Origin of the sequence: Streptomyces violens, from assembly GCF_000717745.1 — a bacterium.
Classification (GTDB): Bacteria; Actinomycetota; Actinomycetes; order Streptomycetales; family Streptomycetaceae; genus Streptomyces; species Streptomyces violens.
Genome location: NZ_JOBH01000014.1, coordinates 1 through 223,249, shown reverse-complemented (window position 1 = coordinate 223,249; position 223,249 = coordinate 1). Strand labels below are relative to the sequence as shown.

At 70.4% G+C, this 223,249-nt stretch carries 221 protein-coding genes, 4 tRNA genes and 3 pseudogenes (1 of these 228 cut by a window edge); 64 read left to right on the top strand and 164 right to left on the bottom strand.

Annotation, left to right across the window (positions count from 1 at the left end; all coding sequences use genetic code 11):
• On the top strand, nucleotides 1-1,338 hold the 3' portion of the coding sequence (locus IF04_RS0126460; protein WP_051831579.1) for a class I adenylate-forming enzyme family protein. It extends 234 nt beyond the left edge of the window; only the last 1,338 of its 1,572 coding nucleotides appear in the window; the start codon falls outside the window, past its left edge; the stop codon is at nucleotides 1,336-1,338.
• Here the strand turns inward: IF04_RS0126460 and IF04_RS0126455 are convergent.
• Together IF04_RS0126455 and IF04_RS0126450 are read right to left on the bottom strand one after the other, a co-directional pair.
• Entirely contained in the window at nucleotides 1,305-4,154 is a 2,850-nt protein-coding gene (locus tag IF04_RS0126455; RefSeq protein ID WP_030262984.1) for a protein kinase, read from the bottom strand. The genes IF04_RS0126460 and IF04_RS0126455 overlap by 34 nt on opposite strands.
• 311 nt (nucleotides 4,155-4,465) lie before the next feature.
• Nucleotides 4,466-6,346 (bottom strand): serine/threonine-protein kinase, encoded by a 1,881-nt coding sequence (locus IF04_RS0126450; protein ID WP_030262981.1) that lies wholly within the window; start codon nucleotides 6,344-6,346, stop codon nucleotides 4,466-4,468.
• Nucleotides 6,347-6,540: 194 nt separating this feature from the next.
• Between IF04_RS0126450 and IF04_RS0126445 the strand changes: the two genes are divergently transcribed.
• Complete coding sequence (locus IF04_RS0126445; RefSeq protein ID WP_245654513.1) at nucleotides 6,541-7,887, top strand: serine hydrolase domain-containing protein; 1,347 nt, start codon at nucleotides 6,541-6,543, stop codon at nucleotides 7,885-7,887.
• Between the two features lie 36 nt (nucleotides 7,888-7,923).
• Here IF04_RS0126445 and IF04_RS0126440 read toward each other — a convergent pair whose 3' ends face one another.
• Nucleotides 7,924-9,630, bottom strand: coding sequence for a glycerol-3-phosphate dehydrogenase/oxidase (locus tag IF04_RS0126440; RefSeq protein WP_030262976.1), 1,707 nt, complete (start codon nucleotides 9,628-9,630; stop codon nucleotides 7,924-7,926).
• A gap of 209 nt (nucleotides 9,631-9,839) precedes the next feature.
• On the opposite strand from IF04_RS0126440, the gene IF04_RS0126435 reads away from it, so the two are divergent.
• Nucleotides 9,840-11,087, top strand: a complete 1,248-nt coding sequence (locus IF04_RS0126435; protein WP_030262973.1) for a nucleotide sugar dehydrogenase — start codon at nucleotides 9,840-9,842, stop codon at nucleotides 11,085-11,087.
• Between the two features lie 54 nt (nucleotides 11,088-11,141).
• Here the strand turns inward: IF04_RS0126435 and IF04_RS0126430 are convergent, their stop codons facing one another.
• The 4 genes from IF04_RS0126430 to IF04_RS0126415 form a co-directional block, all read right to left on the bottom strand.
• On the bottom strand, nucleotides 11,142-12,251 hold the full coding sequence (locus IF04_RS0126430; RefSeq protein WP_030262970.1) for a GuaB3 family IMP dehydrogenase-related protein: 1,110 nt from the start codon (nucleotides 12,249-12,251) through the stop codon (nucleotides 11,142-11,144).
• Between the two features lie 112 nt (nucleotides 12,252-12,363).
• A complete protein-coding gene (guaB, locus tag IF04_RS0126425; protein WP_030262966.1) occupies nucleotides 12,364-13,863 on the bottom strand; it encodes an IMP dehydrogenase in 1,500 nt (499 codons plus the stop codon).
• Between the two features lie 175 nt (nucleotides 13,864-14,038).
• Nucleotides 14,039-14,614, bottom strand: coding sequence for a sigma-70 family RNA polymerase sigma factor (locus tag IF04_RS0126420; protein ID WP_030262963.1), 576 nt, complete (start codon nucleotides 14,612-14,614; stop codon nucleotides 14,039-14,041).
• A 372-nt stretch (nucleotides 14,615-14,986) separates the two neighbouring features.
• On the bottom strand, nucleotides 14,987-15,598 hold the full coding sequence (locus IF04_RS0126415; protein ID WP_003948568.1) for a response regulator transcription factor: 612 nt from the start codon (nucleotides 15,596-15,598) through the stop codon (nucleotides 14,987-14,989).
• Between the two features lie 388 nt (nucleotides 15,599-15,986).
• Here IF04_RS0126415 and IF04_RS0126410 point away from each other — a divergent pair, with 388 nt between their 5' ends.
• The gene (locus tag IF04_RS0126410; RefSeq protein ID WP_078600805.1) at nucleotides 15,987-16,364 is read left to right on the top strand and encodes a WhiB family transcriptional regulator; all 378 of its coding nucleotides are present in this window, start codon (nucleotides 15,987-15,989) and stop codon (nucleotides 16,362-16,364) included.
• A 3-nt stretch (nucleotides 16,365-16,367) separates the two neighbouring features.
• Here the strand turns inward: IF04_RS0126410 and IF04_RS0126405 are convergent, their stop codons facing one another.
• Nucleotides 16,368-17,279 carry a LysR family transcriptional regulator gene (locus IF04_RS0126405; RefSeq protein WP_030262958.1) on the bottom strand — a complete coding sequence of 304 codons (912 nt, stop codon included), beginning with the start codon at nucleotides 17,277-17,279 and terminating at the stop codon, nucleotides 16,368-16,370.
• Nucleotides 17,280-17,451: 172 nt separating this feature from the next.
• On the opposite strand from IF04_RS0126405, the gene IF04_RS0126400 reads away from it, so the two are divergent.
• Nucleotides 17,452-18,225 carry an SDR family NAD(P)-dependent oxidoreductase gene (locus tag IF04_RS0126400; RefSeq protein WP_030262955.1) on the top strand — a complete coding sequence of 258 codons (774 nt, stop codon included), beginning with the start codon at nucleotides 17,452-17,454 and terminating at the stop codon, nucleotides 18,223-18,225.
• Nucleotides 18,226-18,358: 133 nt separating this feature from the next.
• On the opposite strand, the gene groL is transcribed toward IF04_RS0126400, so the two are convergent.
• Nucleotides 18,359-19,981: a chaperonin GroEL gene (gene groL, locus IF04_RS0126395; RefSeq protein ID WP_030262952.1), complete on the bottom strand. Its 1,623-nt coding sequence runs from the start codon at nucleotides 19,979-19,981 to the stop codon at nucleotides 18,359-18,361.
• Nucleotides 19,982-20,107: 126 nt separating this feature from the next.
• Entirely contained in the window at nucleotides 20,108-20,416 is a 309-nt protein-coding gene (gene groES / locus IF04_RS0126390) for a co-chaperone GroES (protein ID WP_019329594.1), read from the bottom strand.
• A gap of 232 nt (nucleotides 20,417-20,648) precedes the next feature.
• Between groES and IF04_RS0126385 the strand changes: the two genes are divergently transcribed.
• Complete coding sequence (locus tag IF04_RS0126385; RefSeq protein WP_030262946.1) at nucleotides 20,649-21,845, top strand: THUMP-like domain-containing protein; 1,197 nt, start codon at nucleotides 20,649-20,651, stop codon at nucleotides 21,843-21,845.
• Between the two features lie 17 nt (nucleotides 21,846-21,862).
• Here the strand turns inward: IF04_RS0126385 and tsaD are convergent, their stop codons facing one another.
• From tsaD to tsaB, 3 genes are all read right to left on the bottom strand, one after another.
• Nucleotides 21,863-23,005 carry a tRNA (adenosine(37)-N6)-threonylcarbamoyltransferase complex transferase subunit TsaD gene (gene tsaD / locus IF04_RS0126380; RefSeq protein ID WP_030262943.1) on the bottom strand — a complete coding sequence of 381 codons (1,143 nt, stop codon included), beginning with the start codon at nucleotides 23,003-23,005 and terminating at the stop codon, nucleotides 21,863-21,865.
• Nucleotides 22,998-23,468, bottom strand: a complete 471-nt coding sequence (gene rimI / locus IF04_RS0126375) for a ribosomal protein S18-alanine N-acetyltransferase (RefSeq protein ID WP_037960759.1) — start codon at nucleotides 23,466-23,468, stop codon at nucleotides 22,998-23,000. Before rimI ends, tsaD begins: the two co-directional genes overlap by 8 nt.
• Nucleotides 23,469-23,542: 74 nt before the next feature.
• Nucleotides 23,543-24,232 (bottom strand): tRNA (adenosine(37)-N6)-threonylcarbamoyltransferase complex dimerization subunit type 1 TsaB, encoded by a 690-nt coding sequence (gene tsaB, locus IF04_RS0126370; protein ID WP_030262935.1) that lies wholly within the window; start codon nucleotides 24,230-24,232, stop codon nucleotides 23,543-23,545.
• Nucleotides 24,233-24,351: 119 nt separating this feature from the next.
• Between tsaB and IF04_RS0126365 the strand changes: the two genes are divergently transcribed.
• Nucleotides 24,352-24,942: a hypothetical protein gene (locus tag IF04_RS0126365; RefSeq protein WP_030262930.1), complete on the top strand. Its 591-nt coding sequence runs from the start codon at nucleotides 24,352-24,354 to the stop codon at nucleotides 24,940-24,942.
• A 139-nt stretch (nucleotides 24,943-25,081) separates the two neighbouring features.
• On the opposite strand, the gene IF04_RS36055 is transcribed toward IF04_RS0126365, so the two are convergent.
• From IF04_RS36055 to IF04_RS0126340, 5 genes are all read right to left on the bottom strand, one after another.
• Nucleotides 25,082-25,336 (bottom strand): hypothetical protein, encoded by a 255-nt coding sequence (locus IF04_RS36055; protein WP_037960729.1) that lies wholly within the window; start codon nucleotides 25,334-25,336, stop codon nucleotides 25,082-25,084.
• A 178-nt stretch (nucleotides 25,337-25,514) separates the two neighbouring features.
• Complete coding sequence (gene tsaE / locus IF04_RS0126355) at nucleotides 25,515-26,033, bottom strand: tRNA (adenosine(37)-N6)-threonylcarbamoyltransferase complex ATPase subunit type 1 TsaE (protein WP_030262925.1); 519 nt, start codon at nucleotides 26,031-26,033, stop codon at nucleotides 25,515-25,517.
• Nucleotides 26,034-26,206: 173 nt separating this feature from the next.
• Nucleotides 26,207-27,448, bottom strand: coding sequence for an alpha/beta fold hydrolase (locus IF04_RS0126350; RefSeq protein ID WP_030262920.1), 1,242 nt, complete (start codon nucleotides 27,446-27,448; stop codon nucleotides 26,207-26,209).
• The gene (gene alr, locus IF04_RS0126345) at nucleotides 27,445-28,623 is read right to left on the bottom strand and encodes an alanine racemase (protein WP_030262917.1); all 1,179 of its coding nucleotides are present in this window, start codon (nucleotides 28,621-28,623) and stop codon (nucleotides 27,445-27,447) included. Before alr ends, IF04_RS0126350 begins: the two co-directional genes overlap by 4 nt.
• 57 nt (nucleotides 28,624-28,680) lie before the next feature.
• The gene (locus IF04_RS0126340) at nucleotides 28,681-29,658 is read right to left on the bottom strand and encodes a L,D-transpeptidase family protein (RefSeq protein WP_030262914.1); all 978 of its coding nucleotides are present in this window, start codon (nucleotides 29,656-29,658) and stop codon (nucleotides 28,681-28,683) included.
• Nucleotides 29,659-29,820: 162 nt separating this feature from the next.
• Here IF04_RS0126340 and IF04_RS0126335 point away from each other — a divergent pair, with 162 nt between their 5' ends.
• Nucleotides 29,821-31,239: a bifunctional ADP-dependent NAD(P)H-hydrate dehydratase/NAD(P)H-hydrate epimerase gene (locus tag IF04_RS0126335; RefSeq protein ID WP_030262912.1), complete on the top strand. Its 1,419-nt coding sequence runs from the start codon at nucleotides 29,821-29,823 to the stop codon at nucleotides 31,237-31,239.
• Nucleotides 31,240-31,288: 49 nt separating this feature from the next.
• On the opposite strand, the gene IF04_RS0126330 is transcribed toward IF04_RS0126335, so the two are convergent.
• From IF04_RS0126330 to IF04_RS0126320, 3 genes are read right to left on the bottom strand one after another with little or no spacing between them, the layout of a single operon-like run.
• Complete coding sequence (locus IF04_RS0126330) at nucleotides 31,289-31,657, bottom strand: holo-ACP synthase (protein WP_030262910.1); 369 nt, start codon at nucleotides 31,655-31,657, stop codon at nucleotides 31,289-31,291.
• Nucleotides 31,654-33,501, bottom strand: a complete 1,848-nt coding sequence (gene glmS, locus IF04_RS0126325) for a glutamine--fructose-6-phosphate transaminase (isomerizing) (RefSeq protein ID WP_030262906.1) — start codon at nucleotides 33,499-33,501, stop codon at nucleotides 31,654-31,656. Before glmS ends, IF04_RS0126330 begins: the two co-directional genes overlap by 4 nt.
• 48 nt (nucleotides 33,502-33,549) lie before the next feature.
• The gene (locus IF04_RS0126320; protein WP_051831586.1) at nucleotides 33,550-33,804 is read right to left on the bottom strand and encodes a hypothetical protein; all 255 of its coding nucleotides are present in this window, start codon (nucleotides 33,802-33,804) and stop codon (nucleotides 33,550-33,552) included.
• Nucleotides 33,805-33,996: 192 nt separating this feature from the next.
• Here IF04_RS0126320 and coaA point away from each other — a divergent pair, with 192 nt between their 5' ends.
• Nucleotides 33,997-34,986, top strand: a complete 990-nt coding sequence (gene coaA, locus IF04_RS0126315) for a type I pantothenate kinase (protein WP_030262900.1) — start codon at nucleotides 33,997-33,999, stop codon at nucleotides 34,984-34,986.
• 23 nt (nucleotides 34,987-35,009) lie between these two features.
• Nucleotides 35,010-35,957 (top strand): DUF389 domain-containing protein, encoded by a 948-nt coding sequence (locus tag IF04_RS0126310; RefSeq protein WP_030262896.1) that lies wholly within the window; start codon nucleotides 35,010-35,012, stop codon nucleotides 35,955-35,957.
• Nucleotides 35,958-36,044: 87 nt separating this feature from the next.
• On the opposite strand, the gene glmM is transcribed toward IF04_RS0126310, so the two are convergent.
• The 5 genes and pseudogenes from glmM to IF04_RS0126285 form a co-directional block, all read right to left on the bottom strand.
• On the bottom strand, nucleotides 36,045-37,403 hold the full coding sequence (glmM, locus tag IF04_RS0126305; RefSeq protein WP_030262893.1) for a phosphoglucosamine mutase: 1,359 nt from the start codon (nucleotides 37,401-37,403) through the stop codon (nucleotides 36,045-36,047).
• 172 nt (nucleotides 37,404-37,575) lie between these two features.
• Entirely contained in the window at nucleotides 37,576-38,079 is a 504-nt protein-coding gene (rpsI, locus tag IF04_RS0126300) for a 30S ribosomal protein S9 (RefSeq protein ID WP_030262889.1), read from the bottom strand.
• 43 nt (nucleotides 38,080-38,122) lie between these two features.
• Nucleotides 38,123-38,566, bottom strand: coding sequence for a 50S ribosomal protein L13 (rplM, locus tag IF04_RS0126295; RefSeq protein WP_030262884.1), 444 nt, complete (start codon nucleotides 38,564-38,566; stop codon nucleotides 38,123-38,125).
• 202 nt (nucleotides 38,567-38,768) lie between these two features.
• Nucleotides 38,769-39,953, bottom strand: coding sequence for a glycosyltransferase family 87 protein (locus IF04_RS0126290; protein ID WP_051831578.1), 1,185 nt, complete (start codon nucleotides 39,951-39,953; stop codon nucleotides 38,769-38,771).
• Between the two features lie 227 nt (nucleotides 39,954-40,180).
• Nucleotides 40,181-41,653 (bottom strand): annotated as a pseudogene (locus IF04_RS0126285) (ATP-binding cassette domain-containing protein); the annotation flags it as partial.
• A gap of 102 nt (nucleotides 41,654-41,755) precedes the next feature.
• Between IF04_RS0126285 and IF04_RS0126280 the strand changes: the two are divergent.
• Nucleotides 41,756-42,601, top strand: coding sequence for a hypothetical protein (locus IF04_RS0126280; protein ID WP_030262871.1), 846 nt, complete (start codon nucleotides 41,756-41,758; stop codon nucleotides 42,599-42,601).
• Nucleotides 42,602-42,660: 59 nt separating this feature from the next.
• Here IF04_RS0126280 and truA read toward each other — a convergent pair whose 3' ends face one another.
• The 33 genes from truA to panD all read right to left on the bottom strand — a co-directional run bounded on the left by truA (nucleotide 42,661) and on the right by panD (nucleotide 61,496).
• The gene (gene truA / locus IF04_RS0126275; RefSeq protein ID WP_030262866.1) at nucleotides 42,661-43,521 is read right to left on the bottom strand and encodes a tRNA pseudouridine(38-40) synthase TruA; all 861 of its coding nucleotides are present in this window, start codon (nucleotides 43,519-43,521) and stop codon (nucleotides 42,661-42,663) included.
• Nucleotides 43,522-43,596: 75 nt separating this feature from the next.
• Nucleotides 43,597-44,064, bottom strand: a complete 468-nt coding sequence (gene rplQ / locus IF04_RS0126270) for a 50S ribosomal protein L17 (RefSeq protein ID WP_030262863.1) — start codon at nucleotides 44,062-44,064, stop codon at nucleotides 43,597-43,599.
• 187 nt (nucleotides 44,065-44,251) lie between these two features.
• Nucleotides 44,252-45,274: a DNA-directed RNA polymerase subunit alpha gene (locus IF04_RS0126265; protein WP_003956430.1), complete on the bottom strand. Its 1,023-nt coding sequence runs from the start codon at nucleotides 45,272-45,274 to the stop codon at nucleotides 44,252-44,254.
• A 106-nt stretch (nucleotides 45,275-45,380) separates the two neighbouring features.
• Nucleotides 45,381-46,007, bottom strand: a complete 627-nt coding sequence (gene rpsD, locus IF04_RS0126260; protein WP_030262860.1) for a 30S ribosomal protein S4 — start codon at nucleotides 46,005-46,007, stop codon at nucleotides 45,381-45,383.
• Between the two features lie 26 nt (nucleotides 46,008-46,033).
• Nucleotides 46,034-46,438, bottom strand: coding sequence for a 30S ribosomal protein S11 (rpsK, locus tag IF04_RS0126255; protein ID WP_004571845.1), 405 nt, complete (start codon nucleotides 46,436-46,438; stop codon nucleotides 46,034-46,036).
• Nucleotides 46,439-46,501: 63 nt separating this feature from the next.
• Complete coding sequence (rpsM, locus tag IF04_RS0126250; RefSeq protein WP_030262856.1) at nucleotides 46,502-46,882, bottom strand: 30S ribosomal protein S13; 381 nt, start codon at nucleotides 46,880-46,882, stop codon at nucleotides 46,502-46,504.
• A gap of 199 nt (nucleotides 46,883-47,081) precedes the next feature.
• On the bottom strand, nucleotides 47,082-47,195 hold the full coding sequence (gene rpmJ / locus IF04_RS0126245; RefSeq protein WP_003956441.1) for a 50S ribosomal protein L36: 114 nt from the start codon (nucleotides 47,193-47,195) through the stop codon (nucleotides 47,082-47,084).
• 57 nt (nucleotides 47,196-47,252) lie between these two features.
• Complete coding sequence (gene infA, locus IF04_RS0126240) at nucleotides 47,253-47,474, bottom strand: translation initiation factor IF-1 (protein ID WP_030262853.1); 222 nt, start codon at nucleotides 47,472-47,474, stop codon at nucleotides 47,253-47,255.
• A 162-nt stretch (nucleotides 47,475-47,636) separates the two neighbouring features.
• A complete protein-coding gene (map, locus tag IF04_RS0126235) occupies nucleotides 47,637-48,473 on the bottom strand; it encodes a type I methionyl aminopeptidase (RefSeq protein ID WP_030262850.1) in 837 nt (278 codons plus the stop codon).
• A 161-nt stretch (nucleotides 48,474-48,634) separates the two neighbouring features.
• Nucleotides 48,635-49,291, bottom strand: a complete 657-nt coding sequence (locus IF04_RS0126230) for an adenylate kinase (RefSeq protein WP_030262847.1) — start codon at nucleotides 49,289-49,291, stop codon at nucleotides 48,635-48,637.
• Nucleotides 49,291-50,604, bottom strand: coding sequence for a preprotein translocase subunit SecY (gene secY, locus IF04_RS0126225; RefSeq protein ID WP_030262844.1), 1,314 nt, complete (start codon nucleotides 50,602-50,604; stop codon nucleotides 49,291-49,293). The genes IF04_RS0126230 and secY overlap by 1 nt, the downstream gene beginning before the upstream one ends.
• Nucleotides 50,605-50,887: 283 nt before the next feature.
• Nucleotides 50,888-51,343, bottom strand: a complete 456-nt coding sequence (gene rplO, locus IF04_RS0126220; protein ID WP_030262840.1) for a 50S ribosomal protein L15 — start codon at nucleotides 51,341-51,343, stop codon at nucleotides 50,888-50,890.
• Between the two features lies 1 nt (nucleotide 51,344).
• Nucleotides 51,345-51,524 carry a 50S ribosomal protein L30 gene (gene rpmD, locus IF04_RS0126215; RefSeq protein ID WP_030262838.1) on the bottom strand — a complete coding sequence of 60 codons (180 nt, stop codon included), beginning with the start codon at nucleotides 51,522-51,524 and terminating at the stop codon, nucleotides 51,345-51,347.
• Nucleotides 51,521-52,126 carry a 30S ribosomal protein S5 gene (gene rpsE, locus IF04_RS0126210; protein ID WP_030262835.1) on the bottom strand — a complete coding sequence of 202 codons (606 nt, stop codon included), beginning with the start codon at nucleotides 52,124-52,126 and terminating at the stop codon, nucleotides 51,521-51,523. The genes rpmD and rpsE overlap by 4 nt, the downstream gene beginning before the upstream one ends.
• A gap of 46 nt (nucleotides 52,127-52,172) precedes the next feature.
• Nucleotides 52,173-52,556: a 50S ribosomal protein L18 gene (gene rplR, locus IF04_RS0126205; protein WP_030262832.1), complete on the bottom strand. Its 384-nt coding sequence runs from the start codon at nucleotides 52,554-52,556 to the stop codon at nucleotides 52,173-52,175.
• 3 nt (nucleotides 52,557-52,559) lie between these two features.
• Nucleotides 52,560-53,099: a 50S ribosomal protein L6 gene (gene rplF, locus IF04_RS0126200; protein ID WP_030262829.1), complete on the bottom strand. Its 540-nt coding sequence runs from the start codon at nucleotides 53,097-53,099 to the stop codon at nucleotides 52,560-52,562.
• A 22-nt stretch (nucleotides 53,100-53,121) separates the two neighbouring features.
• Nucleotides 53,122-53,520, bottom strand: a complete 399-nt coding sequence (rpsH, locus tag IF04_RS0126195; protein ID WP_030262826.1) for a 30S ribosomal protein S8 — start codon at nucleotides 53,518-53,520, stop codon at nucleotides 53,122-53,124.
• A gap of 242 nt (nucleotides 53,521-53,762) precedes the next feature.
• Nucleotides 53,763-53,948: a type Z 30S ribosomal protein S14 gene (locus IF04_RS0126190; protein WP_003956452.1), complete on the bottom strand. Its 186-nt coding sequence runs from the start codon at nucleotides 53,946-53,948 to the stop codon at nucleotides 53,763-53,765.
• A 5-nt stretch (nucleotides 53,949-53,953) separates the two neighbouring features.
• On the bottom strand, nucleotides 53,954-54,514 hold the full coding sequence (gene rplE / locus IF04_RS0126185; protein ID WP_030262823.1) for a 50S ribosomal protein L5: 561 nt from the start codon (nucleotides 54,512-54,514) through the stop codon (nucleotides 53,954-53,956).
• Nucleotides 54,514-54,837: a 50S ribosomal protein L24 gene (gene rplX / locus IF04_RS0126180; RefSeq protein ID WP_019888758.1), complete on the bottom strand. Its 324-nt coding sequence runs from the start codon at nucleotides 54,835-54,837 to the stop codon at nucleotides 54,514-54,516. The genes rplE and rplX overlap by 1 nt, the downstream gene beginning before the upstream one ends.
• Before the next feature lie 3 nt (nucleotides 54,838-54,840).
• Nucleotides 54,841-55,209, bottom strand: a complete 369-nt coding sequence (rplN, locus tag IF04_RS0126175; RefSeq protein WP_003974257.1) for a 50S ribosomal protein L14 — start codon at nucleotides 55,207-55,209, stop codon at nucleotides 54,841-54,843.
• A 127-nt stretch (nucleotides 55,210-55,336) separates the two neighbouring features.
• Nucleotides 55,337-55,618, bottom strand: coding sequence for a 30S ribosomal protein S17 (rpsQ, locus tag IF04_RS0126170; protein WP_030262818.1), 282 nt, complete (start codon nucleotides 55,616-55,618; stop codon nucleotides 55,337-55,339).
• Entirely contained in the window at nucleotides 55,618-55,842 is a 225-nt protein-coding gene (gene rpmC / locus IF04_RS0126165; protein WP_004950453.1) for a 50S ribosomal protein L29, read from the bottom strand. Before rpmC ends, rpsQ begins: the two co-directional genes overlap by 1 nt.
• Nucleotides 55,842-56,261, bottom strand: coding sequence for a 50S ribosomal protein L16 (gene rplP, locus IF04_RS0126160; protein WP_004571829.1), 420 nt, complete (start codon nucleotides 56,259-56,261; stop codon nucleotides 55,842-55,844). The genes rpmC and rplP overlap by 1 nt, the downstream gene beginning before the upstream one ends.
• A gap of 5 nt (nucleotides 56,262-56,266) precedes the next feature.
• On the bottom strand, nucleotides 56,267-57,088 hold the full coding sequence (gene rpsC / locus IF04_RS0126155) for a 30S ribosomal protein S3 (protein ID WP_030262814.1): 822 nt from the start codon (nucleotides 57,086-57,088) through the stop codon (nucleotides 56,267-56,269).
• Complete coding sequence (rplV, locus tag IF04_RS0126150) at nucleotides 57,088-57,435, bottom strand: 50S ribosomal protein L22 (protein WP_037772835.1); 348 nt, start codon at nucleotides 57,433-57,435, stop codon at nucleotides 57,088-57,090. Before rplV ends, rpsC begins: the two co-directional genes overlap by 1 nt.
• 44 nt (nucleotides 57,436-57,479) lie before the next feature.
• Nucleotides 57,480-57,761, bottom strand: a complete 282-nt coding sequence (gene rpsS / locus IF04_RS0126145) for a 30S ribosomal protein S19 (protein WP_030262810.1) — start codon at nucleotides 57,759-57,761, stop codon at nucleotides 57,480-57,482.
• Between the two features lie 12 nt (nucleotides 57,762-57,773).
• Complete coding sequence (rplB, locus tag IF04_RS0126140) at nucleotides 57,774-58,610, bottom strand: 50S ribosomal protein L2 (protein WP_030262808.1); 837 nt, start codon at nucleotides 58,608-58,610, stop codon at nucleotides 57,774-57,776.
• A gap of 40 nt (nucleotides 58,611-58,650) precedes the next feature.
• On the bottom strand, nucleotides 58,651-58,974 hold the full coding sequence (gene rplW / locus IF04_RS0126135; RefSeq protein ID WP_030262807.1) for a 50S ribosomal protein L23: 324 nt from the start codon (nucleotides 58,972-58,974) through the stop codon (nucleotides 58,651-58,653).
• Nucleotides 58,974-59,624 (bottom strand): 50S ribosomal protein L4, encoded by a 651-nt coding sequence (gene rplD / locus IF04_RS0126130; protein ID WP_030262805.1) that lies wholly within the window; start codon nucleotides 59,622-59,624, stop codon nucleotides 58,974-58,976. Before rplD ends, rplW begins: the two co-directional genes overlap by 1 nt.
• Before the next feature lie 8 nt (nucleotides 59,625-59,632).
• Nucleotides 59,633-60,277, bottom strand: coding sequence for a 50S ribosomal protein L3 (gene rplC / locus IF04_RS0126125; protein WP_030262803.1), 645 nt, complete (start codon nucleotides 60,275-60,277; stop codon nucleotides 59,633-59,635).
• 17 nt (nucleotides 60,278-60,294) lie between these two features.
• The gene (gene rpsJ / locus IF04_RS0126120) at nucleotides 60,295-60,603 is read right to left on the bottom strand and encodes a 30S ribosomal protein S10 (protein ID WP_014054162.1); all 309 of its coding nucleotides are present in this window, start codon (nucleotides 60,601-60,603) and stop codon (nucleotides 60,295-60,297) included.
• A 467-nt stretch (nucleotides 60,604-61,070) separates the two neighbouring features.
• The gene (panD, locus tag IF04_RS0126115) at nucleotides 61,071-61,496 is read right to left on the bottom strand and encodes an aspartate 1-decarboxylase (protein WP_030262800.1); all 426 of its coding nucleotides are present in this window, start codon (nucleotides 61,494-61,496) and stop codon (nucleotides 61,071-61,073) included.
• Nucleotides 61,497-61,801: 305 nt separating this feature from the next.
• On the opposite strand from panD, the gene IF04_RS0126110 reads away from it, so the two are divergent.
• Nucleotides 61,802-62,722 carry an RpnC/YadD family protein gene (locus tag IF04_RS0126110; RefSeq protein ID WP_030262798.1) on the top strand — a complete coding sequence of 307 codons (921 nt, stop codon included), beginning with the start codon at nucleotides 61,802-61,804 and terminating at the stop codon, nucleotides 62,720-62,722.
• A 139-nt stretch (nucleotides 62,723-62,861) separates the two neighbouring features.
• Here the strand turns inward: IF04_RS0126110 and tuf are convergent, their stop codons facing one another.
• The 14 genes from tuf to IF04_RS0126040 form a co-directional block, all read right to left on the bottom strand.
• On the bottom strand, nucleotides 62,862-64,055 hold the full coding sequence (gene tuf / locus IF04_RS0126105) for an elongation factor Tu (protein ID WP_030262794.1): 1,194 nt from the start codon (nucleotides 64,053-64,055) through the stop codon (nucleotides 62,862-62,864).
• A 164-nt stretch (nucleotides 64,056-64,219) separates the two neighbouring features.
• On the bottom strand, nucleotides 64,220-66,340 hold the full coding sequence (gene fusA / locus IF04_RS0126100) for an elongation factor G (protein WP_030262791.1): 2,121 nt from the start codon (nucleotides 66,338-66,340) through the stop codon (nucleotides 64,220-64,222).
• 39 nt (nucleotides 66,341-66,379) lie between these two features.
• Nucleotides 66,380-66,850: a 30S ribosomal protein S7 gene (rpsG, locus tag IF04_RS0126095; protein ID WP_030262788.1), complete on the bottom strand. Its 471-nt coding sequence runs from the start codon at nucleotides 66,848-66,850 to the stop codon at nucleotides 66,380-66,382.
• A gap of 2 nt (nucleotides 66,851-66,852) precedes the next feature.
• The gene (gene rpsL, locus IF04_RS0126090; protein WP_003948652.1) at nucleotides 66,853-67,224 is read right to left on the bottom strand and encodes a 30S ribosomal protein S12; all 372 of its coding nucleotides are present in this window, start codon (nucleotides 67,222-67,224) and stop codon (nucleotides 66,853-66,855) included.
• A gap of 387 nt (nucleotides 67,225-67,611) precedes the next feature.
• Complete coding sequence (locus tag IF04_RS0126085; RefSeq protein WP_245654511.1) at nucleotides 67,612-68,103, bottom strand: DUF1707 and DUF4190 domain-containing protein; 492 nt, start codon at nucleotides 68,101-68,103, stop codon at nucleotides 67,612-67,614.
• Nucleotides 68,104-68,290: 187 nt separating this feature from the next.
• Nucleotides 68,291-72,190 (bottom strand): DNA-directed RNA polymerase subunit beta', encoded by a 3,900-nt coding sequence (locus IF04_RS0126080; RefSeq protein ID WP_030262782.1) that lies wholly within the window; start codon nucleotides 72,188-72,190, stop codon nucleotides 68,291-68,293.
• A gap of 96 nt (nucleotides 72,191-72,286) precedes the next feature.
• A complete protein-coding gene (gene rpoB, locus IF04_RS0126075) occupies nucleotides 72,287-75,769 on the bottom strand; it encodes a DNA-directed RNA polymerase subunit beta (RefSeq protein WP_030262779.1) in 3,483 nt (1,160 codons plus the stop codon).
• 612 nt (nucleotides 75,770-76,381) lie between these two features.
• On the bottom strand, nucleotides 76,382-76,768 hold the full coding sequence (gene rplL / locus IF04_RS0126070) for a 50S ribosomal protein L7/L12 (RefSeq protein WP_030262775.1): 387 nt from the start codon (nucleotides 76,766-76,768) through the stop codon (nucleotides 76,382-76,384).
• 123 nt (nucleotides 76,769-76,891) lie between these two features.
• Nucleotides 76,892-77,419 carry a 50S ribosomal protein L10 gene (gene rplJ / locus IF04_RS0126065; protein WP_030262771.1) on the bottom strand — a complete coding sequence of 176 codons (528 nt, stop codon included), beginning with the start codon at nucleotides 77,417-77,419 and terminating at the stop codon, nucleotides 76,892-76,894.
• A gap of 421 nt (nucleotides 77,420-77,840) precedes the next feature.
• A complete protein-coding gene (gene rplA, locus IF04_RS0126060) occupies nucleotides 77,841-78,563 on the bottom strand; it encodes a 50S ribosomal protein L1 (protein ID WP_030262768.1) in 723 nt (240 codons plus the stop codon).
• A gap of 106 nt (nucleotides 78,564-78,669) precedes the next feature.
• A complete protein-coding gene (gene rplK / locus IF04_RS0126055) occupies nucleotides 78,670-79,104 on the bottom strand; it encodes a 50S ribosomal protein L11 (protein ID WP_030262765.1) in 435 nt (144 codons plus the stop codon).
• 168 nt (nucleotides 79,105-79,272) lie between these two features.
• The gene (nusG, locus tag IF04_RS0126050) at nucleotides 79,273-80,133 is read right to left on the bottom strand and encodes a transcription termination/antitermination protein NusG (RefSeq protein WP_030262761.1); all 861 of its coding nucleotides are present in this window, start codon (nucleotides 80,131-80,133) and stop codon (nucleotides 79,273-79,275) included.
• A gap of 73 nt (nucleotides 80,134-80,206) precedes the next feature.
• On the bottom strand, nucleotides 80,207-80,500 hold the full coding sequence (secE, locus tag IF04_RS0126045) for a preprotein translocase subunit SecE (protein WP_030262752.1): 294 nt from the start codon (nucleotides 80,498-80,500) through the stop codon (nucleotides 80,207-80,209).
• Nucleotides 80,501-80,611: 111 nt separating this feature from the next.
• Nucleotides 80,612-80,684, bottom strand: a tRNA-Trp gene (locus tag IF04_RS0126040).
• A gap of 183 nt (nucleotides 80,685-80,867) precedes the next feature.
• On the opposite strand from IF04_RS0126040, the gene IF04_RS0126035 reads away from it, so the two are divergent.
• On the top strand, nucleotides 80,868-82,103 hold the full coding sequence (locus tag IF04_RS0126035; protein ID WP_030262748.1) for a pyridoxal phosphate-dependent aminotransferase: 1,236 nt from the start codon (nucleotides 80,868-80,870) through the stop codon (nucleotides 82,101-82,103).
• 155 nt (nucleotides 82,104-82,258) lie between these two features.
• A complete protein-coding gene (locus IF04_RS0126030) occupies nucleotides 82,259-83,278 on the top strand; it encodes an adenosine deaminase (protein ID WP_030262745.1) in 1,020 nt (339 codons plus the stop codon).
• Nucleotides 83,279-83,313: 35 nt separating this feature from the next.
• On the opposite strand, the gene IF04_RS0126025 is transcribed toward IF04_RS0126030, so the two are convergent.
• Nucleotides 83,314-83,922 carry a TetR/AcrR family transcriptional regulator gene (locus IF04_RS0126025; RefSeq protein WP_030262743.1) on the bottom strand — a complete coding sequence of 203 codons (609 nt, stop codon included), beginning with the start codon at nucleotides 83,920-83,922 and terminating at the stop codon, nucleotides 83,314-83,316.
• A gap of 62 nt (nucleotides 83,923-83,984) precedes the next feature.
• Between IF04_RS0126025 and IF04_RS0126020 the strand changes: the two genes are divergently transcribed.
• Nucleotides 83,985-84,617: an NAD(P)-dependent oxidoreductase gene (locus IF04_RS0126020; protein WP_030262739.1), complete on the top strand. Its 633-nt coding sequence runs from the start codon at nucleotides 83,985-83,987 to the stop codon at nucleotides 84,615-84,617.
• Between the two features lie 59 nt (nucleotides 84,618-84,676).
• Here the strand turns inward: IF04_RS0126020 and IF04_RS0126015 are convergent, their stop codons facing one another.
• From IF04_RS0126015 to IF04_RS0125990, 6 genes are all read right to left on the bottom strand, one after another.
• Nucleotides 84,677-85,732 carry a UDP-N-acetylmuramate dehydrogenase gene (locus IF04_RS0126015; RefSeq protein ID WP_030262735.1) on the bottom strand — a complete coding sequence of 352 codons (1,056 nt, stop codon included), beginning with the start codon at nucleotides 85,730-85,732 and terminating at the stop codon, nucleotides 84,677-84,679.
• Nucleotides 85,733-85,796: 64 nt separating this feature from the next.
• Nucleotides 85,797-86,231 carry a MaoC family dehydratase gene (locus IF04_RS0126010; RefSeq protein WP_030262731.1) on the bottom strand — a complete coding sequence of 145 codons (435 nt, stop codon included), beginning with the start codon at nucleotides 86,229-86,231 and terminating at the stop codon, nucleotides 85,797-85,799.
• Nucleotides 86,232-86,236: 5 nt separating this feature from the next.
• Nucleotides 86,237-86,692: a MaoC family dehydratase N-terminal domain-containing protein gene (locus IF04_RS0126005; protein WP_030262728.1), complete on the bottom strand. Its 456-nt coding sequence runs from the start codon at nucleotides 86,690-86,692 to the stop codon at nucleotides 86,237-86,239.
• Between the two features lie 106 nt (nucleotides 86,693-86,798).
• The gene (gene rpmG, locus IF04_RS0126000) at nucleotides 86,799-86,963 is read right to left on the bottom strand and encodes a 50S ribosomal protein L33 (protein ID WP_006604855.1); all 165 of its coding nucleotides are present in this window, start codon (nucleotides 86,961-86,963) and stop codon (nucleotides 86,799-86,801) included.
• An 88-nt stretch (nucleotides 86,964-87,051) separates the two neighbouring features.
• A tRNA-Met gene (locus IF04_RS0125995) sits at nucleotides 87,052-87,124 on the bottom strand.
• Nucleotides 87,125-87,170: 46 nt separating this feature from the next.
• Nucleotides 87,171-87,243: transfer RNA gene (locus tag IF04_RS0125990), tRNA-Thr, on the bottom strand.
• Between the two features lie 173 nt (nucleotides 87,244-87,416).
• Between IF04_RS0125990 and IF04_RS0125985 the strand changes: the two genes are divergently transcribed.
• Together IF04_RS0125985 and IF04_RS0125980 are read left to right on the top strand one after the other, a co-directional pair.
• The gene (locus tag IF04_RS0125985) at nucleotides 87,417-88,676 is read left to right on the top strand and encodes an amidohydrolase family protein (RefSeq protein WP_030262726.1); all 1,260 of its coding nucleotides are present in this window, start codon (nucleotides 87,417-87,419) and stop codon (nucleotides 88,674-88,676) included.
• 166 nt (nucleotides 88,677-88,842) lie between these two features.
• Entirely contained in the window at nucleotides 88,843-89,505 is a 663-nt protein-coding gene (locus IF04_RS0125980; RefSeq protein ID WP_030262724.1) for an NAD(P)H-binding protein, read from the top strand.
• Nucleotides 89,506-89,572: 67 nt separating this feature from the next.
• On the opposite strand, the gene IF04_RS0125975 is transcribed toward IF04_RS0125980, so the two are convergent.
• Nucleotides 89,573-89,654, bottom strand: a tRNA-Tyr gene (locus IF04_RS0125975).
• A gap of 203 nt (nucleotides 89,655-89,857) precedes the next feature.
• Here IF04_RS0125975 and IF04_RS0125970 point away from each other — a divergent pair.
• A complete protein-coding gene (locus IF04_RS0125970) occupies nucleotides 89,858-90,346 on the top strand; it encodes a YajQ family cyclic di-GMP-binding protein (protein WP_030262720.1) in 489 nt (162 codons plus the stop codon).
• 110 nt (nucleotides 90,347-90,456) lie between these two features.
• On the opposite strand, the gene IF04_RS0125965 is transcribed toward IF04_RS0125970, so the two are convergent.
• From IF04_RS0125965 to IF04_RS0125910, 12 genes are all read right to left on the bottom strand, one after another.
• Nucleotides 90,457-90,849 (bottom strand): YccF domain-containing protein, encoded by a 393-nt coding sequence (locus tag IF04_RS0125965; RefSeq protein ID WP_030262717.1) that lies wholly within the window; start codon nucleotides 90,847-90,849, stop codon nucleotides 90,457-90,459.
• Entirely contained in the window at nucleotides 90,846-91,709 is an 864-nt protein-coding gene (gene htpX, locus IF04_RS0125960) for a zinc metalloprotease HtpX (RefSeq protein ID WP_030262713.1), read from the bottom strand. Before htpX ends, IF04_RS0125965 begins: the two co-directional genes overlap by 4 nt.
• A gap of 160 nt (nucleotides 91,710-91,869) precedes the next feature.
• The gene (locus IF04_RS0125955; RefSeq protein WP_078600819.1) at nucleotides 91,870-93,462 is read right to left on the bottom strand and encodes an NADH-quinone oxidoreductase subunit N; all 1,593 of its coding nucleotides are present in this window, start codon (nucleotides 93,460-93,462) and stop codon (nucleotides 91,870-91,872) included.
• Between the two features lie 2 nt (nucleotides 93,463-93,464).
• Nucleotides 93,465-95,129: a complex I subunit 4 family protein gene (locus IF04_RS0125950; protein WP_030262706.1), complete on the bottom strand. Its 1,665-nt coding sequence runs from the start codon at nucleotides 95,127-95,129 to the stop codon at nucleotides 93,465-93,467.
• Between the two features lie 17 nt (nucleotides 95,130-95,146).
• Nucleotides 95,147-97,180, bottom strand: a complete 2,034-nt coding sequence (locus IF04_RS0125945; protein ID WP_030262703.1) for an NADH-quinone oxidoreductase subunit 5 family protein — start codon at nucleotides 97,178-97,180, stop codon at nucleotides 95,147-95,149.
• Nucleotides 97,177-97,542, bottom strand: coding sequence for an NADH-quinone oxidoreductase subunit NuoK (gene nuoK, locus IF04_RS0125940; RefSeq protein ID WP_030262700.1), 366 nt, complete (start codon nucleotides 97,540-97,542; stop codon nucleotides 97,177-97,179). Before nuoK (IF04_RS0125940) ends, IF04_RS0125945 begins: the two co-directional genes overlap by 4 nt.
• Complete coding sequence (locus IF04_RS0125935; protein ID WP_030262696.1) at nucleotides 97,542-98,135, bottom strand: NADH-quinone oxidoreductase subunit J family protein; 594 nt, start codon at nucleotides 98,133-98,135, stop codon at nucleotides 97,542-97,544. Before IF04_RS0125935 ends, nuoK (IF04_RS0125940) begins: the two co-directional genes overlap by 1 nt.
• Nucleotides 98,132-98,749: a NuoI/complex I 23 kDa subunit family protein gene (locus tag IF04_RS0125930; protein WP_030262693.1), complete on the bottom strand. Its 618-nt coding sequence runs from the start codon at nucleotides 98,747-98,749 to the stop codon at nucleotides 98,132-98,134. Before IF04_RS0125930 ends, IF04_RS0125935 begins: the two co-directional genes overlap by 4 nt.
• Entirely contained in the window at nucleotides 98,749-99,714 is a 966-nt protein-coding gene (locus tag IF04_RS0125925; protein ID WP_030262690.1) for a complex I subunit 1/NuoH family protein, read from the bottom strand. Before IF04_RS0125925 ends, IF04_RS0125930 begins: the two co-directional genes overlap by 1 nt.
• On the bottom strand, nucleotides 99,711-100,985 hold the full coding sequence (locus IF04_RS36050) for an NADH-quinone oxidoreductase subunit C (protein ID WP_078600801.1): 1,275 nt from the start codon (nucleotides 100,983-100,985) through the stop codon (nucleotides 99,711-99,713). Before IF04_RS36050 ends, IF04_RS0125925 begins: the two co-directional genes overlap by 4 nt.
• Nucleotides 100,982-101,707: an NADH-quinone oxidoreductase subunit B gene (locus IF04_RS0125915; protein ID WP_051831577.1), complete on the bottom strand. Its 726-nt coding sequence runs from the start codon at nucleotides 101,705-101,707 to the stop codon at nucleotides 100,982-100,984. Before IF04_RS0125915 ends, IF04_RS36050 begins: the two co-directional genes overlap by 4 nt.
• Nucleotides 101,698-102,099: an NADH-quinone oxidoreductase subunit A gene (locus tag IF04_RS0125910; protein WP_030262680.1), complete on the bottom strand. Its 402-nt coding sequence runs from the start codon at nucleotides 102,097-102,099 to the stop codon at nucleotides 101,698-101,700. The genes IF04_RS0125915 and IF04_RS0125910 overlap by 10 nt, the downstream gene beginning before the upstream one ends.
• 242 nt (nucleotides 102,100-102,341) lie before the next feature.
• Between IF04_RS0125910 and IF04_RS0125905 the strand changes: the two genes are divergently transcribed.
• From IF04_RS0125905 to rarD, 6 genes are all read left to right on the top strand, one after another.
• On the top strand, nucleotides 102,342-103,535 hold the full coding sequence (locus tag IF04_RS0125905; protein WP_030262677.1) for a sensor histidine kinase: 1,194 nt from the start codon (nucleotides 102,342-102,344) through the stop codon (nucleotides 103,533-103,535).
• A 95-nt stretch (nucleotides 103,536-103,630) separates the two neighbouring features.
• Nucleotides 103,631-104,977: a sensor histidine kinase gene (locus tag IF04_RS0125900; RefSeq protein WP_030262673.1), complete on the top strand. Its 1,347-nt coding sequence runs from the start codon at nucleotides 103,631-103,633 to the stop codon at nucleotides 104,975-104,977.
• 276 nt (nucleotides 104,978-105,253) lie between these two features.
• Nucleotides 105,254-105,913, top strand: a complete 660-nt coding sequence (locus tag IF04_RS0125895) for a response regulator transcription factor (protein WP_030262670.1) — start codon at nucleotides 105,254-105,256, stop codon at nucleotides 105,911-105,913.
• Nucleotides 105,914-106,244: 331 nt separating this feature from the next.
• Entirely contained in the window at nucleotides 106,245-108,215 is a 1,971-nt protein-coding gene (locus tag IF04_RS0125890) for a 2-oxoacid:acceptor oxidoreductase subunit alpha (protein ID WP_030262667.1), read from the top strand.
• A complete protein-coding gene (locus IF04_RS0125885; protein ID WP_030262664.1) occupies nucleotides 108,208-109,302 on the top strand; it encodes a 2-oxoacid:ferredoxin oxidoreductase subunit beta in 1,095 nt (364 codons plus the stop codon). The genes IF04_RS0125890 and IF04_RS0125885 overlap by 8 nt, the downstream gene beginning before the upstream one ends.
• A gap of 280 nt (nucleotides 109,303-109,582) precedes the next feature.
• The gene (gene rarD, locus IF04_RS0125880) at nucleotides 109,583-110,593 is read left to right on the top strand and encodes an EamA family transporter RarD (protein WP_030262662.1); all 1,011 of its coding nucleotides are present in this window, start codon (nucleotides 109,583-109,585) and stop codon (nucleotides 110,591-110,593) included.
• Between the two features lie 61 nt (nucleotides 110,594-110,654).
• Here the strand turns inward: rarD and IF04_RS0125875 are convergent, their stop codons facing one another.
• The 4 genes from IF04_RS0125875 to IF04_RS0125860 form a co-directional block, all read right to left on the bottom strand.
• Complete coding sequence (locus IF04_RS0125875; protein WP_030262660.1) at nucleotides 110,655-111,527, bottom strand: ABC transporter permease; 873 nt, start codon at nucleotides 111,525-111,527, stop codon at nucleotides 110,655-110,657.
• A complete protein-coding gene (locus tag IF04_RS0125870) occupies nucleotides 111,514-112,524 on the bottom strand; it encodes an ABC transporter ATP-binding protein (RefSeq protein WP_030262657.1) in 1,011 nt (336 codons plus the stop codon). The genes IF04_RS0125875 and IF04_RS0125870 overlap by 14 nt, the downstream gene beginning before the upstream one ends.
• A gap of 83 nt (nucleotides 112,525-112,607) precedes the next feature.
• On the bottom strand, nucleotides 112,608-113,912 hold the full coding sequence (locus tag IF04_RS0125865) for a LolA family protein (RefSeq protein WP_030262655.1): 1,305 nt from the start codon (nucleotides 113,910-113,912) through the stop codon (nucleotides 112,608-112,610).
• A gap of 198 nt (nucleotides 113,913-114,110) precedes the next feature.
• Entirely contained in the window at nucleotides 114,111-115,124 is a 1,014-nt protein-coding gene (locus tag IF04_RS0125860) for a polyprenyl synthetase family protein (RefSeq protein ID WP_030262652.1), read from the bottom strand.
• Between the two features lie 247 nt (nucleotides 115,125-115,371).
• On the opposite strand from IF04_RS0125860, the gene IF04_RS0125855 reads away from it, so the two are divergent.
• Nucleotides 115,372-116,844 carry a peptide MFS transporter gene (locus IF04_RS0125855; protein WP_245654510.1) on the top strand — a complete coding sequence of 491 codons (1,473 nt, stop codon included), beginning with the start codon at nucleotides 115,372-115,374 and terminating at the stop codon, nucleotides 116,842-116,844.
• Nucleotides 116,845-116,863: 19 nt separating this feature from the next.
• Nucleotides 116,864-118,861: a CocE/NonD family hydrolase gene (locus IF04_RS0125850; protein ID WP_030262646.1), complete on the top strand. Its 1,998-nt coding sequence runs from the start codon at nucleotides 116,864-116,866 to the stop codon at nucleotides 118,859-118,861.
• A 144-nt stretch (nucleotides 118,862-119,005) separates the two neighbouring features.
• Here IF04_RS0125850 and IF04_RS0125845 read toward each other — a convergent pair whose 3' ends face one another.
• Nucleotides 119,006-120,202, bottom strand: coding sequence for an NAD(P)-binding domain-containing protein (locus IF04_RS0125845; protein WP_037960722.1), 1,197 nt, complete (start codon nucleotides 120,200-120,202; stop codon nucleotides 119,006-119,008).
• Between the two features lie 119 nt (nucleotides 120,203-120,321).
• Complete coding sequence (locus IF04_RS0125840; RefSeq protein WP_245654509.1) at nucleotides 120,322-121,536, bottom strand: carboxylate--amine ligase; 1,215 nt, start codon at nucleotides 121,534-121,536, stop codon at nucleotides 120,322-120,324.
• 282 nt (nucleotides 121,537-121,818) lie between these two features.
• On the opposite strand from IF04_RS0125840, the gene IF04_RS0125835 reads away from it, so the two are divergent.
• Nucleotides 121,819-122,253: a hypothetical protein gene (locus tag IF04_RS0125835; protein ID WP_030262634.1), complete on the top strand. Its 435-nt coding sequence runs from the start codon at nucleotides 121,819-121,821 to the stop codon at nucleotides 122,251-122,253.
• A 23-nt stretch (nucleotides 122,254-122,276) separates the two neighbouring features.
• Entirely contained in the window at nucleotides 122,277-122,777 is a 501-nt protein-coding gene (locus IF04_RS0125830; protein ID WP_051831576.1) for a hypothetical protein, read from the top strand.
• 90 nt (nucleotides 122,778-122,867) lie between these two features.
• Here IF04_RS0125830 and nuoN read toward each other — a convergent pair whose 3' ends face one another.
• Genes nuoN through IF04_RS0125760 form a run of 14 tightly spaced genes read right to left on the bottom strand, consistent with a single transcriptional unit; the run spans nucleotide 122,868 to nucleotide 139,129 of the window.
• A complete protein-coding gene (gene nuoN, locus IF04_RS0125825; protein ID WP_030262628.1) occupies nucleotides 122,868-124,547 on the bottom strand; it encodes an NADH-quinone oxidoreductase subunit NuoN in 1,680 nt (559 codons plus the stop codon).
• Nucleotides 124,544-126,187 carry an NADH-quinone oxidoreductase subunit M gene (locus tag IF04_RS0125820; protein WP_030262624.1) on the bottom strand — a complete coding sequence of 548 codons (1,644 nt, stop codon included), beginning with the start codon at nucleotides 126,185-126,187 and terminating at the stop codon, nucleotides 124,544-124,546. Before IF04_RS0125820 ends, nuoN begins: the two co-directional genes overlap by 4 nt.
• 3 nt (nucleotides 126,188-126,190) lie before the next feature.
• Complete coding sequence (nuoL, locus tag IF04_RS0125815; protein ID WP_030262621.1) at nucleotides 126,191-128,137, bottom strand: NADH-quinone oxidoreductase subunit L; 1,947 nt, start codon at nucleotides 128,135-128,137, stop codon at nucleotides 126,191-126,193.
• A gap of 12 nt (nucleotides 128,138-128,149) precedes the next feature.
• Nucleotides 128,150-128,449: an NADH-quinone oxidoreductase subunit NuoK gene (gene nuoK / locus IF04_RS0125810; RefSeq protein ID WP_030262617.1), complete on the bottom strand. Its 300-nt coding sequence runs from the start codon at nucleotides 128,447-128,449 to the stop codon at nucleotides 128,150-128,152.
• On the bottom strand, nucleotides 128,446-129,303 hold the full coding sequence (locus IF04_RS0125805; RefSeq protein WP_030262614.1) for an NADH-quinone oxidoreductase subunit J: 858 nt from the start codon (nucleotides 129,301-129,303) through the stop codon (nucleotides 128,446-128,448). The genes nuoK (IF04_RS0125810) and IF04_RS0125805 overlap by 4 nt, the downstream gene beginning before the upstream one ends.
• Nucleotides 129,300-129,932: an NADH-quinone oxidoreductase subunit NuoI gene (gene nuoI / locus IF04_RS0125800; RefSeq protein ID WP_030262610.1), complete on the bottom strand. Its 633-nt coding sequence runs from the start codon at nucleotides 129,930-129,932 to the stop codon at nucleotides 129,300-129,302. The genes IF04_RS0125805 and nuoI overlap by 4 nt, the downstream gene beginning before the upstream one ends.
• Nucleotides 129,925-131,316, bottom strand: coding sequence for an NADH-quinone oxidoreductase subunit NuoH (nuoH, locus tag IF04_RS0125795; RefSeq protein WP_051831585.1), 1,392 nt, complete (start codon nucleotides 131,314-131,316; stop codon nucleotides 129,925-129,927). Before nuoH ends, nuoI begins: the two co-directional genes overlap by 8 nt.
• Complete coding sequence (locus IF04_RS0125790) at nucleotides 131,316-133,862, bottom strand: NADH-quinone oxidoreductase subunit G (RefSeq protein WP_030262603.1); 2,547 nt, start codon at nucleotides 133,860-133,862, stop codon at nucleotides 131,316-131,318. The genes nuoH and IF04_RS0125790 overlap by 1 nt, the downstream gene beginning before the upstream one ends.
• Nucleotides 133,859-135,235 (bottom strand): NADH-quinone oxidoreductase subunit NuoF, encoded by a 1,377-nt coding sequence (gene nuoF, locus IF04_RS0125785; protein WP_030262600.1) that lies wholly within the window; start codon nucleotides 135,233-135,235, stop codon nucleotides 133,859-133,861. The genes IF04_RS0125790 and nuoF overlap by 4 nt, the downstream gene beginning before the upstream one ends.
• Nucleotides 135,235-136,080, bottom strand: coding sequence for an NADH-quinone oxidoreductase subunit NuoE (nuoE, locus tag IF04_RS0125780; RefSeq protein ID WP_030262597.1), 846 nt, complete (start codon nucleotides 136,078-136,080; stop codon nucleotides 135,235-135,237). The genes nuoF and nuoE overlap by 1 nt, the downstream gene beginning before the upstream one ends.
• Nucleotides 136,081-136,115: 35 nt before the next feature.
• Nucleotides 136,116-137,447, bottom strand: a complete 1,332-nt coding sequence (locus tag IF04_RS0125775) for an NADH-quinone oxidoreductase subunit D (RefSeq protein WP_030262593.1) — start codon at nucleotides 137,445-137,447, stop codon at nucleotides 136,116-136,118.
• Nucleotides 137,447-138,208, bottom strand: a complete 762-nt coding sequence (locus IF04_RS0125770) for an NADH-quinone oxidoreductase subunit C (RefSeq protein ID WP_030262588.1) — start codon at nucleotides 138,206-138,208, stop codon at nucleotides 137,447-137,449. The genes IF04_RS0125775 and IF04_RS0125770 overlap by 1 nt, the downstream gene beginning before the upstream one ends.
• Entirely contained in the window at nucleotides 138,205-138,759 is a 555-nt protein-coding gene (locus IF04_RS0125765) for a NuoB/complex I 20 kDa subunit family protein (protein WP_030262584.1), read from the bottom strand. The genes IF04_RS0125770 and IF04_RS0125765 overlap by 4 nt, the downstream gene beginning before the upstream one ends.
• A 10-nt stretch (nucleotides 138,760-138,769) precedes the next feature.
• The gene (locus tag IF04_RS0125760; protein ID WP_030262580.1) at nucleotides 138,770-139,129 is read right to left on the bottom strand and encodes an NADH-quinone oxidoreductase subunit A; all 360 of its coding nucleotides are present in this window, start codon (nucleotides 139,127-139,129) and stop codon (nucleotides 138,770-138,772) included.
• A gap of 725 nt (nucleotides 139,130-139,854) precedes the next feature.
• On the opposite strand from IF04_RS0125760, the gene IF04_RS0125755 reads away from it, so the two are divergent.
• Nucleotides 139,855-140,670 (top strand): C40 family peptidase, encoded by an 816-nt coding sequence (locus IF04_RS0125755; protein WP_030262576.1) that lies wholly within the window; start codon nucleotides 139,855-139,857, stop codon nucleotides 140,668-140,670.
• Between the two features lie 105 nt (nucleotides 140,671-140,775).
• On the opposite strand, the gene IF04_RS0125750 is transcribed toward IF04_RS0125755, so the two are convergent.
• The 4 genes and pseudogenes from IF04_RS0125750 to IF04_RS0125735 all read right to left on the bottom strand — a co-directional run.
• The gene (locus IF04_RS0125750; RefSeq protein WP_030262574.1) at nucleotides 140,776-141,102 is read right to left on the bottom strand and encodes a putative quinol monooxygenase; all 327 of its coding nucleotides are present in this window, start codon (nucleotides 141,100-141,102) and stop codon (nucleotides 140,776-140,778) included.
• 102 nt (nucleotides 141,103-141,204) lie between these two features.
• Complete coding sequence (locus IF04_RS0125745) at nucleotides 141,205-141,984, bottom strand: IclR family transcriptional regulator (RefSeq protein ID WP_030262571.1); 780 nt, start codon at nucleotides 141,982-141,984, stop codon at nucleotides 141,205-141,207.
• 48 nt (nucleotides 141,985-142,032) lie between these two features.
• Nucleotides 142,033-142,200 (bottom strand): hypothetical protein, encoded by a 168-nt coding sequence (locus IF04_RS0125740; RefSeq protein ID WP_157847705.1) that lies wholly within the window; start codon nucleotides 142,198-142,200, stop codon nucleotides 142,033-142,035.
• 252 nt (nucleotides 142,201-142,452) lie between these two features.
• Nucleotides 142,453-143,805: pseudogene (locus tag IF04_RS0125735) on the bottom strand (geranylgeranyl reductase family protein); the annotation flags it as partial.
• A 55-nt stretch (nucleotides 143,806-143,860) separates the two neighbouring features.
• Between IF04_RS0125735 and IF04_RS0125730 the strand changes: the two are divergent.
• Nucleotides 143,861-144,373, top strand: a complete 513-nt coding sequence (locus IF04_RS0125730) for a GNAT family N-acetyltransferase (protein ID WP_030262562.1) — start codon at nucleotides 143,861-143,863, stop codon at nucleotides 144,371-144,373.
• On the opposite strand, the gene IF04_RS0125725 is transcribed toward IF04_RS0125730, so the two are convergent.
• The 4 genes from IF04_RS0125725 to IF04_RS0125710 form a co-directional block, all read right to left on the bottom strand.
• A complete protein-coding gene (locus IF04_RS0125725; RefSeq protein WP_030262560.1) occupies nucleotides 144,374-145,072 on the bottom strand; it encodes a demethylmenaquinone methyltransferase in 699 nt (232 codons plus the stop codon).
• Between the two features lie 36 nt (nucleotides 145,073-145,108).
• Nucleotides 145,109-145,651, bottom strand: a complete 543-nt coding sequence (locus tag IF04_RS0125720; RefSeq protein ID WP_030262558.1) for an imidazolonepropionase-like domain-containing protein — start codon at nucleotides 145,649-145,651, stop codon at nucleotides 145,109-145,111.
• A gap of 10 nt (nucleotides 145,652-145,661) precedes the next feature.
• Nucleotides 145,662-146,861, bottom strand: a complete 1,200-nt coding sequence (gene mqnC, locus IF04_RS0125715) for a cyclic dehypoxanthinyl futalosine synthase (RefSeq protein ID WP_030262555.1) — start codon at nucleotides 146,859-146,861, stop codon at nucleotides 145,662-145,664.
• Between the two features lie 341 nt (nucleotides 146,862-147,202).
• Complete coding sequence (locus IF04_RS0125710; RefSeq protein ID WP_051831575.1) at nucleotides 147,203-148,090, bottom strand: menaquinone biosynthetic enzyme MqnA/MqnD family protein; 888 nt, start codon at nucleotides 148,088-148,090, stop codon at nucleotides 147,203-147,205.
• A gap of 325 nt (nucleotides 148,091-148,415) precedes the next feature.
• Between IF04_RS0125710 and IF04_RS0125705 the strand changes: the two genes are divergently transcribed.
• Entirely contained in the window at nucleotides 148,416-148,619 is a 204-nt protein-coding gene (locus IF04_RS0125705; protein WP_003984261.1) for a cold-shock protein, read from the top strand.
• Nucleotides 148,620-148,862: 243 nt separating this feature from the next.
• On the opposite strand, the gene IF04_RS0125700 is transcribed toward IF04_RS0125705, so the two are convergent.
• Both IF04_RS0125700 and IF04_RS0125695 read right to left on the bottom strand, forming a co-directional pair.
• Nucleotides 148,863-150,773 (bottom strand): AMP-dependent synthetase/ligase, encoded by a 1,911-nt coding sequence (locus IF04_RS0125700; RefSeq protein WP_030262547.1) that lies wholly within the window; start codon nucleotides 150,771-150,773, stop codon nucleotides 148,863-148,865.
• Nucleotides 150,774-150,904: 131 nt separating this feature from the next.
• Complete coding sequence (locus IF04_RS0125695; protein WP_030262543.1) at nucleotides 150,905-152,191, bottom strand: acetyl-CoA C-acetyltransferase; 1,287 nt, start codon at nucleotides 152,189-152,191, stop codon at nucleotides 150,905-150,907.
• Nucleotides 152,192-152,262: 71 nt separating this feature from the next.
• Between IF04_RS0125695 and IF04_RS0125690 the strand changes: the two genes are divergently transcribed.
• Together IF04_RS0125690 and IF04_RS0125685 are read left to right on the top strand one after the other, a co-directional pair.
• A complete protein-coding gene (locus IF04_RS0125690) occupies nucleotides 152,263-153,591 on the top strand; it encodes a 3-oxoacyl-ACP reductase (protein WP_030262540.1) in 1,329 nt (442 codons plus the stop codon).
• Nucleotides 153,591-154,460, top strand: coding sequence for a MaoC family dehydratase (locus IF04_RS0125685; protein ID WP_030262537.1), 870 nt, complete (start codon nucleotides 153,591-153,593; stop codon nucleotides 154,458-154,460). Before IF04_RS0125690 ends, IF04_RS0125685 begins: the two co-directional genes overlap by 1 nt.
• A 69-nt stretch (nucleotides 154,461-154,529) precedes the next feature.
• Here IF04_RS0125685 and IF04_RS0125680 read toward each other — a convergent pair whose 3' ends face one another.
• From IF04_RS0125680 to IF04_RS0125650, 7 genes are all read right to left on the bottom strand, one after another.
• A complete protein-coding gene (locus IF04_RS0125680; RefSeq protein ID WP_030262535.1) occupies nucleotides 154,530-155,180 on the bottom strand; it encodes a TetR/AcrR family transcriptional regulator in 651 nt (216 codons plus the stop codon).
• Between the two features lie 148 nt (nucleotides 155,181-155,328).
• Complete coding sequence (locus IF04_RS0125675) at nucleotides 155,329-156,681, bottom strand: dicarboxylate/amino acid:cation symporter (protein WP_030262533.1); 1,353 nt, start codon at nucleotides 156,679-156,681, stop codon at nucleotides 155,329-155,331.
• Between the two features lie 380 nt (nucleotides 156,682-157,061).
• Nucleotides 157,062-157,349: a DUF4229 domain-containing protein gene (locus tag IF04_RS0125670; RefSeq protein WP_030262530.1), complete on the bottom strand. Its 288-nt coding sequence runs from the start codon at nucleotides 157,347-157,349 to the stop codon at nucleotides 157,062-157,064.
• A 94-nt stretch (nucleotides 157,350-157,443) separates the two neighbouring features.
• Complete coding sequence (locus tag IF04_RS0125665) at nucleotides 157,444-157,968, bottom strand: GNAT family N-acetyltransferase (protein ID WP_030262526.1); 525 nt, start codon at nucleotides 157,966-157,968, stop codon at nucleotides 157,444-157,446.
• A gap of 47 nt (nucleotides 157,969-158,015) precedes the next feature.
• Nucleotides 158,016-159,179, bottom strand: a complete 1,164-nt coding sequence (gene mqnE / locus IF04_RS0125660) for an aminofutalosine synthase MqnE (protein ID WP_030262522.1) — start codon at nucleotides 159,177-159,179, stop codon at nucleotides 158,016-158,018.
• Between the two features lie 102 nt (nucleotides 159,180-159,281).
• Complete coding sequence (locus tag IF04_RS0125655) at nucleotides 159,282-159,737, bottom strand: Lrp/AsnC family transcriptional regulator (RefSeq protein ID WP_030262519.1); 456 nt, start codon at nucleotides 159,735-159,737, stop codon at nucleotides 159,282-159,284.
• Nucleotides 159,738-159,843: 106 nt separating this feature from the next.
• Nucleotides 159,844-160,569, bottom strand: a complete 726-nt coding sequence (locus IF04_RS0125650; protein ID WP_030262516.1) for a UbiX family flavin prenyltransferase — start codon at nucleotides 160,567-160,569, stop codon at nucleotides 159,844-159,846.
• A 134-nt stretch (nucleotides 160,570-160,703) separates the two neighbouring features.
• Between IF04_RS0125650 and IF04_RS0125645 the strand changes: the two genes are divergently transcribed.
• Together IF04_RS0125645 and IF04_RS0125640 are read left to right on the top strand one after the other, a co-directional pair.
• Complete coding sequence (locus IF04_RS0125645; protein WP_030262512.1) at nucleotides 160,704-161,288, top strand: rhomboid family intramembrane serine protease; 585 nt, start codon at nucleotides 160,704-160,706, stop codon at nucleotides 161,286-161,288.
• A gap of 76 nt (nucleotides 161,289-161,364) precedes the next feature.
• On the top strand, nucleotides 161,365-162,099 hold the full coding sequence (locus IF04_RS0125640; protein ID WP_051831573.1) for a DUF4870 domain-containing protein: 735 nt from the start codon (nucleotides 161,365-161,367) through the stop codon (nucleotides 162,097-162,099).
• 65 nt (nucleotides 162,100-162,164) lie between these two features.
• Here IF04_RS0125640 and mqnP read toward each other — a convergent pair whose 3' ends face one another.
• Both mqnP and IF04_RS0125630 read right to left on the bottom strand, forming a co-directional pair.
• Nucleotides 162,165-163,067 (bottom strand): menaquinone biosynthesis prenyltransferase MqnP, encoded by a 903-nt coding sequence (mqnP, locus tag IF04_RS0125635; protein ID WP_030262507.1) that lies wholly within the window; start codon nucleotides 163,065-163,067, stop codon nucleotides 162,165-162,167.
• Nucleotides 163,064-164,521, bottom strand: a complete 1,458-nt coding sequence (locus IF04_RS0125630; RefSeq protein ID WP_030262505.1) for a menaquinone biosynthesis decarboxylase — start codon at nucleotides 164,519-164,521, stop codon at nucleotides 163,064-163,066. Before IF04_RS0125630 ends, mqnP begins: the two co-directional genes overlap by 4 nt.
• Before the next feature lie 89 nt (nucleotides 164,522-164,610).
• Between IF04_RS0125630 and IF04_RS0125625 the strand changes: the two genes are divergently transcribed.
• The 5 genes from IF04_RS0125625 (at nucleotide 164,611) to IF04_RS0125605 (ending at nucleotide 169,564) form a co-directional block, all read left to right on the top strand.
• On the top strand, nucleotides 164,611-165,027 hold the full coding sequence (locus tag IF04_RS0125625) for a PLD nuclease N-terminal domain-containing protein (RefSeq protein ID WP_030262502.1): 417 nt from the start codon (nucleotides 164,611-164,613) through the stop codon (nucleotides 165,025-165,027).
• Nucleotides 165,024-165,476, top strand: a complete 453-nt coding sequence (locus tag IF04_RS0125620; protein WP_030262499.1) for a nucleoside deaminase — start codon at nucleotides 165,024-165,026, stop codon at nucleotides 165,474-165,476. The genes IF04_RS0125625 and IF04_RS0125620 overlap by 4 nt, the downstream gene beginning before the upstream one ends.
• Nucleotides 165,477-165,524: 48 nt before the next feature.
• On the top strand, nucleotides 165,525-166,454 hold the full coding sequence (locus IF04_RS0125615; protein WP_030262496.1) for an isopenicillin N synthase family dioxygenase: 930 nt from the start codon (nucleotides 165,525-165,527) through the stop codon (nucleotides 166,452-166,454).
• Between the two features lie 144 nt (nucleotides 166,455-166,598).
• On the top strand, nucleotides 166,599-168,023 hold the full coding sequence (locus IF04_RS0125610; RefSeq protein WP_030262494.1) for an alkaline phosphatase family protein: 1,425 nt from the start codon (nucleotides 166,599-166,601) through the stop codon (nucleotides 168,021-168,023).
• Between the two features lie 188 nt (nucleotides 168,024-168,211).
• Nucleotides 168,212-169,564 carry a hypothetical protein gene (locus IF04_RS0125605; protein ID WP_030262491.1) on the top strand — a complete coding sequence of 451 codons (1,353 nt, stop codon included), beginning with the start codon at nucleotides 168,212-168,214 and terminating at the stop codon, nucleotides 169,562-169,564.
• A gap of 97 nt (nucleotides 169,565-169,661) precedes the next feature.
• Here the strand turns inward: IF04_RS0125605 and ccsB are convergent, their stop codons facing one another.
• From ccsB to hemL, 7 genes are all read right to left on the bottom strand, one after another.
• Entirely contained in the window at nucleotides 169,662-170,750 is a 1,089-nt protein-coding gene (gene ccsB, locus IF04_RS0125600; protein WP_030262488.1) for a c-type cytochrome biogenesis protein CcsB, read from the bottom strand.
• A complete protein-coding gene (gene resB, locus IF04_RS0125595) occupies nucleotides 170,747-172,498 on the bottom strand; it encodes a cytochrome c biogenesis protein ResB (RefSeq protein ID WP_030262485.1) in 1,752 nt (583 codons plus the stop codon). Before resB ends, ccsB begins: the two co-directional genes overlap by 4 nt.
• A 4-nt stretch (nucleotides 172,499-172,502) precedes the next feature.
• Nucleotides 172,503-173,273, bottom strand: a complete 771-nt coding sequence (locus IF04_RS0125590) for a cytochrome c biogenesis CcdA family protein (protein ID WP_030262482.1) — start codon at nucleotides 173,271-173,273, stop codon at nucleotides 172,503-172,505.
• 4 nt (nucleotides 173,274-173,277) lie between these two features.
• Nucleotides 173,278-173,895, bottom strand: a complete 618-nt coding sequence (locus IF04_RS0125585; RefSeq protein ID WP_030262480.1) for a TlpA family protein disulfide reductase — start codon at nucleotides 173,893-173,895, stop codon at nucleotides 173,278-173,280.
• A 57-nt stretch (nucleotides 173,896-173,952) separates the two neighbouring features.
• Nucleotides 173,953-175,164, bottom strand: a complete 1,212-nt coding sequence (locus IF04_RS0125580; protein WP_030262478.1) for a polysaccharide deacetylase family protein — start codon at nucleotides 175,162-175,164, stop codon at nucleotides 173,953-173,955.
• A gap of 151 nt (nucleotides 175,165-175,315) precedes the next feature.
• Nucleotides 175,316-176,041 carry a histidine phosphatase family protein gene (locus tag IF04_RS0125575; RefSeq protein ID WP_030262475.1) on the bottom strand — a complete coding sequence of 242 codons (726 nt, stop codon included), beginning with the start codon at nucleotides 176,039-176,041 and terminating at the stop codon, nucleotides 175,316-175,318.
• Nucleotides 176,038-177,345 carry a glutamate-1-semialdehyde 2,1-aminomutase gene (gene hemL / locus IF04_RS0125570; protein WP_078600797.1) on the bottom strand — a complete coding sequence of 436 codons (1,308 nt, stop codon included), beginning with the start codon at nucleotides 177,343-177,345 and terminating at the stop codon, nucleotides 176,038-176,040. The genes IF04_RS0125575 and hemL overlap by 4 nt, the downstream gene beginning before the upstream one ends.
• Before the next feature lie 125 nt (nucleotides 177,346-177,470).
• Here hemL and IF04_RS0125565 point away from each other — a divergent pair, with 125 nt between their 5' ends.
• From IF04_RS0125565 to IF04_RS0125540, 6 genes are all read left to right on the top strand, one after another.
• A complete protein-coding gene (locus IF04_RS0125565) occupies nucleotides 177,471-178,082 on the top strand; it encodes a hypothetical protein (RefSeq protein ID WP_078600795.1) in 612 nt (203 codons plus the stop codon).
• A 119-nt stretch (nucleotides 178,083-178,201) separates the two neighbouring features.
• The gene (locus IF04_RS0125560; protein ID WP_030262463.1) at nucleotides 178,202-178,822 is read left to right on the top strand and encodes a chemotaxis protein CheB; all 621 of its coding nucleotides are present in this window, start codon (nucleotides 178,202-178,204) and stop codon (nucleotides 178,820-178,822) included.
• Nucleotides 178,822-180,702 carry a CheR family methyltransferase gene (locus tag IF04_RS0125555; RefSeq protein WP_078600791.1) on the top strand — a complete coding sequence of 627 codons (1,881 nt, stop codon included), beginning with the start codon at nucleotides 178,822-178,824 and terminating at the stop codon, nucleotides 180,700-180,702. Before IF04_RS0125560 ends, IF04_RS0125555 begins: the two co-directional genes overlap by 1 nt.
• Before the next feature lie 9 nt (nucleotides 180,703-180,711).
• Complete coding sequence (locus IF04_RS0125550) at nucleotides 180,712-181,557, top strand: ANTAR domain-containing protein (RefSeq protein ID WP_030262456.1); 846 nt, start codon at nucleotides 180,712-180,714, stop codon at nucleotides 181,555-181,557.
• A gap of 56 nt (nucleotides 181,558-181,613) precedes the next feature.
• Complete coding sequence (locus tag IF04_RS0125545; protein ID WP_030262454.1) at nucleotides 181,614-182,336, top strand: GAF and ANTAR domain-containing protein; 723 nt, start codon at nucleotides 181,614-181,616, stop codon at nucleotides 182,334-182,336.
• 127 nt (nucleotides 182,337-182,463) lie between these two features.
• Complete coding sequence (locus IF04_RS0125540) at nucleotides 182,464-182,919, top strand: tellurite resistance TerB family protein (protein ID WP_030262450.1); 456 nt, start codon at nucleotides 182,464-182,466, stop codon at nucleotides 182,917-182,919.
• Between the two features lie 27 nt (nucleotides 182,920-182,946).
• Here the strand turns inward: IF04_RS0125540 and IF04_RS0125535 are convergent, their stop codons facing one another.
• Complete coding sequence (locus IF04_RS0125535; protein ID WP_030262447.1) at nucleotides 182,947-183,189, bottom strand: twin-arginine translocase TatA/TatE family subunit; 243 nt, start codon at nucleotides 183,187-183,189, stop codon at nucleotides 182,947-182,949.
• 200 nt (nucleotides 183,190-183,389) lie between these two features.
• Between IF04_RS0125535 and IF04_RS0125530 the strand changes: the two genes are divergently transcribed.
• Together IF04_RS0125530 and IF04_RS0125525 are read left to right on the top strand one after the other, a co-directional pair.
• Nucleotides 183,390-183,770, top strand: coding sequence for a BlaI/MecI/CopY family transcriptional regulator (locus IF04_RS0125530; protein WP_030262444.1), 381 nt, complete (start codon nucleotides 183,390-183,392; stop codon nucleotides 183,768-183,770).
• A gap of 3 nt (nucleotides 183,771-183,773) precedes the next feature.
• On the top strand, nucleotides 183,774-184,730 hold the full coding sequence (locus IF04_RS0125525; RefSeq protein WP_030262440.1) for a M56 family metallopeptidase: 957 nt from the start codon (nucleotides 183,774-183,776) through the stop codon (nucleotides 184,728-184,730).
• Nucleotides 184,731-184,740: 10 nt separating this feature from the next.
• Here the strand turns inward: IF04_RS0125525 and IF04_RS0125520 are convergent, their stop codons facing one another.
• A complete protein-coding gene (locus IF04_RS0125520) occupies nucleotides 184,741-185,334 on the bottom strand; it encodes a TetR/AcrR family transcriptional regulator (protein ID WP_030262436.1) in 594 nt (197 codons plus the stop codon).
• A 97-nt stretch (nucleotides 185,335-185,431) separates the two neighbouring features.
• Here IF04_RS0125520 and IF04_RS0125515 point away from each other — a divergent pair, with 97 nt between their 5' ends.
• From IF04_RS0125515 to IF04_RS0125495, 5 genes are all read left to right on the top strand, one after another.
• Nucleotides 185,432-186,967 carry an FAD-dependent oxidoreductase gene (locus IF04_RS0125515; RefSeq protein ID WP_030262433.1) on the top strand — a complete coding sequence of 512 codons (1,536 nt, stop codon included), beginning with the start codon at nucleotides 185,432-185,434 and terminating at the stop codon, nucleotides 186,965-186,967.
• A 46-nt stretch (nucleotides 186,968-187,013) separates the two neighbouring features.
• Nucleotides 187,014-187,349, top strand: a complete 336-nt coding sequence (locus IF04_RS0125510; RefSeq protein ID WP_030262430.1) for a YnfA family protein — start codon at nucleotides 187,014-187,016, stop codon at nucleotides 187,347-187,349.
• Between the two features lie 97 nt (nucleotides 187,350-187,446).
• Nucleotides 187,447-188,196 (top strand): SDR family NAD(P)-dependent oxidoreductase, encoded by a 750-nt coding sequence (locus IF04_RS0125505; RefSeq protein WP_030262427.1) that lies wholly within the window; start codon nucleotides 187,447-187,449, stop codon nucleotides 188,194-188,196.
• A 30-nt stretch (nucleotides 188,197-188,226) separates the two neighbouring features.
• Complete coding sequence (locus IF04_RS0125500) at nucleotides 188,227-188,655, top strand: VOC family protein (RefSeq protein ID WP_078600789.1); 429 nt, start codon at nucleotides 188,227-188,229, stop codon at nucleotides 188,653-188,655.
• Nucleotides 188,656-188,770: 115 nt separating this feature from the next.
• On the top strand, nucleotides 188,771-189,202 hold the full coding sequence (locus IF04_RS0125495; RefSeq protein WP_245654508.1) for a peptidoglycan-binding domain-containing protein: 432 nt from the start codon (nucleotides 188,771-188,773) through the stop codon (nucleotides 189,200-189,202).
• Nucleotides 189,203-189,291: 89 nt separating this feature from the next.
• Here the strand turns inward: IF04_RS0125495 and IF04_RS0125490 are convergent, their stop codons facing one another.
• The 6 genes from IF04_RS0125490 to IF04_RS0125465 all read right to left on the bottom strand — a co-directional run bounded on the left by IF04_RS0125490 (nucleotide 189,292) and on the right by IF04_RS0125465 (nucleotide 195,457).
• Nucleotides 189,292-189,783, bottom strand: coding sequence for a hypothetical protein (locus IF04_RS0125490; RefSeq protein ID WP_030262418.1), 492 nt, complete (start codon nucleotides 189,781-189,783; stop codon nucleotides 189,292-189,294).
• 129 nt (nucleotides 189,784-189,912) lie between these two features.
• Entirely contained in the window at nucleotides 189,913-191,058 is a 1,146-nt protein-coding gene (locus IF04_RS0125485; RefSeq protein WP_030262415.1) for a catalase family protein, read from the bottom strand.
• 56 nt (nucleotides 191,059-191,114) lie between these two features.
• Nucleotides 191,115-192,470: a Dyp-type peroxidase gene (locus IF04_RS0125480; protein WP_051831570.1), complete on the bottom strand. Its 1,356-nt coding sequence runs from the start codon at nucleotides 192,468-192,470 to the stop codon at nucleotides 191,115-191,117.
• A gap of 93 nt (nucleotides 192,471-192,563) precedes the next feature.
• The gene (locus IF04_RS0125475) at nucleotides 192,564-193,154 is read right to left on the bottom strand and encodes a hypothetical protein (RefSeq protein WP_030262410.1); all 591 of its coding nucleotides are present in this window, start codon (nucleotides 193,152-193,154) and stop codon (nucleotides 192,564-192,566) included.
• A 319-nt stretch (nucleotides 193,155-193,473) separates the two neighbouring features.
• Nucleotides 193,474-194,151, bottom strand: a complete 678-nt coding sequence (locus tag IF04_RS0125470; protein ID WP_030262406.1) for a GAP family protein — start codon at nucleotides 194,149-194,151, stop codon at nucleotides 193,474-193,476.
• Between the two features lie 112 nt (nucleotides 194,152-194,263).
• The gene (locus IF04_RS0125465; protein ID WP_030262402.1) at nucleotides 194,264-195,457 is read right to left on the bottom strand and encodes an RtcB family protein; all 1,194 of its coding nucleotides are present in this window, start codon (nucleotides 195,455-195,457) and stop codon (nucleotides 194,264-194,266) included.
• Between the two features lie 259 nt (nucleotides 195,458-195,716).
• On the opposite strand from IF04_RS0125465, the gene IF04_RS0125460 reads away from it, so the two are divergent.
• The 3 genes from IF04_RS0125460 (at nucleotide 195,717) to IF04_RS0125450 (ending at nucleotide 199,067) form a co-directional block, all read left to right on the top strand.
• Complete coding sequence (locus tag IF04_RS0125460) at nucleotides 195,717-196,814, top strand: hypothetical protein (RefSeq protein WP_051831569.1); 1,098 nt, start codon at nucleotides 195,717-195,719, stop codon at nucleotides 196,812-196,814.
• 151 nt (nucleotides 196,815-196,965) lie between these two features.
• On the top strand, nucleotides 196,966-197,676 hold the full coding sequence (locus tag IF04_RS0125455) for a DUF3558 family protein (protein ID WP_030262395.1): 711 nt from the start codon (nucleotides 196,966-196,968) through the stop codon (nucleotides 197,674-197,676).
• 152 nt (nucleotides 197,677-197,828) lie between these two features.
• The gene (locus tag IF04_RS0125450) at nucleotides 197,829-199,067 is read left to right on the top strand and encodes a DUF2637 domain-containing protein (protein WP_030262390.1); all 1,239 of its coding nucleotides are present in this window, start codon (nucleotides 197,829-197,831) and stop codon (nucleotides 199,065-199,067) included.
• Nucleotides 199,068-199,142: 75 nt separating this feature from the next.
• On the opposite strand, the gene lysS is transcribed toward IF04_RS0125450, so the two are convergent.
• Nucleotides 199,143-200,927, bottom strand: a complete 1,785-nt coding sequence (gene lysS / locus IF04_RS0125445) for a lysine--tRNA ligase (protein WP_051831568.1) — start codon at nucleotides 200,925-200,927, stop codon at nucleotides 199,143-199,145.
• Nucleotides 200,928-201,026: 99 nt separating this feature from the next.
• Here lysS and argS point away from each other — a divergent pair, with 99 nt between their 5' ends.
• Nucleotides 201,027-202,781, top strand: coding sequence for an arginine--tRNA ligase (gene argS / locus IF04_RS0125440; protein ID WP_030262383.1), 1,755 nt, complete (start codon nucleotides 201,027-201,029; stop codon nucleotides 202,779-202,781).
• 57 nt (nucleotides 202,782-202,838) lie between these two features.
• On the opposite strand, the pseudogene IF04_RS39920 reads toward argS, so the two are convergent.
• The 3 genes and pseudogenes from IF04_RS39920 to IF04_RS0125425 all read right to left on the bottom strand — a co-directional run bounded on the left by IF04_RS39920 (nucleotide 202,839) and on the right by IF04_RS0125425 (nucleotide 203,747).
• A pseudogene (locus IF04_RS39920) lies at nucleotides 202,839-203,200 on the bottom strand (DNA-binding protein).
• Nucleotides 203,197-203,400, bottom strand: a complete 204-nt coding sequence (locus tag IF04_RS0125430; protein WP_051831567.1) for a hypothetical protein — start codon at nucleotides 203,398-203,400, stop codon at nucleotides 203,197-203,199. Before IF04_RS0125430 ends, IF04_RS39920 begins: the two are co-directional and overlap by 4 nt.
• A complete protein-coding gene (locus tag IF04_RS0125425; protein WP_037960704.1) occupies nucleotides 203,388-203,747 on the bottom strand; it encodes an ATP-binding protein in 360 nt (119 codons plus the stop codon). The genes IF04_RS0125430 and IF04_RS0125425 overlap by 13 nt, the downstream gene beginning before the upstream one ends.
• Before the next feature lie 270 nt (nucleotides 203,748-204,017).
• On the opposite strand from IF04_RS0125425, the gene IF04_RS0125420 reads away from it, so the two are divergent.
• The 3 genes from IF04_RS0125420 to IF04_RS0125410 all read left to right on the top strand — a co-directional run bounded on the left by IF04_RS0125420 (nucleotide 204,018) and on the right by IF04_RS0125410 (nucleotide 205,297).
• The gene (locus tag IF04_RS0125420; RefSeq protein ID WP_425428450.1) at nucleotides 204,018-204,740 is read left to right on the top strand and encodes a DUF5753 domain-containing protein; all 723 of its coding nucleotides are present in this window, start codon (nucleotides 204,018-204,020) and stop codon (nucleotides 204,738-204,740) included.
• On the top strand, nucleotides 204,737-205,042 hold the full coding sequence (locus IF04_RS0125415) for a DUF397 domain-containing protein (RefSeq protein WP_030262368.1): 306 nt from the start codon (nucleotides 204,737-204,739) through the stop codon (nucleotides 205,040-205,042). The genes IF04_RS0125420 and IF04_RS0125415 overlap by 4 nt, the downstream gene beginning before the upstream one ends.
• Before the next feature lie 63 nt (nucleotides 205,043-205,105).
• Nucleotides 205,106-205,297 carry a DUF1059 domain-containing protein gene (locus IF04_RS0125410; protein ID WP_030262365.1) on the top strand — a complete coding sequence of 64 codons (192 nt, stop codon included), beginning with the start codon at nucleotides 205,106-205,108 and terminating at the stop codon, nucleotides 205,295-205,297.
• Between the two features lie 95 nt (nucleotides 205,298-205,392).
• On the opposite strand, the gene hemB is transcribed toward IF04_RS0125410, so the two are convergent.
• The 5 genes from hemB to IF04_RS0125385 are packed head-to-tail and all read right to left on the bottom strand — an operon-like array spanning nucleotide 205,393 to nucleotide 211,217.
• Entirely contained in the window at nucleotides 205,393-206,385 is a 993-nt protein-coding gene (hemB, locus tag IF04_RS0125405) for a porphobilinogen synthase (RefSeq protein WP_030262362.1), read from the bottom strand.
• Nucleotides 206,382-208,031, bottom strand: coding sequence for a bifunctional uroporphyrinogen-III C-methyltransferase/uroporphyrinogen-III synthase (locus IF04_RS0125400; protein ID WP_030262358.1), 1,650 nt, complete (start codon nucleotides 208,029-208,031; stop codon nucleotides 206,382-206,384). Before IF04_RS0125400 ends, hemB begins: the two co-directional genes overlap by 4 nt.
• Entirely contained in the window at nucleotides 208,028-208,996 is a 969-nt protein-coding gene (hemC, locus tag IF04_RS0125395; protein ID WP_030262355.1) for a hydroxymethylbilane synthase, read from the bottom strand. The genes IF04_RS0125400 and hemC overlap by 4 nt, the downstream gene beginning before the upstream one ends.
• On the bottom strand, nucleotides 208,993-210,441 hold the full coding sequence (locus IF04_RS0125390) for a glutamyl-tRNA reductase (RefSeq protein WP_030262352.1): 1,449 nt from the start codon (nucleotides 210,439-210,441) through the stop codon (nucleotides 208,993-208,995). The genes hemC and IF04_RS0125390 overlap by 4 nt, the downstream gene beginning before the upstream one ends.
• Complete coding sequence (locus IF04_RS0125385) at nucleotides 210,438-211,217, bottom strand: redox-sensing transcriptional repressor Rex (protein ID WP_030262349.1); 780 nt, start codon at nucleotides 211,215-211,217, stop codon at nucleotides 210,438-210,440. Before IF04_RS0125385 ends, IF04_RS0125390 begins: the two co-directional genes overlap by 4 nt.
• A gap of 385 nt (nucleotides 211,218-211,602) precedes the next feature.
• Here IF04_RS0125385 and IF04_RS0125380 point away from each other — a divergent pair, with 385 nt between their 5' ends.
• From IF04_RS0125380 to IF04_RS0125365, 4 genes are all read left to right on the top strand, one after another.
• Complete coding sequence (locus tag IF04_RS0125380; protein WP_030262346.1) at nucleotides 211,603-211,881, top strand: glutaredoxin family protein; 279 nt, start codon at nucleotides 211,603-211,605, stop codon at nucleotides 211,879-211,881.
• 261 nt (nucleotides 211,882-212,142) lie between these two features.
• Nucleotides 212,143-213,051 (top strand): HAD family hydrolase, encoded by a 909-nt coding sequence (locus IF04_RS0125375; RefSeq protein WP_425428454.1) that lies wholly within the window; start codon nucleotides 212,143-212,145, stop codon nucleotides 213,049-213,051.
• 516 nt (nucleotides 213,052-213,567) lie between these two features.
• Nucleotides 213,568-214,362, top strand: a complete 795-nt coding sequence (locus IF04_RS0125370; protein WP_030262341.1) for an ECF subfamily RNA polymerase sigma factor, BldN family — start codon at nucleotides 213,568-213,570, stop codon at nucleotides 214,360-214,362.
• Nucleotides 214,363-214,677: 315 nt separating this feature from the next.
• The gene (locus IF04_RS0125365) at nucleotides 214,678-215,883 is read left to right on the top strand and encodes a DUF5667 domain-containing protein (RefSeq protein ID WP_030262337.1); all 1,206 of its coding nucleotides are present in this window, start codon (nucleotides 214,678-214,680) and stop codon (nucleotides 215,881-215,883) included.
• 111 nt (nucleotides 215,884-215,994) lie between these two features.
• Here IF04_RS0125365 and IF04_RS0125360 read toward each other — a convergent pair whose 3' ends face one another.
• The 8 genes from IF04_RS0125360 to IF04_RS0125330 all read right to left on the bottom strand — a co-directional run bounded on the left by IF04_RS0125360 (nucleotide 215,995) and on the right by IF04_RS0125330 (nucleotide 223,124).
• The gene (locus IF04_RS0125360; RefSeq protein ID WP_030262335.1) at nucleotides 215,995-216,999 is read right to left on the bottom strand and encodes a lysophospholipid acyltransferase family protein; all 1,005 of its coding nucleotides are present in this window, start codon (nucleotides 216,997-216,999) and stop codon (nucleotides 215,995-215,997) included.
• Nucleotides 217,000-217,013: 14 nt separating this feature from the next.
• Nucleotides 217,014-218,063, bottom strand: coding sequence for an NAD-dependent epimerase/dehydratase family protein (locus IF04_RS0125355; protein ID WP_030262332.1), 1,050 nt, complete (start codon nucleotides 218,061-218,063; stop codon nucleotides 217,014-217,016).
• Between the two features lie 304 nt (nucleotides 218,064-218,367).
• On the bottom strand, nucleotides 218,368-218,466 hold the full coding sequence (locus IF04_RS37755) for a 30S ribosomal protein bS22 (RefSeq protein ID WP_003948845.1): 99 nt from the start codon (nucleotides 218,464-218,466) through the stop codon (nucleotides 218,368-218,370).
• 163 nt (nucleotides 218,467-218,629) lie between these two features.
• Nucleotides 218,630-218,839 (bottom strand): helix-turn-helix domain-containing protein, encoded by a 210-nt coding sequence (locus tag IF04_RS0125350; RefSeq protein WP_051831566.1) that lies wholly within the window; start codon nucleotides 218,837-218,839, stop codon nucleotides 218,630-218,632.
• 128 nt (nucleotides 218,840-218,967) lie between these two features.
• Entirely contained in the window at nucleotides 218,968-219,783 is an 816-nt protein-coding gene (locus IF04_RS0125345; RefSeq protein WP_030262324.1) for a phosphatase, read from the bottom strand.
• Nucleotides 219,784-220,024: 241 nt separating this feature from the next.
• Nucleotides 220,025-221,200 carry an acetoin utilization protein AcuC gene (locus tag IF04_RS0125340; RefSeq protein WP_030262321.1) on the bottom strand — a complete coding sequence of 392 codons (1,176 nt, stop codon included), beginning with the start codon at nucleotides 221,198-221,200 and terminating at the stop codon, nucleotides 220,025-220,027.
• Entirely contained in the window at nucleotides 221,151-222,413 is a 1,263-nt protein-coding gene (locus tag IF04_RS0125335; protein ID WP_051831565.1) for an MFS transporter, read from the bottom strand. Before IF04_RS0125335 ends, IF04_RS0125340 begins: the two co-directional genes overlap by 50 nt.
• 66 nt (nucleotides 222,414-222,479) lie before the next feature.
• A complete protein-coding gene (locus tag IF04_RS0125330; protein ID WP_030262316.1) occupies nucleotides 222,480-223,124 on the bottom strand; it encodes an HAD family hydrolase in 645 nt (214 codons plus the stop codon).
• Between the last annotated feature and the right edge of the window lie 125 nt (nucleotides 223,125-223,249).

Here is a 223,249-nt window from a genome sequence, read left to right as displayed (position 1 = left end):
GCCCTGGGCAGGCTCGGCGCGGTACAGAGCCCGGTCGTCCCGCTCTACCGCGACCACGAGGTGGCACACGTACTGCGCCGCACCGAAGCGGAGTTCTTCCTCACGCCCGGTACCTGGCGCGGCTTCGACCACACCGCCATGGGCCATCGGATCGCCGCCCGGCTCCCCGGCCCGCTCACGGTCCTCGACGCGTACGCCACGCTGCCCGACGGCGGCCCCGGCAGCCTGCCGCCGCCGCCCGCCGACCCCGGGGAGACCCGCTGGATCTACTGGACCTCGGGCACCACCGCGGGCCCCAAGGGCGTCCTGCACTGCGACCGGGCGCTGCTCACCGCGGGCACCGACCTCGGGCGCGCGCTGCGCGTGGACGCGCGCGACGTGGGCTCGATGGCGTTCCCGTACGCGCATGTCGCGGGCCCCGATTACACCGTCATGCTGCTGCGGCACGGCATCCCGGCCGTCCTCTTCGAACACTTCGCGCTGCCCGAAGCGCTGAGCGCGTACCGCCGGCACGGCGTCACCATCGCGGGCGGCTCCACCGCCTTCTACCAGCTCTTCCTCGCCGAACAGCGGCGGCAGGCCGGCTCCGGGCCGCTCCTGCCCGACCTGCGTCTGTTGGCGGGCGGCGGCGCGCCCAAACCTCCCGGGCTGTACTACGAGGTGGTCCGCGAGCTGGGCTGCGCCCTCACCCACGGGTACGCGCTGACCGAGGCCCCGATGGTGACCATGGGCGATCCGCTGGACAGCGACGCGGACCTGGCCACGGCCGACGGCCGCCCGCCGGCCGGCATGGAGATCCGCATCGGCGCGGACGGCGAGATACGGCTGCGCGGCCCCGCCGTGTGCCAGGGGTACCTCGGCGAGCCGGACCCGTTCGACGCCGACGGGTTCCTGCCCACCGGGGACCTCGGGCGCCTCACCCCCGAGGGGCGGCTCGTCGTCACCGGGCGGCTGAAGGACATCATCATCCGTAAGGGCGAGAACGTCTCGGCCAAAGAGATCGAGGACCTGCTCTCTCTGCATCCGGACGTCCGGGACGCCGCTGTCATCGGGCTTCCGGACGCCGCGCGCGGGGAACTGGTGTGCGCGGTGGTGGAACAGCGGGACGGCGCGCCCCCGGTAACGGCGGAGGCGCTGGGCGCGTGGCTACGAGAGCGCGGGCTGGCGCCGCACAAGGTGCCCGAACGGGTGGAGGTGGTGGACGCGCTCCCCCGGGGCGCGACGCTGCGCAAGGTGCTCAAGGGTGAGCTGCGCGCCCGGTTCGCGCCGGGCGCGCGCGGCGTCGCCTGCACCGGTCCCGGCGCTCAGGGGCGGAAGGACGCCGACGCCTGTTCGTAGAGGCGGTCCACCTCGGCCCGGTCGCGGTCCGGGCCGATGACCAGGACGAGGTGGTAGCGGCCGCCCTTCAGGAGCGCCATGTTGCGCGCGTACGTCGCGGAGCCGCTGTCCTCGCCCCAGGTGAAGGTGCCCTCCGCCATGGCCGTCCGGCCGACGTCCGTGCGCCGCAGCCCCGAGGTCGAGGTCCAGTTCGCGTCGCGGAACGGCGCCAGCTCGGCCTCCTTGTCCCGCTGGTACGCCATCGGGTCGGAGCCGAACCGCTTCGCGCTGTCCCGGCCCGGCACCACCAGCAGCGTGAAGGCGCCCTTGGTGTAGCGCACCTGGCCCTCGGCGTTCTTGGCGTGCCGCTGCCAGCCCTCGTGCACGGCGATCCGGAAGCCCTCGGGGTCGTCGCGCATCTCGAAGCCGTCGGCCAGGCCGTCCGGTGCGGTGGTCCGGGGGTGCGTGCCGGTCGGGTCCGCGCCGTCCGGCTGCGACTGCGCCGGGTCGGGCGCGGGCGGGCCGGTCTCGCTACCGCTGGGCACGCTGCTCCGCGCGTTCCCCGAGCCGTCCGGGTCCGTGCCGTTCTCGGGCAGGAACACCGCGGCGACCACCACCGCGCCGACGACCAGCAGCAGCACGAGGCCGAGCAGCAGCATGCCGAGCCGGCGGGGGCCGCCGCGGGGCGTCCGGTCGCGGGGCGTCCGGACGCGGCTCGGCCGCGGCTGGCGCTGCCGCGGGCGGTCGTGGTCGTGGGCGCGTGCGCCGTCGTGGGCGCGCGGTGGTGCTGTGGGGCGCGCCGGGGGCGGCGGGGCGGCGTGTGCTGTGGGTGCCGCGGTCCCGTGCGGGCGCTCCCGGCGCGGGCGTGGCTTCTTGTGCCGGCCGCGCCGTACGAGCTCGCCGCGGCGGCGCACGATCGGCAGCCGGCGCGGGTCGGTGCCCCGCTCCAGGGCCGGTACGGTCACGACCGCGCGGCCGGCCTCCGGCTCCGGTGCCGCGCGTACGAGGGAGCGCAGCCAGCCGCGCAGCTCCTCGAAGTCGGGGCGTTCGGTGGGGTCCTGGCGCAGCAGCGACTCCACCACCGGGCGCAGCGCGCCGCACTCCTCCGCGTGCGCGGGCGGGCGGGCGCACACCAGTTGGACCAGTTCGGCGGCGCTCTCCTCCGGGTACGGGGCGTGGCCCTGCACGCTGCGGAAGAGCAGGGCGCCGAGCGCCCAGAGGTCGGCGGCCGGGCCGACGGGCGGCGCGAGCTGCCAGTTCGCGTGGACGGGGCCGGCCTGTTCGGGCGCCCAGCGCTCGGTGACCGCGCCGACCATGGTGATCCGCGCCTGGCGCGCGCGCTCGGCGGCCAGCGCGTTGCCCGGCGCCACGCCGGGGTCCACGCCGGTGCCCGGCACTCCCTGCACGCCGGCCGCCGCACCGGCGGGCCGGTCACCCGGCCCGGGCGGGACGGCCGCGCCCGTGGGACGGTTCTGCGGGCCGGTCGGCAGCGCGTACGTGCCGCCCTGCGGCCTGCGCACCGGGCCCGGCAGCCCGCCTCCGTACGCGGCACTGCCCGGCGCGGCCGGCTGCCGGGGAGCGGGCGGGGCGGCGGGCCCTTGCTGCGGCGCGGCACCGGGCTGCCCCTGGTGCGGCGCGCCCGAAGAGCCCTGGTGCGCTGCACCCGAAGGCCCCGGCGGTACGCCCGGAGGGCCCGGCGGTACGGCGGGGCGGTCCTGCGTTGCGGCGGGCTGCCCCTGAGGCGAGCCGGGGCGACCCGGTACACCAGGAGGTCCCGGAGGCAAGGCGGAACGGTTCCCCGGACCGGCCGTGCGCGCCGCCGCGGCCCGGGCGCCCGCCCGGTACGCGGCGATTGCCCCGGCACGCGCCCGCCGCGGATCGTCCTCGGCCGCACCGGCGCTCAGGCCGCCGCGCCCCGAGTCACCGCGCTCCGGCCCCCCAGAAGGCCCCGGCACCGCCTGCGTCACGCCCCCGCGTCCCCCGCCGGACGCAGCAGACACTCGCGGCCCCACCTCCGAAGGCCTACGCGCCCCGGGCACCCCAGAAGAACCACCACGCGCAGCCCCACCAGAAACAGTCCCACCGGGAACAGCCCCACCAGGCGCAGCCGTACCGCCCACAGCTCCACCCGGCGCGCCCCCTCCCCCCGCACGCCACTCCCGTACAACTCCCGGGCGTACCGCCCCCGGGGGCGGCTCCGCCTCTCGGGGGACCGGGTCGTAGCCGCACAGGGCCTCCTCCGCGGCGCCGGCGGCCAGGCCGGTGAGGACTACGCGGCCGTCGTCGCAGACCAGGACCGTGCGCGGGGTGATGTTGCGGTGCGTCCAGCCGTGCGCGTGCAGCGTGCGCAGTGCGGTGAGGATGTCGGCGGCGATCTCCGCCGCGCGGTGCGGGGACAGCGTGCGGTCGGCGAGCAGCGCCGACAGCGGCCGGGCCGGGACCCGTTCGCTGACGATCCACAGGCTGCCGTCCTGCGCGAAGACGTCGAAAACCTGGTCGAGCCGGGGATGGTCAGGGACGCGCGCGGCGGCCGTCGCGGCCTCCAGGGCGCGCCGCACCACGGGATCGGACGGATCGCGGTCGGCCCGCGAGCCCCCACCGGAGCCGGGGCCGGACCCGGAACCGGCCCCCGTACGGCGCCCACGGCGACCGGCGCCCATGTCGTACTCGTCGACCAGCTCCGCGTCCACGACCTCCGGGAGCGGCACCTGACGGACCAGCACCTCCTGCCCGCTGCGCGTGTCCAGCGCGCGGGTCAGGACCGGCTCGGGAGCGTCCGGCGGCGGCACAGGAAGGCGGTAGCGCTCGGCGAGCACTCGCCCCGCGTACTCGTCCACGACGCCTCCCCAGTGCGCGCGATACCCGCGGCCAACCGCTGGACCGTTCTTATCCCCCGGCACAGCGGTCCGTGGTCGGTTCCAGTCGCAATACTGCCGAAATGCGGCCGCGTACGGTCTATGTGGGGCCACGATACGTGTCCCGGGTCCGCCTGGGGACCGCTCGGCGCAACAGCAACCGCCCGCCCCGGCGGCTTTCTGCCACCGGGGCGGGCGGAATGATCAGTCCCTCATACGGACGCGGGGGACAGCAGTTACTCGGGTGCCGGAATCAGCCCACTGCTCCGTAGGCCGACGCTCCCCAAAGACCGTCAGTCCTTCACCGCAAACGTGCGGAACGCCGTCTCCCGGAGCTGTCGGCACTCCTTGTCCGACCAGGTCCCCGCCTTGCAGGTGATCATTATCGCGTAACCGTGGTCACCGTCGACCTTGAAGCCGCGGTTCAGTACGCGCACCTTCTGGCCGCGCTGCTCACGGGTGAACGACCAGTCGGCGACGGTCGGGTAGTCCCGCCAGTCGGCCTTCTTGATGCCGAGGAGGTGGTAGCCGGAGCTGCTGCCGCGCACCGCGGGCTCCAGGCCGCGCCAGGCCGCGGCGGCGTCGTCGGACGGCTTGGCATTGAAGTCGACCTGAATGCGCGGGAAGCCCCCGGAGGCGCTGTAGATGCCGCCCGAGTTCTGGCCCGCCGTGCCGGTCTGCTTCCAGCCCTCCGGCATCGCCATTGTGAAGTGGAACCGGCCGTTGGAGATCTTCTTGAAGCCGTCCGGGAGAGCGTCGCCGCCCTTGTCGTCGCTCTTCTTCTCGTCGCCCTCGTCGTTCTTGTCGTCGCTCGCGTCGTCCTCGGACGGCGCGCTCGACTGCTCGGCCTGCGTCCCCTCGCCGGGCTGCGGGCTCGCGTTGCGCTCGCCCTGCGGTTCGTCGGACGCGGGGGCCGCGTCGGCGCTCGGCTTGGCCTGCTGGGCCGTGCCCTTGCCCGGGGTGTCGTCCCCGGTGGTCAGCGCGAAGGCCAGCACCGTACCGAGGACCGCGAGGACGGCGACCACCGCGACGATGATGAGCGTGCGCTTCGGCACGACGTCCGTCAGCGAGGCCCGCGTCGTGCCCGACACCGCCTGGCCGGACGCGGGCGTGCCGCCCGGCTTCGGCGCGGAGCGGGCGGCCGAGGCGGCCGCCGCGGCGTTGCGTACGGACTTCAGGGCGCCGCGCATCCGCTCCCTGGCCGGCTCGGCGGCCGCCCCGGCGGTGGCGGCGGAGGGTCTTGGCGGCGGCGCGGGCTTCGGCGGCAGCGCAGGCAGCGCCATCATGCGGGTGGCCTCGGCGGGCTTCTCGGCCGGCTCGGCGCCGGTGTCCTCGGGCGCGTTGACCGCGGCCGTCAGCAGCGCGCGGGCGGCCTCGTCGCTCAGCCGCCCCGCCGGGTCCTTCACCAGCAGCCCGTAGATGACCTCTTCGAGGCCGCCGGCGCTCTTGGGCGGGTCCACGGGCTCGGTCATCACCGCGGTCAGGGTGGCGATCGCGGAGCCCTTGTCGTACGGGGGCACGCCCTCGACACAGGCGTACAGCAGGCCGCCCAGCGACCACAGGTCGGACGGCGGGCCCGGCTTCTGGCCCCGGGCGCGCTCGGGCGAGATGTACGAGGGCGCGCCGACGAGCATGCCGGTGGAGGTGACCGAGGGGTCGCCCTCGACCTGGGCGATGCCGAAGTCCGTGAGCACCACCCGGCCGTCGTCGGCGATCAGGACGTTGGACGGCTTCACGTCGCGGTGCAGGATGCCCTCACGGTGCGCGGCGCACAGCACGTCCAGGACGGCGAGACCGACCTCGGCGGCGCGGCGCGGGGTGAGCGCGCCGTCGTCGCGGATGACCTCGGCGAGCGAGCGGCCCTCGACCAGCTCCATGACGATCCACGGGCGGTCGTCCTCGTCGACCACGTCGTAGACCGTGACCGCGCCGTGGTTGCGGATCCTGGCGATCGCCTTCGCCTCGCGCAGCGTACGGGTGATCAGGCGGCGCTTCTCGTCCTCCTCGACCCCGCCCGGGAAGCGCAGTTCCTTGACCGCGACCGTGCGGCCCAGGACCTCGTCCCGTGCCCGCCAGACCGTGCCCATCCCGCCCCGGCCGAGGACATCGCCCAGCCGGTAACGGCCGGCGAGCAGCCTGCCCGTCTCGCCGTCCTTGGCGTCCTCGTCGCCCACTGAATCCCCTCTGCAATCCAGCCGAGTTGGCAACCACAACACCAAACTGCCCCAACTCGGACAACCCACCCTGGCAGAGCCTTCATTCTCCCTCATCCGTGGCGGCGGGGAAGGCCCGGGGCCAGGAGGAGTACGCGCTGGGCACCCGTCATGATGGGCCCGACGACCGGGAGTCCCGATTGACCTTGCGATCCGTGAATTTTAGCCGTGCGGCGGCGCTGGCGGCTGCCTTCTGCGTGCTGCTCACGGCCGGATGCGCCGCCCATGACCGCGCTCCGGCGCACTCCGCGGCGGCGGATGCGCCCGGCGCGCGCCGCTCCGCCACAGGTGCGCCGGACTCCAGTACGGGCACGCCGCCGCCCAGGGCCCGTACGCCGCGCCCCGATGCGCGACCCTCGCCGTCCGACCGGCACACGCCGCCCCGCACCCCGAGTACGCCGCGCAATCCCGGCGCCCCGAAGGGCACGGCGCACGCACCGAAGCCCGCGACCGCTCGGGCGGTGCGCGCGCTGGCCGACGGGGACGCGCCGGGGGCCGCGGCACTGACGACCCGTGACGGCCGGGCGTACGCCTCGCGGTTCACCGCGGCGGGCGTGGCCGACCTGCGGACCGACCGGCCCATCACGCCCGCCGACCACTTCCGCGCCGGCAGCCTCACCAAGACCTTCATCGCCACGGTCGTGCTGCAGCTGACCGCCGAGCACCGGCTCTCCCTGGACGACACCGTCGGCGGACTGCTGCCGGACCTCGCCCCCGGCCGCACGGATCCGCGCGCGGTCACCGTCCGCGAACTGCTGGACCACACCAGCGGCCTGTACAACTACACCGCCGATCCGGAGCTGTCGCGGGAGCTGCACGGCGCCGGCTTCACCGCCCATCGGTACGACACCTACACCTCCGAAGAGCTGCTGCTGACGGCGCTGGCCCATCCGGCCGAGAACGCGCCCGGCACCCGGTACGCGTACTCCAACACCAACTACCTCGTACTGGGGCAGATCATCGAGGCGGTGACCGGGCACTCGTACGCCGAGGAGGCCGGGCGCCGGATCATCGCGCCGCTGGGGCTGTCGGGGACGTCCTTCCCGGGGACCGACCCGCGGCTGCCGCGGCCGTACGGGCGCGGATACTCGCAGGTGGGCGAGGAGCGCGTGGACAGTACGACGCTCGACCCCAGCCGGGCGGGCGCGGCGGGCGAGCTGGTCACGACGCTCGGCGACCTGAACCGTTTCTTCGCGGCGCTGCTCGGCGGCCGGCTGCTGCCGCCCCGTCAGCTCGCCCAAATGCAGGACGAAAAGGACACGAACGGGGTGTACGGGCTGGGTCTCTACGGGACGCGGCTGTCGTGCGGCGTGACGGTATGGGGGCACGACGGCGACATCAACGGCTCGTACGCGCAGACCGCGGCCACGGAGGACGGCCGGCACGTGCTGACGCTGCGGCTGAACACGGACCAGCCGGACGCGCACCGGCGGATACACGCCCTGCTGACGGCGGAGTTCTGCCCGGGAGCCCCGGAGGCTCCGGAGTCTCCGGGGGCGTAACGCCGCGCGTACCGGCGTACGCCCCCACCGCTACCGCTACCGCGACACGATGTCCGGCGCCCCCAGCCGCGCCGCGTCCGCCGTCAGGTCGTCCGGCTGCCGCTGGGACTCCCGTTCGGCCTCGACCCGCTTCTCGTAGTGCTCGATCTCCCGGTCGACCTGGTCCTGGTCCCAGCCCAGCGCGGGCGCCATCAGCTCGGCGACCTCACGGGCGCTGCGGGTGCCCCGGTCGAAGGTCTCGATGGAGATCCGGGTGCGCCGGGTCAGCACGTCGTCCAGATGGCGGGCGCCCTCGTGGGTGCAGGCGTAGACGACCTCGGCGCGCAGATAGTCGTCGGCGGCCGCCAGCGGGGCGCCGAGTGACGGGTCGTCGGTGATCAGCTCCAGTACTTCCTCCGCCAGCGCGCCGTAGCGGTTCAGCAGATGCTCTATCCGGGCGACGTGCAGGCCGGTGCGCGCCGCGATGTGCGCCCGCGCGTTCCACAGCGCTTTGTAGCCCTCCGCGCCCACCAGCGGCACGTCCTCGGTCACACAGTCCGCGACCCGCTGGTCCAGCCCGTGCACCGCCTCGTCCACCGCGTCCTTGGCCATGACCCGGTACGTCGTGTACTTGCCGCCCGCGACCACGACCAGGCCCGGCACCGGGTGCGCGACGGTGTGCTCGCGCGACAGCTTGCTCGTCGCGTCCGACTCCCCCGCCAGCAGCGGCCGCAGACCCGCGTACACACCTTCCACGTCGTCCCTGGTCAGCGGGGTGGAGAGCACGGAGTTGACGTGTTCGAGGAGGTAGTCGATGTCGGCGCTGGAGGCGGCGGGGTGCGCCTTGTCCAGGTCCCAGTCGGTGTCGGTGGTGCCGATGATCCAGTGCCGTCCCCAGGGGATGACGAACAGCACGCTCTTCTCCGTGCGCAGGATCAGCCCGGTGGAGGAGTGGATGCGGTCCTTCGGTACGACCAGATGGATGCCCTTGGAGGCGCGGACGTGGAACTGGCCGCGCTCGTTGATCAGCCCCTGAGTGTCGTCGGTCCACACGCCCGTGGCGTTGACGATCTGCCGGGCGCGCACCTCGTACTCGCCACCGGCCTCCACGTCCTGCACGCGGGCGCCGACCACTCGCTCGCCCTCGCGCAGAAAGCCGATCACGCGGGCACGGTTGGCGACGGACGCGCCGTAGGCGGCGGCGGTGCGCACGATGGTGGCGACGTACCGCGCGTCGTCCATCTGGGCGTCGTAGTACTGCAACGCGCCGACCAGTGCGTCCTTCTTCAGGCACGGCGCGACACGCAGCGCGCGCGAACGGGTGAGATGCCGGTGGGCCGGCAGCCCGCGGCCGTGCCCCGAGGAGAGCGACATCGCGTCGTACATCGCCACGCCCGTGCCTGCGTACCAGCGCTCCCAGCCCTTGTGCTGGAGCGGATAGAGGAAGGGCACCGGCTTCACCAGATGCGGCGCGATCCGCTCCAGCAGCAGCCCGCGTTCCTTCAGCGCTTCCCGTACGAGCGCGAAGTCCAGCATCTCCAGATAGCGCAGCCCTCCGTGGATCAGCTTGCTGGAGCGCGATGACGTGCCCGAGGCCCAGTCCCGCGCCTCGACCAGGCCCGTGGACAGTCCGCGCGTCACCGCGTCCAGTGCAGTGCCGGCGCCGACGACGCCGCCGCCGATGACCAGCACGTCCAGCTCGCGTTCCGCCATCCGTGCCAGTGCTCCGGCGCGCTCGGCCGGTCCCAGTGTCGCTGTCCTCACCACTGCCTCCCGCTTCGGTCGGTGCTGTGATCGGTGCCACACCCCGTTGTTGATTCTGTCCGCAGGCGGCCGGGCCAGCCACCCTCCGCACGCTTACCGGTCGGGAAGACGCCACTCCACACCCTTGATCCGCCAATCCCCATTCTGGGTCAAATGTCGGCTTAGTCTACTTATGCGCTACCTGGAATCGCTCGGGAAGGACGGCCAGAATGCCCGCAGACCTCGCCGTCATCGGACTCGGCCACATCGGCCTCCCCCTCGCCCAGGCCGCCGTCGCCGCCGGCCTCGGCACCCTCGGCTACACCCCCGGACCGCACACCGCCGCCGGCCTCGGCGCCGACGGCCCGCTCTCCCCCACCGAAGTGCGCCGGCTGCTCACCGCCGGCTTCCGCACCACCACCGACCCGGCAGTGCTCGGCCGGGTCCGTACGGCCGTCATCTGCGCCCCCACCCCGCTCGGCGAGGACCGCGCCCTGGACCTGCGCGCGGTGGCCGAGGCCGCCCGCACCCTCGCCGCACATCTGCGCCCCCACACCACGGTGATCCTGGAGTCCACGGGGTACCCCGGGACCACCGAGGAATTCCTCCGGCCGCTCCTGGAAGCGGGCTCCGGTCTCACCGCGGGACGCGACTTCCACCTCGCCTGTTCCCCCGCCCGGTACGATCCCGGCAACCGCCGCTACGGCCACGCCAACACCCCGAAGGTCATCGGCGGCCTCACCCCCGCCTGCACCGAAGCGGCCGCCGCCTTCTACGGCCGGCTCACCGACAAGGTCGTCCGCGCCCGCGGCCCCAAAGAAGCGGAGACCGCCGGGCTCCTGGAGACCAACTACCGGCACGTCAACATCGCCCTGATGAACGAGATGGCCGTCCTCTGCCACGACATCGGCGTGGACCTCTGGGACGTCATCCGCTGCGCCGAGACCAAGCCCTTCGGCTTCCAGGCGTTCCGCCCCGGCCCCGGCGTCGGCGGCCACGCCGCCCCCATCGACCCCAACTGCCTCGCGCACAAGGGCCGCACCCCCGGCTACCCGCTCCGCATGGTCGAGCTCGCCCAGGAGGTCAACGGCCGGATGCCCCGGTACGTCATCCAGCGCTGCGCCACCCTCCTGAACGAGCACGGCAAATCGGCGCGCGGCGCACGCGTGCTGCTGCTGGGCGTGACGTACAAGCCGGACATCGGCGACGAGGAGGGCTCACCGGCCCGCGAGATCGCCTCCCGCCTCCTGGAGCTGGGCGCCCATCTGACGTACCACGATCCGTACGTCCCCCAGTGGCAGGTCCTGGGCCGCCCGGTCCCGCGCGCGGACTCCCTGTACGAGGCCGCCTCCGCCGCCGACCTCACGCTGCTCCTCCAGCACCACCGCACGTACGACCTCCAGGGCCTGGCGGTGAAGGCCCAGCTGCTGCTGGACACCCGCGGCGCGACCCCGACGGGCGCGGCCCACCGCCTGTAACGCGAAGGGGCCCCGCCGCGCCGGCAGGGCCCCTTGCACACCAAAAACCGGTGATCAGGCGCGAACGGTCACCTCGACCCGCTGGAACTCCTTCAGGTCGGAGTAGCCGGTCGTGGCCATCGCGCGGCGCAGCGCGCCGAAGAAGTTCATCGAACCGTCCGTGGTGTGCGACGGGCCGTGCAGGACCTCCTCGGTCGTGCCGACCGTGCCGAGGTCCATGCGCTTGCCGCGCGGCACGTCCTCGTGGACGGCCTCCATGCCCCAGTGGTGGCCGCGGCCGGGCGCGTCGGTGGCGCGGGCCAGCGGGGAGCCCATCATCACGGCGTCCGCGCCGCAGGCGATGGCCTTGGGCAGGTCGCCGGACCAGCCCACGCCGCCGTCGGCGATGACGTGGACGTACCGGCCGCCGGACTCGTCCATGTAGTCACGGCGCGCGGCCGCGACGTCCGCGACGGCGGTGGCCATCGGGACCTGGATGCCCAGGACGTTACGGGTGGTGTGCGCGGCGCCGCCGCCGAAGCCCACCAGCACGCCGGCCGCGCCGGTACGCATCAGGTGCAGGGCCGCGGTGTAGGTCGCGCAGCCGCCGACGATGACCGGGACGTCGAGCTCGTAGATGAACTGCTTGAGGTTCAGCGGCTCGGCGGCGGAGGAGACGTGCTCGGCGGAGACGGTGGTGCCGCGGATCACGAAGATGTCCACGCCCGCGTCCACGACGGCCTTGGAGAACTGGGCGGTGCGCTGCGGGGAGAGCGCGGCGGCGGTGACCACGCCGGAGTCGCGCACCTCCTTGATGCGCTGGCCGATCAGCTCTTCCTTGATCGGGGCCGCGTAGATCTCCTGCAGGCGGCGGGTCGCGGTGGCCTCGTCCAGCTCGGCGATCTCCGCGAGCAGCGGCTCCGGGTCCTCGTACCGGGTCCACAGGCCCTCGAGGTTGAGCACGCCCAGGCCGCCCAGCTCACCGATGCGGATGGCGGTCTGCGGCGAGACGACGGAGTCCATCGGGGCGGCCAGGAACGGCAGCTCGAAACGGTAGGCGTCGATCTGCCAGGCGATCGAGACCTCCTTCGGGTCGCGGGTCCGCCGACTCGGTACGACGGCGATGTCGTCGAAGGCGTACGCCCGGCGGCCGCGCTTGCCGCGCCCGATCTCGATCTCAGTCACTGTGTGGCCTTTCCTCTTTGTCTGCCGTTCCAGTATCCCCGACATGCGGGTGCCCGCGGACGGACGTCCGCGGGCACCCCCGAACCGTGGTCCTGGAGCCGTGGCTACCCGCTCAGCGGGCGTTGTAGTTCGGCGCCTCGACCGTCATCTGAATGTCGTGCGGGTGGCTCTCCTTCAGGCCCGCCGAGGTGATCCGGACGAACCGGCCCCTCTCCTGCAGCTCCGGGACCGTCCGGCCGCCGACGTAGAACATCGACTGGCGCAGTCCGCCGGCGAGCTGGTGGACGACCGAGGAGAGCGGGCCGCGGTAGGGCACCTGGCCCTCGATGCCCTCGGGCACCAGCTTCTCGTCGGAGGCGACGCCCTCCTGGAAGTACCGGTCCTTGGAGAAGGACTTGCGGTCGCCGCGGGTCTGCATCGCGCCGAGCGAACCCATGCCGCGGTACGACTTGAACTGCTTGCCGTTGATGAACATCAGCTCGCCCGGGGACTCCTCGCAGCCGGCGAGGAGGGAGCCGAGCATGACCGTGTCGGCGCCCGCGACCAGGGCCTTCGCGATGTCACCGGAGTACTGGAGGCCACCGTCGCCGATGACCGGGACGCCCGCCGCCTTGGCCGCGAGCGACGCCTCGTAGATCGCGGTGACCTGCGGGACGCCGATGCCGGCGACGACGCGGGTGGTGCAGATGGAGCCGGGGCCGACACCGACCTTGATGCCGTCCACGCCGGCGTCGATCAGCGCCTGCGCGCCGTCGCGGGTGGCGATGTTGCCGCCGACGACGTCGACGGAGGAGTTCGACTTGATCTTGGCGACCATCTCGCCGACCAGCCGGGAGTGGCCGTGCGCGGTGTCCACGACGATGAAGTCCACGCCGGACTCGATCAGCGCCTGGGCCCGCTCGTACGCGTCGCCCGCGACGCCCACGGCCGCGCCGACCAGCAGCCGGCCCTCGGAGTCCTTGGCGGCGTTCGGGTACTGCTCGGCCTTGACGAAGTCCTTGACCGTGATGAGGCCCTTGAGGACGCCCGAGTCGTCGACCAGCGGCAGCTTCTCGATCTTGTGGCGGCGGAGCAGCTCCATGGCGTCCACGCCGGAGATCCCGACCTTGCCCGTGACCAGCGGCATCGGGGTCATGACGTCACGGACCTGACGGCCGCGGTCGGTCTCGAAGGCCATGTCGCGGTTGGTGACGATGCCGAGCAGCTTGCCCGCCGCGTCGGTCACCGGGACACCGCTGATACGGAAGCGCGCGCACAGCTCGTCGGCCTCGGCCAGGGTCGCGTCCGGGTGCACCGTGATCGGGTCCGTGACCATGCCGGACTCGGAGCGCTTGACGAGGTCGACCTGGTTGGCCTGGTCCTCGATGGAGAGGTTGCGGTGCAGAACGCCGACGCCGCCCTGGCGGGCCATGGCGATGGCCATCCGGGCCTCGGTGACCTTGTCCATCGCCGCGGACAGCAGCGGAACGTTCACCCGGACGTTCTTCGAGATGTACGAGGAGGTGTCGATCTGGTCGGGCGCCATGTCCGAGGCGCCCGGCAGGAGGAGCACATCGTCGTAGGTCAGCCCGAGTGTCGCGAATTTTCCGGGGACTCCGTCGACGTTGGTCATGACACCTTCCCAATGGCCTTGATCAGTGCGGATGTCCATGCTAACGGGAATGGCCGGTGTCCCATTCCACGAGCAAGATCACCCGCATTCTTTGTGCGTTCACACGGACGGCGCCGCCCCGTACTGATACAGGGCGCGGCAGCCCGCCCCCTTCCGCTGCGGGAGGGGGCGACGGCTACTGCTCGGCGAGCGCCCGCAGCCGGCTCAGCGCCCGATGCTGCGCAACGCGCACCGCCCCCGGCGACATCCCCAGCATCTGCCCGGTCTCCTCCGCCGTCAGCCCGACCGCGACCCGCAGCAGCACCAGCTCCCGTTGGTTCTCCGGCAGGCTGGCCAGCAGCTTCTTGGCCCACTCGGCGTCACTGCTGAGCAGCGCCCGCTCCTCGGGTCCGAGCGAGTCGTCCGGCTGCTCCGGCATCTCGTCCGAGGGCACGGCCGTACTGCCGGGACCGCGCATGGCGGCCCGCTGCAGGTCGGCGACCTTGTGCCCGGCGATGGCGAAGACGAACGCCTCGAACGGCTTGCCGGTGTCCCGGTACCGCGGCAGCGCGCAGAGCACCGCCACGCAGACCTCCTGCGCGAGGTCCTCGACGAAGTGGCGAGCGTCACCCGGCAGCCGCGACAGCCGCGTACGGCAGTAGCGCAGTGCGAGCGGGTGCACATGCGCGAGGAGGTCGTGCGTGGCCTGCCGGTCCCCCTCGACGGCACGTGCGACGAGCCCGCCGATCTCCTGGGTCCCGTCCTCGCGCATCGGTCCATGGTGCCTTGGTGCCGCGCGGTTCGCGGCATCGCCCCCGTAGTTGTGCACCGAAGTGTTATGCGTCGGTGTGCCAGCACTCACGTCCCACGCCTCCCCCTTTCGGGTGTTGCCCATGCCGGACCCGAGACGTCGCCCATGGCGTTCTTCGGCGCCGTGGGGCACCGGGCAGGGCATGTCCGTCATGAGGTCTCTTCTGGCCGAGTGAGAAGCCCCGGCCCTTGGAGCCGGGGAGGAGTCACACCTCAAGCATGCGGCATAGCGTGAGGTTTCGGCGCCGGACGTCGGCACAACGGGGCCGTGGCACGCGCCACCCCAAGGGGAGGGCGCGCATCGCGGCCCCGCTGCGCTCTCGCGACCAACTGCTCAGCGGACCAAGCCCCAGCGGAAGCCGAGTGCCACCGCGTGTGCGCGGTCGGAGGCGCCGAGCTTCTTGAAGAGACGCCGGGCGTGCGTCTTGACCGTGTCCTCGGAGAGGAAGAGCTCGCGCCCGATCTCGGCGTTCGAGCGGCCGTGGCTCATGCCTTCCAGCACCTGGATCTCACGCGCGGTGAGCGTCGGCGCGGCGCCCATCTCGGCGGACCGCAGCCGGCGCGGGGCGAGGCGCCAGGTCGGGTCGGCGAGCGCCTGGGTGACCGTCGCGCGCAGCTCGGCGCGCGAGGCGTCCTTGTGCAGATAGCCGCGGGCGCCGGCGGCGACGGCGAGCGCCACCCCGTCGAGGTCCTCGGCGACGGTGAGCATGATGATCCGGGCGCCCGGGTCGGCGGACAGCAGCCGGCGCACGGTCTCGACGCCGCCGAGGCCGGGCATCCGTACGTCCATCAGAATCAGGTCCGAGCGATCGGCACCCCAGCGGCGGAGGACTTCCTCGCCGTTGGCCGCGGTCGTCACGCGCTCGACACCGGGGACGGTCGCAACCGCCCGACGGAGCGCCTCTCGGGCAAGCGGGGAGTCGTCGCAGACGAGGACGGAAGTCATGGCCGTCCTCCGCAGCTGATGCGCGTCACGTTGTGCCTCCAGGCTGGTACGTATCGTCACCTGTGCGATTGACGGCCTCGGACACCTGCCCGGGGAGTCCCTCTGTCAACCGCTTCCGCACTCTCAACGACGGTCACCCGAAAGAGTTACGGGCTGAGGAGCCGTTTTCGACACTCTATGTGAGGGGCCGGACACGCAGCAGCAAGACCCGCGCCCCCTGCCGCTCCACTTCTTTTCGCGGGGGCTCTATGCCCTGTTTGGTGGCTTTTCTTCCGTTTGCTAGTTATCTGGGGCAAGATTCGAGATGAGTCATATTTACATCTGCTTAGACGGTAGATGTACGGTCTTGAACAGGAGCCCGTACCGCCACGCTTCGAGGGGACTAGCAATGGCAGATTTCTCCCGCCTTCCGGGCCCGAACGCGGACCTCTGGGACTGGCAGCTGCTCGCCGCCTGCCGCGGCGTGGACAGTTCGCTCTTCTTCCACCCCGAGGGCGAACGCGGCGCGGCCCGCAGCGCGCGTGAGACGTCCGCAAAAGAGGTCTGCATGCGCTGCCCTGTACGCGCCGAATGCGCCGCCCACGCCCTTGCCGTCCGCGAACCGTACGGCGTCTGGGGAGGACTGACCGAGGACGAGCGGGAAGAGCTGATGGGCCGGGCCCGGCACCGCCTGGTAAGAGATGTGTTTTTTCCCCGCCGCTGCTCCCCCGCCCCCCCCCCCGCCAGTACGGCGGCCGGTACCGCCCCGGGAGAGCGGTACCGGTGAAGTTCAGCGGCGGCCCGCGGCCGCCAGCTGGTCGAGCATGGCCGCCACCGCCGGGACCTGTGCCAGGTCCGGCAGCGTGAGCGCCACGATCTCGCGCTGCACGACCGGCTCCAGCCGGATCGTGCGCGCCCCCTTGGGCCGTACCGAGGCGAGCGCCAGCTCCGGGAGCGCGGCGACGCCCAGCCCCGCGCCCACCAGCCCGATCACCGCCGGGTAGTCGTCGGTGGCGAAGTCGATGCGCGGCGTGAAACCGGCGCGCTCGCACACCGTGACCAGGTGGCGGCGGCAGCGCGGGCAGCCCGCGATCCACGGCTCCTTCGCCAGCTCGGCGAAGCCCGCACTCGCTTCGTCGGCGAGCCGGTGCTCCTCGGGCACCAGCCCCACCAGCCGGTCGCTCAGCACCGGGCGTACGACGAGGTCGTCCCACTCGGACTCGGCTGCCGGGTCGGCGCCCGGCACCTCCGGGTACCGGAAGGCCAGCGCGATCTCGCAGTCGCCGCCGCGCAGCATCTCGATGGAGCGCGGCGGCTCCGCCTCGTCCAGCGAGACCTCCGTACCGGGGTACGCGGCCCGCATCGCGGCCAGCGCGGTCGGCACCAGCGTGGAGCTGCCCGAGGGGAAGGACACCAGCCGGACCCGCCCGGCGCGCAGCCCGGCGATCGCCGCGACCTCCTCCTCGGCGGCGGTGAGTCCGGCGAGGATTCCTGCGGCGTGCCGTACGAGGGCCTGACCGGCCTGGGTGAGCCGCATCTCGCGGCCGGCCCGGATGATCAGCGGCGTGCCCGCCGACTGTTCGAGCGCCTTCATCTGCTGGGAGACGGCGGGCTGGGTACAACCGAGCTCACGGGCGGCGGCGGAGAAGGAACCGGTCCGCGCGACGGCGCGCAGCACGCGGAGATGACGGGCCTCGATCATGTCTTAAGCATAAGCACCACTTGGGGCGAGCTCGGATAATTCACTCGCCGCTTTGCCGCGCCGTCCCGCCATAACGACGGCTGTGACGGCGAAAACCGCCGGAACATTCGGCGCGAATCCCACCATCAGTGGGCCGGATGTGAGCAGTTCGCCATGCCGATAGCGTTCTCTTATGACGACTGCATTGGTCACGGGAGCGACGGCAGGGATCGGGGCGGCGTTCGCGCGCCGGCTGGCGGCCGACGGACACAACCTGGTGCTGGTGGCCCGTAACGAGGAGAAGCTGCGCGAGCACGCGGCCGAGCTGCACGACCGGCACGGCATCGAGGCCGGTGTACTGGTCGCCGATCTGGCGACGGAGGAGGGCATCGCGGCCGTCGAGGAACGGCTCTCGGACGCCAGGAACCCGGTGGACCTGCTGGTCAACAACGCGGGCTTCGGCAACAAGGGCGAGTTCCTCGAAGTACCCATGGCCGACGAGCTGACCATGCTGAAGGTGCACTGCGAGGCGGTACTGCGGCTGACCTCGGCGGCGGTGAAGGGGATGCGCGAGCGGCGGCGCGGCGGCGTGGTCAATGTCGCCTCGGTCGCGGCCTTCGTGCCGCGCGGTACGTACGGCGCGAGCAAGGCGTGGGTCGTGCAGTTCACCCAGGGCGCGGCGCGTGACCTGGCGGGGAGCGGGGTGCGGCTGATGGCCCTGTGCCCGGGCTTCGTCCGTACCGAGTTCCACGAACGGGCCGGGATGGGTACGGACAACATCCCCGGCTGGATGTGGCTGGACGCGGACAATCTGGTGGACGCCGCGATGAAGGACCTGGCCCGCGGCCGTTCCCTGTCCATCCCCGACCCGCGCTACAAGGCCCTGATGGGCGTCGTGAAGCTCGCCCCGCGCAACCTCCTGGGCGGCGTCACGTCCCGGACGGGGCGCAAGTACGGGCCGCAGTAGCCCGCGCGCAATCGAAAAACGACGGGCCCGGCATCTCCTGAGAGACACCGGGCCCATTCGTACCGCAACCACCGCTTGAGTTACCCCCGCGGCGCGCAACCAGGTCCGCGAGAGCGGCGGCGGTTTAGCCGCACTAGTGGCTGTGGCCGTGGCCGTGACCGGCCTCGGCCTCTTCCTCCGCCGGCTTCTCGACGACCAGGGTCTCGGTCGTGAGGAGCAGGGAGGCGATGGAGGCGGCGTTCTCCAGGGCGGAGCGGGTGACCTTGACCGGGTCGATGACGCCGGCCTTCACCAGGTCGCCGTACTCGCCGGTCGCGGCGTTGAAGCCCTGGCCCTTGTCGAGCTCGGCGACCTTGGAGGTGATGACGTAGCCCTCGAGACCGGCGTTCTCGGCGATCCAGCGCAGCGGCTCGACGGCGGCGCGGCGGACGACGGCGACACCGGTGGCCTCGTCGCCCTCCTTGCCGAGGTTGCCCTCGAGCACCTTGACGGCGTGGACCAGAGCGGAGCCACCACCGGAGACGATGCCCTCCTCGACCGCGGCGCGGGTCGCGGAGATGGCGTCCTCCAGACGGTGCTTCTTCTCCTTGAGCTCGACCTCGGTGGCCGCACCCACGCGGATGACGCAGACGCCACCGGCGAGCTTGGCGAGGCGCTCCTGGAGCTTCTCGCGGTCCCAGTCCGAGTCGGTGGACTCGATCTCGGCCTTGATCTGGTTGACGCGGCCCTGCACGTCCTCGGAGTTGCCGCCACCGTCGACGATGGTGGTGTCGTCCTTGGTGACGGTCACGCGGCGGGCGGTGCCCAGCACGTCCAGACCGGCCTGGTCGAGCTTGAGGCCGACCTCCTCGGCGATGACGGTCGCACCGGTGAGGGTGGCCATGTCGCCGAGCATCGCCTTGCGGCGGTCACCGAAGCCGGGGGCCTTCACGGCGACGGCGTTGAAGGTGCCGCGGATCTTGTTCACGACCAGGGTCGACAGGGCCTCGCCCTCGACGTCCTCGGCGATGATCAGCAGCGGCTTGGAGCCACCGGCCTGGATGACCTTCTCCAGCAGCGGGAGCAGGTCCTGGATCGAGCCGATCTTGCCCTGGTGGATCAGGATGTACGGGTCCTCGAGGACGGCCTCCATCCGCTCCTGGTCGGTGACCATGTACGGGGAGAGGTAGCCCTTGTCGAAGGCCATGCCCTCGGTGAAGTCGAGCTCCAGGCCGAAGGTGTTGGACTCCTCGACGGTGATGACACCGTCCTTGCCGACCTTGTCCATCGCCTCGGCGATGAGCTCGCCGACCTGCTTGTCCTGGGCGGACAGGCCGGCCACGGCGGCGATGTCCTCCTTGGAGTCGATCGGGCTGGCGATCGCGAGGAGGTCGTCGGACACGGCCTTGACGGCGGCGTCGATGCCCTTCTTCAGGGCGGCCGGGGAGGCACCGGCGGCGACGTTGCGCAGGCCCTCGCGGACCAGCGCCTGGGCCAGGACGGTGGCGGTGGTGGTGCCGTCACCAGCGATGTCGTTGGTCTTGGTCGCCACCTCCTTCACCAGCTGGGCGCCGAGGTTCTCGTACGGGTCGTCGACCTCGACCTCGCGGGCGATGGTGACACCGTCGTTGGTGATGGTCGGGGCGCCGAACTTCTTGTCGATGACGACGTTGCGGCCCTTGGGGCCGATCGTCACCTTGACCGTGTCGGCAAGCTTGTTGACGCCGCGCTCGAGGGCGCGACGGGCGTCCTCGTCGAACTTCAGAATCTTCGCCATGAGTTACGTGTCCTTAGTCGTACTCTCAACGAAATGCGCCCCTGCCCCGGGTGGTGAGACGCGGGAACCAGGGGCGCAGATCAGAACAGCTGGGGTGAAGCGGCCTGGGAAAACCCAGGTCCCGGCTTACTTCTCGACGATCGCGAGAACGTCGCGGGCCGAGAGGACGAGGTACTCCTCGCCGTTGTACTTCACCTCGGTGCCGCCGTACTTGCTGTAGAGCACGACGTCGCCGACGGAAACGTCGAGCGGAAGACGGTTACCGTCCTCGAAGCGGCCCGGGCCCACGGCCAGGACGACGCCCTCCTGGGGCTTCTCCTTGGCGGTGTCCGGAATGACCAGGCCCGAAGCCGTGGTCTGCTCGGCGTCGAGCGGCTGGACCACAATGCGGTCCTCGAGCGGCTTGATGGCAACCTTGGAGCTGGCGGTCGTCACGATCCGACCTCCCCCTTCGGAGATCTCACGGGGTTAACTGTCTGAGGTGGCGACCAGGTGGATCCGTCGTCGCGGGTGCCGGACCTGCCCGTCGCTGTGTTTGGCACTCTCCAGTGGTGAGTGCCAGCGCCGAGACTATGACGCGGTTAGCACTCGGTCAAGCGGAGTGCCAACGTGGCTTCGAAAGAGATCCGCGACCTGTCCGGTCGGCAGTTCCGTGACCTGCCCCAGAATGGGCCGGGTGAACCCTCTCGACTCCTTCTCCGCGCTGCTCACCGCCGAGGGCCGGGCGCTGCTGGCCGGCCTCCGCGACCACGACCCCGCCCAGGAACTCGCCACCGCCACCCGGCTGCGCCGCGAGCACCCGGCCGAGCTGGTCTCCGCGGCCCTCGGGCAGGCCCGGCTGCGGCAGCGGGCGGTCGCGAAGTTCGGTGCCGAGGACGCGTACCGGATGTTCTTCACCCCGAACGGCGTCGAGCAGTCCACCCGCCGCTCCGTCGCCGTCCACCGCGCCGCGCGGCTGGCCGCGCTCGGCGTACGGTCCGTCGCCGACCTGTGCTGCGGCATCGGCGGCGACGCGATCGCGTACGCCCGGGCGGGCATCCGCGTCCTGGCGGTGGACCGCGACCCGCTGACGGCGGAGGTGGCCCGCGCGAATGCCGAGGCGCTGGGGCTCGCGGACCTCATCGAGGTGCGCTGCGAGGACGTCACGGAGACCGACACGACCTCGTACGACGCGGTCTTCGTGGATCCGGCGCGCAGAGGGGGCCGCGGCAGGATCTTCGACCCCGAGGCGTACTCCCCGCCCCTCTCCTGGGCGGTCGAGGCGGCCCGCAAGGCCCCGCACGCCGCGCTGAAGATCGCCCCCGGCATCCCGCACGAGGCGATCCCCGAGGACACCGCCGCGGAGTGGATCTCGGACGGCGGCGACGTGAAGGAGGCCGTGCTCTGGTTCGGCACGGAGCCCGGCGCGATGCGGGCGACCCTGCTGCCTTCGGGTGCCGCGCTCAGCACCACGGAACCGCTCCCCGACCCGCCCGTGCGCCCGGTGGGCCGCTACCTCTACGAGCCGGACGGCGCCGTCATCCGCGCGCACCTGGTCGCGGAGGTCGCGGCCGAGCTGGCCGGCGGACTGATCGACGAGACCATCGCGTACATCACCGCCGACGAGCTGCGCCCCACCCCGTACGCCGCCGCCTACGAGATCACCGACGAGCTGCCCTTCAACCTGAAGAAGCTCAAGGCACTCCTTCGTGAACGCGAGATCGGCGTGTTGACGGTCAAGAAGCGCGGCTCCGCCGTCGAACCGGAGGAGATCCGCCGCAAGGTGAAACTCCGCGGCCCGAACTCCGCCACGGTCCTCCTCACCCGCGTCGCGGGCGCCCCGACGATGCTCGTCGGGCGGCCCGCGAAGCCCGTCGACGGCTGATCACGAGTACAGGCTGGTCACGAGTACAGGTTGTCCTTGCTGACCTCGTGCACGTGATCGTGGCCGTGACCGTGGCGGGCGTGGCTGTGCGGTACGCCGTGCCGGTGCTCGTGGCCCGGGGCCGGGACGTGCGGCTCGGTGACCGGGAGGGAGGAGTCGGCGGACAGCTCCCAGGCGGAGTGCGGGCGGTTCCGGGCGACCATCTCGGCGCCGAGGGCCGCGACCATCGCGCCGTTGTCCGTGCACAGCTTCGGGCGCGGCACGCGGAGCGTGATGCCCGCGTCCTCGCACCGCCGCTCGGCCATCGCGCGCAGCCGGGAGTTGGCCGCGACGCCGCCGCCGATCATCAGGTGGTCCACGCCGTGGTCCTTGCAGGCCCGCACGGCCTTCCGGGTGAGGACGTCCACGACGGCCTCCTGGAAGGACGCGGAGACGTCCGCCACCGGCACCTCCTCGCCCGCTGCCCGCTTGGCCTCGATCCAGCGGGCCACGGCGGTCTTCAGACCGGAGAAGGAGAAGTCGTACTTCGGGTCACGGGAGCCGGTCAGGCCGCGCGGGAACGCGATCGCCTCCGGGTCGCCCTCGCGGGCCATCCGGTCGATGACCGGGCCGCCGGGGAAGCCGAGGTTCAGCACCCGGGCGACCTTGTCGAACGCCTCGCCCGCCGCGTCGTCGATCGTCGAGCCCAGCGGCCGCACGTCGGAGGTGATGTCCGGCGCGAGCAGCAGCGAGGAGTGGCCGCCGGAGACCAGCAGGGCCATCGTCGGCTCGGGCAGCGCGCCGTGTTCGAGCTGGTCGACGCAGATGTGCGAGGCGAGGTGGTTGACGCCGTACAGCGGCTTGCCGAGGGCGTACGCGTACGCCTTGGCCGCCGAGGTACCGACGAGGAGGGCGCCGGCGAGGCCGGGACCGGCCGTGACCGCGATGCCGTCCAGGTCGGAGGCGGCGACGCCGGCCTCCTTCAGGGCGCGCTGGATCGTGGGGACCATGGCCTCCAAGTGCGCGCGGGAGGCGACCTCGGGGACGACGCCGCCGAAGCGGGCGTGTTCGTCGACGCTGGAGGCGATGGCGTCGGCCAGGAGGGTGTGGCCGCGGACGATGCCGACACCGGTTTCGTCGCAGGAGGTCTCGATGCCGAGGACGAGCGGTTCGTCAGCCATTGATCGGTGTTCCTTGTACGAGGGATTCGGTGGTGTAGCGCATGACCAGGGCGTCGACGTTGCCCGGCTGGTAGTAGCCGCGGCGGAAGCCGATGGGCTCGAAGCCGAAGCGTTCGTACAGCCGCTGGGCCCGGTGGTTGTCGACGCGTACTTCGAGGAGCACTTCGTGGCACTCGAAGGTGTGGGCGGCGGTGAGCAGGTCGGTCAGCAGCCGGCCGCCGAGCCCGGAGCCCCACTGGTCGCGCGCGGTGGCGATGGTCTGGACGTCGCCGGTGCCGTCCACGGCGGCGAGGCCGCCGTAGCCGACGAGCCGGCCGTCCTGCTCGGCGACGGTGTAGTGCCGGTTGGCGCCGGGCCCGCGCGCGTGTGCCAGCTCGGACCAGAACATGCCCCGGGACCAGGCGTCCTCGGGGAACAGTTCCTCTTCCAGCGCCAGCACCGGCTCGATGTCCCACCAGCGCATCTCGCGCAGCGTGGCGGCCGGCGCGCCCGGGGGCGTGGTCCCGGGCCGGCCGGCGGGCTGGTCGGCGTGGGCGGTCACTTGGGGGTGACCACCTTGTAGTTGGCGGGCACCTGGGCGTCGGGGCGGCGCAGGTACAGCGGCCGCGGCGGCAGCAGCGTCTCGCCGCGGGCCAGCTTCTCGGCGGCGAGCGTGCCGAGGGCGGCCGCCGACTGGTACTCGGGCCCGTCCGTCCGTACGCCGTCGAACGTGTCGGCGTACAGGATCGCGCCCGCGCCCACGGCCGGTACCCCGGCGACCTGCTCGGCGATGTCGGCCGGGCGGTCGACGGCGGGCTCGGTCTCCCGCGTACGGAAGTCCCCGTACCGGGCCCAGTAGACCTCCTTGCGGCGCGCGTCCGTGGCGACCACGAACGGCTCCTCGATCCCGGAGGCGTACGCGAGGCCGTCCAGCGTGCACAGGCCGTGCACCGGCACGTCCAGGGCGGCGCCGAAGGTGGCGGCGGTGACCAGGCCGACGCGCAGGCCCGTGTACGGGCCGGGGCCGACGCCGACGACGATGTCCGTGACCGCGTCGAGCTTCACGCCGGCCTCGCCGAGCACGCGGTCGACGGCGGGCAGCAGCAGTTCGCCGTGGCGGCGCGCGTCCACCTCGCGCGCTTCGGCGAGCACACGGGGAGCGGCCGGGCCGCCCTCCGGGGCGGGGTCGCAACTGAGCAGGGCGGCGGAAACGGCGGGGGTCGCGGTGTCAAGGGCAAGCAGCAGCACGCCCTCAAGACTACGGCGCGGCGGACACCGCCCTGCCGGGTACCGCGCTCGCCGGTACGCTGCGTGCGGGGACTTCGGACTTCTGACGCGTACGGACCGTACGGAAAGGTGGCACGGCGGTGGCCGCTAGGAGCAGCTCGATCGTGACGGCTCTCACTGTGGCCGCGCTGGCCGGGGTCGGCTTCCTGGCCTTCCAGGCGTCGGCGGACGCCACCGGCACGCTGGAGCCGGTCCGCTCGGCCAAGGGCGGCGCGGTGGCCTCGCCCGCGCCGTCGGGGCACCCGGCGCCCAAGGACTCGGCGAAGGACAAGCAGCGGCGGGAGACCGCGGTACCGGCGCACTCCGGCACGGGCCAGCGGGTGGTGTACGCGCTGGACGCCCGGCGGGTGTGGCTGGTCGGCCCGAAGGAGCAGGTCCTGCGGACGTACGAGGTCGTGCCGAGCGCGGTCAGCCCGGCGCCGGGGGCTTACACGGTGACCACGCGCTCCGCGAGCGTGACCGGTTCCGACGGAATTCCGATCGAGAACGTCGTGCGGTTCGCGACGGTCGACAACGTCGTGGTCGGCTTCAGTGCGGCGGTCGACGGCTCGATGCCGCAGCCGGGCACGCAGCAGAAGCAGAAGACGGGCGGCATCCGCGAGAAGCGGGCCGACGGCGCGGCGATGTGGAAGTTCGCGACGATCGGCAAGAAGGTCGTCGTCGTTCCGTAGCCCGCACACAGCTGCCCGCACCCGTACGGCGCAGCGCACGGACGCGGGCTTACGAATCACTCGTACGGGCTACGCGCCGTCGCGGCGGCAGGTGGACAGCTCATGGGGCGCGCGTGGTCGCTGCCCTCTGTGTACTGCCTTACGCGGCGTCGCGGCCGCTGCTCGGCAGGTGAGCGCCCTCGGTCCCGGGCTCGGTCCCGGGCTCGGGGCGGGCCTCCGTGGCGGTCGGTACCTCGGTGGCCGGGGCTTCCGGGGGCGTGGAGACCGCGTTGGCGGCCGCACAGGACGCCAGGAGCTCGTTCATCGTCGGCCGGGGGCCGTCCTCGCGCCGGAACGGAGACGGTTCGCTGTCGTCGCGGCGGGCCGCCGCGGCGAGGGACTGGTGGGCCGACATGGATGCCTCCCGGGAATCCTGGGGCGAGCGGGCATGGTTAGGTAGACCTAACCGGCTCTCTACCTCCATGTGACCACGCCCGGCACCGCCGACGCAACATCTTCCCGACGGCTTGTCGGAAACTACGGACACCCCGGACCGGGCAGGCCTCGCCCGGTCGGCCCCGGCGTCTCTCCCGTCAGATCTCCTGCAGCAGGCTCAGGTCGCAGCCCGCCCAGCGCTCGCCCACGCCGGTGACGGTGACCTCGCGGACGTCGTCCTCGGCGTCGCTCACGGCCGCCTCCGCGCCCACGGCGCGCGCGATGACCACGTGCAGCCGGTCCTCGGACAGCTCCTCGACCTTGCCCTCGCCCCACTCCACGACCACCACCGACTCCGGCAGCGAGACGTCGAGGTCCAGGTCCTCCATCTCGTCCAGGCCGCCGCCGAGCCGGTACGCGTCGACGTGCACCAGCGGCGGGCCGGCGTGCAGGGAGGGGTGCACCCGGGCAATGACGAAGGTCGGCGAGGTGACGGCGCCGCGTACGCCCAGGCCCTCGCCCAGGCCCCGGGTCAGCGTCGTCTTCCCGGCGCCGAGCTCGCCGCTCAGCAGCACCAGGTCACCCGGGCGCAGCAGGCCGGCGAGCCGGCGGCCCAGCTCCTGCATCCGGTCCGGAGTCTTGACGGTTACCTGCGTGATGGCGTCGGTGGTGCTCATGCCGCCGATGGTACGAGCCCCCACCCCCACCGCGCGCCACCGTGGCCCGGCCCCTCTTTCGGGTGCACCACCCCGCGGCCACGTGCGCGCTGCCCCACCCCTGGGTAACCCCCGAGGTGGGGGGATGCGGGGCTGCACCAGTAAGCGCAGCGCCCGCCGTGTCGGCTTCCTCCTCAGGCCCGGGCCGGCCGCCGGCTCCGGGCCTCGGCGACCGCGCGTTCCACCAGGGACGTCAGGCGGTCGTTGACCAGTTCCGGGTGTTCCAGCATGACCAGGTGGCCGGCGTCCGGGACACAGACCAGTTCCGCGGCCGGCAGGAGTTCGCCGATCGTGTGGCTGTGCTCCGCGGGCGTGATCAGGTCGCGGTCGCCGGCCAGGACGAGGGCCGGTACGCCGTCGTACGCCGCCAGCGCGCCCGTCTTGTCGTGCACCGCGAACGCCGGGAAGAACTCCGCGACGACGTCGATAGGTGTCGCTTCGATGAGGCGTTCGGCGAAGCGGGCGACGCCGGGGTCCACGTCCTTCGGCGCGCCGAAGGAGTACCGCTTCACCAGGCCCGCGAAGAGGTCGGCGGTGGCCCGGCGGCCCTTCTCGACCAGCTCGCTCTGCGCGCCCAGCGCCTTCAGCACGCCGGGCGCGAAGCGGTGGAACGCCTTCACGCCCAGCGACGGCAGCCCGAAGGCGACCTCGCTCAGCCGGCCGGCCGACGTGCCGATCAGCCCCACGCCCACCACGCGCTCGGCGACGTACTCCGGGAACTGGTCCGCGAGCGCCATCACCGTCATGCCGCCCATGGAGTGCCCGACCAGCACGATCGGCCCCTCGGGGACCGCGGCGTCCAGTACCGCCTTCAGGTCCCGGCCCAGCATGTCGATGGTGACCGGATCGGTGCCCTCGATCTGTGCGTGGCCGCGGGCCGAGCGGCCGTGGCTGCGCTGGTCCCAGTGGACCGTACGGACTCTGCCGCGCAGCGCGGCCCGCTGGAAGTGCCAGGCGTCCTGGGTGAGGCAGTACCCGTGGCAGAAGACGACGGTGGGGGCCGCGGAGCGTCGCCCCAGGGCCCCCAGCAGGCGCTTGCGGCGGGCCCCCTGGCCCTCTCCGTCCGGCCGGTCGTCGACTTCGTCGACCTCGTAGTACAGCGCGGTGCCGTCGTCCCCGTACGCCGTCCCCGGTGTGCCGCGCAGCGACCCGTAGGGGCCCGCCGAGTCCAGCGCCATCCGCGCCTTGCGGCGCACGCCCCGGCCGACCGTCAGCCGCTCCAGCGCCACCCCGGCGGCCGCGCCCGCGGCGACCACGCCGATCGCGGCGCCCGCGAAGCCCGCGTGCCGGCCCGCCCGGGCCCAGCTGCTCACGGTCTCCGCCGCTCCGGCCGCGGCCCCCGCCACGTCCGGTACCCCCTGTGTGCCCTCACTCATGTCCCGTCCCCCGTTCTGTCGTGCTCAGGGACATTTCCGTGCTCGTCGACATAGACGCGCGGCACCCGGCTTCCGATCCGCGTGACGATCTCGTACGCGATGGTTCCCGTGGCCTGCGCCCAGTCCTCGGCCGTCGGCTCGCCCCGGTCGCCCGGCCCGAAGAGCACCGCCTCGTCCCCCACCGTGGCTGATTCCCCGCCCAGGTCGACCACGAACTGGTCCATCGCGACCCGGCCGGCGATCGTCCGCCACTTGCCGGCGACCAGCACCGGGCCGACGCCGGAGGCGTGCCGCGGGACGCCGTCGGCGTAGCCCAGCGGGATCAGCGCGAGGGTGGTGTCGCCGGGCGTCGTGTAGTGGTGCCCGTACGAGACGCCGTGGCCGCCCGGTACGTGCTTGACCGACGCGAGCGAGGCGGAGAGCGTCATGACGGGCCGCAGCCCGAAGTCGGCGGGCGTGCCGACCTCGGGGCTCGGCGAGATGCCGTAGATGCCGATACCGGCGCGTACCAGGTCGAAGTGCGCGTCGGGGAGGGTGAGCAGGCCCGGGGTGTTGCAGATGTGCCGGACCTCGGGCGTGAGGCCCGCCGCCTCCGCCGTCGCGAGCGCGTCGCGGAAGACGGCGAGCTGGGCGGCGATCGAGGGGTGGCCGGGCTCGTCGGCGCACGCGAAGTGCGACCAGACGCCGGTGACCTTGATCAGGCCGTCCCGCTCGGCGTCCCGGGCGGCCGCGGTGAGCTCGGCCCATTCGGCCGGCTGGCAGCCGTTGCGCCCCAGGCCCGTGTCGATCTTGAGCTGGACCCGGGCGGTGCGGCCGGTGGAGTGCGCGGCGTGGGAGACCTCGTGCAGCGCCCACAGGCCGCTCACGGACACGTCGATGTCCAGCATGACGGCCTTCCGCCAGGGGCCGCCCGGCGTCCACAGCCACGCCATGAGGCGGCCGGTGTCGCCCGCCTCGCGCAGCTGGAACGCCTCCTCGGGGAGCGCGGTGCCCAGCCACTCGGCGCCCGCCTCGCGGGCCGCCGCGGCGCACTGCAGCGCGCCGTGGCCGTAGCCGTCCGACTTCACCACGGCCATCAGCTGCGCACCTGAAGCACGCGCCTTGAGGGCGCGCACATTCGACCTCAGGGCGGTGAGGTCGATGGCGGCCCGGGCGCGCGTTGCTCTCTCAGTCATCGCCTTCAGTGTCTCAGGCCCCGCTCCGGCGCAGCTGTCGACCGCCTCGTGGGGGCGTCACGTGCCCGGTTTTTTGCCCCATACGAAGACGCTGTCGCCGTTCCTGAGCATGTTCCACAGCTTCTCCGCATGCCGCTTCCGCAGGTTCACGCAGCCGTACGAGCCGGGCGGGCTGTAGATGTTGGCGGTGATGCCGTGGAATGCCTGCCCGCCGTCGAAGAACTGACTGAACGGCATGGGCGAGTGGTAGATCGTGGAGAAGTGGTCGCGGTGCTTCCAGTAGACGCGGTGGGTGCCGGTGCGGGTCGGGTAGCCCTTGCGGCCGGTGCGGACGGGGGCCGGGCCGAAGATGACCTCGTCGTGGTTCTGTACCCACATGATCTGGCGGGCCAGATCGACGCAGGCCACGCGCGGCGCCCAGTGCTCGCCCTTCTTGCGCATCCGCGGCACGGGGCAGCGCTTCTCGGCGTTCGGGTTCGCCTTCGCCTCGGCGAGCCGGACGACGCCCCCGGTCACCGGGCCGGTGAAGCCGTTGGCCGGGATGATGCCGTGCTTCTCCTGGAAGGCGCGGATGACCTTGCAGTCCTCCGGCGACTGCTTGCCGTCCACCTTGAGCTTCAGGTAGCGCTCCACCTGCCGCTGGTAGGGGCCGGTGGAGGTGGAGCAGGCCTGCGGCGCCATGGGGGCGGACGCGGGGGCCACCGCGCCGCCCGGGGCGCCCTGGAGCACCTCGGCGGGCGGTACGTACTCCACCAGGGCGTCGCCCTCGGGGTCCGGCGCGCGGCCGGGCGGTGGTTCCTCCTCGGCGCGCGCCGTCATGTCCGGCGCCTGCGCCTGGTCGGGCGTGTCCTTCGGCGGCCCGCCGTCGGGCGTGTCGGCGATGCCCGGTACGAGGTCGGACTCGGCGATCGGTCCGGGGCGTTGCGGGCTCGGCGGCGCCGGGCCGTCGACGGCGGTCCCGGGAACGGCGGCGAGCGTCAGCAGCGTGGCGGTGCCGGTGGCCGCGGCCAGCAGGCCCACGAGGTTGCGGTTCATACGTTCATCTGTCCCGCGCGGGCGGCGGCGGGCCACCGGGGCACGGCCAGGTTCGCCCTGGTGGGTCGGATTCTTCGGCCGGGCGGCCGGTGCCCCTGGCGCGCGGCGCCGCGCGCCACCCGGACGAGGCGTTGCCGCGCCCCGGCGGGTGAGACTGGGGGCATGAGGACTGCTTACAGCGTGGAGAAGGTGCGGGCGGCGGAGCGGGACCTGATGGCGCGGCTGCCGGCCGGGGCCCTGATGCAGCGGGCCGCCGCGGGCCTGGCGGTGGCCTGTGCGGACCTCCTGGGGCGGGTGTACGGGTCCCGGGTGGTGCTGCTGGTGGGCAGCGGGGACAACGGCGGTGACGCCCTGTACGCGGGCGCCCGGCTGGCCCGCCGGGGCGCCGGGGTACGCGCGGTGCTGCTGGCCCCGGAGCGGGCGCACCAGGGCGGTCTGGCAGCCCTCCGGGCGGCGGGCGGCCGGGTGTCGGCCGACCCACGGGCCGACATCGCCCGCGCCGACCTCGTTGTGGACGGCATCGTGGGCATCGGCGGCAAGGGCGGGCTGCGCCCGGAGGCGGCGGAGCTGGCCGAGGCGGCGCGCGGCAGGACCGTGCTCGCGGTGGACCTGCCGAGCGGCGTGAACGCGGACACCGGAGAGGTGGCCGGTACGGCCGTACGGGCGGACGCGACGGTGACGTTCGGCGCGTACAAGCCGGGGCTGCTGATCGACCCGGCGCGCGAGTACGTGGGCGCGCTGCGGCTGGTGGACATCGGCCTGGAGCTGCCGGACCCGGACGTGGAGGCGCTGCAGCACGCGGACGTGGCGGATCTGCTGCCCCTCCCCTCGGCGGACAGCGACAAGTACCGGCGCGGCGTGGTCGGCGTGGTCGCGGGCTCGGCGCGCTATCCGGGCGCCGCGGTACTGGCGGTGTCGGGCGCGCTGCGCGGCGGCGCGGGCGCGGTCCGGTACGTGGGCCCCGGCGGCGACGCGGTGATCGCCGCGCACCCGGAGACGCTGGTGCACGCGGGCCCGCCCTCGAAGGCGGGGCGGGTGCAGGCCTGGGTGATCGGCCCCGGCCTGGGCGACAACGAGGAGGCCATGGCCGACGTACTGGCGTCCGACGTGCCCGTACTCGTGGACGCGGACGGGCTGCGCTACCTGGACCCGGCGCGGCTGCGCGCCCGTACGGCGCCGACGCTGCTCACCCCGCACGCCGGCGAGGCCGCGGCCCTGCTGGGGGCGGCGCGCGAGGAGGTGGAGTCGGCCCGGCTGCACGCGGTACGGGAGCTGGCCTCCCGATACGGCGCGACGGTGCTGCTCAAGGGCTCCTCGACGCTGATCGCCGCCCCCGAGGGCGCCACCGTCCGCGTCAACCCCACCGGCACCGGCTGGCTGGCCACGGCCGGCAGCGGCGACGTGCTCTCGGGCCTGGCCGGTTCCCTGCTGGCCACCGGGCTGGCGCCGCTGGACGCGGCGTCGGCGGGCGCGTATCTGCATGGCCTGGCGGCCCGGCAGGCGGCGTCCACGGGCACGCCACTGACCGCCTGCGACGTCGCCGCAGCCCTGCCGGGAACGTGGCTGTCCGTGGCCGCCTAGACGCCCTTCGGGCGTGTCCTCAAACGCCGGACAGGCTTGATTTTCGCGGTCACCCCTCAGCGATCACCACCGCCGAAGCCACCCCCGCGTCATGGCTGAGCGAGACGTGCCAGGACTGGACGCCCCGTTCCTGCGCGGCCGCGGCCACCGTGCCCCACACCCGGAGGCGGGGCTGTCCGCTCTCCTCGACGTACACCTCGGCGTCCGTCCAGTGCAGGCCGCGCGGCGCGCCCAGCGCCTTGGCCAGCGCCTCCTTCGCGGCGAACCGGGCCGCGAGGGAGGCGACGCCGCGCGGCTCGCCGCCGGGCAGATAGCGCTCGCTGTCGACGAAGAGCCGGTCCAGCATCTGGGGCGTACGCTCCAGCGCCGCGGCGAACCGGTCGATCTCGGCGACGTCGATCCCCACCCCGATGATCATTCGACGGTCACCGACTTGGCGAGGTTGCGCGGCTGGTCGACCTCGTTGCCGCGCGCCGTGGCCAGCTCGCAGGCGAAGACCTGGAGGGGGACGGTGGCCACCAACGGCTGCAGGAGCGTCGGCGTCACGGGGATACGGACGAGGTGGTCGGCGTACGGCACGACCGTCTCGTCGCCCTCCTCGGCGATGACGATGGTGCGGGCGCCGCGGGCCCGGATCTCCTGGATGTTGGAGACGATCTTGTCGTGCAGGACGGAGCGCCCGCGCGGCGACGGCACGATCACCACCACCGGCAGATCCTCCTCGATCAGCGCGATCGGCCCGTGCTTCAGCTCACCGGCCGCGAATCCCTCGGCGTGCATGTACGCCAGCTCCTTGAGCTTCAGCGCGCCCTCCAGGGCCACCGGATGGCCCACGTGGCGGCCGAGGAAGAGCACGGTGTTCTTGTCCGCGAGGCCGCGGGCCAGCTCCCGTACCGGCTCCATCGTGCCCAGCACTTCCTCCACCTGGGTGCCGATCTCGGCCAGCTCCTTCACCACGGCCTGGATCTCGTCGCCCCACTTCGTGCCGCGCACCTGCCCCAGGTACAGCGCGACCAGGTAACAGGCGACGAGCTGGGTGAGGAACGCCTTCGTGGAGGCGACGGCGACCTCGGGCCCGGCATGCGTGTAGAGCACCGCGTCGGACTCGCGCGGGATGGTCGAGCCGTTGGTGTTGCAGATGGCGAGGACCTTCGCGCCCTGCTCGCGGGCGTGCCGCAGCGCCATCAGGGTGTCCATGGTCTCGCCGGACTGGGAGATGGCGATGACGAGCGTGCGGTGGTCCAGGATCGGGTCGCGGTAGCGGAACTCGCTCGCCAGCTCGACCTCGCACGGGATGCGCGTCCAGTGCTCGATGGCGTACTTGGCGATCAGCCCGGCGTGGAAGGCCGTGCCGCACGCCACGATGACGACCTTCTGCGCCTCCCGCAGCACCGCGTCCGGGATGCGCACCTCGTCGAGCGAGAGCCGCCCGTCCGCGCCGATGCGCCCCAGGAGGGTGTCCGCGACCGCCTTCGGCTGCTCGGCGATCTCCTTGAGCATGAAGTAGTCGTAGCCGCCCTTCTCGGCGGCCGAGGCGTCCCAGTCCACGTGGTACGGGCGCACCTCGGCCGGGCGGCCCTCGAAGTCGGTGACCTGGACGCCGTTCCGGCGCACCTCGACGACCTGGTCCTGGCCCAGCTCGACGGCCTCGCGGGTGTGCGCGATGAAGGCGGCCACGTCGGAGGCGAGGAACGCCTCGTCGTCGCCGAGGCCGACGACCAGCGGGGAGTTCCGGCGCGCGCCGACCACCACGTCCGGCGCGTCGGCGTGCACGGCCACGAGGGTGAAGGCGCCCTCCAGCCGGCGGCAGACCTGCCGCATCGATTCGGCAAGGTCCCCGCAGGAGGAGAAGGACTCCGCCAGGAGGTGCGCGACCACCTCGGTGTCCGTCTCGGAGGCCAGCTCGTGGCCCCGGTCGGTCAGTTCGGCGCGCAGCGCGGCGAAGTTCTCGATGATGCCGTTGTGCACGACCGAGACCCGCCCGGAGTTGTCCAGGTGCGGATGGGCGTTGACGTCGGTGGGGCCGCCGTGCGTGGCCCACCGGGTGTGCCCGATCCCCGTGCTGCCGGCCGGCAGCGGGCGCGCCGCCAGCTCCTTGTCCAGATTGGCGAGCTTGCCGGCCTTCTTCGCCGCCGCCAGGCCGCCGTCGGCCAGCACCGCGACACCCGCCGAGTCGTAGCCGCGGTACTCCAGCCGCTTCAGTCCGGCCAGTACGACGTCAAGGGCCGACTGCCCGCCCACGTATCCCACAATTCCGCACATGAAGGCAGCCTACGGCGCGCGGAGATCATTACCTGGGTACCGTACGGGTCAATGCCCGCTCTCGATCCGGTCGATGGCCTCCTGGACCAGTTCGAGGAATTCCACCTCCTCACAGCGCGGTTTGCTGCCCATCTCGTACAGGACCAGGCAATCCGTCAGCTCCTCCCCCAGGTCCTCGTCGGGGAGTTCGGCGGCCAGTTCGCTGTGGACCAGGCCGGCGTGGCCGCCGGATTCCGGGGCCGCCGCCGTCTCCGCACCGGCTCTCAGCCGGCGCTGCCGTACGTAATCGAGCAGGCGTGTCACCGTGCCCACCCCCCATTTCTCGCGACGCAGAAATTGACGCGTTCCCCCACCGCCGGACGTTACCGAGGAATACGTGATTGGTATAGACATGGGTATTCCGTCCCCCAGGAGGACGGTCGCGCAGCCGTTCGGGTTGCTCCGCAACGCCACCCCGGGATGAGCGGTGGCGGGCGGCTGCGGACAATGGGCGGCGTGCCCATGACGACAGAGCAGCCGCAGCAACGACGCCGCGCCGACGCCACGCCGTACGTCGACATGACCCGCGCGGAGTGGAGCGCCCTGCGCGAGAAGACCCCGCTCCCGCTGAGCGCCGAAGAGGTCGAGCGGCTGCGCGGCCTGGGCGACGTCATCGACCTGGACGAGGTACGCGACGTCTACCTGCCGCTCTCCCGGCTGCTGAACCTCTACTTCGGCGCCACCAGCAATCTGCGCGGCGCGCTGAACACCTTCCTGGGCGACCAGAAGGGGCACGGCGCCCAGGAGGGCACGCCGTTCGTGATCGGCGTGGCGGGCAGCGTCGCGGTCGGCAAGTCCACCACGGCCCGCCTTCTCCAGGCGCTGCTGGCCCGCTGGCCCGACCACCCCCGCGTCGAGCTGGTGACCACCGACGGCTTCCTGCTGCCCAACGCCGAACTGCACCGGCGCGGCCTGATGTCCAGGAAGGGCTTCCCCGAGTCCTACGACCGGCGCGCCCTGACCCGCTTCGTGGCGGACGTGAAGTCCGGCAAGGCCGAGGTCACCGCACCGGTCTACTCCCACCTGATCTACGACATCGTCCCCGGCGAGCGGCTGACCGTGCACCGCCCCGACATCCTCATCGTCGAGGGCCTGAACGTGCTGCAGCCCGCGCTGCCCGGCAAGGACGGCCGCACCCGCCTCGGCCTCGCCGACTTCTTCGACTTCTCGGTGTACGTGGACGCCCGCACCGAGGACATCGAGCAGTGGTACCTCGGCCGGTTCCGCAAGCTGCGCGAGACCGCGTTCCAGAACCCGTTCTCGTACTTCCGCAAGTACGCCCAGGTCTCCGAGGAAGAGGCGCTGGAGTACGCCCGGATGAACTGGCGCACCATCAACAAGCCCAATCTGCAGCAGAATGTGGCCCCCACGCGCGGGCGCGCGAACCTCGTGCTCCGCAAGGGACCCGACCACAAGGTGCAGCGCCTGTCGCTGCGCAAACTCTGAACGAGAACTTCGAGGACTCTGCTGTGCTGCATCTGCGACTCATCGTCCCGGCGGACCGTACGGACGAGGTGGTGGCGCTGCTGGAGAAGACGGTCGGCACCGCCCATCTGGTGGTACTGGCCGGCGCGGCCCGCAGCCCCGCCGGGGACGTGATCACCTGCGATGTGGCGCGCGAGGCCGGCGACGGGCTGCTGCGCGAACTGCGCGAGCGCGGCATCGACGACTGCGGGTCGATCGCCGTCGAGCACATCGACCTCTCGCTGTCCCAGCGCGCGGTCCAGGCCGAGGAGGACGCGCCGGGCGAGGGCGCGGACGCGGTCCTGTGGGAACAGCTGAGCGACGCCACGCACGAGGAGTCGACGCTCACCGTCACCTACATCGCGTTCCTGACGCTGGCGACGATGATCGCGGCGTGCGGTGTCGTACTGGACAACGCGATCCTCATCGTGGGCGCGATGGCGGTCGGCCCGGAGTTCGGGCCGCTGGCCGGGATCTGCACGGCGGTGGTCCAGCGCGCGCCGCGCCTCGCGTGGCGGTCACTGGTGGCGCTGGTCGCCGGGTTCGCGGTGGCGATGATCCTGACCGTGGGCTTCAGCTACCTGATGGACGCGATGGACCTCTTCACCTACGACAAGTTCGAGGCGGACCGGCCCAACACGTCCTTCATCTGGCAGCCGGACCTGATGTCCTTCGTGGTGGCGCTCCTCGCCGGCATCGCGGGCACCCTGTCCCTGACCTCGGCCAAGTCCGGCGCCCTGGTCGGCGTCGCGATCTCCGTGACGACCGTCCCGGCCGCCTCGAACGCCGCCGTCGCCTTCCTGTACGGCGACTACGCCCAGACCTGGGGCTCCAGCGGCCAGCTCCTGCTGAACCTGGCGGGCATCGTCGTCGCGGGCACGCTGACGCTGGCGACCCAGAAGTACTTGTGGGGGCGCCAGCGCCAGGCAAAATCCAGCCCGTCCGGCGTTTGAGGACGCTCGCCGCAGGCGCCACGGCGCGGCACGCGCGGAGTTCACGGACGTCCGTCCACGCGTGCGCGCCGGAAAACCGGCTGCTCGTCAGCCCAAGGCCGACTTCACGACATCGGCCAGCCGGCCGGCCACGGCCTTCGCCTGCTCCAGGTCGGCGGCCTCCACCATGACGCGGACCAGCGGCTCCGTACCGGAGGACCGCAGCAGTACCCGGCCGGTCGCGCCCAGTTCGCGCTCCGCGTCGGTCACCGCGGCCGACAGCTCGGCGGAGGTGGTCACGCGGGACTTGTCCACGTCGGGGACGTTGATCAGGACCTGCGGCAGCCGCTCCATGACGCCCGCCAGCTCGGCCAGCGACCGGCCCGTCGCCGCGACCCGCGCCGCCAGCATCAGGCCGGTCAGCGTGCCGTCGCCGGTCGTGGCGTGGTCCAGCACGATGACGTGCCCGGACTGCTCGCCGCCCAGCGCGAAGCCCTGGGCCTTCATCTCCTCCAGGACGTACCGGTCGCCGACCGCGGTGCGCACGAGCTCGATGCCCTCGCGCTCCAGCGCCAGCTTGAAGCCCAGGTTGGACATGACCGTGGCGACGACGGTGTTCTGCCGCAGGGTGCCCGCGTCGCGCATGCCCAGCGCGAGGACGGCGAGGATCTGGTCGCCGTCGACCTCGTTGCCCGCCGCGTCCACGGCCAGGCAGCGGTCCGCGTCGCCGTCGTGTGCGACGCCCAGGTCCGCGCCGTGCTCGACGACCGCGGCGCGCAGCTTCTCCAGGTGCGTGGAGCCGCAGCCGTCGTTGATGTTCAGGCCGTCGGGGTCGGTACCGATCGTGACGACCTCGGCGCCGGCCCGCGCGAACGCCTCCGGGGAGACCCGCGCGGCCGCGCCGTGTGCCCCGTCGATGACGACCTTCAGCCCGTCCAGGCGGTTCGGCAGCACGCCGACCAGGTGCGCGACGTAGTTGTCGAAGCCCTCGGCGTAGTCCCTGACCCGGCCCACGCCCGCGCCGGTCGGCCGGTCCCACGGCCGGCCGGAGGCGTGCCCGCGGTACATGCTCTCGATCCGGTCCTCCAGCTCGTCGGCGAGCTTGTGCCCGCCGCGCGCGAAGAACTTGATGCCGTTGTCGGGCATCGGGTTGTGGCTCGCGGAGAGCATCACGCCCAGGTCCGCGCCGAGCGCGCCGGTGAGGTACGCCACCGCCGGGGTCGGCAGCACGCCCACCCGCAGCACGTCCACACCCGCGCTGGCCAGCCCCGCCACCACGGCGGACTCCAGGAACTCCCCCGAGGCCCGCGGATCGCGCCCGACCACGGCCACCGGCCGGTGGTCTTCAAATGTGCCGGCTTCTGCCAGCACATGCGCCGCAGCGACCGACAGCCCGAGCGCGAGCTCTGCCGTCAGATCCGCATTGGCGACGCCGCGCACCCCGTCCGTGCCGAAGAGTCGTCCCACTGGTGTCCTCCGAGTTCATGAGCTTGGACCAGACTGTTATGACCGTTATGTACAGGTATACGCCTATCTGGTCCCGGATAGCCGAACGCCCCGGCGGCACGGAAAGTGCCCCCGGGGCGTTCGCCAAGCTGCGCGCGAAGCGCGAAAGCTGCACACGAGGCAGCGAGCGTGATTAGCGCTTGCTGTACTGCGGCGCCTTGCGGGCCTTCTTCAGACCGGACTTCTTGCGCTCGACCGCACGGTCGTCGCGCTTCAGGAAGCCGGCCTTCTTCAGCGGGCCACGGTTGTTCTCGACGTCCGCCTCGTTCAGCGCACGGGCCACGCCCAGGCGCAGCGCGCCGGCCTGGCCGGAGATGCCGCCACCGGAGATGCGGGCGACAACGTCGTAGCGGTTGTCGAGCTCGAGCACCTTGAAGGGCTCGTTGACTTCCTGCTGGTGCACCTTGTTCGGGAAGTAACCCTCGAGGGTGCGGCCGTTGATCTTCCACTGGCCGGTGCCCGGGATGATCCGGACGCGGGCGATGGCGTTCTTGCGGCGGCCCAGGCCGGCGGCCGGCTGCGGGTCACCGAAGCGGGAGGCGAGGGACTCGGAGGTGTACTCACCCTCCAGCGGCGCCTCGGTCTCGGTGGTGTACTCCTCGACCTCGAGCGGGGTCTCGGCGGTGGTCTCAGCCACGATGCTCCTCAGATTCTCTTCGTCTTAGGGGGTGTGGCCGGACTTACTGCGCGACCTGGGTGATCTCGAACGGGACCGGCTGCTGAGCAGCGTGCGGGTGCTCGGCGCCCGCGTAGACCTTCAGCTTCGAGAGCATCTGGCGGCCCAGGGTGTTCTTCGGGAGCATGCCCTTGATGGCCTTCTCGACAGCCTTCTCGGGGTTCTTGTCGAGCAGCTCGTCGTAGCGGACGGAGCGCAGACCACCCGGGAAGCCGGAGTGGCGGTACGCCATCTTCTGCGACCGCTTGTTGCCGGACAGGTGCACCTTGTCGGCGTTGATGATGATGACGAAGTCACCGGTGTCGACGTGAGGGGCGTAAACCGGCTTGTGCTTGCCCCGGAGGAGGGAAGCTGCCTGAGTCGCCAGACGGCCCAGGACAACGTCCTGCGCGTCAATGATGTGCCACTGGCGCTGGACATCGCCGGGCTTGGGGCTGAACGTACGCACGTTTTAGCCTTCGCTTCTAAGTGATGGGACCTGTACAGGGTCACCTCGGCCGATAAACCGACACGGGCGGCTCCGGGTGACGCAACCCATTGCCTGCCGTCGGTCATCGGCCCGGTGGACCGGCGTAAGGGCCCCTCACGTGAGATAGAGCAAGCCAATACGCATAACGAACTGGCAGAATACCGGGCCTCCCCCAGGCGGGTCAAAACGCGCCCCGTACGGAGGTGCGATCCTCGCCATCGCCGCCGGGGCGGCGCAGACAGGCGCAGGCGACCACGGCGGCGAGCGTCCACAGCATCACCGCGTCCTTGAAGGCGCGCCTCCTGACGTCCTCCAGATACGGCCAGTCCAGCCCGGCGACCTGCGGCACGAGAGCGGCCCAGAACCACACCGTACGGGGCACGGAGCCGGGCACGACGACGGAGGCCAGCAGCGGCCCCAGCACCACCAGCAGGTAGTGGTCGAAGGACGGCCGGGACACGAGGAAGGCCGCGAGCAGCAGCATCGCGGCCGTCTCGACGAGCCGCAGCGGCCCCGCGTCGCCGCGTCGCCAGCGCAGATACGCGCAGGCCACCCCGGCAGCGGCCGCGAGCACGGCCACCCCGAAGGCCACCGGCTCCGGCAGGCCGAGCCGGGCCAGGACCGCGCCGAGCGAGGCGTCGTACGGCCGCGCGAAGACGTCCTGCCCGCGCAGCAGGAAGGGCAGCGTGCGGGTGAGGAACATCCCGGGCCGCGGCATCACGATCGCGGCGAGCAGCGATACCAGGAGGGGCACGCCAAGCGCCGCGGCCAGCGCCCGCCACCGCCGCGCGAAGACGAAGAGCAGCAGCACGGGCACGAGCATCGGCTTGACCGCCAGCGCCGACCCGATCACCGCGCCGGCCGCCACCCACCTGCCCCGGCGGGCCAGCAGCAGCGCCAGCGGCAGTGCCACCACCGAGGCCAGCGTCCAGTTCCCGAGCGTGACGAGGTTGCGGAACGGCTGGAAGAACGGCAGCGCGGCCACGGCCAGCGCCGCCAACCTGCTGCCCGCCCCGACCCCGAAGATCCGCAGACTCAGCCACCAGCCCAGCAGGACGAGCCCGACGCCGACGGCCGGTACGAGCCATGCCATCCAGCCCTGCGGCAGCAGCGCCTCGGGCACGGCCGCGAGCACCGCGCCCGGCAGGTAAAGAAACCGCTTGTCGGCGTACGGAGCGCCACCATCGAGCAGCGCCCGCGCCGCTTTCACCGCGAAGGCGTTGTCCATCCCGAGGTGCCCACCCCGCCGCACGGTCGCCCAGACCACGACGGCCATCAGCCCGGCGGCAACGGCCCGCAGCGGCCAGGTAGCGGGCCGCAGCAGCCACGCCACCCGGGGTGATTGCCCCGCTTCGTCCGCCGTCACGCGGCCAGACTAGAAGCCGCCCGGCCTACCGCTCCCGCTCGACACGACGCTCGTCCCACACCGGCTCGGACTCCAGCCCCGCCTGCAGCGCCTCCGCCGACTCCAGATCGAGGTTGTCGGTCGGCTCGTCGAGCAGCAGCGCGGTCGTGCCGGACAGCTCCAGCAGCAGGATCTGACCCCTCCTTCCGGGGGACGCCCCCAGACCCCCCGGGCCTGCTGGCTACCTGCTCCAGCCCCGCCTGCAGCGCCTCCGCCGACTCCAGATCGAGGTTGTCGGTCGGCTCGTCGAGCAGCAGCGCGGTCGTGCCGGACAGCTCCAGCAGCAGAATCTGGAAGCGGGCCTGCTGGCCGCCGGAGAGGCGGTCGAAGCGCTGCTCGGCCTGGAGGCTGAGTTCGTACCGGCGCAGGGCGCTCATCGCCTTGCCGCGGTCCTTGGCGTGTTCCGTCCAGAGAATGTCGAGGAGGGTGCGGCCCTCCAGCTCCGGGTGGGCGTGGGTCTGCGCGAAGTGGCCCGGTACGACGCGGGCGCCGAGCTTCCACGTGCCCGTGTGCGCGACGTCCTCCCCCGCCAGCAGCCGCAGGAAGTGGGACTTGCCCGAGCCGTTCGAGCCGAGGACCGCGACTCGCTCGCCGTAGAAGATCTCCAGCGAGAAGGGCTTCATCAGGCCCGTCAGCTCAAGGTTCTCGCAGGTCACGGCACGTACGCCGGTCCGGCCGCCGTGCAGCCGCATCGTGATGTCCTGCTCGCGCGGCGGCTCTGGCGGCGGCCCGGCCTCCTCGAACTTCTTCAGCCGCGTCTGGGCCGCGTGATAGCGCGAGGCCATCTCATGGCTGTTCTCCGCGGCCTGGCGCAGATTCCGGACCAGCTTCTTGAGCTGCTCGTGCTTCTCGTCCCAACGCCGCCGCAGCTCCTCGAAGCGCGCGAAGCGCTCCTTGCGCGCCTCGTGGTACGTGGCGAAGCCGCCGCCGTGCACCCAGACGTCGCTGCCCGCAGGGCCCGGCTCCACGCTGACGATCTTCTCCGCGGAGCGCGCCAGCAGCTCCCGGTCGTGCGAGACGAAGAGGACCGTCTTCTTCGTTTCCCGCAGCCGCTCCTCCAGCCAGCGCTTTCCCGGCACGTCCAGATAGTTGTCCGGCTCGTCCAGCAGCAGCACCTCGTCCGTGCCGCGCAGCAGCGACTCCAGGACCAGCCGCTTCTGCTCACCGCCGGAGAGCGTGCGCACTTGCCGCCACTGCGCCTTCTCGTACGGGACGCCGAGCGCGGCCATCGTGCACATGTCCCAGACCGTCTCGGCCTCGTACCCGCGCGCCTCGGCCCAGTCGCTGAGCGCCTGTGCGTACGCCATCTGCGCGGCCTCGTCGTCCACGGTCATGATCGCGTGCTCGGCCTCGTCCACGGCCTTCGCGGCGGCCCGCAGCCGCGGCTGCGACACCGACACCAGCAGGTCCCGCACCGTCCGGTCGTCCCGCACCGAGCCCACGAACTGCGGCATCACCCCGAGCCCGCCGCTGACCGTCACCGCCCCGCCGTGCGGCTGCAGCTCCCCCGCGATCAGCTTCAGCAGCGTCGTCTTGCCCGCGCCGTTCGCCCCGACCAGCGCGACCGTGGCGCCTTCCCCGACGCGGAAGGACACGTCCCCCAGCAGGACCCGCCCGTCCGGCAGGTAGTACTCCAGATGTCCGGCGTCCACATGTCCCATGCGCGAATTCTCGGCCCCCCGGCGCCCGTGGGCCAAACGGGTTTCCCGGGCCGCCCGGCACTGGCCTCGGCCTTGTCACGGGTGAGCACTAGGATTCGCGCCATGAGCTTTGGGCAAGGAGGGCCGTACGGCCCCGGGGGTTCGGGTCCGTCCGCTTCGTCCACACCGGACTGGGCCGCGCTGGCGGAGCAGAGCGAGGCAAAGGGAAGACGCAAGCGGCTGCTGATGGTCGGCGGTGGCGTCCTGGCCACCCTCGCGGTGGCCGGCATCGTCGCCACCGCCGTGATCACCAGCAATGGCGGCAGCAACAAACCGGCCCTGCCCTCCCCCGAGAAGCTCCCCAACAAGCCGGCCGAGCCCAAGCCCACCTTCTCCGACGTGAACGTCCCGCCGCCGCCGGACCCGGTGGACTACATCACCGACCCCAAGAAGGACACCGCGCCGCTCACCACGGACTCGCTCTTCCCCGAGAAGCAGCTGACGGCCGGCGGCCGCACCTACCCGAAGGCCACCACCAGCGCCACCGGAAGCTGCGCGAGCGTCGCGCAGGGCGGCCTCGGCGCGATCCTGACGAAGCACGGCTGCGAGAAGCTGCTGCGCGCCACCTTCTCCCGCGACGGCGTGGCGGTCACCGTCGGCATCGCCCGGTTCGACAGCAAGGCCGCGGCGGCCGCGGTGAAGAACGAGTACAAGCCCAACCTCGCGGCGCTCGCCGGCGGCAAGGTCGCCCCGTTCTGCCAGGGCACCGACTGCCGGACCTCGGCGAACGCGGCCGGCCGGTACGCGTACTTCACGATCGCCGGCTACCTCAACGGCACGCCCGTCACCACCAGCGAGACCAAGGCCCTCCAGGCGAGCCGGGACGGCGCCGCGTACGCCTGGAACCGGATCATGCAGCACGGCCGCGATCAGGCCGACGCGGCGGCCAAGAAGCAGCTCAAGAACTGAGCCGGCGGGGGCGGGGCGCACGCCCCGCCCCCGGCCTCAGCAGCACCCCGCCCGCGCTCTCAGCAGCAGCCCGCGCCCGGCAGGGTCCGCTTGTTCCGCGCTTCCTTGTTGCGGGCCGCGAGCAGCTCGTCGGCCGGGTAGCCGACCTCCTCCAGCGTCAGCCCGTGTGGCCGTACGACGTGCACCGCCGAGTCCCGCACGCCCGCCGCGAGCACCTTGCCCGGCCACTCCACGGGCCGGTGCCCGTCGCCGACGAACAGCAGCGCGCCCACCAGCGACCGCACCATGTTGTGGCAGAACGCGTCCGCCTTCACGGTCGCCGTGATGATCCCGTCCGCGTCCCGCTCCCAGCTCAGCTCCTGGAGCGTGCGAATGGTCGTCGCGCCCTCGCGCCGCTTGCAGTACGCCGCGAAGTCGTGCTCGCCCAGCAGCGGCTTCGACGCCTCGTTCATCGCGGCGACGTCCAGGTCCCAGTCGTGCCACAGCACGTGCCCGCGCAGCAGCGGGTCGACGCCGCCGGGGTGGTCGGTGACCCGGTACGCGTACCGGCGCCAGATCGCCGAGAACCGGGCGTTGAACCCGGCCGGGGCCTCGGCCACCCGCCAGATCCGTACGTCCTTCGGCAGCCGCCCGGCGAGCCGCCGCCGCAGCTTGTCACCGTGCTCGGCCCACAGCTCCTGCGGCAGGTCGACATGGGCCACCTGGCCGCGGGCGTGCACGCCCGCGTCCGTCCGCCCCGCCACGGTCAGCTCGTACGTCTCCTGCGCCCGCGTCACGGTCCGCAGCGCGTCCTCGATCTCCTGCTGGACCGTCCGCCGCTCCCGCTGCTTGGCCCACCCCGAGAAGTCCTTCCCGTCATAGGAAAGATCCAGCCGCACCCGCACGTACCCGGGCGCCGGCCCGTCGTTGTCCTCACTCACACGACCATCCTCTCAAGCGGAACGGGCCCGCTCCCCCGAAGGGGAACGGGCCCGCTCGACCAGCCTTCAGCAGGCTCAGGCGTCCTTGGACTCCTCAGCCGGCGCCTCGGCGGCGGCCTCGTCGGCCTCCTTGACCGCGCGCTTGGCGGCGGCCTCGGCCTCGGCGACGGTCGCCTTCTTGGCGATCTCACCCTCGACCAGCTCGATCACAGCCATCGGGGCGTTGTCGCCACGACGGTTGCCGATCTTGGTGATACGGGTGTAGCCACCCGGACGCTCGGCGTAGCGCGGCGCGATCTCGGTGAACAGCGTGTGCACGATGCTCTTGTCCGTGATCGTGGCCAGCACCAGGCGACGGTTGTGGATGTCGCCCTTCTTCGCCTTGGTGATCAGCTTCTCCGCGACGGGGCGCAGGCGGCGGGCCTTGGCCTCGGTCGTGGTGATGCGGCCGTGCTCGAACAGCGACTTCGCGAGGTTCGCGAGCAGCAGACGCTCGTGCGCGGCGCTGCCGCCCAGACGGGCACCCTTGGCGGGACGCGGCATGGTGTTTCTCCTCTGTGTCTGCCCCAGCCGTATCAGGTACCGGGGTCAGTATCCGAGCGGGCGGTCGCCCGTCGGAGACCCGCGCCCCCGAAGGGGCGCGGGAAGGTGTTGATCTGCGGCTCTGCCGCGTGGGCGCGACCAGCCACAGCGGGCCGGCAGTCAAAATCAGGCCGTCAGGCCCGAGCTCTTAGTACTGCTCGGTCTCGACGAAACCCGCATCCGCGTCATCATCGGCGCCAAAGGCGTCAGCGGCAGCGGTCGGGTCGAAGCCGGGAGGCGAGTCCTTCAGCGCCAAGCCCATGCCGGCCAGCTTCGCCTTGACCTCGTCGATCGACTTCGCACCGAAGTTGCGGATGTCGAGCAGGTCCGCCTCGGAGCGGGCGACGAGCTCACCCACCGAGTGGATGCCCTCGCGCTTGAGGCAGTTGTACGACCGAACGGTGAGCTCCAGCTCCTCGATCGGCAGCGCCAGGTCGGCGGCCAGGGCGGCGTCCGTGGGGGACGGGCCCATGTCGATGCCCTCGGCGTCGATGTTGAGCTCGCGGGCCAGACCGAACAGCTCGACCAGGGTCTTACCGGCGGACGCCATGGCGTCACGCGGGCGCATGGCCTGCTTGGTCTCGACGTCGACGATCAGCTTGTCGAAGTCGGTGCGCTGCTCGACTCGGGTCGCCTCGACCTTGTAGGTGACCTTGAGAACCGGCGAGTAGATGGAGTCGACCGGGATCCGGCCGATCTCCTGGCCCACCTGCTTGTTCTGGACGGCGGAGACGTAGCCGCGACCGCGCTCGACGGTCAGCTCCATCTCCAGCTTGCCCTTGCCGTTCAGCGTGGCGAGGACCAGGTCCGGGTTGTGCACCTCGACACCGGCCGGGGGCGCGATGTCGGCAGCGGTGACCAGGCCGGGGCCCTGCTTGCGCAGGTACATCACGACCGGCTCGTCGTGCTCCGAGGAGACGACCAGCTGCTTGATGTTCAGGATGAGGTCGGTGACGTCCTCCTTGACGCCCGGCACGGTGGTGAACTCGTGCAGGACACCGTCGATGCGGATGGACGTGACCGCCGCACCCGGAATCGAGGAGAGGAGCGTACGACGCAGGGAGTTGCCGAGGGTGTAACCGAAGCCCGGCTCCAGCGGCTCGATCACGAACCGGGAGCGGTACTCGTCGACGACCTCTTCGGTCAACGAGGGGCGCTGAGCGATCAGCATGTTTTTGATCCTTCAGTCGTGGACGCCCGCTATTTGACGCCCGCTGTACTACAAGGGTACGGGCGGTACGGCCCAAAAGTGCCGTACCGCCCGTGACCGCAAGCTCTTACTTGGAGTAGAGCTCGACGATCAGCTGCTCCTGCACCTGGGTGTCGATCACCTGGCGCTCGGGCAGCGAGTGCACGAGGACCCGCAGCTTCGAGGGGATGGCCTCGAGCCACGCGGGAACGGTCTTCTCGCCGGCCTCGGCCTGAGCCACCTGGAAGGGGGTCATGTTCCGAGACTTCTCGCGGACCTCGATGATGTCGTTCACGGACACGCGAGCCGACGGGATGTCGGTCTTGCGGCCGTTCACGTTGATGTGTCCGTGACGGACCAGCTGACGGGCGTGGTCGCGGGACTTCGCGAAGCCCGCACGGTAGACCACGTTGTCCAGACGGGACTCAAGGATGCGCAGAAGGTTCTCACCGGTCTTGCCGGTCTTCTGGTTCGCCTCCTTGTAGTACCCGAGGAACTGCTTCTCCAGGACACCGTAGATACGGCTGCACTTCTGCTTCTCACGAAGCTGCAGCAGGTACTCGCTGTCCTTGGTGCGCCCGCGACCGTGCTCACCCGGGGGGTAAGGACGGATCTCGATCGGGCACTTCGCGCTCTCGCACTTGCTCCCCTTGAGGAAGAGCTTCTGCTTCTCCCGACGGCAACGCTTGCAGTCGGCCCCGGTGTAACGCGCCATATTCTTGTGTCTCCTACTTCAGCTGGTCAGACGCGGCGGCGCTTGGGCGGGCGGCAGCCGTTGTGCGGGGTCGGGGTGACGTCCTGGATCGAGCCGACCTCGAGGCCGGTGGCCTGGAGGGAGCGGATCGCGGTCTCACGGCCGGAGCCGGGACCCTTGACGAAGACGTCGACCTTGCGCATGCCGTGCTCCTGCGCGCGACGCGCGGCCGACTCGGCGGCCATCTGCGCGGCGAACGGAGTCGACTTACGCGAACCCTTGAAGCCCACGTGACCGGCCGAAGCCCAGGAAATCACGTTGCCGGTGGGGTCGGTGATCGAAACGATCGTGTTGTTGAACGTGCTCTTGATGTGAGCGTGCCCGTGGGCGACGTTCTTCTTCTCCTTGCGGCGCACCTTCTTGGCGCCGGCCGTACGGCCCTTCGGAGGCATTCATTACTCCCGTGGAGGTGGTCGGTCCTACAGCGAAGACCGCTGATAAGCGTCCGCTGAGGACTACTTCTTGCCCGGCTTCTTCTTGCCGGCGATCGCGCGACGCGGGCCCTTGCGGGTACGAGCGTTCGTGCTGGTGCGCTGGCCGTGGACGGGCAGGCCACGACGGTGGCGCAGGCCCTGGTAGCAGCCGATCTCGACCTTGCGGCGGATGTCGGCCTGGATCTCGCGACGGAGGTCACCCTCGGTCTGGAGATTGGCGTCCACGTACTCGCGGATCTTGACCAGGTCCTCTTCGGGAAGGTCACGAACGCGGGTGTTCGGGTCGACACCGGCAGCGGCGAGGGTCTGCTTCGCCAGCGTGCGGCCGATGCCGAAGACGTAGGTGAGGGCGACCTCCACGCGCTTTTCGCGCGGGATGTCAACACCTGAAACGCGTGCCATCGAATGGCTCCTGTGTTGATTCGGGGGTCTGCCACAGAGCCGCTCCCAGCCGCCGACCGCTCCTGCGTGAGAAGCAGTGGTACGACCTGGGTCCCCGGCCCCCGCCGGAGGTGTCGTCAGCCATTACGGCCCGACGGGCTCTGCGTATGTACGTATGTGCTTGCGTCGCGCGAAGAACTGCGGAAGTGCAGGTCGTGCGTCAGCCCTGGCGCTGCTTGTGGCGCAGGTTGTCGCAGATGACCATGACCCGGCCGTGGCGGCGGATCACCTTGCACTTGTCGCAGATCTTCTTGACGCTCGGCTTGACCTTCATGGGGTGAGGTTCTCCGGGTCAGTGCCGTACGCCCCACGGGAGGGGCAGCGGCAAGATCTACTTGTAGCGGTAGACGATCCGTCCACGCGTCAGGTCGTACGGAGAGAGCTCCACCACGACCCGGTCATCCGGGAGGATACGGATGTAGTGCATCCGCATCTTGCCGCTGATGTGCGCGAGGACCTGGTGACCGTTCTGAAGCTCCACCTTGAACATCGCGTTCGGGAGGGACTCGATCACGGTGCCCTCGATCTCGATGGCACCTTGCTTCTTGGCCACGCTTCGCCCTTCGAATCGGCTACCTTGATCAGCTCTCGTATAATTCACCCGATCCCCACGTCCGGGGACGCAGGCATACGGATGCACGAGATCCGACGCGTCAGTCTACGTCAGCGCACACGAAAAGACGAATCCACGATTATTGCCCAGCCCCGTAGATCGTTACGCCAGGGGATCGGGAGCAGTCTCAATGCCGTACTCGGCGAGCTTGGCCTTGCCGCCGTCGGGGGCGGTCAGGACCAGGGGGCCCTGCTCGGTCAGCGCGACCGAGTGCTCCCAGTGCGAGGACCAGCCGCCGTCATTGGACTTCACGGTCCAGTCGTCCTCGAGGACGTGGGTCTTGGCCGTGCCGAGGTTGACCATCGGCTCGATGGCGATGCAGAAGCCGGGGACCAGCTTCGGGCCGCGGCCGCGCTTGCGGTCGACGTAGTTCAGCAGGTGCGGGTCCATGTGCATCTGCGATCCGATGCCGTGGCCGCCGTAGTCCTCGACGATGCCGTACTTACCGGTGGACGGGCGCGGCTGCCGGCGGATGTAGCCCTCGATCGCCTTGGAGATGTCCACCAGGCGGTTGCCCTTGCGGACCGCGGCGATGCCGGCCCACATCGACTCCTCGGTCACCCGGCTGAGCTCGACCAGCTCTGCGGAGTGACCGGAGCCCACGAAGGCCGTGTACGCCGCGTCACCGTGCCAGCCGTCCACGATCGCGCCGCAGTCGATGGAGATGATGTCGCCGTCCTGCAGGACGGTGTCCGCGGACGGGATGCCGTGCACGACCACGTCGTTCACCGACGTGCAGATCGTCGCGGGGAAGCCGCCGTACCCGAGGAAGTTCGACTTGGCGCCGTGCTCGGCCAGCACCTTGCGCGCGGCGTCGTCCAGGTCCTTGGTGGTGGCGCCGGGCACCGCCGCCTCGCGCGTGGCGGCGTGGATCGCGGCGACGACCAGCCCCGCCTCGCGCATTTTCGCGATCTGCTCGGGAGTCTTGATCTCCACCATGGGCCCTTCCTTTGCGGCTGAACCGCCGCCGCTCTCGCGGAGGTGGCCGATCGCCGTCGTGGTTCCTCAATTAATGGTTGCCGTGACCACGGTACCTGGACGCAACGCGGCCGTGGTCCCCTGCCGGGGACCACGGCCGTATTCGGAGAGCGCGTGAGCCGTTACGCGGCCTCGCGGTCCAGCGCCGCCATCGCGCGCGCGGTGACGTCCTGGACCTTGCCCATCGCGGAGATGGTGGTCACCAGACCCTGCGCGCGGTAGTAGTCGATGATCGGCTCGGTCTGCGTGTGGTAGACCTCGAGCCGGTTGCGGACGGTGTCCTCGCGGTCGTCGTCGCGCTGGTACAGCTCGCCGCCGCAGACGTCGCAGACGCCCTCCTGCTTCGGCGGGTTGTAGGCCACGTGGAAGACATGGCCGGAGTCCTTGCGGCAGATGCGGCGGCCGGCGATGCGCTTGACCACCTCGTCCTCGGGGACCTCCAGGTCCAGGACCGCGTCCAGCTGCACGCTGTCGTCCTTGAGGGCCTCGTCCAGCGCCTCCGCCTGCGAGACGTTCCGCGGGAAGCCGTCCAGCAGGAAGCCGTTCGCGGCGTCGGGCTGGTTCATCCGGTCGCGTGCCATCCCGATGGTGACCTCGTCGGGCACCAGGTTCCCCGCGTCCATGTACGACTTGGCCTCAAGCCCGAGGGGCGTGCCCTGGCTGATGTTGGCGCGGAACAGGTCGCCCGTGGAGATGTGCGGGATCGCGAGGTTCTCGGCGAGGTACGCAGCCTGCGTACCCTTGCCTGCCCCAGGAGGACCGACGAGGACGATTCGCATCAGCGGAGGAACCCTTCGTAGTTACGCTGCTGAAGCTGGCTCTCGATCTGCTTCACGGTCTCCAGACCCACACCCACGATGATCAGGATGCTCGTCCCGCCGAACGGGAAGTTCTGGTCCGCGTTGAAGAGCACCAGAGCCACGGTTGGCACCAGCGCGATGAGACCCAGATACAGCGAGCCCGGCCACGTGATCCGGTTGAGCACGTAGCTGAGGTACTCGGCCGTCGGGCGACCAGCCCGGATACCCGGGATGAAGCCACCATACTTCTTCATGTTGTCGGCAACTTCTTCGGGGTTGAAGGAGATGGCGACGTAGAAGAAGGCGAAGAAGACGATCAGCAGGAAGTACGTAACGATGTAAACCGGCCCATCTCCACGCTGGAAGTGTGTCTGAAGCCACGTGGCCCAGCCTGCCTTCGAGCCGCTGAACTGCGCGATGAGCGCAGGGATGTAGAGCAGCGACGACGCGAAAATGACAGGAATCACACCTGCCTGGTTCACCTTGAGCGGGATATAGGTGGACGTTCCGCCGTAGGAACGACGTCCGATCATCCGCTTGGCGTACTGCACGGGGATACGGCGCTGGGCCTGTTCGACGAAGACCACCAGCGCGATCATCACGAGTCCGATGGCGATCACGGAGCCGAATTCGATCCAGCCGTCGGCGAGCTTGCCGGAGACCTTGATCTGCCACAGCGCGGCCGGGAAGCCGGAGGCGATCGAGATGAACATCAGGATCGACATTCCGTTGCCGATGCCGCGGTCCGTGATGAGCTCACCCAGCCACATGACCACGCCGGTGCCGGCGGTCATGCAGATGACCATCGTGATGGTCGTGAAGATGGCCGGGTCGGGAATGATTTCGTTGCGCAGGGTGCACGTGCTGAAGAGCGATCCACTGCGGGCCGTGGCCACCAGGCCGGTGCCCTGCAGGATCGCGAGCGCCACGGTGAGGTACCGGGTGTACTGCGTGATCTTCGCCTGCCCGGACTGCCCCTCCTTCTTCAGGGCCTCCAGCCGTGGGATCACCACGGTGAGCAGCTGAAGGATGATGCTCGCCGTGATGTACGGCATGATCCCGAGCGCGAAGAGTGTGATCTTGAGCAGCGCACCGCCGCTGAACATGTTCACCAGGCCGAAAAGCCCACTACCGGAGCCGGCCTGCTTCATGCAGGTTTCGACGTTGGAGTAGTTCACTCCAGGAACCGGTACGTGCGCCCCGAGCCGATAGACCAGCACGATGCCCAGCGTGAACAGCAGCTTCTTGCGCAGGTCGGGCGTCTTGAACGCTCGGGCGAACGCGGTGAGCACGGTGCCTCCTGCGCCCCCCGCCTCGTGGGCGAGAGGTGACGGTCTTGAGGATCTACGAATACTGAGCGGCCGAAAACCGCGCGGCCCCCGGCCGCGCGGCGTAATCTCCGCGGTCCGCCCCATCAGTCACCTGATGCGGCAGCCCCCGGCGAAAGTACAGCAATAGTGCACGCCACCTTACCGGCGACCATGCCCCCCTTGGAACGACCAACCGGGGATGCCCCAATTCGTGGGCATCCCCGGTCAGTTGATTCACTCGCGTCGGAGCGGCGTCAGAGAGGTGTCAGAGCAGCTCGGTGACGCTGCCGCCGGCGGCGGCGATCTTTTCCTTGGCGGAGCCGGAAACGGCGTCAACCGTCACCGTCAGCGCCACGGAGATCTCGCCCTGGCCCAGGACCTTGACGAGCTCGTTGTTGCGCACCGCGCCCTTGGCGACCAGGTCGGCCACCGTGACCTCGCCACCCTCGGGGTACAGCGCGGCCAGCTTCTCCAGGTTCACCACCTGGAACTGCTTGTGGGCGGGGTTCTTGAAGCCCTTCAGCTTCGGGAGACGCATGTGGAGGGGCATCTGCCCACCCTCGAAGCGCTCCGGAACCTGGTAACGGGCCTTCGTGCCCTTGGTACCACGACCAGCGGTCTTACCCTTGGACGCCTCACCACGACCCACACGGGTCTTGGCGGTCTTGGCGCCCGGGGCAGGACGGAGGTTGTGGACCTTCAGCGGGTTGTTCTCCGCCATGTCAGACCTCCTCGACCTTCACGAGGTGACGCACGGTGTGCACCATGCCGACGACCTCGGGACGGGCCTCCCGCTCGACGCTGTCGTTCACGCGCTTGAGGCCGAGCGAACGGAGCGTGTCGCGGTGGTTCTGCTTGCTGCCGATGATGGACTTCGTCTGGGTGATCTTGATGCGCATCACGCATTCACCCCGGCACGCGCCCGCAGCAGAGCGGCGGGAGCAACGTCCTCCAGCGGCAGGCCACGACGGGCCGCGATCTCCTCGGGGCGCTGAAGGCCCTGAAGCGCGGTCACCGTGGCGTGCACGATGTTGATCGGGTTCGACGAACCGAGCGACTTGCTCAGCACGTCGTGGATGCCGGCGCACTCGAGCACGGCGCGCACCGGGCCACCGGCGATCACACCGGTACCGGGGGAAGCAGGCTTGAGCAGGACGACGCCCGCGGCCTTCTCGCCCTGGATGGGGTGCGGGATGGTGCCGGCGATACGGGGGACCTTGAAGAAGTGCTTCTTGGCCTCCTCAACACCCTTGGCGATGGCGGCCGGCACCTCCTTGGCCTTGCCGTAACCGACACCCACGGTGCCGTCACCGTCGCCCACCACGACCAGCGCGGTGAAGCTGAAGCGACGACCACCCTTCACAACCTTGGCGACACGGTTGATGGCGACAACACGCTCGACGTAGGCGGTCTTTTCGGCAGCTGCGCCGCCGTCCCGCCGGTCCTTACGGTCCCGCCGCTCGCCGCCACCGGCGCCGCCACCGCGGCGCTGGGGTCCAGCCATTGGAATTACCTCTCTCTGTTACGTCCGCTAGCTACGGAACCGGGGCTCAGAACTTCAGCCCGGCTTCGCGGGCGGCGTCGGCCAGAGCGGCAATCCGCCCGGCGTACTGCTTGCCACCACGGTCGAACACGACGGCCTCGACACCGGCAGCCTTGGCACGCTCGGCGACCAGCGCGCCGACCTGCTTCGCCTGCGCGCTCTTGTCGCCCTCGCCACCGCGGATCGACGCGTCCAGCGTCGACGCAGAGGCCAGGGTGTGGCCCTTGATGTCGTCGATGACCTGGGCGGTGATGCCACGGTTGGACCGCGTCACGACCAGACGAGGACGCTCCGGGGTACCCGAAATCCGCTTACGGATGCGGATGTGGCGACGCTTCGCAGCGGCGCGCTTGTAGGCGTCGCCCTTAGCGATCTTCACACCGTATGCCATGGCTTACTTACCAGCCTTTCCGACCTTGCGGCGGATGACCTCGCCGGCGTACTTGACGCCCTTGGCCTTGTACGGGTCGGGCTTACGCAGCTTGCGGATGTTCGCGGCGACCTCGCCGACCTTCTGCTTGTCGATGCCCTCGACGCTGAGCTTGGTCGGGGACTCGACCTTGAACGAGATGCCCTCGGGGGCCTCGATCAGGATCGGGTGGCTGTAGCCCAGCGAGAACTCCAGGTTGGAGCCCTTCGCCTGGACGCGGTAACCCACACCGCTGATCTCGAGCGCCTTGCTGTAGCCCTGGGTCACGCCGGTGATCATGTTCGCCACCAGCGTGCGGGACAGGCCGTGCAGGGCCTTGTTCTGACGCTCGTCGTTCGGGCGGGTGACGGCGATGGAGCCGTCCTCACCCTTGGCGACATCGATGGGCGCGGCGACGGTGTGCTGAAGGGAACCCTTGGGGCCCTTCACGGAGACCGTCCGGCCGTCGATGGTGACGTCCACACCAGCGGGAACCTGGATGGGCAGCTTGCCAATACGCGACATTAGCTATTCCTCCGTTCCCTGGTTACCAGACGTAGGCGAGAACTTCTCCGCCTACACCCTTCTTGCTGGCCTGCTGACCGGTCAGGAGACCGTGGGACGTGGAGATGATCGCCACGCCCAGGCCGCCGAGGACCTTCGGCAGGTTGGTGGACTTTGCGTAGACCCGCAGGCCCGGCTTCGAAATCCGCTTGATGCCGGCGATCGAGCGCTCGCGGTTCGGGCCGAACTTCAGCTCGAGGACGAGGTTCTTACCGACCTCGGCGTCCTCGACCTTCCAGCCGGTGATGTAACCCTCCTGCTGGAGGATTTCCGCGATGTGCGACTTGATCTTGCTGTGCGGCATCGACACGGTGTCGTGGTATGCCGAGTTCGCGTTACGCAGACGAGTCAGCATGTCTGCGATGGGGTCAGTCATGGTCATGAATTGGCCTTCGGCCTCTCTCGCCGGGGTTTCCTATATGCGCCATCCCTCTCCCCACTCATGGGCGGGACGGGTGCGGCACGGGGACCTACGGCGTAGTAAGCGACTTTGAGCGGGCACGGTGGCCCGCGGTCGGTCTCGGGCGGCGAGGCGCCCAACCCTTCCACTCTAGGTGATGAAGGGCGGGGCACCACGCCATCCGAATGCTTACCGAGAGCCTCCGGTAACCACCAAGTAGGTGGTTACCAGGAGCTCTTGGTCACGCCCGGCAGCTCGCCACGGTGAGCCATCTCACGAAGGCACACGCGGCAGAGGCCGAACTTGCGGTAAACGGAGTGCGGACGACCGCAGCGCTGGCAGCGGGTGTACGCGCGCACGCCGAACTTGGGCTTGCGAGCAGCCTTCGCGATGAGAGCCTTCTTCGCCATCTCGCTCACGCCTCCTTGAACGGGAAGCCGAGGTGACGGAGGAGGGCACGGCCCTCGTCGTCGTTGGTCGCCGTGGTGACCACGGTGATGTCCATACCCCGGGTACGGTCGATCTTGTCCTGGTCGATCTCGTGGAACATGACCTGCTCCGTGAGACCGAAGGTGTAGTTGCCCCGGCCGTCGAACTGCTTCGGCGACAGACCACGGAAGTCGCGGATGCGCGGCAGCGCGAGCGACAGCAGGCGGTCCAGGAACTCCCACATGCGGTCACCGCGGAGGGTGACGTGGGCACCGATCGGCTGGCCCTCACGCAGCTTGAACTGCGCGATGGACTTGCGGGCCTTGGTCACGGCCGGCTTCTGGCCGGTGATCGTGGTGAGGTCGCGGATGGCGCCCTCGATCAGCTTGGAGTCGCGGGCGGCGTCGCCCACACCCATGTTGACCACGATCTTGGTCAGACCGGGGATCTGCATGACGTTCTCGTACGAGAACTCGTCCTTCAGCTTCCCGGCGATCTCTTCGCGGTAGCGCTGCTTGAGGCGCGGCGCGTTGGTGGTGGCAGTCATCAGATGTCCTCACCGGTCCGCTTGGCAACGCGGATCTTGTTGCCTTCGTCATCGAAGCGGTACCCGACGCGGGTGACAACCTTGTTGCCGTCCTTCTCCACAACCAGCTGAACGTTGCTGACGTGGATGGGGGCCTCGGTCGTCACAATGCCGCCGGTCTGCGAACCGCGAGCGGTCTGACCGGCCTTGGTGTGCTTCTTGACCCGGTTGACACCCTCGACCAGGACACGGTCCTCGCGGGGGAAGGCCGCGATGACCTTGCCCTGCTTGCCCTTGTCCTTACCGGTGATGACCTGGACCAGGTCGCCCTTCTTGATCTTCATCGGTTACAGCACCTCCGGCGCGAGCGAGATGATCTTCATGAACTTCTTCTCGCGCAGCTCACGGCCCACGGGGCCGAAGATACGGGTGCCGCGGGGGTCGCCATCGTTCTTGAGGATGACGGCCGCGTTCTCGTCGAAGCGGATGTACGAACCGTCGGGACGGCGGCGCTCCTTCACGGTGCGCACGATGACCGCCTTGACGACGTCACCCTTCTTCACGTTGCCACCGGGGATCGCATCCTTCACGGTGGCGACGATGACGTCACCGATGCCCGCGTAGCGTCGGCCCGAGCCACCGAGAACACGGATGGTGAGAATTTCCTTCGCACCCGTGTTGTCGGCGACGCGCAGCCGAGACTCCTGCTGGATCACGTCTATCTCCTGATCGTCTGCCGGTTCCCGGCAGGGGTTTCACGTGAAACCCCTGCCGAGCCTGGCGGAACTTTTCCGAGGGAATCCCCCTCGGGGGGATGTGCTTGCCTGAATTCCCTAACGGGAATTACTTGGCCTTCTCGAGGATCTCGACGACGCGCCAGCGCTTCGTCGCGGAGGTCGGCCGGGTCTCCATGAGGAGGACACGGTCGCCCACGCCCGCGGCGTTCTGCTCGTCGTGCGCCTTGAGCTTGTTCGTACGACGGATGACCTTGCCGTACAGCGCGTGCTTGACGCGGTCCTCGACGGCGACGACGACGGTCTTGTCCATCTTGTCGCTGACGACCAGACCCTCGCGGGTCTTGCGGAAGCCGCGCTCGTTCTTCTCAGTCACATTCGTCTCGCTCATCAGGCGCTCTCCACCGTCTCGATGCCGAGCTCGCGCTCCCGCATCAGGGTGTAGATCCGGGCGATGTCCTTGCGGACGGCCTTCAGCCGGCCGTGGTTTTCGAGCTGTCCGGTCGCCGCCTGGAAGCGGAGGTTGAACAGCTCCTCCTTGGCCTCACGAAGCTTGGCAACGAGGTCCTCGTTGTTCAGCTCGCGCAGCTCGGTCGCCTTGGTACCGGCCGCCATCACGACTCACCTGCCTCGCGCCGCACGATGCGGCACTTCATCGGAAGCTTGTGGGCGGCGCGGGTCAGCGCCTCCTTGGCAACCTTTTCGTTCGGGAAGGACAGCTCGAACATCACCCGGCCGGGCTTGACGTTCGCGACCCACCACTCCGGAGAACCCTTACCGGAACCCATGCGGGTCTCGGCAGGCTTCTTCGTCAGCGGACGGTCGGGGTAGATGTTGATCCACACCTTGCCGCCACGCTTGATGTGACGCGTCATGGCGATACGAGCGGACTCGATCTGCCGGTTCGTCACGTAAGCCGGGGTGACGGCCTGGATGCCGTACTCACCGAAGGCCAGCTCGGTGCCACCCTTGGCCATGCCGTTGCGCTTCGGGTGGTGCTGCTTGCGGTGCTTGACCCTGCGAGGGATCAGCATGTCGGTCAGGCCTCCTGTCCGGTGCTCTCAGCCGGAGCAGCGGCAGCGGCCTCGGCCTTGGGGGCCTCGGCAGCGGCGTTCTGCTGCTGCGGCTTGCGGCCGCGGCCGCCACGCTCGCCACCACGGCGCGGGCGGTCGTTGCCGCCGCGGGCCGGGCGGTTACCCGCACGGGCAGCGGCGTTCTCGGCGCGAACCTCGGCGATGTTCTTGACGTCGCCCTTGTAGATCCAGACCTTCACGCCGATGCGGCCGAAGGTCGTGCGGGCCTCGAAGAAGCCGTAGTCGACGTTCGCACGGAGCGTGTGCAGGGGCACGCGGCCCTCGCGGTAGAACTCCGAGCGGGACATCTCGGCGCCGCCGAGACGACCGCCGCACTGGATCTTGATGCCCTTGGCGCCGGCCTTCATCGTCGACTGCATGCTCTTACGCATGGCGCGACGGAAGGAGACGCGCGAGGACAGCTGCTCCGCGACGGCCTGCGCGACCAGCTGAGCGTCAGTCTCGGGGTTCTTGACCTCGAGAATGTTCAGCTGGACCTGCTTGCCGGTGAGCTTCTCCAGCTCACCGCGGATGCGGTCGGCCTCGGCGCCGCGGCGGCCGATGACGATGCCCGGACGGGCGGTGTGGATGTCAACGCGGACGCGCTCACGGGTGCGCTCGATCTCAACCTTCGAGATACCGGCGCGCTCCATGCCCTTCGTCATCATGCGACGAATGGCGACGTCTTCCTTGACGTAGTCCTTGTACAGCTTGTCGGCGTACCAGCGCGACTTGAAGTCGGTGGTGATGCCGAGCCGGAACCCGTGCGGGTTTACCTTCTGGCCCATTACCGGGTTCCTTCCTTGCTGCTGACGACCACAGTGATGTGGCTGGTCCGCTTGCGGATCCGGTAGGCACGGCCCTGAGCGCGCGGACGGAACCGCTTCAGGGTCGGGCCCTCGTCGACGTACGCCTCGCTGATGAACAGCTGAGAGGCGTCCGTGTGGTCGTAGTTGTGCGCGGCGTTGGCAATGGCGCTGTCCAGCACCTTGCCCACCGGCACGCTCGCGGCCTGCGGGGCGAAACGCAGGACCGCCTGAGCCTCCGTGGCATCCATGCCACGGACAAGGTCCACCACGCGGCGGGCCTTCATGGGCGTGACACGCACGTAGCGCGCCTGGGCCCTGGCTTCCATGGTTGTCCCTTCGGTGTCAGTCATAGTCTTCGCTCTTCCGCTGATCAGCGACGACGCGACTTGCGGTCGTCCTTCTCGTGGCCGCGGAAGGTGCGGGTCGGCGCAAACTCGCCGAGCTTGTGGCCGACCATCGACTCGGTGACGAACACCGGGACGTGGGTCTTGCCGTTGTGCACCGCCAGCGTGTGGCCGAGCATGGCCGGCACGATCATGGAGCGACGGGACCAGGTCTTGATGACGTTCTTGGTGCCGGCTTCGTTCTGGACATCCACCTTCTTGATCAGGTGGTCGTCGACGAAGGGCCCCTTCTTGAGACTGCGCGGCATCTAAACCCGCTCCTAGCGCTTCTTGTTCGTCTTGCGGCGGCGGACGATGTACTTGTTCGAAGCCTTCTTCGGCGAACGCGTACGACCCTCCTTCTGACCCCACGGCGAGACCGGGTGGCGACCACCGGAGGTCTTGCCCTCACCACCACCGTGCGGGTGGTCGACGGGGTTCATCACGACACCACGCACGGTCGGGCGGACGCCCTTCCAGCGCATGCGGCCGGCCTTGCCCCAGTTGATGTTCGACTGCTCGGCGTTGCCGACCTCGCCGACAGTGGCGCGGCAGCGGACGTCGACCAGGCGGATCTCACCCGACGGCATACGAAGGTGGGCCATGGTGCCCTCCTTCGCCAGCAGCTGCACGGAGGCACCCGCGGAACGGGCGAACTTCGCGCCGCCGCCGGGCCGCAGCTCGATGGCGTGGATGGTCGTACCGACCGGGATGTTGCGCAGCGCCAGGTTGTTGCCGGGCTTGATGTCGGCGCCGGGGCCGTTCTCAATCCGGTCACCCTGCGACAGACCGCGGGGGGCGATGATGTAGCGCTTCTCGCCGTCCGCGTAGTGCAGGAGCGCGATGCGCGCGGTGCGGTTCGGGTCGTACTCGATGTGCGCGACCTTGGCCGGCACGCCGTCCTTGTCGTGACGACGGAAGTCGATCACTCGGTAGGCGCGCTTGTGGCCACCGCCCTGGTGGCGAACGGTCACACGACCGGCGTTGTTACGGCCGCCCTTGCTGTGCAGCGGGCGAACCAGCGACTTCTCCGGCGTGGACCGCGTGATCTCGACAAAGTCGGCGACGCTGGAGCCACGACGGCCCGGGGTCGTCGGCTTGTACTTGCGGATACCCATTTCTCAGTCCTCGTCCGATTCCGGACGATCCAGACCGCCGTTAGGCGGTCGGACCGCCGAAGATGTCGATGCGGTCGCCCTCGGCGAGGGTCACGATGGCGCGCTTGGTGTCAGCGCGCTTGCCGAAACCGGTGCGGGTGCGCTTGCGCTTGCCCTGCCGGTTGATCGTGTTCACCCCGGTGACCTTGACCGAGAAGACCGCCTCGACGGCCTGCTTGATCTGGGTCTTGTTGGCACGCGGGTCGACGATGAACGTGTACTTGTTCTCGTCCAGCAGCGCGTAGCTCTTCTCGGACACGACGGGCTTCTTCAGCACGTCACGGTGGTCCGTGAAGGTCTTGCTGGTGACGACGGCCTCACTCATCAGGCGTCGCTCCCTTCGGTCTCAACGGCCTTGGGGCCAGACACGAAGGACTCGAAAGCGGTCTGGGTGAAGACCACGTCGTCCGAGACGAGCACGTCGTACGTGTTCAGCTGGCCCGGCTCCAGGATGTGAACCTGGGGCAGGTTGCGGGCGGACAGCCACGCGGCCTCGTCGCTGCGCTCGGCGACCAGGAGCACGTTCTTGCGCTCGCTGATCTTGCCGAGAAGAGCCTTGGCGGCCTTCGTGGAGGTCGCACCCTCGACCACGCCGGAAACGACGTGGATGCGCGAGTTGCGGGCCCGGTCGGTGAGGGCACCGCGCAGGGCGGCGGCCTTCATCTTCTTCGGGGTCCGCTGCGAGTAGTCACGCGGCACGGGGCCGTGGACGATGCCACCGCCGGCGAACTGCGGCGCACGGGTCGAACCCTGACGCGCGCGGCCGGTGCCCTTCTGGCGGTACGGCTTCTTGCCACCGCCGCGGACCTCGCCACGGGTCTTGGTCTTGTGCGTGCCCTGACGGGCAGCGGCCAGCTGTGCAACAACGACCTGGTGGATCAGCGGAACGCTGACCTTCGCGTCGAAGATCTCCGCGGGGAGCTCGACGGTCCCGGCCTTGTCGCCTGCCGGCGAAAGGATGTCAATGGTGCTCATCGGTTACCTCAGGCCCCCTTGGCCGCGGTACGGACCAGGACGAGGCCGCCGTTCGGACCGGGGACGGCGCCCTTGATGAGCAGCAGTCCCTTCTCCGCGTCAACGGCGTGGACGGTCAGGTTCTGGGTGGTGACCCGCTCGTTGCCCATACGGCCGGACATGCGCATGCCCTTGAAGACACGGCCCGGGGTGGCGCAGCCACCGATGGAGCCCGGCTTGCGGTGTACGCGGTGCGCACCGTGCGAAGCCTTGCCGCCGTGGAAGCCGTGACGCTTCATGACACCGGCGGTGCCCTTGCCCTTGGTCTTGCCGGTCACGTCCACCTTGATGCCGGAGTCGAAGACCTCGGCATTGATCTCCTGGCCGAGGGTGTACTCGCCGGCATCGGCGGTACGGACCTCGACGAGGTGACGACGGGGGGTGACATCGGCCTTGGCGAAGTGGCCCTTGAGGGGCTTGTTCACCTTGCGCGGGTCGATCTCGCCGAAGGCGATCTGGACGGAGTCGTAACCGTCCTGGTCTGCGGTGCGCACCTGGGTAACGACACAGGGGCCGGCCTTGACCACGGTGACCGGGACGACACGGTTGTTCTCGTCCCAGACCTGGGTCATGCCGAGCTTCTCGCCCAGGAGGCCCTTGATCTGCTTAGTCATTCTTGACTCACCGACCCTCAGAGCTTGATCTCGATGTCGACGCCGGCCGGAAGGTCGAGTCGCATCAGGGAGTCAACGGTCTTCGGCGTCGGGTCGAGAATGTCGATCAGGCGCTTGTGCGTCCGCATCTCGAAGTGCTCGCGCGCGTCCTTGTACTTGTGCGGCGACTTGATGACGCAGTACACGTTCTTTTCAGTGGGCAGCGGCACCGGGCCCGCGACCGACGCACCAGTGCGGGTCACCGTCTCGACGATCTTCTTCGCCGAGCTGTCGATGACCTCGTGGTCGTAGGCCTTGAGCCGGATGCGGATCTTCTGTCCCGCCATGGCTACTGTGTAGTCCTTTGTCTCGTAACGCTCTGGGACCCGGTGCGCTTGTGCCTTTCGGAGACACGGCCCACATCCGCCACGCTCTCGCTCTTCGCCGACCCACGCGGTCGGGCGTGTCGCATCCCTTCCCGCATATCTCCGCAGGGGAGATCCTTCGAGAAGGAGAACGTGGGGTCATGGACACCCACCGGGCGCCTGGCTGAGGCACCCCGCTGACGCTTCCCGGAAGATTCCCGTACTTCCGCCCCTGATAAGAGGCGACGAATACCTAGGACTCGCTTCCAGTCCTCCCGGCGGGAGGCGCGCAGCATCGGCACTCAACCGAGCAACTTGGCTAGTGTGCCATATGGGGCACACGGCTGGCCAACCGAAGGGGAGAGAGTACCCCACGCCACACCGTGCAAATCCCCGGGTCCGCCGACAGCTGATCTTCAACCGGCGGTCAGTCGTCCCTCAGCCGGCCGTCAGCCGGCCGAAACGACCGCCTGCGGACTCCGCTCCTGCCCACTCCCGGGCACCGGAGCCGAGGCGTCACTCCCCAGCTCCACGATCCGATTCGCGCCGTCCACATGCACCACACTCGGCGTCATCGCCCGCGCCTCGGCGTCGTCCACCTGCGCATAGCTGATGAGAATCACCAGGTCACCGGGGTGCACAAGATGCGCGGCCGCGCCATTGATCCCAATGACCCCGGACCCCCGCTCCCCCTCGATCACATACGTCTCCAGCCGAGCCCCGTTGCTGATGTCGACAATATGGACCAGCTCACCCGGCAGCAGATCGGCAGCGTCCATCAACTCGGCGTCAACGGTCACCGACCCCACGTAATGCAGATCGGCCTGCGTCACGGTGGCCCGATGGATCTTGGACTTGAACATGGTGCGCAGCATGGCGTCACTCCTGAGGAAGAAGGTCGCGCCCTCCCAAGAGGTGCGCGCCGACGCAGCCATGCTAAGCGGCCGGGCGGGGGTAGCGAAGAGTGACGGTGGTCTCCTTGAAGGTGGTCGATGTCAATCGTGAAGGGAACGGTCAGCTTCAGCCGCTCGTGGCGGATGCCCGTCAGTGCGTACGCGTTCGCTACCGGATCCAGCCGCCCGCACCGGCGCACTGACGGGCCGACATCCCATGACCCGATCGAGTGGTCATATGCCAGCGGAACGTTCCTCTGTCCCCCGAACGCCCTACGTTCGCGCACATGGTCACTTCCTCGCACGAGGCTTCGCACCAGATCTTCCAAGACCGGCCGGAGTTGTTGACTCCGGTCTTCCGGATCCTGGGCGTGCCTCTGCCCACCAAGGCGTCCATCCAGGTGCTCTGCGCCGACGCCACCGAGATCCGTCCGCTGGAGCGCCGCGTGGACAGCGTGCTGCGCGTCGTTCCGTCCGACGGCGGGGACTTCCTGCTCGCCATCGAGGCTCAGGGGCGGCGCGACCCGGACAAGGCGGCCAGCTGGACGTACTACCTCGCCTACCTGCGAGCGAAGTACGACGTACCGGCGCTGCTACTCGTCGTCTGCCAGGACAGAGCCACTGCCACCTGGGCCGCCGGCCCCTTCACCACCGGCGTGGAGGGCTGGACCGCGCTCTGCGCACATCCGCTGGTCCTCGGCCCGGACAACGTGCCGGTCATCACCGACCCGGCCGTTGCCGCCAGGGACCTGGCTCTCGCCACGTTCTGCGCCATGACACACGGACGGGACCGGAACATCGGCGCCATACTGGAGGCCCTGGCAAGCGCTCTGGGCTCAGCCGACCGTCAGTCCGCCGACTACTACACCGAACTGCTGGAGATCGGCCTGGGCGACAGCCCGGCCCGCGCGACCTGGAAGGAACTCATGAAGGTCAACGGAAGCTATTTTCCCGGCCGCGGCACGCTCATCGAGGAGACCTACCTGGAAGGCAAGGCCGAGGGCAAGGCCGAGGGCAAGGCGACGCTCATCCTGCGTCTGCTGGAGAGCCGCGGCATCGCCACGCCCGATGACGCTCGTGAGCGGATCACGGGCTGCACGGACCTCGACGTCCTCGACCGCTGGTTCGACCGGGCCATCACCGCCCCCGACGCCGACGCGCTGTTCACCGAGGACGAGAGCCGGGACGGGGAGACGGCGCACACGTAACCAGCACACCCCGACCCCGATCACCCACTCGTACGCAAGACAACTCGTACGCAAGACAAAGGGCCCCGCACACCCGAAGGTGTGCGGGGCCCTCGCTCGCTAGGAGCGCCGGGTCTCCCCGATCGACAAGTAAGTGAGATTACTTGTTGATCTTGGTGACCTGGCCGGCGCCGACGGTCCGGCCACCCTCACGGATGGCGAACTTCAGGCCCTCCTCCATGGCGACCGGCTGGATCAGCTGGACGGACATGGAGGTGTTGTCGCCCGGCATGACCATCTCGGTGCCCTCGGGGAGGGTCACGACGCCGGTCACGTCCGTGGTACGGAAGTAGAACTGCGGGCGGTAGTTGTTGAAGAACGGGGTGTGACGGCCACCCTCGTCCTTCGACAGGATGTAGGCCTGGGCCTCGAACTCGGTGTGCGGGGTGACCGAACCGGGCTTGATGATGACCTGGCCGCGCTCGACGTCCTCGCGCTTGATACCGCGAAGCAGCAGACCGACGTTCTCACCGGCCTGGCCCTCGTCCAGCAGCTTCCGGAACATCTCGATGCCGGTGACCGTGGTGGAGGTCTTCTCGGTCTTGATGCCGATGATGTCGACGTTCTCGTTGACCTTCAGCACACCGCGCTCGATACGGCCGGTGACGACCGTACCGCGACCGGTGATGGTGAAGACGTCCTCGATCGGCATCAGGAACGGCTTGTCGGTGTCGCGCTCCGGGGCCGGGATGGCCTCGTCGACAGCCTTCATCAGGTCCAGGACCGACTTGCCCCACTCGGCGTCGCCCTCGAGCGCCTTCAGCGCCGAGACCTTGACGACCGGGACGTCGTCGCCCGGGAACTCATACTCGGAGAGGAGCTCACGGACCTCGAGCTCGACGAGCTCCAGGATCTCCTCGTCGTCCACCATGTCGGCCTTGTTCAGGGCGACAACGATGTAGGGAACGCCGACCTGGCGGGCCAGGAGCACGTGCTCCTTGGTCTGCGGCATCGGGCCGTCGGTGGCGGCAACCACGAGGATGGCGCCGTCCATCTGCGCCGCACCCGTGATCATGTTCTTGATGTAGTCCGCGTGACCGGGGCAGTCGACGTGGGCGTAGTGACGGTTCTCCGTCTGGTACTCGACGTGCGCGATGGAGATGGTGATACCACGCTGGCGCTCTTCCGGCGCCTTGTCGATCATGTCGAAGGCCGAGGCCTCGTTCAGGTCCGGGAACGCGTCATGCAGCACCTTGGTGATCGCCGCGGTAAGGGTCGTCTTACCGTGGTCGATGTGACCGATGGTGCCGATGTTGACGTGCGGCTTAGTCCGCTCGAACTTCGCCTTCGCCACTGGGGTCCTCCTGTGGAGTGGTTCTGTACGCCTTACTCATCGGCGCCAGGTGATCTTTGCTGGGGTGCCGGCCGGCGGGGCATTCCACGCGATAAACGCGGTTTGCCCCACCGGTCGGTGTCAAGCCTAAAGCGTGTCGGGGTCCGACTCTGACGAGACGGGTCTTACTCGCCCTTGGCCTTCGCGATGATCTCCTCGGCGACGTTCCGCGGAACCTCGGCGTAGGAGTCGAACTGCATCGAGTAGCTCGCGCGACCCGACGTCTTGCTGCGGAGGTCTCCGACGTAGCCGAACATCTCCGAGAGCGGAACCAGGCCCGTGACGAGCTTGGCACCGTGGCGGTCCTCCATGGACTGAATCTGTCCACGGCGGGAGTTGATGTCGCCGATCACGTCGCCCATGTAGTCCTCGGGCGTGGTGACCTCGACCTTCATCATCGGCTCGAGCAGGGCCGGGGAAGCCTTGCGCGCAGCCTCCTTGAAGGCCATCGAACCGGCGATCTTGAACGCCATCTCGGAGGAGTCGACCTCGTGGAAGGCACCGTCGTGGAGCGTGACGCGCACACCGGTCAGCGGGTAGCCGGCGAGAACACCGAACTCCATGGCCTCCTGGCAGCCCGCGTCCACGGACGGGATGTACTCCCGCGGGATGCGGCCACCGGTGACCTTGTTCTCGAACTCGTAGCCATCGCCCTCGAGAGGCTCGACCGAGATCTGCACCTTCGCGAACTGGCCGGAACCACCAGTCTGCTTCTTGTGCGTGTAGTCGATCTTCTCGACGGTCTTGCGCAGCGTCTCGCGGTACGCGACCTGCGGCTTACCGACGTTGGCCTCGACCCGGAACTCACGCTTCATACGGTCGACCAGCACGTCGAGGTGCAGCTCGCCCATACCCGCGATGATGGTCTGGCCGGTCTCCTCGTCGGTGTGGACCTGGAAGCTCGGGTCCTCCTCGGCGAGGCGCTGGATGGCGACACCCAGCTTCTCCTGGTCGCCCTTGGACTTGGGCTCAATGGCGACCTGGATGACCGGGGCCGGGAACTCCATCGACTCCAGGATCACCTGGTTGGCGGAGTCACAGAGGGTCTCACCGGTGGTGGTCTGCTTCAGACCCATGACGGCGACGATGTCACCGGCACCCACCGACTCGATCTCCTCACGCTTGTTCGCGTGCATCCGGTAGATCTTGCCGATGCGCTCCTTCTTGCCCTTGACGGAGTTCAGCACCTGCGTGCCGGACTCCAGGCGACCCGAGTAAACCCGGATGAAGGTGAGCTTGCCGAGGTGCGGGTCGCTCGCGATCTTGAACGCGAGCGCGGCCAGCGGCTCGTCCTCGGAGGGACGGCGCTTGATGACCTGCTCGGCGTCGTTGACCGCGTGGCCCTCGATGGCCTCGACGTCCAGCGGCGAGGGGAGGTAACGCACGACCGCGTCCAGCAGCGGCTGGACACCCTTGTTCTTGAAGGCGGTGCCGCAGAACACGGGGGTGACGGTGGCGTTCTCCGCCTTGCCGGAGCTGATGGTGATACGGCGGATCGCCGCGTACAGCTGCTCCTCGGTGGGCTCGGTGCCCTCCAGGTACAGCTCCATCATCTCTTCGTCGTTCTCGGCCACGGCCTCGAGCAGCTTGCCGCGCCACTCGTCGGCCGCCTCGCGGTGGGTGTCCGGGATGTCGACGGTGTCGTACATCTCGCCCTTGGCGGCCTCGGCGGACCAGACCAGGGCCTTCATGCGGACCAGGTCGACGACGCCCTTGAAGTCCGCCTCGGTGCCGATCGGCAGCTGCATGACGATCGGGGTCGCGCCGAGGCGGTCCACGATCATGTCGACGCAGCGGTGGAACTCGGCGCCGGTGCGGTCGAGCTTGTTGACGAAGCAGATACGCGGCACGCCGTAGCGGTCCGCCTGACGCCACACCGTCTCGGACTGGGGCTCAACGCCGGCAACGCCGTCGAACACCGTCACGGCACCGTCGAGCACGCGCAGGGAGCGCTCCACCTCAACGGTGAAGTCGACGTGCCCCGGGGTGTCGATGATGTTGATGGTGTGGTCGACGTTTTCCAGCGGCCAGTGACAGGTGGTGGCAGCAGAGGTGATCGTGATGCCACGCTCCTGCTCCTGCTCCATCCAGTCCATCGTGGCGGCGCCGTCGTGGACCTCACCGATCTTGTACGAAACACCGGTGTAGAACAGGATCCGCTCGGTGGTCGTCGTCTTGCCCGCGTCGATGTGGGCCATGATCCCGATATTGCGGACCTTGGCCAGGTCAAGTGAAGTGGTAGCCATAAGGCTTTCGTCTTCTCTCGGTCTCGATGTGGGTAGCGACTACCAGCGGTAGTGCGCGAAGGCCTTGTTGGACTCGGCCATCTTGTGCGTGTCCTCGCGCTTCTTGACCGAAGCGCCGAGGCCGTTGGAGGCGTCCAGCAGCTCGTTCATGAGGCGCTCGGTCATGGTCTTCTCGCGGCGGGCGCGGGAGTAACCCACGAGCCAGCGCAGCGCCAGGGTCGACGCGCGACCCGGCTTGACCTCGACCGGAACCTGGTAGGTCGCGCCACCGACACGGCGGGACTTGACCTCGAGGGTCGGCTTGATGTTCTCCAGCGCGCGCTTCAGCGTGATGACCGGGTCGTTGCCGGTCTTCTCACGCAGGCCCTCCATGGCGCCGTAAACGATGCGCTCGGCGGTGGAGCGCTTTCCGTTCAGCAGCACCTTGTTGATGAGGGAGGTCACCAGAGGAGAGTTGTAGACCGGGTCGATGATGACCGGGCGCTTCGGGGCGGGGCCCTTACGAGGCATTCTTACTTCTCCTTCTTGGCGCCGTAGCGGCTGCGAGCCTGCTTGCGGTTCTTGACGCCCTGCGTGTCGAGGGAGCCGCGGATGATCTTGTACCGAACACCCGGCAGGTCCTTCACACGACCGCCACGCACGAGCACGATCGAGTGCTCCTGCAGGTTGTGGCCCTCACCCGGAATGTAAGCGGTGACCTCGATGCCGCTGGTCAGACGCACACGCGCGACCTTACGCAGGGCCGAGTTCGGCTTCTTCGGGGTGGTGGTGAAAACACGCGTGCAGACGCCACGGCGCTGGGGCGAACCCTCAAGTGCGGGCGTCTTGTTCTTCTCGACCTTGTCCTGCCGGCCCTTGCGGACCAGCTGCTGGATCGTAGGCACCGTTTCTCCGGTTTCTGTGTGCCAGTCTCGGTAAAGCTAACCTGGAACTTCGCCGACCCACGAGGTCGGGTGTGTCGAATGCCGCAGAACCCTCGCTGGGACGAGGAGCAGCGGATTACGGTGTCGAGACCCGGCTTCGTGCGCACCGGCACCGCCCGCCCGAAGGCTGAGGGAGATGCGCGCACGGCAGGCCAGGGACACCCCAGGCACAAGGTCAGAGCGTACCTACCGCATGGGCTGCGGTCAAAACAAATGCACACGCGTAGGACACGCCGGACTCCTTCGGCGCTGCCGCCACCGTAGTGCGCCGACCGCGCCGACGGAAGAAGGTCTCCGGCCCCGTTCCGTCCGCGCACACGACCGTCCCGGGGACCGCAGCGCCGCCTTTCAGGTCTTCGGCAGCAGCGCCAGCAGCGTGACCAGCATCACCAGGCACCAGCCCCCGATGGCCAGCCAGCCCAGCACCACGCCGGTCAGCGCCATGCCGTCGCCCCGCTCGCCGCTCCGCCGGATCTCCGTGCGCGCCTTGTGCCCCAGGATCACCGCCGGGATCGCGGACACTCCCCAGGTCAGCGGGGTGAGCAGGCCGCAGATCATGGAGCCGGTCGCGGACGGATTGGTACGCGGCTGCGGCATCGGCAGGAACGTCGGCGGGACCATCGGCTGCGGCAGCATCATCGGCGGCTGCGGCACCGGCCCCTGCGGCAGGTCCCCCACCAGTAACTGCAGGTCGGCGTAGGTCAGCGCCTGGTAGGCGCGCGCCACCCGCTCCTCGTACTCACTCTGCGAGAGCCGCCCCTCGGCGAACCCCGCCTTCAGTACATCGACCGCCCGCTCCCGGTCCGCGTGCGCGGCGCGCATGGCCGGCATCGCGGGCATCTGGCGAGGCGGTTGGGCCGGCCGGCCCCCCTGCCACGGTTCGAACGCCACCTGTGAGACCTCCCCCCGGCCGGAGCGTGATGGCCCCATCATCCCTCACAGACCGCAGGGCGGTCATCCAACATGAGGATGACCGCCCTGCGTTTCGCGTTTCGCCCTTACGGGACCGGCCGCCGCCGGTTACCGCTTACTGGTTGTACGGACCGTAGTCGTAGTCCTCCAGCGGGACGGCCTGGCCGGAGCCGGTGCCGAACGGCGAGTAGTCGATGTCGTCGTAGCCGACGGCCGAGTACATCGCGGCCTTGGCCTCCTCGGTCGGCTCGACCCGGATGTTGCGGTAGCGGGACAGGCCCGTACCGGCCGGGATGAGCTTACCGATGATGACGTTCTCCTTGAGGCCGATCAGGGAGTCCGACTTGGCGTTGATCGCCGCGTCGGTCAGGACCCTGGTCGTCTCCTGGAAGGACGCCGCCGACAGCCACGACTCGGTGGCCAGCGAAGCCTTGGTGATACCCATCAGCTGCGGACGGCCGGAGGCCGGGTGGCCACCCTCCGCCACAACGCGACGGTTCTCGCCCTCGAACTTCGAGCGCTCCACGAGCTCGCCCGGCAGCAGCTCCGCGTCGCCGGACTCGATGATCGTCACGCGGCGCAGCATCTGCCGGATGATGATCTCGATGTGCTTGTCGTGGATCGCCACGCCCTGGCTGTTGTAGACCTTCTGGACCTCGCCGACCAGGTGGACCTGGACCGCACGCTGGCCGAGGATGCGCAGCACGTCGTGCGGGTTGATCGCACCGACGGTCAGCGGCTGGCCGACCGTGACGTGGTCGCCCTCGCTCACCAGCAGACGGGCACGCTTGGAGACGCCGTAGGACGTCTCGTCGCTGCCGTCGTCCGGCGTGACGACGACCTTCTTGGTCTTCTCGGTCTCCTCGATCCGCACGCGGCCGGCGGCCTCGGAGATCGGGGCGACACCCTTGGGCGTACGGGCCTCGAAGAGCTCGACGACTCGCGGCAGACCCAGGGTGATGTCGTCACCCGCCACACCACCGGTGTGGAAGGTACGCATCGTCAGCTGGGTACCGGGCTCACCGATGGACTGGGCGGCGATGATGCCGACGGCCTCACCGATGTCGACCAGCTTGCCGGTGGCCAGCGAACGGCCGTAGCAGAAGGCACAGGTGCCGACCGCGGACTCACAGGTCAGGACCGAGCGGGTCTTGACCTCCTCGACGCCGTGCGCGACCAGCTGGTCGATGAGCACGTCACCGAGGTCCACGTTCGCCGAGGCGATGACCTTGCCGTCGACGACGACGTCCTCGGCGAGCATCCGGGCGTACACGCTGGACTCGACGTCGTCCGCCTTGCGCAGCACGCCGTCGGCGCCCTTGCTGGCGATCCGCAGCTTCAGACCGCGCTCGGTGCCGCAGTCCTCCTCGCGGATGATGACGTCCTGGGAGACGTCCACGAGACGACGGGTCAGGTAACCCGAGTCGGCGGTACGGAGGGCGGTGTCCGCGAGACCCTTACGGGCACCGTGGGTGGAGATGAAGTACTCCAGCACGGAGAGACCCTCGCGGAACGACGCCTTAATGGGTCGCGGGATGGTCTCGTTCTTCGCGTTCGACACCAGACCACGCATACCGGCGATCTGCCGCATCTGCATCATGTTTCCTCGGGCACCCGAGTCAACCATCATGAAGATGGGGTTCGTCTTGGGGAAGTTCTCGTTCATCGCCTCGGCGACCTCGTTGGTCGCCTTGGTCCAGATGTTGATCAGTTCCTGAGTGCGCTCGTCCTTGGTGATCAGACCGCGCTCGTACTGCTTCTGGACCTTCTCGTCCTGGGCCTCGTAGCCCGCGACGATCTCCTTCTTGGCCTCCGGCACGACGATGTCGGAGACGGCGACGGTGACGCCGGAGCGGGTGGCCCAGTGGAAGCCGGCCGCCTTCAGGTTGTCCAGCGTCTGCGCGACGATGACCTTCGGGTAGCGCTCGGCCAGGTCGTTGACGATCGCGGAGAGCTGCTTCTTGCCCACCGAGTAGTCGACGAACGGGTAGTCCTCGGGCAGCAGCTCGTTGAAGAGCGCGCGGCCCAGGGTCGTACGCAGCCGGAAGCTGTCACCCTGCTGCCACTCGGGCTCGCCCTCCTCCGGAGCCGGCGGGGTCCAGCCGCGGGGCGGAACCGTGCCGATCGGGAAGCGGATGTCGACCTTCGCCTGGAGCGAGAGCTCCTTGGCGTCGAACGCCATGATCGCCTCGGCGACCGAGCCGAACGCGCGGCCCTCACCGATGACCTTGCGCTCCTCCTCGTCGGTGGTGAGGAAGAACAGACCCAGCACCATGTCCTGGGTCGGCATGGTGACCGGACGGCCGTCGGCCGGCTTGAGGATGTTGTTCGAGGACAGCATCAGGATGCGGGCCTCGGCCTGCGCCTCCGCGGACAGCGGCAGGTGCACGGCCATCTGGTCACCGTCGAAGTCCGCGTTGAACGCGGTGCAGACGAGCGGGTGAATCTGAATGGCCTTGCCCTCGACCAGCTGCGGCTCGAACGCCTGGATACCGAGGCGGTGCAGCGTGGGCGCACGGTTCAGCAGAACCGGGTGCTCGGCGATGACCTCTTCGAGGACGTCGTACACGACCGTGCGGCCGCGCTCGACCATCCGCTTCGCCGACTTGATGTTCTGCGCGTGGTTCAGGTCGACCAGGCGCTTCATCACGAACGGCTTGAAGAGCTCCAGCGCCATGGCCTTCGGCAGACCGCACTGGTGCAGCTTGAGCTGCGGGCCGACGACGATGACGGAACGCGCGGAGTAGTCCACACGCTTACCGAGCAGGTTCTGACGGAAACGGCCCTGCTTACCCTTCAGCATGTCGCTGAGGGACTTCAGCGGGCGGTTACCGGGACCGGTGACCGGGCGACCGCGGCGGCCGTTGTCGAACAGCGCGTCGACGGCCTCCTGCAGCATCCGCTTCTCGTTGTTCACGATGATCTCGGGAGCACCGAGGTCAAGGAGACGCTTGAGGCGGTTGTTGCGGTTGATCACACGGCGGTACAGGTCGTTCAGGTCGGAGGTCGCGAAGCGGCCACCGTCCAGCTGCACCATCGGACGCAGGTCCGGCGGGATGACCGGGATGCAGTCCAGCACCATGCCGTTGGGGCTGTTGCGGGTCTGCAGGAACGCGGAGACGACCTTGAGGCGCTTGAGCGCACGGGTCTTCTTCTGGCCCTTGCCGGTACGGATGATCTCGCGGAGCTTCTCGGCCTCTTCGTCGAGGTCGAAGGACTCCAGGCGCTTCTGCAGGGCAGCCGCGCCCATGCCGCCCATGAAGTACGTGCCGAAGCGGTCACGCAGCTCGCGGTAGAGCAGCTCGTCGCCCTCGAGGTCCTGGACCTTGAGGTTCTTGAAGCGGTTCCAGACCTCGTCCAGGCGGTCGATCTCGCGCTGCGCACGGTCGCGAAGCTGCTTCATCTCGCGCTCGGCACCCTCGCGCACCTTGCGGCGCACGTCGGCCTTGGCGCCCTCGGCCTCCAGCTCGGCCAGGTCGGTCTCGAGCTTCTTGGCGCGGGCCTCGAGGTCGGCGTCGCGGCGCTGCTCGATCTGCTGACGCTCGACGGAGACGTGCGCCTCCAGCGAGGGCAGGTCGCGCGTACGGCGCTCCTCGTCCACCCACGTGATCATGTAGGCGGCGAAGTAGATGACCTTCTCGAGGTCCTTGGGGGCGAGGTCCAGCAGGTAGCCCAGCCGGCTCGGAACGCCCTTGAAGTACCAGATGTGCGTGACAGGGGCGGCCAGCTCGATGTGGCCCATCCGCTCACGGCGCACCTTGGCGCGAGTGACCTCGACGCCGCAGCGCTCGCAGATGATGCCCTTGAAGCGGACGCGCTTGTACTTACCGCAGTAGCACTCCCAGTCCCGAGTGGGGCCGAAGATCTTCTCGCAGAAGAGGCCGTCCTTCTCGGGCTTGAGGGTGCGGTAGTTGATGGTCTCCGGCTTCTTGACCTCGCCGTGGGACCACTGACGAATGTCGTCAGCGGTGGCAAGGCCGATCCGCAGCTCGTCGAAGAAGTTGACGTCGAGCACTGTCGTCAATCCCTCTTTCAGGGTCGAGTCTCAATCATGGTCTGAGGGGGTCCGGGGTGGGGCCGGGACCTCACTGGGAGGTCCCGGCCAGACCCGTCAGACCTCTTCGACGCTGCTCGGCTCGCGCCGGGACAGGTCGATACCGAGCTCCTCCGCCGCGCGGAAGACGTCCTCGTCGGTGTCGCGCATCTCGATGGACATGCCGTCCGAGGACAGCACCTCCACGTTCAGGCACAGCGACTGCATTTCCTTGATGAGCACCTTGAAGGACTCGGGAATGCCGGGCTCGGGGATGTTCTCGCCCTTGACGATGGCCTCGTAGACCTTCACGCGGCCGGTCACGTCGTCGGACTTGATCGTCAGCAGCTCCTGGAGGGCGTACGCGGCGCCGTATGCCTCCAGCGCCCACACCTCCATCTCACCGAAGCGCTGGCCACCGAACTGAGCCTTACCACCCAGCGGCTGCTGGGTGATCATCGAGTACGGACCGGTCGAGCGGGCGTGCAGCTTGTCGTCGACCAGGTGGTGCAGCTTGAGGATGTACATGTACCCGATCGAGATCGGGTCCGGGAACGGCTCGCCGGAGCGGCCGTCGAACAGCCGGGCCTTGCCGGTGTCCTTGACCATCCGGTCGCCGTCGCGGTTCGGCAGCGTGGAGTCGAACAGACCCTGCAGCTCGTCCTGGCGCGCACCGTCGAAGACCGGCGTGGCGACATTGGTCCGCGGCGCGACGTCGTCGGCGCCGATGGCCTGCAGCCGCTGCTGCCACTCCTCGTTGCCCTCGACCTTCCAGCCCTGGCTGGCCAGCCAGCCGAGGTGGATCTCCAGGACCTGTCCCGGGTTCATTCGGGACGGGACACCCAGGGGGTTGAGGATGATGTCGACCGGGGTGCCGTCCTCCAGGAACGGCATGTCCTCGACCGGCAGGATCTTCGAGATGACGCCCTTGTTGCCGTGGCGGCCGGCGAGCTTGTCACCATCGGTGATCTTGCGCTTCTGCGCCACGTACACGCGAACCAGCTGGTTCACGCCCGGGGGCAGCTCGTCGCCCTCCTCGCGGTCGAAGACGCGGACGCCGATGACCTTGCCGGTCTCGCCGTGCGGCACCTTCAGCGAGGTGTCACGGACCTCACGGGCCTTCTCACCGAAGATCGCGCGGAGCAGGCGCTCCTCCGGGGTCAGCTCGGTCTCACCCTTGGGCGTGACCTTGCCGACCAGGATGTCGCCGGCGACGACCTCGGCACCGATGCGGATGATGCCGCGCTCGTCGAGGTCGGCGAGGACCTCCTCGGAGACGTTCGGGATGTCCCGGGTGATCTCCTCGGGGCCCAGCTTGGTGTCACGGGCGTCGACCTCGTGCTCCTCGATGTGGATCGAGGAGAGGACGTCGTCCTGCACGAGGCGCTGCGACAGGATGATCGCGTCCTCGTAGTTGTGACCCTCCCACGGCATGAACGCCACGAGCAGGTTCTTGCCGAGCGCCATCTCGCCTTCGTCCGTGGACGGACCGTCGGCGAGGACCTGGCCCTCGATGACCCGCGCGCCCTCGTCCACGACGACCTTCTGGTTGAAGGAGGTGCCCTGGTTGGAGCGGGTGAACTTGGCGACGCGGTACGTGGTGTACGTGCCGTCGTCGTTGGCGACCGTGATGTAGTCCGCGGAGACCTCCTGGACCACACCGTCCTTCTCGGCCTTGATGACGTCACCGGCGTCGACCGCGCAGCGGTACTCCATGCCGGTGCCGACCAGCGGCGCCTCCGCCTTGATCAGCGGTACGGCCTGGCGCATCATGTTCGAGCCCATGAGCGCGCGGTTGGCGTCGTCGTGCTCGAGGAACGGGATCATGGCGGTCGCGGCCGACACCATCTGGCGCGGCGAGACGTCCATGAAGTCCACCTCGTCGACCGTGACGAGGTCGGCCTCGCCGCCACGCCGGCGGACCAGGACACGCTGCTCGGCGAAGCGCATGTCGTCGGTCAGCGGGGCGTTGGCCTGGGCGATGATGAAGCGGTCTTCCTCATCGGCCGTGAGGTAGACGACCTCTTCGGTGACCTGGCCGTCGACGACCTTGCGGTACGGCGTCTCGATGAAGCCGAAGACGTTGACCCGGCCGTACGAGGCGAGCGAACCGATCAGACCAATGTTGGGACCCTCAGGGGTCTCAATCGGGCACATGCGGCCGTAGTGCGACGGGTGCACGTCACGGACGTCCAGGCCGGCCCGCTCACGGGAGAGACCGCCCGGGCCCAGCGCCGAGAGACGACGCTTGTGGGTCAGACCCGACAGCGGGTTGGTCTGGTCCATGAACTGGGACAGCTGGCTGGTGCCGAAGAACTCCTTGATGGAGGCGACGACCGGCCGGATGTTGATCAGGGTCTGCGGCGTGATCGCCTCGACGTCCTGGGTGGTCATGCGCTCACGCACGACGCGCTCCATACGGGCGAGACCCGTACGGACCTGGTTCTGGATCAGCTCGCCGACGTTGCGCAGACGGCGGTTGCCGAAGTGGTCGATGTCGTCGGTCTCGACGACGATCTCCGTGCCGTTCTCACCGATCGTCTCGGTCTCACCGGCGTGCAGCTTCACCAGGTACTTGATCGTGGCGATGATGTCGTCGGTGGTGAGAACGCCGGCGTCCAGCGGCTCGTCGCCGCCGAGCTTCTTGTTGACCTTGTAGCGGCCGACCTTGGCGAGGTCGTAGCGCTTCGGGTTGAAGTACAGGTTCTCCAGCAGCGTCTGCGCGGCCTCACGCGTCGGCGGCTCGCCCGGGCGCAGCTTGCGGTAGATGTCGAGCAGCGCGTCGTCCTGGCCCTGGGTGTGGTCCTTCTCCAGGGTGGCGCGCATGGACTCGTACTCGCCGAACTCCTCGAGGATCTGCTCGGTCGTCCAACCGAGGGCCTTGAGCAGCACGGTGACCGACTGCTTGCGCTTGCGGTCGATGCGGACACCGACCATGTCACGCTTGTCGATCTCCATCTCCAGCCAGGCACCCCGGGACGGGATGATCTTGGCGGAGAAGATGTCCTTGTCGGACGTCTTGTCGATCTGGCTGTCGAAGTAGACGCCCGGCGAGCGGACCAGCTGCGAAACGACGACACGCTCGGTGCCGTTGATGCAGAAGGTGCCCTTGTTGGTCATGAGCGGGAAGTCGCCCATGAAGACCGTCTGGGACTTGATCTCGCCGGTCTCGTTGTTGGTGAATTCGGCGGTGACGAAGAGCGGAGCCGCGTACGTGAAGTCGCGCTCCTTGCACTCGTCGATGCTGTTCTTCGGGGGCTCGAAGCGGTGGTCGCGGAACGTCAGCGACATCGACCCGGAGAAGTCCTCGATCGGGGAGATCTCTTCGAAGATCTCTTCCAGACCGGACTTGGTGGGGACGTCCTGACCGGACTCCAGCGCAGCCTCGACGCGACCCTTCCATGCGGCGTTGCCGAGCAGCCAGTCGAAGCTTTCGGTCTGCAGCGCAAGGAGGTTCGGAACCCCGAGGGGCTCCTTGATCTTCGCAAAAGAGATGCGCAGCGGGGCGGTGCTGTCGCCGTTGTTCGTATTGGCAGTCGAGGCGTTGCGCGAGGCGGCCAAGAGGGGGTCCTTCCGAGGGCTCGGACTCACTACGCGCGTACCGGTCCCACGTCACACACAACGGAAGAAATCCCTGGTCAGGGAGGTGACGTCCGCAGTGCTGAGATGTGGGTATGCCCCTGGTGACGGGCAGGGAGCAGCTAACAGGCAGCGCAAAGGGTCAGTGTAGCCACTCGGCACACTGATGTCCAGACCGGGTTTTCGGAGACCGGCTCTGCACCCAATCTCTCCTCCGGAAGGCTCCCTCTAGCAGGGGTACCCCTCGTTGTAGTTCTTCACGCTCAGCGCCTGCTGCATGCCATGCGCCCCTGGGCGCACATCGATACTGCCCTCTTCGTCAGCGATCCATGCCTCGGACTCCGGATCGCTTCTGACGTCGCGTCCCGAGAATTGCGCGCCGCGTGCTGTTCGTCAAGGCCCCCCACCCCAGGGAGATCGTCACGAGGCGCACGGCCGGACAACGAAGATCACCATACTCGCACGGGAGTGCGCGGCAACCCGGCAAGGACATCGGAACGCCGAAGGGCGATCACCCGCATGGGTGATCGCCCTTGGCACGGGACCAGGCGAAGCCCGGGATCCCGGAGGTGTTCAGTCAGCGACTGACAGAGGTCACTTGACCTCGACGGAGGCGCCGGCGCCCTCGAGGGCCTCCTTGGCCTTGTCAGCGGCGTCCTTGGCGACCTTCTCGAGGACCGGCTTCGGGGTGCCGTCCACGAGGTCCTTGGCCTCCTTCAGACCCAGCGAGGTCAGCTCACGCACGACCTTGATGACCTGGATCTTCTTGTCGCCCGCACCGGTGAGGATGACGTCGAACTCGTCCTGCTCCTCAGCGGCCTCGGCGGCCGGGGCGCCCGGGGCACCGGCGGCGGCAACGGCGACCGGGGCGGCAGCCTCGACGTCGAACTTCTCCTCGAAGGCCTTCACGAACTCGGAGAGCTCGATGAGGGTCATCTCCTCGAACTGCGCGAGCAGGTCTTCCTGGCTGAGCTTCGCCATGGTGGCGGTCCTTCCACTAAATCGGCTGGTGCCGGATGTACATGTCGGCGGGCGTACGTTGGGCCCGCTGTGGCCTCCCCGCTCAGGCGCGCCTGAGCAAGGGCTGCCAATGTGCGAGCCGAATTACTCGGCACCGCCCTGCTCGGCCTTGCTGCGAAGAGCGTCCGCGGTGCGGGCGAACTTCGTGAGCGGGGCCTGGAAGGTCGCCGCGGCCTTGGCCATGGACGCCTTCATGCCACCCGCCAGCTTGGCGAGCAGAACCTCGCGGGACTCGAGGTCCGCAAGCTTCTTGATGTCGTCAGCGGAGAGTGCCTTCCCTTCGAAGACACCGCCCTTGATGACGAGGTTCTGGTTCTCCTTGGCGAAGTCACGAAGACCCTTCGCCGCCTCGACCGGGTCACCGGTCACGAAGGCGACGGCCGTCGAGCCCACGAGGTGCTCGTCCAGCACGGAGATCCCGGCCTCCTGGGCCGCGATCTTGGTCAGCGTGTTCTTCACCACACGGTACTGAGCGTTGTCACCGAGCGAACGACGCAGATCCTTGATCTGCGCGACAGTAAGTCCGGTGTACGCGGTGACGACAGCGGCGTTGGAGTTACGGAACTTGTCCGTGATCTCCTCGACAGCTGCGACCTTGTCAGGACTTGCCATGAGCCTCGGCCTCCTTCCGGGTGATGAGGACCGCGCAGAAGGGGCTGGGCAAAACAAACGCCCCGGCGCAGGCGCACGGGGCGTGACTCGACCGGGCACGGAATCCGTTCCGGGAGTTCATCCTCATTCACCTGCGCAGGCCGTCCGCAGCTAGCGGATCCTTCGGCCACCGCACACCCGGACGGGCGCACAGAGACAACCAGCGGTCTTTGGCTTCTCCGTTACGGTACGCGAACCAGGAGCGCGCAGGCAAATCGCCGCAGGACGGCCGTACGGCCGCGTGCCGCTCCCCGGGCCGGGCGCCGGCCCCGGAGGACCGGAAGGGCCCCTTCAGGGCCGTACAGGGCGCGCAAAAAGGCCGGGCTCCGCACCGAGAGTCGATGCGAGGCCCGGCCTCACGCGTACGCGCGAGCCGTCAGGCTCAGACCGCGGCCGGGTCCTCCTCGACGAGGAGGTTGCGGGTGCGGTTGGCGTCCAGCGGAACACCGGGGCCCATCGTGGTGGTGATGGTGGCCTTCTTGATGTACCGGCCCTTGGCGGCGGACGGCTTGAGGCGGTTGATCTCCTCGAGCGCCGCGGCGTAGTTCTCCACCAGCTTGGCGTCGTCGAAGGACACCTTGCCGATGATGAAGTGGAGGTTCGCGTGCTTGTCCACGCGGAACTCGATCTTGCCGCCCTTGATGTCGTTGACAGCCTTGGTGACATCCGGGGTGACGGTGCCGGTCTTCGGGTTCGGCATCAGACCACGGGGACCGAGCACGCGGCCGAGGCGGCCGACCTTGCCCATGAGGTCCGGGGTGGCGACGACGGCGTCGAAGTCCAGGCGGCCCTTGGAGACCTCGTCGATGAGCTCGTCCGCGCCGACGATGTCGGCGCCGGCGGCTTCCGCGGCCGCAGCACGGTCGCCGGTCGCGAAGACCAGGACCCGGGCGGTCTTACCGGTGCCGTGCGGGAGGTTCACGGTGCCACGGACCATCTGGTCGGCCTTGCGCGGGTCGACACCCAGACGCATGGCAACCTCGACGGTCGCGTCGAACTTGGCCGAGGAGGTCTCCTTGGCGAGACGGACGGCCTCGAGCGGGGCGTACAGACGCTCCCGGTCGATCTTCGCGTCCGCGTTGCGAAGAGTCTTGCTGCGCTTCACTGCTGCTCCTGAATGCAGTTACGCCATGCGGCTCGTGCCGCCTGGCAGGTGGAGTCGTGGTCCGGGCCAGCGCCTGGCCCTGCCACGTTGGCCTTACGAGGCTCGATCAGCCCTCGACCGTGATGCCCATGGAACGGGCGGTGCCGGCGATGATCTTCGACGCGGCGTCCAGGTCGTTGGCGTTCAGGTCGGGCATCTTGGTGGTGGCGATCTCGCGGACCTGGTCGGCCGTGATCTTGGCGACCTTGGTCTTGTGCGGCTCGCCGGAGCCCTTCTCCACGCCCGCGGCCTTCAGGATCATCTTGGAGGCCGGCGGGGTCTTCGTGATGAAGGTGAAGGAACGGTCCTCGTAGACCGTGATCTCCACCGGGATGACCCAACCGCGCTGCGACTCGGTCGCGGCGTTGTAGGCCTTGCAGAACTCCATGATGTTGACGCCGTGCTGACCCAGCGCGGGGCCGACCGGCGGAGCCGGGTTCGCGGCACCGGCCTGGATCTGGAGCTTGATGAGCCCCGTGACCTTCTTCTTCTTGGGAGGCATGCTCTCTCCGGGTCCTAGTGAGAGGTGTTTCGCCATGTCATCCGGTCATCCGGATGGAGGCATACCGCACAACGATAACGGGTATAGAGGTGCGGCTAAAAACCGAGCAGGTCAGACCGGTCGCAATGACCCGCCTGACCTGCCCGGAAGTGCGTGTTCCAGAAGGTGTCAGTTCTTCTGGATCTGGTCGAAGCTCAGCTCGACCGGGGTCTCGCGGCCGAAGATCTCGACGAGGCCCTTGACCTTCTTCGAGTCGGCGTTGATCTCGTTGATCGTGGCCTGCAGCGTGGCGAACGGGCCGTCGGTGACGGTGACCGAGTCGCCCACCTCGAAGTCCAGCACCTGGACCTCGACCTTGCGCTGCGGCGCCGGCTTGCCCTCGGCCTCGGCGGCCTCCTTGGCGGCCTTCTCCTCGGCCTCCGGGGCGAGCATCTTGACGATCTCGTCCAGCGTGAGCGGGTACGGGTCGTAGGCGTTGCCCACGAAGCCGGTGACGCCCGGGGTGTTGCGGACGACGCCCCAGGACTCGTTCGTCAGGTCCATGCGCACGAGCACGTAGCCCGGGAGCTTGTTCTGACGGACGTTCTTCCGCTCGCCGTTCTTGATCTGGACGATCTCTTCCTCGGGCACCTCGGCCTGGTAGATGAAGTCCTCGACGTTGAGCGAGACGGCGCGCTGCTCCAGGTTGGCCTTCACGCGCTTCTCGTAGCCCGCGTAGGTGTGGATGACGTACCACTCGCCGGGCAGGCCGCGCAGCTCCTCGCGCAGCGCCGCGATCGGGTCGACGGGCTCCGCGTCCTCCTCGGCGGCCTCTTCGGCCTCCTCGGCGGACTCGGTACGCACCGCGGCTTCCTCGGCGGGCTCGCCGGCGGCAGCGTCCTCCGCGTCGAGCTCGTCGACGGCGTCAGCGCCCTCGACGATCTCCTGCGGGGTGTCGTCGCCCTCGACCTCGGCCGTAGCCGCCGCGTCGACGTCGGCCGCTGCCGCCGCGACGGGCTCGGCGGGCTCGTTCAGGTTCGGGTCAGACACTGTGGCTGCTTCTTCCTGGCTTCAAGGGGTTGAACATGCGAACGGGCGCCCGCTTCAGGCGCCCATCGCGGGATCAGGCGAAGACGTAATCGACGACTTCCTTGATTCCCAAGTCAATCACGGTTACGAGACCGATGACGATGACTACGAAGACGATCACCACGGTGGTGTACGTCGAAAGCTGATTTCGCGTCGGCCAGACGACCTTGCGGAGTTCCGCGATGATCTGGCGGTAGAACAGTGCGAGCCGGGCGAGGGGGCCCTTCTTGCCGCGCTTTCCGCCACGGCGGGGCTTCTTGGACTCGGTCGCGTCGTCATCGGAACGGCCACGCTCAGGCATGTCGATGGAGCCCAGGGCGTCCGTCACTCGTCCTCACCTGAATCCGGGTCGTGGCCGTGCCGCGCCCGGTAGAGCCCGCACGGCGGTGCATTGCCTTACGTACGCGTGCACGCACCCTGGTGAATCAAGTGCGTGTAGCAGGGCCGGAGGGACTTGAACCCCCAACCGCTGGTTTTGGAGACCAGTGCTCTACCAATTGAGCTACGACCCTTTGTGGTTTCCCCAACCTACAGCATGCGACCGGTGCACTGTGTGCGCGGCCGCCGACGACCCGTCGGGGAGCCAACGGTGGTCGAGTGTACGTGCTCGGCGGCCGGGCGTCGAACGGAAACCCCCGGGCCGGCCGGGACGAACCGTCGCACCGGGCGCCCGGCCGGTCTGCGACGATGCAGGTATGAGTGCTGCTACTCCACCCGCACAGTCCCCTACCGAGCGTCGTGTGTCGGCCCGCGTCGGCGCGATCTCCGAGTCCGCCACGCTGGCCGTGGACGCCAAGGCGAAGGCCCTCAAGGCCGCCGGGCGCCCGGTGATCGGCTTCGGCGCCGGTGAGCCCGACTTCCCGACGCCCGACTACATCGTCGAGGCCGCCGTCGAGGCCTGCCGCAACCCCAAGTTCCACCGGTACACCCCGGCCGGCGGCCTCCCCGAGCTCAAGGCCGCGATCGCCGAGAAGACACTGCGCGACTCCGGCTACGAGGTCGAGGCCGCCAACATCCTGGTGACCAACGGTGGCAAGCAGGCCATCTACGAGGCGTTCGCGGCGATCCTCGACCCGGGCGACGAGGTCATCGTCCCGGCCCCGTACTGGACCACCTACCCCGAGTCGATCCAGCTCGCGGGCGGTGTCCCGGTCCCGGTCGTGGCCGACGAGACCACCGGCTACCGGGTGAGCGTGGAGCAGCTGGAGGCGGCCCGTACGGAGAACACCAAGGTGGTGCTCTTCGTCTCGCCGTCCAACCCGACCGGCGCGGTCTACAGCCGCGAGCAGGTCGAGGCGGTCGGCCGCTGGGCCGCCGAGCACGGCCTGTGGGTCATGACGGACGAGATCTACGAGCACCTGGTCTACGGCGACGCGGAGTTCTCGTCGCTGCCGGTCGTGGTGCCGGAGCTGCGCGACAAGTGCATCGTCGTCAACGGCGTGGCCAAGACGTACGCCATGACGGGCTGGCGGGTGGGCTGGGTGATCGGCCCGAAGGACGTGATCAAGGCCGCGGCGAACCTCCAGTCGCACGCCACGTCGAACGTCGCCAACGTCTCCCAGGCCGCCGCCATCGCGGCCGTCTCCGGCGACCTGAAGGCCGTCGACGAGATGAAGGTCGCCTTCGACCGCCGCCGCCGGAAGATCGTTGAGATGCTCAACGAGATCGAGGGCGTCGTCTGCCCCGAGCCCGAGGGCGCGTTCTACGCGTACCCCTCGGTCAAGGGCCTGCTCGGCAAGGAGATCCGCGGCAGGCGGCCGCAGACCAGCGTCGAGCTGGCCGAGGTCATCCTGGAGGAGGCCGAGGTCGCGGTCGTCCCGGGCGAGGCCTTCGGCACCCCGGGCTACCTGCGCCTTTCGTACGCGCTGGGCGACGAGGACCTCGTCGAGGGCGTGTCGCGCGTTCAGCGGCTGCTGGCGGAAGCCAAGTAGGACCTCCGGATTCTCGGAGGTGAGGCGCCTCGCATGAGGCGGTTGAGGCGGCGGATCCCGGAAGTTGTCCGGGATCCGCCGTTCGCATGTTCACACAATCCTTCGTTCGAGGCTGGGCCTACCGGATCGGCGGTTGTGTGCGGCAAGATCCTGGAATGGTGCGTGTCCGAGATCTCCGTCTGCTGCCCAAGGCCCATCTCCATCTGCACTTCACCGGGTCCATGCGGTCCTCGACCCTGCTGGAGCTCGCCGACAAGTACGGCGTCCATCTGCCCGAGGCGCTCAGCAGTGGCGAGCCGCCGAAGCTCCGGGCGACCGACGAGCGGGGCTGGTTCAGATTCCAGCGGCTGTACGACATCGCGCGGTCCTGCCTGAGATCGCCCGAGGACATCCAGCGGCTGGTGCGCGAGACGGCCGAGGAGGACGTCAGGGACGGCTCCCGCTGGCTGGAGATCCAGGTGGACCCCACCTCGTACGCGCCCCGGCTGGGCGGGCTGATCCCGGCGCTGGAGGTCATTCTCGACGCGGTGGCGACCGCCTCCCGCGAGACCGGTCTCGGGATGCGCGTCCTGGTCGCCGCGAACCGCATGAAACACCCCCTGGACGCCCGCACGCTGGCCCGTCTGGCGGTGCGCTACGCCGACCACGGGGTGGTGGGTTTCGGCCTCTCCAACGACGAACGGCGCGGTTTCGCACGCGACTTCGACCGGGCGTTCGCGATCGCCCGGGACGGCGGGCTGCTGGCCGCGCCGCACGGCGGTGAGCTGTCGGGGCCCGCCAGCGTCCGGGACTGCCTGGACGATCTGCACGCGGGCCGGGTCGGGCACGGTGTACGGGCGGCGGAGGACCCGTACCTGGTGAAGCGGCTCGCGGACTCCGGGGTGACCTGCGAGGTCTGCCCGGCCTCGAACGTGGCGCTGGGCGTCTACGAGAAGCCGGACGACGTGCCCCTACGGACGCTGTTCGACGCCGGGGTGCCGATGGCACTCGGGGCCGACGACCCGCTGCTCTTCGGGGCCCGGCTGGCCGCGCAGTACGAGATCGCGCGCGAGCACCACGGCTTCTCGGACGCCGAACTGGCCGAACTGGCCCGGCAGTCGGTACGCGGCTCGCGCGCACCCCTGGAGGAGCAGCGGCGCATGCTGGCGGACATCGACGCGTGGCTGGCGGAGTGAGGCGCCGGGCGGCCCCGTAGGAGGCCCCCGGCGCCTCAGGCGATGCCCCTGAGGACCGTCCGGGCCACCTCCGCCGCGAAGTCGCCCGTGGGCTCCGTCCCCGTTTCCGTCCCCGTGCCTTCCGAGAAGGCGGTGAAGAAGGCGCGCTGGAAGCAGGCGCCGAGCAGCAGCGCGGCGGCGGCCTCGGGGTCGGCGTCGGGACGGATGCGGCCGCGGTCGCGCTCCCGGCGCAGGTAGCGGGCGAGCTGGTCGCGCGGTTCGTGCGGCCCCGTGCCCAGCTCCGCCAGGCCCTCCCGGTGCCGCCGCAGCAGCGCGGGCTCGGCGAAGAGCGAGCCGGCGATCGGCAGCGTCTGCGCGTAGAGGTCCATGGCCCGGCGGGCGACGGCGGTCAGGCACTCCTCGACGGTGCGCTCCCCCGGATCGGCGGTGAGCTCCTCCAGGAGCGGGCCGACGCCGGGCAGCCGCTCCTTCAGTACCCGTACGAAGATCTCTTCCTTGTTCGCGAAGTGCTTGTAGAGCGCCGCCTCGGAGCAGCCGGCGGCGCGCGCGATCTCCTTGGTGGTGGTGCGCGCGAGGCCGGTTGTACGCAGCAGTTCGTGGGCGGCGTCGAGGATTCTGGCGGGCGTTGACTTCGGGGTGGGCATTCACTCACTCTAAGGGGTGAGTGAGTACTTACCCACCCCCAGGAGGCGCGGGCATCATGACGTTGAAGCTCACGGTTTTCGGCGCGACCGGCGGCATCGGTCAGGAGATCGTCAGGCAGGGACTGGCGGCGGGCCACGAGGTGACGGCCGTGGTCCGCGATCCGGCGCGGCTGACGGTCTCGGGGGCGGGCCTGGAGGTGTTCCGCGCGGACCTTTCGGACCCCGAGGCGCTGCGCCCGGCGGTGGCGGGGCGGGACGTGGTCTTCTCCGGGCTGGGCGCGCGCTCCCGTAAGGACGCGGGGACCGCCACCCGGGTGACCGTTCCCGTACTGCGTGCCCTGGAGGCGGCGGACGTGCGGCGGCTCCTGGTGGTGAGCGCCGCGCCGGTCGGCCCCGTCCCCGAGGGCGAGCCGCTTCTCGACCGCGCCATACGGGCGCTGATCGGCACGCTCCTGAAGGACATCTACACCGACCTCACCGCCATGGAGGCCGAGCTGGCCCGCTCCGCGACGGACTGGACCGCCGTCCGCCCGCCGAAGCTGACCGACGGACCCATGACCGGCACGTACCGCACGACCATCGGCGGCACCCCGCGCAGCGGCCGCACGATCTCGCGCGCCGACGTGGCCCACGCGATGCTCGCGATGGCCGGCGACCCGGCAACGGTGAAGCAGGGGGTGGGCGTGGCCTACTAGGGCGCGCGCGGGCCTACTGAAGCGCGCGGCGGCCGCCTACAGGGGCCGCGTCGCGGCCCTCAGAGGCCGACGCCCACCATCACCGGCTCGTTCACCAGCGTCACCCCGAAGGCCGCGCGCACCCCGTCGCGCACCTCACGGGCCAGCGCGAGCAGGTCCTCCGTCGTCGCCGCGCCCCGATTGGTGAGTGCGAGCGTGTGCTTGGTGGAGATACGGGCCGGGCCTTCGCCGTACCCCTTGGTGAAGCCGGCCTTGTCGATCACCCAGGCGGCGGACGTCTTCGTACGCCCGTCCCCCGTGGGGAAGGCGGGCGGCATGACATCCGCGCCGAGCCGCTCGTGCACCCGGTCGACGAACTCCCGGTACTCCTCGGCCGTGAGGATCGGGTTGGTGAAGAAGGACCCCGCCGACCAGGTGTCGTGGTCCTCCGGGTCCAGGACCATGCCCTTGCCGGCGCGCAGCTTGAGAACCGTCTCGCGGGCGGTCGCGGCGGGCACCCGGTCCCCGGCCTCGACGCCGAGCACGCGGGCCGTCTCGGGGTACTTGATCGGCGCGGACAGGCCGCCAGCGTCCTCCAGGGCGAAGCGGACACGCAGCACGACGTACCGGTCGGGGTGCTCCTTGAAGCGGCTGTGCCGGTACGAGAAGTCGCACTCGGCGTTCGTCAGCGTCACCGTCTCGTCCGCCTGGCGATCAAAGGCGATCACTTCGGTGATGGTGGCCGACACTTCCTGGCCGTACGCGCCCACGTTCTGGATCGGCGTGGCGCCCGCGGAGCCGGGGATGCCGGCCAGGCACTCGACGCCCGCCAGGCCGGCCTCGACCGTACGGGCCACGGCCTCGGACCAGTTCTCGCCGGCGGCCAGGGTCAGCGCCGTGCCGTCCAGGTCGAAGCCGCGGGTCGCGATGCGCAGCGCGGTGCCCTCGAAGCCCTTGTCGCCGATGACGAGGTTGGAGCCACCGCCGATGATCAGCAGCGGGGTGCCGCTCGCGTCGGCCGCGCGGACGGCGGCGATCACCTCGTCGTCGGTCGTGGCCGTGACGAGCCGCGCGGCATTCCCGCCGAGCCGAAAGGTGGTCAGGGGGGCGAGGGGGGCGTCGTGAAGTTCCTGCACGCCCCCCAGAGTACGGGGCCGCCCCCGGCACCGGCCGGGAGCGGCCCCTCACGTAGCGAGCGCCTCAGGCGAGCCGCACAACCGCCCGAGACATCCCCAGCACCTTCTGCCCGGCACTCACGGCCGTCAGGTCGACCCGCACCGTCCGCGCGTCATCATCCAGCTTCGCCGCGACCTTGCCGGACACCTCGATCACCGCGCCCTGGTCATCGTTCGGCACGACCACCGGCTTGGTGAAGCGCACGCCGTACTCGGCCACCGCGGCCGGGTCGCCGGCCCAGTCCGTCACCACGCGGGCCGCCTCGGCCATCGTGAACATGCCGTGCGCGATCACGTCCGGCAGGCCCACCTCCTTGGCGAACTTCTCGTTCCAGTGGATCGGGTTGAAGTCGCCGGAGGCGCCCGCGTACTGGACGAGAGTGGCGCGTGTCACGGGGAACGACTGTGCGGGCAGCTCCGTGCCGACCTCGACGTCGTCGTAAGAGATCTTCGCCGTCATCGCTCTCAGGCCTCCTCGTCGGCCGCGCGGGCCACCAGCTTGGTGATAGCCGTCACCACGTGCTCACCGGCCTCGTCGTGCACCTCACCCCGGATGTCGAGGACGTCGTTGCCCGCGAGGGACTTGATCGACTCGATGGTGGAGGTCACGGTCAGGCGGTCGCCGGCGCGCACCGGACGGCTGTAGGCGAACTTCTGGTCGCCGTGCACCACCCGGCTGTAGTCCAGCCCCAGCTGCGGGTCCTGGACCACCTGCCCCGCGGCCTTGAAAGTGATCGCGAAGACAAAAGTCGGCGGGGCGATCACATCGGGGTGACCGAGCGCCTTGGCGGCTTCGGTGTCCGTGTACGCCGGGTTCGCGTCACCGATCGACTCGGCGAATTCCCGGATCTTCTCGCGGCCCACTTCATACGGCTCGGTGGGCGGGTAGGTCCGTCCGACAAAGGACTGGTCGAGCGCCATGGCTCGCAACCTCCAGGGGTGTCACGCGGGCTCCAACGCTACGAGGCCGCCCCCGAATGTGGGGGCGGCCTCGTAGTAACTGCTTATCTGAGCAGTGCCTTTGTTGTTATCGCGTCTCGCGGTGCGCGGTGTGCGAGTTGCAACGGGGGCAGTGCTTCTTCATCTCAAGACGGTCCGGGTCATTACGCCGGTTCTTCTTGGTGATGTAGTTCCGCTCCTTGCACTCCACGCAGGCCAGCGTGATCTTCGGGCGGACGTCGGTGGCAGCCACGTGAGTGCTCCTTGACGAACAAGTTGGACGGATTAACGCATGAATAGTAGCCGATCGGAGGACCGACCCCACAATCGGCTACTGTATGTAGCGGTGACCGGACTTGAACCGGTGACACAGCGATTATGAGCCGCTTGCTCTACCGACTGAGCTACACCGCTGTGATGCGAGCGGGACCCACCCGAAGGCGGGTACCTCACACACCAGAGCCCCAATACGGAATCGAACCGTAGACCTTCTCCTTACCATGGAGACGCTCTGCCGACTGAGCTATTGGGGCGAGCGATGAAGACATTACACGGCCGACAGCCAAACGTGAAATCCGTATCGGCCCGTCGCCACAACTGCCACGTACACCACACCGGTACGACTATTCCGCGCCTGCTCGAAGGCGCCCGTACCGCGCCCTAGGCTCGGACCACGCTGCGTGATCTTGCACCCCCTAGGAGCGCGATGGCCGACAGCAGTCAGCAGCCGAAGCCGGGGCAGCCGCACGGGGCCGGCCGGTCCGAGCGGCCCGACGCGGGCTCCCTGGTGCTGTGCGGAGCCCGGCTGGCCGACGGCCGGACGGTGGACGTACGGCTCGGCGGCGGGCACATCGAGGCGGTCGGCACGACCGGCAGCCTCGACACCCAAGGGCCCCGCATCGACCTGCACGGCTATCTGCTGCTGCCGGCCCCCGCCGAACCGCACGCGCACTGCGACACGGCGTTGACCGCCGACTGCCGCGGCCCCGCCTCCGACGACCCGGACGACGTGCAGCGCCGCACTACGGAGTCGGCGCTGCTCCACCTCGGGCACGGGGCGACGGCGCTGCGGACACACGTACGGATCGGGGACGTCTCCGGACTGCGCTCCCTGGGGGCCGTACTGCAGGCCCGGCGCACCCTGCACGGGCTCGCCGACCTCACCGCGGTGGCCGTGCCGCGGCTGCTGACCGGCGCGGCGGGCGCGGACGCGCGCGCGATGCTGCGGGACGCCGTGAAGATGGGCGCCACGGTGCTCGGCGGCTGCCCCGACCTGGACCCCGACCCGGCGGGCTATGCGGAAACGGTCCTGGAGCTGGCCGCCGAGTCCGGCTGCCCGGTCGACCTGCACACCGACGGGGACGATCCGGCCCGGCTGGGCCGGCTGGCGGCGATGGCAGGCGGGCTGCGGCCCGGCGTGGCCATCGGGCCGTGCGCGGGGCTGGCCCGGATGCCGTGGCGGGTCGCCGCGCGCGCCGCGGAGCAGCTGGCGGCGGCCGGGGTCACTGTCGTCTGCCTGCCACAGGGCGACTGTGCGGGCCTGGAGCGGCCGTCCTCGCAGGTGACGGGCCCGGCGCCGGTGCGGCTGCTGCGGGCGGCCGGAGTGCGCGTCACGGCGGGCAGCGGCGCGCTCCGGGACGCGGCGAATCCGGTCGGCCGGGGCGACCCCCTGGAGGCCGCCTACTTGCTGGCGGCGCGCGGCGAGGCGAGCCCGGAGGGCGCGTACGACGCGGTGAGCGCGGCGGCGCGGGAGACGCTGGGGCTCCCGGAGGTCCGTGTGGAGGCGGGCTTCCCTGCCGAGCTGCTGGCCGTGCGCGGCGACGGCATCGCGGCCGCGCTCTCCCTGGCGTACAGCCGGATCGTGGTGCACCGGGGGCGGGTGGTGGCCCGTACGAGCGCGGTACGCGAGTACTGCGACTCGGAGGCGACGGTGGCGCTGGAGCTGCCGCGGCAGTCACAGCGCTGAGGGCGCGCGGGCTTTTCGAAAGCGCCCCAGGAGCGCTCCGGGCGCGGGCTTTTCGGACGCGCTCCGGGGGCGCGCTGTGCGCCGGATGGCGTGGAACGCCCGCCCCCGGCGGCGTGTGCGGAGCTTCGGCGCCCGGCCCGCGGCGCGCGGGCGTACGGTCGGGATCATGCGCATTGTCATCGCAGGAGGACATGGTCAGATCGCGCTGCGGCTGGAGCGTCTGCTCGCCGCGCGCGGGGACGAGGTCGCGGGCATCGTCCGGCGGCCCGAGCAGGCCGGGGATCTTCTGGCCGCCGGCGCCGAACCGGTCGTGTGCGACCTGGAGTCGGCCACGGTCGAGCAGGTCGCGCGGCATCTGGAGGGCGCGGACGCCGCGGTCTTCGCCGCGGGCGCGGGCCCCGGCAGCGGCGCCGAACGGAAGGAGACCGTCGACCTGGGAGCCGCCACGCTCTTCGCCGACGCCGCCGAGGCCGCGGGCGTACGGCGGTTCGTGGTGATCTCGGCCATGGGAGCGGACCGTGAGCCGCCGGAGGGCACGGACCCGGTGTTCGCCGCCTATCTGCGCGCCAAGGGCGCGGCGGACGCGGACGTACGGGCCAGGGCGGGCCTGGACTGGACGATCCTGCGCCCGGGGCGGCTGACGAACGACGCGGGCACGGAGCGGGTGCGGCTGGAGGAGTCGACCGGCCGGGGCGACATCACCCGGGACGACGTGGCGGCGGTGCTGGTGGCCCTGCTGGACGAGCCGAAGACGGCCGGCCGGACGCTGGAGCTGATCGGCGGCGACGTACCGGTCGAGGACGCGGTACGGAACGCGGCGAGCGGCTGAGTACGCGAGCAACCGCACAGCAAACACGCAAAGGCCCCCACTTCCGTGGGGGCCTTTCGCTCTCCTGTGGCGGCGCCAGGATTCGAACCTGGGAAGGCTGAGCCGGCAGATTTACAGTCTGCTCCCTTTGGCCGCTCGGGCACACCGCCTGGGATTGCTGCCTTGGCGCCCCGCTTTGCGGCGGTGCTCCGTGGCAACGACGTAAACCATACCCGATGGCAGGGGGTGGTCCGCCACTCGGTTCCGCGCGCCCCGATCATGGCCGGGGCCGCCGGCCGGGTGGCTAGGCTTGCGGGGCGGTCCGGGACGGGCCGTGTCCCTGACGGATCTACGTACGAGGAGCCAACTCAACATGGCCGACTCCAGTTTCGACATCGTCTCGAAGGTCGAGCGGCAGGAGGTCGACAACGCCCTCAACCAGGCCGCCAAGGAGATCTCGCAGCGCTACGACTTCAAGGGCGTGGGCGCGTCGATCGAGTGGTCGGGCGAGAAGATCGAGATGCGGGCGAACGCAGAGGAGCGTGTGAAGGCCGTCCTCGACATCTTCCAGTCCAAGCTGGTCAAGCGCGGGATCTCGCTGAAGGCGCTGGACGCGGGTGAGCCGCAGGCCTCCGGCAAGGAGTACAAGATCTTCGCCTCGATCGAGGAGGGGATCTCGCAGGAGAACGCGAAGAAGGTCGCCAAGATCATCCGCGATGAGGGCCCCAAGGGCGTCAAGGCGCAGGTGCAGGGCGACGAGCTGCGCGTCTCCTCCAAGAGCCGCGACGACCTGCAGGCCGTCCAGCAGCTTCTGAAGGGCAAGGACCTGGACTTCGCCCTCCAGTTCGTGAACTACCGGTAGGCGCTGCGCCTACGGGGCGACGGACACACCGGACGGGGCGGCACGCGCACGGCGCGCCGCCCCGTCGGCGTCTCTGCGTGCGGACGGAGCCGCCTCGGACGGACGCTGTTTCAGCGTGCCGCGAACGGCTGGTCCGTACGGACGATGTCGCGGCCCAGCGGGAGCAGCGACACCGGGATCAGCTTGAAGTTCGCGATGCCGAAGGGGATGCCGATGATCGTGACGCACAGGGCGATGCCCGTGACGATGTGCCCGAGCGCCAGCCACCAACCCGCGAGCACCAGCCAGATGCCATTGCCCAGGCAGGACGCGGCGCCCGCGTCGCGCCGCTCGACCGTGGTGTAGCCGAACGGCCAGAGGGCGTACACGCCGATCCTGAAGGACGCGATGCCCCAGGGAATCGTGATGATCAGGATGCACATGATCACGCCGGCCAGGGCGTAGCCGAGGAACAGCCAGAAGCCGGACAGCACGAGCCAGATGATGTTCAGGATGGTTTTCACGGTTTGTACCCTGCCAGTTCCTCCAGGCGGCTGATGCGCTCCCGCATCGGCGGGTGGGTCGAGAAGAGCTTGGAAAGGCCCTCACCGGCCCGGAACGGATTCGCGATCATCATGTGGCTCGCCGTCTCCAGTCGCGGCTCCGGCGGCAGCGGGAGCTGCTGTGTGCCGTACTCCAGCTTCCGCAGGGCCGAGGCGAGAGCCAGCGGGTCGCCCGTGAGCCGGGCGCCGGAGGCGTCCGCCTCGTACTCCCGGGAGCGGCTGACGGCGAGCTGGATGAGGGACGCGGCGACCGGCCCGAGGATCATGATCAGCAACATGCCGAACAGCCCGGGGCCCTCGTCGTCGTCCGATCTGCCGATGGGGATCAGCCAGGCGAAGTTCACCAGGAACATCACCACGGAGGCGAGCGCGCCCGCGACGGAGGAGATCAGGATGTCGCGGTTGTAGACATGGCTGAGCTCGTGCCCGATCACGCCGCGCAGCTCGCGCTCGTCCAGCAGCTGGAGGATGCCCTCGGTGCAGCAGACCGCGGCGTTGCGCGGATTCCGGCCGGTGGCGAAGGCGTTCGGGGCCTGGGTCGGCGAGATGTACAGGCGGGGCATGGGCTGGCGCGCTGCCGTGGAGAGCTCGCGGACCATGCGGTAGAGCTCGGGCGCCTGGAACTCGCTGACGGGGCGGGCCCGCATGGCGCGCAGGGCGAGCTTGTCGCTGTTCCAGTACGCGTACGCGTTGGTACCCAGCGCGACGAGGACCGCGATGAACAGGCCCGTACGGCCGAACAGGCTGCCGATGACGATGATGAGCGCGGACAGCCCCCCGAGGAGTACTGCGGTCCTGAGCCCGTTGTGCCGGCGGTGCACGGTACGCCCTCCAGGTCGTGCGGCAGGGGAACCCTTTGCGATTACGTGTCCACTTTTCAGTGGACCCTCCGTTTCTGGTCAACGCCAGACGGCGGAGCGTGGTTCCCTCGGCCCCTGGAGGGGGGCATTCGTCCGTTCGGGTAAGGCTGCTTCGGAGCTCCTAGAGCAGCGCGCCCGAGGCGAAGCGCAGTACGAGCTGCGGGGCGCCGGAGAGCGCGATGCCGACGAGCGCGGTGAGGCCGACGGCGGTGGCGAGCGGGGCCGGGATGCGCGGCCGGGCGGGCCGGACCTCGCCCTCGGGGGCGCCTTCGGAGGCGCCTTCGGGGGCGCGGAAGAGGACCGCCGTCCACTGCAGGTAGTAGTAGAGCGCGATCACGACGTTGACGGCCATCACGACGGCCAGCCAGGCCAGGCCCGCGTCCACGGCCGCCGAGAAGACCGTGACCTTGGCGAACAGCCCGATGATGCCCGGCGGCAGGCCGGCCAGGCACAGCAGGAAGAAGCCGAGGGCGAGCGCGTATACGGGGTGCGCGGCGTACAGGCCCCGGTAGTCGGCGATGCGGTTCCCCGGGTGCGTGCGGGCCACGAGGGCGGCCACCGCGAAGGCCCCGAGGTTCACCGCCGCGTACATGAGGGCGTACGCCACCGTGGACCCGATGGCGTGTGCGGCGTCATCGGAGTACGCGGCGGACGCGATCGGTACCAGGAGGTACCCGGCCTGGCCGACGGAGGACCAGGCCAGCAGGCGTACGGCACTGTGCGCACGGTCGGGGCGCTGGCGCAGCGCGGCGACGTTGCCGACCGTCATGGTGAGCGCGGCCAGTACGGCGAGGACCGGGCCCCAGACGTCGCTGTACGAGGGGAACGCCTTGACCGTGACAACGATCAGGCCGGAGAAGCCGACGGCCTTGCCGACCACAGAGAGGTACGCGGCCACCGGGAGCGGCGCGCCGACATACGTGTCGGGCACCCAGAAGTGGAACGGCGCGGCGGCCGTCTTGAAGGCGAAGCCCACGAGGGTGAGCGCGACACCGGCCTTGGCCAGCACGTCCAGCCGCGGGTCCGGCTGGGTGAGCGCCTCGGCCACCTGGGCGAGGTGCATGCTGCCGGTGGCGGCGTACACGAAGCTCACGCCGAGCAGCATCACGGCGGTCGCGGTGACCGAGGAGAGGAAGAACTTCAGCGCCGCCTCGGAGGAGAGCCGGTCGCCGCGCCTGATGCCCACGAGGGCGAACGCGGGCAGCGAGGCCACTTCGAGGGCGATGACCAGCGTGGCGAGGTCCCGGGAGGCCGGCAGCAGGGCGGCACCGGCCGCCGAGGACAGCAGCAGGAACCAGAACTCCCCGCCGGGCAGCTTCTCGTCCTTGATCGGATTGACCGAGAGCAGGGCGGTGAGCAGCGCGCCACCGAGGACGAGCAGCTGGACGACGAGCGCGAAGTGGTCGGCCTCGTAGCTGCACACCTCGGGGCGCGCGGTGAGGCAGAAGGTGGTGCGGTCGCCCTTCAGGAGCGGCAGCAGCGACAGGCCGGCCAGGACCAGGCCCAGGACGCTGATCCACCCGAGGAGCGGCTTACGGCGCTCGGAGAGGAAGAGATCGGCGACGAGGACGATCAGGGCGAAGACGGCGGCGAGGGTGGGCGGGGCGATGGCGAGCCAGTCCACGGACTGGACGAGGCTCGTCACGCCGCCCGCCGCGTGCGTGGCGGTCCCGCCGGCCGCTGCGCTCCCGGCGCTCGCTGCGAGGACAGTCATCATCAGCTACCGCCTCCGAGGAGGTTCTGCACGGCCGGGTCGCTGAGGCCCAGCAGGGCCGCGGGCCAGAGACCGGCGAGGACGGTGAGGGCGGCCAGCGGGGTCCAGGCCACGTACTCGTAGGGGGCGATGTCGGGGATGGCGGGGGCCTTCTCCTTGACCGCGGTGGGGGCCGTGGCGGCGGTGGTCGAGGCAGCCGGACCCGGGGTGACCCCGGCGGTCGCGCCCTCCTCGGGAGTGGCGGCCAGCGCTTCCTGCTCAGCGGTCTCCTTGCTGCCCATGCAGACCCGGCGGACCACGACGAGGAGGTACGCAGCGGTCAGCAGGGTGCCGAGGCCGGCCAGCACCATGAAGGTCAGGAAGGCGGGGCGGCTGAGGCCGTCGGCGGGCTTGAAGGCGCCGAACATCGCGAGCATCTCGCCCCAGAAGCCGGCCAGTCCGGGCAGGCCGAGCGAGGCGATCGCCCCGAAGGCGAGCAGGCCGCCGAAGCGGGGCGCGCGTCCGTAGAGGGCGGCGCCGGTCCGGCCCGCGAGCCGGTCCAGGTCGGTGGTCCCGTACCGGTCCTTGAGCGCGCCGACCAGGAAGAAGAGCAGGCCGGTGATGAGGCCGTGGGCGATGTTGGCGAAGAGCGCGCCGTTGATGCCGGTGGGCGTCATGGACGCGATGCCGAGCAGTACGAAGCCCATGTGGCCGACCGAGCTGTAGGCGATCAGGCGCTTGAGGTCGCCCTTGGCGCCGCGGCGGGCGAGCGCGAGGCAGGCGAGCGAGCCGTAGACGATCCCGACTGCGGCGAAGGCGGCGAGGTACGGCGCGAAGGTGTGCATGCCGTCCGGCGCGATCGGCAGCGCGATGCGTACGAACCCGTACGTGCCCATCTTCAGCAGTACGCCGGCGAGCAGGACCGAGCCGACGGTGGGGGCCGCGGTGTGGGCGTCGGGCAGCCAGCTGTGCAGCGGCCACATCGGCGCCTTGACCGCCAGGCCGACGCCGATCGCGAGCACCGCCACGAGCTGAACCGTGTGGCTGAGCTGGGATTTCGGGCCGTTGTCAGTGGCGAGTGCCACCATGTCGAAAGTGCCGGACTTCAGGCCGATGAGGAGGAGGCCCAGCAGCATCACGACGGAGCCGAGCAGCGTGTAGAGGATGAACTTCCAAGCGGCGTACTGCCTGTTCTCGCCGCCCCAGCGGTTGATCAGGAAGTACATCGGGATGAGGACCATCTCGAAGGCCAGGAAGAAGAGCATCAGGTCGAGGACGGCGAAGGTGGCGAGGGTGCCGGACTCGAGCACGAGGATCAGCGCGACAAATGCCTTGGGAGACGGGCCCGCAGGCATCTTGAAGTAGCTGTAGAGCGCGCAGAGGAACGTCAGCAGCGCGGTCAGGACCAGGAGGGGGAGCGAGATGCCGTCGATGCCGAGGTGGATACGGATGCCCAGCGCCGGGATCCAGCTGATATCCGTCTGAGCCTGCATCCGGGCGGGATCGCCGTGGTCGAAGCCGGCCGCGAGCGCGATGGACGCGGCCAGGACGACGCCGGTGACGGTCACGCCGTGGCGGAGCACGGCCTGGTCCGGGTTGCGGCCCTTCAGGCCGGGCGGGGCCGGGAGCAGCGCCGCGAGTGCGCCGATCAGCGGGAGCACGACGACGCCCGCGAGGAGGATCTGCATGACGGTGTGGTTCACGATCAGGCTCCCGTGCCCGTAGCGACGAGGACGGCGGCGACGGCCAGCACGAGTGAGCCCGCGAGCAGCGCGCCGAGGTAGGTCTGCACGTTGCCGGTCTGTGCCCGGCGGACGGCCGAGCCCAGCCAGCGGGCTCCGGTGCCGGCGCCGTGCACGTACGTGTCGACGACCTCGCGGTCGAGGAAGCGGACGATCCGAGCGGCGGCGCGTACGGGCCGGACGAAGAGCGCGGTGTACGCGGCGTCCAGGTGGAAGCCGCAGGTCGCCGGGGCGTGCAGCGGGCCGAGGAGGAGACGGCCCGGGTCGGCCGGGTCCGGCGCTCCGGCGTTGTCCCCGTAGGCCGCGGCATGCGTGGCGATGGCCTCTTCCTCGGAGACCGCGGGGGCCGCGTCCGGGTCCACCGCGACGGCGCCGATCGGCCGGCGGGCCGCGGCCGCGGTGGTGTGGCGCCAGGCGCCGTACATGATCAGCGCGCCGGCCAGTGCGAGGCCGGTGCCGAGGACGGAGGTGACCAGGGTCGGCGTCAGTGCGTTGCCGTCGAACCAGTCCGGGAGGACGGGCGCGGCGATGCCGAACGCGGCGGTGGGGATGAAGAGCACCCACAGCACGGCGTTCATGGCGAACGGCTGCTTGCCGTGGTCGGGGGCCTCCTGCGGGCCGCGGCCGAAGAAGGCCAGCAGCCACAGACGGGTCGCGTAGGCGGCCGTGAGGAGGGCGGTGAGCAGGCCGGCGATCAGTACGGTCCAGCCGGCGGCGGTCGGTACGGAGCCGAGGTCGCCATGGGCCCCGCCGAGGGCGAGGTGGGCCTCGCCGACGGCGGCGTGCTCGGCGGCGCCGAGGACGGCTTCCTTGGAGAAGAAGCCGGCGAACGGCGGGATGGCGGCGAGCGCGAGGAGCGCGACCGTCACCGTCCAGAAGGCGTCGGGGATGCGCTTGGACAGGCCGCGCATCCGCGACATGGCGGCGAGCGAGTTGGTGCCGGCGGCGTGGATGATCACGCCGGCGCCGAGGAAGAGCAGCGCCTTGAAGGCGCCGTGCGAGAGGAGGTGGAAGACGGCCGCACCACGGTCGCCGACGGCCAGCGCACCGGTCATGTAGCCGAGCTGGCCGACCGTGGAGTACGCCAGGACGCGCTTGATGTCGTCCTGGGCGAGGGCCGCGAGCGCCGAGCCGACCATGGTCACGGCGGCCATCACGGCGAGTACGACCAGCGCGGCGGCGGAGGCCGCGAAGACCGGGAGGAGCCGGGCGATGAAGTAGACACCGGCCGCGACCATCGTGGCGGCGTGGATCAGCGCGGAGACCGGCGTCGGGCCGGCCATCGCGTCGGGCAGCCACGTGTGCAGCGGGAACTGCGCGGACTTGCCCGCCACACCGGCGAGCAGGAGCAGCGCGATCAGCGTCGGGTGGTGCAGATCGCCGCTGGTGACGGCGTTCAGTACGCCGGTGATGCGGAAGGTGCCGGCGTCCGCGGCGAGCGCGAAGAGACCGAACAGGAAGGGGACGTCGCCGAGCTTGGTGACCAGGAAGGCCTTGAGGGAGGCGGACCGGGCGGCCTCGGTCTCCCAGTAGTGGCCGACCAGGAAGTACGAGCAGATGCCCATGATCTCCCAGCCGACCAGCAGCACCATCAGGTCGCCGGAGTAGACGACGAGCAGCATCGCGGAGGTGAAGAGGGAGACCAGCGCGGCGTACGAGGAGTAGCGCGGGTCGTCGCGCAGGTAGCCGGTGGAGTAGAGCTGCACGCACGTGGCGACGACGCCGACGAGTACTGCCACCAGGGCGGCGAAGCCGTCGATGTGCAGGGCCAGCTCGATGGGGACCGAGCCGGTCGGGGCCAGCTGCGTCGCGGCGTCGACCGCCGCTCCCCCGCCCTGCCGTGCGGCCACGACGACGGCCAGTACGGCCGCGGCGAGGGTCGGCAGGACGGCGAGCGGCCGTACGAAGCCGGGTGCGCGCCGCCCCAGGAGGAGGCCGAAGGCGGCGCCCAGGAACGGCAGGAGGGGGACGAGGACGGCGGTGGTCGTGGTCGTCACGCGGCGGCCTCCGCCTGCTGCTGGGACTGCGGTTGTGCCTGCTCGTCCTCCGTGGGGCGCTCGGCGAGGTCGGTGAGCTTGTCGACGTCGGAGCTGCCGCGGTTGCGGTAGACGAGCAGGACGATCGCGAGGCCGATGCCGATCTCGGCGGCGGCGACGGCGATCGTGAAGAGGGTCAGCGCCTGGCCTGCGTGGAGCGCGTCGCGCAGCCAGACGTCGAAGGCGACGAGGTTGAGGTTGACGGCGTTGAGCATCAGCTCGACGGACATCAGGACCAGGATCGCGTTGCGCCGGGCGAGGACGCCGTAGAGGCCGACGCAGAAGAGGAGGACGGCGAGGACGGCGGGGTAGGCGAGATGCATCAGCGCTGTCCCTCTCGGCGTACGGGGGCCGCGGCGCGGCCGGTCTCCTGGGAGCCCTCCCCGGTCTTGCGGGACAGGACGATCGCGCCGACCAGCGCGGCCAGCAGCAGCACGGACAGCGCCTCGAAGGGCAGCACCCAGTGCTGGAAGAGGCTGCGCCCGGAGACCTCGGTGGAGCCCTGGACGGCACCGTCGAGGTCGATCCAGGACGCGCGGAAGGCGTCGACGACGACCCAGACGAGGACCGCGGCGGAGGCCACGGCCACCAGGAGCGCGGCCCAGCGGTTGCCCGAGTCGGCGTCCGGCGAGCGGCCGATGGGCGCCTTGGTCAGCATCAGTCCGAAGAGAAGGAGAACGACCACGGAACCGACATAGATGAGCACCTGCACCCAGGCGATGAACTCCGCGGTGAGCAGGAGGTACTCCACGGCGATCCCGCCGAGGGCGACCACGAGCCACAGTGCGGCGTGCACGAGCTGCTTGGTGGTGACGGTGACCACGGCCGCGCCGAGGGTGACCAGGCCGACGAGGAGGAACGCGATCTCCACGCCGCTGGGCGTCAGGAAGCCGTGGCTTGCGGCGGCGAGCGTCACGCTTCCTCCCCTGCGTCCTTGGCCTGCGGGGCTTCCCCGGCCTGACCGGATTCGGCCTGCTGGGCCGCCGCGGCCTCTTCGGCCTCCTTGGCCTGCTGGGCCGCCAGCTTGTCGGCGGCCTTCTGTGCGGCGGCGATCTCCTTGGGCTGCTCCGCGCCCGGGTCGAGCGGGGGCGGCTCCGGCACCGTCCACATCCACTCGCGCAGCTTGTCGCGCTCGTGGGTCAGTTCGTGGATGTCGGTCTCGGCGTACTCGAACTCCGGCGACCAGAAGAGGGCGTCGAACGGACACACCTCGATGCAGATGCCGCAGTACATGCACAGCGAGAAGTCGATGGCGAAGCGGTCGAGCACGTTACGGCTGCGCTCGCGGCCTCCGGGGGCGGCCGGCGGCACCGTCTCCTTGTGGGAGTCGATGTAGATGCACCAGTCCGGGCACTCGCGGGCGCACAGCATGCAGACCGTGCAGTTCTCCTCGAACAGCCCGATGACGCCACGGGTACGGGACGGCAGCTCGGGCTGGACGTCCGGGTACTGCTCGGTGACCGTGCGCTTCGTCATGGTCCGGAGCGTGACGGCCAGGCCCTTGGCGAGGCCGGAGCCGGGGATGCCCATTACGAGATCACCACCTTGATGACGCCGGTGAGGGCGATCTGGGCGAGAGCGAGCGGGATGAGGCAGGTCCAGGCGAGCTTCTGCAGCTGGTCCTCGCGCAGCCGCGGGTAGCTGACCCGCAGCCAGATGACGCCGAAGGCCAGTACGACGGTCTTCAGGAGCATCCAGAGCCAGCCCAGCCCGTCGGCCCCGAAGGGACCGTGCCAGCCGCCCAGGAAGAGGACGGCGGTCAGCGCGCAGAGGACGACGATGCCGGCGTACTCGGCCAGCAGGAAGAGCGCGAAGCGCAGCCCGGTGTACTCGGTGTACGCGCCGAAGATGATCTCCGAGTCGGCCACCGGCATGTCGAACGGCGGCCGCTGCAGCTCCGCGAGCCCGGCCGTGAAGAACACCAGCCCGCCGACGATCTGCCACGGCACCCACCACCACTGGAAGGCGTCGAGGATGCCGGGCAGTGAGAGCGTGCCGGCGGCCATCGCGACGGACGCGGCGGCGAGCAGCATCGGCAGCTCGTACGCCAGCAGCTGCGCGGCCGTACGGAGACCGCCGAGCAGGGAGAACTTGTTCGCCGAGGCCCAGCCCGCCATCAGGGAGCCGAGGACGCCGACGCCCATCACGGCGAGCACGAAGAAGACGCCCGCGTCGAGCGCCTGTCCGACCGCGTTGCCCGGGCCGACCGGGATGGCGATGAGGACGAGCAGGTACGGCAGCAGGGCGACGGCCGGCGCGAGCTGGAAGATCCGCCGGTCGGCGCCCGCCGGGACGATGTCCTCCTTCTGCGCGAACTTCACGCCGTCGGCGACCAGCTGCGCCCAGCCGTGGAAGCCACCCGCGTACATCGGGCCGAGGCGACCCTGCATGTGCGCCATGACCTTGTGCTCGGTCTGGCCGACGACGAGCGGGAAGACCAGGAAGATCACGAAGACGGCGAGGACGCGGAGGACGATCGCGAGCGTGTCACTCATGCGGTGCCGCCTCCTGTCTCGTCGTCGGTGCGTTCGGTGTCGTCGGTACGTTCCGGGCCTTCGGCCGGTGCGTCCTTACGGGCGCTGTCCTTCGGAGCGGGCTCGCCCTCCGACGACGGCTCACCGTCGAACGCGGGACGCGCATGGTGCCACGGTGCGTCCGAAGAGCGCGGAGCGGTCCGCGGGGCGGACGCCGTGGTGTCCGGTCCCGTCGGCCCCGTCGTACGGGCCGGGTCCGCGGCCGCCTCCTTGGCGGCCTCGGCGGCCTTCGGGGCCTCCGTGTCCTTCGGCGGTTCGACGCCCTTGGACTCGGGCTTCTCGGTGGGCGCGGCGGCCTGCTGGCTCGCGGACCCGGCGCTGGCGCTCCGCGTCCGGCGGGCCGGCCGCTCCCCGGCGGCCCCCGCAGCGCCTGCCGCGGCCTCACGGCCCGCGCCTGCCGCCCGGCCGGCCCCGGCAGCGCGCCCCGCCGCACCGGCCCCGCCGGCCGCCCGGGCGCCCCGGGCCGCACCGCGCGCAGGACGGGCCGGAGCGGGCGGCAGCTGGCCCTTGAGCGGGCCCCACTCGTTCGGGTCGGGCACGCCCGGCGGCAGCATCTGGCGGCGCTTGGGGCCGCCGTGCTCGGACTCGCCCGGCTCCTTCGCGCCCGGCCACGCCTTGGCGACCCGCGCGGCGAGCACGAAGTCCTTGCGCAGCGGGTGCCCTTCGAAGTTCTCCGGCAGCAGCAGCGGCGTGAGGCCCGGGTGTCCCGTGAAGTCCACGCCGAACATCTCGTGCGTCTCGCGCTCGTGCCAGCCCGCGCCCGCGTACACGCCGACGGCCGTGGGCAGCACGGCCGCCTCGTGCGGCACGGTGGTCCGTACGAGGAGCCGCCGGATGTCGCCGCTACGGGACACGTCGGCGACGTGCGCACAGATGCGGAACCCGGTGCCGGGCTCGTCGACGGCGCTCAGCCAGTCGAAATACGTGCAGCCCAGGACATCCCGGGCAGCGGTCAGCGCGTCGGTCCAGGCCGTGGCCGGTACGTCCACGGTGAGCAGGCCGTACGCCTCCTCGGCCGTGGCCCCGGTACCGAAGATCCGGTCGGCCGGCTCCGGCAGCCACCCCACGGGCGCCGCGGGCGCGGCCTCAGGAGCGGCCTCGGGCGCGGCTTCAGGAGCAGCGGCGGGCGCCCCTTCAGGTGCCGCGGACGCTCCTTCAGGTGCTGCGGGCGTCGCCTCTGTTGCGGGCGTCGCCTCCTCGGGCGTACCCGGCTCGGGCGGCTGGGCCGTCATCGGGTGTCCTCCCCGGTCTGCTCGGACGGCGGCTGCTCGGCGGACGGCTGCTGTCCGGACGACTGCTCGGCGGACGGCTTCTCGGACCCGGCGGTGGGCGGCGCCGGCGGGGTCACCAGCCCGCTCCGCAGCGCCTTGGCCGACGGCCGGCCCGCGCCCTTGGCGGACTCGCCGCCGCGGCCGTACCGCTCCGCCAGCGACTCCTGGGCGATCTTCTCCTGGAGCTTGAGGATGCCCTGCAGCAGCGCTTCGGGGCGCGGCGGGCAGCCCGGTACGTAGACGTCCACCGGGATGATCTGGTCGACGCCCTTCGTGACGGAGTACGAGTCCCAGTAGGGGCCGCCGCAGTTGGAGCAGGCCCCGAAGGAGATCACGTACTTCGGCTCGGGCATCTGTTCGTACAGCCGCTTCACCGCGGGCGCCATCTTGTCCGTGACCGTGCCGGACACGACCATCAGGTCGGCCTGGCGCGGGCCGGGCGCGAAGGGGATCACACCGAGCCGGATGAAGTCGTGGCGCGCCATGGACGCGGCGATGAACTCGATCGCGCAGCAGGCGAGCCCGAAGTTGAAGACCCAGAGGCTGTAGCGGCGGCCCCAGTTCAGGACCACCTTCATCGGTTCGGGGGCCAGGCGGGCCAGCGGGCCGAGGCGGCGCGGCTCGGGCAGGAGCTCGGGGCCCGGCGAGGCTCCGTTGGCCGCGGAGGCGGGGGTCACGTCCATTCCAGGACGCCCTTCTTCCATGCGTAGAGCAGGCCGACAGCGAGGAAGCCGAGGAAGATGAACATCTCCACCAGCGTGATGCCGCCGAAACCAGGTGCGGCGAAGACCGTCGCCCAGGGGAACAGAAAGATCGAGTCGACGGCGAAGATGACGTACAGGAACGAGTACACGTAGTAGCGGACCTGGGTGTGCGCCCAGCCCTCCCCTACGGGATCCACTCCGCATTCGTACGTGAGCAGTTTCTCGGGTGTGGGCACCACAGGCCGCATCAGGCGTGCGGACCCGAAGGCAACGGCCACGAAGAGCACACCGATCACGGCGATGAGCCCGACAGCCGAATAGCCCTGGAAGTAGTCCGCGGCGCTGATGGTGCGTACGGTCGCGTCCGGCACGTCCGCCCCTCGCTCCCTGACTGCTCGTGTGCAGCGGGCCGCCTCGTACGCGCCGTACGCGCAGGGCCACCCCTCTGCAACCGCTTTCGACGAAATTTTTCGACGATCTGTACGGACGGGAGTCTAGGCCCTGCGGGGGCGGGGCCGAGCAGTCCCATCGGCGCGGAGGTGGGGATATCCCCACTTCGCCCCACCTATCCACCCCATGGCCGCGGGCCGCGCGGCCCGGCAAGCTGGCCCGCATGACGGTGACTTCCGCCCCGGGCAGGCGCGCCCACCACGGCCACGGCGATGGATTCGCGGTGGTTCCTCCCCCGCCCCGCTCGCCCCTGAGCGCCTGGACCTGGCGCGAGATCACACACCTGCTGTGCAATCTCCCGCTGGACGTGGTGGCCTTCGCGCTGCTGGTGAGCTGGCTGGCGGCGAGCCTGGGCCTGTCGGTCACGGTCATCGGGCTGCCGCTGCTCGCGCTGGTCCTGGCGGGCTGCCGGCAGTACGGGAGGCTGGAGCGGGTCAGGGCCCGCGCGCTCCTCGGCGTGCGCGTCGACGAGCCCAGTCCGCCGCGCGCCCTCGAACGGGGCTTCTTCCCCTGGCTGTGGGCCCGCCTGAAGGACCCGGTCGGCTGGCGGCACGCGCTCTACGTCTTCGTACGGCTGCCCTGGGGCGTCGTCAGCTTCGCGCTCACCTTCGTGTCGCTCTTCGTGGCCTGGCCGGTGCTGCCCTGGGTGGCGCGCGGGCTGACGAACGTGGACCGCGCGCTGGTACGGGGGCTGCTGTCGCCCTCGGACGAGCTGGAGCGGCGGATCGCCGAGCTGGAGTCGGGGCGCGGCGCGGTCGTGGACACCGCGGCGGCCGATCTGCGGCGCATCGAGCGTGACCTGCACGACGGCGCGCAGGCCCGGCTCGTCGCGCTCGCCATGGGGCTGGGGCTGGCCAAGGAGAAGCTGCTGGAGGACCCGGACGCGGCGGCGCGGATGGTGGACGAGGCGCACGGCGAGGTGAAGCTGGCCCTCCAGGAGCTGCGCGATCTGGCCCGCGGCATCCATCCGGCGATCCTCACCGACCGTGGCCTGGGTCCGGCGCTCTCCGCGCTGGCCGCGCGCTGCACGGTGCCGGTCACCGTGACCGCCGACCTCGGCACCCGGCCCGCGCCGGCCATCGAGGGCATCGCGTACTTCACGGTCTCCGAGCTGCTGCAGAACATCTCCAAGCACGCGCAGGCGCGCAGCGCGTCGGTGGACGTGTGGCGGTCCGAGGACCGGCTGCTCATACAGGTGCGCGACGACGGACGCGGGGGCGCGCAGCCGGCCGCGGGCGGTGGGCTGGCGGGCCTGGCCGAGCGGCTCGGTTCGGTCGACGGGCTGTTCGTCCTCGACTCGCCGACGGGCGGGCCGACACAGATCACGGCCGAGCTGCCGTGGCGCAGCGCGTCGTAGGGGGCGGTCACCCGAAAGGGGTGGGGAAAACCCGAAGGTCAAGACGCCGACCGGCGCCATGTCCGGTACGGCCCGGAGCGGACAGGCTGGACACCATGGACACCGCATACGGTTCGCCGTCCCCCGCGCCGCGTGCCCCGCGCGCCTCCGAAGGCCCCGGCCCGCACCGCGTCCCCTTCGTGCTGCGCGCTCCGTTCTCCGGCCGGACCTGGCGGGAGTTCCTTTACCTGCTGCTCGGCCTGCCGATCGCCATCGTGATGTTCACCTACGCCGTCACGATGACGTCGCTCGGCGCCGGTTTGCTGATCACGTTCCTCGGCATACCGGTGCTTGCCGCCGGCCTCGTCGGCTGCCGCGGTCTCGGCGCACTGGAGCGCGTACGGGCGCGCGCCCTGCTCGGCCTGGAGGTGCGCGCCCCCGAGCCGGTCCGCGCCGCCAGGCCGAGCCTGATCGGACGGGTCAGCGGGGTCCTGAAGAGCGGCGCGTCCTGGCGGCATCTCGTGTACTGCCTGCTGCACTTCCCGTGGGCGGTCTTCGCGTTCTCCGTCTCGGTGACGCTGTGGTCGCTCGGCTGGGGCCTGCTCACGTACCCGCTGTGGCGCTGGACCTTCCCGATGTACCTCGGCCAGGACGGCATCCAGCTGTACGGGGACGAGACGCACGGCTTCTACCTGGACACCCCCTTCGAGATAGCCGTGACCTGCGTCATCGGGCTGCTGTTCGTGCTGGTCTGGGGTGGGGCGGTACGCGGCCTCAGCCAGGTGGACCGGCTGCTGGTGCACGGCCTGCTGGGCCCGTCCCGGCTGGCCGGCCGGGTGACGGAGCTGGAGTCGGACCGTACGGCGGTGTCCGAGACCGCGGCCGCCGACCTGCGGCGGATAGAGCGCGATCTGCACGACGGAGCGCAGGCCCGGCTCGTCGCGCTCGCCATGGACCTGGGGCTGGCCAAGGAGAAGCTGCAGGAGGACCCGGAGGCCGCCGCCCGCATGGTGGACGAGGCGCACGGCGAGGTGAAGATCGCGCTCCAGGAACTGCGCGATCTGGCCCGCGGCATCCACCCGGCGATCCTCACCGACCGCGGCCTGGACCCGGCGCTCTCCGCGCTGGCCGCACGCTGCACGGTGCCGGTGCGGGTCGGCGTGGACCTGCCGGCGCGGCCCGCCGCCGCGATCGAGGGGATCGCGTACTTCACGGTCTCCGAGCTGCTGCAGAACGTCTCCGAGCACGCACAGGCGAGCAGCGCGTCGGTGGACGTGTGGCGGTCCGGGGACCGCCTGATGGTGCTGATCTCGGACAACGGCCGGGGCGGCGCGCGCACCCGTCCCGGCAGCGGTCTGTCCGGCCTGACCGACCGCCTGAACGCGATGGACGGACTGCTGCTCATCGACTCACCGGCAGGTGGCCCCACAGCGATCACGGCGGAACTGCCCTGGCGCGAGTGACGGCCGGCGGGGCGGGCACGGCTCGGCGGAGGCAGCGGGCGGGACGCGGCGGAGGCCGCCAGGGGGGGCACCCCCGGCGGCTCCGTCGATCGTCGTAGTGCGCCTACCGCGGCGAGGTCGCGCAGGGCCGCACCGCGGTTTCGGGGCCGGTCACAACCGGCCATTCCGAGTTATCCACAACCCGCACGGTGATCCGACGCGCGCGTCCGAATCCTGGGATGCTGAAGAGCGTCGAACCGAGAACGGGTGGGGGAGCCGAAGATCGTGGAGAACAGCGTGCGGGTGGTCATCGCCGAGGATTCAGTGCTGCTGAGAGAGGGCCTGACGCGGCTGCTGACCGATCGGGGGCATGAGGTCGTCGCCGGAGTGGGCGACGCGGAGACGCTGATCAAGGCCATCGGGGAGCTGGCCGCGGAGGGGGCGTTGCCGGATGTGGTCGTCGCGGACGTCCGCATGCCGCCGACGCACACGGACGAGGGGGTGCGGGCCGCGGTCCGGCTCCGCCGGGACCACCCCGACCTGGGCGTACTGGTGCTGTCGCAGTACGTCGAGGAGGAGTACGCGACGGAGCTGCTGGCCGGTTCGAGCCGGGGCGTCGGCTATCTGCTCAAGGACCGGGTAGCAGAAGTCCGTGAGTTCGTCGACGCGGTGGTACGGGTCGCGGACGGCGGCACGGCGCTCGACCCGGAGGTCGTCGCCCAGTTGCTGGGCCGCAGCCGTAAGCAGGACGTACTGGCCGGCCTCACCCCGCGGGAGCGTGAGGTGCTGGGACTGATGGCCGAGGGACGGACGAACTCCGCGATAGCCCGGCAGCTGGTGGTGAGCGACGGTGCGGTGGAGAAGCACGTCAGCAACATCTTCCTGAAGCTCGGCCTGGCCCCGAGTGACGGGGATCACCGACGAGTACTTGCAGTACTCACCTACCTCAACTCCTGATCACCTGACACCCTTTCAGCCGAGGACGCCGGTGCGGGGCGTCACTCCGGCGCGGAGTACGGAGCGCTGAACCAGCGTTGGAGCACGGAGTGACCTACAGAAGAAGCCGCGGGGGGCGGAAGATTCATGGCGAAATACGACAGAGCGGCACCTCGCTCGCGCGTCCACCATGTGAGCACGGCGTCTCACGTTCACGTCCAGCATGTGATCGCCTCAAGGAAGGCGACCCTTACCCACGTACGATGGCCATGGGACGACAGGTCCGCACGGTGCGTCCCGGATTCCCTGCCCACGGCGGGGACACCCCAGGCCCTGAGGGAGGTCCGAAGCAGTGACCAGCCAGGTCAGTAGCCCAGCCGACAAGACCGACGGTGCGCTCGCAGGGGAACGATCGTGTACCCCTGCCACGGAGAACGGCGCCGGCAAGGAGGTCCGCAGGCTGGACCGGGTGATCATCCGGTTCGCGGGCGACTCCGGTGACGGTATGCAGCTCACGGGTGACCGGTTCACTTCCGAGACGGCCTCGTTCGGCAACGACCTGTCGACCCTGCCGAACTTCCCCGCCGAGATCCGGGCCCCCGCCGGCACGCTGCCCGGCGTGTCCAGCTTCCAGCTGCACTTCGCCGACCACGACATCCTCACGCCCGGTGACGCGCCCAACGTCCTGGTCGCGATGAACCCGGCGGCGCTGAAGGCCAACCTCGCGGACGTGCCGCGCGGCGCGGACATCATCGTGAACACCGATGAGTTCACCAAGCGCCCGATGGCGAAGGTCGGGTACGCCACCAGCCCGCTGGAGGACGGCTCGCTGGAGGCGTACAACGTCCATCCGGTGCCGCTGACGACGCTGACGATCGAGGCGCTGAAGGACTTCGGTCTGTCCCGGAAGGAGGCCGAGCGGAGCAAGAACATGTTCGCGCTGGGCCTGCTGTCGTGGATGTACCACCGTCCGACGGAGAGTACCGAGGCGTTCCTGCGGCAGAAGTTCGCCAAGAAGCCGGACATCGCCGAGGCGAATGTGGCCGCCTTCCGGGCGGGCTGGAACTTCGGCGAGACCACCGAGGACTTCGCGGTCTCCTACGAGGTGGCGCCGGCGACTAAGGCGTTCCCGACGGGTACGTACCGCAACATCTCGGGCAATCTGGCGCTGTCGTACGGCCTGGTGGCCGCGGGCCGCCAGGCGGATCTGCCGCTCTACCTCGGCTCGTACCCGATCACCCCGGCCTCCGACATCCTGCACGAGCTGTCCAAGCACAAGAACTTCGGTGTGCGGACGTTCCAGGCGGAGGACGAGATCGCGGGCATCGGCGCGGCGCTGGGCGCGGCGTTCGGCGGCTCGCTCGCGGTGACCACCACCTCCGGCCCCGGTGTGGCGCTGAAGTCGGAGACGATCGGCCTGGCGGTGTCGCTCGAACTGCCGCTGCTGATCGTGGACATCCAGCGCGGCGGCCCCTCCACGGGTCTGCCGACCAAGACCGAGCAGGCCGACCTGCTGCAGGCGATGTACGGACGGAACGGCGAGGCGCCGGTGCCGATCGTCGCGCCGAAGACCCCGGCGGACTGCTTCGACGCGGCGCTGGACGCGGCCCGTATCGCGCTGACGTACCGCACGCCGGTCTTCCTGCTCTCCGACGGTTACCTGGCCAACGGCTCCGAGCCCTGGCGCATCCCGGAGGTCGACGAACTGCCGGACCTGCGCGTGCAGTTCGCCACCTCGGCCAATCATGAGCTGGCGGACGGCACCGAGGTCTTCTGGCCGTACAAGCGCGATGCGCAGACCCTGGCCCGCCCCTGGGCGGTGCCCGGCACCCCGGGTCTGGAGCACCGCATCGGCGGCATCGAGAAGCAGGACGGCACGGGCAACATCTCCTACGACCCGGCCAACCACGACTTCATGGTCCGCACCCGGCAGGCCAAGATCGACGGCATCGAGGTGCCCGACCTGGAGGTCGACGACCCGTCAGGTGAGGCCGACACCCTGGTCATCGGCTGGGGTTCGACGTACGGCCCGATCACCGCGGCCGTGCGCCGGGTGCGCCGCGCCGGCGGGCAGATCGCCCAGGCGCATCTGCGTCACCTCAACCCCTTCCCGGGGAATCTCGGTGCGGTGCTGGGACGTTACGACAAGGTGGTCGTCCCCGAGATGAACCTGGGCCAGCTCGCGACGCTGTTGCGGGCCAAGTTCCTCGTGGACGCCCAGTCGCACACCCAGGTCAGCGGGATGCCCTTCAAGGCAGAGCAGCTCGCCGCCCACCTCGAAGAGGTAATGAAGCAGGGCCCGAAGGAGGCCATCAATGACTGAGACGATCGCGGAGGGTGCGGCGCAGATCGAGGCGCTTTCCCTGGTGCCCAAGGCCGAGGCCAAGCAGTCCATGAAGGACTTCAAGTCCGATCAGGAAGTGCGCTGGTGCCCCGGCTGCGGCGACTACGCCGTCCTCGCCGCCGTGCAGGGCTTCATGCCCGAGCTCGGCCTGGCGAAGGAGAACATCGTCTTCGTCTCCGGCATCGGCTGCTCCTCCCGCTTCCCGTACTACATGAACACCTACGGGATGCACTCCATCCACGGCCGCGCCCCGGCCATCGCCACGGGCCTGGCCTCCTCCCGGCGCGACCTGTCGGTGTGGGTGGTCACCGGTGACGGCGACGCGCTCTCCATCGGCGGCAACCACCTCATCCACGCCCTGCGCCGCAACGTCAACCTCAAGATCCTGCTGTTCAACAACCGGATCTACGGGCTGACCAAGGGCCAGTACTCGCCCACCTCCGAGGTCGGCAAGATCACCAAGTCGACGCCGATGGGCTCGCTGGACGCGCCCTTCAACCCGGTCTCGCTGGCGATCGGCGCCGAGGCGTCCTTCGTCGCGCGCACCGTCGACTCCGACCGCAAGCACCTGACGAGCGTGCTGCGCCAGGCCGCGGCGCACCCGGGCACGGCGCTGGTGGAGATCTACCAGAACTGCAACATCTTCAACGATGGCGCGTTCGAGGCGCTCAAGGACAAGGAGAAGGCCCAGGAGGCCGTCATCCGCCTGGAGCACGGGCAGCCGATCCGGTTCGGCGCGCCCGCCGAGGACGGTCTCGGCTCCAAGGGCGTCGTCCGCGACCCGGCCACGGGCGATCTGCGGATCACCGACGTCACGCAGGAGGGGACCGCGGGCGTGCTGGTGCACGACGCGCACAACCCCTCGCCCACCACGGCGTTCGCGCTCTCGCGGCTCGCCGACGCCGACACCCTGCACCACACCCCCATCGGCGTGCTGCGCAGCGTGGACCGGCCGGTGTACGACACCCTGATGTCCGACCAGCTGGACGCCGCCATCGAGCAGAAGGGCAAGGGCGACCTCGCCACCCTGCTCGCCGGCAACGACACCTGGACGGTCGTCGGCTGACGCCCCGGGCGGCCCCGGCCGCCACGTTCTCTCCCGGCTGCCCGGGACCGGCCTGCGGGCTCGGTCCCGGGCAGCCGTGCGTGTACTGCCGCCGCCCCACGCTTCCGTGCGCCGCGCCGCCCGCCGCAGCCCTGCCCGGTTCCGGATATGTAACCACCGTATTTGAAATACGGGCATGACATGCGAGGCCGGCGGCGTTACCTTCGGAGAGCTCGCCGCGCCGCGCCGACGCCCGCCCTCGGCGCATCGCATCGGCGCCCGCCCGCTCCAGGAGGATCCCTTGCCGTCACCGTCCGACCAGCGCACCGGCCTGGCCTACGGCTTCTTGGCGTACGGCCTGTGGGGCTTCCTCCCCCTCTACTGGCACCTGCTGTCCGCCGCCTCCCCCACCGAGATCCTGGCCAGCCGCATGGCCTGGTCGCTCCCGGTGGCCCTGATCTTCCTGATCGCGCTGCGCCGCTGGTCCTGGATACGCCCGCTGCTGCGGCAGCCGAAGCGGCTCGGCCTGGTCGTGGTCGCGGCCGCCGTCATCTCGGTCAACTGGTACCTCTACATCTGGGCGGTCAACTCCGGCCATGTGCTGGAGGCGTCCCTCGGGTACTTCATCAATCCGCTGGTCAGCATCGCCTTCGGCGTGATCTTCCTGCGCGAGCGGCTGCGCCCGCTGCAGTGGGCCGCGGTGGGCGTCGGCACGCTGGCGGTGGTCGTGATGGCCGTGGCGTACGGCCGGGTGCCCTGGATCGCGCTCGCGCTCGCCCTCACCTTCGCCACGTACAGCCTGGTGAAGAAGGGCGTGAAGCTCGGCGGCATCGAGGGCTTCAGCATGGAGACGGTGATCCAGTTCCTGCCCGCGCTGGCCTGCCTGATCGTCCTCGGCGTACGCGGCGAGTCCAGCTTCCTCAGCGATGGCGCGGGGCAGGCGCTGCTGCTCGCGGGCTGCGGCATCGCGACCGCGCTGCCGCTGATCGCCTTCGGCGCGTCCGCCGTCCGGCTGCCGCTGTCGGTGCTCGGCATGCTCCAGTACCTCGCGCCGACCTTCCAGTTCGTCCTCGGCCTCACCGTCTTCCACGAGGCCATGCCGCCCGAGCGCTGGGCGGGCTTCGCCCTCGTCTGGCTGGCGCTCGCCGTGCTGACCTGGGACGCGCTGCGTACGGCGCGGACGTCCCGGGCCGCGCTGGCCGTCGCCCGCGCCTCCGCCGCCGACGCGGTGGCGGAGGGCGCCGGACCGGAAACCGTGGCGGAGGCGGCCGGTACCACCACCGAGCCGGCCTCCTCGCCCGCCAAGCCGTGACCGGCGGGCCCCACGCCCCGCCGAGCCGTGACCGAACCCGGCCCCGCGATCTTCCCCCGCCTCAGGCCGTGATGTCCCGAGTCGTGAAGCGGGCCCAGGCCGCCGTGCCGAAGACCAGGGCGTAGACCGCCTGGAGGCCGAGGTTGCGGCGGATGTCGTCCCAGTAGACCGGGTCGCGCAGCAGGTCGGCGAAGCTCAGCCAGTAGTGCGGGAAGAGGTACGGCTGGACGGCGTGCAGCTGCGGGAGGGTGTTCAGGATCTGGAAGGTGATCACCACGCCCACGGTCATGGCCATGGCCGCGATCCCGCTGCCCGTGAGCGTGGAGACGAACAGCCCCAGTGCGGCCACGCCGATCAGCGAGAGGGCGACCACGCCCGCGACGGCGAGCGCCCGCAGCAGCCCCTCGGCGAGCGGCACGGTCGTCCCCGACAGCAGCGTGACCTCGCCCAGCCCGAACAGCAGCGCGCCGACGACCAGCGCGGACGCCGCCACGACCAGGGTCGCGACCAGGCAGAACACCAGCGTGCCGGTGTACTTGACGAGCAGCAGCCGGGTCCGCCCGGCCGGAGCGACGAGCAGATAACGCAGCGTTCCGGCGCCCGCCTCGCCCGCGATCGCGTCCCCGGCGACCACCCCGAGCGCCATCGGCAGGAAGACCGGCAGCGTGGCCGCGAGGGAGGTGAAGACCAGGAACAGCCCGTTGTTCGTGACCAGTGAGATGAAGGCCGGGCCGCCGCGGTCCCCGCCGTCCCCGGTCTGGACGCGGACGGCGATCCCGACCAGTACCGGTACCAGGGCCAGCACGGCGAGCAGGACGAGGGTGCGGCGCCGCCGGAACGTCATGCCGAGCTCATTGCGCAGCAGCCCGAGCGTCCACAGGGGGCGCGGGGCGCGCACGTCCGGCGCCTGTTCCACCGTCTCAGCCCGCGACATCGAAGCCCTCCCCCGTCAGTGCCACGAAGACGTCCTCCAGCGAGGCGCGTTCGGTCCCGAAGGCGCGGACGCGTACGCCGGCCGCGACGAGCGCGGCGTTCAGGTCGGCCGGATCCAGCCCCCCGCCCACGACGGCCGGAACGCCCGCGCCGGGCCCCGGCAGCTCTCCCGTCACCCGCTCCTCGCCCACCACGAGGTCGGTCAGGCCGTGTTCCTTGAGCACCCGGGCCGCGTCCGCGGTGTCCGGGGTGGTGACGGCCAGCCGGCCGCGGGCTCCGGCCGCCAGCTCCGCCACCGTGCCCTGGGCGATCAGCCGGCCGCGGGACATCACGGCGGCGTGCGTGCAGACCTGTTCGATCTCGTCCAGGAGGTGCGAGGAGAGGAAGACGGTCGTGCCGTCGGCGGCCAGCTCGCGCACCAGGCCGCGGATCTCCCGCATGCCCTGCGGGTCCAGGCCGTTGGTCGGCTCGTCCAGGACCAGCAGCTCGCGGGGGCGGAGCAGGGCGGCGGCCAGCCCGAGCCGCTGCTTCATGCCGAGGGAGTACGCGCGTGCCTTCTTGCCGGCCGCGGCCGCCAGGCCCACCCGGTCCAGCGCCGCGGTCACCCGCGCGGCCCGGGTGCGGGGATCGGCGGTCGGGTCGGCGGCGTCGTACCGCAGCAGATTGGCCCGCCCGGTGAGGAAGCCGTACAGGGCCGGGCCCTCGATGAGCGCGCCGACCCGGGGCAGCACCCGCCGCGCGGCGCCGGGCATCGGCTCGCCGAGCAGCCGGGCGCCGCCCGCCGTCGGCTCGATCAGGCCCATCAGCATGCGGATCGTGGTGGTCTTGCCCGAGCCGTTGGGGCCGAGGAAGCCGAAGATGCTGCCGGGCGGCACGGACAGGTCGAGCCCGTCGACGGCCGGCGGCCCGCTCCCGTACGCCTTGGTCAGGCCGTGCGTCTCGATGACGGGCGCACCGGGGCGCGCTCCGTCCTCCCCGTCCGACGACGGTGGCGCCATGCGCTCCCCCACTGTGTGCCGGGACTCCGTACCGGGCCGTTGCGGCGGTACGGCGGCCGGTCACCGCCGTACCGCCGCCGCGCTCATTTCTCCGCGTTCGCCGCCTTGACCAGCGACTGCCGGTCGACGGCGCCGACGTAGACCGTGCCGTCGTCCGTCATCAGGGCGTTGACCAGGCGCGTACTGAAGACATGGCCGGAGCCGAAGCTGCCGGTCACCTTCTCGCCCATCGAGTCCAGGAACTTGGCGGCGTCGCCCGCGGGGACGCCTGCCCGCTGCCCCGTGGCCCCTTCCTTGTCCTGGCCGGCCTGGCCGGCCTTACCCGGGGCCGCGCCGGCGCCCTCGATCTTCGCGATCGCGGTCCAGCCGTGGCCGATGACGTCCATGCCGCCGTCGTCCCCGCCCCGCGCCTCGTCCAGACCGTGCGGCAGCCCGCCCGGCAGGCCCTTCGGGAGGTCACCGGCCTCGGTCCCGGCCGCGTCGTCGTGCCGCTGCGTGCTGACCCGGTCGCCGTCGATGATCTTCGCGCCCTTGGGCGGGTCGAAGGCGAAGGTGCCCGCCGCGGGCTTGGCGAAGTCGACCGAGGTGAACCCGGCTTCGAGGGCCGGTGCGCCACCGCTCTTCGGCGTCAGCGTGAAGCGCAGCGGTACGCCGTTGTCCGCGTCCACCGCGATGCGCACGGAACCGACCGTCGAGCCGGCCTGCTTGGGCTTGACCAGCAGCTGGTAGGCGTCCCGCCCGGCGATCTTGGCGGTGCCGTCGACGGTGACCGACGTGGTGTCACCGGCCGCGTCGAGGACGTGCTCGGCGAGCTCCTGCGGGGTGACGTCGCCCACGCCCTTCGGCAGGTCGCCCTTCTTCGCGGTGTCCGACTCCGGGCCGGTGGCGCGGAAGGCGGTGTTGCTGCCGCTGTCGTACCCCCACACCTTGTCGCCGTCGCGGACCAGGCTGTACTCGGCGGCCTTGTCGATGACGGACACCCGCTGCCGGTCGGGTCCGTCGGCGGCGACCCGCAGCGTGTGCGAGCCGGACGCCAGCTCCATGAGCTTGTCCTTGGGGTCGGCGCCGCCCTTGTCCTGGCCGGAGCCCAGCGCGCCCGCGCCCATGCCGCCGGGCAGTTCCGGCAGGCCGAGGTCGGTGCTGGTCCGCACCGTGCCGGACAGCTGCTGCACGTCCGACGCCGCTACCTTCGCGATCAGGTCCTGCGCGGATATCTCCGGCAGGTCGGGATCACCGGAGCCGGCGAACGCGGGGACCAGCCCGATCGTCGCCGCCGCCACCCCCGCCACCGCTACGGGGACGCCGTACCGGATCGCCTTGCGGCGTCCTGGTCGCCTCTCCCCGTCGTCCCATTCTCCGGTGACCCGTGACGCTTCGTTCCGTGGCATGTGCTCTACCTCCGTCGTAGGCGGCGGTCTCAACGCAACGCACTCGTCCACACCTCGGGCTCATTGTGTCCCGCTCCGCCATGGCGTGGTGGTGTCAATGCCACCAAATCCGCCAACCAGAAGCGTCAGCCCCGGGGCTGGAACGTGTACTGCTGAAGGATGAGACGGCCCCTGAGGAGGACCGGCCCGGAGCGGGCCTCAGCCCGCCCGGTGCACCACGGCGTCGCACAGCTCCTGGAGAGCGGCCTTCGCCGCGCAGTCCGGGAGCGGTGCCAGCGTCGCGCGGGCCTCCTCGGCGTACCGGATGGTGTCGCGGCGGGCCTGCCGCAGGGCGGCGTGGGCGCGCAGCCCGGCCAGCGCCTCGGCGTGCCGGGCGTCGTCGGTGAGGTCCTGGTCCAGGAGGGCGGCGAGCGCGCGGTCCTCCTCGGTGGCCGCGTCGGAGGCGGCGAGCGCGCGGAGGTGCAGGACCGGCAGGGTCGGGACGCCCTCGCGCAGGTCGGTGCCGGGCGTCTTGCCGGACTCGGCGGAGTCGCTGGCGATGTCCAGGACGTCGTCGGCGAGCTGGAAGGCGGTGCCCAGGCGCTCGCCGTACTGCGTGAGGATGTCGACCGTGGCCTCGTCGGCGCCGGACATCATCGCGCCGAAGCGGCCGGCGACGGCGATCAGCGAGCCGGTCTTGCCCGCGATGACATCGAGGTAGTGCTCGACCGGGTCGCGGCCGTCGCGCGGCCCCGCGGTCTCCAGGATCTGGCCGGTCACCAGCCGTTCGAACGCCTCGGCCTGGATGCGGACCGCCTCCGGGCCCAGGTCGGCCAGCGTGTGCGAGGCGCGCGCGAAGAGGAAGTCGCCGGTCAGGACGGCCAGCGAGTTGCCCCAGCGGGCGTTGGCGCTCTCCACACCGCGGCGCACCTCGGCCTCGTCCATGACGTCGTCGTGGTACAGCGTCGCCAGGTGCGTCAGCTCCACGACGACGGCTGAGGGCACGATGCCCGGCGCGTACGGGTCACCGAACTGGGCGGCCAGCATCACCAGCAGCGGCCGGAAACGCTTGCCGCCCGCGCGGACGAGATGCTGCGCGGCGTCGGTGATGAACGGCACGTCGCTTTTGGTGGCCTCCAGCAGGCCCTCCTCGACAGCCGCCAACCCGGCCTGGACATCGGCCTCAAGAGCCTGGTCCCGCACGCTCAGCCCGAAGGGCCCGACGACGGTCACGAGGGTTACTCCTGTCTGCTGACGATCAAACGGATTGTCGATCTGTCGCTGTCTCCACCATTGGCCAGCGTATCCGGTCGCAGTTCGATCACCGTGAGCGCCCGCCCGTCTGCCGCACCCGGCGGCCGGGCGGGCGGCGCCGCACCATGCCCCGGTATGTTCTTGATCACCCAGCGTCGCGGGTTTTGCACCAGGAGGAACGGACAGCAGAAACAAGCCAATCACCCGAGCCCCAGGAGCCACACCCGTGTCCGGACCACCGCACCCTCGCGAAGATCATTCCTTCCTCGGCCACCCGCGCGGCCTGCTGACCCTCTCGGGCCTGGAGGTCTGGGAACGGTTCTCCTTCCTCGGCATGCAGGCCATCCTGGTGCTGTACTTCGCCGACCAGGTCGCGAACGGCGGCCTGGGCATGGCCGAGAACACCGCGGCGTCGGTCACCGCCGCCTACGGCACCCTGGTCTACCTCGTTTCGGTCGCCGGCGGCTGGCTCGCGGACCGGATGCTCGGGTCCTACCGCGCGGTCCTGTGGGGCGGCGTCCTGATCGCCTGCGGCCACTACTCCATGGCGGTGCCCACCGCGGCCATGACCTGGGTGGGCCTGGGCCTGATCATCGCGGGCACGGGCCTGCTGAAGCCGAACGTCTCGACCATGGTCGGCAAGCTCTACGCGACCGAGGACGAGCGCCGGGACGCGGGCTTCGCGCTGTACTACATGGGCATCAACATCGGCGCCTTCCTCGCCCCGCTGATCATCGGCTGGCTGGGCCAGAAGCAGGGCTGGCACTGGGGCTTCTCGGCCGCCGCGATCGGCATGACGCTGGGCCTGATCCAGTACATCGCGGGCCGCAAGGGCCTCGCGGGCCGCAAGCACAGCGCCGAATTCGCCCTGCCGCAGGCCGCGATGCGCCGCGCGACCTGGCTGATAGCCGGCGGCTGCGTGCTGGTCGCCGCCGTCGCCACGGGCCTCGCCCTGGCGGGGTGGCTGACCATGGACCGCACGGTGGACGTGCTGACCGTGATCTCGGTGATCGCGCCCGTCGTCTACTTCGTGGTGATGTTCCGCAGCCCCCGGGTCAGCTCCGAGGAACGCGGCCGGCTCCGCCCCTACCTCGTGCTCTTCGCCGCCTCGGTGGTCTTCAACTTCGTCCTCTTCCAGTCGTACTCGACGATGACGCTGCTGGCCGCGAGCCATGCGGACACCGAGATCTTCGGCTGGGAGTTCCCCTCGACCTGGTACGGCTCCGTGCTCGGCGGCGCCGAGGTGCTGCTCGCGCCGGTCGTCGCGGCCGTCTGGGTCAAGCTGGGCCGCCGCCAGCCGCACGCCTCGCACAAGATCGCGTACGGCGTGATCCTCGGCGGCCTGTCCTTCCTCGTGATGGTCCCCGCGACGCACGGGCAGACCGGCGACTGGAAGATGGCCGCCTGGTGGCTGCTGATCTCCTTCGTCCTGCTCGGTCTCGGCGACATCCTGCTGGAGACCACCGGCATGTCCGCGACGACCAAGCTCGCGCCCGCCGCCTTCGCCAGCCAGACGATGGCCCTGTGGTTCCTCTCCCTCGCCCTGGCCAACGGCATCCAGGCCCAGGTCGTGAAGTACTTCGGCGAGATCGCCAACGACCTGTACTTCGGCCTCAACGGCGGCTTCGCGGTCGTCGTCGGCCTCGCGGTGATCGCCGCCGGACCCTGGCTGCGCCGCACCATGCACCCCGTTCACTGACACCCCCTGGACCGGCACCATGCGCATCCGCACCGACTTCCCGTACCGGACGTTCTGCGAGGACGTCCGCATCCCCCTCCCGGACGGCACCCAGCTCTACGCCCGCGTCTGGCGCCCGTACGGCACGGAGCCCGTCCCCGCGCTGCTCGAATACCTGCCCTACCGGCTGAGCGACTGGACCGCGCCGCGCGACGCCCAGCGCCACCCGTACTACGCGGGCCACGGCTACGCCTCCGTCCGCGTCGACGTCCGCGGCCACGGCAACTCCGAGGGCCTGCCGACCGACGAGTACTCCGAGACCGAGCTGGCCGACGGCGTGGCCGTCATCGAGTGGCTGGCCGCCCAGCCCTGGTGCTCCGGCAAGGTCGGCATGTTCGGCATCTCCTGGGGCGGCTTCAACAGCCTCCAGCTCGCCGCCCGCGCGCCCGAGGCGCTGAAGGCGATCGTCACGGTCTGCTCGGCCGACGACCGGTTCGACAACGACGTGCACTACATGGGCGGCTCGCTGCTCGCCGTGGACATGCACGCCTGGGCCGCCACGATGCTCGCCTTCGTCTCCCGCCCGCCGGACCCGGCGCAGGTCGGCGAGGGCTGGCGCAAGCAGTGGACGGACCGCCTGGAAACGGTCGATCCCTTCATCCACACCTGGCTGGACCACCAGTCGCGGGACGCGTACTGGCAGCACGGCAGCGTCTGCGAGGACTACTCGGCGATCAAGGCGGCGGTGCTCGCCGTCGGCGGCTGGCACGACCCGTACCGGGACACCGCGCTGCGTCTGGTCCAGCACCTCGACGCGCCCGTACGCGGCCTCATCGGGCCCTGGTCGCACCAGTATCCGGACCGCGGCCTGCCGCCGGGCCCCGCGATCGGCTTCCTCCAGGAGACGCTGCGCTGGTGGGACCACTGGCTCAAGGGCGAGGACCGGGGCGTCGAGGACGACCCGCTGCTGCGCTCCTGGATCAGCGAGTCGCACCCGCCGGCGACGGTGTACGACGAGTTGCCGGGCCGCTGGGTCGCCGACCCCGCCTGGCCCTCGCCGAACGTCACCCCGACCGAGTACACCCTGCCCGGCGACCGGCCGCTGCTGGTCCGCTCCCCGCAGCACACCGGCGTCGACGCGGGCCGCTACTTCCCCTTCGGCAACGACGCCGACCTTCCGCCGGACCAGCGCGAGGAGGACGGCCGCTCGGTCTGCTTCGACCTGCCGGAGCTGACCGAGCGGGTGGAGATCCTCGGCCGCCCGCGGGTCACCCTGCGGCTGACCTCCGAGGTACCGCGCGGCCAGGTCATCGCCCGCATCTGCGACGTGGCGCCGGACGGCTCGTCCACGCTGGTCACCCGCGGGGTACTGAACCTCCTCACCCGGCACGGCCGGGACCGGGCCGTGGAGTGGACGCCGGGCGCCACGGAGGACGTGACCTTCGAGCTGAACGGCATCGGACACGCGTTCCCCGCCGGGCACCGCATCCGCGTCGCGCTCTCCTCCGCGTACTGGCCGTGGATCTGGCCGCACGCCGGCAGCGAGGCGGGCTGGACGGTCGACCCGGCCGCCAGCACCGTCGAACTGCCGGTCCGCACCCCGGGCACGGAGGAGCCGGAGATCACCTTCGAGGTGCCCGAGCAGTCCGAGCCGCTCGGCGTGGTCTTCCCCGGCGGCGGTGACCAGCGGCCCGAGCGGAAGGTGATCCGGGACGTCGCGGCCGGCACCTGGACGCTGGAGGTGGACCCGCGCTACGGCGGCACCCGGATCTACCCGGACGGGCTGGAGTTCACCGAGGACGCGCTGGAGACGTACCGGATCGACAGCGCCGACCCGGAGAGCGCGGCGACCCGATCGGACTGGTCGATCCGGCTGCACCGTCCGGACCTCGGCTGGGACGCGCGCATCGAGACCCGCTCGGAGATCACCACGGAGGACGGGGACTTCGTGACGGAGAACGAGGTCGTGTGCCACGACGGGGACGAGGAGGTCTTCCGCCGCAGCTGGTCCCGGCGCATCCCCCGCACGGCGGTCTGAGCCCGAAGAGCGGGCGGGCCCTGTACGGCAGTTACTGCCGTACAGGGCCCGCCCGCTCAGGGGCGCGGGGAACTGCGCGCCCAGCCACACACGGCCCGCAGCCGCAAACTCACAGTCGCCCCGCGGCGGAGCATCCGCGGAGCGCTACCGCCGCCCGGCCAGCGAAGCGGCGAGCCGGGGCGAGGCGAACTCCGTGCCGCAGACGAACCGCATCACCGGGCCGTAACTGGCCGCCGCCGGCAGCCCCGTGAAGTACAGACCCGGCACGGACGACTCGAAACCGGCGCCCAGCCGCGGCCCGCCCGCGCCCACCGCCAGCTCCGTCCGCAGCCCCTGCCCGAGGAAGTCCAGCGCGCCCAGGTCCACCCGGTACCCGGTGGCCGCCAGCACATGATCGGCGGCCAGCTCGCCGTCGTACCCGTCGTCGCCGCGCAGCGACAGCACGGGGCGGCCGTCCTCCACCCGGGCCCGCACGATCCGCCGCCCGGCGCTCACCTGCACCCGGCCCACGAACCGGTCCCGCAGCCACCACGCGCCCAGCGGCCCCAGCACCCGCTTGACCAGGAACTGCCGGGTCGGCGCCGGCAAATAGCGGAAGCCGTCCGCGTGGTACGAGAAGGCGTACAGCGACCAGGCGTTGCCGAACGGCGTCTCGGGGCGCAGCTTCGGCTGCCGGTCCGGCGGCGCGCCGAAGCCGACGGCCTGCCGGCCCCGGGCCACCACCCGCACCGAAGCGCCGGCGTCCGCGAGCAGTACCGCGCTCTCCAGCGCCGACTGCCCGGCGCCCACGACCACGACCTCACGGCCCGCGAAGCCGGACAGGTCGGCGTGCTGGGAGGCGTGCGAGATGGGCCCAGTGGGGGACGGTCCATCCGGTACGGCGTCGGCCAGCTCCGCCGGCACGTGCGCGAAGCCGGTGAGTCCCGTGGCCACGACCACCGCACGGGCGCTGAACTGCTCACCGCTGTCCAGCTTCAGCTCGAAGCCGGACCGCTGCCGGTCGACGGAGACGACCCGGACCTCCTCCAGGTCCGGCACCAGCCGCTGCTGGAACCACTGTCCGTACCGGACGAAGGTCTCCACCGGGATGATGTCCCAGTCGGACTCGTACCGCCGCTCCCCGGCGGCCGCGCAGTAGTCGACGAGCGTGTGGCCGGGCTGCGGGGTGTCGATGCTGGACGCCGCCGGCGTGGACTTCAGCAGCATGCCGGCCGGCATGTGCTCGCTCCAGCTCACCATCGGGCGGCCGAAAGTGCGTACGGGTATGCCGCGTGCGCGGAGATGAGCGGCGGTGGACAGACCGAAGGGGCCTGCGCCGATGACTGCTACCGGAGTGTTCACTCGGGTTTCCCTCCCCAGGGGTGCTGCTGATGCGTCGTACTGCGTACCGGTGCACGGCTCGGGGCCGCGCTGCCCGGAACCGTGCGGTGGAGCGGAGCGCGCCGGCGGGGCGCGGGGCGTCATCGGTCGTGACACCGGCCCGACCGGTCGCGCCACATCTGCCACAGGTGCTTGGCGCCCGGCCGGACGAACCGCGCGAGCATGGTGAAGAACGGCTTCATGTCGTCGGCGGCGAGCCAGGCCAGCTCCGTGCTGGCCGGGCGGTCCGGCACGTGCGGGGTGGTGTAGCCGCTGCGGCGGTACGCCAGCCAGGCGGGCAGGTCGATGTTCTCCACCACGAAGCGGTGCCCCGCCCGCTGCTCGCCCTCCGGCACCGTGCGCCCGGTCAGGTCCAGGTGCTGGGCGCGGACGACGTCGATGCCCGCCTCGTTCTCGAAGAGCCGGAACTGCGCGCCCATCCGCGGGTTGAAGTCCAGCAGCTTGTAGCGCCGGTCGCGGCGGTCGTAGCGCCAGTCCAGGTCGACGATGCCGCTGAAGCCGATGCGCTTGATGAACTGTGCGGTCATCTCGGCGAGTTCGGGGTTGTCCACGACGTACGCGCAGGCCGTCATCCCGGCGTGCGGCGGCCAGGAGCGGACCTTGACCCCGGTGAACATGGTCAGCGCCGCGCTGTCCCCGTCGAAGTACGCGTGCACGATCCAGTCCTCGGCCTCCTCGCGCGGGAGGTACTCCTGGAGGATCACGCCGGGGTGCGGGCCCCAGTCCTTGGCGAGATGCCGGAGGTGGGCGGCGTCCGCGATGCGCGTGGTGCCGTGCACGGCGGGCCGGCTGCGGCGCTGGAACGCCTCCCGGTTCTTGGCGACGACCGGGAAGCGGGCCCGTGCGGCGAAGTCCTCGATGTCCGCCTGGCTCTGCGGGAAGGCCGCCCGGGGGGACGGGATGCCGTGTTCGGTGCACAGCTCGTGCAGGCCCTGTTTGCTGGCGAGTCTGCGGGAGAGCCCGGAGGGGGAGCGCGGGCAGAGGAAGCGGTCGCCCAGGACGTCCACGTGCTCGGCGATCAGTACCGCGGCCTCCTCGTCGGTCGGTATGAGGACCGTCGGCCGGCCGATCCGGCGGCCGATCCGCAGCAGGCCGTCGACCAGCCGCTCCGGGTCCTCACGACCGGTCGTCGGCCAGACGAACCGCCCCTTCAGGTACCGCGACGCCGCGGCGGGCGTGTATCTGTCCTCCGTGATCGCGTACATGGGGACACCCAGCCGTCCCAGGCTGCGAATCGCCCCCACCCCGCCGTGGTGCAGCGGATAATCACCGATCTTCACAATCAGCCCTGGCACGGTCCGGTCGACCGTGAACCGTGTGCTGGCATGAGCCACGTGTCCCCCCTATGGCCACAGCCCCACCCCGGCCGTGCCCCGTCAGGACGCTAGAACTCCCATGGGCGGTCCGCCAATCCATTTCCGGACATTGCTAACTCTTTAGGTACGTCTCGGAAGACCGGTACGGAACGGGTACACGCGGCCCGATGGGCAGGAGGCATCTCACGGTGCAGCTGGGGCTGTTGTCATGCGCGTGACTGCTAGCCTCACGAATCCTGTCCCACAACGGAGGAGACGTACGTGCGCAAGGCAGCGCAGATCGCCGGGGCGGCCGCCGTCGCCGCGCTGTTGCTCAGCGGATGCGGCAGCAGCAGCAAGGGCGGCGGGGAGAGCAAGCCGTCGCAGTCGGCGGACGGCGCCGCCAAGCCCGTGAGCGGCATCGACGGCGCGTGGCAGTCGAAGTCCGCGAACGGCACGGTCACCCTTGCGATCATCGGCGACTCCGCGACCCTGTCCGCGGGCAAGTCCGCCTGCCAGGGCAAGGTCCAGGACATGGGCACCACCATGCTCGCGCTGAAGTGCAGTGACGGCGACGACACCCGTTCGATGGGCGATGTCGAGCAGACCGGCGACAAGCTCACGGTGAGCTGGAAGAACGGGCCCACTGAGGAGTTCACCAAGGTCCAGGGCAAGGTGGAGATCCCCAAGCCCGACCTGCCGACCGGCGCCAACTGAGCGGCTTTCCCGAGGAGATCAACGTGCGTAAGGGCATTCAGTTCGCCGTCGCGGCCGCCGCGGCCGCGGTCCTGCTCGTCGGCTGCAGCAGCAGCGACACGGGCAGTGGCGGCACCGACGGTGGCGCGAAGAAGTCGGAGTCGCCGTCGCCGTCCACGTCGTCGGCCGGCCAGACACCCGGTGGCGACGTCTCCGTGGCGTCCCTGGAGGGCGGCTGGACCACGAACGCGCTGCACGCCGACAAGGGCCTGCTGATCCTGTCCATCTCGAAGCACGAGGCGGTACTGATCGGCAAGAAGTCCTGCGGCGGCAAGGTCGTGGACGGCGAGCCGATCAGGCTCGCGTTCAAGTGCACCGACGGCGACACCGAGCACTCCGCGGGCACGGTGCAGAGCCTCAAGGGCAAGAAGCTCACCGTGCGCTGGACCTCCGGGAAGGAGTCCGTCTTCACCCGGACCGAGGGCACGACCGACCTGCCGTCCATCGACCCCTCGTCGCTGGACGGCTTCCAGCAGAACGGCTGACGTACCCGGCCGTACTGCGTCCGTACGCCGCTGCCCGGCACCCCTCGCGGGAGTGCCGGGCAGCTTCGTGCGTACGGATACCTCGCCGGGTCAGCGGACGAACACGCCCGCCTGCCCCGCCAGGTCCAGGAAGTACTGCGGCGCGACGCCCAGCACGAGCGTCACCACCACGCCGACCGCGATGGCCGTCATGGTCAGCGGGCTGGGCACCGCCACCGTCGGGCCGTCCGCCTTCGGCTCGTTGAAGAACATCAGGACGATCACCCGGATGTAGAAGAACGCGGCGACCGCCGACGAGAGCACACCGATCACGACCAGCCAGCCCGCGCCGCTCTCCGCCGCCGCCTTGAACACGGCGAACTTCCCCGCGAACCCGGAGGTCAGCGGGATACCGGCGAAGGCCAGCAGGAACACCGCGAACACGGCCGCGACCAACGGCGAACGCCGCCCGAGCCCCGCCCACTTGGACAGCTGCGTCGCCTCGCCCCCCGCGTCCCGCACCAGCGTGACCACCGCGAACGCGCCGAGCGTCACGAAGGAGTACGCCAGCAGGTAGAAGAGCACCGACGAGATGCCGTCCTTACTGGTCGCGATCACACCGGCCAGGATGAAGCCCGCGTGCGCGATCGAGGAGTACGCCAGCAGCCGCTTCACATCGGTCTGGGTGAGCGCGATGACCGCACCGGCCAGCATCGTCAGGATCGCCACGCCCCACATCACCGGGCGCCAGTCCCAGCGCAGGCCCGGCAGGGCCACGTACAGCAGGCGCAGCAGCGCGCCGAACGCGGCGACCTTCGTGGCGGCGGCCATGAAGCCGGTCACCGGGGTCGGCGCGCCCTGGTACACGTCCGGGGTCCACATGTGGAACGGCACCGCGCCGACCTTGAACAGCAGCCCCATCACGACCAGCGCGCCGCCGATCAGCAGCAGCGCGTCATTGCCCATGGTGTCGGCCAGCGCCGGGTCGATCTGCTTGGCGCCGTCGCTGACGACCTCGGCGATGCCCGCGTACGTCACCGTGCCCGCGTAGCCGTACAGCAGGGCCACGCCGAAGAGCAGGAACGCCGAGGAGAACGCGCCGAGCAGGAAGTACTTCACCGCCGACTCCTGCGAGAGCAGCCGCTGGCGGCGGGCCAGCGCGCACAGGATGTACAGCGGGAGGGAGAAGACCTCCAGCGCGACGAAGAGGGTCAGCAGGTCATTGGCCGCCGGGAAGACCAGCATGCCGCCGATCGCGAAGAGGGCGAGCGGGAAGACCTCGGTGGTGGTGAACCCCGCCTTGACCGCCGCCTTCTCGGCCTCGCCGCCGGGCACCGCGGCGCCCTGGGCCGCGAAGGAGTCCACCGGGCGGCCGTGCGCCGCGGGGTCGAGCCGGCGCTCGGCGAAGGTGAAGACCGCGATCAGCGAGACCAGCAGGATCGTGCCCTGCAGGAAGAGCGCCGGGCCGTCCACCGCGAGCGCGCCCATCGCGGCGATCTGGGCCTTCGTCGTGCCGAAGCCGCCGGCCGCGAGGCCGATGACCGCGGCGAACGCGGCGGCCAGCGCGACCACGGAGAGCAGCACCTGCGCGTAGTACCGGCCGCGGCGCGGCCAGAACGCCTCGACGATCACGGCCAGCACGGCCGCGCCGAGCACGATCAGGGTCGGCGCCAGCTGTGCGTACTCGATGTGCGGCGCCGGAATCCTGCCGGGGCCGTCCGGGGCCAACGGGGAACCGGCCGCCCCGTCCGCCATCGTCCACAGGGTGTGGACCGCTGCCACGGATGTCACTTCGCGGCCTCCGCATCTCGATCGGAACCGGCCTCAGTGGGCTCGGCGTTGACCCGTACGTCGGGCTTGGGGTCCTGCCTGTCCACGACGGACAGCGTGTGGTCCACCGCCGGGTTGACGATGGAGGTCAGCGGCTTCGGATAGACGCCGAGGAAGAGCAGCAGCGCGATCAGCGGCGCCACCACCACCAGCTCCCGGGCCTTGAGGTCGGGCATGCCCTGCACCTCGGCCTTGACCGGGCCGGTCATCGTGCGCTGGTACAGCACGAGGACGTACAGCGCGGCCAGCACGATGCCCACCGTGGCGATGATGCCGATGACGGGATACCGGCTGAACGTGCCGACCAGGACCAGGAACTCGCTGACGAACGGCGCGAGGCCGGGCAGCGACAGCGTGGCGAGACCGCCGATCAGGAACGTGCCGGCCAGCACCGGCGCGACCTTCTGCACGCCGCCGTAGTCCGCGATGAGGCGCGAGCCGCGGCGGGTGATCAGGAAGCCGGCGACCAGCATCAGCGCGGCGGTGGAGATGCCGTGGTTGACCATGTACAGCGTCGCGCCGCCCTGGCCCTGGCTGGTCATCGCGAAGATGCCCATGATGATGAAGCCGAAGTGGGAGATGGACGCGTACGCGACCAGGCGCTTGATGTCCCGCTGGGCGACCGCGAGCAGCGCGCCGTACAGGATGCTGATCAGCGCCAGCACGAGGATCACCGGCGTGGCCCACTTGCTGGCCTCGGGGAAGAGCTGGAGGCAGAAGCGGAGCATCGCGAACGTGCCGACCTTGTCGACCACCGCGGTGATCAGCACTGCGACCGGCGCCGTGGACTCGCCCATGGCGCCCGGCAGCCAGGTGTGCAGCGGCCACAGCGGCGCCTTCACCGCGAAGGCGAAGAAGAAGCCGAGGAAGAGCAGCCGCTCCGTGCCCGTGCCCATGGTCAGCTCGCCGGCCGCGCGGGCCTGCACGATCTGCTGGAGCGAGAAGGTGCCGGTGCCGAGCTGGTCGGCGGTGACGGCGTACAGGCCGATCACCGCGGCCAGCATGATCAGGCCGCCCGCGAGGTTGTACAGCAGGAACTTCACCGCGGCGGACGAGCGCCGGGCCGCGCTCTCCGTCGCGTCCTGCGTGCCGGCCCGGTCCCCGAAGCCGCCGATGAGGAAGTACATCGGGATGAGCATGGCTTCGAAGAAGATGTAGAAGAGGAAGACGTCGGTGGCCTCGAAGGAGAGGATCACCATCGCCTCGACGGCGAGGATCAGCGCGAAGAGGCCCTGGGTGGGCCGCCAGCGCCGGTTCGAGTTGTCCTGTTCGAGGGCGTCGGCGTCGTGCCAGCCCGCCAGGATCACGAACGGGACCAGCAGGGCGGTCAGCGCGATCAGCGCCACCCCGATGCCGTCCACGCCGAGCTCGTACCGCACGCCGAAGTCGGCGATCCAGGCATGCGACTCGGTGAGCTGGAACGGGCCCTTGGCGCCGGGGTCGAAACGGACCGCGATCACCAGCGCCAGCGCCAGCGTGGCCAGCGAGAAGAGCAGCGCCAGCCACTTGGCGGCGGTGCGCTTCGCGGCGGGCACCGCGGCCGTGGCGACCGCGCCGATCGCCGGGACCGCGGCAGCGGCCGTCAGCAGGGGAAACGACATGGCTCAGACACCCCTCATCAGCAGGGTCGCGAAGACCAGCACCGCGGCGCCGCCCAGCATCTGCAGGGCGTAGGAGCGGACGTAACCGGTCTGCAGGCGGCGCAGCCGGCCGGAGAGACCGCCGACCGACACCGCGGTGCCGTTGACCGCGCCGTCGACGACGGAGTGGTCGATCTGCTCCAGCGCGCGGGTCAGCTGCTCGCCGCCGCGGACCAGTACGACGTGGTTGAAGTCGTCCTGGAGCAGGTCGCGCCGGGCGGCGCGGGTGAGGAACGAGCCGCGCGGCGCGATGGCGGGCACGGGCTTGCGGCCGTACTGGAGCCAGGCGAGGGCGACGCCGAGCAGCAGGACCACGATGGTCGCGGAGGTCACCGCGGCCGCGCTGAGCGGGGAGTGGCCGTGCTCGAAGGCAGTGACCGGCTCCAGCCAGTGCACGAACGCCTCGTTGATGCTGAACAGACCACCGGCGAAGACCGATCCGAACGCCAGCAGGATCATCGGCAGCGTCATGGACTTCGGCGACTCGTGCGGATGCGGTGGTGTGTACTCGCCACGCGTCTCGGCCGCGGGCTCGACGCTCGGCTGGTCCGGCGACGGGGTCGGAGCCTTGCGCCAGCGCTCCTCACCGAAGAAGGTCATCAGCATCACGCGCGTCATGTAGAACGCGGTGATCCCGGCGCCGAGCAGGGCCGCTCCCCCGAGGATCCAGCCCTGCGTGCCGCCCGAGGCGAACGCCGCCTCGATGATCTTGTCCTTGGAGAAGAAGCCGGACAGGCCCGGGAAGCCGATGATGGCGAGATAGCCCAGGCCGAACGTCACGAACGTGATGGGCATGTACTTCCGCAGGCCGCCGTAACGGCGCATGTCCACCTCGTCGTTCATCCCGTGCATCACGGAACCGGCGCCGAGGAAGAGGCCCGCCTTGAAGAAGCCGTGGGTGACCAGGTGCATGATCGCGAAGGCGTACCCGATCGGGCCCAGCCCGGCCGCGAGGATCATGTACCCGATCTGCGACATCGTCGAGCCGGCCAGCGCCTTCTTGATGTCGTCCTTCGCGCAACCGACGATCGCACCGAAGAGGAGCGTCACCGCGCCGACCACGACCACGGCGGTCTGCGCGTCCGGCGCCCCATTGAAGATCGCGCCGGAGCGGGTGATCAGGTAGACCCCCGCGGTGACCATCGTGGCGGCGTGGATCAGGGCCGAGACCGGGGTCGGGCCCTCCATCGCGTCACCCAGCCAGGACTGCAGCGGCACCTGTGCGGACTTGCCGCAGGCGGCCAGCAGCAGCATCAGCCCGATGGCCGTGAGCATGCCCTCGCTCGTCTCGCTCGCCGCGCCCAGCACCGGACCGAACGCGAACGTCCCGAAGGTGGTGAACATCAGCATGATCGCGATGGACAGGCCCATGTCGCCGACCCGGTTGACCAGGAACGCCTTCTTGGCCGCCGTCGCCGCGCTCGGCTTGTGCTGCCAGAACCCGATGAGGAGGTACGAGGCGAGGCCGACGCCCTCCCAGCCGACGTACAGCAGGAGGTAGTTGTCGGCGAGGACGAGCAGCAGCATCGCCGCGAGGAAGAGATTCAGATAGCCGAAGAAGCGGCGGCGCCGCTCGTCGTGCTCCATGTAGCCGATCGAGTAGATGTGGATCAGCGATCCGACACCGGTGATCAGCAGCACGAACGTCATCGACAACTGGTCGAGCTGGAAGGCGACATCGGCTTGGAAGCCGCCCACCGGGATCCAGCTGAAGAGGTGCTGGTGCAGGGCGCGGTCCTCGGCGCCCCGGCCCAGCATGTCCGCGAACAGCACCAGGCCGATGACGAACGACACCACCGCGAGCAGCGTGCCGAGCCAATGGCCCGTACGGTCCAGGCGTTTGCCGCCGCAGAGCAGCACGGCCGCACCGACCAGTGGTGCCCCGACGAGCAGCGCGATCAGAGATTCCACGAGTGCGACCCCTTACAGCTTCATCAGGCTGGCGTCGTCGACCGAGGCCGTATGGCGGGTACGGAAGATCGTCACGATGATCGCCAGGCCGACCACGACCTCGGCCGCGGCGACGACCATCGTGAAGAACGCGATGATCTGGCCGTCCAGATTTCCGTGCAGCCGCGAGAAGGCCACGAAGGCGAGATTGCAGGCGTTCAGCATCAGCTCGACGCACATGAAGAGCACGATGGCGTTCCGCCGGATCAGCACCCCGGCCGCGCCGATGGTGAAGAGCAGCGCCGCCAGATAGAGGTAGTTGATCGGATTCATCGCGTGGCCTCCTCGCCGCGCTCCCGCGCCTGCTCGCCGCGCGCCGGGTCTTCACCGCGCTCCAGCCACTCCGAGGAGCGCCGCTCCAGCGCCGCCAGCTCCGCCAGCGACTCCCCCGACACGTCCCGGATCTGGCCGCGCTTGCGCAGGGTCGGATTGACGGTGAGCTCGGAGGGGGTGCCGTCGGGCAGCAGACCGGGCACGTCGACCGCGTTGTGGCGGGCGTACACACCGGGCGCGGGCAGCGGCACGACCTGGGTGCCTTCCCGTACTCGCTGCTCGGCCAGCTCGCGCTGGGTCTTGGCGCGCTCGGTGCGCTCCTTGTGCGTGAGGACCATCGCGCCGACCGCCGCGGTGATCAGCAGCGCGCCGGTGAGCTCGAAGGCGAAGACGTACTTGGTGAAGATGAGGGCCGCCAGGCCCTGGACGTTGCCCCCGGCGTTGGCTTCGCCGAGGCCGTTGAAGTGCGTCACCGAGGCGTTGCCGAGGCCGGCGATCAGCAGGATGCCGAAGCCGAGCCCGGCGGCGGCCGCCAGCCAGCGCTGGCCCTTGAGCGTCTCCTTGAGGGAGTCCGCTGCCGTGACGCCGACCAGCATGACCACGAAGAGGAAGAGCATCATGATCGCGCCGGTGTAGACGACGATCTGGACGATGCCGAGGAAGTACGCGCCGTTGGCAAGGTAGAAGACCGCCAGGATGATCATGGTGCCGGCGAGCGAGAGCGCGCTGTGCACCGCCCGCCTCATCAGGACCGTGGCCAGCGCGCCGATCACGGCGACCGTGCCGAGGACCCAGAACTGCACCGCCTCGCCCATGGAGGTCGCGGCGGCCGCGGCCAGTACTGCGCTGCTCATGCCTCCACCCCCGTCCCCGCCGGGCGTTCGGCCGTGGGCGCCGGGGTCTCGGGCGTCCCGGCCGGACCCTCGTCCGGCCGCTCGCCCTTGCTGACCGCTACCTGCCGCTCCGTACCCGGCGCGGCCTCGGTCACCAGACCGCTGTAGTAGTCCTTCTCCGTCATGCCGGGGAAGATCGCGTGCGGGCTGTCGACCATGCCCTCCTCCAGGCCCGCGAGCAGCTCCTCCTTGGTGTAGATGAGGGACTCGCGGGTGCGGTCGGCGAGCTCGTACTCGTTCGTCATGGTGAGCGCCCGAGTGGGGCACGCCTCGACGCACAGGCCGCAGAGGATGCAGCGGAGGTAGTTGATCTGGTAGACGCGGCCGTACCGCTCGCCGGGCGAGTAGCGCTCCTCGTCCGTGTTGTCCGCGCCCTCCACATAGATGGCGTCGGCCGGGCAGGCCCAGGCGCAGAGCTCGCAGCCCACGCACTTCTCCAGGCCGTCCGGATGGCGGTTGAGCTGGTGCCGGCCGTGGAAACGAGGCGCGGTCGGCTTCTTCTCCTCCGGGTACTGCTCGGTGAGCCGCTTCTTGAACATGGCCTTAAAGGTCACGCCGAAGCCGGCCACCGGATTCTGGAAATCAGACACCGTTGTCCCCCTTTCCCTTCTCGTCACTGTCAGTATTGACCCCACCACTGACAATCAGCTCTCGATCTTGATGGCGCGGCCGCCTCCGTGGCACCGGCGGCAGCGTCTGACCGGGTAGCGGCGGTACGGGGAAGCCGCCGGCCATCGGATCGAAGGGCTCCTCGGCGGCCGACGGCTCCTCCTTCTCGCTCTTGCGGAAGAAGTCCGCGACGAAGGAGATCAGCAGCAGGGCGACCGCGGCGCCGCCGACGTACAGCACGATCCGCTGGAAGTCGTAGCCCTCGTTCCGCAGCGCCCGCACCGTCGCGACCAGCATCAGCCAGACCATCGAGACCGGGATGAGGACCTTCCAGCCCAGCTTCATGAACTGGTCGTAGCGGACGCGGGGGAGCGTGCCGCGCAGCCAGATGAAGAAGAAGAGCAGCAGCTGGATCTTGATGGTGAACCAGAGCAGCGGCCACCAGCCGTGGTTCGCGCCCTCCCAGAAGGTGCTGATCGGCCAGGGGGCGCGCCAGCCGCCGAGGAAGAGGGTGATCGCGACCGCCGAGACGGTGACCATGTTGACGTACTCGGCGAGCATGAACATCGCGAACTTGATGGAGGAGTACTCCGTGTTGAAGCCGCCGACCAGGTCGCCCTCGGACTCCGGCATGTCGAACGGCGCACGGTTGGTCTCACCGACCATCGCCACGATGTAGATCAGGAAGGAGACCGGCAACAGCGCGACGTACCAGGTGCTCTGCTGTCCGTCGACGATCGCCGAGGTGGACATCGAGCCGGAGTAGAGGAACACCGACGCGAAGGCCATGCCCATCGCGATCTCGTAACTGATCATCTGGGCGCACGAGCGGAGCCCGCCGAGCAGCGGATACGTCGAGCCCGAGGACCAGCCCGCGAGCACGATGCCGTAGATGCCGACCGAGGCCGTGGCGAGGATGTAGAGGACTGCGATCGGCAGGTCCGTCAGCTGCATCGTCGTGCGCTGGCCGAAGATCGAGATCTCGTTGTTCGCCGGACCGAACGGGATGACGGCGAACGCCATGAAGGCGGGGATGGCCGCGACGACCGGGGCGAGGATGTACACCGCCTTGTCCGCCCGCTTGACGACCACGTCCTCCTTCAGCATCAGCTTGATGCCGTCGGCGAGGGACTGGAGCATGCCCCAGGGGCCGTGCCGGTTGGGCCCGATGCGCAGCTGCATCCAGGCGACGACCTTGCGCTCCCAGACGATCGAGAAGAGCACGGTCAGCATCAGGAACGCGAAGCAGAAGACCGCCTTGATGACCACCAGCCACCACGGGTCGCGCCCGAAGACGCTCAGGTCCTCGGCGGCCAGCGCGATCCGGTCCGCGCCGAGCGCCAGCTGTTCCGCGGCGAGACTCATCATTCCGCCACCTCCGTGCCGTCCGCCGGGGCCGCCGGGCCCGCGGTCTTCGCGGCGACCGTCACCAGGTCACCGGGGTTCGCTCCGGTGTCGTACGGGACGCCGCCGCCCCGGGAGTTGAGCGGCAGCCACACCACCCGGTCGGGCATCTCGCTGACCTGGAGGGGGAAGGTCACCGCGCCGCGCGGCCCGGTGACCTGTACTTCCGCGCCGTCCTTCAGGCCCGCCTCGGCTGCGGTGGCGGCGGACATCCGGGCCACCGCGGCGTGCCGGGTGCCGGCCAGCGCCGCGTCACCCTCCTGCATCCGCCCCTGGTCCAGCAGCAGCCGGTGCCCGGCGAGCACCGCCTCGCCCGCGCCGGGCCGGGGCAGCGCCCGCGCCTCGGTGCCGGCGAGCACGTCACCGGTGGCGCGCTGCCCGTCCCAGCCGCCGAGCCGGTCCAGCTCCGCCCGTACGGCGCGCACGTCCGGCAGCGCCAGACCCGGTACCGAGTCGTCCGCCACGGAGATCGCGTCCGCGAGCATGTGCAGCACCCGGGCATCGGGGAGCAGGTGGCGACGGGTCATCTGGTCCGGCTTGAGCGCGGCCTCGAAGAGCCGTGCCCGGCCTTCCCAGTTGAGGAACGTGCCCGCCTTCTCCACCACGGCGGCCACCGGCAGCACCACGTCGGCCCGCCGCGTGACCTCGCTCGGCCGCTGCTCCAGGCTGACCAGGAAGCCGACCGCGTCCAGCGCCTCGGCCGCGCGCCGCGGGTCGGGCAGGTCCTCGACCCCGACCCCGGCCACCACCAGGGCGTTCAGCTCGCCGGTGGCCGAGGCCTCCAGGATCTGGCCGGTGTCCCGGCCGTGCCGGTGCGGCAGCGCGGCCACGCCCCAGGCGCGGGCGACCTCGTCGCGGGCGCGCGGGTCCGTCGCGGGCCGGCCGCCGGGCAGCAGCCCGGGGAGCGCGCCCGCTTCGACGGCGCCCCGCTCGCCCGCCCGGCGCGGGATCCATACGAGCCGCGCACCGGTGGCCGAAGCGGCGCGTACCGCAGCGGTGAGCGCCCCCGGTACCGCGGCCAGCCGCTCGCCGACGACGATCACCGAGCCCTCGGCCCGCAGCGCCTCCGCCGCGGCCCGGCCCTCACCTTCGAGCCCGACCCCGCCGGCCAGCGCGTCCAGCCACTCCGTCTCCGTACCGGGCGCCGCGGGCAGCAGCGTGCCGCCCGCCTTGATGAGTCCCCGGGTGGCGTACGAAGCGAGCCCGAACGTCCGCTGGCGGTTCTTGCGGTGCGCCTTGCGCAGCCTCAGGAAGACGCCGGGCGCCTCCTCCTCGGCCTCGATGCCCACCAGCAGCACGGCCGGCGCGGCCTCCAGCGAGCGGTACGTGACTCCCTGTCCGTTCAGGTCCCGGCCGTGCCCCGCGACCTGCGCCGCGAGGAAGCCGGCCTCCTCCGCGCTGTGCACGCGGGCCCGGAAGTCGATGTCGTTCGTGTCCAGGACGGTGCGCGCGAACTTGGCGTACGCGTAGGAGTCCTCGACCGTGAGGCGGCCGCCGGTCAGCACGCCGGCCCGGCCGCGCGCCGCGGCGAGCCCGCGGGCCGCCGCCTCCAGCGCCTCCGGCCAGCTCGCCGGGGTCAGCTCACCCGAGGACGCGTCCCGGACGAGCGGCGTCTCCAGCCGGTCGGGCAGCTGCCCGTACCGGAAGGCGAACCGCCCCTTGTCGCAGATCCACTCCTCGTTGACCTCGGGGTCGTCCGCCGCGAGCCGCCGCATGACCTTGCCGCGCCGGTGGTCCGTACGCGTCGCGCAGCCGCCCGCGCAGTGCTCGCACACGGACGGCGAGGAGACCAGGTCGAAGGGGCGGGAGCGGAAGCGGTACGCCGCCGAGGTCAGCGCGCCGACCGGGCAGATCTGGATGGTGTTCCCGGAGAAGTACGACTCGAACGGGTCGCCCTCACCGGTGCCGACCTGCTGCAGCGCGCCGCGCTCCAGCAGCTCGATCATCGGGTCGCCGGCGACCTGGTTGGAGAAGCGGGTGCAGCGGGCGCACAGTACGCAGCGCTCGCGGTCCAGCAGCACCTGCTGGGAGATCGGCACCGGCTTCTGGAACGTGCGCTTCTTGCCCTCGAAGCGGGAGTCGGCCTGCCCCGCAGACATGGCCTGGTTCTGCAGCGGGCACTCGCCGCCCTTGTCGCAGACCGGGCAGTCCAGCGGATGGTTGATCAGCAGCAGCTCCATCACGCCGCGCTGCGCCTTCTCGGCGACCGGCGAGGTGAGCTGGGACTTCACGACCATGCCGTCGGTGCAGGTGATCGTGCAGGACGCCATGGGCTTGCGCTGGCCCTCGACCTCGACGATGCACTGGCGGCAGGCGCCGGCCGGGTCCAGCAGCGGATGGTCGCAGAAGCGCGGGATCTCGATGCCGAGCATCTCGGCGGCCCGGATGACCAGGGTCCCCTTGGGCACGCTGATCTCGATGCCGTCGATGGTCAGCGACACGAGATCTTCGGGCGGGACCGCCGCCTCGCCGTCCCCGGAGGGCGCGTTGTTAGTGGTCACTGTCATGCGTTCACCTCCAGGTGCTTGTCGGCCCAAGCGGTGGACTTGGCCGGGTCGAAGGGGCAGCCCTTGCCGGTGACGTGCTGCTCGTACTCCGCGCGGAAGTACTTGAGCGAGGAGAAGATCGGCGAGGCGGCGCCGTCACCGAGGGCGCAGAAGGACTTGCCGTTGATGTTGTCGGCGATGTCGTTCAGCTTGTCGAGGTCCGTCATGCGGCCCTTGCCCGCCTCGATGTCCCGCAGCAGCTGGACGAGCCAGTACGTGCCCTCGCGGCACGGCGTGCACTTGCCGCAGGACTCGTGCGCGTAGAACTCGGTCCAGCGCGTCACCGCCCGTACGACGCAGGTCGTCTCGTCGAAGCACTGGAGGGCCTTGGTGCCGAGCATCGAGCCGGCCGCGCCGACGCCCTCGTAGTCCAGCGGGACGTCCAGGTGTTCGTCGGTGAACATCGGCGTGGACGAGCCGCCGGGGGTCCAGAACTTCAGCCGGTGGCCGGGGCGGATGCCGCCGCTCATGTCGAGCAGCTGGCGCAGCGTGATGCCCAACGGGGCCTCGTACTGGCCGGGGTTGGTGACATGGCCGCTGAGCGAGTAGAGCGTGAAGCCCGGGGACTTCTCGCTGCCCATCGAGCGGAACCACTCCTTGCCCCGGTTCATGATGGCGGGAACCGACGCGATGGACTCGACGTTGTTCACGACAGTGGGGCAGGCGTACAGGCCGGCCACCGCGGGGAAAGGGGGACGCAGCCGGGGCTGTCCGCGCCGGCCTTCGAGGGAGTCCAGCAGCGCGGTCTCCTCGCCGCAGATGTACGCGCCCGCGCCCGCGTGCACGGTGAGTTCCAGATCGAGCCCGGACCCCAGCACGTTCTTGCCGAGGTAGCCCGCCGCGTACGCCTCGCGTACGGCCTCGTGCAGGCGCCGCAGTACGGGCACGGTCTCGCCGCGCAGATAGATGAACGCGTGCTCCGACCGGATCGCGTGGCACGCGATGACGATGCCTTCAATGAGCGCATGCGGGTTCGCGAAGAGGAGCGGGATGTCCTTGCAGGTCCCGGGCTCCGACTCGTCGGCGTTGACAACAAGATAGTGCGGCTTGCCGTCCCCCTGGGGGATGAACTGCCACTTCATGCCCGTCGGGAAGCCGGCGCCGCCGCGGCCGCGCAGCCCCGCGTCCTTGACGTACGCGATGACGTCGTCCGGGGCCATGGCCAGGGCCTTGCGCGCGCCCTCGTAGCCGTCGTGCCGCCGGTAGGTCTCCAGGGTCCAGGAGTTCGGCTGGTCCCAGAAGGCCGACAGGACGGGAGTGAGCAGCTTCTCGGGGCTGGTCTCGCCGCCGGCCTCCGGCTGGGAGGCGCCACCGTATTCCGTGGACACCGTCATCACTCTCCCTCCTCAGCAGCAGGTCCCGACGGGTGCGCCGGGTCGGAGGCCGAGGTGTTGCGGGGCGCGTCGTGCGAGCTCGGGTGGGTGGCCGGAGCCTCGCCGGACGCGCGCCCGGAAGATGCCTCGTCCGTCGGATGCGCACCGTCGCGCGGGGCGACGACATGGTCCGTGCCGCCCGGCAGCTCCTCGCCCTTGGCCAGCCGGAGCCCGGCGAGCGAGGCGGCCCCCGCACCGCCGGTCGCCTCGACGGCGCCCTCCCGGCGGTCGGGGAAGCCGGCCAGGATGCGGGCCGTGTCCTTGTACGTGCACAGGGGCGCGCCCCGGGTGGGGGCGACGGGGCGTCCGGCCCGCAGGTCGTCCACCAGCTGCTTCGCGCTCTCCGGCGTCTGGTTGTCGAAGAACTCCCAGTTGACCATCACGACGGGCGCGTAGTCGCAGGCGGCGTTGCACTCGATGTGTTCGAGGGTGACCTTGCCGTCGGCGGTGGTCTCGTCGTTGCCGACGCCGAGGTGTTCCTTCAGCTCGTCGAAGATCGCGTCGCCGCCCATGACGGCGCAGAGGGTGTTGGTGCACACCCCGACCTGGTAGTCGCCGCTCGGCTTGCGGCGGTACATCGTGTAGAAGGTCGAGACGGCCGTGACCTCGGCGGTGGTGAGGTCCAGCATCTCCGCGCAGAAGCGGATGCCGGTGCGGGTGACGTGGCCTTCCTCGGACTGGACGAGGTGCAGCAGCGGCAGCAGGGCCGAGCGCGCGCCGGGGTAGCGGGCGATCACCTCCTTCGCGTCCGCTTCGAGCCGGGCCCGTACGTCGGCCGGGTAATCGGGGGCGGGGAGCTGCGGCATCCCCAGGCTCACCTCTTGCTCGGCGGGTGTGGCTGTCACCGGTCGACGCCTCCCATCACGGGGTCGATGGACGCGACGGCGACGATGACGTCGGCGACCTGGCCGCCTTCGCACATGGCCGCCATGGCCTGCAGATTGGTGAAGGAGGGGTCGCGGAAGTGGACGCGGTAGGGGCGGGTGCCGCCGTCGCTGACCGCGTGCACGCCCAGTTCGCCCTTGGGGGACTCGACGGCCACGTACGCCTGGCCGGGTGGGACCCGGAAGCCCTCCGTCACCAGCTTGAAGTGGTGGATCAGGGCCTCCATGGAGGTGCCCATGATCTTCTTGATGTGGTCCAGGGAGTTGCCGAGGCCGTCCGGGCCGAGCGCGAGCTGCGCGGGCCAGGCGATCTTCTTGTCTCCGACCATGACCGGGCCCGGCTCCAGCCGGTCCAGGCACTGCTCGACGATCCGCAGGGACTGCCGCATCTCCTCCAGGCGGAGCAGGAAGCGGCCGTAGGCGTCGCAGGTGTCGGTGGTCGGGACCTCGAAGTCGTAGGTCTCGTAGCCGCAGTAGGGGTCCGACTTGCGCAGATCGTGCGGGAGTCCGGCGGAGCGCAGGACCGGCCCGGTGGCGCCGGTGGCCAGACAGCCGGCCAGGTCCAAGTAGCCGATGCCCTGCATACGGCCCTTGAAGACCGGGTTGCCGGTGGCGAGCTTGTCGTACTCGGTGAGGTTCTTGCGCATCTTCTTCACGAAGGCGCGTACCTGGTCGACGGCGCCGGGCGGCAGGTCCTGGGCGAGCCCGCCGGGCCGGACGAACGCGTGGTTCATGCGCAGGCCGGTGATCAGCTCGTAGATGTCCAGGACCAGTTCGCGGTCGCGGAAGCCGTAGATCATGATCGTGGTGGCGCCGAGCTCCATGCCGCCGGTGGCGATGCACACCAGGTGGGAGGAGAGCCGGTTCAGCTCCATCAGCAGCACGCGGATGATCGTGGCCCGGTCCGGGATGTCGTCCTGGATGCCGAGCAGCTTCTCCACGGCCAGGCAGTACGCCGTCTCGTTGAAGAACGGCGTCAGGTAGTCCATCCGCGTGACGAAGGTCGTGCCCTGGGTCCAGGTCCGGTATTCGAGGTTCTTCTCGATACCGGTGTGGAGGTAGCCGATGCCGCAGCGGGCCTCGGTGACGGTCTCGCCGTCGATCTCCAGGATGAGCCGGAGCACGCCGTGCGTGGAGGGGTGCTGCGGGCCCATGTTGACGACGATGCGCTCGTCGTCGGTCTTGGCAGCGGCCTCGACGACCTCGTCCCAGTCGCCACCGGTCACCGTGTAGACGGTGCCTTCCGTGGTCTCGCGGGGAGTCGCGTGGGAAGTGGACGAAGTGGACATCAGCTGTACGACCTCCGCTGGTCGGGAGCCGGGATCTGGGCGCCCTTGTACTCGACGGGGATGCCGCCGAGCGGGTAGTCCTTGCGCTGCGGGAAGCCCTGCCAGTCGTCCGGCATCATGATCCGGGTGAGCGCCGGGTGGCCGTCGAAGATCAGGCCGAAGAAGTCGTAGACCTCGCGCTCGTGCCAGTCGTTGGTCGGATAGACGCTGACGACCGAGGGGATGTGCGGGTCGCCGTCGGGCGCGGAGACCTCCAGCCGGATCAGCCGGGTGTGGGTGATCGACCGCAGGTGGTAGACGGCGTGCAGCTCGCGGCCCTTGTCGCCGGGGAAGTGCACGGCGCTGACGCCGGTGCACAGTTCGAAGCGGAGGGCCGGGTCGTCGCGGAGCGTCTTCGCGACCACCGGGAGGTACTCCCGCTCGATGTGGAAGGTCAGCTCGCCGCGGTCGACGACCGTCTTCTCGATGACGTTCTCGGGGACGAGGCCCTGCTCCTCCAGCGCGCCCTCGAGCTCGTCCGCGACCTCGTCGAACCAGCCCCCGTACGGCCGGGAGGTGGCGCCGGGCAGCCGTACGGTCCGTACGAGACCGCCGTACCCCGAGGTGTCGCCGCCGTTGTTGGCGCCGAACATGCCGCGGCGGACGCCGATGACCTCGCCCTGGTCGCCGCGCTGCCCGGGGAGGTTCTGGGCGTTGAGGTCCTTGTCCGGGTTGACCCCGTTGGCCCCCGTACCGTGCGTGCTCTTGTCCGGGTCGCTCACCGCAGCAGCCCCTTCAGCTCGATCGTCGGGAGTGCCTTGAGCGCCGCCTCCTCCGCCTCGCGGGCCGCCTCCTCGGCGTTGACCCCGAGCTTGGAGCCCTGGATCTTCTCGTGGAGCTTGAGGATGGCGTCCATCAGCATTTCGGGGCGGGGCGGGCATCCCGGGAGATAGATGTCGACCGGGACGATGTGGTCCACGCCCTGCACGATCGCGTAGTTGTTGAACATTCCGCCCGTGGAGGCGCAGACACCCATGGAGATGACCCATTTCGGGTTCGGCATCTGGTCGTAGACCTGGCGCAGGACGGGTGCCATCTTCTGGCTGACCCGGCCGGCCACGATCATCAGGTCGGCCTGCCGGGGCGAGCCGCGGAAGACCTCCATGCCGAAGCGCGCCAGGTCGTAGCGGCCGGCGCCGGTGGTCATCATCTCGATGGCGCAGCACGCGAGCCCGAACGTCGCCGGGAAGACCGATGACTTGCGCACCCAGCCCGCGGCCTGTTCGACGGTGCTCAGCAGAAAGCCGCTGGGCAGCTTCTCTTCAAGTCCCATTGGGTGACCCCTAGTCCCATTCCAGGCCGCCGCGGCGCCAGACGTAGGCGTAGGCGACGAAGACGGTGAGCGCGAAGAGCAGCATCTCGACGAGCCCGAACAGCCCCAGGGCGTCGAAGGTGACGGCCCAGGGGTAGAGGAAGACGATCTCGATGTCGAAGACGATGAAGAGCATCGCCGTCAGGTAGTACTTGATCGGAAAGCGACCGCCGCCTGAAGGCTGTGGGGTCGGCTCGATCCCGCACTCGTACGCCTCGAGCTTGGCCCGGTTGTAGCGCCTGGGTCCGACGAGCGTGGCCATGACGACAGAGAAGATCGCAAAGCCTGCCCCGAGGGCTCCCAGTACGAGGATGGGCGCATAGGCGTTCACCGTCCTCGCTCCCTTCAGTCGACGATGACTGGTTGGCGGTCCGGCCCCGGGCCCGTTCACTCCTCGACGGATCTCGACAGAGATCACGGCTATGTGAGGCAGTTCACAAGCCCTGGCCGCCTGCATCCTATGCCCGTGAGTCTGTGATCTGCGACACGGGGTGCGACAACGCCTTTGTGATCTCCACCACCTGACGAAGGATCATGAAGTCAGATCGGCGGCGATCTTCGCACCGGAAGCGCCCGAGTGATCACTTGAAGTGATCAAAGCAGCGGTTGCCGCTGGTCAAAAGGATGCCCCCTCTATCAAGAGCTACGCTCCGCAAGCAAATTGGCGTTGGACACGGTCAACTGCTAGCGCGCGCCCACCCGTCCGCGTGACCTAGTCGTGACCCCGTCGTGATCGCCGGTACGTGCATCGCTTCACGAGCGCGCATCACGAGGACATAACGGTCACTCAGGAGTGAGCTATCCCACGCGTTTCACACTTCTAAAACCTTGACGGTGGGGCAGCCTTGGCGTGTCGGTTGCGAAGGTGGTAAGTGCCGTGCTGGGGCGCATCGAGCGGTAAATGCCGTGCGCAGGAACATGATCACGAAATTCGGACACCCCCTCGGCCGACACGCCGCTGGCCGATTGGTCCGGTTTGTTCACCGTGTACGCGTCAAAAGTGGTGCACACCACCTTTGTTGGCAGCAACCTGGGGCTCCTGATAGCCGTGGTGCCATGTCCCCGAACGCACTCATACCCAGCCACCGGAAGCCCCGCCGCTCCGCGACTTCGCGAGCCGTGCGCGCAGGGTTCACCGGTGGCATCCTCACGCTGGCGGTGACCGGTACCGCCGTCCCCGCGAACGCCACCGGTGAGAAGCCGGCCTCCGAAACGCAGGAGCTGCCGACCATCAGCGCCGAGCTCGCGACGTCCGTGGCGAAGACCGCGGACACCACCCAGCAGGTGGCGGACCAGTACGAGCTGCAGGCAGCGCAGGACACGGTCTTCTCCAAGGCCGAGAAGGCCGCGCAGAAGGCCAAGGACAAGGCCGTCGAGGCCAAGCGCAAGGCCGAGGCGGAGAAGCGGGCCGCCGCGGCCCGCAAGGCCAAGGAGGCCGAGCAGGCCCGCGCTTCGCGCTCCGCGGACCGTGGCCCCCTCCTCTCCGCCTCCGCCTCGGTCGACACCGGATCCCTCTCCGGCTCCACCGCCACTCTGGTGGACTTCCTCAAGGCCCAGGTCGGCAAGGCGTACGTGAGCGGCGCGACCGGCCCGTCCGCGTACGACTGCTCCGGCCTCACCCAGGCCGCGTTCCGGCAGATCGGCATCGACCTGCCGCGTGTCTCCCAGGACCAGTCCACCGCCGGCACCCAGGTGGGCCTGGACAACCTCCAGGTGGGCGACATCCTCTACTGGGGCAGCGCGGGCAGCGCGTACCACGTCGGCGTCTACATCGGCGACGGCCAGTTCATCGGCGCGCAGAACTCCAGCACCGGCGTGGTGCAGCGCGACATGAGCTACGACCAGCCGACGGGCGCCGTGCGCGTCCGCTGAGGACCCCCTCCCGAGGCCACAGGCACCACGAAGGGCCGTCGTCCCCCCGCTCGGGACGACGGCCCTTTCGCCGTACTTCGAGGCTTTCGCCCGTTCAGGTGTGCACTACTGGCGCGGCTTGACCTCGGCCATCTCGCCCCAGCCGGTGCCCTCGGTCTCGACGTTGATGATTTCCGGGGTGCTCGCGACGAGGCCGGACATCAGCTCGATGGCCTCCTTGAAGTGGTCGGACTGCACGTGCGCCACGCCCGCCTCCTGGCCCGCGAAGGCCTCCAGCAGCACGAACTGGTTCGGGTCGTCCACGCTCCGGGACCACTCGAAGAAGATGTTGCCCGGCTCGGCGCGGGTGGCGAGCGTGAAGGGCTCGGTCAGCGACAGCCACTGGTCGCTCTTCTCGGGCCGGACGGTGAACTTCACAGCGATGAAAATCATGCGACCACTGTGCGCCGCGGGCGGCCGCGCCGCGAGCCGGCGGGGCCGCCATTCCACCGATGCCGGAAAAACCGGTGCCGGAGAACCCGTGCGGTACCGGACTCAGGCCCCGGCCGCCGCCCTGGTCAGTACGGACGCCAGCTCGCCCCGGCGCGCCGGGTAGTCGGCGGTCGGCAGGGACACCGACAGCGCGCGGACGGAGCCGTCGGGGCCCTCGCCCGGGAGGCGGACGGCGAGACAGGTGTGGGCCGGGTCGGTCTCACCGACCGATACGGCGAGCCCCTCCCGGCGCACCCGCACCAGCTCCGCCTCGAAGCGCTCGGGCGAGGTGATCGTACGGTCCGTCAGCCGGGGCAGGCCGTGCGCGTCGAGGTAGCGGCGGCGCGCGGGCCGGTTCAGCGCGGCGAGCAGCACCTTGCCGTGCGCGGTGGCGTGCGCGCCGTGGTCGGGCCCCACCGCGAACGGCCCGCCGGCCGCCGACACCGGCAGCGTGCTGTCGACGACCGCGATCCGCCCCTGCCCCACCGCACTGAGGTACGCGTGCGTCCCGGTGGCCCGCCGTACGTGCCGCAGCAGCTCGCGCGCGTCCTCCTCGATACCGGTCTGCCGCTGGAAAGCCCGGTACAGCGCGGGCACCTGGGGCCCCAGGACGTATCCGCCGCCCGAACGCATGAGATGCCCGCGCGCGGTCAGCGGTCCCAGCAGGTTGTAGACCGTGGACAGTGAACAGCCCAGCCGCCGGGCCAGCGCCTTGGCCGGCACCGGACCCGCCGCCCCGGCCACCGCGTCGAGCACGTCCAGCGCCCGGTCGACGGAGAGCGGTCCGCCCCCGGCATGGGACGCGCCCGCGGAGTGAGGTCCGTTGGCGGGTGCGGCGGACATGGTCCCTCCGGGCGTCTCGGTCGGCAGCTGCTGCCCTTCCAGGATCCCTCACCGCGGCCAGAGCGTGCTCTGCCGGTTGGCCTCCCGGACCTTCGCCCTCAGCTCCGCCCGGCGGTCGTCCTCCCCCTGTACCTCGTCCGCCCGCTCCGCCGACTCGGGACGCTCGGCCCCCTCGTCCCGTTCATCCCGTTCACCCCCCTTCCTTCCGTCGCTCATGGCGTCCCCCCTCGCAACCGGCGCCGTGCCCTCGCCATCCTCATGGTTCACGCTCCGTGTTCCACTCGGCGCTGTGTGTGCTCCTCCCCAGCCTGGCGGCCCGCACGCCTGTACGGCAGTAGGCACAATCCGCCAACTTCGCGTGTCAAGACCGGCCCCAGGACAGCCCGGAGCCGCGCGAAAGCACGATGCCGCCACCGGCAGGGCCGGTGGCGGCACGTCAGAAAGGCTCTCAGGCCATGCGCGCGGGGATCACGCCTTGGGCGCGACCTTGCTCAGACCGTTGATGATGCGGTCCATCGCGTCGCCGCCGGTCGGGTCGGTGAGGTTGGCCAGCATCTTCAGGGTGAACTTCATCAGCATCGGGTGGGTGAGACCGCGCTGCGTGGCCAGCTTCATGATCTTCGGGTTGCCGATGAGCTTCACGAACGCGCGGCCCATCGAGTAGTAGCCGCCGTAGGTGTCCTTGAGGATCTTCGGGTACCGCTGCAGGGCCAGCTCGCGCTGGGCGTACGTGGCGCGCGCGTGCGCCTGCACGATGACGTCCGCGGCGATCTGGCCGGACTCCATGGCGTACGCGATGCCCTCGCCGTTGAACGGGTTCACCAGGCCGCCCGCGTCACCGACCAGAAGGAGGCCCTTGGTGTAGTGCGGCTGGCGGTTGAAGGCCATGGGGAGCGCCGCGCCGCGGATCGGCATCGTCATGTTCTCCGGGGTGTAGCCCCAGTCCTCCGGCATGGAGGCGCACCACGCCTTGAGGATCTCGCGCCAGTCCAGCTCCTTGAAGCTGCTGGAGGTGTTCAGGACGCCGAGGCCGACGTTCGACGTGCCGTCGCCCATGCCGAAGATCCAGCCGTAGCCGGGCAGCAGCCGGTCCTGCGGGCCGCTGCGGTCCCACAGCTCCAGCCAGGACTCCAGGTAGTCGTCGTCGTGGCGGGGCGAGGTGAAGTACGTACGGACCGCGACGCCCATCGGGCGGTCCTCGCGGCGGTGCAGGCCCATCGCCAGGGAGAGGCGCGTGGAGTTGCCGTCGGCGGCGACCACGAGCGGGGCGTGGAAGGTGACCGGCGTCTTCTCCTCGCCGAGCTTGGCGGTGACGCCCTCGATGCGCCCGGTCAGCTCGTTGACGATCGGGCCGCTGACGTTGCAGCGCTCGTACAGCCGGGCGCCGGCCTTCTGCGCCTGCCGGGCGAGCTGCTCGTCGAAGTCGTCCCGCTTGCGGACCAGGCCGTAGTCCGGGTACGAGGCGAGGTCCGGCCAGTCGAGCTGGAGGCGGACGCCGCCGCCGATGATGCGCAGGCCCTTGTTGCGCAGCCAGCCGGCCTCCTCGGAGATGTCGATGCCCATCGACACGAGCTGCTTGGTGGCGCGCGGGGTGAGGCCGTCGCCGCAGACCTTCTCGCGCGGGAAGGCCGTCTTCTCCAGCAGGAGGACGTCCAGACCGGCCTTGGCGAGGTAGTACGCGGTGGTCGAGCCGGCCGGGCCGGCCCCCACGACGATCACATCGGCGGTGTGCTCGGAGCGGGCCTGGGTCGCGGTGGCGGCATCGGTCACGTCGGTCACGGCGTTGTCTCCCGGAACTCGATATCTGGGTGCCGACCGGCACTGGACCCGTGCAGTCTATGCAGGCGTACCTGATCGGATTCCGAAGGGTTGGTCCATGCAGAAGCCGCTTCCCCCCGTCGAGCTGCGCGTCCCCACCGAGGAGGACGCATGGAACTGGCACCGGGTCTTCGACGACCCGGAGGTGATGGAATTCCACGGCGGCGCGTCCGCCGAGCTGTCGGCCTACGAGGAGCTGACCGCTCGTCAGCGCCGCCACCACGCCGAACGCGGCTACTGCTTCTACACCATCACCGACCCGACGGACGGCGCGGTGATCGGCTTCGCGGGCGCGCAGCCGTGGCCGCGCACGGAGTGGGGCCCGGTCGGCGAGATCGAGATCGGCTGGCGGCTGGGCCGGAAGTACTGGGGCAAGGGCTACGCCACGACCGTGGCCCGGCGCGCCCTGGAGGACGTACGGGCCGCGGGCGTACGGCATGTCGTGGCCATGGTGCAGGCCGAGAACGCGCGCTCGATCGCGGTCACCCGGCGGCTCGGGATGCGGCAGGCGGAGACCTTCATCTCACCCGTGTCGAAGGTGACGGGCCTGTGCCACCGGCTGGACCTGTGATCAGACGGCCGGCTTCGTCCCCCGGTGCAGCGCCACGATCCCGCCCGTGAGGTTGCGCCAGGCGACCTTCTGCCAGCCCGCCTTCTGGAGCAGCGCCGCGAGCGCGGGCTGGTCGGGCCAGGCGCGGATGGAGTCGGCGAGGTAGACGTACGCGTCGGGGTTGGAGCTGACGGCGGTCGCGACGGGCGGCAGCGCGCGCATCAGGTACTCGGTGTAGACGGTCCGGAAGGGCGCCCATGTCGGCTGGCTGAACTCGCAGATGACGACCCGGCCGCCGGGCTTGGTCACGCGGTACAGCTCGGCCAGCGCGGCGTCGGTGTCCTGCACGTTCCGCAGCCCGAAGGAGATCGTGACGGCGTCGAACACGCCGTCCGCGAAGGGCAGCTTCGTCGCGTCGCCCGCGGTGAACGGCAGCCACGGCTGCCGCTTCTTCCCCTCCCGCAGCATTCCGGTGGAGAAGTCGCACGGCACGACGTACGCACCGGTCCGCGCGAAGGGCACGGACGAGGTCCCCGTACCGGCCGCGAGATCGAGCACTCGCTCGGCGGGCCGCGCCCCCACCGCCTTGTCCACGGCCTTGCGCCACAACCGCGCCTGCCCCAGGGACAGCACGTCATTGGTGAGGTCGTACCGTTCCGCCACGTCGTCGAACATCGAAGCGACTTCGTGCGGCTGCTTGTCCAGGGATGCTCGGGTCACGAGCCCATTGTTCACCACGGCCCGCGCCGCCCGGGCTCACCCCCGGCGCCGGTACACCAGCCGGCCGCCGAGGACCGTCACGAGGCAGGTGCCGTCCTCCGCGAAGACCGCGAAGTCGGCCGGGGCGCCCGGGGCGAGGGGCACGGGCTGTGCGCGGAGGCCCGACCGGCTCACCGCCGTGCGGACCGACGGGCGGGCGAAGGGGCCGCTCAGGGACGTCACACCCGTGGCGAGGAGGCGTTGCAGGCCGCGGCGGGCGCTGGCTCCCCAGCGGGTTTCGGACATGTCCAGGGCGGCGAGCGCGGCCCCGGTCAGCGGCTCGGTGCCCAGCGAGTCGGCCTCGCGGGGGTCCGGGTGGTACGCCGATTCCAACAGCGACGCGCCGTCGGGCTCGTGGCGGCCCGGTATCAGCACCGCGTCGGGCCACTCACGGACCCGCGCCCGGTCGCCGTACGCCGCGTACAGCTCCTCGTACGGGCCGATGGCCGCGATGCGCGCGCCGTCGACGACCACCGCGTCCGCTTCCGCGCCGGGGGTCGAGGAGCCCTCGACCGCCCGGACGCGGTGAATCGTCAGCACGGCCCGCGGCTCAGTTCGTCTCGACGAGCTTCAGCTCGGGGTGGGCCGTGCCGCCCTCGATGGCCGTGGAGGAGATGTGCGAGGCGACGCGGTCGTCGACCGGGTCGTTCGCCGGGTCGTCGTGGACGACGAGGTGCTCGTACGTCGTCGCGCGCTGGGCGGGCACGCGGCCCGCCTTGCGGATCAGGTCGATGATCTCCTGGCGGTTGGAGCGGTGCTTGGCACCGGCCGAGGAGACGACGTTCTCCTCCAGCATGATCGAGCCGAGGTCGTCCGCGCCGTAGTGGAGGGAGAGCTGGCCGATCTCCTTGCCGGTCGTCAGCCAGGAGCCCTGGATGTGGGCGACGTTGTCCAGGAAGATGCGGGCGATCGCGATCATCCGCAGGTACTCGAAGAGCGTGGCCTGCGTCCGGCCCTTCAGGTGGTTGTTCTCGGGCTGGTAGGTGTACGGGATGAAGGCGCGGAAGCCGCCCGTACGGTCCTGCACGTCGCGGATCATGCGCAGGTGCTCGATGCGCTCGGCGTTGGTCTCGCCGGTACCCATCAGCATCGTGGAGGTGGACTCCACGCCCAGGTTGTGCGCGATCTCCATGATCTCCAGCCAGCGCTCACCGGACTCCTTGAGCGGGGCGATCGCCTTGCGGGGGCGCTCGGGGAGGAGTTCGGCACCGGCGCCCGCGAAGGAGTCGAGGCCCGCGGCGTGGATGCGGCGGATGGCCTCCTCGACGGAGACACCAGAGATGCGGGCCATGTGCTCGACCTCGGACGCGCCGAGGGAGTGGATGACCAGCTCCGGGAACTCCTTCTTGATGGCGGCGAAGTGCTCCTCGTAGTACTCCACGCCGTAGTCCGGGTGGTGCCCGCCCTGGAACATGATCTGCGTGCCGCCCAGCTCGACGGTCTCCGCGCAGCGGCGCAGGATGTCGTCCAGGTCGCGGGACCAGCCCTTGGCGGTGTCCTTGGGCGCGGCGTAGAACGCGCAGAACTTGCACGCCGTCACGCACACGTTGGTGTAGTTGATGTTCCGCTCGATGATGTACGTCGCGATGTGCTCCGTACCGGCGTAGCGGCGGCGGCGCACGGCGTCAGCGGCCTTGCCGAGGGCGTGCAGCGGCGCGGAGCGGTACAGCTCGACGGCTTCCTCGGGGGTGATCCGCCCGCCCTCCGCGGCGCGGTCGAGTACGGACTGAAGGTCGGCGTTCTCGGTCACCGGGCGTCCCTTTCGAGGTTCTTGGGCGGGCATGCGTCACGACCGATCCAGCGTACGCCAGGGCTTTTGGGGCCCTGCCACCTGCCACCGGTGGGGGTGGGAGACGGCTGCCGGAAGCGGCCGGCGCCTTGCTTCCTTCTTGCCGCGAAAAGCAGCGGAAGGAATTCCCCCGGCCCGGCAGCGGCCGGAAATCGTGCACGGTGCCGGAATCCGCCCCTTCGTTCGTTCAATATTCACCAAGAATTCCGGGATGGAATCCAAAGGCGCGGAGCACAGAAAGATGTACAGGGCAAGGAATAGGTAAGGGGCCGGCGCCTCGTACGAGCGGCCGGCCCCCCGGGTCAGGCGCCCAGCAGATCCACCCGTACGTCCGCCGGGAAGCCCGTCGTCGGGCCCGTGCGGCGGGCGAATTCCGTGACGCCGCGGAGCTGGTCGGGGCCGAAGCGGAAATCCAGCGTGGTGAAGTACTTGGCGAGCACGTCCTCGTCGAAGTGCTCCCAGCGCGCCGCCTGCTCGGCGACCTTGCCGACCTCCTCCAGGGACAGGTCGCGGGAGGCCAGGAACGCCTCGTGCACCTTCTGTACGACGACCGGCTCGCGCTCCAGGTAGTCGCGCCGGGCCGCCCACACGGCGAAGACGAAGGGCAGGCCGGTCCAGTCCTTCCACATCTGACCGAGATCGTGCACCTCAAGGCCGAGACGGGGCGCCTCGTGCAGGTTGGCGCGCAGCGCGGCGTCCCCGATGAGGACCGCGGCGTCCGCCTCCTGCATCATCACGCCCAGGTCGGGCGGGCAGGTGTAGTAGTCGGGCGTGACGCCGACCTTCTCGGCGAGCAGCAGCTGCGCGAGCCGTACAGAGGTGCGGGAGGTCGACCCGAGCGCGACCCGGGCGCCGTCCAGCTTGTCCAGCGGCTTCTGCGAGACGATCACGCAGGACATCACCGGGCCGTCGCAGCCGACCGCGATGTCGGGGAAGGCGACCAGCTCATCGGCGTGCTTGAGGAACTCGACGAGGGTGATCGGTCCCATGTCCAGCTCGCCGCTGACCAGCTTCTCGTTGAGCTGGTCGGGGGTGTCCTTGGTGAGCTCCAGGTCGAGCAGGGTGCCCGTACGGGCCAGGCCCCAGTAGAGGGGCAGGCAGTTCAGAAACTGGATGTGGCCCACCCGCGGCCGGGTCCGGCGGTGGCCGGAGGTCGGTGCGGGTGCGTCTCCTACGGTTGAATTGTCCACATGTGGAGGCTAGACCCGCGGGGCGCACCGCGAGGCAGCGGGGGCCTCCGCGCGGCGCCGAGAACCACAGGGAACCACGGCGAGAACCGGGCGAGATGCGGGCGGGAACCCCTGGCGAGAACCGGCCCGGAACCCCGGCACGAAGATAAACGTGATCTTTGGCTCTTCCGCCTTCTGAGCGCACCGTGCTAGGCTCAGCGCAAGTTGCAGTTTGGTTTCCCTTGCAGTACAGAGCCTGCGGATCATGTGACCCGCAGGCATTTGTAGTTTTCAGACTTCTTTGCAGGTTCTGGAGCAGGGCAACCCTTTGGCCCAAGGAGGGCTTATGGCTACCGGAACCGTCAAGTGGTTCAACGCCGAGAAGGGCTTCGGCTTCATCGCCCAGGACGGCGGCGGCCCCGATGTCTTCGTCCACTACTCCGCGATCAACGCCTCTGGCTTCCGCTCCCTTGAGGAGAACCAGCAGGTGAACTTCGACGTCACGCAGGGTCCGAAGGGCCCGCAGGCGGAGAACGTCACCCCGGTCTAAGTTGCCCGGGCCGGCCGGTCGCGGCCGTTAGTAGCAGTACCCAAGGAGCCCTGCTCCGCCACTTCGGTGGCGAAGCGGGGCTCCTGCCTTTTTACGGACGGCCATTCGACAAACATCCGACGAACATCCGGCAAAAGGGGCAGAAAAGGTGAAGCCCCGCGCCGCCTCCCCCACAGAGGCGACACGGGACTCCAGTCTGACGCGCCCGGTTCGACGTACGACGGGCGGGGGTCGGTTCCGCGCTCAACTACTTTCGTACAACGCGTCGATGTCTTTCGCATAGTCCCGTGCAATGGCCACTCGCTTCAGTTTCAACGAAGGCGTCAGGTGGCCGGCCTCCTCGGTGAAGTCGGCGGGCAGCACGGCGAAGCGGCGGATGGACTCGGCGCGCGAGACGAGCCGGTTCGCGTCGTCGACGGCGCGCTGCAGGTCGGCGCGGAGCCGCTCGTCGTGCACCAGCTCCGCGAGCGGCACGTCCTGCTTCTTCTGCATCTGCCGCCAGTGCGCGAGCCCGTCCGGCTCCAGGGTGAGCAGCGCGGTGATGTACGGGCGGTTGTCGCCGATCACCAGGCACTGGCCGACCAGCGGATGCGCGCGCAGCCGGTCCTCCAGCGGCGCGGGCGCCACGTTCTTGCCGCTGGCGGTCACGATGATCTCCTTCTTGCGGCCGGTGATGGTGAGGTAGCCGTCGGCGTCCAGCGCGCCGAGGTCACCGGTGGCGAACCACGCCTCCTCGTCCACGGCCGGGACGGCGGTCCCGCTCGCCGCGTCCCAGTACCCGCTGAAGACCTGGCCACCGCGGAGCAGCACCTCCCCGTCCTCCGCGATCCGGACCGCGCTGCCGGGCAGCGGCCAGCCGACGGTGCCCAGGCGCGGCTTGAGGGGCGGGGTGACGGTGGCGGCCGCGGTGGTCTCCGTCAGGCCGTACCCCTCGAAGACCTGGATGCCGGCGCCCTCGTAGAACGCGGCCAGCCGCCGGCCGAGCGGGGAGCCGCCGCAGATCGCGTAGCGGACCCGGCCGCCGAGCGCCGCGCGGATGCGGCGGTAGACGAGCGGGTCGTACACGCCGCGGGCCGCGCGCAGGCCGAGTCCCGGACCCGGACCGGTGCCGTGCTCCGCGGCCTCGACCGCCTCGCCGTAACGGCGGGCGATCCGCGCCGCGCGGTCGAAGGAGGCGGCCCGGCCCATCTTCTCGGCGGTGGCCCGGCCGGTGTTGTGGACCTTCTCCAGTACGTACGGGATGGCCAGCAGGAACGTCGGGCGGAAGCCGGCCAGATCGGCGAGCAGGTCCTCGGTCTGGATGCTCGTCGCGTGGCCCAGCTTCACCCGGGCGCGCAGACAGCCGACCGCGACCATCCGGCCGAAGACGTGCGAGAGGGGCAGGAAGAGCAGGGTCGAGGCGGGGTCCTTGCTGACCGATTTGAAGACGGGGTGCAGCAGCTCTATGGAGTTGTCGACCTCGGCGAAGAAGTTGCCGTGGGTGAGGACGCAGCCCTTGGGGCGTCCGGTGGTGCCGGAGGTGTAGATCAGGGTGGCGGTGTCGGCGGGGCCGCGTCCGGCGCGCCGCTTGGTCACCTCGTACGGGAGCAGATCGCGGCCCGCCGAATTGATCTGGGCGACGGCGCCGGCGTCGAGCTGCCAGAGGTGGGTGAGGTCCGGGAGGCTGCCGCGGACACCGCTGATCATGCGGGTCTGCTCGACGTGCTCCACCACGCAGGCCCGGGCGCCGGAGTCCGCCAGGATCGACTGGGTCTGGTGGGCCGAGGAGGTCGGGTAGAGGGGGACGGTGACCAGCCCCGCCGCCCAGGACGCGAAGTCGATCAGGGTCCACTCGTAGCTGGTGCCGGCCATGATGGCGAGCCGGTCGCCGGGGTTCAGGCCGTGTGCGATCAGCCCCTTGGCGAGGGCGAGTACCTGGTCGGCGAATTCGGCAGCGGTCACGTCGCGCCAGGTGCCGTCGTGCTGCTTGCGGGCGAGGACTGCGTCGGTGGGGGCCGCGGCGGCGTTGTCGAAGGGGATGTCGCCGAGGGAGCCGGTGGGGACGGCCGGGGCGAGCGGCGGGACGGAGACCTCGCGGACGACCCCGTCCTCGACGGTCTTGTGCGGCGGGACCAGTACGGGCGTGGCGGGTGGTGCGGCTTCCTGGCTGGACACGAGCGGCTCCTTCGGTGCTGCTGCGGTACGGCTTCGGCTGCTGCTGGGGACGACGCTGCTGCTGGTTACCGAGTGGTACGGGCTGCCCGGCTGCCCTGGCAAGGGCCCTGACGCGGGTTATTGCACGCGTCTTACGCGCGTTCGAGGATCGCCGTCACGCCCAGACCGCCCGCGGCGCAGATCGAGATCAGGCCGCGTACGGGTGTGCCGTCGGTGGCCGGTTCCCGTTCGGCCAGGAGTTCGGCGAGGGTGGCGACGATGCGGGCGCCGGTCGCGGCGAAGGGGTGGCCGGTGGCGAGCGAGGACCCGGCGACATTGAGCCGGTCGCGGTCGACGGGCGCCAGCCCCTGCTTCTCCCACGCGGCGAGGGTGGCGAGCACCTGGGAGGCGAACGCCTCGTGGATCTCGACCAGGTCGAAGTCCTCGATGCCGAGCCCGGCCCGCTCCAGCATCCGCGGCACGGCGTACGCGGGCGCCATCAGCAGCCCGTCGTCCCCGTCCACGTGGTCCACGGCGGCCGTTTCGTACGCGGTGAGGTAGGCCAGTGGCGTAAGGCCGCGCGCGCTCGCCCACTCCTCGCTCGCCAGCAGCACGGTCGCCGCGCCGTCCGTCAGCGGCGTGGAGTTGCCCGCCGTCATCGTGGCGTCGCCGTCCCGGACGCCGAAGACCGGCTTGAGCCGGGCCAGTTTCTCCACCGTCGAGTCCGGCCGCAGGTTCTGATCGCGGTCCAGGCCGCGGAAGGGGACGACCAGGTCCTTGAGGAAGCCGCGGTCGTAGGCGGCGGCGAGCCGCTGGTGACTCGTCGCGGCCAGGGCGTCCTGGTCGGCGCGCTGGATGCCCCACTTCCTGGCCGTACGGGCCGCGTGCTCGCCCATCGAGAGTCCGGTGCGCGGCTCGGCGTTGCGGGGGATCTCGGGGACGAGGTGGCGCGGGCGTATACGGGAGAGCTGCTTGAGGCGGGCGCCCGCCGACTTCGCGCGGCGGGTGGCCAGCAGGATCTTCCGCAGCTCCTCGTTGACGCCGAGCGGGGCGTCGCTGGCGGTGTCGGAGCCGCCGGCGATCGCGCTGTCCGTCTGGCCGAGGGCGATCTTGTTGGCGGCGGCGATGACGGCCTGCAGGCCGGTGCCGCACGCCTGCTGGATGTCGTACGCGGGGGTGCGCGGGTCCAGCCCCGCGCCGAGCACCGTCTCGCGGGCGAGGTTGAAGTCGCGGCTGTGCTTGAGCACCGCGCCCGCGACGAACTCGCCGATCCGCTCGCCCTCCAGGCCGAACCGTGCCACCAGGCCGTCCAGCGCGGCGGTCAGCAGCTCCTGGTTGGAAGCGGTCGCGTACGGGCCGTCCGAGCGGGCGAAGGGGATGCGGCTGCCGCCGATCACCGCGACCCGCCGGATGCCTGCGGCGCTCTGCTGCGTACTCATCCTCGACCAGCTCCTGACCCTTGAGTAACCTTACTCAGAAGTAAATTTACGCGAGATCCAGGAGCCGGCCAATGCCCGATCGCTACCTTCGTTTCACGCAATCCGGCCCGGGCCGCTTCGTGACCCGGCGGCTGGGGCTGCCGCAGCCGGCGCCGCTGCACCGGTGGAGCGCGGAGCGGCCGGTACTGGACGGGCCGCTGCTGCATCTGACGGCCGGTAAGACCACGGTCGAGCCCGCGGCGGTGCTGGCCCGCGCCGGGCTGCCGGTGCACACCTCGCGGCAGGCCGGGGCGCGGTACGCGGCGGTCGTCGTGGACGCCACGGGCGCGGGCGACGTGGCCGCGCTGCGCGAGGTGTACGACGGGCTGCACCCGGTGCTGCGGTCGCTGACGGACGACGCCCGGGTGGTCGTACTCGGCTCGGCACCCGATCCGACGGACCATCACCAGGCCGCCGCGCAGCAGGCCCTCGAAGGGTTCGTGCGCTCGCTCGGCAAGGAGATCGGCCGCGGCCGCACCGCCCACCTGCTGCGGCTGGCACCGGCGTCCGCCGGGGCCGCGGAGTCCACCCTGCGCTTCCTGCTCTCGCCCCGGTCCGCATACGTGAGCGGGCAGGTCATCGGCATCGAAGCGGCCGAGGACGCGACCGTCCCCGGGGACTGGGACCGGCCGCTGGACGGGCGTACGGCGCTGGTCACCGGGGCCGCGCGGGGCATCGGCGCGGCGGTCGCGGAGACGCTGGCCCGGTACGGCGCGCGCCTCGTCTGCCTGGACGTGCCGCAGGCCGAGGCGGACGTGCGGGCGGTCGCCGAGCGGCTGGGCGGGCAGGCCCTCACACTGGACATCACCGCGCCGGACGCGGGCGAGCGGATCGCCGCCGCGCTCCCCGACGGGCTGGACGTCCTCGTCCACAACGCGGGGATCACCCGGGACCGGCGGCTGGCCAACATGGCGGCCGACCGCTGGGACTCCGTACTGGACGTCAACCTCGCCTCCGTCCTGCGGACCACCGACCATCTGCTGGCCGCCGGCACGCTGCGGCGCGGTACGGGCCGGATCGTCGCCACCGCGTCCATCGCCGGGATCGCGGGCAACACCGGGCAGACCAACTACGCGGCGAGCAAGGCCGGGATCATCGGCCTGGTCCGCTCGCTGGCGCCGCGGGCCGCGGAGGAGCACGGCGTGACGGTCAACGCCGTGGCGCCCGGCTTCATCGAGACGAAGATGACCGCCGCCGTACCGCTCTTCATCCGGGAGGCGGGCCGCCGGATGAACTCGCTCGGCCAGGGCGGCCTCCCCGTGGACGTCGCCGAGACCATCGCCTGGCTCGCGAGCCCGGCCTCCGGCGGCGTCAACGGCCAGGTCGTCCGGGTCTGCGGGCAGAGCCTGCTGGGGGCGTGATGACGGAGCTGACTCTTCCGCGCGCGCCGCGGCTGATGCCCGCGCTGGCCAAGGGGGCAGTGACCGGGGTGGGCAAGCGGCCGCGGGCGGACGCGCCACTGCCCGCCGTACGGCTCACGCTGCCCGGCGTACGGGCCGACCCGGCGCGGACCGCCGCGTACGCCGAGGTCTGCGGCTTCGGCGCGCCCGGCCCGGTACTGCCGGTCACCTACCCGCACATCCTCGGCTTCCCGCTGGCCGCGCGGCTGATGAGCGCCCGGAGCTTCCCACTGCCGATGCTCGGCCTCGTGCACACCACGATCGAGATCGTCCAGCACGCGCCGCTGTACGCGGACCGGCCGCTGGACCTCACGGTGTACGCACAGGAGCTGCGCCCGCACCGGCGCGGCACCGAGACGGTCCTGGTCACGGAGGCGCGACGGGGCGGCGAACTGGTGTGGGAGGACCGCAGCACGTATCTGGCCCGGCACCGAACGGAGGGCGCTCCTCCGTCGGCCGACACCGCCGCCCCCGAGCTCCCGGTCCGTGACGAGTGGAAACTGGCCGCCGACCTCGGCCGTCGGCACGCCGCCGTCTCCGGCGACTACAACCCCATCCATCTCCACCCGCTGACCGCCCGCGCGCTCGGCTTCCCGCGCGCCCTCGCCCACGGCATGTGGACCGTCGCGCGGTGCGCCGCCGAGGCCGTACCGGCCGACGCCCCGGCGCTGCGCCTCACCGCCCGCTTCCGCGCCCCGGTCCTGCTCCCGGCCACCGTCACGTACCGCTCCGACGGCCACACCTCCGACGACCACGCCTTCCGGCTGACCGGCGAATCCGGCCGGAAAGAGCGCATCCATCTGGAGGGGAACCTCCGAATACCCGGATGACCCCCGCGCGGGTCGTCGCGGCGGCACGGCCCGGACCCCGCCGTGCCGCCGCGGCCGCCCCGCGCGAGGTCACCCGCCGGGCGCCCACCGCTCGCCGCCCATCAGGGGGCCGAGGCCGGTCCAGGCGAAGTTCATCAGTGTCGCCGCGGTCTCCTTGGCGGAGGGGCGGGCGTCCTCCGGGCGGGCGTTGGCCCACTCGGCGAGCGACTCGGCGGCCCCGACGAGCGCATGGGCCAGCCCCGAGACCTCGCGCTCCGCCAGGTTCTCGTCGCAGCCCGCCTCCCGCGCCGCGGCCCCGATCAGGCCGGTCACGAACTCGACGATCTCCGCGCGCATCGCGGCGACCTCCAGGGCGAACGGCTCACCATGCGTACGCGCCTGCTGGTGCAGCACCGCCCACCCCTCGGGGTGCTCGGCGGTGTGCGCGAAGAAGCCCTTCAGCCCGCTCCACAGCTGCCGGTCTGCCGCCGCGCCCTCTTCCACGGCGCTCCGCACGGCCGCGACCAGCGCCGCCGCCTCCCGCTGGATGACCGCGGTGAACAGCTCTTCCTTGGAGTTCAGATAGAGGTAGACCAGCGGCTTGGACACCCCGGCGACCTCGGCGATCTCGTCCATCGAGGCGGCCCGGTACCCCCGCCGCGCGAACGTCAGCACGGCCGCGTCCATCATCTGCTGCTCGCGCACCGCCCGCGGCATCCGCTTGCTCTTCACGCCACCCACACCGAACGTCCTTCCACCCCGCCGCTTACCGCCAAGTAAGTTTACGGACCGCTCGCCGAGGAGCGGCCCTGTCCTTCAGGCCAGATACGACGCACCGCGCCCCGGAGCCGGTCGGCTTCGGGGCGCGGTGCGGAGGTGCGGGGACTGATCAGGCCGCGGTGGCCGGGACCGTGACCTTCTGGTCGGCTTCCGCCGCGGCGGTCGCCGCCTCGGGGTCGCCGTCCAGGCTGATGCTGGTGGCGTTGGCGTACGCCTCGCGGTCCAGGATCTTCTCCTTGGCGGAGACCAGGATCGGGATGACGGCCTGGCCGGCCACGTTGGTGGCGGTCCGCATCATGTCCAGGATCGGGTCGATGGCCATGAGGAGACCGACACCGGCCAGCGGGAGGCCCAGCGTGGAGAGGGTCAGGGTCAGCATGACCGTGGCGCCGGTGAGGCCGGCGGTGGCGGCCGAGCCGATGACCGAGACGAAGGCGATCAGGATGTAGTCACCGACGTGCAGCGGGACGTCGAAGATCTGCGCGATGAAGATCGCGGCGAGCGCCGGGTAGATCGAGGCGCAGCCGTCCATCTTGGTCGTCGAGCCGAAGGGCACCGCGAAGGACGCGTACTCCTTCGGGACGCCGAGGCGCTCGGTGACCTTCTGGGTGACCGGCATGGTGCCGACCGAGGAGCGCGAGACGAAGGCCAGCTGGATGGCGGGCCAGGCGCCCTTGAAGAACTGCAGCGGGCTGACCTTGGCGACGGTCGCCAGCAGCAGCGGGTACACGCCGAACATCACCAGCGCGCAGCCGACGTAGATGTCGACGGTGAAGGTCGCGTACTTGCCGATGAGGTTCCAGCCGTACGTGGCGATCGCGTTGCCGATGAGGCCGACGGTTCCCAGCGGGGCCAGCCGGATGACCCACCACAGGGCCTTCTGCAGCAGTTCGAGCGCCGAGCGGCTGAGCTTGAGGACCGGCTCGGCCTTCTCGCCGAGCTGGAGCGCCGCGATGCCGACGACGGCCGCCATGAAGACGATCTGCAGGACCTGCAGCTCGGTGAAGGGCGTGATGATGTCGGTCGGGATGATCCCGGTCAGGAAGTCGATCCAGGTACCGGCGTGGTCGGGCTTGGAGCCGTCGGCGGGCGTGAGGCCCGTGCCGGAGCCGGGGTTGGTGACCAGGCCGATCGCCAGGCCGATCGCGACGGCGATCAGCGAGGTGACCATGAACCACAGCAGGGTGCGGGTGGCGAGCCGGGCGGCGTTGTTGACCTGCCGCAGGTTGGTGATCGACACCACGATGGCGAAGAAGACCAGCGGGGCCACGGCCAGCTTCAGCAGCTGGACGAAGAGCTCACCGATCTTGCCGAGGGTGGTGACCAGCCAGCCGATGTCGCCGCTCTTGGCGATCCAGCCGAGGAGCACACCGAGGACGAGACCCAGCAGGATCTGCGCCCAGAAGGGGACTCTCGGTATGCGGGAGGTCTTGGGAGAGGTGGTCTCGGAAGACGTGGACAACGGGCACACTCCGGGTGCGTGCAGGCTTTCGGGACGAGGCGTGGAGCGCCAGGAGGTCCGTTTGCGGGATCTCCGGCCGCTGCGGGGGACGTCGCGAGGACGTCAGCGGCGACAACAGGCCGCGGACTCACAGCGGCAAAGATCGACGTGCAGGCGCGCCACGAGCGTGAGGCTCATGGGGAACAAGTGCGCTGCTGCTGTCTTCATGTCCGATACGTTAACACTTGAACTTTGGGGTACTCAAAGAAAATCTTTGGCATCCCCCACCCCCGCACAGGACGGGAAACGCCAACGCCCGCCGGTGGAGCGGAAACTCCACGGGCGGGCGCTGGCGGTGTGTGAGGCGTCTTACACGCCGGAGGGCCGGCGGCCGGGCGGTCTCAGACGCCGTCCTCCTGGCTCCGGTTGGCGGCGAGCCGCTCCTTCTGGCGGTCCACCTTGGCCACGATCTGCTGGGACATCGCGTCCCGCTGCTTGCGCAGCAGCACGAAGCTGAGCGGCGCGGAGATCACGATGGCGAGCAGCAGCAGCCAGATGAGGTTCGAGTCGCCGATGCCCAGCGGAATGACGCGGAAGTACGCGAGGACCCAGACGACCGCGAAGCAGGCGACGAAGAGGCCCAGACGGGCAGCGGTGTACAGGAGTGCGGCGTGCTTCTGGCTGCTCACGGTCGGACCTTCTTCTCAACGACAACCGAAAGGGTCTGCATCCAGTCAAGCACAGCAGTCTGTGTGATCTTTCCCGCCCCCGTACCCGGGCGCCTCAGTGCAGCTCGTGCCACATGGTGACGTCGTCGCGGTAGTCGTCGTCGGCGACCTTGATGGCGCCGGGGACCCGGCCGACCTCCTTGTATCCGCAGGAGGCGTAGAAGCGGTCCGCTCCGGTGCCGCCGCGGCAGGTGAGCCGGATCGCGCGGATCCCTTCGGTGGCCCGCGCGGCGTCCTCGACCGCCGCCATCAGCTCGCGGCCCACCCCCTGCCCCTGCAGCGAGGGGTGCACCATCACGCTGTAGACCCACAGGTAGTGCCGCATGAGGCGGTGCGTGTTCGCGTACAGGAACGCGGTCGCGAGCGGGGTGCCGTCCGCGTCCCGGCCGACGACCAGGCGGGCCCGGCCCTCGGCCAGCGCGGCCAGGTGCTTGATCAGCTCGGGACGGATGTCCTCGCCGGTCACGGGCGGCACGAACCCGACGGCCCCGCCGGCGTTCGAGACGTCCGCCCACAACGCGCAGATCCCCTCGCGCAGTTCAGGGGTGACAGAAGGGTCCAGGTCGAAGCGCACGCTCATGACCTGGACCCTAATTCGTCACTCCGGTGACCGAAAAGCGCTTTCCGTCACACCCGCATCGGCTGCGGCTCCTCGCGGCGGTTCGCGTCCGGGCCCGGGTACTCACGGATGATCTCGTACCGGGTGTTCCGCTCGACCGGGCGGAAGCCGGCATCCCGGATGAGGTCCAGCAGGTCCTCGCGGGTGAGCTTGTTCGGCGTGCCGTAGTTGTCGGCGTCGTGCGTGATCTTGTACTCGACGACCGAGCCGTCCATGTCGTCGGCGCCGTGCTGCAGGGCGAGCTGGGTGGTCTGCAGACCGTGCATGACCCAGAAGCACTTCACATGCGGCACGTTGTCGAAGAGGAGGCGGGAGACCGCGAAGGTCTTCAGGGCCTCGGCGCCGGTGGCCATGGTCGTGCGGGCCTGCAGCTTGTTGCGGACCTTGCCGTCCTGCATGTCCACGAAGTCGTGCTGGTACCGCAGCGGGATGAAGACCTGGAAGCCGCCGGTCTCGTCCTGCAGCTCACGCAGCCGCAGCACGTGGTCCACGCGGTGGCGCGGCTCCTCGATGTGCCCGTACAGCATGGTGCTCGGGGTCTTGAGGCCCTTCTGGTGCGCCAGGCGGTGGATGCGCGACCAGTCCTCCCAGTGGGTGCGGTGGTCGACGATGTGCTGCCGGACCTCCCAGTCGAAGATCTCCGCACCGCCGCCGGTCAGCGACTCCAGGCCGGCCTCGATCAGCTCGTCGAGGATGTCCGAGGCGTCCATGCCCGAGATGGACTCGAAGTGGTGGATCTCCGTCGCCGTGAAGGCCTTCAGCCCGACGTTCGGCAGGGCTTCCTTGAGGGCCTTCAGGGAGCGCGGGTAGTAACGCCAGGGCAGGTTCGGGTGCAGGCCGTTGACGATGTGCAGCTCGGTGAGGTTCTCGTTCTCCATGGCCTTGGCCAGGCGGACGGCCTCCTCGATGCGCATCGTGTACGCGTCCTTCTCGCCCGGCTTGCGCTGGAAGGAGCAGTACGCGCAGGACGCGGTGCACACGTTCGTCATGTTGAGGTGACGGTTGACGTTGAAGTGCACGACGTCGCCGTTCTTGCGGGTGCGCACCTCGTGCGCGAGGCCGCCGAGCCACGCCAGGTCGTCGGACTCGTAGAGGGCGATGCCGTCCTCGCGGGTCAGCCGTTCACCGGCGTGGACCTTCTCCTCCAGCTCGCGCTTGAGCCCAGCGTCCATTCCGGTCCGCCTCCCATGTTTTCTACCGATACAACCTCGACCGAGCGTACTCCCCCAGCCTTCGGCCGGGAGGTGCCCCCATACGCAACCGCTTCGCGGCCGCTACCCCTCTTCGGGAAGCTCCCCGACCCGGTTCTCCCACTTCGTGGAGAGCACGATCGTGGTGCGCGTACGGGAGACACCCTTGGTGCCGGAGAGCCGGCGGATGGTCCGCTCCAGGCCGTCCACGTCATTCACCCGGACCTTGAGCATGTACGAGTCGTCGCCCGCGATGAACCAGCAGTCCTCGATCTCGGTGAGGTCGCGCAGCCGGTGGGCGAGCTCCTCGTGGTCGGTGGCGTCCGAGAGCGAGATGCCGACCAGGGCCGTGACGCCCAGGCCCAGCGAGGCGGCGTCGACGGTCGCGCGGTAGCCGGTGATCACGCCGGCCGACTCCAGCCGGTTGATGCGGTCCGTGACGCTGGGGCCGGACAGGCCCACCAGCCGGCCGAGCTCCGCGTACGAGGCCCTGCCGTTCTCGCGCAGTGCCTGGATGAGCTGCCTGTCCACCGCGTCCATTGCGTCCCCGACCTTTCAATCTTTCCGCATTGCCACTACTGATTAGAGAATCTAAGGCATGCAGGGCGAATTTAGCCCGCAATCCCAGGTAAAAAACAGAGATTGATCACTGACCTCTGTCAGCGTCGCCTGCTGCGCCGCCGCCGAGCTCGCCCGCCCAGCGCCGGTACAGGCCGTGCGGCACACCCGCCGCGTCCAGCGCCCGGCCCGCCACGAAGTCCACCAGGTCCTGGATGTGCGTCGCCCCCGCGTAGAACGCGGGCGAGGCCGGCAGCACCACGGCGCCCGCCTCGTCCAGGGCGACCAGGTGCTTGAGGGTCTGCCCGTTCAGCGGCGTCTCGCGCACCGCGACGACCAGCTTCCGGCGCTCCTTCAGCGTCACGCTCGCCGTCCGCTGCAGCAGGTCCTTGGAGAGCCCCAGCGCCACCCCGGCCACGCACGCCGTGCTGGCCGGCACGATCAGCATGCCCTTGGCCGGATACGAGCCCGAGGACGGGCCCGCGGCCAGGTCACCGGCCGGCCAGTGCCGTACGTCCGCGAGATCCGCCTCCGTGACCGGGAAGGTGTCCGGCTTGCCGTCCGCGCCGCGCGCCAGCCATTCGCGCAGGTCCGCGCGCCAGTGCGCATCCCGGAAGGAGATCCCGGTCTCGTCCAGCAGCGTCAGCCGCGAGGCCCGGCTCACGACCAGGTCGACGGCCTCGCCCGCGGCCAGCAGGCCGCGCAGCACGGACGCGGCGTACGGGGTTCCGGACGCGCCGGAGATCCCGACCACCCACGGTCTGCGGGGACCGGTGCCGGCGTGCTGACTGGTGACGTTGTGCGGCGGCTCCACGGCACCGAGCCTATCCGGCGGAACCAGGAGCACCGTCACAGCCGTTCTTGCCTGTGAGGGCGCGCGGCCATCGCGCGGACCTCGGCGGACATGCCGGTACGGGGACACCGGCCGGCAGGCGAGGAGGGCCCGACATGGGAGCACGCGCCAAACCCGCTGCGCTGCTGGTGCTGGCCTGGGTCGGGCTGCTCTGGCTGCTGGAGGCGGTGGACGTGGCCACCGGTCACGCGCTGGACAGCTTCGGTATCCGGCCGCGCGAGCTGAGCGAGCTGGTCGATGTGCTCCCGGCGACCGCCGTGCACTTCGGCTTCGCCCACCTCATGGCCAACACCCTCCCGCTGCTCGTGCTCGGCTTCCTGGCCGGGCTGCGCTCCGGGATCCGCAGACTGGCCGGTGTCACGCTGCTCATCGCCGTCGTCAGCGGCCTGGGCGTCTGGCTGATATCGCCACCGGGCAGCAATACCGCGGGCGTCTCCGGAGTGATCTTCGGGCTCTTCGGCTATCTCGTCGTGCGCGGCTTCATCGAGCGCAAGGCGCTGGACATCGCCATCGGCGTGCTCGTCGCGGTGCTCTACGGCTCGATCCTGTGGGGCGCGCTCCCGGCCTCGAACGGCATCAGCTGGCAGGCGCACTTCTTCGGGCTGGCCGGCGGGGCGCTGGCCGCGTACGTCTTCCGGGTGCGGACGCCGGGCCTCCGCCCGGAAGGGCGGGTCCCGTAGGCTCAGTCTCCGGCGGCGCCGGGCCATGGCGCAGCGCCGCCAGAGACACCATTCACGTCATCGGGGGGATCAGCCCGTGGTCGAGTTCGACAAGTCCGCATCGGAACCGCCGTCCGAGGGGCAGCCGCCGCACCAGAACGGCGGTCAGCAGCAGGGCCAGCAGGGACAGCAGGGACAGCAGCCCTACGGTCAGCCCTACCCGCAGCAGGGGCAGCAGCCGTACGGTCAGCCGCAGGGGCAGCAGCCCGGCTACGGCTACCCCGCCCCGCCGCCCGGCCCCGGCCAGCAGCCGCCGTACGGCGGCCCCGGCGGCCCCGGTGCTCCCGGCTGGGGCTCCCAGCCCCCCGGGTACGGCTACGCCACCCCGCCCCGGCCCTCGACCGGGCCCGCGATGTGGTCGCACCTCGGCGCGGTGCTCACCGTCTTCGTCGGCACGGGCGTGTGCTGCATCGGCATGCTGTGCGGCTGGATCGCCCCGATGGCCATCCGCAACAACGCGCAGAACGAGCACGACCCGTACATCCGCCACCACGCGGCCCAGGGGATGAACTACGGCATCACCCAGGCGATCATGGCGGTGATCACCGGCATCCTGTACTTCGTCGTGGTGATCAGCGCGGGCGTGACCGCCGACTCCGGCACGGGCGACCCCGGGCTGGTCTTCTTCATCCCGCTGATCTGCTACTTCGTCCTCTTCGGCGCGTACTGGATCACCACGCTGGTCTTCGGGATCATCGGCGCGGTGAAGGCCAACAACGGCCAGATGTGGTCCTACCCGAAGTTCCTGTCCTGGCGCTTCGTCAAGAACTGAGCGACGGCAAACGGCCAGGGGCCGGCACCCGGTGGGTGCCGGCCCCTGGCCGTTTTTCCGGTCCGTCAGAGCGTCAGCCCGCGCACCAGCAGGTCCAGCAGCGCGCAGACGAAGAGCGCGATGCCGATGAAGCCGTTGACCTGGAAGAACGCCCGGTTCAGGCGCGACAGGTCGTGCGGCTTCACGATCGTGTGCTCGTACAGGAACGCGCACGCGACGATCACCAGGCCCACCCAGAAGAACACCCCTGCGCCGGTGGCCAGCGCGAAGCACACGAACAACGCCGTGGTGACCGCATGGCAGCCGCGCGCGCCCCAGATGGCGGCCGGAATGCCGAAGCGTGCCGGTACGGACTTCACGCCGACCTCGCGGTCGGTCTCGACGTCCTGGCATGCGTAGATCAGGTCGAAGCCGCCGATCCAGATGCCCACCGCGAGGCCGAGGATCACCGCCTCCCAGGACCACTCGCCGGTGATCGCCAGCCAGCCGCCGACCGGGCCCATGGCCTGGGCGAGACCGAGGATGGCCTGCGGGAAGTTCGTGAACCGCTTGCCGTACGGATAGACCACCATCGGGATCACCGCGACGGGGGCCAGGGCCAGGCAGAGCGGGTTCAGCAGCGCGGCCGCCGCCAGGAAGACCACGAGGGCGACCAGCGCGCCCGTCCAGGCGTGCTTCACCGACATCGCGCCGGTGACCAGCTCGCGGTGGGCGGTGCGCGGATTGCGGGCGTCGATCTCGCGGTCGATGATCCGGTTCGCGGCCATGGCGAAGGTGCGCAGACCCACCATCGCGACGGTGACGAGCAGCAGCTCCCACCAGTGGACGTGCCCGTCCACCTGGAACATCGCGGTGAGCGAGGCGATGTAGGCGAAGGGCAGCGCGAAGACCGAGTGCTCGATCATGACGAGCCGCAGAAAGGCCTTGGTGCGGCCCGGCTGCGGGATCGCGGCGGCGGAGGCGCTCACAGCCCGTACTCCTTCCAGCGCTTGGTGACCCGTTCGGAGATCTCCGGGTCCGAGACGATCATCTGCGGCCAGCCCCCGTCCCGGGTGTAGCCCTCCTCGGGCCACTTCGCGGTCGCGTCGATGCCGGCCTTGCCGCCCCAGAACTGCTGGTACGAGGAGTGGTCCAGGTGGTCCACCGGGCCCTCCACGACCGTCAGGTCACGGGCGTAGTCGGTGTTGCCCAGCGCCCGCCAGGAGACCTCGTGCAGATCGTGCACGTCGCAGTCCGCGTCGACCACGATGATCAGCTTGGTCAGCGACATCATGTGCGCACCCCAGATGGCATGCATGACCTTCTGCGCGTGCTTGGGGTACTTCTTGTCGATCGAGACGATCGCGCAGTTGTGGAAGCCGCCGGACTCCGGGAGGTGGTAGTCCACGATGTCCGGGACGATGATCTTCAGGAGCGGGAGGAAGAACCGCTCCGTGGCCCGGCCCAGCGGCCCGTCCTCCGTCGGCGGCCGGCCGACGACGATCGACTGCAGCAGCGGACGCCTGCGCATCGTGACGCAGTCGATGGTCAGCGCCGGGAACGGCTCCTGCGGCGTGTAGAAGCCGGTGTGGTCACCGAACGGCCCCTCGGGGAGCATCTCGCCCGGCTCCAGCCAGCCCTCCAGTACCACCTCGGCGTTGGCCGGGACCTGGAGCGGCACGGTCTTGCAGTCGACCATCTCGATCCGCTTGCCCTGCACGAAGCCCGCGAAGAGGTACTCGTCGATGTCGCCGGGGAGCGGCGCGGTCGAGGCGTACGTCACGGCCGGCGGGCAGCCGAAGGCGATGGCGACCGGCAGCTTCTCGCCGCGCCTGGCGGCCACCTGGTAGTGGTTCCGGCTGTCCTTGTGGATCTGCCAGTGCATCCCGATGGTGCGCTTGTCGTGCCGCTGGAGGCGGTACAGACCGAGGTTGCGGACGCCGCTTTCGGGGTCCTTGGTGTGGGTCAGGCCCAGGTTGAAGAACGAGCCGCCGTCCTCGGGCCAGGTGAACAGGGCGGGCAGCTGCTCGAGGTCGACCTCGTCGCCCTGGAGCACGACCTCCTGGACGGGCGCGCCCTCCCCCTTGACCTTCTTCGGCGGTACGTGCGTCATGTTCGCGAGCTTCCCGAAGGCCTCGCGAACGCCGACGAAGCCCTGCGGCAGCTCGGGCTTGAGCAGCCCGCCGATCTTGCCGCTGATGTCGTCGTAGGACTTCAGGCCGAGCGCCTTCAGGAGCCGGCGGTCGGTGCCGTAGACGTTCATGGCCAGCGGCATCGCCGAGCCCTTGACGTTCTCGAAGAGGAGCGCGGGGCCGCCGGCCTTCTGCACCCGGTCGACGATCTCCCCGACTTCCAGGTGGGGGTCGACCTCGGCCTTGATGCGCTTGAGGTCACCTTCGCGGTCGAGCGCCCGGAGGAACGAGCGAAGATCGTCATAAGCCATGCGTCCCAGTATCCGGTACGCACTACCCTGGACTGGTCACTGGGGCCGCGCTCACCGGCCCGCCCGGCCACTCCCAGGGGGAGCGAGACATGCTGCGGGTGCTGATGATCCTGGTGCCGCTGGCACTGAGCATCTACGCGTTCATCGACTGCGTCACCACCGATGAGAAGCATGTGCGCCACATGCCGAAGGTGCTGTGGGCGATCCTCGTACTGCTCTTCCCGCTCGTCGGGTCGGTGTCCTGGCTGATCGCCGGAAAGAACCGCGCGGCGCTCGCCGCCGAGGGCCGCGCATCGGGGCGCGGCCGGGGTGGCCGGGGCGGCTGGGTCGCGCCGGACGACAACCCCGAGTTCCTGCAGAAGCTGGGCACGCAGGAGCGGGCGCAGCGCCGGGACGAGGACGAGACGCTGCTCAAGGACTGGGAAGCGGACCTGAAGCGCCGCGAGGAGGAGCTCCGCCGCCGCGAGTCGGGAGACGGCAAGGGGCCCGGGGAGCGTGACGAATGAGCGGCCCCGGCACGTCCGCGATGCTGGCCGTCGCGGTGGCCGAGGCCCGGGCCGGACTCGCCTCCGGCGGCATCCCGATCGGCGCCGCGCTGTACGGCGCTGACGGCACACTGCTCGGGCGGGGTCACAACCGGCGCGTGCAGGACGACGACCCGTCGGTGCACGCCGAGACGGCCGCGTTCCGGGCCGCCGGACGGCAGCGCTCGTACCAGGGCACGACCATGGTCACCACGCTGTCGCCCTGCTGGTACTGCAGCGGGCTGGTGCGCCAGTTCGGGATCTCCCGGGTCGTGATCGGCGAGGCGGAGACGTTCCACGGCGGGCACGACTGGCTGGCCGAGCACGGCGTGGAGGTCGTGGTGCTGGACGACCCGGAGTGCGTCGCGATGATGCGCGCCTTCATCGCGGACCGCCCCGAGCTGTGGCACGAGGACATCGGCGAGGACTGAGCAAGAGAACCGAAGAGGGCCGCCGCGGAAGGCCGAGGGAGACCGGCGATGAGTGACGCGATTCCCGTCATCGACCTGGGCGCGTGGCGGTCCGGGGACGACCGGACACGGCAGGCCCTCGCCGCCACCGTCGACGCCGCCCTGCGCACCGCCGGGTTCCTCGTCGTCACCGGGCACGGCGTCGACGCGGGGCTGCGGACGGACATCCGTACGGCCGCCCGGCGGTTCTTCCGGCTGCCGACGGCCGCGAAGGAGCCGTACGCGGTCACGGTCGGCGAGCGCGGCTGGCTGGGGCCCGGCGCGGAGGCGAACGGGTACGCGGAGGGCACGGAGACACCGCCGGACCTGAAGGAGTCGCTGTCCTTCGCGGCCGACGAGCCGACGGGGAACGCCGCCGTGGACGCGGAGTGGTTCCTGCCGAACACCTGGCCCGCGGAGGTGCCGGAGCTGCGGCCGCTGGTCGAGCGGTACACCGGCGAGATGCGGGCGCTGTCCGATCTGCTCCTCGAAGTGCTCGCCGGCGCGCTGGGCGAGTCCGCCGACTTCTTCACCCGGCACACCGGGCACCCCACCTGGGGCTTCAACGTCAACTGGTACCCGGGGACGGAGGTGGTCGGCGCGCCACTGCCGGGCCAGTTCCGGATCGGGCCGCACACCGACTTCGGCACGGTCACCGTCCTGGACCGGCAGCGCGGCAAGGGCGGGCTGCAGGTCTTCACCGACGCGGACGGCTGGGCGGACGCGCCCTGGGCGCCGGACTCGTTCACGGTGAACATCGGCGATCTGATGGCGCGGTGGACCGGCGGCCGCTGGCAGTCGGGGCGGCACCGCGTCCTGCCGCCGCCGGCCGACGTGCCGGCCGAGGAACTGATGTCGCTGGTGTACTTCTACGAGTGCGACCCGGGGACGAGCCTCGGCGGCCTGCCCGACTCGCATGTCTATCTGCGGGAGAAGCTGACCGCGATCACGGTCGGCTGAGCCGAGCGCCGGGCACGACACCACAAATCTGAGCCTCCGTCAGGAAACGGCACGCTCGCCGTAAAGTGACGCGGTGATCATCTCCGACAACGTGCCTGGCCAACGCCGTTTGCCAGGCACTGTCCGGCTGTCGGGAGGGCACCCGTGCCCGACCTGACCCGGCGCAGACTCCTCGGCTCCGCCGCGGGCGCGGTGGGCGGCGCCGCCGCGCTGTCGCTGCTGCCGCCGAGCGTGCGGAAGGCGGTCGCGGCCGGGCCGCCCCGGCACGGCTCGCCGGACGACATCGAGCACGTCGTGCTGCTGATGCAGGAGAACCGTTCGTTCGATCACTACTTCGGGACGCTGCGCGGCGTACGCGGCTTCGCGGACCCGGAGGCGCTCACCCTCTCCACCGGACGCTCGGTCTTCCACCAGCCGGACGCCGTGAACCCGGACGGCTACCTGCTGCCGTTCCACCTGGACACCCACCGCTCCAGCGCCCAGGCCGTCCCGTCCACCAGCCACGCCTGGTCCGTGCAGCACGAGGCGTGGCACGGCGGGCGGATGGACCGCTGGCTGCCCGCGCACCGCAAGGCGGACGGGAAGAACGGCCCGTATGTGATGGGCTATCACACCCGCGCGGACATTCCCTTCCACTTCGCCCTCGCCGAGGCGTTCACCCTCTGCGACCACTACTTCTGCTCGGTCTTCGGGCCCACCTGGCCGAACCGGCTGTACTGGATGACCGGCACGATCGACCCCGGCGGCACCCGGGGCGGCCCGGCCCGGAACAACACCGCGCCGCAACCGTACCGCTGGACGACGTACGCCGAGCGGCTGCAGGCGGCGGGCGTGAGCTGGCGGGTGTACCAGCAGGACGACGACTACGGCTGCAATCTGCTGGAGCAGTTCCGGAGCTTCCGGGACGCCGGGCCCGGGGACGCGCTGTACGAGCGCGGGGTGCGGCCGCGGCCCGCGGGCACCTTCGAGGACGACGCGCGGAACGACCGGCTGCCGGCCGTCTCCTGGATCATCCCGACGGCGGCGGAGTCGGAGCACCCGGACTATCTGCCGGCCGCCGGTGCCGCCTTCGTCGCGCGGACGGTCGAGGCCATCGCCAGTAACCCGAAGGTCTGGTGGAAGACCGCGTTCATCCTGAACTACGACGAGAACGACGGGTTCTTCGATCACGTACCGCCGCCGGTGCCGGCCGCCGGCACGAAGGACGAGTTCATCGGCGGGCTGCCCATCGGCGCCGGCTTCCGCGTCCCGTGCCTGATCGTCTCGCCGTGGACGGTGGGCGGCTGGGCCGCGGGCGAGCCCTTCGACCACACCTCCGTACTGCAGTTCCTGGAGCGCTTCACCGGCGTCGAGGAGCCGAACATCTCCGACTGGCGGCGGGCCACCTTCGGCGATCTGACCTCGGCCTTCGGCTTCGGACCCGCGCGCCGCCCGCCGCGGCTGCCACGCGACACCGCCGAGCGGCTGGCAGCGGCCAAACGAGAAGTCGCGACCCTGCCGAAGCCGGTCCTCCCCGGCACCGGCCAGTCCCCGCCCCGCCAGGAGCGCGGCGGCCGCAAACGCCGCTGAACCGGCCGCGGGATCACCGCTGTCAGTGCCGTGCCCTAATCTTCTGCTCGGCGCGACGAATTGGCCGCGACCAGGGGTTCTCCCCTGCCCGCCGCCCGTCCGTACCCCCCATCGCCATCCTCGCGGCCGGGTCTTCCGGCCGTCGGTTCAGCATGCTCGTCACCGAGCTCGTTCAGAGGATGAAGCACTTGCGCACACGAAGACTTGTCAGCGCCCTCACGCTGACGGCCCTCGTCGGTACCGCAACTCTCTTCGGCCCCGGGTCCGCCGGCCCCGCGTACGCCGACAGCTCCACCCCCCTGCCCGCCGACTGGATCACCGACACCGTCGTGGACGGGGTCCACAAGCGGGTGTTCATGAGCGCCCCGAACAGCGACAGCGTGCTGGTCGCGGACTACGACGGGAACCTCGTCGGGCAGATACCGGGCGAGCAGGGCGCGTCCGGACTCGCCCTCTCCGAGGACTCCGGGACGCTCTACGTCGGCCTGTCCGAGGGCGAGGCGATCGCCGCGATCGACACCGGCTCGCTCACCGAGACCGCCCGTTACGCCACCGGTACGGGCAACCAGCCCTCCACCCCGGTCGTCACCGGCGGCAAGGTCTGGTTCAGCTTCTACGGCTCCCGGGGCGGCGGCATCGGCGCGGTCGACCTCTCGGGCGCCGAGCCGGTCGTCACCACCGACGAGGTCCCGGCGTACGCCTGGTACAACGCACCGCTGCTGGCCGCCTCGCCGGCCGCGCCGGGCACGCTCGTCGCGGGCGAGGTGGGCTCCAGCCCGGCCACCATGGCCGTGTACGACGTGACGTCCGGGCACCCGGTCCAGAAGGCCAACGTCTGGAACCCGGGCGGCGGCACGTCCAACCTCCGCGACATGGCCATCGCCGCCGACGGCGAGAACGTCGTCGTGGCCAGCGGCGCACCGTACAAGCAGCAGGTCTTCAAGCTCTCGGACCTGACGGCCAACGGCAGCTACCCGACCAACCCGTACCCGAACGCGGTGGCCATCGCCCCGGACGGCACGGTCGCCGCGGGCATCGACGGCTACTACGAGGACGACATCTACCTCTTCACGCCGGGCGCGGCCGCGGCGTACCGCACGTACGAGGTCAAGGGCACGACCAACGCGACGCTCAGCACCCGGGGCCTGGAGTGGGCGCCGGACGGCAGCCGGCTGTTCGCGATCACCGGCTCCGGCACGACGCTCCAGCTCAAGGTGCTCACCGAGGCCGCCAAGGCCGACTCGCAGCTCACCGTGACGGCGCCGGCCACCGCCCCGTCCGGCCCGCCGCTGACCGTCTCCGGCACGCTGACCGCCAAGCTGCCGTACGCCGAGGGCACCTCGGTCGAGGTGACGCGCACCGGCCCGTCGGGCGGCTCGGCCGTCCCGCTGGGCAGCGCGACCGTGGCCGCCGACGGCACCTTCAAGGTGACCGACCGGCCGCGCGGCGAGGGTGACGTGACGTACACCGTCACCTACCGGGGCGACGCGCGCCACACGGCCGCGACGGCGACCGCCACCGTCGCACTGACCGGCCGCTGAAGCTGACCGGCCGCTGAAAACGGCCAGTCGCTGAAAAACGGCCGCGGCGGGCCGGGAACGTGTCCCGGCCCGCCGCGGCCCACGGCTGTCGCCCCGGTCAGACTCCGGCGTAGGAGTGCAGACCCGTGACGAAGATGTTCACGCCGTAGTAGTTGAAGAGGTAGCAGGCGAAGGCGATCAGGGCCAGGTAGGCGGCCTTGCGGCCCTTCCAGCCTGCGGTCGCGCGGGCGTGCAGGTAGCAGGCGTAGGCGACCCAGGTGATGAAGGACCAGACCTCCTTGGGGTCCCAGCCCCAGTAGCGGCCCCAGGCGGCCTCGGCCCAGATCGCGCCCGCGATGATCGTGAAGGTCCACAGCGGGAAGACCGTCGCGTTGATGCGGTACGCGAACTTGTCCAGCGAGGCGGCCGCGGGCAGCCGCTCCAGTACCGACTTGGCGAAGGCGCCCGGCTGCTTGCCGCTCGGGTCGGCGAGCTTGGCCTCGTAGCGGTCGCGGAAGAGGTACAGCAGGGTGGAGACCGCGCCCATGTAGAGCACCGCGCCGGAGATGATCGCGCAGCTGACGTGGATCCACAGCCAGTACGAGTGCAGTGCCGGGACGAGCTGGTCACTGGCGGTGTAGAGGACCGAGACGGCGAGGCCGAGGTCCAGCAGGACGGTGGTGACCAGCGGCAGGCCGAGCCAGCGGACGTTCTTCTTGGCGACCAGCAGGATCAGGTACACGGCCACCGCGACCGCGGCGAAGGTCGTGGAGAACTCGTACATGTTGCCCCAGGGGGCACGCTCCACCGACAGGGCGCGGGAGACCACGCCGCCCACGTGGATCAGCCAGGCCAGCGTGGTCAGCGAGATGGCGATGCGGCCGTACAGGTCGCCCTTCTCGGTGCCGCCGTGCGCGCCGATGCCGTCGGGCACGTCCCGGCTGCCGGCCGCCGAGCGGGTCACGACCTTGGGGCGGTCCAGTACGGCGGTGCCGCCGGCCTTGGCCTTGGACTGCACCGTCACGCCGGGCGCCGCCGATTTGTCCGCGGTGAGCGCGGCGGCCGTACGGCCCACCTTGCTCCGGCTGCCGAACACCCACTCCGCCATGTGCGCGAGGAACGCCAGGGTGTAGATCGCCATCGCCGAATAGATCAGCGTGTTGCTGGTACTGGCCAGGTTCTCGTTGGCCGCGGCCGCGAGGTTCACGCGCGCGCTCCTTCGGAGGGATCAGCGTTACCGGCGGAGTCGGTCGGCTCCGCGGAGTCTTCGGGGTCGGAAGCTTCGGTTTCGGTTTCCGGCTCGGGCGCCTGCGGGGCGTCCGGCTGGAGGGTGTACGCGAGGTCCGCCAGCTCCTCGGGGAGCTTCGCGGACTCGCTGCGGCCGAGCCCGGCGATCTCCACGACGGTGACGCCGTCGGGGCCCGGCTCGGCGCGGACCCACACCCGGCGGCGCTGGATGAACAGCGAGCCGGCGAGGCCGAGCAGGGCGGCGACCGCGCCGCCCAGCGCGAGCCCGTTGCCGGGCTGGTGGGAGATCTTGAAGCTGGCCCACTGCTTGACGCCGTTGAACTTGATGCTGCCGTCACCGTTCGGCAGCTTCATGGACTGCCCCGGGGACATCATCTGGGCGACCGCCCGGCCGTCGACCTTGTACTGCTTCAGGTTCTTGGTCTCGAGCTGGTAGACGTTCTGCGGCAGGCCCGAGTCCACGCCCAGGTCACCGTGGTACGCGGTGAGGGTCAGCCGGGGATTGTCCAGCGCCGGGAAGACGGAGAACATCGAGCCGGAGCCCTTGCCGCCGAAGGTCGGGACGAAGAAGCCCTGGAAGCCGAGCTGGTTCTTCTTGCCGTCCTTGGTCTTGGCGCCGGGGACCTTCACCACGCCGCTGGAGGTGAAGTTCTTGGGGTCCTGCGGGAGGAACGGCACGGCGCCCTCGTAGACGACCTTGCCGGTGCCGTCCTTGACGGTGACGTCGGGCGCGTAGCCGTGCGAGAGCAGGTAGACCCGGTCACCGCCGATGTCCAGCGGCTCGTTGACCTTGATCGAGGTCTTGTGCTCCTTGCCGTCGGCACCGCTGAAGTAGGTGACGTCGGCGCGGAAGATCCGCGGGGTGCCGTTCTGCGGCCCGCCGCGCTCGTACGTGGCGACGAACTTGTCGAGCTGGAAGCCGAACGGCTCCAGGTCGTTCGTGTCGAAGAACGAACCGGACTTGAAGTCGTCGAACTGCGTCAGGCTGTTGGAGAAGCCGTCGCCCTCGGCGATCAGCTTGCCGCCCTCGGACTTCCACAGGTTGCCGATGGCGAAGGCGACCAGCATCACGATCAGCGCGATGTGGAAGATCAGGTTGCCGGCCTCGCGGAGGTACCCCTTCTCGGAGGCGACCGAGGTGCCCACGATGTGGCTGCGGAAGCGGCGCTTCTTGAGCGTCCGCTGGGCGGCCTGGAGGACCTGCTCGGGCTCGGCGGTGGTGCGCCAGGTGGCGTACGCAGGCAGCCGGGTCAGCCGGCGCGGGGCGCCCGGCGGGCGGCCGCGGAGCTGGCCGACGAACTGCCAGGTCCGCGGGACGATGCAGCCGATCAGCGAGATGAACAGCAGCAGGTAGATCGCGGAGAACCACACCGAGCTGTAGACGTGGAACATCCCGAGCTTGTCGTAAATCGGCCCGAGGACGTCGTGCTGTTCCTTGAACTGATCGACCTTGACCGGGTCGATGCTGGTCTGCGGGATGAGCGAGCCGGGGACGGCGCCGAGCGAGAGCAGGAAGAGCAGGATCAGCGCGACCCGCATCGAGGTGAGCTGGCGCCAGAACCAGCGTGCCCAGCCGATCGGCCCGAGGGAGGGGAGGGAGACCTCCTCCTTCGGCGCGGTGGACAGCTGGGAGCCCGCGGCGCCGAGGTCGGCGTCCTGCGGGGTCTCGCTGTGCGTGTCGCTGTGGGTGTCGGTCTTGGCGGCCATCAATTCAGATCCCAACGGTGAAGCCGGTCGTCCAGCTCTGCAGCTCGGACATCATGCTGTCCCAGATTCCTGTGACGAGCAGGACGCCGATCACCACGAGCAGCCCGCCACCGGTCCGCATCACCCAGACATAGTGGCGCTTGACCCAGCCGAACGCGCCGAGCGCCTTGCGGAAGGCCAGCGCGACCAGGATGAAGGGCAGGCCGAGGCCGATGCAGTACGCGATGGTCAGCAGCGCGCCGCGGCCCGCGCTCGCCTCGTTGAACGACAGGGCGTTCACGGCGGTCAGGGTGGGGCCCAGGCACGGCGTCCAGCCGACGCCGAAGAGCACGCCGAGCACGGGCGCGCCCACCAGCCCCATCGCGGGCCGCTTGTGCAGCATCCGGAACTCGCGCTGCCCGAAGCGGCCCAGCACACCCATGAAGGTGAGGCCGAGCAGGATGGTCAGGGCGCCGAGCACCCGGGAGATGACGTCCTTGTAGTCCTGCAGCGTCTGCCCGAAGTACCCGAAGAGGGCGCCGCCGGAGACGAAGACGACCGTGAAGCCGAGGACGAAGAGGGCGGCGCCGCCGAGCATCCGGCCGCGCTTGGCCTCTCCGAGGTCGGTGCCGGTGACGCCGGTCACGTACGACATGTAGCCCGGTACGAGCGGCAGTACGCACGGCGAGAAGAAGGACACCAGGCCGCCGAGGAGGGCGACCGGCAGGGCGACCAGCAGGGCGCCGGTGAGCACGGTCTGGTTCGGCGCTGTACTTGCGGCGGCGAGCGCGATCACGGGATCACTTCTCCGCGATCAGCGGGTCGATCATCTTGCGCAGCTCGTTCTCGCTGAGCGGGGTGAGGGCACGCGCCGCGATCCGGCCCTTGCGGTCGATCGCGATGGTGGTGGGGATCGCCTGCGGGTTCAGGCTGCCCTTGGGGAAGCGCAGCATCTGCTTGCCCATCGGGTCGTACAGGCTCGGGTACGGGACCTTGTGCTGCTCCTCGAAGCTGACTGCCTGGGTCTTCTTGGAGTCCCGGGTGTTGATCCCGAGGAACTGCACGCCCTCGTCCTTGGTCTCGTTCGCGACCTTGGCGAAGTTCGGGGCCTCGGCGATGCAGGGCGCGCACCAGGAGCCCCAGATGTTGAGGACGACGACCTTGCCCTTGTAGTCGGCGATGTCGAGGTGCTTGCCCTTGGTGGATTCGCCCGAGATGTCGGGCACCGGCTGCCGGTCGGCCGGCTTCACGGTGTCCACGCCGTCCTTGCCCTGCACGAACTTCGTCTGCTCCGAGCCGCCTGACGTACCGCCCGACCCGCAGGCGCTCAGCAGCACGGCGGCGACCGCGGCTCCGGCGGCCGGCAGGAGCGTACGGCGACGGGTGACGCGGCGGCGGGGGACGCGGCAGGCACTCATGTGAAAAGTTTCGCATGGGCCCATTACGGATCTTCCGCACCCCCCTCGTCGCGCGGTTCAGTCCGCCGCGAGGTACCGCCGCCAGCCGCCCTTCGGCTGCTCGCCGACGTCCAGCCGCTGCAGCCTGGCCAGCACCTTCGGGTCCTGGACGGCCAGCCAGTCGGTGAACTGCTTGAAGGACACCAGCCGCACGTCCCGGTGCTTCTCGTGCGCGATGTGCTTCAGCGCCTCCTCGACGGCGTCCATGTAGATCCCGCCGTTCCACTCCTCGAAGTGGTTGCCGATGAAGAAGGGGGCCCGGTTCGTCTCGTACGCGCGCTGGAATCCGGAGATGTACGCGTCCGCGGCCTGCCGGCGCCAGCCCGGGTAGTTCGCCTTCGGGGCCCGGGTGGAGTTCCGGGACTGGTTGGCGAGCATGTTGTAGTCCATCGAGAGGACCTCGAAGGAGTGGCCCGGGAACGGGATCTGCTGGAGCGGGAAGTCCCAGATGCCGTACTTCTTCGTGGGCCAGGTCTGGCGGCCGCCGGGCGAGCTGGCGTCGTAGCGCCAGCCCAGCTCACGGGCGGTGGGCAGCAGATTGTCCTGGCCGAGCAGGCAGGGGGTGCGGCCGCCGACGAGTTCCTTCTGGTAGTCGAAGGGCAGCGGCTCGACGTCGGTGAAGCCGGTGTGCGTCCGCCACTTCGTGACGAAGTCGGTGGCCTGGTCGATCTCGGAGCGCCACTGCGCGGGGGTCCAGTGGGCGACCGAGCCGGAGCCGGCGCAGAAGTGGCCGTTGAAGTGGGTGCCTATCTCGTGCCCTTCGAGCCAGGCCGCGCGGATGTTCCGCAGCGTCTCCTTGATGTGCGCGTCGGTGAGGTAGCCGATGTCGGAGGCGCCGACCGGGTTGTTCGGCGGGCGGTAGAGGTGCTTCTTGGACTCCGGCAGGCAGTACAGCCCGGAGAGGAAGAACGTCATCGACGCGCCGTGATCCTTGGCGAGGCGGCGGAAGCGGGGGAAGAGGCCGTTGCCGACCTCGCCCGCACCGTCCCAGGAGAAGATCACGAACTGCGGCGGCGTCTGCCCCGGCGCCAGCGGCTCGGGCTTGGGAGGCTGGTGGGGCTGCGGGCCGGTCTCGGCGGTGGAGCCGTCGCCGATCGGCTTCGGGCGGGCCTGGACGGTGGGCTTCCCGGCGGCGTCGCCGGGCCGTGCGGTGCCGCAGCCCGCGAGTCCCAGCGCGGCGGCCGCCCCCGCTCCGATGCCCAGCAGGTTCCGCCGACTGATCGCGCTCATACCGTTCCCGTTCACCCTTGTCGCACCAAAGCCCGTATATACGGACATGGGGTAAGAGGGCGGGACAGGTGCCGAGGTTCCGGCGCGAGCGCATATATCTACGGCGGTACGTACGGGCAGCTCGCTGTCCGTACGTACCGCCGCAGGGGAATCAGGCGCCGGCCGCCTTCGGCTGGCCCTTCAGGGAGCCCTTGCCGAACCGGGGCTGGGCCCCGGCCCGCAGGTGCTCGGGGACCAGGTCGAGCGCGGGCTCGCTGTAGCCGACCGACACGATCCGGTCGCCGTGGAAGGTGAAGGACGTCAGCGAGGCGAGCGTGCACTGCCGCCTGCGCGGGTCGTGCCACAGCCGCCGCCGCTCGGCGAAGCTGCGCACGATCCAGATCGGCAGCTGGTGGCTGACCGCGACGGCCTCGTGGCCGCGTGCCGCGTCCCGGGCCGCGCCGAGCGCCGCCATCATCCGGACGACCTGCTCGATGTACGGCTCGCCCCAGGACGGCCGGAAGGGGTTGGTGAGGTACTTCCAGTTCCCCGGCCGCTTGAGCGCGCCGTCGCCGACGCCGAAGGTCTTGCCCTCGAAGATGTTGCCGGCCTCGATCAGCCGCCCGTCGGTCGCGACGTCCAGCCCGTGCGCCTTGCCGATCGGCGTGGCCGTCTCCTGCGCCCGCTCCAGCGGGGAGGCGACGACATGCATGATGTCGCGGTCGGCGAGGTGCTCGGCGACCCGGTCGGCCATCTGCCGGCCGAGCTCGGAGAGGTGGTACCCGGGGCGGCGCCCGTAGAGGATGCCGTCGGGGTTGTGCACCTCGCCGTGGCGCATCAGGTGGACGACGGTGATGTCATCCACGCTGCCGCCGCTGCCGCCGTTCGTGCTGCTCATGCGGTGGCCTCGGCGGCGGCCCGGGCGGCGGCCGGCAGCGCGGCCGCGATCCGCTCGATCGCCTGCGTGTCGTGCGCGGTGGAGACGAACCAGGACTCGAAGGCGGACGGCGGGAGGTAGACGCCCTGGGAGAGCATCGAGTGGAAGAAGGGCGTGAAGCGGAAGGACTCCTGCGCCTTGGCCTTCTCGTAGTCGGTGACGTCCTGGTCGGAGAAGAAGACCGAGAACATGTTGCCCGCGACCTGCACGCGGTGCGCCACGCCCTCCTTGGTCAGCGCCTCGGAGACCAGCCCGCGCAGCTCCGCGGAGACCGCGTCGACCTGCTCGTACGCGGCGTCGTCCAGCAGCCGCAGCTGCGTGACGCCGGCGGCGGTGGCGATCGGGTTACCGGAGAGGGTGCCCGCCTGGTAGACGGGGCCGGCCGGGGCGAGGTGGGCCATGACGTCGGCGCGGCCGCCGAACGCCGCGGCCGGGAAGCCGCCGCCCATGACCTTGCCGAAGGTCATCAGGTCGGGACGCACCCCGTCGATGCCGTACCAGCCGGCCTTGCTCACCCGGAAGCCGGTCATGACCTCGTCGGAGATGTACAGCGCGCCGTTCGCGGAGCACAGGTCCTTCAGCCCCTGGTTGAAGCCCGGGAGCGGCGGGACCACGCCCATGTTGCCGGGCGACGCCTCGGTGATCACACAGGCGATCTGGCCCTCGTGCGCGGCGAACGCGGCGCGCACGGCCTCGATGTCGTTGTACGGCAGCACGATCGTGTCGCCGGCCTGCGCGCCGGTGACGCCCGGCGTGTCGGGCAGCCCGAAGGTCGCCACGCCCGAACCGGCCGCGGCCAGCAGGGCGTCCACGTGCCCGTGGTAGCAGCCGGCGAACTTGATCACCTTGGGGCGGCCGGTGAAGCCGCGGGCCAGCCGGATCGCCGACATGGTCGCCTCGGTGCCGGAGGAGACCAGCCGGACCTGCTCGACCGGCTCGATCCGGCCCACGATCTCCTCGGCGAGCTCGACCTCGCCGGCGCCCGGCGTGCCGAAGGACAGGCCGCGCGCGACGGCGTCCTGCACGGCCGCGAGGACCTGCGGGTGCGAGTGGCCGAGGATCATCGGTCCCCACGAGCACACGAGGTCGACGTACTCACGACCGTCGGCATCGGTGAGGTACGGACCGGTACCGGACACCATGAACCGGGGCGTACCGCCCACGGCGCGGAACGCGCGCACGGGAGAGTTCACGCCGCCGGGCGTCACGACGGCCGCGCGGTCGAAGAGCGTCTGCGAAACTGGGGCATCGTACGAGTGAGTCACGCAAGCAATGGTCTCAGAGGCGCACGGGGGCGCGCGGCCGGGCGTTTCACACGCCGGTGACGGGGGAGGTCTCTGAGACGATGATCGGGTTGCGCGGCTGAGGCTGCGAGTGGTCGGGTGGAGATATGCATCGCGGTGGCGAACTGGGCGAAGGGACCGATGACCGGGGCCCGGAGCGCGCCCGGCGCGGACGCCACCGCCGAGCGGAGTACAGCGGCGAGCAGGACCGTGCGGAGCAGAGCGGCGCCGGGCACGTCGGCCCGGAGAACAACAGCGGGACCAGCAGCAGAGGCGGGCGCATGGGGGTGACGTACAAATACTTCGGCGCTCCCGACGGCGCCACCGCGGCCCGGGTACCGATCTCGATGCGCCCCGAAGAGCTGGGCGGTGACGAGCTCGGCATGGGCGGGATGTTCACGAAGATCAAGCCGGAGACCATGGCGGCGATGGTGCTGACCGGCATAGAAGGCATACCGCTGTCCAAGGTCCCTCCGCTGGAACTGGTCGTCCTGCACCCCGACTACGCCGTGGTCAAGCTCCCGATGACGGTCGTCGACCCGCTGCGCGGCGTCGGCGAGGAGTCGGTGGGCGCCGCCGCCTTCATCTGGTCCACCGTCCCCGACCGCGGCGGCCCACGCGACGCCTTCGCCGTCTACCGCCTCCTCCATGAATGGCAGGACTTCAGCCACCGTCTGCACGAGGCCGGACATCAGGCGTACTGCCTGGTGTGGCCCTGACGAGCGGCGGAGGGCCGAAACCGCCGGACGGCGTAGCCGAACCAGTACTCCCCGCGGCACCGGCACGTGTCCCCGCCGCTGTCCCCTTCCCGCGGGCGCAGGAGACTAGGCTCGAAGGTGTGAAGGCACACGGGCCCACACCGGACCATGACCAGTCCACGCCGGACAATTTCGCCATTGTGGCGGTCGCCTCCTCGGCCGGCGGCATCCACGGACTGAGTGTGCTCCTGGAAGCGCTGGGGACCGGGCTTCCCGTCCCGCTCCTCATCGTGCAGCACCTCGACCCCCGCCACGGCACCGTCATCGCCGACGTCCTCGGCCGGCGCACCCCGCTCAGGACCAAGCTGGCGGAGGACGGCGAGCAGGCCCTTCCCGGTGTCGTGTACATCGCCCCGCCCAACCACCACCTCCTCATCGGCGCCGACGGCGTCCTGGCGCTCTCCAGCAGCGAGCTGGTGCACTTCGTGCGCCCCTCGGCCGACCTCCTCTTCGAATCCCTCGCGGGCGCCTACGGTCCGCGCGCCATCGCCTGCGTCCTGACCGGCTCCGGCTACGACGGCGCGATGGGCGTCGACGCGGTGAAGTCGCGGGGTGGCACCGTGATCGCCGAAGATCCCCGCACGGCAGAATTCCGGGGCATGCCGGAGGCGGCCGTGGAGACAGGGGCCGTGGACTTCGTGCTGCCCCTGAACGAAATCGCCACGGTGATCCGTGGCCTGGTCGAGACCAAGAGGCAATGATGGGTGACGCAAGGGAAGCCGAGACCGATCAGGAGCTGGAGGCACTGCTCGGCTTTCTCCGAGACACCCGGGGCTTCGACTTCACCGGCTACAAGAGATCCTCCCTGGGCCGCCGCATCCGCAAGCGGATGACGGACGCGAACGTGGAGTCCTACGCCGACTACCGGGACCTGCTGGAGACCAGCGCGGACGAGTTCGGCGCGCTCTTCAACACCATCCTGATCAACGTCACCTCCTACTTCCGCGACCCCGACGCCTGGGCCTTCCTCCAGCGCGAGGTGCTGCCCGAACTGCTCGCGCAGGTGGAGCCCGAGGAAGAGATCCGGGTGTGGAGCGCGGGCTGCTCCAGCGGCGAGGAGGCGTACTCCCTCGCGGTCATGTTCGCCGAGGCGCTCGGCATCGAGGAGTGCCTGAACCGCGTCAAGATCTACGCCACGGACGTCGACGAGGAGGCGCTGCGCGACGCGCGCTCCGGGCTCTACACGGCGAAGGCACTGGAGGGGCTGCCGGCGGAGCTGCGGGAGAAGTACTTCGACCAGAACGGCGCGCAGTTCAGCTTCCGCGCCGACCTGCGCCGCCGGGTGATCTTCGGTCGGCACGACATCACCCGTGACGCCCCGATCTCCCGCCTGGACCTGCTGATCTGCCGCAACACGCTGATGTACTTCAACGTCGAGGCGCAGACCCAGATCATCGACCGCTTCCACTTCGCGCTGCGTCCGGGCGGCTTCCTCTTCCTGGGGAAGGCGGAGATGCTGCTGAACGACGCCGACCGGTTCGACGTCATGAGCATGCGTCAGCGGGTCTTCCGGCGCCGTCCGGGCGAGTCGGGCCCGCCCTACAACCCCGCCCCCGTGAAGATCCGTGCAGGCGGCCACAACGAGATGCACTCCCTCGCCCGCAACCGCCAGCTGCGCGACCTGATCCTGGACGCCGTGCCCTCCCCGTCGGTCGCCGTCGACGTCGACGGCACCGTGGTGATGATCAACAACCATGCGCGTACCCAGTTCTCCCTCACCGCGGGCGACATCGGCCGCCCGTTCCAGGACCTGGAGATCTCCTACCGCCCGGTCGAGCTGCGCTCCCTGATCGAGCAGGCCGTGCACGAGCGGCGGACCCTGCGGGTCAACGGCGCCGAGCGGCGGACCGGCGAGGAGCTGCAGTACTTCGACATCCTCATCCAGCCGCTGATGTCCGCGAACGGGACGCCGACCGCCACGAGCCTCACGTTCACCGACGTCACCGTGGCCACGCAGCTCCGGTCGGAGGTGAAGCGGGTGCGGGAGGACCTGGAGACCGCGTACGAAGAGCTGCAGTCGACCAACGAGGAGTTGGAGACCACGAACGAGGAACTCCAGTCCAGCATCGAGGAGCTGGAGACCACCAACGAGGAACTCCAGTCCACCAACGAGGAACTGGAGACCACCAACGAGGAACTCCAGTCGGGCAACGAGGAACTGGAGACCATGAATGAGGAGATGCGCATCCGCACCGAGGAGCTGGACGAGGCCCGCGCGTTCCTCGAAGCGGTCCTGACCAGCGTCGCGGCCGGGGTGGTGGTCCTGGACCGGGAGACCCGGGTCAAGAGCTGGAACCGCGGCGCCGCCGAGCTGTGGGGGCTGCGCTCCGACGAGGTCGTCGAAGAACCGTTCTTCTCGCTGGACTTCGGGCTGCCCGCCGGTGAGCTGCGGGGCATGATCCACCACTGCCTGGAAAGCGGCCGGCGCACGGGCCCCGTCGGTCTCCCGGCCGTGAACCGCATCGGCCGGGCCATCCACTGCACGGTGGCGTGCTCGCCGTTCGACGGATACAACGGCGGCGTCGTCCTGTTGATGGAAGAAGTGCCCGACGCACAGGCCGACGGCGGAAAGCCCGCGTAGGCTGCTCGTATGGAAAAACGGGGTCCGTCCGGAACGGCGGCGGCCGCACGGCGTCGTGCGGCCGGTGCGCACCGACGCGCGGACCGCGCCGAGGCACTGGCCGCGCAGCAGGAGCACTTCGCGGAGAAGACGGGTCACCCGCTCCATCTCCGGCTGGCGGAAACCCACCGCAAAGCGGCCGCCGCCCACCGCTCCTCGGCCAATCTCCAGGACGCGTACGCCCGCCGGCTGGAGAGCTGGCAGTCGCCCGCCGACCCGCCGCCCCCGTTCATGAGCGTGGTCGCGGACGCCTGCGGCACGGGCAGCGCCGCCCTCGCCCTGCTCGGCTCCGACCACAGTCAGCTCGCGGTCGCCGCGTCCGACGGCCCGTCGCGTGCGGCGCAGGACCTGGAGTACGTCCTCGGCGAGGGCCCCTGCCGGGACGCCGCCGCCGGCCGCTGCCGGGTCACCGTCGCCGGGCCCGCCATCGAGCGGCGCTGGCCCGGTTACGGTTCGGCGGTGACGGCACTGGGCTTCGGCGAGGTGGTCGCCGTACCCTTGGAAACCCCCGACGGCTGCCTGGGTTCACTGGCCGTCTTCGACCCCCGGCCCGGTATCGCCAGGTCCGCCGTCTTCGCCGAGATCACCGAGGCGCTGGTGCGCACCGTACTGCTCGGCCCGGACGCCGATCCGGAGCTCTACGGCGGCACGGACCACCGGGACACGGTGCACCAGGCGGCAGGCATGGTGTCCGTACAGGCCCGCTGTCCTGTCGAGGACGCACTCGCGCTCATCAAGGCAAAGGCATACGCCGACGGGGTACCCGTCAATGAAATGGCCCGGCGGATCGTGCACGGAAAGCTCCGTCTTGCCTGACCGGCAAAGATGGCGCAAGGTTCGCGGAGCGCTGCGACTCGCATGAAGGGGGCGTGATGACGACACCGGCACAGCAGATCGCCGACGTGTTCGTGGAACTGTCCGGAGGTACCGCGGGCGCGCCCTTGGAGGTCCCCGAGCTGCTGTCCACACTGGCACGGTGCAGTCCCCGGCTGCTCGGCGTGCGCGCGGCCGGCGCGGTGGGAGCCGTCGACGACCGGGCGGAACCGCAGGTGGCCGGCTCCGAGGACGGCGCACAGCTGCTGAACCAGGAGGCGCTGAAGTGGCGCGAGGGCCCGGGCGCGGACAGCCGCCGCAGCGGCCGGCCGCTCCCCGGCATCGCGTTCGACGGCCAGGCGGCCAGGCAGCGCTGGCCGCGGTACGCGCCGCGGGCGCTGGAGCTGGGATACGCCCGCGCCGCCGCCTTCCCGCTGCGGACCGGTGAGCGGTCCGTGGGCGCGCTGGTCCTGCTGGGCTCCGCGGCGGACGCCCCGGTCTCCGAGGAGAAGGCGGCGCTCGCCCAGTCCCTCGCGGACTTCACCGGGCTGGTCCTGACGCGCGATCACGAACTGCACGCGAGCCGGGCGCTGAGCTCGCAGCTGGAGTTCGCGCTGAACAGCCGCGTGATCATCGAGCAGGCCAAGGGCGTGCTCGCCACGCGTCACTCGCTCACCATGGACGGCGCCTTCGCCCTGCTGCGCGGCCACGCCCGCGCGCACCGCCGGCTGCTCTCCGACGTGGCCCACGACATCGTCGAGGGCCGGCTCGACCTGGGCTGATCCCGCTCCTGATCCTCGGGCGCGTACCCACGCACCTCGTCAACTTCTACACCCGTGTAGATTTCAGCTCGGCGGCGCGCCCGCGTGCGCCGGACGCGGAACGACGAAGGACGACGAGGAGCAGCACATGGCCCTGTGGGACCGGATCAAGGACTCCGCCCAGACGATGCAGACGCAGCTGACGGCGAAGAAGAACGAGCTGAAGAGCGGCGCCTTCCGGGACGCGAGCATGGCGATGTGCGCGCTGGTGGCCGCCGCGGACGGCAGCGTCGACGCCTCCGAACGCCGCCGCGTCGCCCAGCTCATCATGTCGAACGACGTGCTGCAGAACTTCGCTGCCGACGATCTGCAGCGCCGCTTCGACGGTTACCTCGACAAGCTCGTCGCCGACTTCGAGTTCGGCAGGGTGAGCGTGCTCCAGGAGATCGGCAAGGTGAAGAAGAAGCCGGCCGAGGCGCGCGCCGTCATCCAGATCGGCATCGTCATCGGCGGCGCGGACGGCGACTTCGACAAGACCGAGCAGGCCGTCGTGCGCGACGTCTGCTTCGCGCTGGACATCCCGCCGGCCGAGTTCGACCTGTGACCGGGGGCCGGGTGCGGCCCGCGGCGGTCAGCCGCGGGGCCCCGGCTCGCCCTGGTCACGGGAGTTGATCACGTCGCCGGGCTGCGCCTTGATGACGCGCGGCGGCGGGCCGTCGTCGTCCGGGTGGACCCCGTCCTTCATCGCCCTGGTCTCGGCCTTCAGGATGCGGGTCGCCTTGCCGGCCGACCGCACGAGATCGGGCAGCCGCTTGGCCGCGAGCACCACGATGACAACGATGAGGAGCAGCGCGATCTCACTGATCCCGAACATCCCCGGTCCTCTCTTCCCCCTCCGCACGGAGGGCCCCATGAGCGTACCGGCCGTCGACGCGGCCCACTTGAAACTACAGCACTGTAGAAACAAGGGGTGAAGACCAGGCGTACGCCCCGGGCTCACCTCAGTACGATGGCCGCTCCACGGACCGTACGACCACCACACGTACGGACGGGGCAGCGGAGGGAGACGGCGGAGTGGACCGCGGAGCGCGCCGGCGCGGCCAGGGCGAACTGGAGGCACAGGTCCTGTCGGTACTGCGGCTCTCCTCGGGCCCGGCGACCGCGGCCTGGGTGCAGAAACGTCTCGACGGCGATCTCGCCTACACCACCGTCATGACCATCCTCTCCCGGCTGCTGGCCAAGGGGGCCGTCACCCGCGAGCGCCTGGGCCGCGCCTTCGTGTGGCAGGCCGCGTCCGACGAGGCGGGGCTCGCCGCGCTGCGCATGCGCCGGGTACTGGACGCCGAGGCCGACCGGGAAGCGGTGCTGGCCAGCTTCGTCACGGCCCTCTCCCCCGACGACGAGCGCCTGCTGCGCGGCCTGCTCCACGAGGCGGGCGAGGACGCGGAGGACTGACCCGTGGGCGTGTTCGTCTTCCTGCCCCTCGTACTCCCGCTGACCGCGTGGCCGGTGGCGCGGCTGGCCGAACAGCATCTGCACCCGCGCAGCGCCACCCGCCTGCTGGCCGGCGTGGCGGCCGTACTGGCCGTGTGCAGCACCCTCTGTCTCGCCCTGATCATGGTCGTCGGCACGGCCCAGCTCCCCGGCAACCCGCTGCCGGACGGCTGGTCCGACCCGGAGGTCCGCGCGGCGGTCCCGTACGACGAGATCGTGGGCAGGGCGGCGATCCCCGCGCTGGCCGCGGTGGCCGTCGCGGGCGTCCGTACCCTCTGGCGCCATCTGCGCGTACGGCGCCGGGCGGCCCGCGCGCTGGCCGGACTGCCGGGCTCGCGGGTCGCGGTCCTGCCGGACGGCGTGCCGTACGCGTACGCGCTGCCGGCCCGGCGGCCGGGGCGGGGCCGGATCGTGGTGTCCACCGCGATGCTGGACCGGCTGGACTCGCGCGAGCGGCGCGCCCTGTTCGCCCATGAGCGCGCCCATCTGACGGGCCGTCACCACCGTTACCTGCTGGCCGTACAGCTCGCGGCCCGCGCCAACCCCTTCCTGCTGCCGCTGCGCACGGCCACGGAGTTCTGCACCGAACGCTGGGCGGACGAGGAGGCGGCGCAGGCGGTCGGCGACCGCCGGGTGACGGCGCGCGCGGTGGGCAAGGCGGCGCTCATCACCCGGCACGCGCCGATGGCGGGGCCGGCCGGGCTGGCTGGGCTGGCCTCGTTCGCCGCTCCGGGTCCCGTACCGCGCCGGGTGGCGGCGCTGCTGCGGTCCGGGCCGCCGGTCCGCGGCTGGCCGCCGGCGCTCACCCCGGCCGGTATCGCCACCCTCGTCGCGGCGGCGGGCACCCTCGCCTCGGCCCTCTCCTCCGTCAACGCCGCCGTCGCGCTCTTCCTCGTCCTCCAGGCGGCGACACCGCTCTGAGCGGGTGCCCTCAGGGCCGCTCAGCCGTCAGATACCGCTGCACCGTCGGCGCCAGCCAGGCGACGACCTCGTCGTGGCTGAGCCCCGTTGCGGGCGGGATGCGCACGACGTAACGGGCCATCGCCATCCCGATGATCTGGGAGCCGACCAGCGCGGCCCGTACCGCCGCCTCGTCCGGCACCGGGCAGACCGCCGCGATCACCGGCGCGAGCTGGTCGCGGAAGACCGACCGCAGCCGCTCGGCGCCCGCGTCGACCGTGACGCCGACCCGCACCATCCCGGTCAGCCGCTCGTCGTGCTCCCAGACGTCCAGGAAGTGCCGCACCAGCCGCTCGCCCAGCCGGTCGCGGTCCACCGCGGTCAGGTCCGGCATCCGCAGGTCGATGTCGGTGGCGGCGACGAACAGGCCCTCCTTGTTGCCGTAGTAGCGCATGACCATGGACGGGTCGATGCCCGCGTCCCTGGCGATGGCCCGGATGGTGGCGCGCTCGTACCCCTCGGCGGCGAAGCGGTCGCGCGCGGCGTTCAGAATCGCGGCGCGGGTCGCGTCGGAGCGGCGGGGACGGGCCGGGGTCTCGGTACCGGGAGGGGGTCTGTCGGACATGTCAACAAGCGTAGGCCAACAGCTGTTGACACGCCAGAGTGGCCGCCGTACGTTGCCAACAAGCGTTGACCAACACACGTTGGCACAGGAGGCGGCCATGAACCGCGAAACCCGCACCACCACTCGTACGACTGCCCCGCACCCCACCTCCGACGTCCTCGTCGTCGGCGCCGGGCCCACCGGCCTGCTGCTCGCCGGCGACCTCGCCGAGGCCGGCCTCGACGTCACCCTGCTGGAGCGCCGCGCCCCCGGGATCAGCAACCTCACCCGCTCCCTGGTCGTGCACGCCCGCACCCTCGAACAGTTCGACGCCCGGGGCCTCGCCGAGGAAGTGATCGGCACCGGCCATCCGGTGACCTCGCTCCAGCTCTTCGGCGATGTCGCGATCGATCCGACCGAGCTGCCCACCCGCTTCCCGTTCATCCTGGTCACCCCGCAGTTCGAGGTCGAGCGGGTGCTGGAGGAGCGGGCCCGCAAGGCCGGCGTGACCTTCGCGTACGGCCACGAGCTCACCGGCATCGACCAGGACGCCGACGGCATCACGGCCACGGTCCGCACCGAAGGCGGCGGCACGGCCGGCCACCGCGCGTCCTACCTGGTCGGCACCGACGGCGTGCACAGCGGCGTCCGCCGGGCGCTCGGCCTGCCGTTCCCCGGCAAGGCCGTCATCCGGTCCGTCGTACTCGCCGACGTACGGCTCACCGATGAACTGGACGCGCCGCTCGTCGCCAAGGCCACCGGCGACGCCTTCGCCCTCATCGCGGGCTTCGGCGACGGCTGGTACCGGGTGATCGCCTGGCACCGTCACCGGCAGACCGACGACAAGGCGCCGGTCGACCTGGCGGAGGTCCGCGAGCTCACCCGGCTCGCCCACGGCACCGACTACGGCATCCAGGAGGCCCGCTGGATGTCCCGCTTCCACAGCGACGAGCGGCAGGTGCCGCAGTACCGCGTGGGCCGGGCCTTCCTCGCGGGCGACGCGGCCCACGTCCACTCCCCGGCCGGCGGCCAGGGCATGAACACCGGCCTGCAGGACGCCGCCAACCTGAGCTGGAAGCTGATCGCCGTACTGCGCGGCCGGGCCACCGACGCGCTGCTGGACACCTACCACGCCGAACGCCACCCGGTGGGCCGCATGGTGCTGCGCTCCAGCGGCGCGCTCATCCGGTTCGCGCTGCTGCAGACCCGCGCGCAGCACGCGGCGCGGATGCTGGCGACACAGCTCATCAAGCGGGTACCGCCGGTGACCCACCGCGCGGTCTCGATGATCACCGGCATCGGCATCGCGTACGGACGCCACCGCGGCGACCACCCGCTGACGGGCCGGCGCGCGCCCGACATCCGGCTCGCGGACGGCAGTCGCCTCTACGAAGCACTGCGCGGCAACCGCTTCGTGCTCATCACCCCGGCATACGAGTCGCCCGAGCTGGGCGGCCGGGACGCGAGCCGCCTCGTGCACGGCACCTGGCGCGGCGACCGGCGCACCGCGCTGCTGGTCCGCCCGGACGGCTACATCGCGTGGGCCACGGACACGATGGACCGCGCGGCCCGCGCGGATGCCCTCGCGGCGGCCCTGCTGCGCTGGACGGGCCCGGCGGAGCGGGAGCCGGCAGCGGCGTCAGGCCGGGGATGAACGCCCGCGCCCGTACCCGCCCGGACGGTCGGCATACCCTGCCGGTATGTCGATCGTCCGCTCCGCCGTCCTCTTCGTCCTTGCCGCGCTCTTGGAGATCGGCGGCGCCTGGCTGGTCTGGCAGGGCGTACGGGAGAGCCGCGGCTGGATCTGGGCGGGCGCGGGCGTACTGGCCCTGGGCGCGTACGGCTTCGTCGCCACGCTCCAGCCGGACGCCGACTTCGGCCGCATCCTCGCCGCGTACGGAGGCGTCTTCGTCGCCGGCTCGCTGGTCTGGGGCATGGTCGCGGACGGCTACCGCCCCGACCGCTGGGACATCACCGGCGCCCTGGTCTGCCTGGCCGGCATGGCCCTGATCATGTACGCGCCGCGGGGCCGTTGACGGTCCTGCCGGCCCCGGCCCCCGGTTCAACTCGGCATATCCTGACCGCGGTACCGCCCACTCGTACATCCGTACGCCCGTACGCCGAGGAGCACTCATGACCGCCGCCGCCCGTACCGCCGTTGTCACCGGAGCGAGCAGCGGTATCGGTGCCGCGACCGCCCGGCAGCTCGCCGAGGCCGGTTACCGCGTAATCCTCGCCGCGCGCCGCAAGGACCGCATCGAGGCGCTGGCCGCCGAGCTCCCGCACGCCGAGGCGTACGCCCTCGACGTCACCGACCGCGCCGCCGTCGACGCCTTCGCGGCCTCCCTGGACCGCTGCGACGTGCTGGTCGCCAACGCGGGCGGCGCGCTCGGCACCGACCCGGTGGCCACCGCCGACCCGGCCGACTGGCGCGCGATGTACGAGGTCAACGTCCTCGGCGTGCTCAACATGGTGCAGGCGCTGCTGCCCGCGCTGACCGCCACCGGTGACGGCACGGTCGTCGTGCTCTCCTCGACCGCCGGGCACGGCACATACGAGGGCGGCGGCGGTTACGTGGCCGCCAAGCACGGTGCCCACGTACTCACCGAGACGCTCCGCCTGGAGCTGTGCGGCGAGCCCGTACGCGTCATCGAGATCGCCCCCGGCATGGTGAAGACCGACGAGTTCGCGCTCACCCGCTTCCGCGGCGACGAGGCGAAGGCCGCCAAGGTGTACCAGGGCGTCGCCGAGCCGCTGACCGCCGAGGACGTGGCCGAGACGATCGCCTGGGCGGTCACCCGCCCCGCCCACGTCAACATCGACCTCCTCGTCGTCCGCCCGCGCGCCCAGGCGTCCAACACGAAGGTCCACCGCGAGTCCTGACCGGTCCGCATCCCAGGGAAGGAACACACCATGAGCCCCGCCAGTGAACCCCGCAGCGCTCCCGTGACCGTCACCGCCTTCGACCACCTGGTCCTCAACGTCGCCGACGTCGAACGCGCGCTGGACTTCTACTGCGGGCCGCTCGGCCTCGAACCGGTCCGGGTGGCCGAATGGCGGGCCGGCGAGGTGCCGTTCCCGTCCGTCCGGGTGAGCCCGACGACCATCATCGACCTCGTACGGGCCCCCGGCGAGGACGCCGCTCCGGCCCGCGCCAACGTCGACCACCTCTGCCTCGTCGTCGCGCCCCTGGACTGGCAACAGGTCATCGACTCCGGGGTGTTCACCGTCCTCGACGGCCCCGGCAAGCGCTTCGGCGCCCGCGGCACCGCCGAGTCGCTCTACGTCCAGGACCCGGACGGCAACACCGTCGAGCTGCGCTGGTACCCGGCGGACGCGTAGGGCGGCGCGCGGTGTGTGCCCCGCACGCCGCGCGGTACACCTCGAACGGCGGACCTTCACAAGATCCACAACGATCACTCCACATGATTTTCCCCTTACTGGGCACGGGGCCAGCGTGAGCACTTTCCGTATCCCCACCCCCCGTTTCCGCAGGCCCGGCAGGGCCTTCAAGCGTGCGGCCGTACTGGCCGCCGGCGCGGGCCTGTTGACCACCGGCCTGCTCGCCACCCCCGCCTCCGCCGCGATGGGCGACAACGTCGTGCACGGCCCCGCGGCCTGTGCCTTCTCCGAGGACCGCGGCACCGTCGCCCTCGGTGCGGCGGGCGACCAGGTCTCCCAGGTCCAGTGCCTGCTGGCCAACCGCCAGTACCTGGGCTGGAACAACCTCAGCGGCACCTTCGACGCCAACACGATGGCGGCCGTGGCCCACTTCCAGTCGGACCACGACCTCGTCCCGAACGGCGTGGTCAACCCGACCACCTGGCTCGCCCTGTACCAGGCGGGCGCCCCGGCGGGCCCGGTCCAGCCGGACCGGCCCGCCGCCTGATCCACGTCCCACCCGTCACATCAGAAAGGGCCGGCCCCACCGGGGCCGGCCCTTTCTGCCCTACCGCTCCGCCTTATGTGAAGCCGCGGTTATTTGAAGACGCGGTTTTCCTCACCCGAAATGGAACTCCCCTTGTCCGTACTGACGAAGGTGAACTTCTTCCCTTCGGGCTCCAGGTAAAGGTCGTAGTGGGTGGTCTCACCGGACGACTCGTACGTGGCCTTCCCGGTGCAATCCGACTTCACCGTGTACGTGCCGCTGCCGTACGTCTTGCCGTCGCTCTTCCCGTTCTCGCTGGTCGTGCTGATCGTCTTGATCCGGCCGTGCCCGTCGTACCACTCGGTCCCGGCCTCCGCCATCGGCTCGTGCTTGCTCCCCGAGACCTGTGCTCCCGTGAAGTGGTAGAGGTACTGCCCCTTCAGCGTCTCCTTGCTGCACTTGTGCGCCGACCGGTCGGCCCCGCCGCTGCCGGCGGCCCCCGCGGCCCCGGTGAAGGCCAAGGTGCCCGTCAGCCCGAGGACACCGGCGGCCGCCACCGCCACCAGCCGACCCGCACGACGGCCGGAACGTAAAACCCGCATTTGCTTTCCTCTCCCGCGTGTTCACATCAACCCGGCACCGACATTCTCAGCGGAACCGGCACACCAAAAGAGAAAAACTCGCCAGTCCACCCCCGAAAGCCCCCCTCAACCCCTTTGACCGGAAATCCCTCACTCGAACGTGTAATTCCCCGGAAAGGCAAGTACCTCGTCGGCGCTGCGGGGTTCTGAGCGGGGCTGCTGGTTGAGGTTGTGGCGCTCGATGGAGGACTGCCGGTAGACCTCCTTGCGGGCCCGCATGATGTTGCCCAGGGGGGCGTGTTCGGCGGTGACCCGCCAGGGCGTGAAGGACAGCGCGTCCATCTTCTCCAGGTTGTCCGGACCGGAGATGTCCTGCCGCGGCAACCGCAGCCTGGCCACCGTGACGAACGGCGACAGCTGCTCGGGCCACTCCACGGTGGTGTCCTCCACCGGCATCCGTTCCAGGTCGGTGCAGAGCTGCACCTGGATGTCGAAGGCGTAGGGCCGCTCCCGCAGCTCGGCCAGCAGGGCCGGCCGGAAGACCTCCGGCGCCGAGGCCGGGTCGATGGCGCGACGTTCCACCGCGGCCGCGCAGTGCGGGTCGGGGGCGATGCGCACCTTGGCGATGTACTTTCCGTGTCGGACGGCGCCCATCGTCCAGTAGCTCGACAGCAGCAGGTTGGCCGGAGGGATCTTCGACAGGCGCAGGAAGGCCAGGAATTCGTGCCACGCCCAGTCGTCCTGGTCCAGCGTTCCCTTTCCGGTCACGAACTCGGTGTAGAAGCGATGCGCGCCGGGCCGGCCCTGGGAGAAGTAGTCCGGTGCGTTCAGGAACAGCTCCTGGATGAACAGGTAGTGCTCGACCGTGTTGCAGAAGAACACCGGCGCGTTGATGTTGGCGTAGTCGAACGTGCCTGCGTCCGGCTCGTCCTCCAGCAGGGTCGGGCCCTTGATGTCGAAGATCTTCAGGGCCAGCCCGGTCGCGGCGCCCAGCCGGGCGTCGGCTCCGGCGTGCGGTGAACCGTTGGAGAAGCGGATGAGCGCATCGTGGGTTCCCGGCGTCGCGTAGATGCCCTGGGCGTACTCGGGAGGAAGCCCGGTCAGGATCTCCACCTGCCCCCGGACCAGCCCGTACCCCTTGGCGTGGGCGTCGCGGACGGCCCGCCCGGTGCCGCCGGCCGTGACCGAGTCGGCGATGAAGCGCCTGGTCTTGTCGATCACCGTCTGCAGGTGGCGGTCGAAGTGCGGGTCCTCGTCCTCGACATCCCGCGTATAGGGAACGAACCGTGCAGCCATGACGTCGACCTCTTCTCGGAGACCGTGCCGGCGACCTCGGGGCGTAGGACAGCCCCTCAGCCCTCCAGTTCGGCGAGCCAGCGCAGGGCGCGCAGACCCGGCAGGAAGCAGTACTCACCGCCTCGGGTGACCACGAAGCTGGGCAGATCCTGCAGGCGGCGCCGGACCGGCTGCTCCGGGATGGTGGCGCTGCCGGTCCCGTCGTGGTGCCCGGCTATCGGGTCCTTCTCGCCGGGGTAGCCGATGAAGTTGCCGTCGTTGATCCACTCGGTCTTGATGAACTCGAACTGCCGCTCAAGGTGGGCCCCGATGAAGACGCCGACCAGGCCCCGGTCGGCGCCGTCGTCCTCGAGCACGCCCTCCGGCAACGGCGGGCCGTAGGTGGTACCGCGGCGGATGAGGCGGTGCATCCGCGCGTCGCCGATGATGGCGGCATCGCGCGGGTTGACGCGCCGGATGTGCGCGCCGGCCGGACACCGGAAGCCGCGGTCGTCGTTCTCCCGGTACAGGAAGTCGTTGTTGCGGTGCGGATCGTGGCCCAGCTCGGCGTCCTCGCGCTCCGGGGACAGTGTCAACGGCGCCCCGCTGGGCCAGCGCCCGACCATCTTCGCCGCCAGCAGCGCCTCTTCCTGCGCGCTGGAGGTCTGCGCGCGCAGGTACTGGCGCCAGGCCGCCACCTTGGTGTGCAGCTTGCGCACCGCCACGTAGGTCCCGTTGCGCCCCAGCACGTCGGGGCTGGGTATGGGCGGCAGATTGCCGGTCTCGTCGGGGTAGCCGAGGAAGAACTCGCCCGCCTTGAGGGGAACTTCCCGGGAGTTGGAGCCGGGCAGCCCGACGCCCTCGATGTTCGGATGGCTGATGCCGTCACGGAAACCCAGGGTGGTGCGCCCGGTCGGGAGCTGGCGGACCTCCTGCTGCCAGATCACCTCGGCTCCGGGCGTGTCCCGGCAGGCGGCACGGGCCCGCTCCAGTGCCTTCTCCAGCCGCGCCTCATCGGGCGAGAGAGCACTCAGTACGACATGCACCTCGGCCGTTCCGAACGGCGGCTCCCAATGGGTCGGGGCACTCTCGCCCACGTCGCCGATCAGCTGCGCACGCGCCGCCATGCCCTGGCGGAACGCCCGCGGAAAGCTGTCCAGCGACTCCTGGGGCACCCCCAGCGCCCGCAGTCCCTGGTAGGTGAATGCCACCGCCACCCAGGCGTCCTGGCTCGGGGCCGCGCTGGGCAGACCGCCCTCGACCGACGGGAGCAGCCGTCGCAGCAGGGTGCGCCCAGCGTGGCGGTCATCGACACGGAGGAAGACGAACCTTCCCACGTACGGCACCGGCCGTGGATGCAGCGCCCCGCTCTGGACATCGTCGATCTCGACGCCCGCCCGACCGGCCCCGCTCGCGCTTGCCGACGCGTTCATGGTCGTCTGCGCCTCCGCATCAGTCTCTGCCCGGACAAGCCTGCGCCGGCCGGCCGCTCGCTCCGGCCGGCGCGGTCCATGACGCGCCGGGCGCTAGCCTGCGGCCTCCTCCATCAGCTTCCGGAAGGCAGGGGTGGCCAGCAGCTCCGCGTTGGCCGGGTTGTCCAGCGCCGCCCGGAACTCGGGGGTGTCCAGTACCGCCTGGAAGGCCTCGCTGACGCGCTGGTCCTTCCAGATCTGCTGGACGGTCAGGTCGGGGTAAGAGCTGACGAAGACCCCTGCGGGCGCCTGGTGGGCGAGGAACCAGTCCTTCACGCCCGGATCGGTGATGCCGGGGAACCCTTCGGTGTGCGAGAAGACCGTGTTGAAGCGGTCCCCGATCGACGTCTTGCCGAAGTCGTCGATGTAGGTGTCCCAGGAGCCGTCGAAGACACTGGCGAACATGTGCCGGGTGTCGTTGTCGAACATCACGTGGCGTGCGTCGTGCAGGGTGCCGATCTGCTCCAGTGCCCCTCGGGCCTCCTTGTCGGACGATCCGCCGGCAAGCGTGGCGAGGTCCTCACGCATCGCGTCCGCATGGCCCGGCTTGATCTTGGTGTAGACGGTGAACTCGCTGCACACCCCGTCCCTCATGCCCGGGCGCTCGGGCTGGGCCGACGAGGTCGCATCTGACGTAGCAGCCATCGTGAGTCACTCCTGCCACGGATCCGTCCGAGGGACGCCAAGCACTCAGTAGGGAAGCGCCATCGCCCTCGTCCCCCATTCTTAGCGCGCCGCCCGCGCCGGGCAGCCGGGAAAACCGGTCACCGCGGTACGGGGACGAGGATGCCGTCGTCCGCACCCCCGCCTCGATGGCCGTACGCCGTCAATCCGGTGCCGCCCCGGCTTGGGCCTGCGGTGACGCGGTGCAACCGGGGACAGCGCAGGACAGCTCATGGCCGGTTCCCGCGCAGCCCCCGGGGCGGAGGGGAAGCCGCTGGGCTCCCGGAAGAGGCGGTGCCGGTCATCGGGCCAGGATGCCGATGCCGTCGCCGAGCAGCTTCAGCCCGAGGACGAAGAACAGGACTGCCATCACGGCGGTGTTGTGCCGGACGGCCCAGTCCTTCCCGGCGCTGAGGGCGTGACGTGCCCGTTCGCCCAGCAACAGGAAGGCACCGAGCGGTACGAGCAGGCCGAGGGACCCGATGAACACGAACACGGCAAGCGAGACGACCTGCTGTCCGAGCGGGATTCCGGACGCGCTGATCGTGGCACCGGCCGCGATGGTCAAGGGGGCGTTCTTGAGGTTGGCGGCCGACAGCACCAGACCCAGGCCCAGGGTCTTGACCGGGGTGAAGCGGTCGATGGCGGCCATCCACTTCGGAAGCTGCGCCTGCGAGGCATCGGCAGGACGCCGGCGCCACTGCCGTACGGCGAAGAGCAGGAGCAGGATGCCCAGGCCGGTCTTGAGGCCGCCCACCCAGGTGGCCGGCTCCTTGCCGGTGGAGGAACCGGCCGGTCCGCCGATCGCCAGCATCACCGCGCCCAGTGCCCCCAGCCCCACCAGCCAGCCGAAGGCGAAGAGCACTCCGTTGAGCCGGCCCCGTGGTGTGGCCAGGATCAGGTTGATCGCGACGATCGGAAGCGGGCTGATCGCGACACCTGCCGCAAAGCCCAGCACATCACCGAGAGTTTGACCCATGGCGCCCTCCGGGCGGGATCGGCTGCCGGACTCCGCTCGGCTTTCTACGGCGTACGACAGCGCTTGGCCGTGCCCATGGTGAGGTGCGGCCGACGGCCCCGCAAGGCCGCCCTCAGCCCTTCACGCACACCACCTGCTTGAGCTTTGCGACGACCTCGACCAGGTCGCGCTGCTGGTCGATGACCTTTTCGATGGGCTTGTACGCGCCGGGGATCTCGTCCACCACGCCGGAGTCCTTACGGCACTCCACGCCCCGCGTCTGCTCCTCCAGGTCCTTTGTGGAGAAACGCTTCTTCGCGGCGTTGCGGCTCATCTTGCGGCCCGCGCCGTGCGAGGCCGAGTTGAAGGACTTCTCATTGCCGAGGCCGCGGACGATGTACGAGCCCGTGCCCATCGAACCCGGGATGATCCCGTAGTCCCCGCTCCCCGCCCGGATCGCACCCTTCCGCGTGACCAGCAGGTCCATACCCTCGTACCGCTCCTCCGCCACGTAGTTGTGGTGGCAGGAGATCACCGGGTCGAAGGTGGGCCGCGCCTTCTTGAATTCCTTGCGGACGACGTCCTGGAAGAGGGCCATCATGATCGCGCGGTTGTGCTTCGCGTACTCCTGCGCCCAGAAGAGGTCGTTGCGGTACGCCGCCATCTGCGGGGTGTCCGCGATGAAGACGGCGAGGTCGCGGTCGACCAGGCCCTGGTTGTGCGGCAGCTTCTGGGCCTCGCCGATGTGGAAGTCGGCGAGCTCCTTGCCGATGTTCCGGGAGCCGGAGTGCAGCATCAGCCAGACGGAGTCGTTCTCGTCCAGGCAGAACTCGATGAAATGGTTGCCCGAGCCGAGCGTTCCCATCTGCTTCGTTGCCCGGTCCTGGCGGAACTTGACCGCGTCCGCGATGCCGTCGAAGCGGGACCAGAAGTCGTCCCAGCCGGCCGTTCCGAAGCCGTGCAGCCGCCCCGGGTCCACCGGGTCGTCGTGCATGCCGCGCCCCACCGGAATGGCTTCCTCGATCTTCGAGCGGAGGCGGGAGAGGTCGGCGGGGAGATCGTTCGCCGTCAGGGAGGTCTTGACCGCGGACATGCCGCAGCCGATGTCGACGCCGACCGCCGCCGGGCAGACCGCGCCGTGCATGGCGATGACCGACCCGACCGTGGCGCCCTTGCCGTAGTGCACGTCCGGCATCACGGCCAGGCCCTTGATCCACGGCAGCGTCGCGACATTGCGCAGCTGCTGCAGCGCGACACCCTCGACCGTGGCCGGGTCCGCCCACATCCGGATCGGAACCTGCGCGCCGGGCACTTCCACGTACGACATGACTTCCTCGTTCCCCCGATGAAACCGATGAAATAAGAACAGCAAACGCACAGCAAACGCCATCAGATGCCAGCAAAAAGTGCATAGCGATGAAAACGCAAAAGCTGGATATTGCACCCGATCAGCGACAACGGACCGGCGGGTGCGACGATGCGTGCGGTAGACATTGTGTCCATCAGCCGCTGCTCAGCGGCAACCGGATTTCGTACGGAAGGAGCCGGGGACGGTGCAGCGAAGGTCGTCCGTACGAGGGGCCGCCGTGGCGGCTGCCGTGGCGCTGGCCACCATGCTCGCCGGCTGCTCCGGCAGCTCGGACACCGATGCGGGGGCCGAGGACGCCAAGGGCGGCGACAGCACGTCGTCGGCGCCCGTCGCCGAGCCGGGCGAGTTCGACTCGCTCCCCGAGCCGTGCGGGCTGCCCGCCCGGAGGACGCTGCGCGGCATGCTGCCCACCGACGGCAGCGCGGAGACCCGCGAGGAGGCCGAGAAGGTCTACCGCGGCCGGGCCGACATCACCTTCGACACCGACCGCCGGGTCGGCTGCCACTGGAAGCGGGAGACCTCCGAGGGCACCCGCCACCTCAACATCGACCTGCAGCGCGTGGTGTCGTACGACGGCTCCGTCAGCGATGACGACAAGGCGCAGGAGCTGTACGCGAAGCGGGAGCTCGCGGCCCACATCCCGAGCGGCACGCCGAGCGCCCCCACCCCCTCCGCGAGCAAGAGCTCGGGCGCCTCCGAGGAGAAGGGTGAGCAGGGCGAGAAGTCCGGCGGGGCGTCGGAGCGCGGCACGGGCAGCGATGCCGACAGCCGTACCGGCTCAGGCAGCGGCACCCGCCCGTCCGGCGGAAGGGGCCCGGCGACCGACGCCTCAGCTGCCCCCGCGCAGCGCGACGACTCCGCAACCACCGGAGACACCGCCGGCGACAGGGCCGGAAACACCGCAGGAAACACCCCCGGCGACGCGCAGGACACCAGCTCCGGGAAGGGCTCCGGCGACGGCACCCGCCCCTCGGACACCCGTACGGCCGAAGGCGACTCCCCCGGTTCCCCCAGCTCCTCCGGCTCTCCCGACCCCTCCGGCTCCTCCGGCTCCGGCTCCCCCGACGACGCCGCGAGCCTCGCGCCGCGCCCGCTCGCCGACCTCGGCGACGCCGCCTTCCTGGACGACGCGCTGGTCACCGCCGACTCCGGCCTGCACCGCGACGTCACGGTCGTGTTCCGCTCGTCGAATGTGATTGTGACCATCGAGTACGACCAGTGGTCCACCGACAAGTCCGTCCTTCCCGACCGTCGCGAGCTGCAGGAAAAGGCCCGGGCGCTGGCCGCCGAGCTGGCCGCGCACTGGACCGAATGACCGGTTACGGTCGGATTGACCCGTTACCGTCGGCGAGTAACACCACAATTCGGCAACCGGCGCCCGTCCGCCGCGTACCGTGCGTCGCAGGGGCCACCCGGGCCCTGCGCGCGGAACGGCCGCTCGCACGACGACGAACAGCGAAGGAACCATGCACCGTTCAGCCAAGCGACTCGCCAGCTACCTCGCCTGCGCAGCCGTACCGGTGATGCTCGTCGCCGGCTGCTCCGACGACTCGGAAAAGGGCTCCGGCGACACCGCCTCGAAGTCCGCGTCCCCGAGCTCGTCGCCCAAGGTGGCACCGGGCAAGTTCAAGAAGCTCCCCGACCCCTGCACGGCCATCACGAAGGACCGCGTCAAGAAGATGCTGCCCGCCGTGAAGGACGAGAGCGGCGAGGAGGGGAAGAGCAGCGACACCTCCGCGCACGGCACCTGCACCTGGAGCAGCGAGGAGCGGCAGGGCAAGGGCGGCATCAACGGCACGCAGTTCCGCTGGCTCGCCGTCAACCTGCAGCGTTACGACTCCGACCCCGCGCTGGGCTCCGGAGAAAAGCGGGCGACCGGTTTCTACAACAAGCAGGTCGACGCGGCCAAGGGCACCAAGGACGCCAAGAACGTCAAGAGCGAGCCCGCCAAGGGCATCGGCGACGGGGCGACCACGGTGACGTACGACCTGAAGAAGGACGGCAACGACTTCAAGAACCAGACGGTCATCGCCCGTACCGCCAACGCCGTGGTCACGATCAACTTCAACGGCGCGGGCCTGGCCGGCGCGAAGGCCCCGGACGGCAAGGAGATGCTGGCGGACGCCGAAGAGGCCGCGAAGCAGGCCGTCTACGAGATCAACAAGGTGAACAAGTAGGCGAAGAGGTAGGCGGACAAGCGAGCACATATCCGCACCGCGGGCGTACCACTCACGTAACGCCTGCCGCCCTCCCCTCACCCGGCTGCACGGGTGTGCCACGCTAGGCGCGCCAGTCAGCCGAGTGCGGGGAGGGATCGCGGGTGGCCGCGATGCGTTTGAGTCGTACGCACCGAATACTGATCGGCGTGGTCGTCGCGGGCGCGCTGGTCATCGCCGCGATCGGCTTCGCCGGTTCGTACTCGGCGGTCCGCGCGCTCGCCGAGAAGAAGGGCTTCGGCTCCTTCTCGTACGTCTTCCCGATCGGCATCGACGCGGGCATCGTCGTCCTCCTGGCGCTGGACCTGCTGCTCACCTGGATCCGGATCCCCTTCCCGCTGCTGCGCCAGACCGCCTGGCTGCTGACGGCCGCGACGATCGCCTTCAACGGCGCGGCGGCCTGGCCCGACCCGCTCGGCGTCGGGATGCACGCGGTGATCCCCGTCCTCTTCGTCGTCGCGGTCGAGGCCGCCCGGCACGCGATCGGCCGGATCGCCGACCTCACCGCCGACAAGCACATGGAGGGCGTCCGGCTCTCCCGCTGGCTCCTCGCCTTCCCCTCGACCTTCCGGCTGTGGCGCCGCATGAAGCTGTGGGAGCTGCGCTCCTACGAGCAGGTGATCAAGCTGGAGCAGGACCGGCTGGTGTACCAGGCGCGGCTGCGGTCCCGGTACGGGCGCGCGTGGCGGCGCAAGGCACCGGTGGAGTCGCTGATGCCGCTGCGATTGGCACGGTATGGCGTGCCAATCGCGGAAACCGGGCCGGCGGGGCTCGCGGCGGCCGGGCTGGCGGCGGAGCTCACCCCCGCGCCTTCTCCGGTCCCGGCCCAGGAACAGGCCGAGCTCCCGGCCCAGGAACGGGCCGAGCTCCCGGCCCAGGAACGGGCCGAGCTCCCGGCCCAGGCTCCCGTCCAAGCCCCCGCCCAAGCCCTGGAGCACCCGGAACCCCACGAGACGTACGAGCCCAGCGAGGCGTACAACGCCCCCGAAGAGCCCACCTCCTCGCTCACCATCCCCGTGGGCCCCGGCCGCAGCCGCCCGCTCGGCACCGCGGGCGCGACCGTACCGATGCCCGCGCCGGCGCCCGAGCCCGTCCCCGAACCGGTCGCGCCGACCGAGCAGCTCTCCGAGGGGCTGCCGCGCGACGAGCAGTTCTACGAGGCCTTCCGGGCGTACGTCGCCGACCGGAACGACATGCCCGACGCCCACCAGTTCGCGCGCTACCTGCTCAACAACTACGGCGTCACGGGCCGGGACGGCACCGGCCCGCTCAGCGAGAACTACCTGCGGACGTACGTCCGTGACTTCCGCGCCCGCTTCCGCCAGGAGATGGAGAGCGAGCACATCGCCTGACCGCTCGCCTGCCCACGCGCACGACAAGGGGCCCGGGCGGCGTGCGCCCGGGCCCCTGGCGGAGTGCGGTACCTCTTACGCGCCCAGCAGCTTGCGCACCCGGTCCGCGCCGACGGCGAGGAGCAGGGTGGGCAGGCGCGGACCGGTCTCGCGGCTGACCAGCAGGCGGTACAGCAGCGCGAAGAACGACCGCTGGGCGGTCTTGATCTCCGGCGGCAGCTCCTTCGCGGTGGCGTCCGCGGAGAAGCCCGCCTGAACCTTCGGCACGCCGTAGACCAGGTGCGTCAGCCCGTCGAGCGACCAGTGCGTGTCCAGGCCGTCCAGCAGCAGCCGCAGCGACTCCTTCGCCTGGTCGTCCAGCGAGCCCAGCAGCTCGGTGTCCGGCTCCTCGCGCACGATGGTCCGCTGGTCGGCCGGGACCTGGCTGGTGATCCACTGCTCGGCGCGGTCCAGCCGGGGCCGGACCTCGTCCAGCGAGCCGACCGGGTTCTCCGGGTCCAGCTCGCTGAGGATGCGCAGGGTCTGCTCGTCGTGCCCGGCCGTGATGTCGGCGACCGAGGCGAGCGTGCGGTACGGCAGCGGGCGCGGCGTCTTCGCCAGCTCGCCCGCCGCCGTCCCGACGGCACGGGCGTACGCCGCCGCGTCGGCCGGCAGCACGGAGCCGTCGGCGACCTTCGCGTCCAGCCGGTCCCACTCGTCGTACAGCCGCTGGATCTCCTGGTCGAAGGCGATCTTGAACGACTGGTTCGGGCGGCGCCGCGCGTACAGCCAGCGCAGCAGCTGCGGCTCCATGATCTGCAGGGCGTCGGCCGGGGTGGGCACGCCGCCCTTGGACGACGACATCTTCGCCATGCCCGAGATGCCCACGAAGGCGTACATGGGGCCGATCGGCTGCTTGCCGTCGAAGATGCCCACGATCTGGCCGCCGACCTGGAAGGAGGAACCGGGCGAGGAGTGGTCCACGCCCGACGGCTCGAAGATCACGCCCTCGTAGGCCCAGCGCATGGGCCAGTCGACCTTCCAGACCAGCTTGCCGCCGTTGAACTCGCTCAGCCGGACCGTCTCACCGTGCCCGCAGGTGCAGGTGTAGGTGAGCTCGGTCGTGTCGTCGTCGTACGCGGTGACGGTGGTGAAGTCCTTGCCGCAGGCCGTGCAGTACGGCTTGTACGGGAAGTAGCCCGCGCCGCCGCCGCTGCCGTCGTCCTCACCGGCCGCGCCGGAGCCCTCCGCGGCCTCCAGCTCCGCCTCGTCCACCGGCTTCTGCGACTTCTTCGCCGGGGCCTTCTTCGTGCGGTACTGGGCGAGAATCGCGTCGATGTCGCCGCGGTGCTTCATCGCGTGCAGGATCTGCTCGCGGTACGTGCCGGAGGTGTACTGCTCGGTCTGGCTGATGCCGTCGTACTCGACACCCAGCTGCGTGAGCGCGTCGACCATGGCGGCCTTGAAGTGCTCCGCCCAGTTCGGGTACGCCGAGCCCTTGGGGGCCGGGACGCTGGTCAGCGGCTTGCCGATGTGCTCGGCCCAGGAGTCGTCCACGCCCTCGACGCCGAACGGGACCTTGCGGTACCGGTCGTAGTCGTCCCAGGACAGCACGTGGCGGACCTCGTGCCCCCGGCGGCGGATCTCGTCCGCGACCAGGTGCGGGGTCATGACCTCGCGGAGGTTGCCGAGATGGATCGGGCCGGAGGGGGACAGGCCGGAGGCGACCACGACCGGTTTGCCAGGCGCGCGACGCTCCGACTCGGCGATGACCTCGTCCGCATAGCGGGAGACCCAGTCGGTTGTCTCGGTGCTCTGAGCCACGGTCGGCCCTTCCTCTTGATCCTCTGCGCTTCGCTTGATCGCCGGGCCCGTACGCATGAGCCTGGCCGTTCCATTCTCCCAGACGAAAACTCGATGGTGCCGCCGTGGGATACTGACCGGCAAACCCTTTCCACCCCAACGGAACGGCAGCACTCCATGGCTTCGGTCCCTTCTCTCGCCGCATCGGTCAATCAGCGCGTCGCGGACGCCCTCTCGGCAGCCCTGCCGGAGGCCGGCGCCGCCGACCCGCTGCTGCGACGAAGCGACCGGGCCGACTTCCAGGCCAACGGGATGCTCGCGCTCGCGAAGAAGCTCAAGGGGAATCCGCGCGAGCTGGCCACGCAGGTCGTCGAGCGGATCACGGCCCCCGAGCTGATCAAGGACATCGAGGTCTCCGGCCCCGGCTTCCTGAACATCACGGTCACCGACACGGCCCTCGTGCAGACGCTGGCCGCCCGCGCGGCGGACGACCGGCTCGGCGTGCCCCTGAAGGACGAGCCGGGCGTCACGATCATCGACTACGCCCAGCCGAACGTGGCGAAGGAGATGCACGTCGGCCACCTGCGCTCCGCGGTGATCGGCGACGCCCTGCGCCACCTGCTGGACTTCACGGGCGAGAAGACGATCGGCCGCCACCACATCGGCGACTGGGGCACCCAGTTCGGCATGCTCATCCAGTACCTGATCGAGCACCCCGGCGAGCTGGCCCCGGCCGACGAGGTCGACGGCGAGCAGGCCATGTCGAACCTGAACCGGGTGTACAAGGCGTCGCGCGCCGTCTTCGACGCGGACGAGGAGTTCAAGGAGCGGGCCCGCAAGCGGGTCGTGGCCCTGCAGTCCGGCGACAAGGAGACCCTGGACCTCTGGCAGCGGTTCGTGGACGAGTCGAAGGTCTACTTCTACTCGGTCTTCGAGAAGCTGGACATGGAGATCCGGGACGACGAGATCGTCGGCGAGTCCGCGTACAACGACATGATGGCCGAGACGGCCCGGCTGCTGGAGGAGTCCGGCGTCGCGGTCCGCTCCGAGGGCGCCCTCGTCGTCTTCTTCGACGACATCAAGGGCAAGGACGACCAGCCGGTCCCGCTGATCGTGCAGAAGGCGGACGGCGGCTTCGGGTACGCGGCGTCCGACCTCTCCGCGATCCGCAACCGCGTCTTCGACCTGCACGCGACGACGCTCCTCTACGTCGTGGACGTGCGCCAGTCCCTGCACTTCAAGATGGTCTTCGAGACGGCCCGCCGGGCGGGCTGGCTCGGCGACGAGGTCACCGCGCACAACATGGGCTACGGCACGGTCCTCGGCGCGGACGGCAAGCCGTTCAAGACGCGGGAGGGCGAGACCGTCCGCCTGGAGGACCTGCTCGACGAGGCGGCACAGCGCGCCGCCGAGGTGGTGCGCGAGAAGGCCCAGGACCTCACCGAGGAAGAGATCCAGGAGCGCGGCGCGCAGGTCGGCATCGGCGCGGTGAAGTACGCGGACCTCTCCACCTCCGCCAACCGCGACTACAAGTTCGACCTGGACCAGATGGTGTCGTTGAACGGCGACACATCGGTGTACATCCAGTACGCCCACGCCCGCATCAAGTCCATCCTCCGCAAGGCCGGCGACGCGCAGCCGGCCGCGCACGCGGAGCTGGAACTCGCCCCGGCGGAGCGGGCGCTGGGCCTGCACCTGGACCAGTTCGGCGAAACGGTCGCGGACGCGGCCGCCGAGTACGCCCCCCACAAGCTGACGGCGTACCTCTACCAGCTCGCCTCCCTCTACACGACCTTCTACGACCAGTGCCCGGTCCTGAAGGCCGAGACCCCCGCCCAGGTCGAGAACCGCCTGTTCCTCTGCGACATCACGGCCCGCACCCTCCACAAGGGCATGTCCCTCCTGGGCATCCGGACGCCCGAGCGCCTCTGACGCTCCGCGCGCCGTCGCGGTGGCCGCCACTCCCTTGGGGTGGCGGCCACCGCCGCGTCACACGGCGATGAGCCGTACGCGCCCCCCGCACAGCTTCTGCATGTCATCGACGTCCGACGTCACCATCGCGACGGGGCCGGGCTGCCGCAGCGCGGTCTCGGCGACGGTGGCGTCGATCGCGTACTTGTGACCGTGCAGCCCAGCGGCCTTGAGCAGTTCCGCCGCGGCCTTCGCCGCCTGCTCTGGCCGACTCCGACGGTCGTGTTCGCGCCGACTTCGTCGATCGCGTACGCGCCGACGACGAGGTCGGTGCCCATCTCGTGGAAGACCCGGAAGATCGCCAGGACCTTGCGGTCCTGGGCCACCGAGGCAGACAAGCCCTCGGAGCCCACACCGATGGTCTCGAAACGCCTGCTCATGGGGTGTTCGTCTGACTGCCGGGCCCATCCGTCCCGAAGATCCTTTCTCGCGCCTCGGTCAGCTCCTCCTCGCTGAAGGCTCCCTGCTCCTCCTCATGCCGCCGTAGGTCCTCACCGAGGAGCTGGTGCCTGATCTGGCGCGCCACGGCCTCGGCAACGTAGCCGGAGACGTTGTCAGTAAACTTCTTCAGCTCAGCCACCTGCTCAGTCCCACCTCACACCAGACGATCTTGCCGGGGTCCCGCTCGCCGACCCCCCACTTGTCTGCGACGGCCTCTACCAGCAGCAGGCCGCGCCCCCGCTCATCCCCGTCCTCCGCCGGGTCCGCGACGCGTGGGTGCCCCGGCCCCGAGTCGTGCACCTCGATCCGTACGAGGGCCTCACCGGCCCGGAGAAGCCGGAGCCGGAACCCCCGCCCCGGCGGTACGCCGTGCCGCACGGCGTTCGTCACCAGCTCGCTCACGCACAGCAGCGCGTCCTGCGTACGCGCCTCCCCGACGCCCCAGTCGGCGAGCGCGCGGCGCGCGAACTCCCTTGCCGCCGGCACGGATCTGCGTGTACGCGGGTAAAAACGCTCCCGGACTCCATTCTCATTCACGCCGCAAAGGTTGCTCTCCGTAACTACGCTGGAGCAGTCCGTCAGCCCGTACAGATTCGCTGTACGGGTTCTGCGCGCGTGACGCACGGAAAATGGTGGGAGTGGGTCCCCATGCAGCCCCGGAATCATCCCAGTCGCAGGAAGAACGCGACGACGCTCCGCCTCGTAGGCGCCCAACTCGCCCTGTTCCGCCGCCTTGCTGGGTACACCCAGCGGGAGTTGGGCGACCGGCTGAGCATCGGCGAGGAGACGATCGCCTCGATCGAGCAGGGAAGACGTCCCCTGAAGCCTGATCTTGCCGATCGGATCGACTTGGAACTGGGGACGCGGGGCGTACTGGCGGTGGCCGTCGAGTACATGCCGGAGATCGAGAAGTTCCCGGTATGGGCAGCGGAGTTCATCGATTACGAACGGGAGGCGATCACCCACTTCTCGTACGAGAACCAGGTCCTGCCCGGCCTGCTCCAGACCCCGGGCTACGCTCGCGCGGTTTTCCGGAGCAGGGAGCCCGTCCTGGACGAGGGGGAGATCGAACGCCAGGTAGCGGCACGGATCGAGCGCCAGGAAATCCTGCGCCGCAAGGTCCCGCCCAGCGTCAGCTTCGTCATCTCCGAGGCGGTGCTGAGGGACCGGCTCGGCGGCGACGAGGTACACGCGGAACAACTGCGGCACCTACGGGACTGCGCCGATCTGCCCGGGGTTTCCCTCCAGATCATGCCGCTCGGCCGCCATAGTCACGCCGCCCTCGACGGTCCCTTTGTGCTGCTGGAAACTCCCGAGCACGATCACCTCGCGTATATCGAGACACAGCGTGGCAGCCATCTCGTCTCCGACCCTGACGAGGTCAGTATCTTGGCCCGCAAGTATGCGATGCTGCGAACACAGGCTCTCAACGTCGAGGTAACCAAAGGCCTGTTGGACCGGCTGCTAGGAGAGCGATGAACGCCGCACTGAAGTGGTTCAAGTCCAGCTACAGCGGTAGCGAAGGCGGCAATTGCGTAGAGGTCGCCCATGCCTGGCACAAGTCCAGCTACAGCGGTGACGAAGGCGGTGCCTGCGTCGAGGTCGCCCACACCTGGCACAAGTCCAGCCACAGCGGCAGCGAAGGCGGCGCCTGCGTGGAGGTCGCCACCTCCCCCGCCACCGTCCACGTCCGGGACTCCAAGGACCCGGACGGGCCCCAGCTGGTCGTCGCTCCCGACGCCTGGGCGGCCTTCGCGGCGTATGCCGCAGAGGGGGACTGACCGGCGCGAATGCGGCGGGCGATGCGTGGGGCGACACTGGAGGGGTGAGGAGGTGATCGCGTCATGCGTAAGGTCGCCGATTGCCGGGATTCTCCCAGCGAGATGAACTGCACCCTTGTCATTTCCGGCGAGGAGGAAGAAGTCGTGCGTGCCGCCGCTGAGCACGCTGTGTCCGTGCACGGTCACACGGACAGCCTGGAGCTCCGTCGGATGGTCAGGGACTCGCTCAAGGACGAGGTACCGCAGCACGCCTAGATCGAAGACGTGAATGACCAGAGCCCCCGCGTCCAGGTGGACGGCGGGGGCTCAGTGATCGGACAGCGACGCCGCAGGCGTCAGAGGCGTCAGAGTCAGAGACGGCGGGCGACCTCCGTCGCCCAGTACGTCAGGATGTTCTGCGCGCCGGCGCGCTTGATGCCGGTCAGGGCCTCCAGGATCGCCGCGTCGCGGTCGATCCAGCCCTTTTCCGCGGCGGCTTCGATCATCGCGTACTCGCCGGAGATCTGGTACGCGGCGACCGGCACGTCGACGGACTCCGCGACATCCCGGAGGATGTCGAGGTACGGCATGGCCGGCTTGACCATGACCATGTCCGCGCCCTCTTCGAGGTCGAGGGCCAGCTCGCGCAGGGCCTCGCGGGCGTTGGCGCCGTCCTGCTGGTAGGTCTTGCGGTCCCCCTGCAGCGACGAGCCCACCGCTTCGCGGAAGGGGCCGTAGAAGGCGGAGGCGTACTTCGCGGTGTAGGCGAGGATCGAGACGTCCGCGTGGCCCGCGCCGTCCAGGGCCTCGCGGATCACGCGGACCTGGCCGTCCATCATGCCGCTGGGGGCGACCGTGTGGGCGCCGGCATCGGCCTGGACGCGGGCCATCTCCGCGTACCGCTCCAGCGTGGCGTCGTTGTCGACCCGGCCGTCCGGCGTCAGGACGCCGCAGTGGCCGTGGTCGGTGAACTCGTCCAGGCAGAGGTCGGACATGATCACGAGATCGTCGCCGACCTCGGAGCGCACGTCCCGGAGGGCGACCTGGAGGATGCCGTCGGGGTCCGTGCCCACCGTGCCCGCCGCGTCCTTCTTGGCGTCCTCGGGGACGCCGAAGAGCATGATCCCGGAGACGCCCGCGGAGACGGCCTCGACGGCCGCCTTGCGCAGGGTGTCACGGGTGTGCTGGACGACGCCCGGCATGGAGCCGATCGGCACCGGCTCGGAGATCCCCTCGCGCACGAACGCGGGAAGGATCAGGTCCGCCGGGTGGAGACGGGTCTCCGCGACCATGCGGCGCATCACGGGGGTGGTGCGCAGCCGCCGCGGCCGCGCACCCGGGAAACGTCCGTACGTACTGCTCAACTGCGTGCCCTCCTGCGCGATCCGGGCCGGCGCTCGCTCGGACGGGTGACGGGGTCACCGGCCTCGACCGCGGCGGTGCGCCGGGCCGTGCCGAAGTCCGCGAGCGCTTCGGCCAACTTGTGCACCGAGGGCTCGGGCGACATGACGTCCACGCGCAGCCCGTGCTCCTCGGCGGTCTTCGCGGTGGCCGGGCCGATACAGGCGATCACGGTCACGTTGTGCGGCTTGCCGGCGATGCCGACGAGGTTCCGCACCGTCGAAGACGAGGTGAAAAGTACCGCGTCGAAGCCGCCGCCCTTGATGGCCTCACGGGTCGTGGCGGGCGGCGGGGACGCCCGTACGGTCCGGTAGGCCGTGACGTCGTCGACCTCCCAGCCCAGCTCGATCAGGCCCGCCACCAGGGTCTCGGTGGCGATGTCGGCGCGGGGGAGGAAGACGCGGTCGATCGGGTCGAAGACCGGGTCGTACGGGGGCCAGTCCTCCAGGAGACCGGCGGCCGACTGCTCGCCGCTCGGGACCAGGTCCGGCTTCACGCCGAAGGCGATGAGCGCCTTGGCGGTCTGCTCGCCGACGGCCGCGACCTTGATGCCCGCGAAGGCGCGGGCGTCCAGGCCGTACTCCTCGAACTTCTCGCGGACGGCCTTCACCGCGTTGACGGAGGTGAAGGCGATCCACTCGTACCGGCCGGTGACCAGGCCCTTGACCGCGCGCTCCATCTGCTGGGGCGTACGCGGCGGCTCGACGGCGATCGTCGGGACCTCGTGCGGCACCGCGCCGTACGAGACGAGCTGGTCGGAGAGCGAGGCGGCCTGCTCCTTCGTCCGCGGCACGAGCACCTTCCAGCCGAACAGCGGCTTGGACTCGAACCAGGAGAGCTGGTCCCGCTGCGCGGCGGCGCTGCGCTCGCCGACCACGGCTATGACCGGCTGGCCGCCGTCCGCCGAGGGCAGCACCTTGGCGGCCTTCAGCGTCTGCGCGATGGTGCCGAGGGTGGCGGTCCAGGTGCGCTGCTTGGTGGTCGTACCGGCGATCGTGACGGTCAGCGGGGTGTCGGGCTTGCGGCCCGCCGCGACCAGCTCGCCGGCGGCCGCGGCCACCGAGTCGAGGGTGGTGGAGACGACCGCGGTCGCGTCGCTGGCGCCGACCTCGGACCAGCAGCGGTCGTCGGCCGTACGGGCGTCCACGAAGCGGACGTCGGTGCCCTGCGCATCACGCAGCGGCACGCCGGCGTACGCGGGCACGCCGACCGCTGCGGCGATGCCCGGCACGACCTCGAAGCCGATGCCCTCGGAGGCGCAGGCCAGCATCTCCTCGGCCACATTGGCGTCGAGACCGGGGTCTCCGGACACGGCACGCACGACCCGCTTGCCGGTGCGCGCGGCGCCCATGACAAGATTGGTCGTGTCCCGAAGCGTGGGGACATCGGCGGGGATTGACGCCTCGTCAGCTGAAGCCTGCAGCGGTGTGTCCACGTTCGCCCGGGCATGCGTGCGGACGACGTCGAGCACCTGCGGGTCCGCGATCAGCACGTCCGCGTGGGACAGCGCCTCTACGGCGCGCAGCGTGAGCAGACCCGGATCTCCCGGCCCGGCACCGAGGAAGGTGACCTGGCCGGCGGCGGGGTGGTTAGGGGCGGTGGGGTTCAAAGTGCTCGCTCCCCCATAAGACCGGCCGCACCCTTGGCGAGCATCTCGGCGGCGAGCTCACGGCCCATGGTCGCCGGTACTGAAACGTCGTCGCGGGAGGTGGGTACGTGACCGGTGGTGGACAGCTGCACCAACGTGCTGCCGTCGGTCGTGCCGACGACGCCACGCAGGCGCATTTCGGTGACAGCCCGTTCGCCGGCCTGGAAATCGGCCAGCGCACCCACAGGTGCGGAGCAGCCGGCCTCCAGGGCGGCGAGCAGGGAACGCTCGGCGGTCACGGCGGCCCGGGTGAACGGGTCGTCGAGCTCGGCGAGCCGGGCGGCGAGGTGCACATTGGTCGCGGCACACTCCACCGCAAGCGCCCCTTGGCCGGGGGCGGGCAAAACTACGTCCGGCGAGAGGAGCTCCGTCGCCTCGCCGGTGCGGCCGAGGCGGTTGAGCCCGGCAGCGGCCAGTACGACCGCGTCCAGCTCGCCCTTCTCGACGTAACCGATGCGGGTGTCGATGTTCCCGCGGATCGGCACGGTCTCGATACGACGGCCCAGCGTCCGCGCCCAGGCGTTCAGCTGCGCCATGCGGCGCGGCGAGCCGGTACCGACCCGCGCCCCGTCGGGGAGCTGCTCGAACGTCAGGCCGTCGCGGGCTATCAGCGCGTCCCGCGGATCCTCGCGGACCGGGATCGCGGCGAGGGCCAGGCCCTCGGGCTGCGCGGTCGGCAGGTCCTTGAGCGAGTGGACGGCGAAGTCGATCTCGCCTGCGAGCAGCGCGTCGCGCAGCGCCGAGACGAAGACGCCGGTACCGCCGATCTGCGCCAGGTGCTCGCGCGAGACATCGCCGTACGTGGTGATCTCCACCAGCTCGACGGGCCGCCCGGTGACCTGGCGGACCGCCTCGGCGACGAGTCCGGACTGGGCCATGGCGAGTTTGCTGCGCCGTGTCCCGAGTCGCAATGCGTGGTGCGTCATGAGCGCTGCTCCCGTGCTGTGTCGTGCCTGTCCGCGCGCGTGTCGGCCCGGCTGACGGCGGCGACCGTCTGGGGGTCGAGGTCGAAGAGCTTGGTCAGCGCGTCGGCGTACCCGGCACCACCGGGCTCGCTGGCGAGCTGCTTGACCCGCACGGTGGGCGCGTGCAGAAGCTTGTCGACGACCCGGCGCACGGTCTGGTTGATCTCCGCGCGCTGCTTGTCGTCCAGGTCGGGGAGGCGGCCGTCCAGCCGCGCGATCTCGGCGGCGACCACATCGGCGGCCATGGTGCGCAGGGCCACCACGGTCGGCGTGATCGTCGCGGCGCGCTGGGCCGCGCCGAAGGCCGCGACCTCCTCGGACACGATGGTGCGTACCTGGTCCACGTCGGACGCCATGGGGGCGTCGGCGGACGCGTCGGCCAGCGACTCGATGTCGACGAGGTGGACGCCCGCGATCCGGTGGGCCGCGCCGTCGATGTCGCGCGGCATCGCCAGGTCGAGCAGGGCCAGTTCCCGGTCCTTACGGCCCTCGGCGGCCGTCGCGACCGCCTCGCCGGTGAGGACGAGCCCAGTCGCCCCCGTACACGAGATCGCGATGTCGGCGGCGGCCAGCTCGGCCGGTACCTCGGACATCGGGACGGCGCGCGCGGTGAGGCCGTTGGCGCGCCCGGGGCTGCCCGGCTCGGTGAGGATCTCGGTCAGCCGCTCGGCGCGCTCCACGGTGCGGTTGGCGACGGCGAGTTCACTCACGCCCGCGCGCGCCAGGGTGGCGGCCGCGAGCGAGGACATCGAGCCCGCGCCGATGACCAGGGCACGCTTGCCGCGGGCCCAGGCGTCCACGCCCGGGGTGCCGAGCGGGGCGGTGGCGTCCGGTACGGCGTCGTCGGTGAGGACGCAGTGCGCGTCGTGACCGCCGGCCGCGCCCGCGAGCTGCTCCAGGCCGAAGGTGACCAGGGACTGGCCGGCCTTGTCGATGCCGGTCTCGCTGTGCGCGCGCTTGCCGACCCGCAGGGCCTGCTGGAACAGGTCGTTCAGCAGCCGCCCGGCGGTGTGCTGGTCCTGCGCGAGGGCGAGCGCGTCCTTGATCTGGCCGAGGATCTGGCCCTCGCCGACGACCATGGAGTCCAGGCCGCAGGCCACGGACAGCAGATGGTGGACGGCGCGGTCCTCGTAGTGGACGTAGAGGTACGGCGTGAGCTCGTCCAGGCTGACGCCGCTGTGCTGGGCGAGCAGCGTGGACAGCTCGGCCACACCGGCGTGGAACTTGTCCACGTCGGCGTAGAGCTCGATGCGATTGCAGGTGGAGAGCACGGCCGACTCGGCGGCGGGCTCGGCCGACACGACGTCCTGCAGCAGCTTGCCGCGGGAGTCGGGCGCGAGCGCGGCGCGCTCCAGGATGCTGACCGGTGCACTGCGGTGGCTCAGACCGACAACGAGCAGGCTCATGCCGGCATCACGGCGGGAACGTCCCCGTCAGGTCCCTTGCGGTCGGAGTCGTCGGCGGGCGCCGGGCGCACGGGGGGCGTGACCGGCTGCGCGGCGTCCTGGCTGCTGGCCTCCTCGCCGGCCTTCCGCTGCTCGTGGAAGGCGAGGATCTGCAGCTCTATGGACAGGTCGACCTTGCGCACGTCGACCCCTTCGGGGACGGACAGCACGGTCGGCGCGAAGTTCAGGATGGAGGTGACACCGGCGGCGACGAGGCGGTCGCAGACCTGCTGGGCGGCGCCCGCGGGGGTCGCGATCACGCCGATCGAGACGCCGTTGTCGGTGATGATCTTCTCGAGCTCATCGGTGTGCTGGACGGCGATGCCCGCGACGGGCTTGCCGGCCATGGCCGGGTCGGCGTCGATCAGGGCCGCGACGCGGAAGCCGCGGGAGGCGAAGCCGCCGTAGTTGGCGAGCGCCGCGCCGAGGTTACCGATACCGACGATCACAACCGGCCAGTCCTGCGTGAGGCCGAGCTCCCGCGAGATCTGGTAGACGAGGTACTCCACGTCGTAGCCCACGCCGCGGGTGCCGTACGAGCCCAGGTACGAGAAGTCCTTGCGCAGCTTGGCAGAATTGACCCCCGCCGCTGCGGCCAGCTCCTCGGAGGAGACCGTGGGGACCGAACGCTCCGAGAGCGCGGTCAGTGCACGCAGATACAGCGGAAGCCTGGCGACGGTGGCCTCGGGGATCCCTCGGCTTCGGGTCGCCGGTCGGTGAGTTCGGCCAGTTGCCACGGTGCTCCTGCGGGTAGAGCGGGGCTTTGGACGGCCAAATGTCTCAAGACCGCCCTGTCGATAGCAGGCTATGTCTTTGTGAACGCGTGCACAAAGATGGTGTCCGCTTTGTCCCGTCAACGTGACCGGTGTCACGCACTTATTGCGGCAATTCGCGGAACCGCATCCTCCGTCACTCCGTTCACACGCTTCGCGTGGATAACGCAGGACCGTGAACGGGAGCACGCCGCCACTCTCCTCGCCGTTTACCCCCCGTACACCGTTAAATCGCCCATCGATGGTACGGGAACCCGCCTCTCCGACAGGGGGTTCGTGACGGCCGTCATAGCCGCTCCTGTCCTGGTGGCACAGGTGCGGACGGGCCCGGCAGGGGCACAATGGCGGCATGGCCCCGCTCCTCCGCCGCACCCCGCGCAAGAACCCCGCCGACCGCACGGTCACGCTCATCGGCAAGCCGGGGTGCCATTTGTGCGACGACGCACAGAAGATCATCGAGGCGGTCTGCGCCGACACCGGCGCCGCCTGGGAGAAGCGCGACATCACCGAGGATGAAGAGCTCTACCGCAAATACTGGGAGCAGATTCCGGTCATCCTCGTCGACGGCGCACAGCACGACTTCTGGCGCGTCGACCCGCAGCGGCTGCGCAAGGCGCTGGGCGCCTGAGGGCGTACTCAGGCGCCGTGGCCGGGGCGCGCCGACGCCACGCGGTGTGGCCGTAACGCGACCGTCGGCAGCGCCGTACCTGCCTGACATGCGTGCGTAACCAGGGGCACCGAACAAACTGGCTATGCTCGCCGTATGGCCGACCCGTCGCCCGAGCACCGCCCCGGCAGGAGCCCCTTCAGTGCGCCCCTCGTCACGGGCATTCCGTCCCTTGTGACGGGGTGGTTCACCCGTCACCGGCGCCCCGCCACCGCGCGCAGCGTGCTGGCCGGCGAGGCGGCGGCCGAGGCCGCCCGCAAGAGCTCCCAGGAGGCCGAAGCGCAGGCCGCGGCGGAGGCCGCCGCCGCGACCGCCGACAGCGAAGCCGAGGCCGCCGAGCCGGACTTCCCGGTCGTCGGCGACGAGGCCGCCGCCGCCTTCTTCGACCTCGACAACACCGTCATGCAGGGCGCCGCGATCTACCACTTCGGACGCGGCCTCTACAAACGGCACTTCTTCCACAAGCGCGACCTCGCCCGCTTCGTCTGGCAGCAGGCGTACTTCCGGCTGGCCGGCTCGGAGAACCCCGAGCACATGGAGGACGTGCGCAACAGCGCCCTCTCCATCGTCAAGGGCCACCGCGTCTCCGAGCTGATGACCATAGGCGAGGAGATCTACGACGAGTACATGGCCGAGCGCGTCTGGCCCGGCACCCGCGCGCTCGCCCAGGCACACCTGGACGCGGGCCAGAAGGTGTGGCTGGTGACCGCGGCCCCCGTGGAGACCGCCACGATCATCGCCCGTCGGCTCGGCCTGACCGGCGCGCTCGGCACGGTCGCCGAGTCCGTCGGCGGGGTCTACACGGGCAAGCTGGTCGGCGAGCCGCTGCACGGGCCCGCCAAGGCCGAGGCGGTACGGGCACTGGCCATGGCCGAGGGCCTGGACCTCTCACGCTGCGCCGCGTACAGCGACTCCGCCAACGACATCCCGATGCTCTCGCTCGTCGGCCACCCCTACGCGATCAACCCCGACACCCGGCTGCGCAAGCACGCGCGCGAGCAGGGCTGGCGGCTGCGCGACTACCGGACGGGCCGCAAGGCCGCCAAGATCGGCATTCCGGCGGCGGCCGGGGTGGGCGCGGTGGCGGGCGGCGCGGCGGCGGCTGTCGCCCTGCAGCGCCGGCGCCGGTAGCGACGGCACTCCTGGGCGAGCCCTATAACCGGAAGCTCGCCCAACTTCCAGCACGGGGATGGACGTTACACACCGTCACCGAATCGGCCGGGGGCGGCCCGCCCACCGATGATCACATCGACGGCGCACGCCAGTTTTTTCGCGCTGCCCTTCGCAGCGCCACTCCTGAGGGTGCTTCTACGCGCCCCGTACGAACACCCGTACCGCTGTGTGCAGGGCAAACCCTCTTCATACCCCACCGGTCCGCGGTCAGACGCGCGACGCCCGGTACGCCACAACACGCCCTCTAACCAGGCAGATCACGTCACTTTCCGATCAATACCTGTTCAACATCTGATACTTGAACGACCAGAAATACGTAACAGACCAGACGGAATCGACGATTTGAGCAACTGGGTGTAGCGCTGCCTGTACGAAGCGTTATTCTCCTCAGACGCAAACCGGAACCCATAAGCCCCTACCGCGGGTGAACGGTCCCGCACTGCACGTGATGGAAGCTCTGCCTCTGGGAGTCCCGTGTACCCACACGTCGGGGTTGACGCCTCGGGCCTGGCTACGCTGCGTACGACACTCGTCGACCACCTGCGCAGTTTTGTCCCCACCGCGTACACCGTCCCCGCCCTCGCCACACCCGCACCTGCCGCAGGACCCGCCCGCCCCTGCTACGCCCTGGCGGACGCCAGGACCGCCGTCGGCGCACGATCCGCCGGCAGCCGTACGCGCCGCGGTGGCACGACCACCGCCCGCCGCCCCGCCGACAGCGACAGCCGCCGCATGATGGAACTCGTCGAGCGCGCCCAGGCGGGCGAGGCCGACGCGTTCGGCCGCCTCTACGACCAGTACGCCGACACGGTCTACCGCTACATCTACTACCGCGTCGGCGGCCGGGCCACCGCCGAGGACCTGACCAGCGAGACGTTCCTGCGCGCACTGCGCCGGATCGGCACGTTCACCTGGCAGGGCCGGGACTTCGGCGCCTGGCTGGTGACCATCGCGCGCAACCTCGTCGCCGACCACTTCAAGTCCTCGCGCTTCCGCCTGGAGGTGACCACGGGCGAGATGCTCGACGCCAACGAGGTCGAGCGCAGCCCCGAGGACTCCGTCCTCGAATCCCTGTCCAACGCCGCCCTCCTCGAAGCCGTCCGCAAACTCAACCCCCAACAGCAGGAATGCGTCACGCTCCGGTTCCTCCAAGGGCTGTCGGTCGCCGAGACCGCCCGCGTCATGGGCAAGAACGAAGGAGCGATCAAGACCCTCCAGTACCGCGCTGTCCGGACCCTCGCGCGGCTGCTGCCGGACGACGCCCGCTGACGTCGCCCACTCCCCTCCTCGCGCCGCACCCTCCCCGAACATCCGTCCCCCACACCACTCTTATTGTGCCGCCAAGCCCTGACCAGGCCATCACTTTCAGCCATCACGCGGTACCGGTCCGTCACATCATCGTGAGGGCGTAACCCGAGTACCTCGCCGCTCGTTGTGCGGAATGCAGGCTCCCTGCGGACACGCCATGCCCGCGGCCACTCACTCGATCGAGTGGTTGCGCGCAGGGTGTGCAGCCTTCCGGCCCTGCTGGATCGTCAAGCCAGTCCGGGGAGTCGAGCGGGATGATGAGAGGAGGTGCCGCCCGTGATCGCGAACGTATCGGCGCACCGGCGGGCTCACGCCTTCGCCCAGGCGCTGGAGGATCAGGACCTCCAGGGCGCGGCCGATGAGCAGATCGACACACCGGGGCAGGAGCCGGCGGAGCCCGAAACGGCCCGGCTGCTGGCAGTCGTCGGCGGCCTGGGGGAGCTCCCCAAGCCCACGCTGGACCCGGAAGCGCGCACGATCCAGCGCGCGCAGCTCATCGCCGCGATGGAAGCCGCCTTCGCCGAAGGCGGCGCACCCTCCGACGGCGCGAAGGTGCCCCAGCAGCGCGGCGTGCGAGGCGCGCACCGCGCCGCCAAGTCGCTCGGCCGGCTGCGCCCACGGTCGCGGCTGTCCAGGAGGCTCGCCGCCGGCGGGCTGACGGTCGGCGTGGCGGCCGGCGCGCTCAGCGGAGTGGCCGCCGCCAGCTCCGAAGCGCTGCCCGGCGATTCGCTCTACGGCCTCAAGCGCGGCATGGAGGACCTCAAGCTCGGCATGGCCGAGGACGACTCCGACCGCGGCCGGCTCTACCTCGACCAGGCGTCCAGCCGGATGCACGAGGCCCGCCGGCTGATGGAGCGCCTGAAGTCCGGGCCCTTGGAGCACGAAACCCTCTCCGAGGTACGCAGGTCGCTGTCGGGCGTCACCCAGGACGCGGGCACGGGCCACCGCCTGCTGCACGACGCGTACGAACGGGACGGGTCGCTCGGCGCCATCCAGGCGCTGGACTCCTTCACCGCCTCGCACCGCGAGGGCTGGGCACAGCTGCGCGACCGGCTGCCGGTGCAGCTCGCCGACGTCTCCCAGGACGTCAGCTCGGTCTTCGACGCCATAGACGAGGAGGTCGGGCCACTGCGCCAACTGCTGCCGAAGAAGGACACGGACAAGGGCGCCCAGCACGGCACCCCGTCCGCCTCGGGCAGCACGGCCGAGGACCACCCGACGGCGCCGTCCCGCTCCGGCAGCCCGTCCGCGAGCGGCAAGGAGCACGACTCCCCCACGCCCCGCCCGTCCTCGTCCCCGCCGAAGGAGGACGGTCTGCTCGGCGGGAACACCGGCGGCCTGCTCGACCCGCCCGCCAAGGACAGCCCCTCCCCCTCGGACGGCGAGCACAAGAGCGACCGCCCCGCCGAGCCCGACGTCACGATCCCGCCGCTGCTCCCGGACCTGCTCCCGGGCCTCGGCGTCGACGGCCAGGACGAGTAGCGGCGCGGCGATCGCAGCGCGCCTCCGCGGCCCGGCGGCGCCCGGTGTTCTTCCGGTCCTTCCCTCCAGAAGAACACCGGGCGCCGTCGCATGCGCGCGGCCGTGGCGGCCTCAGAAAAAGACCGAACGCCGTTGCACCAGCAGCTTGTAGAGCGTGTGCTGAATCGTTTCGCGCACCTGGTCCGTGAGGTTGAACATCAGCATCGGGTCGTCCGCCGCCTCCGCCGGATACCCGTCCGTCGGAATCGGTTCGCCGAACTGGATGGTCCACTTCGTCGGCAGCGGCACCGCGCCCAGCGGCCCCAGCCACGGGAACGTCGGCGTGATCGGGAAGTACGGGAAGCCCAGCAGCCGCGCGAGCGTCTTGGCGTTCCCGATCATCGGGTAGATCTCCTCCGCGCCCACGATCGAGCACGGCACGATCGGCACCCCGGCCTTCAGCGCGGTCGACACGAAGCCACCGCGCCCGAAGCGCTGCAGCCGGTACCGGTCCGAGAAGGGCTTGCCGACGCCCTTGAAGCCCTCCGGCATGACCCCGACGACCTCGCCGCGCTCCAGCAGCCGCTCGGCGTCCTCCGTGCAGGCCAGCGTGTGCCCGGCCTTCCGCGCCAGCTCGTTGACGACCGGCAGCATGAAGACCAGATCGGCCGCCAGCAGCCGCAGGTGACGGCCCGCCGGATGCTGGTCGTGCACCGCGACCTGGAGCATCAGGCCGTCCAGCGGCAGCGTCCCGGAGTGGTTGGCGACGATCAGCGCCCCGCCCTTGTCGGGGATGTTCTCGACGCCCTTCACCTCGACCCGGAAGTACTTCTCGTACAGCGGCCGCAGCGCGGACATCATGACCTGGTCGGTGAGCTCCTCGTCGTACCCGAAGTCGTCGACCTCGTACTCACCGGTGAGCCGTCTGCGCAGGAAGTTGAGGCCGCCGGCGATCCGCTGCTCCCAGGACGCGCCCCGCTCCTCGGGCGCTCCCTCGGGCGCCGTCGCCCCCGGCTCCTCCTGGCGAGGCGGCGGTACGGGCGTCAGGGCCGCGTTACGCGCCGCGCCCGCCGACCGCTTGGCCCTCCTCCGCGACCGCGGCTCCTCGCCGAACGGGATGACCTTGGCGTCCGCCATCGTGGGTGAACTCCTCACTGGGTCTGGGCACTGGCTGCGGGCAGCAGCGCGGCGAGCCGGTCGACGTTACGGGAGACGGTCTCGGGCGGCAGCAGGCCGGGACCTCGGCTGCGGGCGAACTCCGCGAAGGTCTCGGCCGTGGTGTACGCCGGTTCGAACCCCAGTGTCTCGCGCATCTGGGTCGTCCTGACGACCCTGCCGTGCGTGAGCATCCGGATCTGCTCCGGCGAGAAGTCGGTGATGCCGAGCGAGCGCAGCATCGAGCCCGCCCAGGTGACCGTCGGCAGCAGCAGCGGCAGCGTGGGCCGGCCCAGCCGCCGCGAGCACTGCGAGAGCAGCAGCACGCCGTCGCCCGCGATGTTGAACGTACCGCTGTTGAGCGTGCCCCTGCGCGGCTCGGCGGCCGCGATCCGCAGCACCTCGATCGCGTCCTCCTCGTGCACGAACTGCAGCCGCGGGTCGTACCCGAGGACGGTGGGCAGCACGGGCAGCGAGAAGTACTCCGCGAGCGGGGAGTCCGCGCACGGCCCGAGGATGTTGGCGAACCGCAGCACGCAGACCGCGACGTCGGGCCGGCGGCGGGCGAAGCCGCGCACATACCCCTCGACCTCGACGACGTCCTTCGCGAAGCCGCCGCTGGGCAGGGACTTGGGGCTGGTGGTCTCGGTGAAGACCGCCGGGTCCCGGGGCGCGGAGCCGTACACACTCGCGGAGGACTTCACGACCAGCCGCTTGACGTGCGGTGCCTTCTGGCACGCGCCCAGCAGCTGCATCGTGCCGATGACGTTGGTCTCCTTGGCCGCCGAGCGGCCGCCGCGGGAACCGAGCGGGGTGCCGTGGATGTCCATGTGCACGACCGTGTCCACGCCCGTTTCGGCGAGGACCTTGGCGATGGCCGGATGTCTGATGTCGGCCTTCAGGAACTCGGCGCCGCCGAGGTGGTGCTCGGGCGGCACGGCGTCGACGCCGATCACCCGGTCGACGTCGGGATCGCGCTGGAGGCGGCGCACATAGCGGCCGCCCAGCTGACGTGCGGCTCCCGTGACGAGCACGACCTTGCCCAAGATCAGCCCTTCCTTCCCACCGTCGTCCCCCGCACGTCCCCGCACGTGCCGAGATGTGGCGGCCCACGCTATCCGGTCGGTGTTGCGCTGTGATGACTTGTGGACGGCCCCGGCCATGTTTCGGCCTGGTCCGGTCCTGAATGCCGGGCCGGCTCACGTCGTGCCGCTCCGCCGAGTACCCGGCTTCCGGGCATGTGTGCCCTGCCGGGCCCGGAGCCTGTGCCGCGCGGGCTCGTTGTGCCCCCGAACGCACCACAGCCCCCCACCGAACGGTGGGGGGCTGCGGAAACGCGCTCAGCTGCGCTTACTTCTTGTTGCGACGCTGAACACGGGTGCGCTTGAGCAGCTTGCGGTGCTTCTTCTTAGCCATCCGCTTGCGCCGCTTCTTGATAACAGAGCCCACGACTACCCTCGCTCACTTCGAATCACTCGGTGCGGGGCGTCCGAGCCCACACTACCTACATCGGGCCAGCCTACCCGGCGCCGAGCGTACGGCGTAATCCGAGGGTCATTCGTGGCCTCCGTACGGCCTCACCAGGCCCGCAAAGGGACCTGTCGGGCCCCCGTCAGGCCGATTCCACCCCCACATAGGACTCGCGGAGGTAGTCGTGGACCGCCTGCTCCGGAACCCGGAACGACCTCCCCACTCGGATCGCGGGCAGATGACCGCTGTGCACCAAGCGGTACACGGTCATCTTGGACACTCGCATCACTGTGGCGACTTCCGCCACAGTAAGGAACACGACCTCGTTCAAAGGCCTCTGTTCTGCAGCCATGACACACCTGGTCCTTCCGCACATGACGGGCACCGGCTTCCCCTCCGGTGACTCTTCGTCGCTATGCGCTCACTCCCCAGGTTAGGGGCGGGTGATGCGAGTGGGGAAGAGGAGTAGCCGTCGGCCGCCTACTGTGACAGACACGCTCGATTGAGTACATAGCGAGTAAGCGGTCGGTAGTAATCAGACCGCACAGCGTCATCAAGCGGAACTACGACGGACACCCGTCCCTCCGCCTGCCCGACGAACAGCGCCGGATCGTCAGTATCCGCCAGGCCGATGGCCTCAAAGCCCAGCTGACCTGCTCCGCAGACCCATCCGTGGTCCCCGATCACCAGCTCGGGAAGGGGTCCACAGGCGTCTGCGGCAGCACCAAGGGCACTACGAACCGGGAGGGGGGAGTGCGTGTGCACTTCCGGCTCCCCGAGGTCTCCCCACACGCCGGGTTCGCGCATCCGCGCGACTCCCCGTACGTACGCAAGGTTGTACGTACGTACCCCAAACCGGGTCATTATGTCGATACTCATGCCGTACGCAGGGGTGAGGACAGGGCATCCCGCCGCCGACAAAGCGTCTGCCAGACCGCCGTAAAAGCCGGTGAGGCGGCCCGGATGGCCCGTGCCGATCAGTACCGGCGAGCGCTCGCCGGCCGCTTCACCGAGCCGGTCGGCGAACGCGTTCAGTGCCGCGACGGTCCGGTCCGGGTCGATCACATCCGTGCCAGAAATATGCGCAGGATCGGCTGAAACCCCGCACTGCTCTCCCATGAGCCCGAGCAGATCGCCGACGGACCAGTCCCCCACAGGCTCCAGACCGATGAGCGCCCGAGGGTCGCCGGCCGCGAAGAGGCGGTAGCGGTTCAGGCTCTTCTCCCGCGAGGTCGCGATCGACCCCGCGAGCCGTGCTCCGACCAGATGCGCCCGCAGCGCGCCACTGCTCAACACGCCGCCCATAGTGGCGCCCCGCACCGACCCCCATGCCCGAACCGCCCAGTAATCACACCTCCGTGTCACCCCTGACGCTCCGCCACTGGCGCTCCGCCCCGACGTTCGCACCCCACCCCGGCGTCCACCACTGACATTCCGCCCCACCACCCCGCATGCCCCCTCCCGCCACCTGGGTAGGGGTTGAGTGGGGCCCGTCGTCAGCGCTTCTGTATGCCGCCCGTCTCCGCCTCAAACCCCGTTACGGCAGCAGCCCATGCGCCGGGAACACCGCCCGGCGCGTCGCCAGAATCGCCTGGTCCAGCCGGTCCGCCGGGTCGTACCCGCTGTCCGCGAAGTCCCGGAACACCGGCTCCCGCCCGTCCGTCATCCGCCGCGGCCCCGGCTGCCGCGTCAGCCGGTACACCTCGTGCCGCCACTCCTCCGGGATGTCCGTCGCCGGGTCCAGCGGCTGCCCCGCCGCGATCGCCACCAGATGCGTCCACGTACGCGGCACCACGTCGACCACCGCGTAACCGCCGCCCCCCAGCGCCACCCAGCGCCCCTCGCAGTGGTCGTGCGCGAGCTGGTGACAGGTCTCGGCCACGGCGCGCTGCGCGTCCACGCTCACCGCCAAGTGCGCCAGCGGGTCCTCGAAATGGGTGTCCGCGCCATGCTGCGTGACGATCACGTCCGGCCCGAATCCGGCCACCAGCTCCGGCACCACCGCGTGGAAAGCCCGCAGCCAACCCTCGTCACCCGTACCGGCCGGCAGCGCCACATTCGCCGCGCTGCCCTCGGCACCCTCGGCGCCGGTCTCCTCCGGCCAGCCGGTCTGCGGGAAGAGGGTGCGCGGGTGCTCGTGCAGCGAGATCGTCAGGACCCGCGGGTCCTCCCAGAACGCGGCCTGCACGCCGTCCCCGTGATGCACGTCCACATCGACGTACACCACCCGGCGCGCACCCAGCTCCAGGAGCCGCGCGATCGCCAGCGCCGCGTCGTTGTAGATGCAGAAACCGGCCGCGCCGCCCGGCATCGCGTGGTGCAGCCCGCCGGTGAAGTTCACCGCGTGCAGCGCGTCCCCGCGCCACACCGCCTCCGCCGCACCCACCGACTGCCCGGCGATCAGCGCCGACGCCTCGTGCATGCCCGCGAACGCCGGATCGTCCTCGGTACCGAGCCCGTACGCCACCTCCGCGGCCTTCGGATCGGCAGAGGCACGCCGTACCGCGTCGATGTAGTCCTCGCGGTGCACCAGGCGCAGCGTGGACAGGCCCGCCGCCTTGGCGGCCGTCACCTGTACCGGCGCGCGGTCGAGGCCGTACGCCTGGACCAGTCGCATGGTCAGCGCGAGTCGCACCGGGTCCATCGGATGACCGGGACCGAAGTCATAGCCCGTTACTGCCTCGTCCCACATCAGCTGTGCGCGGCCGCTCATGCCCGCCACCGTATCGGGCCCGCTCCCCGCCGAACGATGGGGCATACACCAGTGTCACCAGCACGAGCACCATCGGCACGAGCATCGCCCCGCGGTAACTCCAGGCATCACCCACCGCCCCGACGAGCGGCGAACCGACAAGAAAGCCCACATAGTTGAAGATATTCAGTCGTGCGACGGCCGCATCCGACGCTTCCGGACCACCCGCAGGACCGTGCGCCTCGTACGCCTGCCGGCCCGCCGCCGCGAACGTCTGCGGCACGATCACGCACAGCCCCAGGCCCAGCAGCGTGAAGCCCACCATGCCCAGCCACGCGCCGGGCGCCGCGGCCACCACCGCGAACCCTGCGGCCGCCACCACGGCCCCCGTTCGCACCACCGCGACCGGCCCGAACCGCCGCACCCCCAGATCCCCGACGGTCCGCCCGAGGAGCGTGGTGACCATGTACACGTTGTACGGCACGGTCGCCAGCTGCTCCGAACTCCCCAGCACGTCCTGCAGATACTTCGCGCTCCAGTTGGAGACCGTCGAGTCCCCGATGTACGCGAAGGCCATGACGAGGCAGAGGGGGAGGAGGAACCGCATGGCCGTCGCCGGCCCGGCCTGGGCAGCAGCAGCGCCCGGGCGTCGCCTCCGGTCGACGTACCAGCGCCCGGCGACCAGGACAGCCGGCACGGCGACCGCGGCGGTCGGCCCGTACAGCAGGACCAGCGAGAGCCCCCAGTGCGCACCCGCCCAGGCCAGCGAGGCGCCCACGATGCCGCCGAGGCTGTACGCCGCGTGGAAGCCGAGCATGATGCTGCGCCCGTAGGCGCGCTGCAGGCTCACCCCGAGCATGTTCATCGACGCGTCCAGCGCCCCGACCGCCAGCCCGAACACCCCCAGGGCCACGGCCACCTGGGCCAGGCCGCTACCGGCCCCCACGCCCACCAGCGCCAGGCAGACCACCGGCTGTACGCACCGCAGCACGAGCCCGGGCCGTACCCGCTTCACCAGGCGCTCGGTCGCCACGCTGCCCACTCCGGCCAGTACCGGGACGGCTGCGAGGAAGGCGGGCAGCAGGGCGTCGGAGATCCCGTACCGGTCCTGGATCGCTGGTATGCGCGTCACGAGCAGTGCGAAGACCGCCCCTTGCACGAAGAAGCTCAGGGCGAGTGCGGCCCGGCCGTGCCGGAGGCGGGGCTCAGGGATGAGCCCGGTGGGGGCGGTCATGGCGGGACAGCGTAGAACTCGCCGCTACCAATGGGTAGATGAATCACATAAGTACCTCTGAGTGCCTCATACGAGGAGGTCCGGGAGCTTCGCCATCTCGGTGAAGAGCGCGGTCGCGCCCGTCAGCCGGTCGGCCGGGGTCATGGCCGTGAATCCGTACACGTCCATGCCGGCCGCGATCGCCGCCTGCACGCCCAGCGGGCTGTCCTCGATTACTGCACACCGCTCGGGGGCGACGCCCATCTTCTCGGCCGCGTGCAGGAAGAGGTCGGGGTCCGGCTTTCCCCGCCCCACGTCCTCCGAGCTGAAGATGCGCTCGTCCGGGAACCAGCGGTCGAGCCCGGTCTTCCGGTGCCCCACGCGAATCCGCTCATGACTCCCGGAGGAGGCGACGCAGTACGGAGTGCCGGCCGCCGCCAGTTTCGCCAGCAGTTCCGGTACTCCGGTGACAGGCGTCAGCTCCTGCTCGAATGCGGCGAAGACCCGGGCGTGGAAGGTGGAGTCGAAATCCGCGGGCAGGCGCTGGCCGGTCCGCTCGGCGACGAGATCGTGCACCCGGTGTATCGCGGCGCCCATGTAGTCCCGGATGGACTCCTCGTACGTCGTCGGATGCCCGAGCTCGGTCAGGTAGCCGGCCAGGATCGTATTGGAAATCGGCTCACTGTCGACGAGCACACCGTCGTTGTCGAAGATGACCAGGTCGTATCGCATGAGACCGACCTTAAACGTCGGGCCGTAAACGCAGAAAAGCCCCGCACCATACGGTGCGGGGCTTTCCCACAATGATTGTTCGGCGGCGTCCTACTCTCCCACAGGGTCCCCCCTGCAGTACCATC

What these genes read in the sequence shown, in the direction of transcription:
- IF04_RS0126005 (WP_030262728.1), bottom strand. Translation starts at nt 86,692, where the DNA reads ATGGCGCTCGACCAGTCCTTTGTCGGACGGACCTACCCGCCCACCGAG.
- rplL (WP_030262775.1), bottom strand. Translation starts at nt 76,768, where the DNA reads ATGGCGAAGCTCAGCCAGGAAGACCTGCTCGCGCAGTTCGAGGAGATG.
- IF04_RS0125930 (WP_030262693.1), bottom strand. Translation starts at nt 98,749, where the DNA reads ATGGGCATCCCCGGCTCCGGCCTCGCCAAGGGCCTGGCCGTCACGCTC.
- IF04_RS0126420 (WP_030262963.1), bottom strand. Translation starts at nt 14,614, where the DNA reads ATGCGCGAGGACGGGACCCAGGAGATCGGCGGGCTCGTCGCACGTGCC.
- rpsS (WP_030262810.1), bottom strand. Translation starts at nt 57,761, where the DNA reads ATGCCGCGCAGTCTCAAGAAGGGGCCCTTCGTCGACGACCACCTGATC.
- IF04_RS0125580 (WP_030262478.1), bottom strand. Translation starts at nt 175,164, where the DNA reads ATGAGCGCGATCAGTCGGCGGAACCTGCTGGGCATCGGAGCGGGGGCG.
- rpsH (WP_030262826.1), bottom strand. Translation starts at nt 53,520, where the DNA reads ATGACCATGACTGACCCCATCGCAGACATGCTGACTCGTCTGCGTAAC.
- IF04_RS0126035 (WP_030262748.1), top strand. Translation starts at nt 80,868, where the DNA reads ATGAGTGCTGCTACTCCACCCGCACAGTCCCCTACCGAGCGTCGTGTG.
- groL (WP_030262952.1), bottom strand. Translation starts at nt 19,981, where the DNA reads ATGGCGAAGATTCTGAAGTTCGACGAGGACGCCCGTCGCGCCCTCGAG.
- rplP (WP_004571829.1), bottom strand. Translation starts at nt 56,261, where the DNA reads ATGCTGATCCCTCGCAGGGTCAAGCACCGCAAGCAGCACCACCCGAAG.
- IF04_RS0125515 (WP_030262433.1), top strand. Translation starts at nt 185,432, where the DNA reads ATGAACCGCGAAACCCGCACCACCACTCGTACGACTGCCCCGCACCCC.
- IF04_RS0125865 (WP_030262655.1), bottom strand. Translation starts at nt 113,912, where the DNA reads ATGCCACGGAACGAAGCGTCACGGGTCACCGGAGAATGGGACGACGGG.
- IF04_RS0125665 (WP_030262526.1), bottom strand. Translation starts at nt 157,968, where the DNA reads ATGAGCGTGCGCTTCGACCTGGACCCTTCTGTCACCCCTGAACTGCGC.
- IF04_RS0125805 (WP_030262614.1), bottom strand. Translation starts at nt 129,303, where the DNA reads ATGAGCAGCGCAGTACTGGCCGCGGCCGCCGCGACCTCCATGGGCGAG.
- IF04_RS0125870 (WP_030262657.1), bottom strand. Translation starts at nt 112,524, where the DNA reads ATGGCGCCACCGTCGTCGGACGGGGAGGACGGAGCGCGCCCCGGTGCG.
- nuoK (WP_030262617.1), bottom strand. Translation starts at nt 128,449, where the DNA reads ATGAATCCGATCAACTACCTCTATCTGGCGGCGCTGCTCTTCACCATC.
- rplR (WP_030262832.1), bottom strand. Translation starts at nt 52,556, where the DNA reads ATGGCATACGGTGTGAAGATCGCTAAGGGCGACGCCTACAAGCGCGCC.
- IF04_RS0125905 (WP_030262677.1), top strand. Translation starts at nt 102,342, where the DNA reads ATGACGGTGACTTCCGCCCCGGGCAGGCGCGCCCACCACGGCCACGGC.
- IF04_RS0125410 (WP_030262365.1), top strand. Translation starts at nt 205,106, where the DNA reads ATGCGTAAGGTCGCCGATTGCCGGGATTCTCCCAGCGAGATGAACTGC.
- IF04_RS0125740 (WP_157847705.1), bottom strand. Translation starts at nt 142,200, where the DNA reads ATGAGCGACGGAAGGAAGGGGGGTGAACGGGATGAACGGGACGAGGGG.
- IF04_RS0125915 (WP_051831577.1), bottom strand. Translation starts at nt 101,707, where the DNA reads ATGGACGTGACCCCCGCCTCCGCGGCCAACGGAGCCTCGCCGGGCCCC.
- IF04_RS0125520 (WP_030262436.1), bottom strand. Translation starts at nt 185,334, where the DNA reads ATGTCCGACAGACCCCCTCCCGGTACCGAGACCCCGGCCCGTCCCCGC.
- IF04_RS0125695 (WP_030262543.1), bottom strand. Translation starts at nt 152,191, where the DNA reads ATGAGTACGCAGCAGAGCGCCGCAGGCATCCGGCGGGTCGCGGTGATC.
- rpsE (WP_030262835.1), bottom strand. Translation starts at nt 52,126, where the DNA reads ATGGCTGGACCCCAGCGCCGCGGTGGCGGCGCCGGTGGCGGCGAGCGG.
- IF04_RS0126030 (WP_030262745.1), top strand. Translation starts at nt 82,259, where the DNA reads ATGGTGCGTGTCCGAGATCTCCGTCTGCTGCCCAAGGCCCATCTCCAT.
- IF04_RS0125765 (WP_030262584.1), bottom strand. Translation starts at nt 138,759, where the DNA reads ATGGGACTTGAAGAGAAGCTGCCCAGCGGCTTTCTGCTGAGCACCGTC.
- rplF (WP_030262829.1), bottom strand. Translation starts at nt 53,099, where the DNA reads ATGTCGCGTATTGGCAAGCTGCCCATCCAGGTTCCCGCTGGTGTGGAC.
- IF04_RS0125500 (WP_078600789.1), top strand. Translation starts at nt 188,227, where the DNA reads ATGAGCCCCGCCAGTGAACCCCGCAGCGCTCCCGTGACCGTCACCGCC.
- IF04_RS0125745 (WP_030262571.1), bottom strand. Translation starts at nt 141,984, where the DNA reads ATGTCCGCCGCACCCGCCAACGGACCTCACTCCGCGGGCGCGTCCCAT.
- IF04_RS0125540 (WP_030262450.1), top strand. Translation starts at nt 182,464, where the DNA reads ATGGCCCTGTGGGACCGGATCAAGGACTCCGCCCAGACGATGCAGACG.
- IF04_RS0125615 (WP_030262496.1), top strand. Translation starts at nt 165,525, where the DNA reads ATGAGTGACGCGATTCCCGTCATCGACCTGGGCGCGTGGCGGTCCGGG.
- IF04_RS0125685 (WP_030262537.1), top strand. Translation starts at nt 153,591, where the DNA reads ATGACGGAGCTGACTCTTCCGCGCGCGCCGCGGCTGATGCCCGCGCTG.
- IF04_RS0125565 (WP_078600795.1), top strand. Translation starts at nt 177,471, where the DNA reads ATGCATCGCGGTGGCGAACTGGGCGAAGGGACCGATGACCGGGGCCCG.
- rplV (WP_037772835.1), bottom strand. Translation starts at nt 57,435, where the DNA reads ATGGAAGCCAGGGCCCAGGCGCGCTACGTGCGTGTCACGCCCATGAAG.
- IF04_RS0126335 (WP_030262912.1), top strand. Translation starts at nt 29,821, where the DNA reads ATGAGGACTGCTTACAGCGTGGAGAAGGTGCGGGCGGCGGAGCGGGAC.
- IF04_RS0125535 (WP_030262447.1), bottom strand. Translation starts at nt 183,189, where the DNA reads ATGTTCGGGATCAGTGAGATCGCGCTGCTCCTCATCGTTGTCATCGTG.
- IF04_RS0125415 (WP_030262368.1), top strand. Translation starts at nt 204,737, where the DNA reads ATGAACGCCGCACTGAAGTGGTTCAAGTCCAGCTACAGCGGTAGCGAA.
- guaB (WP_030262966.1), bottom strand. Translation starts at nt 13,863, where the DNA reads ATGACCAACGTCGACGGAGTCCCCGGAAAATTCGCGACACTCGGGCTG.
- rpmC (WP_004950453.1), bottom strand. Translation starts at nt 55,842, where the DNA reads ATGGCGGCCGGTACCAAGGCGACCGAGCTGCGCGAGCTGAACAACGAG.
- IF04_RS0125490 (WP_030262418.1), bottom strand. Translation starts at nt 189,783, where the DNA reads ATGCGGGTTTTACGTTCCGGCCGTCGTGCGGGTCGGCTGGTGGCGGTG.
- IF04_RS36050 (WP_078600801.1), bottom strand. Translation starts at nt 100,985, where the DNA reads ATGACGGCCCAGCCGCCCGAGCCGGGTACGCCCGAGGAGGCGACGCCC.
- IF04_RS0125485 (WP_030262415.1), bottom strand. Translation starts at nt 191,058, where the DNA reads ATGGCTGCACGGTTCGTTCCCTATACGCGGGATGTCGAGGACGAGGAC.
- alr (WP_030262917.1), bottom strand. Translation starts at nt 28,623, where the DNA reads ATGACTGAGAGAGCAACGCGCGCCCGGGCCGCCATCGACCTCACCGCC.
- glmS (WP_030262906.1), bottom strand. Translation starts at nt 33,501, where the DNA reads ATGTGCGGAATTGTGGGATACGTGGGCGGGCAGTCGGCCCTTGACGTC.
- IF04_RS0126110 (WP_030262798.1), top strand. Translation starts at nt 61,802, where the DNA reads ATGGTCACTTCCTCGCACGAGGCTTCGCACCAGATCTTCCAAGACCGG.
- IF04_RS0125470 (WP_030262406.1), bottom strand. Translation starts at nt 194,151, where the DNA reads ATGGGTCAAACTCTCGGTGATGTGCTGGGCTTTGCGGCAGGTGTCGCG.
- IF04_RS0125335 (WP_051831565.1), bottom strand. Translation starts at nt 222,413, where the DNA reads ATGACCGCCCCCACCGGGCTCATCCCTGAGCCCCGCCTCCGGCACGGC.
- rpsM (WP_030262856.1), bottom strand. Translation starts at nt 46,882, where the DNA reads ATGGCACGCGTTTCAGGTGTTGACATCCCGCGCGAAAAGCGCGTGGAG.
- rpsC (WP_030262814.1), bottom strand. Translation starts at nt 57,088, where the DNA reads ATGGGCCAGAAGGTAAACCCGCACGGGTTCCGGCTCGGCATCACCACC.
- IF04_RS0126230 (WP_030262847.1), bottom strand. Translation starts at nt 49,291, where the DNA reads ATGCGAATCGTCCTCGTCGGTCCTCCTGGGGCAGGCAAGGGTACGCAG.
- IF04_RS0126190 (WP_003956452.1), bottom strand. Translation starts at nt 53,948, where the DNA reads ATGGCGAAGAAGGCTCTCATCGCGAAGGCTGCTCGCAAGCCCAAGTTC.
- IF04_RS0125510 (WP_030262430.1), top strand. Translation starts at nt 187,014, where the DNA reads ATGTCGATCGTCCGCTCCGCCGTCCTCTTCGTCCTTGCCGCGCTCTTG.
- hemC (WP_030262355.1), bottom strand. Translation starts at nt 208,996, where the DNA reads ATGACGCACCACGCATTGCGACTCGGGACACGGCGCAGCAAACTCGCC.
- IF04_RS0125455 (WP_030262395.1), top strand. Translation starts at nt 196,966, where the DNA reads ATGCACCGTTCAGCCAAGCGACTCGCCAGCTACCTCGCCTGCGCAGCC.
- IF04_RS0125585 (WP_030262480.1), bottom strand. Translation starts at nt 173,895, where the DNA reads ATGAGTGCCTGCCGCGTCCCCCGCCGCCGCGTCACCCGTCGCCGTACG.
- IF04_RS0125950 (WP_030262706.1), bottom strand. Translation starts at nt 95,129, where the DNA reads ATGCAGATCCTCCTCGCGGGCGTCGTCGTGCTCCCGCTGATCGGCGCA.
- IF04_RS0125820 (WP_030262624.1), bottom strand. Translation starts at nt 126,187, where the DNA reads ATGTCGTTTCCCCTGCTGACGGCCGCTGCCGCGGTCCCGGCGATCGGC.
- resB (WP_030262485.1), bottom strand. Translation starts at nt 172,498, where the DNA reads ATGGCCGCCAAGACCGACACCCACAGCGACACGCACAGCGAGACCCCG.
- nuoK (WP_030262700.1), bottom strand. Translation starts at nt 97,542, where the DNA reads ATGCATCTCGCCTACCCCGCCGTCCTCGCCGTCCTCCTCTTCTGCGTC.
- IF04_RS0125875 (WP_030262660.1), bottom strand. Translation starts at nt 111,527, where the DNA reads ATGTCGCGGGCTGAGACGGTGGAACAGGCGCCGGACGTGCGCGCCCCG.
- IF04_RS0125630 (WP_030262505.1), bottom strand. Translation starts at nt 164,521, where the DNA reads ATGGCTTATGACGATCTTCGCTCGTTCCTCCGGGCGCTCGACCGCGAA.
- rplC (WP_030262803.1), bottom strand. Translation starts at nt 60,277, where the DNA reads ATGACTAAGCAGATCAAGGGCCTCCTGGGCGAGAAGCTCGGCATGACC.
- IF04_RS0125705 (WP_003984261.1), top strand. Translation starts at nt 148,416, where the DNA reads ATGGCTACCGGAACCGTCAAGTGGTTCAACGCCGAGAAGGGCTTCGGC.
- IF04_RS0125360 (WP_030262335.1), bottom strand. Translation starts at nt 216,999, where the DNA reads ATGGCGGACGCCAAGGTCATCCCGTTCGGCGAGGAGCCGCGGTCGCGG.
- argS (WP_030262383.1), top strand. Translation starts at nt 201,027, where the DNA reads ATGGCTTCGGTCCCTTCTCTCGCCGCATCGGTCAATCAGCGCGTCGCG.
- IF04_RS0125545 (WP_030262454.1), top strand. Translation starts at nt 181,614, where the DNA reads ATGACGACACCGGCACAGCAGATCGCCGACGTGTTCGTGGAACTGTCC.
- mqnE (WP_030262522.1), bottom strand. Translation starts at nt 159,179, where the DNA reads ATGGACGCTGGGCTCAAGCGCGAGCTGGAGGAGAAGGTCCACGCCGGT.
- IF04_RS0126265 (WP_003956430.1), bottom strand. Translation starts at nt 45,274, where the DNA reads ATGCTGATCGCTCAGCGCCCCTCGTTGACCGAAGAGGTCGTCGACGAG.
- IF04_RS0125555 (WP_078600791.1), top strand. Translation starts at nt 178,822, where the DNA reads ATGGGTGACGCAAGGGAAGCCGAGACCGATCAGGAGCTGGAGGCACTG.
- IF04_RS0125775 (WP_030262593.1), bottom strand. Translation starts at nt 137,447, where the DNA reads ATGTCCACTTCGTCCACTTCCCACGCGACTCCCCGCGAGACCACGGAA.
- nuoH (WP_051831585.1), bottom strand. Translation starts at nt 131,316, where the DNA reads ATGAGTCTCGCCGCGGAACAGCTGGCGCTCGGCGCGGACCGGATCGCG.
- rplB (WP_030262808.1), bottom strand. Translation starts at nt 58,610, where the DNA reads ATGGGTATCCGCAAGTACAAGCCGACGACCCCGGGCCGTCGTGGCTCC.
- IF04_RS0125750 (WP_030262574.1), bottom strand. Translation starts at nt 141,102, where the DNA reads ATGATTTTCATCGCTGTGAAGTTCACCGTCCGGCCCGAGAAGAGCGAC.
- IF04_RS0126340 (WP_030262914.1), bottom strand. Translation starts at nt 29,658, where the DNA reads ATGAACCGCAACCTCGTGGGCCTGCTGGCCGCGGCCACCGGCACCGCC.
- tsaD (WP_030262943.1), bottom strand. Translation starts at nt 23,005, where the DNA reads ATGGCTGACGAACCGCTCGTCCTCGGCATCGAGACCTCCTGCGACGAA.
- rpmJ (WP_003956441.1), bottom strand. Translation starts at nt 47,195, where the DNA reads ATGAAGGTCAAGCCGAGCGTCAAGAAGATCTGCGACAAGTGCAAGGTG.
- IF04_RS0126410 (WP_078600805.1), top strand. Translation starts at nt 15,987, where the DNA reads ATGGCAGATTTCTCCCGCCTTCCGGGCCCGAACGCGGACCTCTGGGAC.
- IF04_RS0125450 (WP_030262390.1), top strand. Translation starts at nt 197,829, where the DNA reads ATGCGTTTGAGTCGTACGCACCGAATACTGATCGGCGTGGTCGTCGCG.
- IF04_RS0125730 (WP_030262562.1), top strand. Translation starts at nt 143,861, where the DNA reads ATGCAGAAGCCGCTTCCCCCCGTCGAGCTGCGCGTCCCCACCGAGGAG.
- rplE (WP_030262823.1), bottom strand. Translation starts at nt 54,514, where the DNA reads ATGACTGCCACCACCAACGCGCCGCGCCTCAAGCAGCGCTACCGCGAA.
- IF04_RS0125625 (WP_030262502.1), top strand. Translation starts at nt 164,611, where the DNA reads ATGCTGCGGGTGCTGATGATCCTGGTGCCGCTGGCACTGAGCATCTAC.
- IF04_RS0125550 (WP_030262456.1), top strand. Translation starts at nt 180,712, where the DNA reads ATGGAAAAACGGGGTCCGTCCGGAACGGCGGCGGCCGCACGGCGTCGT.
- IF04_RS0125620 (WP_030262499.1), top strand. Translation starts at nt 165,024, where the DNA reads ATGAGCGGCCCCGGCACGTCCGCGATGCTGGCCGTCGCGGTGGCCGAG.
- IF04_RS36055 (WP_037960729.1), bottom strand. Translation starts at nt 25,336, where the DNA reads ATGTCGGCCCACCAGTCCCTCGCCGCGGCGGCCCGCCGCGACGACAGC.
- IF04_RS0125505 (WP_030262427.1), top strand. Translation starts at nt 187,447, where the DNA reads ATGACCGCCGCCGCCCGTACCGCCGTTGTCACCGGAGCGAGCAGCGGT.
- fusA (WP_030262791.1), bottom strand. Translation starts at nt 66,340, where the DNA reads ATGGCTACCACTTCACTTGACCTGGCCAAGGTCCGCAATATCGGGATC.
- rpsK (WP_004571845.1), bottom strand. Translation starts at nt 46,438, where the DNA reads ATGCCTCCGAAGGGCCGTACGGCCGGCGCCAAGAAGGTGCGCCGCAAG.
- map (WP_030262850.1), bottom strand. Translation starts at nt 48,473, where the DNA reads ATGGTGGAGATCAAGACTCCCGAGCAGATCGCGAAAATGCGCGAGGCG.
- IF04_RS0126025 (WP_030262743.1), bottom strand. Translation starts at nt 83,922, where the DNA reads ATGCCCACCCCGAAGTCAACGCCCGCCAGAATCCTCGACGCCGCCCAC.
- IF04_RS0125645 (WP_030262512.1), top strand. Translation starts at nt 160,704, where the DNA reads ATGGGAGCACGCGCCAAACCCGCTGCGCTGCTGGTGCTGGCCTGGGTC.
- IF04_RS0125380 (WP_030262346.1), top strand. Translation starts at nt 211,603, where the DNA reads ATGGCCCCGCTCCTCCGCCGCACCCCGCGCAAGAACCCCGCCGACCGC.
- IF04_RS0126405 (WP_030262958.1), bottom strand. Translation starts at nt 17,279, where the DNA reads ATGATCGAGGCCCGTCATCTCCGCGTGCTGCGCGCCGTCGCGCGGACC.
- IF04_RS0126085 (WP_245654511.1), bottom strand. Translation starts at nt 68,103, where the DNA reads ATGCCCGCGATGCCGGCCATGCGCGCCGCGCACGCGGACCGGGAGCGG.
- IF04_RS0125955 (WP_078600819.1), bottom strand. Translation starts at nt 93,462, where the DNA reads ATGACTGTCCTCGCAGCGAGCGCCGGGAGCGCAGCGGCCGGCGGGACC.
- rpsQ (WP_030262818.1), bottom strand. Translation starts at nt 55,618, where the DNA reads ATGAGCGAGACGAATGTGACTGAGAAGAACGAGCGCGGCTTCCGCAAG.
- IF04_RS0125885 (WP_030262664.1), top strand. Translation starts at nt 108,208, where the DNA reads ATGACTGAGACGATCGCGGAGGGTGCGGCGCAGATCGAGGCGCTTTCC.
- nuoE (WP_030262597.1), bottom strand. Translation starts at nt 136,080, where the DNA reads ATGCCGCAGCTCCCCGCCCCCGATTACCCGGCCGACGTACGGGCCCGG.
- IF04_RS0126415 (WP_003948568.1), bottom strand. Translation starts at nt 15,598, where the DNA reads ATGACTTCCGTCCTCGTCTGCGACGACTCCCCGCTTGCCCGAGAGGCG.
- rplO (WP_030262840.1), bottom strand. Translation starts at nt 51,343, where the DNA reads ATGGCGGAGAACAACCCGCTGAAGGTCCACAACCTCCGTCCTGCCCCG.
- IF04_RS0125850 (WP_030262646.1), top strand. Translation starts at nt 116,864, where the DNA reads ATGCGCATCCGCACCGACTTCCCGTACCGGACGTTCTGCGAGGACGTC.
- IF04_RS0125480 (WP_051831570.1), bottom strand. Translation starts at nt 192,470, where the DNA reads ATGAACGCGTCGGCAAGCGCGAGCGGGGCCGGTCGGGCGGGCGTCGAG.
- IF04_RS0125985 (WP_030262726.1), top strand. Translation starts at nt 87,417, where the DNA reads ATGGCCGACAGCAGTCAGCAGCCGAAGCCGGGGCAGCCGCACGGGGCC.
- IF04_RS0125330 (WP_030262316.1), bottom strand. Translation starts at nt 223,124, where the DNA reads ATGCGATACGACCTGGTCATCTTCGACAACGACGGTGTGCTCGTCGAC.
- rplX (WP_019888758.1), bottom strand. Translation starts at nt 54,837, where the DNA reads ATGAAGATCAAGAAGGGCGACCTGGTCCAGGTCATCACCGGTAAGGAC.
- IF04_RS0126435 (WP_030262973.1), top strand. Translation starts at nt 9,840, where the DNA reads ATGCCCGCAGACCTCGCCGTCATCGGACTCGGCCACATCGGCCTCCCC.
- IF04_RS0126350 (WP_030262920.1), bottom strand. Translation starts at nt 27,448, where the DNA reads ATGAGTGAGGGCACACAGGGGGTACCGGACGTGGCGGGGGCCGCGGCC.
- IF04_RS0125575 (WP_030262475.1), bottom strand. Translation starts at nt 176,041, where the DNA reads ATGAGCAGCACGAACGGCGGCAGCGGCGGCAGCGTGGATGACATCACC.
- rplW (WP_030262807.1), bottom strand. Translation starts at nt 58,974, where the DNA reads ATGAGTGAGGCCGTCGTCACCAGCAAGACCTTCACGGACCACCGTGAC.
- rplK (WP_030262765.1), bottom strand. Translation starts at nt 79,104, where the DNA reads ATGCCTCCCAAGAAGAAGAAGGTCACGGGGCTCATCAAGCTCCAGATC.
- IF04_RS0126400 (WP_030262955.1), top strand. Translation starts at nt 17,452, where the DNA reads ATGACGACTGCATTGGTCACGGGAGCGACGGCAGGGATCGGGGCGGCG.
- nuoF (WP_030262600.1), bottom strand. Translation starts at nt 135,235, where the DNA reads ATGACGGTGTCCACGGAATACGGTGGCGCCTCCCAGCCGGAGGCCGGC.
- rpsJ (WP_014054162.1), bottom strand. Translation starts at nt 60,603, where the DNA reads ATGGCGGGACAGAAGATCCGCATCCGGCTCAAGGCCTACGACCACGAG.
- rplJ (WP_030262771.1), bottom strand. Translation starts at nt 77,419, where the DNA reads ATGGCAAGTCCTGACAAGGTCGCAGCTGTCGAGGAGATCACGGACAAG.
- IF04_RS0125690 (WP_030262540.1), top strand. Translation starts at nt 152,263, where the DNA reads ATGCCCGATCGCTACCTTCGTTTCACGCAATCCGGCCCGGGCCGCTTC.
- IF04_RS0125970 (WP_030262720.1), top strand. Translation starts at nt 89,858, where the DNA reads ATGGCCGACTCCAGTTTCGACATCGTCTCGAAGGTCGAGCGGCAGGAG.
- IF04_RS0125900 (WP_030262673.1), top strand. Translation starts at nt 103,631, where the DNA reads ATGGACACCGCATACGGTTCGCCGTCCCCCGCGCCGCGTGCCCCGCGC.
- rpsG (WP_030262788.1), bottom strand. Translation starts at nt 66,850, where the DNA reads ATGCCTCGTAAGGGCCCCGCCCCGAAGCGCCCGGTCATCATCGACCCG.
- IF04_RS0125465 (WP_030262402.1), bottom strand. Translation starts at nt 195,457, where the DNA reads ATGTCGTACGTGGAAGTGCCCGGCGCGCAGGTTCCGATCCGGATGTGG.
- IF04_RS0126280 (WP_030262871.1), top strand. Translation starts at nt 41,756, where the DNA reads ATGAGCTTTGGGCAAGGAGGGCCGTACGGCCCCGGGGGTTCGGGTCCG.
- rimI (WP_037960759.1), bottom strand. Translation starts at nt 23,468, where the DNA reads ATGCGCTGGTGGGACATCGAGCCGGTGCTGGCGCTGGAAGAGGAACTG.
- IF04_RS0125755 (WP_030262576.1), top strand. Translation starts at nt 139,855, where the DNA reads ATGTCCCCGAACGCACTCATACCCAGCCACCGGAAGCCCCGCCGCTCC.
- lysS (WP_051831568.1), bottom strand. Translation starts at nt 200,927, where the DNA reads ATGCGTACGGGCCCGGCGATCAAGCGAAGCGCAGAGGATCAAGAGGAA.
- rplQ (WP_030262863.1), bottom strand. Translation starts at nt 44,064, where the DNA reads ATGCCGCGTCCCGCCAAGGGTGCCCGTCTGGGCGGCAGCGCCGCGCAC.
- IF04_RS0126330 (WP_030262910.1), bottom strand. Translation starts at nt 31,657, where the DNA reads ATGATCATCGGGGTGGGGATCGACGTCGCCGAGATCGACCGGTTCGCC.
- IF04_RS0125475 (WP_030262410.1), bottom strand. Translation starts at nt 193,154, where the DNA reads ATGGCTGCTACGTCAGATGCGACCTCGTCGGCCCAGCCCGAGCGCCCG.
- IF04_RS0125925 (WP_030262690.1), bottom strand. Translation starts at nt 99,714, where the DNA reads ATGAGTGACACGCTCGCGATCGTCCTCCGCGTCCTCGCCGTCTTCGTG.
- IF04_RS0125340 (WP_030262321.1), bottom strand. Translation starts at nt 221,200, where the DNA reads ATGAGCGGCCGCGCACAGCTGATGTGGGACGAGGCAGTAACGGGCTAT.
- IF04_RS0125655 (WP_030262519.1), bottom strand. Translation starts at nt 159,737, where the DNA reads ATGGACGCGGTGGACAGGCAGCTCATCCAGGCACTGCGCGAGAACGGC.
- IF04_RS0125980 (WP_030262724.1), top strand. Translation starts at nt 88,843, where the DNA reads ATGCGCATTGTCATCGCAGGAGGACATGGTCAGATCGCGCTGCGGCTG.
- IF04_RS0125790 (WP_030262603.1), bottom strand. Translation starts at nt 133,862, where the DNA reads ATGACAGTGACCACTAACAACGCGCCCTCCGGGGACGGCGAGGCGGCG.
- IF04_RS0125390 (WP_030262352.1), bottom strand. Translation starts at nt 210,441, where the DNA reads ATGAGCCTGCTCGTTGTCGGTCTGAGCCACCGCAGTGCACCGGTCAGC.
- tsaE (WP_030262925.1), bottom strand. Translation starts at nt 26,033, where the DNA reads ATGAGCACCACCGACGCCATCACGCAGGTAACCGTCAAGACTCCGGAC.
- rplD (WP_030262805.1), bottom strand. Translation starts at nt 59,624, where the DNA reads ATGAGCACCATTGACATCCTTTCGCCGGCAGGCGACAAGGCCGGGACC.
- IF04_RS0125350 (WP_051831566.1), bottom strand. Translation starts at nt 218,839, where the DNA reads ATGGCTGCAGAACAGAGGCCTTTGAACGAGGTCGTGTTCCTTACTGTG.
- rpsD (WP_030262860.1), bottom strand. Translation starts at nt 46,007, where the DNA reads ATGGCGCGTTACACCGGGGCCGACTGCAAGCGTTGCCGTCGGGAGAAG.
- panD (WP_030262800.1), bottom strand. Translation starts at nt 61,496, where the DNA reads ATGCTGCGCACCATGTTCAAGTCCAAGATCCATCGGGCCACCGTGACG.
- IF04_RS0126385 (WP_030262946.1), top strand. Translation starts at nt 20,649, where the DNA reads ATGGGCCGGGTGAACCCTCTCGACTCCTTCTCCGCGCTGCTCACCGCC.
- IF04_RS0126010 (WP_030262731.1), bottom strand. Translation starts at nt 86,231, where the DNA reads ATGACGGCGAAGATCTCTTACGACGACGTCGAGGTCGGCACGGAGCTG.